This is a genomic window from Kosakonia pseudosacchari, assembly GCF_015167415.1.
In the GTDB taxonomy this organism is placed as follows: domain Bacteria; phylum Pseudomonadota; class Gammaproteobacteria; order Enterobacterales; family Enterobacteriaceae; genus Kosakonia; species Kosakonia pseudosacchari.
In genome coordinates this window covers 633,507-864,192 of the sequence record NZ_CP063425.1, presented here as the reverse complement: position 1 = coordinate 864,192, position 230,686 = coordinate 633,507, and the positions used below count along the sequence as shown (strand labels likewise).

The following is a 230,686-nucleotide window of genomic DNA, read 5'->3' as shown; positions in this document are numbered from 1 at the left end:
CGGAACTTTCTGCCGATAATATCACTCTTAGGTTGCCACTACCTTTTACGGTATAAAGGCAAGCTTTTGACGAGTAAGTGATTTGGTCGCGTGCGCAAATACGCTTTTCTTCACAGGGTTGTCAAGTGTTACGTTTAGATATTTGCCATCCGTAAAAGCATCTGCTATTTATAGCGGCCTGATTTTTCCCCCACACGGGGATCGATAGTGCGTGTTAAGGAGAAGCAACATGCAAGAAGGGCAAAACCGTAAAACATCGTCCCTGAGTATTCTCGCCATCGCTGGGGTGGAGCCGTATCAAGAGAAACCGGGCGAAGAGTATATGAACGAAGCCCAGCTGGCGCACTTCAAGCGTATTCTTGAAGCATGGCGTAATCAACTTAGGGATGAAGTCGATCGCACCGTCACGCACATGCAGGACGAAGCAGCTAACTTCCCCGATCCGGTCGACCGCGCCGCGCAGGAAGAAGAGTTCAGCCTCGAACTGCGTAACCGTGATCGCGAGCGCAAGTTGATTAAAAAGATCGAGAAGACGCTGAAAAAAGTGGAAGACGAAGATTTCGGCTTCTGCGAATCCTGTGGCGTTGAAATTGGTATCCGTCGTCTGGAAGCACGTCCGACTGCCGACCTGTGCATCGACTGCAAAACCCTGGCGGAAATCCGCGAAAAACAGATGGCGGGTTAATCTCCTGACATCTTCGATGGCGCACCGCTAAGGTGTGGTGCGCCCTATATGGCGGGATGGATTCCCGCCTATATTTTTGCCAGCGATATGCCTGAATCACACTATATTGGGCGCTTTGCGCCATCCCCGTCCGGTGAACTGCATTTTGGTTCGTTAATTGCTGCTCTCGGCAGCTATCTGCAAGCCCGCGCCAACCACGGCACCTGGCTTGTTCGCATCGAAGATATCGATCCCCCCAGAGAAGCTCCCGGCGCGGCAAACACCATTCTTCGCCAGCTTGAGCATTATGGTCTGCACTGGGACGGCGAGGTGCTGTGGCAATCCCGGCGTCATGACGCCTACCGCGAGGCGCTCGCCACCCTGCAACGCAAAGGGCTGAGCTATTTTTGTACCTGCACGCGCGCGCGCATCCAAAGCATCGGCGGCACGTACGATGGGCATTGCCGGACATTACAAAATGGCCCGCAAAACGCCGCCGTACGGCTGGTACAGCAGCATCCAGTACTGCACTTCGACGATAAATTACGTGGGCGCATTACCGCCGACGAAAAACTGGCGCGGGAAGATTTCATTATTCATCGCCGTGACGGGCTGTTCGCCTACAACCTTGCGGTGGTGGTCGATGACCATTTTCAGGGTGTCACGGAAATTGTGCGCGGCGCGGATCTGATTGAACCGACGGTGCGGCAAATCTCCCTTTATAACCAGTTTGGCTGGCCGGTTCCGACGTACGTTCATTTGCCGCTGGCGCTCAATGAGCAGGGGATCAAGCTTTCCAAGCAAAACCACGCCCCCGCGTTGCCTGAAGGCGATCCGCGCCCGGTAATAATCAGGGCTTTACAATTTTTGAACCAGGATGTAACAAATGAGTGGCAGGATCTGCGCATCGACGCACTGCTGCAAAAAGCGGTGGAAAACTGGACGCTTTGCCGTGTGCCAGATGCCGTGGATGCGAATACAGCATTCTCAAACGGCTCGCGCTGAGCTATGATTAGCCGCTATTTTTTTGTCCTGACGTTTGACACTACCGAGGTGTACTATTTTTACCCGAGTCGCTAATTTTTGCCGCAAGGTGCTAAGCCGCGAAGAGAGCATGGTCGTTGAGGCTATGGCCCAACCGCAGATGACGGTTATTCCGCGTGAGCAGCACGCTATTTCCCGCAAAGATATCAGTGAAAATGCGCTCAAAGTGCTCTATCGTCTGAATAAAGCGGGCTACGACGCTTACCTGGTAGGCGGCGGTGTGCGCGATTTATTGCTGGGCAAAAAACCAAAAGATTTTGACGTGACCACCAGCGCAACGCCGGACCAGGTGCGTAAACTGTTTCGCAACTGCCGCCTGGTTGGCCGCCGTTTCCGCCTCGCCCATGTGATGTTCGGGCCGGAAATCATCGAAGTTGCCACCTTCCGTGGTCATCACGACGAACAACAAACCGATCGCACCATCTCCCAGCGCGGGCAGAATGGCATGCTGCTGCGCGACAACATTTTCGGCCCCATCGAAGAAGATGCCCAGCGCCGCGACTTCACCATCAACAGCCTTTATTACAGCGTGGCTGATTTCACCGTGCGTGATTACGTCGGCGGCATGCGTGATTTAGAAGAGGGTGTGATTCGCCTGATTGGTAACCCGGAAACCCGCTACCGCGAAGATCCGGTGCGCATGCTGCGCGCGGTGCGCTTTGCCGCCAAACTCAACATGCGTATCAGTGAAGAGACCGCCGAGCCGATCCCGCGCCTGGCAACGCTGATTAACGATGTTCCTCCGGCGCGCCTGTTTGAGGAATCGCTGAAACTGCTGCAGGCCGGTTACGGTTACGAAACCTACCGTTTACTGCGTGAATATGGTCTGTTCCAGCCGCTGTTCCCCAGCATCACCCGCTACTTCACCGAAAAAGGCGACAGCCCGATGGAGCGGATTATTGACCAGGTGCTGAAGAATACCGACAACCGCATTCGCAACGACATGCGCGTTAACCCGGCGTTTTTGTTTGCCGCCATGTTCTGGTATCCGCTGCTGGAAAACGCCCAGCGTATTACCCAGGAAGGCGGACTTGCTTATTACGACGCTTTCGCGCTGGCGATGAACGATGTGCTGGATGAAGCGTGCCGTTCACTGGCGATCCCGAAACGCATCACCACGCTGATTCGTGATATCTGGCAGTTGCAATTGCGGATGTCCCGCCGCCAGGGCAAGCGCTCATGGAAGCTGATGGAACACCCGAAATTCCGCGCGGCTTATGATTTACTGGCGCTGCGGGCCGAAGCCGAAAATAACGGCGAACTGCAGCGTCTGGCGAAATGGTGGGGTGAGTTCCAGGTTTCCGCGCCGCCAGCCCAGAAAGATATGCTCAATAATTTAGACGATGAACCGGCAGAACGCCGTCGCCACCGCCGCCCGCGCAAACGCGCGCCGCGCCGTGAAGGTAGCGCATGACCCTCGCGTATATCGCGCTTGGCAGCAACCTGGCGTCACCGCTCGACCAGGTTAACGCCGCGATTACCGCCCTCGGAGAGATCCCACAAAGCCGCATCGTGGCGGTCTCTTCGTTATATCGCACTCCCCCGCTTGGCCCGCCGGATCAACCGGACTATCTCAACGCCGCCGTGGCGCTGGAAACTGCCCTTGAGCCAGAAACGCTGCTCGATCACACGCAAGGCATTGAACTCCAGCAAGGCCGCGTACGTAAAGCAGAACGCTGGGGACCGCGCACGCTCGATCTCGATATCATGCTGTTTGGCAATCTTACGTTGAATACCGAACGCCTGACGGTGCCGCATTACGACATGAAAAACCGGGGTTTTATGCTGTGGCCGCTGTTTGAAATTGCGTCCGATCTGCACTTCCCGGACGGTACATCGTTGCAGGAAATTCTTGCAAACCTGAACGCGCCGAAACCCGACGCCTGGTAATTTCCCGCGTTCGTCACGCCCCGCGCTCACCGCTTGCCTAAAATCATTGCCCACCTGATGGTTGCTGCTAGAATGCGCCAGAATCGCTTTCGACTATCAGGAAACGCTATGAAACCCACCACCATCTCCTGGCTGCACAAGTGCAAGCAGGAAAAAAGACGCTTCGCCACTATCACCGCATACGACTACAGCTTCGCGAAACTGTTTGCCGAAGAAGGGATTAACGTGATGCTGGTTGGTGATTCGTTAGGGATGACGGTACAAGGTCACGACTCCACCCTGCCGGTAACGGTTGCCGATATCGCTTATCACACCCAGGCTGTGCGCCGCGGCGCACCGGCCTGCCTGTTGCTCGCCGATCTGCCGTTTATGGCCTACGCCACGCCGGAGCAGGCATTTGAAAATGCCGCTGTGGTCATGCGCGCGGGCGCCAATATGGTGAAAATCGAAGGCGGCCGCTGGCTGGCGCCGACGGTGAAAATGCTGACCGAGCGCGCCGTGCCGGTGTGCGGCCACCTGGGGCTGACCCCGCAGTCCGTTAATATTTTCGGTGGCTATAAAGTGCAGGGGCGCGGCGACGCGGCACAAGGTCTGCTTGACGATGCGCTGGCGCTGGAAGCCGCAGGCGCACAGCTACTGGTGCTGGAGTGTGTTCCGGTCGAGCTGGCGCAACGTATCACGACGGCATTAACCATTCCGGTAATTGGTATTGGCGCAGGTAATGTCACCGACGGTCAGATTCTGGTGATGCATGACGCCTTCGGTATTACCGGCGGACATATCCCGAAATTCGCCAAAAATTTCCTCAGTGAAGCAGGCGACATGCGCACAGCGGTCAGGCAGTATGTTGCCGACGTCGAATCCGGAGCCTATCCGGGTGAAGAACATAGTTTCCATTAAGGAGCCTGGTTGTGTTGATTATTGAAACCCTCCCGCTGCTGCGCCAGCACATCCGCAGACTGCGTCAGGAAGGAAAGCGTATTGCGCTGGTGCCAACGATGGGCAACCTGCACGATGGCCATATGAAGCTGGTCGACGAAGCGAAAGCCCGCGCCGATGTGGTGGTAGTGAGTATTTTCGTGAATCCAATGCAGTTTGACCGCCCGGATGATTTAGTGCGTTATCCGCGCACCTTGCAGGAAGATTGCGAAAAGCTGAACAAGCGCAAAGTCGATCTTGTTTTCGCCCCTGCACCGGCGGATATCTACCCGCAGGGCACCGACAGCCAAACCTATGTTGATGTGCCGGGTATCTCTACCATGCTGGAAGGCGCGAGCCGTCCGGGCCATTTCCGCGGTGTGTCGACTATCGTCAGCAAGCTGTTCAACCTGGTGCAACCGGATATCGCCTGCTTTGGCGAGAAGGATTACCAGCAACTGCAGCTGATTCGCAAAATGGTTGCCGACATGGGCTATGACATCGAGATTGTCGGCGTGCCGACCGTGCGCGCAAAAGATGGCCTCGCGCTGAGCTCGCGTAATGGCTATCTCACCGCAGAACAGCGCAAAATCGCCCCGGCGCTCAGCAAAGTAATGAATTCGATTGCCGATAAACTGCTGGCGGGCGAGCGCAATGAAGAAGAGCTGATTGCCATTGCTGAGCAGGAGATCAACGACGCGGGTCTGCGCGCCGATGACATTCAGATCCGCGATGCGGATACGCTGCTGGCGCTGTCCGAGGACAGTAAACGTGCGGTAATTTTGATGGCGGCATGGCTCGGCCAGGCGCGGCTTATCGATAATAAAGTGGTTGAGTTACCCCGCTAGACAGGGCGAAAAAATCGGGCAATACTCCACTCCTGGCTTGCCCTTACGCCCGCCAGGACGTGGCGCGAGCACACGAGGGATTCGCAGGGAGCCGCCCTCCATTTTCAGGTTAATTATCAGTAATGAAGGTTTAACTTATGATTCGCACGATGCTGCAAGGCAAGCTCCACCGCGTCAAAGTGACGCAGGCCGACCTGCACTACGAAGGTTCCTGCGCGATTGACCAGGATTTCCTTGAGGCGGCCGGTATTCTGGAATACGAAGCCATCGACATTTATAACGTGACCAACGGCAAACGCTTTTCTACCTACGCGATTGCCGGCGAGCGCGGTTCACGCATTATCTCGGTTAACGGTGCAGCAGCGCACTGCGCGGACGTTGGCGATATCCTGATTATCGCCAGCTATGTCACCGTGCCGGATGAGGTTGCCCGTAGTTGGCAGCCGAAAGTGGCCTATTTTGATGGCGACAACGAGATGAAACGCACCGCGAAAGCCGTGCCGGTTCAGGTTGCCTGACGCCCTACCCCTGCGGCTGATTACTGATCAGCCGCGACATTGTCTCCAGCGAATCCGTTCTCAGCACGTACAACCGTTTCAGTAAAAACGGGTTATCTCCCGGTTTCACCTTGCCACGCACCGTGGTCACCGCCAGATGAAAACCGGCGTCATTCGCCGCTTTCACCGCTTTATCGTCATAGCCGCCAAACGGGTACGAGAGATAAAGTACATGCGGATTGAACTGCGCTAACGCGCGGCGCGAGCGTTTAAAATCGAACAGAATATTGTGGTAGTTGCGGCTGAGCAAAATCGGGTGCATAGCATCATCAACCCGGTGCAGGAAATGGGTATGTGACTGCACATCGAACACATCCCGAATCTGATTCAGCTCCGACACACTCATAAACTGCAGGGATTTCGGGTCCCACGGCTGCGGTTTGCGCTTAATGCGCGAGGAAATGATAAACGCCGTGGCTTTAAAACCGTACTCGCGCAGGATCGGCCAGGCGTAACGGCTGACCGACTTCAGCCCGTCATCAAAGGTGATCACCACCGAACGCGCAGGCAAATTCATACGATTACGCACATAGCCTTCCAGCTGATACATCGACAGCGTGGTGTAACCCTGATCGCGCAGCCAGGTCATCTGGTTAGTGAAGGCGCGTACCGACGTGGTGGTTGAGGTGTGGCGAAAACGGGTATTTTCTTCATCACGCAAGATATGGTGATAAGTCAGCACCGGAATCCCGTTGTCTTCTTGTGCATCCAGGCTGCTTATCCACGCCAGCCGGTTGCCGATGCGGATCTGAAACCAGGTCTGGTTCAGGCGATCTTTCAGCTTATCGATTATCGGGTAACGCAAGTTTTCCGCCAGCGTACCCACCTGTTTACTGGTGATATCCGGCGACGTATAGAGCGGCGTATCCTGCCAGGTGATCAGGTTTTGATTACTGAGCGGTTTATTCAGATCGCCAAGCGTATCTTCGACCCGCTCATTACCTGACACCGCGCCAAGATGACCTCTGTCGATAAACCCGCTGCCAAAACCAAAGCGAAACGCGTAATAATCTTCCGCCCCTGGCACGACCGCCAGGATCTGCCCGGCGCGAATATTGCCGACGGTAACGACTCTGTCCCCCACCTGCGCCCAGATGTTGGCATCTTCAGTGGTTTGCATATAGCGCGCGGGAATGCGTTGTTCACTGACAATGCTGGCAGATGCGCTCAAGGCAACCAGCAACAGCAAAAGGGTAATCAAACGAGACATGAGACGAACCGAATAGAAAAACTGCACCTATTGTAGCAACAGAACGGGAGAAACCAACGGCAATGAGCAGGCTAAAAAATAGCCTAATCCTGAGGATTGGCTCTCTTCCACAGAAGAGAGCCGTTGCGGTGTGGATTAGCTGCGCAGCCCGCGTCCGCGGTTGATCAGATACCAGCACAGCAGGTAAAAGACGATGATAAACACCACCAACACCCCTACGGTGGTAAACAGCGGCACATCGGAAATGCCGAGGAAACCAAAGCGGAAGCCGCTAATCATGTACACGATCGGGTTGAGGTGCGACAGCGCCTGCCAGAACGGCGGCAGCAGCGTCAGGGAGTAGAACACCCCGCCCAGATAAGTCAGCGGTGTCAGCACAAAAGTCGGGATCAGGCTGATGTCATCAAAGGTTTTGGCAAATACCGCATTCAACAGCCCGGCCAGTGAAAACAGCACCGCTGTCAGCAGCAGCGTCAGGCCGACAAACAGCCAGGAGTGAACCTGGAACGGCACGAAAAACAGCGACACCGCCGTGACCAGAATGCCCACACACAGCCCGCGCGCCACGCCGCCGCCCACATAGCCGGCGATAATGACATGCGTTGGCACCGGGGCCACCAGCAGCTCCTCGATATTGCGCTGGAACTTAGCGCTGAAGAACGATGAAGCCACGTTGGCGTAAGCGTTGGTGATCACCGCCATCATGATTAAGCCCGGCACGATAAACTGCATGTAGGTAAAGCCGTGCATTTCACCGATACGCGAACCGATCAGGTTGCCGAAAATAATAAAGTAGAGCGTCATGGTGATCACCGGCGGCACCAGGGTTTGCACCCAAATGCGCATAAAACGCTGGATCTCTTTGTACCAGATACTCTTCAGCGCCACCCAGAATAGCTGCATCATGCGCTTTCTCCTTTTCTGTCATGAACCAGCGTGACAAACAGCTCTTCGAGACGGTTGGCTTTGTTACGCATACTTAATACCTGCACACCCTGGGCGCTAAGCTGGCTGAACACGCTGTTCACGCCCTGCTCGCGCAGCACTTCCACCTCAAGCGTGGACGTGTCCACCAGCCGGTACTGATACCCTTCCAGCTTCGGCAGCGGGCTTTTCGGCGCTAAATCGAGAATAAAAGTCTCGGATTTCAGTTTCGACAACAGCGCTTTCATCGAGGTGTTTTCAATCAGATCGCCACGCTGAATGATGCCGATGTTGCGACACAGCATCTCGGCTTCTTCGAGGTAGTGCGTCGTCAGAATGATAGTGGTGCCTTTGTCGTTGAGATCTTTCAAAAAGCCCCACATTGAGCGGCGCAGTTCGATATCAACCCCCGCGGTTGGCTCGTCGAGGATCAGCAGTTTTGGCTCGTGCATCAGCGCGCGGGCAATCATCAAACGGCGCTTCATCCCGCCAGAGAGCATCCGTGCGCGTTCGTTGCGTTTTTCCCACAGATCGAGCTGTGTGAGGTACTTTTCGCTGCGAATCAACGCCTCTTTACGATCGACACCGTAGTAACCCGCCTGATTAACCACAATCTGCTGCACGGTTTCAAACGGGTTAAAGTTGAACTCCTGCGGCACCAGCCCCAGCTGGCGTTTAGCGTTCACCACGTCTTTTTCCAGGTCGTAACCAAAAACGCTGACACGCCCGGATGATTTATTTACCAGCGAACTGACAATGCCAATGGTGGTGGATTTACCGGCGCCATTTGGTCCGAGAAGCGCGTAGAAATCGCCCGCTTCTACTTGTAAATCAATGCCGCGCAGCGCCTGAACGCCGCCCGGATAGGTTTTTTTAAGCTGCTCAAGCTCCAGTGCAATGGTCATGAATTCTCACTTACCTGTTTTCTTACACTCGATGTGTGGTTTAAAAAGAGAAAGAGTTGACCTATATTAGCGCAACGCACTTATTTGGTTACAGGTCGTTAACTTCCATGAAAGACATAGATACACTCATCAGCAACAACGCACTATGGTCAAAAATGCTGGTAGAGGAAGATCCTGGATTCTTCGAAACACTGGCGCAAGCACAGAAGCCGCGCTTTCTCTGGATTGGATGCTCCGACTCACGCGTACCCGCCGAACGCCTCACCGGCCTCGAACCGGGTGAACTGTTTGTCCACCGTAACGTTGCCAACCTGGTCATTCACACCGACCTGAACTGCCTCTCGGTCGTCCAGTACGCGGTGGATGTGCTGGAAGTTGAGCACATCATCATTTGCGGTCACTACGGCTGCGGCGGTGTGCAGGCGGCGGTTGAAAACCCGGAACTGGGCTTGATCAACAACTGGCTGCTGCATATTCGCGATATCTGGTTTAAACATAGCTCGCTGTTAGGCGAAATGCCGCCGGAACGCCGTCTCGATACCCTGTGTGAACTGAACGTGATGGAGCAGGTGTATAACCTAGGCCACTCGACAATCATGCAGTCCGCGTGGAAACGTGGTCAGAACGTGACGATCCATGGCTGGGCCTACGGTATTCATGATGGCTTGCTGCGCGATCTGGACGTGACCGCCACTAACCGCGAAACGCTGGAACAGCGCTATCGCCAGGGCGTTTCCAATCTGAGCCAGAAGCATATCAACCACAAATAACAAGCGGGGCCATCGGCCCCGTTTTTTTATTCGTCCAGCATCACCACTTTGCCAACATACGGCAGATGACGGTAGCGCTGAGCGTAGTCAATTCCGTAACCCACCACGAACTCGTCCGGGATAGCAAAACCGACGAATTCGACCGGCACATCCACTTCACGACGCGACGGTTTATCCAGCAGGGTACAAATCGCCAGCGATTTTGGCTCGCGCAGACGCAGGATCTCGCGCACTTTCGACAGCGTATTACCCGAATCGATAATGTCTTCGACAATCAGCACGTCTTTACCACGAATATCCTCATCGAGATCTTTGAGGATTTTCACATCACGCGTGGTGGACATGCCGCTGCCGTAGCTGGAGGCGGTCATAAAGTCGACTTCATGCGACACCTGCACTTCACGGCACAGGTCAGCCATAAACATAAACGAACCGCGCAGCAGCCCAACCAGCACCATTTCGCTGCCGCTATCTTTATAACGCTCAGTGATTTGACGACCCAGCTCAGCGATACGCGCTTTGATCTCCGCTTCCGGGATCATCACTTCAACAGTGTGTTTCATTTTACTAACCATATGATTTAAAGAGTAAATCACTCAATACCGGCGCTTAAACCAGTGATTGAAACGCAAGATGCGCAGTATACCAGCAAAAAGATTATTGCGGGTTATTCCGCGACAAAGCTCATTTTGTGATGACGGTCACACTTGTTAACTCCTATAATTACTTGCTATCAAAATATTAACAAATCAACGGATGTGTTTTATGGCGGAAACAAAAACTCAACAGTCGCGGCTACTTATTACGCTGACGACGCTCTTTGCAGCCTTCTGCGGGCTGTATCTTTTACTTGGTGGAGTCTGGCTCGTTAGCATTGGCGGTTCCTGGTACTACCCCATCGCCGGTCTGGTCATGCTCGGCGTGACATGGCTATTGTGGAAAGGGAAGCGCACCGCGCTGTGGCTGTATGCCGCCCTGCTGCTGGCAACCATGATTTGGGGCGTGTGGGAAGTCGGTTTCGACTTCTGGGCGCTGACGCCGCGTTGCGATATCCTCGTCTTCTTCGGTATCTGGCTGATCCTGCCTTTCGTCTGGCGTCGTCTGATTGTGCCGTCCAGCGGCGCAGTGGCGGCACTGGTCGTGGCGTTGCTGATTAGCGGCGGTATTCTCACCTGGGCGGGTTTCAACGATCCGCAAGAAGTTCACGGTACCCTGAGCGCCGATGCCACACCGGCCGCGCCGATTTCACAGGTAGCCGATGGTGACTGGCCAGCTTATGGGCGTAACCAGGAAGGCCAGCGCTACTCGCCGCTGAAACAGATCAATGCCGATAACGTGAAAAACCTGAAGGAAGCCTGGGTATTCCGCACCGGCGACCTGAAAATGCCAAACGATCCCGGTGAAATCACCAACGAAGTGACGCCAATTAAAGTGGGCGACACGCTGTTCCTGTGTACCGCGCACCAGCGTTTGTTTGCGATTGATGCGGCAACCGGTAAAGAGAAGTGGCATTTCGATCCACAACTCAACACCAATCCGTCGTTCCAGCATGTGACCTGCCGCGGTGTTTCGTATCATGAAGCCCGTGCCGATAACGCCAGCCCGGATGTGGTCGCGGATTGTCCGCGCCGCATTATTCTGCCGGTGAACGATGGCCGTCTGTTTGCGCTGAATGCGGATAACGGTAAGCTGTGCGAAACCTTTGCCAACAAAGGTATTCTGAATCTGCAAACCAATATGCCGGACACCACACCGGGTCTGTATGAGCCGACGTCTCCGCCAATCATCACTGATAAAACCATCGTGATTGCCGGTTCGGTAACGGATAACTTCTCGACCCGTGAAACCTCTGGTGTTATCCGTGGTTTCGATGTGAACACCGGTAAGCTGTTGTGGGCCTTCGATCCGGGCGCGAAAGATCCGAACGCTATCCCATCGGATGAACACTCTTTCACCTTTAACTCACCGAACTCGTGGGCACCTGCGGCTTATGACGCGAAACTGGATTTAGTCTATCTGCCGATGGGCGTGACCACTCCGGATATCTGGGGCGGCAACCGCACACCGGAGCAGGAGCGCTATGCCAGCTCGATCGTCGCGCTGAATGCCACTACCGGTAAGCTCGCCTGGAGTTACCAGACCGTACACCACGATCTGTGGGATATGGATATGCCGTCCCAGCCGACGCTGGCGGACATCACCGTGAATGGCAAAACCGTACCGGTTATCTACGCGCCAGCGAAAACCGGCAACATTTTCGTCCTCGATCGCACTAACGGTAAGCTGGTGGTTCCGGCACCGGAAAAACCGGTTCCTCAGGGCGCGGCAAAAGGCGATTACGTAGCCAAAACGCAGCCCTTCTCCGACCTGAGTTTCCGTCCGAAGAAAGATCTGAGCGGCGCGGATATGTGGGGCGCCACCATGTTTGACCAACTGGTGTGCCGCGTGATGTTCCACCAGTTGCGCTATGAAGGTATCTTTACGCCGCCATCTGAGCAGGGCACGCTGGTGTTCCCGGGGAACCTGGGGATGTTCGAATGGGGCGGTATCTCCGTTGATCCAAACCGTCAGGTGGCGATTGCCAACCCAATGGCGCTGCCGTTTGTATCAAAACTGATCCCGCGCGGCCCAGGCAACCCGATGGAGCCGCCGAAAGATGCGAAAGGCACCGGTTCGGAATCCGGTATTCAGCCGCAGTATGGCGTACCGTTTGGTGTGACGCTGAACCCGTTCCTCTCGCCGTTCGGCCTGCCGTGTAAACAACCGGCCTGGGGCTACATTTCCGCCCTGGATCTGAAAACCAACCAGGTGGTGTGGAAAAAACGTATTGGTACACCGCAAGACAGCATGCCGTTCCCGATGCCGGTCCCGGTGCCGTTCAATATGGGGATGCCGATGCTTGGTGGCCCAATCTCCACCGCCGGTAATGTGCTGTTTATCGCCGCGACCGCAGATAACTACCTGCGCGCTTATAACATGAGCAACGGTGAGAAACTGTGGCAGGGCCGTTTGCCGGCCGGTGGCCAGGCAACGCCGATGACTTATGAAGTGAATGGCAAGCAGTACGTGGTCATTTCCGCAGGCGGTCACGGTTCGTTCGGTACCAAAATGGGCGACTACATTGTCGCTTACGCGCTGCCGGATGACGCCAAATAATGCGCTTTCTCCCTGAGCGGGAGCGGTAAATATTACTGGCTATAAAAAATCCCCTCTGCCATCTGGCACGAGGGGATTTCTTTTTTCGGCCACAAACCACCGCATAAAGCGGAGCGTTAAGCGCTACACCGTAAACCCTAGCATCATCCCGGTATCTTCATGTTCCAGCAGATGACAGTGCGCCATATACGCAAATTCTTTCGGCGCGTCATGCTGGAAACGCACCAGCACTTCGCTGCGTGCGCCATATACTTCAACCGTATCTTTCCAGCCTGCGCGATGCGCCGCTGGCGGTTTGCCATTTTCCGACAAAATGCGGAACTGTGTGCCGTGAATATGGAACGGGTGCAACATCATGTCGCCCTCGCCAGAAATCACCCAGCGCTCATACTGTCCTTTCTGCGCGGCAAATTGCGGCGTCGTCATATCAAAGGCTTTGCCGTTGATGCGGTTGGCGTTATGGAAATCAAAACCGTTGCCACCGTGATTCATTTGGCCGTGATTCATCTGCATGTTGCCGTGCTGCATCTGGCCGTTACCCATTTGCATATTGCCCATGTCGCCATGGTGCATCTGGTTTTGATCCATATGCATCCCGCCCATCTGCCCATGATCCATCATTCCGGCCATCGCGCTATCGCCATACTTCTGCTGTAGCGCCTGCATGCCCATCATGTCGAGCATCGGATCCATCGACAGCTGCAAAGTGCGCTGGGTTAATCCTGCAAGCGCGGGTAAAGCCGGCAGCGTCGCCAGCGTATCCGGTAACGTGCCGGAAGCCGTCACCTGTAGTGGCTGGATGCGCAGTACCGGTTGCGGCTGGTCAAACGGCGCAACGGTCATTCCCATCTGCTGAACCGGTAAGGTCAGCAGATCAAACGGCTTACCATTGCTGGTATCAACCAATACTTCAAAGCGCTCGCCCATCAGCACCGGTAACTCGCTCACTTTCACCGGCTCCGCAAGCAAACCACCATCGCTGGCTACCACATATAGTGGGCGTTGATCGCTGGTGGCAAACTTCAGCGAGCGCGCATTGCAGCCGTTCAACAAACGCAAACGCAGCCAGCCGCGCGGGGCGGAATGTTGCGGATAAATGGCACCGTTGGTGAGCAGCGTATCGCCAAACCAGCCAACGGCTGCGCTCATCACATCCAGTTGGTAGTCAATCTGCCCGTTGGCAGTGAATTTTTTGTCCTGCACAATGACCGGCACATCATCAATGCCCCACTGTTGCGGCAGACGCAATTTACGGCTGTTGTCATCCTCAATCAGCACCAGACCCGCGAGCCCCATCGCAACTTGTCGACCGGTTTTGCCGTGTTGATGCGGATGGAACCAGCATGTCGCCGCCTGCTGTGTCGGGGTAAACGTTACGGTTCGGCTACCGCCCGCTTTAATGATGCCTTGCGGCCCGCCATCGACCTCGCCCGGCACCTCAACGCCGTGCCAGTGTACGGTGGTCTCTTCGGCCAGCGTATTGCGGATCTCAACGGTCACCTCACGCCCCTGGCGGAGCTGAAGCGCCGGGCCTAACAGCGCACCGTTGTATCCCCAGGTGGCAGCACGTTTATTGCCGAATAGGGTTTCCCCCGCCTGCACCGTTAACGTGATACGGTTTTGCGCGTCGGCGGTGAGCAGTGGCGGGATGGGCAATGCGGGGCGCTCAGCGGCGAACAGTGAACGGCTCCACAGCGGCAGCGCGCTCATCACCCCCAGCGCGGCGGAATATTTTAAGAAATCTCGACGTTGCATGGGCATTTCCTTATCGATTGCAGGTCATCTTTTGAGCTTAAACCCTCCCCCTGCCGGAAGGTCAAGAAAAGAGGCAATAATAAATATCGTCGCCATATCCGGACTGTGCTAACGTTTAAATTCCGTTACGCCGTGGTAGAAATAATGAAGACGTTTTTCAGAACAATTGTCCTGGGCAGCCTGCTGGCTGTCTCCGCTAACAGTTATGCCCTGAGTGAATCCGAAGCTGAAGACATGGCCGATCTCACGGCGGTGTTTGTATTTCTGAAAAACGACTGCGGTTATAACAACTTACCGAATGGGCAGATCCGCCGCGCACTGGTTTTTTTCGCCCAGCAAAATCAGTGGGATCTCAGCAACTATGACACGTGGGACATGAAATCGCTTGGCGAAGAGAGTTATCGCGATCTCAGCGGTATCGGCATTCCGACCGCGAAAAAATGTAAAGCCCTCGCCCGCGACTCCCTGAGCCTGCTCGCCTACGTCAAATAACGGTGAACTTTTGACCGTGCATCGCTAAGCAGAGTTAGCTATGATGTTGCGCCCGTTTTTCGCGGGTGTTAACAAAGGAGCTACCGATGGCCGATAACAACGTATGGCAAGAGACGCTGCACGACCATTTTGGTCAATACTTTGCCGTTGATAAGGTGCTGTATCACGAAAAGACCGATCATCAGGATCTGATTATTTTCGAGAACGCCGCTTTTGGCCGCGTTATGGCGCTGGATGGCGTGGTGCAAACCACCGAACGTGACGAGTTTATCTATCACGAAATGATGACCCATGTTCCGCTGCTGGCGCACGGCCACGCGAAACATGTACTGATCATCGGCGGCGGCGACGGCGCGATGCTGCGCGAAGTCACCCGCCATAAAAATATTGAAACCATCACCATGGTAGAAATCGACGCTGGCGTCGTCTCTTTCTGCCGCCAGTATCTGCCAAAGCACAATGCAGGTGCCTATGACGATCCGCGTTTTACGCTGGTGATAGACGACGGCGTTAATTTTGTGACTCACACTGACCAGACGTTTGACGTGATTATCTCGGACTGTACCGATCCGATCGGGCCAGGTGAGAGCCTGTTCACCTCTGCGTTTTATGAAGGTTGCAAACGCTGCCTGAACCCTGGCGGGATCTTCGTCGCGCAAAACGGCGTCAGCTTCTTACAGCAAGATGAAGCGGTCGACAGCTACCGCAAGCTCGGCCACTATTTCAGCGATGTCGGCTTCTATCAGGCGGCGGTACCAACCTATTACGGCGGCATTATGACGTTCGCCTGGGCCACGGATAACGAGGCACTGCGCCATCTCTCAACCGAGATTATTGCTGCCCGTTTCCACAGTGCCCGTCTCACCTGCCGCTACTACAACCCGGCGATTCATACGGCAGCCTTTGCCCTGCCGCAATATTTACATGATGCACTGGCTGCACAGTAACACTAAGGGGGTGATAAAAATTGAAAAAGCTTAAACTACATGGCTTTAACAACCTGACCAAAAGCCTGAGTTTTTGTATCTACGACATCTGCTACGCCAAAACCGCAGAAGAGCGTGACGGCTATATTGCCTACATTGATGAACTCTATAACGCCAATCGTTTGACGGAGATCCTCACGGAAACCTGCAACATCATTGGCGCGAATATTTTGAACATTGCCCGCCAGGATTACGAGCCGCAAGGTGCAAGCGTAACCATCCTGGTGAGCGAAGAGCCCGTCGACCCGCAGCTTATCGACAAAACCGAGCATCCCGGCCCGCTGCCGGAAGCGGTCGTCGCGCATCTGGATAAAAGCCATATCTGCGTGCACACCTACCCGGAAAGCCACCCGGAAGGCGGCTTGTGTACTTTCCGCGCGGACATTGAAGTCTCAACCTGCGGCGTGATTTCACCGCTGAAAGCGCTGAATTACCTGATCCACCAGCTCGAATCCGATATTGTCACCGTCGATTACCGCGTGCGCGGCTTTACCCGCGATATCAACGGCATGAAACACTTTATCGATCATGAGATTAATTCGATTCAGAACTTCATGTCAGATGACATGAAATCGCTGTATGACATGGTGGACGTTAACGTGTATCAGGAAAATATCTTCCATACCAAGATGTTGCTTAAAGAGTTCGACCTGAAACACTACATGTTCCATACCAAACCGGAAGATTTGACGCCGCAAGAACGTAAAGAGATCACGGAAGCGTTGTGGAAAGAGATGCGCGAGATCTACTACGGCCGTAACATTCCGGCCGTGTAACGCACCTGGGGCGCAAGGACGCGCCCTGATTAACGCTGCTGGAGAAATTGCCGGTAGGCCGCCACCACCTGAAGAAAATCCTCGACGCCGCACAGCGACAGGCTCTCTTCGTCGTAGTAACTCATCCCCTCTTCCATTTCATCGCCGGAAAATTCCAGCTGGTTCGCGCGAATCATCACCTCTTCGCCATCCAGCCACAGCGTATATTCATGACCCGCGCGCTGCCAGGAACGCTCACTGCCTTTCACCGTTTTCGCCGCCTGCTCCACTTCATCGAGCAGCGCCAGGTTCTCTTTTACTTCTTCATTGAACCAGTGGCCCACCACTTCGTGGCCCATCGACATGCGCACCTTTACCACTCCGGTGATATCACGCAAAAATTCGTAATCCATAATCGCTTCCTCATGCAGGCAAATCGCCGCCTATGCAGTAATTATCGCAGCACAATACAAGAAAAAAAGCGCAGCGGCCGGAAGCGAGGAAAAATAACCGCCTGGGCGAAGAGAAAGTAGGCGCGGGATGCGTTTCAGTGACGGGAATAAAAACAAGCGGGCAAAAAAAAGCCACCCCGCAGGGTGGCCTTCGTTATCAGACGGCTGTCTGGAAAATCACGCCATCCGCTTTTTCGGTGTACTGGTTCAACTGGTCAAAGTTGAGGTAACGGTACGTATCAACAGCGGTTTTATCCACCTGCGCCATAAAGTTGAGATACTCTTCCGGCGTTGGCAGTTTACCGATCAGCGCCGACACCGCCGCCAGCTCCGCAGAAGCCAGGTAGACGTTCGCACCCGTACCTAAACGGTTCGGGAAGTTACGGGTTGAGGTGGATACCACCGTCGCGCCGTCCGCGACACGCGCCTGGTTACCCATGCACAGCGAGCAACCCGGGATCTCGATACGCGCCCCGCTCTTACCAAACACGCTGTAGTAGCCCTCTTCAGTCAACTGTGCCGCATCCATACGAGTCGGCGGCGCCACCCACAGGCGGGTCGGCAACTGACCTTTATGGCTGTCCAGCAGTTTACCGGCAGCGCGGAAGTGACCGATGTTGGTCATGCAGGAACCGATGAACACTTCGTCGATGTTAGCACCCTGCACGTCAGAGAGCAGACGCGCGTCGTCCGGATCGTTCGGCGCACAGAGGATCGGCTCTTTGATTTCCGCCAGATCGATATCGATCACCGCCGCGTATTCCGCGTCGGCATCCGCTTCCAGCAGTTGCGGATCGGCCAGCCATTTCTCCATGCCCTGGATACGGCGCTCCAGCGTACGGCGATCACCGTAGCCTTCAGCGATCATCCACTTCAGCAGCACGATGTTGGAGTTCAGATACTCGATAATCGGCTCTTTGTTCAGCTTGATGGTACAACCGGCAGCGGAACGCTCTGCAGAGGCATCGGTCAGCTCAAACGCCTGCTCAACTTTCAGATCCGGCAGACCTTCGATCTCCAGAATGCGGCCGGAGAAGATGTTTTTCTTACCTTTCTTCTCAACGGTCAGCAGACCCTGTTTGATGGCATACAGCGGGATCGCATGCACCAGATCGCGCAGCGTAATACCCGGCTGCATTTTGCCTTTGAAGCGCACCAGCACAGATTCCGGCATATCCAGCGGCATCACGCCGGTCGCAGCGGCAAACGCCACCAGACCAGAACCTGCCGGGAAGGAGATACCAATCGGGAAACGGGTATGTGAATCACCACCGGTACCAACGGTATCCGGCAGCAGCATACGGTTCAGCCACGAGTGGATAACGCCGTCGCCCGGACGCAGGGAAACGCCGCCACGGTTCATAATGAAGTCCGGCAGCGTGTGATGCGTGGTGACGTCAACCGGTTTCGGATACGCCGCCGTGTGACAGAAAGACTGCATCACCAGATCGGAAGAGAATCCCAGGCACGCCAGGTCTTTCAGTTCATCACGCGTCATCGGCCCAGTGGTGTCCTGAGAACCCACAGAGGTCATTTTCGGTTCGCAGTAAGCGCCAGGGCGGACACCGGCCACACCGCAGGCACGGCCAACCATTTTTTGCGCCAGCGAATAACCGCGGTTGCTTTCCGCCACATCTTTCGCCTGACGGAAAACATCGCTGTGCGGCAGGCCCAGCGCTTCACGCGCTTTGGTGGTCAAGCCACGACCGATAATCAGCGGAATACGGCCACCAGCGCGCACTTCGTCAATCAGCACTTCGGTTTTCAGCTCGAAGCTCGCCAGCAGCTCACCGGTTTCGTGGTTACGCACTTCGCCTTTGAACGGGTAAACGTCAATCACGTCGCCCATGTTCAGGCTGCTAACATCCACTTCGATCGGCAGCGCGCCGGCGTCTTCCATGGTGTTAAAGAAAATCGGCGCGATTTTGCCACCAAGCACCAGGCCACCACCGCGTTTGTTCGGCACAAACGGAATGTCGTCGCCCATAAACCACAGCACCGAGTTGGTGGCGGATTTACGCGAAGAACCGGTACCGACAACGTCGCCCACATAGGCCAGCGGGAAACCTTTTTTCGCAAGCTGCTCGATCTGTTTGATCGGCCCCACGCTACCTGGCTGATCCGGCTCAATGCCTTCACGGGCGTTTTTCAGCATCGCCAGCGCGTGCAGCGGGATATCCGGACGCGACCAGGCATCCGGCGCCGGGGAAAGATCATCGGTGTTGGTTTCACCGGTTACTTTGAAAACGGTAACGGTGATTTTTTCTGCCAGCGCCGGGCGGCTCAGGAACCATTCGGCATCGGCCCAGGACTGCATCACCTGTTTGGCGTAGGCGTTGCCCGCTTTCGCTTTCTCTTCCACGTCGTAGAAGTTATCGAACATCAGCAGCGTGTGGGACAGGGCTTTGGCGGCGATCGGCGCGAGCTTTTCGCTGTCCAGCGCGTCAATCAGCGGGTGAATGTTGTAGCCGCCCTGCATGGTGCCCAGCAGTTCGATCGCTTTTTCAGGGGTAACCAGTGGGGAGGTGGCATCGCCTTTGGCGATAGCGGCAAGGAAACCCGCTTTTACATAGGCTGCTTCATCGACGCCCGGTGGGACACGGTTAGCCAGCAGGTCAATCAGAAATTCTTCTTCGCCAGCAGGCGGGTTCTTCAGCAGCTCGACAAGCCCTGCCATTTGGGTTGCATCTAATGGTTTTGGCGCAATCCCCTCAGCGGCACGTTCAGCTACGTGCTTACGGTATTCTTCTAGCACGACGGTTCTCCTCGCTCTCATTGTCATAATGCGGCAGGCGTTTCTCTTCACGCTCCTGTGAGACAGCAGTTTGTAGGGTAAATCCGCGAACCGCGTCGGGCAGCATAGCAGGATTTTCAGGGGGTGTTAATCTGTTTACAAAAAAGCAACATTAAATACTTGCTGAATCGTTAAGGACGGAATAAAGCAGGCGGGAGAAGGTTTTAACGACAGAGAATCCTCGCCAGCAGAAATGAAAAACGGCCCCGCAGGACCGTTTGGTTACGCGGCTGTTACACCGAACCTAACAACGAACGCACATTACTGTTGGCATATTTTTCCGGCGTGACGGTTTGGTCCACCAGTTTACCCAGCACGTATTTTTGTACCGTTGAGCGGTTGTTCACCTGCTCGTTATGACCGACGCTTGCCAGTTGCCCGCGACCGTTATAGTTGAGCGTGGTGGTGTTCTCTTCGTCGTTTTCCACCAGATGGTAGAAGTAGTTTTGCGACGACTTCATTTTGTTCAGCGCCAGCGGAATCGACGGGTCGATAGCCTCATGCCAGGCGGCGCTCAAATGGCTGCGTGTCGTCTGCTTCACGGTTTTTGAGCCGTCATCGCGTGTCTGCTCTTCGGAAGATTGCGAGGCGGTATAGGAGAAGCGATCTTTCTCTTCTTCATGCAATGGGTTAGGTGATTTCTCGGTTTGCACGAGCGACAGCGAAAAATCATTCAGCCCGCTTAATTGCGAAACGCCGCTCGTATTAAGAGTGAAATTTTGGCCTGGAGTGACGTTGGCGCTTTCCGCATCGCGAGTGGTGTTGAGCGCGCGGAAGACGGATTTCATCGCTTCCATCTGACCCCGATCGCCATTACCGGCGATACGCGCTTTATCGAATTTATCGTCATACGCTTTCAGCGCGAGCTGCTGTTGGCCGTAGCTGCCGGAGAGCGCAGGTTTGGACATATCGCTGCTCATCTTCAGCGAGTAGTCGCCATCCTGGTAGGCAACGGAGCGCGCTTTATCATCGGCATGAAAGTTCAGCGACTGCAGCGAATCATCGCCATTGCGTATATCCGTTTTCAGATCGACAGATTTCAACCGATTGCTATCAAAGTTGGTTAAACCAGCGATATCCAGTTTCGGCGGTTGCTGCCCCAGCCCGCTAAGCGCTTTGCTCAACGCATTGCCGAGGTTCGCCACTGCCGCAGCATCATCATCATTTAACGCCTCGCCCTCTGTTTTCACCTCAACCGCGATGCCATTGTCCTGCTGGGTCATCGTCAGGTGAACGGTCGAGCCGGATTTGGTGGCGATGCTGAGCGTTACCGCCGATTTATTCGCACCGGCGCTGGCGCCCAATTCAGCACGCACTCCGGTCAGCGCCTGGGTGAAATCGCCCCGGTTCTCCTTCAGATTGTCAAGCAGCGCACTGCCAAGGCCAGCCATTGAGGAAACCGAAGCACTGCCCACTGCCGATTGCATCAGCCCTTCAATAACGGGGTTGGCGTGCTGTGCGACACTGGTGCTCATTTTTTTCGGTGACAGACTATAAACCGCCGAAATCTCGGAAGTCTGGCTCCCGAACATCACTTTCGCCGAGATGTTATTGTTGGCGACAGCGTTATTGCTGCTGGCGGCACGAGCAGCAGCGCCAACCTGCGTTGTCGCGCTCACGCGCGTAACAGAAGGCAGCTGTAAGGCAAAACTAAGTCCGCGGATCATGACGATGAAACTCCCTCTCTCACCGATAGTGGTAGTCATCTAACATCGGCAGTTTTTGCACAATCTTTATACTCTGCGGATGAAAACCCTAAATTCATCACGAAATACAATAAAAAAAGCGAGCCAGTTACCTGACTCGCCTATTTTAGACTACTCCCGCATTCGCGACTGGAATGCGTCAGCCGTTACATGATGTTCGCGACAGATTTCGCCAGCTGTGCTTCGAGAGCCGGTTTGGCTTCTTCGAATTTCAGGTTCACTTTGTTCGCGTTAGACACAACACGCGTCTGGTATTTCGCGCGGTTGCCTTCTTCGGTGCTGGTTTGCAGCTTGATACCGGAAGTGCCCTGACGCAGCGCTGCCACGTTGTCGGTGGTCACTTTCGCTTTGCTACGCTCAGAGATTTGCAGGTCGGTTACCATGGTGAAGTTGACATCTTCGACCATTGCGTCAGCCGCCATACCGATCAGGCCAGCGGCCAGGCCCACGCCCAGCGCCGCGCCGGAAGAGTTGCTGTTGTACGCAGTAATACCTGCGCCAAGCGCCGCACCCACCGCCGCACCTTCATAACCACTTTTGAGATACCCCTGGGTTTCACGCAGGTCCATTTTGTCGGCTTTCAGCACGTTGGCCTGGATCCAGTAGTAAGCGGTATCCGGGGAAGAGGTCACTTTGTAACCTTTATCAGTCAGTTCTTTTGACAGCAGCGTCTGCAGGTTGCTCATGTCTTTATCAGAGGTGTTTTTCACCTGGATATAAACGGTCTTCTCAGAGGAGGGTTCCAGCCAGATGGTCTGGCTCATCTGGGTTTTCACTTCCAGATTACGTTTTTTCACCGCCGTGGTCATCGCGCCACAACCCGACAGCACGAACGCAGCCAGTACCACACCGACGACAGCGACTTTTTTATAAGACATAACGATTCCTTTTTTCATTCCAAACCAGGGATAAGAACAACAAATGCGGCAAACGCCGGACGGGAGCAATGAAACGAGGAAAAGTCACACAGTCCATGTCATGACGGAGCCAGAGGCGCGGGCTTACTGCCTGCGTTATTAAAAATATTTCTGGATGAGTTATCGGCATTTTAAGGAATAATCTGAATAAAAATGCCTACTAAAACTTGTAGTTATGTGAAAAGAGGAGATTGACGGGAAAGAGATAAAAAAAAGCAGCCCGCAGACTGCTTTATCTTAAATTGGCGAAACTTACTTTTTCTTCGCTTTCGGGTTCGGCAGGTCGGTAATGCTACCTTCGAACACTTCAGCAGCCAGACCGACGGATTCATGCAGCGTCGGGTGCGCGTGAATGGTCAGCGCGATATCTTCAGCGTCGCAGCCCATTTCGATAGCCAGACCGATTTCACCCAGCAGCTCGCCGCCGTTGGTGCCGACAATCGCGCCACCAATCACGCGGTGCGTCTCTTTGTCGAAAATCAGTTTGGTCATACCGTCAGCGCAGTCAGAAGCGATGGCACGGCCAGACGCTGCCCACGGGAAGGTGGCGGTCTCGTAGCTGATGCCTTTCTCTTTCGCTTCTTTCTCGGTCAGACCCACCCATGCAACTTCCGGCTCGGTGTAGGCGATAGACGGGATAACTTTCGGATCGAAATAGTGTTTTTTACCGGCGATAACTTCAGCGGCCACGTGGCCTTCATGCACGCCTTTGTGCGCCAGCATCGGCTGACCGACGATATCGCCGATAGCGAAGATGTGCGGCACGTTGGTGCGCAGCTGTTTATCAACGCGGATAAAGCCACGGTCGTCCACTTCCACGCCGGCTTTACCCGCGTCGAGGTTTTTACCGTTCGGCACACGGCCGATAGCCACCAGCACGGCGTCGTAACGCTGCGCTTCAGCAGGGGCTTTTTTGCCTTCCATGGAAACGTAAATGCCGTCTTCTTTTGCTTCAACGGCGGTCACTTTAGTTTCCAGCATCAGATTGAATTTCTTACCGATGCGTTTGGTGAAGACTTTCACGATGTCTTTGTCTGCGGCCGGGATAACCTGGTCGAACATTTCAACCACGTCAATTTCTGAACCCAGCGCATGGTACACAGTACCCATTTCCAGACCGATGATACCGCCGCCCATCACCAGCAGGCGTTTTGGTACGGATTTCAGCTCCAGGGCGTCGGTAGAATCCCATACGCGCGGATCTTCATGCGGAATGAACGGCAGTTGGATCGGACGGGAACCCGCCGCGATGATAGCGTTGTCGAAGTTGATTACGGTTTTGCCGTTTTCGCCTTCCACTTCCAGGGTGTTCGCCCCGGTGAATTTACCCAGACCGTTAACCACTTTCACTTTACGGCCTTTGGCCATACCCGCCAGACCGCCGGTCAGCTGAGTGATCACTTTCTCTTTCCAGGTACGAATCTTGTCGATATCGGTTTTCGGTTCGCCGAAGACGATACCGTGTTCAGCCAGCGCTTTGGCTTCTTCGATAACTTTTGCAACGTGCAGCAGCGCTTTAGAAGGGATACAACCCACGTTCAGACAAACACCGCCGAGGGTGTTGTAACGTTCAACGATGACGGTTTCCAGACCTAAATCAGCGCAACGGAAGGCAGCAGAGTAACCTGCCGGGCCTGCCCCAAGTACCACGACCTGAGTTTTGATTTCAGTACTCATCATGACCTCTTATTGATTTCCGGCGGTCAGGGGTACTTCATGTCGCCCTTCATCCACCGGGACGTTCTATCCGCCCGCAGTTTACAAAATTGTTAACAATTTTGAAACAACAAACGGCAAACGATTTGTCCTTTTGCCCCTGATAACCCCAACAGCTCTATGAGATTACCAGAAAAAAGCCGGCCGTCAGGCCGGCTTCTTCGATTACATCACCAGACGGCGAATGTCAGACAGCATGTTGTTGATGATGGTGATAAAGCGCGCCCCATCAGCACCGTCAATCACACGGTGGTCGAAGGAGAGCGAAATCGGCATCATCAGACGCGGTACGAACTCTTTACCGTTCCAGACCGGCTCCATTGCCGATTTGGAGACGCCCAGGATAGCCACTTCCGGCGCGTTAACAATCGGTGCGAAATGGGTTGTGCCCAGGCCGCCGATGCTGGAGATGGTGAAGCAACCGCCCTGCATTTCGCCAGCGGTCAGCTTACCGTCACGCGCTTTTTTGGAAATCACCGTCAGTTCGCGGGACAGCTCAGTAACGCTCTTCTTATTCACGTCTTTAAAGACCGGAACAACCAGACCGTTCGGGGTATCCACCGCAACACCGATGTTGATGTATTTCTTCAGCGTCAGGCGCTGACCATCTTCAGACAGCGAGCTGTTGAAGCGCGGCATCTGCTCAAGCGCGGCAGCAACGGCTTTCATGATGAAGACAACCGGGGTGAATTTCACATCCAGTTTGCGCTTCTCAGCTTCGGCGTTCTGCTGTTTACGGAACGCTTCCAGATCGGTGATATCGGTTTTGTCGAAGTGTGTAACGTGTGGGATCATCACCCAGTTACGGCTCAGGTTAGCACCAGAGATTTTCTGGATACGGCCCAGTTCCACTTCTTCGATTTCGCCGAACTTGCTGAAGTCCACTTTCGGCCACGGCAGCAGACCCGGCAGAGAACCACCGGTTGCGCCAGCGGCAGGTGCGGACTCAGCGCGTTTCACCGCGTCTTTCACGTAAGCCTGAACGTCTTCGCGCAGGATACGGCCTTTACGACCGGTGCCTTTCACTTTCGCCAGGTTAACGCCGAACTCGCGCGCCAGACGGCGGATCAGCGGGGTAGCGTGAACGTAAGCATCGTTTTCCGCGAAATCAGATTTACCTTCTGCTTTCGCAGCCGGTGCCGCAGCAGGTTTAGCAGCCTGAGCCGGGGCAGCAGCAGATGCCGGAGCAGCAGCGGCAGCCGGAGCAGCGGCAGGCGCAGCGCCTTCCACTTCAAACACCATAATCAGAGAACCGGTGGAGACTTTGTCGCCCACGTTCACTTTCAGCTCTTTAACAACACCTGCGAACGGTGCCGGAACTTCCATAGAGGCTTTATCGCCTTCGACGGTGATCAGCGACTGTTCAGCGGAGACTTTGTCACCCACTTTCACCAGCACTTCGGTCACTTCAACTTCGTCGCCGCCGATATCCGGTACGTTGACTTCTTTCGGGCCAGCCGCTGCTGCCGGTGCGCTCGCCGCAGCCGGAGCGGCGGCCTGAGCCGGAGCCGCAGCAGGTGCAGCACCCGCCACTTCGAAGACCATGATCAGCGAGCCAGTAGACACTTTATCGCCGGTGTTGATTTTGATCTCTTTCACGGTGCCGGCGAACGGCGCCGGAACTTCCATAGAGGCTTTGTCACCCTCTACGGTGATCAGAGATTGTTCTGCCGCAACGGTGTCGCCCACTTTCACCAGGATTTCGGTGACTTCAACTTCGTCACCGCCGATGTCAGGCACGTTCACTTCTTTTGCTGCCGCGGCTGCTGGCGCAGCAGCGGCCGGTGCGGCCTCTTTCTTCTCTTCTGCCGGAGCAGGTGCAGCGGCTGCTGCACCATCGGCGGAATCGAAAATCATGATCAGTTTGCCCGTCTCGGTTTTGTCGCCTACAGAGACTTTGATCTCTTTAACAACGCCAGCCTGCGGAGACGGAACTTCCATAGAGGCTTTGTCGCCTTCCACGGTGATCAGCGACTGTTCAGCTTCTACTTTGTCGCCCACTTTGACCAGAATCTCGGTGATTTCTACTTCATCAGACCCGATGTCCGGTACTTTGATTTCGATAGCCATTATCTCTTTACCTCTTACGCCAGACGCGGGTTAACTTTTTCTGCATCGATGTTGAATTTGGTAATGGCTTCCGCCACCACTTTCTTGTCGATTTCGCCACGTTTAGCCAGTTCGCCCAGTGCTGCTACCACCACGTAAGAAGCATCAACTTCGAAGTGGTGACGCAGGTTTTCACGGCTGTCGGAGCGACCGAAACCATCTGTACCCAGTACGCGGTAATCATCAGCCGGTACGTAAGTACGAACCTGCTCGGCGAACAGTTTCATATAGTCAGTTGATGCCACAGCTGGTGCGTCGTTCATCACCTGAGCGATGTACGGAACGCGCGGCGTTTCCAGCGGGTGCAGCATGTTCCAGCGCTCACAATCCTGGCCATCACGCGCCAGTTCAGTGAAGGAGGTGACGCTGTACACGTCAGAGCCCACGCCGTAGTCGTTCGCCAGGATCTGCGCTGCTTCACGAACATGACGCAGGATAGAACCGGAGCCCAGCAGCTGAACTTTACCTTTGCTACCGGCAACGGTTTCGAGTTTGTAGATACCTTTACGGATACCTTCCTCGGCGCCTTCCGGCATCGCCGGCATGTGGTAGTTTTCGTTCAGCGTGGTGATGTAGTAGTAAATGTTCTCTTGCGCTTCACCGTACATGCGTTGCAGACCGTCATGCATGATGACTGCCACTTCGTACGCGTAAGACGGGTCGTAAGAGATACAGTTCGGGATAGTCAGCGACTGAATGTGGCTGTGACCATCTTCATGCTGCAGACCTTCGCCATTCAGGGTTGTACGACCAGAAGTACCACCGATCAGGAAGCCGCGAGCCTGCTGGTCGCCCGCCTGCCAGCACAGGTCGCCGATACGCTGGAACCCGAACATGGAGTAGTAGATGTAGAACGGGATCATCGGCAGGTTGTTGGTGCTGTAAGAGGTCGCAGCCGCCAGCCAGGATGCGCCAGCACCCAGTTCGTTGATACCTTCCTGCAGGATCTGACCTTTCTCGTCTTCTTTGTAGTAAGCAACCTGCTCACGGTCCTGCGGGGTGTACTGCTGGCCGTTCGGGCTGTAAATACCAATCTGACGGAACAGACCTTCCATACCGAAAGTACGCGCTTCGTCGGCGATGATCGGAACCAGTCTGTCTTTGATCGACTTGTTCTTCAGCATCACGTTCAGGGCACGCACGAAAGCGATAGTGGTGGAGATCTCTTTGTTCTGCTCTTCCAGCAACTGGGAGAAGTCTTCCAGCGCAGGCAGATCCAGTTTCTCGGTGAAGTTCGGCTGACGAGACGGCAGGTAGCCTTTCAGCGCCTGGCGACGTTCGTGCAGGTATTTATGCTCTTCAGAACCTTCCGGGAAGGTGATGTAAGAGAGGTTTTCAACCTGCTCATCGGTAACCGGAACATTGAAACGATCGCGGATATAGCGCACGCCGTCCATGTTCATTTTCTTCACCTGGTGAGCGATGTTTTTACCTTCTGCGGTATCGCCCATGCCGTAACCTTTAATGGTATGGGCCAGGATAACAGTCGCTTTACCTTTGGTTTCACGCGCTTTTTTCAGTGCCGCGTAAACTTTCTTCGGATCGTGGCCGCCACGGTTCAGAGCCCAGATCTGCTCATCAGTCCAGTCTGCAACCAGCGCTGCGGTTTCCGGGTATTTGCCGAAGAAGTGCTCACGTACGTACGCGCCATCTTTGGATTTGAAGGTCTGGTAGTCGCCGTCAACGGTTTCGTTCATCAGTTGGATCAGTTTACCGCTGGTATCTTTACGCAGCAGCTCATCCCAACGACCGCCCCACATCACCTTGATAACGTTCCAGCCAGCACCTGCGAAGATGCCTTCCAGTTCGTTGATGATTTTGCCGTTACCGGTTACCGGGCCATCCAGACGCTGCAGGTTACAGTTGATGATGAAGCACAGGTTATCCAGTTTCTCACGGGTGGCGATGGTGATAGCGCCTTTGGATTCCGGCTCATCCATCTCACCGTCGCCGAGGAAGGCGTAAACGGTTTGTTCAGAAGTATCTTTCAGACCACGGTGTTCCAGATATTTCAGGAACTTCGCCTGATAGATAGCACCGATCGGGCCCAGACCCATCGATACGGTCGGGAACTGCCAGAATTCCGGCATCAGTTTCGGGTGCGGGTAAGAGGAGAGGCCTTTACCGTGAACTTCCTGACGGAAGTTGTTCATCTGCTCTTCAGTCAGACGACCTTCCAGGAACGCACGCGCGTAGATGCCCGGAGAGATGTGGCCCTGGAAGTACACCAGGTCGCCGCCGTCTTTCTCGTTACGGGCACGGAAGAAGTGGTTGAAGCAAACTTCATAAACGGTCGCGGAAGACTGGAAGGACGCCATGTGGCCGCCCAGCTCAAGGTCTTTTTTGGACGCGCGCAGAACCGTCATGATGGCGTTCCAGCGAATAGCTGAACGAATGCGGCGTTCCAGTTCCAGATTGCCCGGGTATTCCGGTTCATCTTCAACGGCAATAGTGTTTACATAGTTGCTCGCCCCTGTGCCAGCTGCCACTTTCACACCGCCTTTGCGGGCTTCAGAAAGGAGCTGGTCAATCAGATACTGAGCACGCTCAACACCTTCTTCACGGATGACCGATTCGATCGCCTGTTGCCAGTCGCGAGTTTCGATCGGATCCACGTCATTTTGGAAACGTTCTGACATGGGGGGTATTCCTTATCTATCTAATACGTTGATTTGTCTGGAACCTGTCCCATTGCATTCTCATGCCTTTTCGTTCAAACCACAAAAGTGCAATAAGACAGGTTCTGCGTTTAGTTGCCGCGCTCTAAAGTTTGGCGCTGGTGTTACAACTCTTCCGGTACAACCTGCACCAGAAAATCTTAATTCTTTCTCTGCTCTAACCGGCGAAGCGAGCGTTCACGACGGCTCTGCTCACGGCTACGGTCCAGCAAAATCTCTTCAATAAACGCCAGGTGACGGTGCGACGCTTCACGCGCCTCTTCCGGCTTGCCGGCCATGATCGCCGCAAAAATACTCGAGCGATGGTTGCTGACCAGCGGCAGCATCTCGCGGCGCGCGTACAGCAATTCAAAGTTCTGACGAACGTTTTGCGCCAACATGGGCTCCATGCAGCGTAGCAGATGAAGCAGCACAACATTATGTGCCGCCTCGGTTACGGCTATTTGATACTGCACGACGGCACTGGATTCCGCGTCCAAATCCCCGGACTGTTGCGCAAGCTCAATGGCCTGGTGCAGTTCGCTGATCCGCGCTTTGTCTTCATCGGTGCTGCGCAGCGCCGCGTAATATGCAGCGATGCCTTCCAGCGCGTGGCGGGTTTCAAGCAGGTCAAACTGGGATTCGGGATGATCGGCCAGAAGCTCAACCAGCGGATCGCTGAAGCTTTGCCACAGGCTGCTTTGGACAAAAGTACCGCCACCCTGGCGACGAAGGAGCAGACCTTTCGCTTCGAGGCGCTGAATGGCCTCGCGCAGTGAAGGACGAGAAACATCGAACTGTTTGGCCAGCTCGCGTTCTGGAGGCAGTTTCTCGCCGGGACGCAACGTACCTTCGAGAATCAAAAACTCCAGTTGCTGCTCAATCACATCGGAAAGTTTTGGTTGGCGGATTTTGCTGTAGGCCATTGTTCCCTGTCTCTACCACTCGCCCGGAGTAAATTGGTCTTACCAATTTCATGTTCTTGACGCTAAAGTAACAAAGTATTCACCTTCTGTCCATACAGGTTTTGATTGAAATCAGGAAACCACGCACATTTTAACAATGTTACAGAAATAGCGTTTCAAAGATGTAACCTTGCACAAATGCCTCGTTTACCACGAAAGAGGCAGTTTTAACTTTCCTGAAACGCCAGTTAAGGCATATGAACCGATTCAGTTGTTGAATATATGAATGGTTATTCTGTTTAGGCGCATAAAACGAAGAAATGAGTTCAATGCAGAGGTAGAGGAGGTACGCAGAAATGGTTTCTTTTTTACCCGCTCGTCATCAGAGTTTCATAAAGCAGATGCATTCCCGCGCACTTATCACTATTCTGAGCCCTATGAAAGGGATTGACGAAAAAACCCGTCGACATTTCGTAAACTAAAAAATACAAAAAACGGAATTTATTTATTACACGCAAACCGCAGCGTACAAATAACAACCACACACGAGGTTTAATAATGGAAGGTCAACAGCACGGCGATCAGCTAAAGCGCGGCCTTAAGAACCGCCACATTCAGCTTATCGCGCTGGGTGGCGCTATTGGGACTGGCCTGTTTCTGGGCAGCGCATCCGTCATTCAATCTGCCGGCCCGGGGATAATTCTGGGTTATGCCATTGCCGGTTTTATCGCGTTTCTCATCATGCGCCAGCTGGGCGAAATGGTGGTTGAAGAGCCGGTAGCCGGTTCATTCAGCCACTTCGCCTACAAATATTGGGGCAGCTTTGCAGGCTTTGCTTCCGGCTGGAACTACTGGGTGTTGTACGTGCTGGTGGCGATGGCGGAACTCACTGCCGTCGGGAAATATATTCAGTTCTGGTGGCCAGAAATCCCAACCTGGGTCTCCGCCGCCGTGTTCTTTGTCATTATCAACGCCATCAACCTGACCAACGTTAAGGTGTTTGGCGAAATGGAGTTCTGGTTCGCCATTATTAAGGTTTTCGCGGTTGTGGCGATGATCGTGTTTGGCGGCTGGTTGCTGTTTAGCGGTAGCGCGGGTCCGCAGGCCACCGTGCGTAACCTGTGGGAACAGGGCGGTTTCCTGCCGCACGGCATCGGTGGGCTGGTGATGATGATGGCGATCATCATGTTCTCTTTCGGTGGTCTGGAGCTGGTGGGGATCACCGCCGCAGAAGCCGACAACCCGGAACAAAGCATTCCCAAAGCCACCAACCAGGTTATCTACCGTATTCTGATCTTCTATGTGGGTTCGCTGGCCGTGCTGCTCTCCCTGCTGCCGTGGACGCGCGTTACTTCTGATACCAGCCCGTTTGTGCTGATCTTCCATGAACTGGGCGACGCGTTTGTGGCCAATGCGTTGAACATTGTGGTGCTGACTGCCGCGCTCTCTGTTTATAACAGCTGCGTGTACTGCAACAGCCGTATGCTGTTCGGTCTGGCAAAACAGGGCAACGCGCCGAAAATACTGCAACAAGTGGATAAACGCGGCGTGCCGGTGAACACCATCATCACTTCTGCGCTGTTTACCGCGCTGTGCGTGCTGATCAACTACTTCGCCCCGGAATCCGCATTTGGTCTGCTGATGGCGCTGGTGGTTTCCGCGCTGGTGATCAACTGGGCGATGATTAGCCTGGCGCACATGCGTTTTCGCCGCGCCAAACAACAGCAAGGTGTAACACCGCGCTTCCCGGCGCTGTTCTACCCGCTGGGGAACTGGATCTGCCTGGTGTTTATGGCGGCGGTGCTGGTGATCATGCTGATGACAGACGGCATGGCGATCTCCGTCTACCTGATCCCGGTGTGGATTGCCATCCTCGGCATCGGCTACCTGCTGAAGCAGAAAAACGCCAATGCCGTGAAAGCGCATTAATCCTTATCCGTTCTGCCCTCTCCCGCCCGGGAGAGGGTTGTTATCACTGTGTTAACTTCCTCACACTTTCCTTTCCATAGCCATTTTGTCCATCTCTGCGGCCTGATCCTGCTACGCAAACAAAAACTTACAGACAAATACTTCATGCCATATCTCATAGGGAGAACCGGCAATGGACAACAAACTGTCTGTTAAAGAAAAGATTGGCTATGGCATGGGCGACGCCGGATGCAACATCATCTTTGGCGCTATCATGCTGTTTGTTAACTATTTCTATACTGATATCTTCGGCCTCGCACCTGCGCTGGTTGGGGTATTACTGCTGTCGATTCGCGTGATTGATGCGGTGACCGACCCGCTGATGGGAGCGCTTGCTGACAGGACACAAAGTAAATATGGCCGTTTTCGCCCGTGGCTGTTGTGGATAGCCGTACCTTACGCCGTTTTCAGCGTGCTAATGTTCACCACGCCGGAGTGGACTTATAACAGCAAAGTTATCTATGCCTTTGTCACCTATTTCCTGTTGTCGCTGACGTATACCGCGATCAATATCCCCTACTGCTCGCTGGGCGGTGTGATCACCAACGACCCGAAAGAGCGCGTTGCCTGCCAGTCTTACCGTTTTGTGATGGTGGGGATTGCAACCCTGCTGTTGTCGCTCACGCTGCTGCCGATGGCTGAGTGGTTCGGCGGGGCCAATAAAGCCAAAGGCTACCAGATGGCAATGACGGTACTGGCATTTATCGGCATGTGCATGTTCCTGTTCTGCTTTGCCACCGTGCGCGAGCGTATCCGCCCGGCGGTGCCAACCAACGATGATCTGAAGAAAGACTTCAAAGATGTGTGGAAAAACGATCAATGGGTGCGCATCTTGTTGCTGACGCTCTGCAACGTTTGTCCCGGTTTTATCCGCATGGCGGCTACCATGTATTACGTCACCTGGGTGATGGGGGAAAGCACCCATTTCGCGACGATGTTTATTAGCCTTGGCGTGGTCGGCATGATGTTCGGCAGTATGCTGGCGAAAGTATTGACCGACCGCTGGTGCAAACTGAAAGTCTTCTTCTGGACCAATATCGTGCTGGCGTTTTTCTCCTGCGCCTTTTACTTCTTTGACCCGCACGCCACGGTGCTGATTGTGGTGCTCTACTTCCTGCTGAACATTCTGCATCAGATCCCTTCCCCGCTGCACTGGTCGCTGATGGCGGATGTCGATGATTACGGCGAGTGGAAAACCGGCAAACGCATTACCGGTATGAGCTTCTCCGGCAACCTGTTCTTCCTGAAAGTGGGCCTGGCAGTTGCCGGGGCGATGGTCGGTTTCCTGCTCTCCTGGTACGGCTATGACGCCGGAGCCAAACAGCAAAGCGCCAGCGCCATTAACGGCATCATGCTGCTGTTTACCATTATTCCAGGCGTGGGCTACCTGATCACCGCAGGCGTGGTGCGCCTGCTGAAAGTCGACCGTGAATTGATGAAACAGATCCAGGCGGATCTGGAAAAACGCCGCGTCAACTACCATGAACTGACGGAAAATCAGCCTCTACCGGCGGGCGATAACGTAAGGAATGCATAATGAATACCTGGCCGAACCCGTTTATTGAACAGCGTGCCGATCCGTTTATCCTGCACCATCAAGGCGAGTACTACTTCGTAGCCTCGGTGCCGGAATATGACCGACTGGAGATCCGCCGCGCCAGTACGCTGGAAGGTCTGCGAGGAGCCGAGGGCGTGGTGGTCTGGCGTAAACCGCAAAGTGGGCCGATGAGCGAGCTTATCTGGGCGCCGGAACTGCATCACATTGAGGATAAATGGTATTTATATTTTGCCGCGACATGGACTAAGGCGCTGGATGCGCTGAATATGTTCCAGCACCGCATGTTCGTACTGGAGTGCGCGGATGCCGATCCGCTCAGCGGGCGCTGGGTCGAAAAAGGCCAGGTAAAAACGCCTTTCGATACGTTTGCCCTCGATGCCACGACCTTTGAACATCAGGGGAAACGCTGGTATTTATGGGCGCAAAAAGCGCCGGATATTGCCGGTAACTCTAATCTTTACCTGGCGGAAATGGAAAATCCTTGGACGCTGAAAGGCGAACCGATCATGTTAAGCAAACCAGAGTTTGACTGGGAGTGTCGTGGTTTTCTGGTCAATGAAGGCCCGGCGGTATTGTTCCACAGCGATAAACTTTTTGTGAGTTATTCCGCCAGCGCCACCGACGAAAACTACTGCATGGGCTTGTTGTGGATCGATATCACCGCCAACCCGCAGGATCCCAAAAACTGGCATAAATCGCCGCAGCCGGTGTTTAAAACCAGTTATGAAAACCGCCAGTACGGCCCGGGGCACAACAGTTTTACGCAAACACCGGAAGGGGAAGATGTGCTGGTCTATCACGCACGGAATTACACCGAAATTGAAGGCGATCCGCTTTACGATCCCAATCGCCATACCCGCCTGAAAACCATCCGCTGGCAAGAAAACGGGATGCCCGATTTCGGCATCCCGGCAGCGGATAATCAGTGATACTGCGGCACGCGGTTAAATCAGCGTGCCGTAAATCGTTAACAACGCCACCACGACCACCAGCACCAGCGACGTTTTCTTCGCCATTGAGACAGCGGCTTTCGGCGTTTCGACTTTATCCGTGTGCGGCTCGCGCGCCAGCGAGAACTGTGCAAGACGCGTCAGCACCTGGTATTGCGAAGTATGACGATCGCCCAACGAGGCAAACCAGGCCGGGAGCGCTTTTTCTCCGTGCCCGACCAGTGCATAAACCACGCCCGCGAGGCGTACCGGTACCCAATCCAGCAGATGCAAAATCGCATCAATGCCCGACTGCTGACGTTCGTTTGGCGTTTTGTAACGCGCCAGCCAGTATTGCCACGCACGCAGTGAGGCGTAACCCACCAGCAATACGGGCCCCCACGACGCACCGACGATAAACCAAAACATTGGCGCGAGATAAAAACGGAAGTTGATCCACACCAGCGCGTTTTGCAACTCGCGCAGAAACTCGCGCTCGTCGCAGCCTGGCGGTACACCGTGGATCAGCGTCAACTCATTCGCCATTGCCGTGTGAGCATGGGCGTCATTGCGCGCTGCCGCTTTCAGATAGGCGTGATAATGGAGCCGCACTTTACCCGCGCCGATACACAACACGCCGAGCAAAATCCACACCACCAGCAGCGGAACATTGAAAAACAGCCCATACAAAGCACGCAAAATCAGGAAGGTAACCAGCATCGCCAGCGCCGTCATCAGCAACGTTCTGAACATGGAGTAGTGTTTTACCCGCCGGAACAGCACTTCCATCCGATGATCCAGTTGCCAGTGCTCGCCCAGTTTAAACAGCCGTTCTGCTGCTAACACCAGCAGCAGAGTGAATAATGTCATGGCATCTCCTTTTCTGACATACCGGCAACCAGCGCACGGAATCTCGCCCAATCAAAAGCCGGCCCGGGATCGGTCTTGCGTTCGGGGGCGATATCGCTATGCCCGGTCATATTGTCGGCAATCGACGGGTAAAGCTCAATCACCGTTCGTGCCACTGCCGCCAGCTGACGGTATTGCGCATCGGTATAAGGCAGATGATCGGTGCCCTCAAGCTCAATACCAATGGAAAAATCGTTACAGCGTTCCCGCCCATGGTACGAAGAGACGCCCGCATGCCAGGCGCGTTTATCGAAAGGCACATACTGCACAATCTCCCCGTCGCGGCGAATCAGGCAGTGTGCGGAAACACGCAGATGAACAATCTCTTCAAAGAAGGGATCGGCGCTGGCATCCAGCGTGCCGGTGAACAGCGCGTCTATCCACGGGCCGCCAAATTTGCCGGGAGGCAGGCTAATATTATGTACCACCAGCAATGAAGGCTGTTCATCATCCGGGCGGCAATCAAAATGGGGAGACGGCACATGCCGCGCCTCGACCAGCCAGCCCTTACGTAACTGCATAAGGAACTCCTTATAGAGGATGGTGCTGAAACACGCTTCAGAGTAGCATGTTTGCACTGTGTCCCGTAATGGCGTTGCCAGCAGGACATCACCTAACTTTGTGATTCGTTACCCTTTTTGGAGTTTATCATGCCGCCTCGCCGCTATAACCCCGATCACCGACGTGACGCGCTGCTCGAACGCATCGAACTGGATATCCCCGCCGCAGTGGCTCAGGCCCTGCGTGAAGACTTAGGTGGAGAAGTCGATGCAAATAACGACATTACCGCGCAATTGTTACCGCCAGAGAACCGCTCTCATGCGGTGATCATCACCCGTGAAGATGGCGTATTCTGCGGCAAACGCTGGGTTGAAGAGGTCTTTATTCAACTGGCGGGCGATGATGTCGCTATCACCTGGCATGTCGCGGATGGCGACGCGATTCGCGCTAACCAGCCGCTATTCGAGCTTGAAGGCCCTTCGCGCGTGTTGTTGACCGGCGAGCGTACCGCGCTCAATTTTGTTCAGACACTCTCCGGTGTCGCCAGCGAAGTGCGCCGCTATGTGGATCTACTCAACGGCACCAAAACACAGCTACTGGATACCCGCAAAACGCTGCCAGGGCTGCGTACCGCCCTGAAATACGCGGTGCTGTGCGGCGGCGGCGCTAACCACCGGCTGGGTCTTTCCGATGCATTTCTGATCAAAGAGAACCATATTATCGCTGCGGGTTCTGTACGTAAGGCGGTAGAACAAGCCTTCTGGATGCATCCGGATGTGCCGGTTGAAGTCGAGGTGGAATCGCTGGAAGAGCTCGATGACGCCCTGAAAGCCGGAGCAGATATCATCATGCTGGATAACTTTGCCACCGAACAAATGCGCGAAGCCGTGAAGCGTACCCACGGCCAGGCGCGGCTGGAAGTTTCCGGCAACGTGACGCAGGAAACCCTGCGCGAATACGCCGAAACCGGTGTTGATTACATCTCTGTCGGAGCGCTCACCAAGCATGTTCGCGCTCTCGACCTGTCAATGCGCTTTCGCTAGTCCTCACTTTTGAACGGGCCGCTGGCCCGTTTTTTTGCGTGTTAACTCGCACCTTTTTTGTTGTGAACTGCAATTTCATCAATAACGCTGGAAGCCTCTTTCCCACCTTCCTTTTTACACCTCGCCAGCCAGTCCAGGGGCTGACAGAGTAGCGGCTCAAAACAAGGAGCCGTTTATGAACAGACAACAAGGATTCACCTTAATTGAGCTGATGGTGGTTATCGGCATCATTGCGATTTTGAGCGCTATCGGAATTCCCGCCTATCAAAACTACCTGCGTAAAGCCGCGCTAACCGACATGCTGCAAGCCTATGTTCCCTATCGCACCGCAATCGAGTTATGCGCACTTGAGCGCGGTGGCTTAGATACCTGTGATGCCAGCAGTAATGGCATCCCTGCGCCGACAACCACGCGATATGTTTCTGCCATGAGTGTTGCAAAAGGCATCGTCACACTGACCGGCCAGGAAAGCCTGAACGGGCTGAGTGTGGTCATGACACCACAGTGGAACAGTGCAGAGGGCATGCAGGGTTGGACGCGCACCTGCAATACGCAAGCGGATAGCGCATTGCAGCAGGCTTGCGAAGATGTTTTCCGTACCGGACGCTAAGGAGCAGCAATGAAAGAGGACAAACTTATCGCGCTCTGCCAGCGCCACAATGCGGTAGTGCTCAATAATGAAATCGATGTGCTCACTATTGCCGTCGTGGATAGCCCCAGCACAGAGTTGATGGAATCCCTGCAATTCGCGGTGCAAAAACGCATCGATATCCGTTGCTGGACAGCAGAACAGATGGATAAACACCAACAGATAACCGCGCAGGCTCCAGCGCCGGCAATACAAGAACCCAAAGAAGAGAGCGGCTCTGCGGTTGAAATTTTAAACCACACGCTGCAACAGGCCCTGATGCTGCGCGCTTCCGACATCCATTTTGAGCCCGGTGAAACCCAGTATGTCATTCGCCTGCGTGTTGACGGGGTACTGCATGCTTTATCGCCACTACCCGGCTCACTTGCCAGCACCCTGACGGCAAGGCTAAAAGTGCTTGGTAATCTCGATATTGCCGAACGACGCCTCCCGCAGGATGGGCAGTTCAATGTCGAGTTGTCCGGGCAGTCCATTTCGTTTCGTATCGCAACCCTGCCCTGCCGCCACGGTGAAAAAGTCGTCTTGCGGCTTTTGCACCAGGTTAACCAAGCCCTGGAGATCGCCGCCCTTGGTATGACGGAAGCGCAAATGGCGCTCTTTAATAACGCGCTGGCGCAACCACAAGGGTTGTTACTGGTCACCGGGCCAACCGGCAGTGGTAAAACAGTAACGCTATACAGCGCACTTCAGGCGCGTAACAAGCAGGAAGTCAACATTTGTAGCGTTGAAGATCCGGTCGAGATCCCGCTGAACGGTTTAAATCAGACACAGATAAACCCGCGTGCCGGGTTGACCTTTCAAAGCGTGCTTCGCGCCTTACTGCGCCAGGATCCCGATATCATCATGGTCGGCGAAATTCGCGATGGCGAAACGGCGGAAATTGCCATCAAAGCCGCACAAACCGGCCATCTGGTGCTGTCGACATTGCACACCAACTCTACCAGCGAAACGCTGGTGCGCATTCAGCAAATGGGCGTTGCGCGCTGGATGATCTCCTCCGCGCTATCATTGGTTGTCGCGCAGCGGCTGGTGAGAAAGCTTTGCCCGCATTGCCGCAAACTGGCGGTAGAAAACCATCATTTGCCCGGCAATCTGTGGCCGCGTCCGCTGCCTCGCTGGCGCGCCGAAGGTTGCGAACAGTGCTACCACGGTTTCTATGGACGCGTCGCGTTATTCGAAGTACTCGCCATCACCCCAGACGTTCGCCAGGCCATCGCCAGCGATCTCAGCGCGGATGAGATCGAACAGCGGGCACGCGCAGGTGGGATGACCACGCTTTTTCAGCATGGCTGCCTCGCCGTTGAGCAAGGGCTGACCACGTTCGAGGAACTGGTTCGTATATTGGGTTTCCCTGATGGCCAGTAAACAACTCTGGCAATGGTCCGGGCTTGAGAAAAGCGGCGAACTGCAAAGCGGCCTGTTATGGAGCGAAAACCGCACCAGCATACTGTTGCTGTTGCACCAACAGCAAATCCATCCGCTTGCGATAAAGCGCTGCGTTATACGGCGTGCACTGTGGAAGCCGGAACACAGCAGCCAGTTACTTCATCAACTGGCAACCTTACTGCGGGCAGGATTAACGTTGCCGGAAGGGTTACAACTTCTGGCAGAACAGCACCCTGCAAAGCAATGGCGTGCGTTGTTACACCACCTGGCACAAGCGCTGGAACAGGGGGAAACCTTCTCCGCTGCGCTGCGCCAGTGGCCAGAGGTATTTCCACCGCTCTGGCTGGCGATGATTCGCACCGGTGAATTAACCGGCAAGCTGGATGAGTGCTGCTTTAAACTCGCCAGCCAGCAAAAAGCGCAACGAGAGTTAACACTGAAGGTGAAAAAAGCGCTGCGCTATCCGTTAATCATCCTCGCGCTGACTACCGTCGTGGTGCTGGCAATGATCTATCTGGTACTGCCGGAATTTACCGCCATTTACCGGACATTCAATACCCCGCTGCCAATGCTGACGCGAGGGGTCATTGCGGGTGCCGCAATCATGCAGCAAGCGGCACTGCCCTTAATGATTTGCGCATTCTTAACAGTCGGTGTCTTACGGATGCTGCGCAACCATACAGGCTGGCAACGCCATCGACAGCGGCTACTCCTGGCAAGCCCGATCATTGGCCCGCTGGTTCGTGGACAGCGCCTGAGCCAGATATTTACCGTTCTTGCGCTGACGCAGCGGGCAGGGATCGCGTTTTTGCAAGGGCTGGAGAGTGTACGGGAAACCCTCTCCTGCCCTTACTGGCAGGCGGTGCTGCGACGCGCGCATCAGGAAATTACCCAGGGCGCGGCCATTTCAGCAGCGTTACAGGAGAGTGGTGAATTTCCGCCATTGTGCATTCAGTTAGTTCGTACAGGGGAAGTTTCTGGGGCGCTGGATAGCATGCTGGAGAATCTGGCGCAACATCATAGCGAGCAAACCCAGCGTCAGGCTGATGGTCTGGCTGCAGTGCTGGAGCCGCTATTACTGGTGGGGACAGGGCTTATTATCGGCGTATTAGTTGTGGCAATGTATTTGCCCATCTTTCATCTGGGAGATGCGATGAGTGGTGGCGGATAATGCAGGCGCAACGCTGTGCGCCTGCAAAAATATCAGAGGCTATTGAAAACGCGGTTTTCCTGCTCCTGAACGCGGATAAAGGTGGTGCGTTTGGTCAGCTCTTTCAGGCGGGAAGCGCCAACATAAGTACAGGCAGAACGCAAACCACCGAGGATATCGCGCGCGGTATTTTCCACCGGACCACGCAGTGCCAGCTTCACGGTTTTGCCTTCCGCCGCGCGGTAACCCGCAACACCACCAACGTGACGATTCATGGCGGATTCGGAGCTCATGCCATAGAAAAGCATGAATTTCTCACCGTTTTCTTCAACGATGGTGCCACCGCTCTCTTCATGACCCGCCAGCATACCGCCGAGCATGACGAAATCCGCGCCGCCACCGAACGCTTTCGCCACATCACCAGGCACGGTACAGCCGCCATCACTGACAATCTGACCGCCGAGGCCGTGAGCCGCATCGGCACACTCGATCACCGCAGACAATTGAGGGTAACCGACCCCGGTTTTCACCCGTGTGGTGCACACAGAACCCGGGCCAATACCCACTTTCACGATATCGGCGCCGGAAAGAATGAGCTCCTCACACATTTCACCCGTTACGACGTTACCGGCACAGATGGTTTTATTCGGCCAGGCTGCACGCGCTTTAACAACGAATTGCACAAAATGTTCTGAGTAGCCGTTCGCCACATCGATGCAGACAAAATTCAGATCTGCATGTAACGCGAGGATCTGTTTGGTTTTTTCGAAATCCGCATCGGATGTACCAGTAGAAACCATCACATGACGCAGCACATCTGCAGACTCACGCTGAACAAAGGCTTTCCAGTCTTCAACAGAGTAGTGTTTGTGTACAGCGGTAAGAATATCGAAGGAGGCCAACGCTTTCGCCATCGCGAACGTGCCTACGGTATCCATATTGGCAGCGATAACCGGTACACCGGACCAGTTCATCCCGGAATGTTTAAAGGTGAATTTGCGTTCCAGTTCGACATCGGAACGGCTTTTGAGGGTAGAACGTTTAGGGCGGATAAGAACGTCTTTAAAACCTAATTTCAGATCTTCTTCAATACGCATGGGTGCAGATTCCTGGGGTTAATGGCGACATGACAAACTCACAACTCCAGTGACGCTATCATACGCGCTAATAAGGACCGCGCAAGACTGCGAAATTCTCTTTTTTTACGCTACAATCCTATAAATTTACCTGGTGAACAGGCAAGTTTGGGTTAATTGATTTCATTGTCGCTTGCTTTAAACACAACTCGCTGAATAATTTAATAATTATATTAGCACTTTTGCGTTTTTCTCTTACCCGGGACGGCAAAATACCGTTACTAAAGCAGGAAAAGAAGGCGCATAGTGATGAATGGCAGGCTATTTTAGGACAAAGCGTTATGGGGTATACGGTCGCGTTAACAGGCGGCATCGGCAGCGGTAAGAGCACCGTGGCAAATGCCTTTGCTGCATTGGGTGTTACTGTTATCGACGCGGATATTATCGCACGTCAGGTTGTAGAACCCGGTACTGAAGCATTACGCGCGATTGTCGGACATTTCGGCGCAGAAATGCTCCTCAAGGACGGCTCACTGAACCGTCGTTTGTTGCGTGAACATATTTTTGCTTCCCCAGCCGAGAAAGCATGGCTAAATGGTTTGCTCCACCCACTTATTCAAAAACTGACTCAACGCCAGATTGCGCAAGCGACGTCACCTTATGTACTGTGGGTTGTTCCGTTGCTGGTGGAAAACCAGCTTAATGATAAAGCCGATCGCATTTTAGTCATCGACGTCCCGGTTGAGACACAAATTTTACGCACCATGCAGCGCGATGGCGTGAGCCGAGAACATGCAGAAAAAATTCTCACGGCTCAGGCCACACGTGAAGCGCGACTTGCCATCGCAGATGATGTTATTGACAATAATGGCGCACCAGATGCGATAGCATCGGATGTTGCCCGCCTGCATGCAACCTATCTACGCAATGCTTCGCAGGCCGTATCACAGGAAAAACCGTAATGCACACCCACATTCTTTTTGAACATCCGCTTAACGAAAAGATGCGTACCTGGTTGCGCGTTGAGTTTTTACTGCAACAACTTTCGGTTCATTTACCAGTGAGCGATCACGCAGGCGCACTGCACTTTTTCCGCAACGTAGGTGAATTGCTGGATGTGTTTGAGCGGGGCGATACCCGCACTGAATTACTGAAAGAGCTGGAACGCCAGCAGCGTAAACTGCGAGCCTGGAGCGAACTGCCCGGCGTTGATCTCAACCGTATTGACGCTATCCGCCAGCAGTTAAAAGAGAGTGGCGCGGTATTGATGACTGCACCACGTATCGGTCAGTTGTTACGTGAAGATCGCCTGATTGGGCTGGTGCGTCAGCGCCTGAGCATCCCTGGCGGATGTTGTAGTTTCGATTTACCCACGCTGCATATGTGGCTGCACTTACCGCAAGAACAGCGCGATGCGCAAATCGAATTATGGCTTGCAAGCCTTGAGCCGCTGCGCGCGACGCTATCGCTTATACTTGATCTCATTCGCAGCGCTGCACCATTTCGTCGCCAGACCAGCCTGAATGGTTTTTACCAGGATAATGGCGAAGATGCCGACTTGTTGCGCCTGCAATTACCATTGAAAGAGCGTTTATATCCACAAATTTCCGGCCATAAGAGCCGCTTTGCTATACGTTTTATGCCCCTCGACAGCGAAAACGGCCTGGTACCGGAGCGGCTGGATTTTGAACTGGCCTGCTGTTAAGGAGTTCCGTAATGACTGAAGCTACGATAGTTAACTGCCCAACCTGCGGCAAATCTGTGGTCTGGGGTGAAGAAAGCCCGTTTCGCCCCTTCTGCTCCAAACGCTGCCAGCTTATTGACTTAGGTGAATGGGCAGCAGAAGAGAAACGTATTCCGAGTTCAGGCGATCTCACCGACAGCGATGACTGGAGTGAAGAGCAGCCGTAATCGCTGACGAACTTGCTGGCGCGTTGCTTAGCGCTGCGCCAGCCGGGTAATAATGGGTTCATTTGCTGGCGGGAAATCGTCCGCATTCAGCTTATCCTGCGCTATCCACTCGCCTGGCTGTCCCTCTTTGCCCCAGGGTTGCCCTTCCCAGCGCTCTACCAGCCAAAACCACAACGTGATATGGCGATCCGGGAACTGATATTCCAGCTTATCAAACAGTACCGCTTCAACTGGTGTTATACCCACTTCTTCCTGTAATTCGCGGATCATGGCTTGCTCCGGTGTTTCACCGGTCTCAATCTTGCCACCCGGGAACTCCAGTTTATTTGCCATATGCGCATCGGCGGCTCGCCGGGTAATAAAGATTTCTCCTTGCGGATTACGGATGATCCCTACGGCGATGTTGAGTATTTTCATTTTGCAGACCCCATAAAAAAGGCGCAGATATCTGCGCCTTAGTAATTATTATCAACGAGTTATGCCAGACGCCCGTGGCACTGTTTGTATTTTTTACCGGAACCACAAGGGCACGGATCGTTGCGCCCTACTTTGCGTTCGCCAGTTTGCGCGGCAAGCTCTGCCGCAGCGGCGGATTCGTCATCCTGGTGGCTCAGTTGCTGCATCTGCGCCAGACGTTCTGCTTCCTGACGGCGCTGCTGCTCCATCTCTTCCACTTCTTCCGGCATCCGAACCTGTACCTTACTCAAGGTACTAATAACTTCGTATTTCAGCGACTCCAGCATCGCAGCAAACATGGCGAAAGATTCGCGCTTATATTCCTGCTTCGGATCTTTTTGCGCATAACCACGCAGGTGGATACCCTGACGCAGATAATCCATCGCTGCCAGGTGCTCTTTCCACAGGGAATCAAGCGTTTGCAGCATTACGCCTTTTTCGAAGTGGCGCATCATCTCTGCGCCAACAACTTCCTCTTTGCGCTGATAGGTTTCAACCGCACTTTGCAGAATACGTTCACGCAGCGTTTCTTCATGCAGATCCGGCTCTTTATCGAGCCATTCTGCGATCGGCAGGTCAAGGTCGAAGTCGTTTTTCAGGTGTTCCTGCAGACCCGGGATATCCCACATCTCTTCCAGCGACTGCGGCGGAATATGGCCGTCAATCGTTGCTTTAAAGACATCTTCACGAATGCTGGTAATCGTTTCGCTAACATCAGACACATCCAGCAATTCGTTACGCTGGGTGTAAATCGCGCGACGCTGATCGTTGGCCACATCATCGTATTCCAGCAGTTGCTTACGAATATCAAAGTTGCGGCTTTCCACTTTACGCTGAGCGTTGGCAATGGCTTTGGTGACCCAAGGGTGTTCAATCGCTTCGCCCGGTTTCATCCCCAGCTTACGCATCATGCCGGAAACACGGTCGGAGGCGAAAATACGCATCAGCGCATCTTCCATGGAAAGATAGAAACGGGAGGAACCCGCATCGCCCTGACGACCGGAACGACCACGTAACTGGTTATCGATACGGCGTGATTCATGACGCTCAGTACCGATAATGTGCAGGCCGCCAGCCGCCAGCACCGCGTCGTGACGCACTTGCCAGTCGGCTTTCACTTTGGCGATTTGCTCAGGCGTTGGGTTTTCGATCTCTGCCAGCTCAGCCTGCCAGCTGCCGCCCAGCACGATATCCGTACCACGACCCGCCATGTTTGTCGCAATGGTCACCGCACCGGTGTAGCCCGCTTGCGCCACGATCTCTGCTTCTTTGGCGTGGAATTTGGCGTTCAGAACGTTGTGCTTGATGCCCGCTTTTGTCAGCTCATTGGACACAACTTCTGATTTTTCAATGGAGATAGTCCCCACCAGCACCGGCTGGCCTTTTGCCGTACGCTCTTTAATATCCTCGATAATCGCCTGAATTTTTTCCGCTTCGGTCATATAGACCAGATCCGCCATATCTTTACGGATCATCGGACGGTTAGTCGGAACGACAACGGTATCCAGTTTATAGATTGAACTGAATTCGAACGCTTCGGTATCCGCAGTACCGGTCATCCCGGCGAGTTTTTCATACAAACGGAAATAGTTCTGGAAGGTGATCGAGGCCAGCGTCTGGTTTTCATTCTGGATCTCCACGCCTTCTTTGGCTTCAACAGCCTGGTGCAGACCATCTGACCAGCGACGCCCCTGCATGGTACGCCCGGTGTGTTCGTCAACGATAATGACTTCACCATCTTTCACGATGTAGTCAACATCGCGGGTAAACAGTGCGTGGGCACGCAAAGCAGCAGTGACATGGTGCATCAGCATGATATTCGCTGGCGAGTAGAGCGACTCGCCCTCTTCCATGATGCCTTCTTTCACCAGAAGCTCTTCAATCAGCACCAGACCACGTTCGGTCAGGGTAACCTGACGCGCTTTCTCGTCTACGGAGAAGTGGCCTTCGCCCTGGAAAGTGTCGGAATCCTCTTTCTCCTGACGAATCAGGTGCGGAATGATTTTATTTACTTTTTTATACAGATCGGAGCTGTCTTCCGCCGGACCAGAGATGATCAGCGGGGTGCGCGCTTCATCGATAAGGATGGAGTCGACCTCATCCACCAGCGCGTAATGCAGTTTACGTTGCACACGTTCTTCAGGGCTGAATGCCATGTTATCGCGCAGGTAATCGAAGCCGTATTCGTTGTTTGTGCCGTAAGTAATGTCAGCGGCATAGGCTTCGCGCTTAGCGACAGACGGCATGCCCGGCAGGTTGATGCCAACGCTCAGGCCGAGAAATTCAAACAGTGGGCGGTTGTTTTCGGCGTCACGTTGCGCCAGATAGTCGTTCACGGTTACGACGTGCACGCCTTTACCGCTCAGGGCGTTCAGGTAGGCCGGCAATGTTGCGGTTAACGTTTTACCTTCACCGGTACGCATCTCTGCGATACAGCGATCGTTCAGGACCATACCGCCCAGCAATTGCACGTCGAAATGGCGCATGCCGAACACGCGTTTACTCGCTTCGCGTACGACCGCAAACGCCTCTGGCAGCAGGCTATCTACGATTTCGCCTTTTTCCAGACGCGCGCGGAACTCAGCAGTTTTACCTTTCAGCTCGTCATCACTGAGCTGCTCCATGGCCGGTTCCATGGCGTTAATCTGGGCAACAGTTTTACGCATGCGACGCAGCGTACGATCGTTACGACTACCGAATACTTTAGTTAACAAATTGGTAAGCATAATAAAAATCTCAAGCGCCCCGTTTTACGGAGCTAAAAATGGATAAAAAGACTCGTTTTTTTAGCTGAGACGCTGAGGCCCGGCGCGGATACCTTGTACCTGGCTTATCCAGGTGGAAACACGAAACGCAGCAGGCGGTGCGAAGGAGGTTTGGTCAGCAAGACGAACAATTGCTGGCGGCTTGCTTTCCAGCGTCAGCAGCGCGCTGAGCGTGTCCAGCAAAGCAAGATGATGTGCCTGAATCGGCAACGGCTCTTCCGTTGCAACCGGCAGCGCTTGCGGTGCCATGGCGAACGAAAGATGGCGAATAACGGTGCGAATGGCATGTTGGTGCCAATAGTCGACGGTAAAGTTCGGACGGCGTTTGGCTTCCAGCAAGACAAAACTGCTGAAATTGACCGCGCTGGCGTTATCGTGATTGCGGGTCGTTTCGCGTGCAGGCTGAGCGGCTTCCGTATTGCAGGCAAGCGCAGGCAAACCAAAACTTGCCGCGACCATCCCCAATAAGAGATGCGGCCAGAAATAGCGTCTGCCAAATTGTCGCCAGCGCGTCAGTATTCCGCTCACTTGCTCCACCCTAAAATAACGCCTGTCTCAAAATGCGTCAGTATATGTCGTTTTGCGCCCCAAATCTTACCACTAAAGCCACCACGCCACAGCAGTATTCGGACGTTGCAAGGTAGAAAACTGGACAGGAAAGCAGCAGTCGCGCTGAAAAAGCGGAAAGATAAGATTTTGAATTGGTTCTGCGCACAGGCGTTTTTATGAAGTGCACAAATAAAAACGACTGGTTTCCCTGACCGGAGAGAGTGCCAGGTTAACCAGTCGATTTTTGAGGTTATGGCGTTACGCCAGAACCATTGACGGAGCTTTGAATGCCAGCGGCAGTTCTGTTTCGTCTTCGAAAGTCACATATTCCCAGGCTTCCTGTTTCGCCAGAACAGCCTGCAACAGTTTATTATTCAGCGCATGACCAGATTTATAAGCGGTAAATGCACCAATAATGTTGTGACCACACATGAACAGATCGCCAATTGCATCCAGCATTTTGTGGCGAACAAATTCATCTTCGAAACGCAGACCGTCTTCGTTCAGTACGCGATAATCATCCACTACGATGGCACAATCGAAGCTACCGCCCAGGCACAGTCCGCGAGACTGGAGGTATTCGATATCACGCATGAAACCGAAGGTACGCGCACGGCTAATCTGGCGCATAAACGCGTCGGCAGAGAAGTTCATCGCGTAACGTTGCGTACTGGCATCAATTGCCGGGTGGTTAAAGTCGATGGTGAAGTCGAGTGAAAAACCGTTATGCGGTTTGAACTCAGCCCACTTGTCACCGTCTTCAACGCGCACCGTTTCTTTGATGCGAACAAATTTTTTGGCACTGTTCAGTTCTTCGAGCCCTGCATCCAGCAACAGGTAAACGAATGGTGCAGCACTGCCATCCATAATCGGAATTTCCGGCGCATCGACTTCGACAATAATGTTGTCGATGCCTAAACCAGCCAGAGCAGCATTTAAGTGCTCAACGGTTGAAATCCGCACGTCATGCTCATTCACCAGACAAGTACAGAGCATTGTATCACGCACAGATTTAGCATCAGCCGGGAAGTCTACCGGTGGATTTAAGTCAGTGCGACGATAGATGACCCCGGTATTTGCCGGCGCAGGGCGCAACGTCAGTGTGACTTTCTTGCCGGTATGTAAACCGACACCAGTCGCCTGAACGATACGTTTAAGTGTCCTTTGTTTGATCATCGTATAATCTCGCCTAATTACCAATCCATCCAAAGTGTATAACACAATCGGACGGGCAGTTTAGCACAAAGAGCGACGAAGCCCAACTTCCAGCAAATTCTTAATCTGCTTGCTTACGCAAAAACGCTGGAATATCCAGATAATCAGGCTCTTTAGTGGTCTGCGGCGTATTGTCGTTAACCACTTTCGCTGGCTTCTGCTCCTGCTGCATCGGCTGCATGCCGTGCTGCTGATAGCGGTCCATTACCGGCTGCTGCGCTTGTTTATTGGTGACCAGGGTAATTTCCGGACGCTTGTCCATACCGATACCGGTCGCCACAACAGTGACACGCAGTTCGTCGTTCATATCCGGATCAAGCGAAGTACCGATCACCACGGTTGCGTTATCCGATGCAAACGCACGGATAGTGTTACCTACCGTCTCGAACTCATCCAGACGCAGATCAAAGCCCGCCGTAATGTTAACCAGTACACCACGCGCACCAGACAGATCGATATCTTCAAGCAGCGGGCTGGAAATGGCCATTTCGGCCGCTTCTTCCGCGCGATCTTCGCCGCTGGCAACGCCAGAACCCATCATTGCGTAGCCCATTTCGGACATCACAGTGCGCACGTCAGCAAAGTCGACGTTCATCAGACCCGGGCGCGTAATCAGTTCGGCAATACCCTGCACGGCGCCTTTCAGTACATCGTTCGCCGCGCCAAATGCGTCCAGCAAAGAAATACCGCGGCCCAGCACTTTCAGCAGTTTGTCGTTAGGAATGGTGATCAGCGAGTCCACATGCTTGGAAAGCTCAGTGATCCCCTGTTCCGCAAATGCCATACGCTTCTTGCCTTCAAAATTGAAAGGCTTGGTCACGACAGCAACGGTCAGGATGCCTAAATCTTTTGCAACTTCAGCCACTACAGGCGCCGCACCGGTACCGGTACCGCCACCCATTCCCGCTGCGATAAAGACCATGTCAGCACCTTCCAGCGCAGCGCGCAGCGCTTCACGATCCTCTTCCGCCGCGTTACGGCCTACTTCAGGGTTTGCCCCAGCGCCCAGACCTTTAGTGATACCACCGCCGATCTGAATGGTCTGTCCCACCGCTGTTTTACGCAACGCCTGCGCGTCGGTATTCACCGCGAAGAACTCAACCCCTTCGATGCGCTCGCGCACCATATGCTCTACGGCGTTACCGCCGCCGCCACCGACGCCGATGACTTTAATCACCGCGTCGTTGGTTAATTCCATCGGTTCAAACATAATCTCTCTCCGTTGTGCCTGTCGCCTGAGACCGCTAATTCTCTACGGTCTCTGAAAAAAATTAAAACTCTTTTCGTAGCCAGCTGTTGATTCGTTTGAACCACGAACCCACTGACACGCGTTTTTCAACTTCTGCTTCACCACTTAAATGGGTCTCTTTCCCGTAGTGCAGCAACCCCACCGCCGTTGAATAGTACGGCTCCTGGGCGTAATCCGTTAAGCCAGTAATATTGAGCGGCGCACCGATACGCACCTGCGTATGGAACACACGCTGCGCGCAGGCCGCCAGGCCTTCCATTTGCGCAGCACCGCCGGTCAACACAATCCCCGCCGCCAGATGATGTTTCACACCTTGTTGGCGAAGCTGTTCTTGCAACTGCAAAATCTCGTCGTTCACCAGGTTGAGCAGCTCGGTGTAGCGCGGCTCTATTACGTCTGCCAGCGTTTGGCGCTGCAGGCTACGTGGCGGACGGCCACCGACACTCGGCACCTCAACGCTCTCGTCTTTGCCAACCAGCGAACCCAGGGCACAACCATGGCGAACTTTAATCGCCTCAGCATCGCTCGGCGGTGTTCCAAACGCATACGCAATATCGCTGGTAACCACGTTCCCCGCATAAGGGATAACTTTGGTATGACGCAGCGCACCGCCGGTATAAACCGCCATATCCATTGTACCACCGCCGATGTCGACAACGCAGACACCCAGCTCACGTTCATCTTCAGTCAGCACGGAGTAGCTGGAAGCCAGTCCGGCAAAAATAAGTTGGTCAACTTTCAATCCACATCGTTCAACAGCTTTAACGATGTTTTTCGCCATATCGTTATGGCAAGTAATCAAATGCACTTTCGCCTGCATGCGTACGCCGGACAAACCTACCGGGTTTTTAATCCCTTCCTGGTAGTCGATAGCGTACTCCTGTGGAATCACATGTAAAACACGGTGTTCATCGCGCACACGTACCGATTTAGCCGTATGCACCACGTTTTCCACATCTTCCTGCGTAACTTCTTCTTCCGAAATCGGCACCATACCAATTTCGTTCTGACAGCTAATATGTTTCCCCGAGAGCGCAAGGTAGACCGATGAAATCTGGCAATCGGCCATCAATTCAGCCTGATCGATAGCGCGCTGAACGCATTTCACCACCGATTCCAGATCGTTCACTCCGCCTTTATCCATCCCACGAGACGGACAACTGCCTACGCCAATGATATTCACAATACCGTCGGGCAGAACTTCCCCTACTAAAGCGGCGACCTTCGCGGTGCCAATCTCCAGTCCAACTACCAGTTTTCTGTCCGTCGCCTTGATCATTGTTGCTCTGCCTGTGCCTGATTCTGTTGTGCCTGATTTTGCTGCTGATTCGGTTCCTGAACAGGGGCCGCTTTCCAGCCTACGGCCGCACCTGAGTCATAGCGTAAATCCACGTAGCTAATCTCTTTGCCATCCGTTTGCGCCTGCTGCTGGAGCACCGGGTAGAGTTCCACAAAACGCGCCAGACGTTTCATCGTATCGCCACGGCCCAGATTAAGCTTGATGTCATTACTCAGCGTTACTTGCCATGAACGCCGCGCGGTCATCGCCGCCTCTTTTAACGTGAATTTATCCTTTGCCAGCACTTGCCCCATGTCGCGGTAGCCCTGTAATACTTCGCTTTCACTCCCTTCAGGGCCGTACAACATCGGTAAAACCTGCTTACTGGTACGTTCGGCCGGCACGCTAAATGCGTTGCCGTCCACATCGACCATATGTTGATCATTCCACCGTGCAATGGGCACATATTCAACCAGATGAATCTTCAATTCGTCTGGCCACTGTTTTCTGACGCTCGCCTGCTTGATCCAGGGCAGACGTTCTATCTGGCTTTGAATGATGTTAACGTCCTGCGTCATAAACGTGCCGGGCGCGCCCAACGCCAAAATAGACTGGCGAATATCATCGTTGCGGGTGTAATGACGATCGCCAGTCAACACCAGCTTTGATAACGGCAAACGCTGCGCGTCGTCCATCCAGCCCAGTACCACCCAGCCACTCACCAACACAGTGCATAGCACCGTCAGCAGGAATACGATACCTGCAAGACGCGTTCCATTGTTGCGGCGGGAGATTTTTACAGCCTCCGCTTCGCGGTTTCGCGTGTTCAGCGCAGCCTGTGACATATCACTCCGCCAATTCCAGAATGCGAACAACTAACTGGGAGAAACTCAACCCTGCCTGACGTGCTGCCATCGGCACCAGACTATGGCTGGTCATCCCTGGCGACGTGTTCGCTTCCAGCAAATAAAATTGTCCATCGCTGTCCAGCATGACATCAACACGACCCCAACCGCGACAGCCTAAAATTTGCCAGGCTTCACGCGCCAGGTCTTGTAATGCTGCTTCATCGTCCGCTTCCAGACCTGATGGGCAAAAATACATCGTCTCATCAGAGAGATACTTCGCCTCATAATCATAGAAGATTCCCGCAGGTTGAATACGGATCGACGGTAAAATTTCGTTTCCAAGCAATGCGACAGTAAATTCCGGCCCACTGAGCCATTTTTCGATCAGAACTTCATCATCATGTTGAAATGCAAGCGCTAATGCTGCATGCAATTCTTCTTTTTTATCGACTTTTGACATTCCGACGCTTGAGCCTTCGCGGCTGGGCTTGACAATAACAGGTAAACCCAACTCCTCAATGCGTTGAATATCAATAGTTTTCAGGCCTGATTCAAATTCGCTGCGCGTCAGAGCTACCCACGGCGCAACGGGCAACCCCGCCCCCTGCCACAGTAGCTTGCTACGCCATTTATCCATTGAAATCGCCGAGGCCATCACACCGCTCCCGGTATATGGGATATCGGTTAATTCAAGTAGCCCCTGCAGGGTGCCATCTTCGCCGCCGCGACCATGCAAAGCGATAAACGCTTTACTGAAACCCATCTCTTTCAGGCGGGTGACATCCGCATCGCGCGGATCCACACCATGCGCATCAACGCCGCCCTCACGCAAACCTGCCAGCACCGCTGCACCGGAATTAAGCGAAACGTCGCGCTCGGCGGAGGTTCCGCCCAGCAGAACCGCTACTTTCTCAGCCACGGCGCTCCTCCTCCATAGTCTGCGGTTTCAGTTTGCTCTCGGCCAGGCTGCGCGCAATCTTACCGACGTTACCGGCCCCCTGGATCAGGATCAGATCGTTGCCGGTCAGCACCGGTGCCAGCATCGCGGCAACCTGCGCCGGATCGGACACCAGAATCGGATCGATCTTGCCGCGCCCGCGAATAGTGCGGCACAGAGAACGGCTATCTGCGCCAGGGATCGCTGCTTCGCCCGCCGGATAAACTTCCAGCATCAACAGCGAATCCACCTGGGTCAGCACATTGGCAAAATCGTCATACAGATCACGTGTACGCGTGTAACGGTGCGGCTGAAACAGCATCACCAGGTTTTTATCCGGCCAGCCTGCACGCGCTGCTTTGATAGTGGCGTCCACTTCTGTCGGATGGTGACCATAATCGTCAACCAGCATTGCGGTACCGGCTTTACCGTTTACCTCTTGCAGCGGGTATTCACCAAGGAAGTCGAAACGGCGGCCTGTCCCCTGGAAGCTTTCCAGCGCACGCAGGATCGCGTCATCTTCAATCCCCTCTTCCGTTGCCACTGCAACGGCTGCTGCCGCGTTTAACGCATTATGGCGACCTGGCGCATTCAGCGTCACGCGCAGTTCCGGTTTATCCTGGCGCACCAGCGTAAAGTGCCCTTGCGGCCCAACCTGGCGGTAGTTTTCCACACGGACATCAGCATCATCACTAAAACCGTAGGTGGTAATCTGGCGACCTACACGCGGCAACAACTCCCGAATCACCGGATCGTCGACACACATCACCGCACGTCCATAGAACGGCAGGTTGTGCAGGAAGTTGATAAAGGTCGTTTTTAAATTCTCGAAGTCGCCCTGGTAGGTATCCATGTGGTCAGCTTCGATATTGGTGACAATCGCCACCATCGGCTGCAGATGCAGGAACGAGGCATCGCTCTCATCCGCCTCCGCGATCAGGTAACGGCTATGCCCCAGGCGCGCATGCACGCCAGCGGCTTTCACTAGCCCACCATTGACAAAAGTCGGGTCCAGCCCGGCTTCAGCATAAATACTTGCCACCATCGCCGTGGTGGTTGTTTTGCCGTGCGTACCGGCAATGGCAATGCCGTGGCGAAAACGCATTAATTCCGCCAGCATCTCTGCGCGGCGGATCACCGGAATGCGCGCTTCATGCGCCGCTACGATTTCCGGGTTATCGGCAGAGATCGCGCTGGAGACCACCACAACGCTCGCATCGCTCACGTTTTCCGGGCGGTGGTTGAAATAAATCGTGGCGCCAAGCGACGTCAATTGCTGCGTAACCGGATTGGGCGCCAAATCGGAGCCGCTAATCTGGTAACCTTCGTTGGCCAGCACTTCGGCAATACCGCCCATGCCAGCACCGCCAATGCCGACAAAGTGAATGTGCCGGACGCGACGCATCTCGGGCACGATTGAACGCAGTTTCGCCAGTTCTTGTGTATTCATTCTCTAAACGCCATCGACTACTTAAATTTGCGCGACGCAAAAGGCGTCGCCAGTATTTATGCCTGCGCTGCCAGGCTCACTTCGTTTGCCACCCGTTCGGTAGCATCGGGGATCGCTGCCGCGCGCGCGCGTTCGGCCATCTCCAGTAATGCCTCGCGGTTCCAGCCCGCGAGCGTCGCAGCCACCGCATCAACGGTAAATTGCGGTTGCTCCAGAATCTTTGCTGCACCCGCTTTTTCCAGCGGCAAGGCATTCCAGTACTGCTGCCGATCTTTGTGCTGGAACGGCACAAATAGCGCTGGTAATCCTGCGGCGGCGATCTCGCTGACCGTTAGCGCGCCGGAGCGGCAAACCACCACATCCGCCCACGCATAGGCTTGTGCCATATCGTCAATAAACTCAGTAACTTTATGCTGAGGTTCGCCAGCGCTTGCATAGGCTTGCTCAACCTCCTGCTGCGCACCCTTCCCGCTCTGATGCCAGATAGTGACGGCGGCGCCTAACTTTGCTGCAACCTGCGGCATCGTCTGGTTAAGCACGCGCGCGCCTTGCGATCCACCAACAACCAGCACCCGCACCGGGCCTTCACGACCGGGCAGACGTTGCTGCGGCAGCGGCAGCGCCAACACATCGACACGCACCGGATTACCGACGACTTCCGCTGTCGGGAAAGCGCCCGGAAATGCCTGCATCACTTTGGTGGCGATTTTCGCCAGCCATTTGTTGGTCAAACCGGCAATACCGTTTTGCTCATGCAGCACCACCGGAATACCGAGTGACCAGGCTGCCAGCCCGCCAGGACCGGAAACATAACCGCCCATCCCCAGCACCACATCAGGTTTAAAGCGCTGCATAATGGCGCGTGCCTGGCGCCACGCATTGAAGATACGCACCGGCGCCAGCAACTGCGCCTTAATACCTTTGCCGCGCAGACCGGAGATGCGAATGAAATCGATCTCGATGCCGTGTTTTGGCACCAGGTCAGCTTCCATGCGATCGGCGGTTCCGAGCCAGCGCACTTGCCAGCCCTGATCCATCAAATGGTGCGCGACCGCAAGACCGGGGAAGACATGCCCGCCGGTACCGCCAGCCATCACCATTAACCGCTTTGGTTGACCACTCATCACACACCTCGTGTAAATGCCTGGGCTTTCTCCAGACGCGTTTCATAATCTATGCGTAGCAGCAGCGTAATCGCCACTGACATAATTAATAAGCTGGAACCACCGTAACTGATAAGCGGCAACGTCAACCCTTTGGTCGGCAGCATACCTGCCGCAGCACCAACGTTAACCAGCGCCTGGAAGCTAAACCAGATACCTATCGAGCAGGCCAGAAACCCTGAAAAACGGTGATCAATTTCCAGCGCTTTCCGCCCGATGGACATGGCGCGGAAAGCGACGAAGAATACCATTAAAAGTGCCGCTACCACACCGATATAACCGAGTTCTTCGCCGATAATGGAGAAGATAAAGTCGGTATGCGCTTCCGGCAGATACTCCAGTTTCTGAATCGAATTACCTAAGCCCTGGCCCCACAATTCACCGCGGCCAAACGCCATTAACGACTGGGTAAGCTGATAACCGCTACCAAAGGGATCTTCCCATGGGTTCCAGAACGACGTTACGCGGCGAATACGATAAGGTTCGGCAAGGATCAGCAGCACTACCGCTGAAATCCCCATACCGATAATGGCGATGAACTGCCACAGCTTCGCCCCCGCCAGGAACAGCATCGCCAGCGTGGTGATAAACAGTACCACCACCGTACCGAGGTCCGGCTGCGCCAGCAGCAACACCGCCAGCACCAGGATAACCCCCATTGGTTTTAAGAAGCCGCGCAGGTTGTTTCGCACTTCGTCTACTTTGCGCACCAGGTAGTTCGCCAGATAGCAGAACAATGACAGCTTGGTGAACTCCGCTGGCTGGAAACGCATCAGCCCGAGGTCAATCCAGCGCGATGCCCCATTGATCGAACTCCCCACAACCAGCACCACCAGCAGCATGATGATCGCGGCGATCAGCATTGCTGAACTGTATTTTTGCCAGAAATCCATTGGCAGCCGTAATGTCACCATCGACATACAAAACGCGAGGAACAGATACAGCGCGTGACGCTTGGCAAAGAAGAAGGGATCGTCTGTCAGGCGCTGCCCAACTGGCATCGACGCCGACGTCACCATGATGAAGCCGATTGCCGCAAGGCCCAGCGTCAGCCACAGCAGCGTGCGGTCATACATGACCAGGCTGTCGGTATCTTTCTGCCGCGAGCCCATGACCCAGCCTTTTAACGCCGTGAACAGCCAGGCCAGGATGCTAAATCCTGGCAGGCGCGGCATTCTCGGGCGGGGGAGCGTTAAACGCATCAGCCTAACTCCTGCGCCAGACGGGTAAAGACATCGCCCCGTTGTTCGAAATTTTTAAACTGATCAAGGCTGGCGCAAGCGGGTGACAACAGCACCATATCGCCCGGCTGTACACGTGTCGCGATTAACCGCATGGCCTGATCCATTGTCTCGGTTTGATCCGCGATTTCCGGGCGCAGCGCCGCCAGCTCCGCGCCGTCACGACCGAAGCAGTAAAGACGAATACGATCGCCGCTCAGATAACGCTTCAGCGGGGAGAAATCTGCCGACTTCCCGTCACCGCCGAGCAGCAAATGCAGCGTGCCGTCGATGTGCAAACCATTCAATGCTGCTTCTGTGCTGCCGACATTGGTTGCTTTCGAGTCGTTGATCCAGCGCACGCCGTTATGCTCCAGCGCCAGCTGGAAGCGGTGAGCCAGCCCGGTAAAGGTCGTCAGCGCTTTCAGGCTGCTGGCGCGCGGTAAACCGACGGCATCCGCCAGCGCCAGCGCTGCCAGCGCATTGGTGTAGTTGTGCTGGCCGCTCAGTTTCATCTCGGCTACGTTCAGCACTTTCTCACCTTTCACGCGCAGCCAGGTTTCACCCTGTTGGCGGTTTAAGTGGTAATCGCCGACATCAACGCCAAAACTGACACAACGTTCATCCGCGCCGCGTACCGGCATCGTCAAAGCGTCATCGGCATTCACCACGCACACTTTCGCGTTTTCATACACGCGCAGCTTGGCAGCACGATATTGCTGCAACCCAAACGGATAGCGATCCATATGATCTTCCGTGACGTTCAGGATGGTGGCCGCCGCCGCGTGCAGGCTTGAAGTGGTTTCCAACTGAAAGCTGGAAAGCTCCAGTACATACAGTTCGCGCGCATCGTCGAGGAGCATCAGCGCTGGCAGACCGATATTGCCGCCAACCCCGACGTTCACTCCGGCAGCTTCAGCCATCTCACCAACCAGCTTCGTGACGGTGCTTTTGCCGTTAGAGCCAGTGATGGCGATTACCGGAGCCTGCGCTTCACGGCAGAAAAGTTCAATATCGCCAACGATCTCAACACCTGCATCTGCCGCCGCGCTCAGGGAAGGATGCGCCAGTGCGATGCCCGGGCTTGCAACGACCAGATCGGCGGCCAGCAACCAGTCATCGTTAAGACTACCAAGATGGCGTTCCACCGCCTCCGGCAGCTTGTCCAGCCCCGGCGGAGAAACGCGCGTATCCATCACACGCGGCGTGACACCGCGTGCGAGGAAAAAGTCCACACAGGAAAGGCCTGTGAGACCCAAACCGATGATGACGACTTTTTTACCCTGGTAATCAGCCATGATTAACGTACCTTCAGCGTTGCCAGGCCAATCAGCACCAGCATCAGCGAAATAATCCAGAAGCGCACGATCACGCGCGGTTCCGGCCAGCCTTTCAGTTCATAGTGGTGATGAATCGGTGCCATACGGAAAATACGTTGGCCACGCAGTTTGAATGAACCGACCTGCAAAATGACCGACAATGTTTCCACTACAAACACCCCGCCCATGATCACCAGCAGGAACTCCTGGCGCAGCAGCACAGCGATAATGCCCAGCGCGCCGCCCAGCGCCAGTGAACCGACATCGCCCATAAAGACCTGTGCCGGATAGGTGTTAAACCACAAGAACCCCAACCCTGCCCCGACAATCGCCGTACAGACAATCACCAGTTCCCCTGCGTGACGCAGGTAAGGAATGTGCAGGTAGTTAGCAAAATTCATGTTGCCGGTCGCCCACGCCACCAGCGCAAAACCGCCAGCAACGAAGACCGTCGGCATAATCGCCAGACCATCCAGGCCATCCGTCAGGTTGACCGCGTTACCGGTGCCAACGATCACGAAATAAGCCAGCAGAATGTAAAACATGCCCAGTTGCGGCATGACATCTTTAAAGAACGGCACCACCAGTTCGGTTGCGGGAGTATCTTTCCCTGCCAGATAGAGCGCAAACGCTACGCCCAGCGCAATGACCGACATCCAGAAATACTTCCAGCGAGCAATCAGGCCCTTGGTGTCTTTACGCACCACTTTGCGGTAATCATCGACAAAGCCAATTGCGCCGTAACCCACCAGTACCACCAGCACGCACCAGACGTAGGGGTTGGATGGGTACGCCCACAGCACAACGGAAACCACAATCGCGGTCAGGATCATGATCCCGCCCATCGTTGGCGTACCGCGTTTGCTGAAGTGCGATTCCGGACCGTCGTTACGCACAACCTGACCAAAAGAGAGTTTTTGCAAGCGGGCAATCATGCGCGGCCCCATCCACAAAGAGATGAAGAGCGCGGTCAGCAGGCTGACAATGGCGCGAAACGTCAAATAGGAAAAGACGTTAAAGCCGGAATAATATTTGACCAAATGTTCGGCCAGCCACACTAACATGTCCCGTTCTCCTGTAATTCGCGTACCACCTCTTCCATGGCGGAGCTACGTGAACCTTTCACCAAAATAGTAATAATTTTCTGCTCGGCGATAAGCGCTTTTAAACGCGCTGTCACTGCCGCTTTATCGTTAAAATGCTCGCCTACGCCGCTGGCTTCGCTCAACGCTTTGCTCAACGTGCCGACGCTCAGAACTTTATCAATGCCTGCGGCTTTCGCCGCTTCACCGACCTGGATATGACACGCTTCGCTCTCATCACCCAGCTCAGCCATATCGCCGACCACCATCACCCGGTAACCCGGCATTTCAGATAACACATGGGCAGCGGCGGTCATAGAACCGACGTTGGCGTTATAGGTATCATCCAGTAGCAGTTGATTCTCGCCCAACCGCACCGGGAATAAGCGCCCCGGCACCGCTTTCAGGTTTGCCAGCCCACGTTTTACCGCGTCCAGGCTTGCGCCAACCGCCATCGCCAGCGCCGTTGCTGCCAACGAATTAGCGATATTATGGCGACCCGGCAGCGGCAGAGTGACATCCACATTGCCGGTTGGGGTTTGCAGCGTGAATTCGGTGCCATGTGAAGTCACATGCACGTTCGTCGCGGTAAAATCGCTATTCGCTGCGTTGGGTGAGAAGCGCCAGACTTTGCGATCGCCAATAATGCTCTGCCAGTTCAGCCAGTCATTATTGTCGGCATTCATAATGGCGATACCGTTGGCGGGCAGACCGGTGTAGATTTCGCCTTTCGCTTTCGCCACACCGGCAAGCGAGCCGAAGCCTTCCAGATGCGCTGCCGCCAGGTTATTGACCAGCGCCGCTTCCGGGCGCGTCAGCCCCACAGTCCACGCGATTTCGCCCTGGTGGTTCGCCCCCAGTTCAATCACCGCAAACTGGTGCTCTTTGGTCAGGCGCAACAAGGTCATTGGCACACCAATGTCATTGTTAAGATTGCCTGCGGTGTAGAGCGTATTGCCGCATTCGCTGAGAATGGCGGCGGTCATCTCTTTCACTGACGTCTTGCCGGAAGAACCGGTCAGCGCCACCACGCGCGTTGGTACTTGCTGGCGAACCCAGGCAGCCAGCTCGCCAAAGGCCTGGCGGGTGTCTTTCACCACTAACTGCGGCAGGTCGATATCCAGTTTTCGGTTCACCAGCAGCGCGCCCGCCCCACCCTCTTTCGCTTTATCTGCGAAGTCGTGAGCATCAAAACGCTCGCCTTTCAGCGCGACAAACAGGCAGCCCGGCGTCAGTTTACGTGTATCGCTGGTTACCGCCTCAATCTGCACATCCTGTCCGTGCAGTTCCGCGTGCAGCGTACGGGTAAGTTGACTCAGCGTTACGCTAATCATGCCACTACCCCCAGCAAACGCGCTGCGGTGACGCGGTCGGAGTAATCCAGACGGCGCGTACCGACAATTTGATAATCTTCATGGCCTTTACCGGCGAGCAGCACAACGTCGTTCTCTTTGGCTTGCATAATGGCATTGGTCACCGCTTCAGCGCGGCCTTCCACTACGCGGGCCTGACCCGCATCCAGCATGCCCGCGAGGATATCGTTAATAATGGCGCGCGGCTCTTCGGTACGCGGGTTATCATCCGTCACGACCGGGACATCAGAGAACTGCTCGGCAATCGCGCCCATTAATGGACGTTTACCTTTATCGCGATCGCCACCGCAGCCAAACACGCACCACAGTTTGCCAGTGCAGTGCAGGCGCGCTGCCTGCAGCGCTTTTTCCAGCGCATCCGGCGTATGGGCATAATCCACCACCACGGTCGGTTTACCCGGCGCGCTGAAGACTTCCATACGACCGCAAACCGGTTGCAGACGCGATGCGGTTTTCAGCAACTCACTCAGCGGGTAACCCAGCGCCAGCAACGTCGCCAGCGCCAGCAGCAGGTTGCTGACGTTAAACGCGCCCATCAGGCGGCTTTCAATTTCACCGTTGCCCCATGAGGAGTCGAAATGGATCGTCGCACCGCTGTCGTGATAATCAACGCTTACCGCTTTTAACCAGCGTCCATGGCAGTCCGGATTGATATTTTCTTCCATTGATACTGCAACGGCGTCCGGTAATTTGCCCAGCCAGCGACGGCCAACTTCATCATCAGCATTAATGATCGCCTGGCCATAATGATGCGAAGAGAACAGCAGCCATTTCGCCGCTTCGTAGTTCGTCATATCACCGTGATAATCCAGGTGATCGCGGCTTAAATTGGTGAACACGCTGGCGGCAAATTTCAGTGCCGCCACGCGATGCTGAACCAGACCGTGGGAAGAGACTTCCATCGCGGCAAAGGTCGCGTTTTGCGCCGCCAGCCCGGCAATAACATGCTGAACATCGACAGCCGATCCGGTGGTATTTTCCGTCGGCACGACGTTCCCCAACAGACCGTTACCCACTGTGCCCATCACCGCGCTGGTTTCGCCAAGCAGTTGGCTCCACTGCGCCAGTAACTGCGTGGTGGTTGTTTTGCCGTTCGTACCGGTCACGCCAACCAGGCGCAATTGTTCAGAAGGCTCGCCGTAGAAACGGCCCGCCAGCGCGGAGAGGCGCTCATTTAACTGACTGAGGTAAACGACTGGAACACCGTGCATTTCACGAATTTCACCGTCATTTGCTTCATCTTTCGCTTCAGCAATAATGGCAGCAACACCTTGCGCAATCGCCTGCGGGATATATCGACGCCCGTCCGCCTGATGACCGACCACTGCCACAAAAAGATCGCCCGATGCAGCCACACGGCTGTCGAGTGTCATCTCTCGTAGCGCTCGCGCAGGTAGCATTGGCACCCACGGAGCGAGAAGGTCGCGCAAATTACGATCTGCCACCTGATCCCTCGCCTTGATTAATTACAAATTCACTTTTTTCGCCCGTAGTCAGCGCATCCGGCTCAATGTTCATGGTGCGCAGAACGCCGCCCATGATGGCACCAAAGACCGGCGCGGACACGGCGCCACCGTAGTATTTACCCGCTTGCGGATCGTTAATGACTACCACCAGCGCAAAGCGCGGGCGGCTGGCAGGCGCGACGCCCGCGGTGTAAGCAATGTATTTGTTGATATAGCGGCCATCGGGACCGACTTTTTTCGCCGTACCGGTTTTAATCGCGATGCGATACCCCTTGATGGCGGCCTTCACACCGCCGCCGCCTGGTAGCGCCACGCTCTCCATCATGTGTACAACGGTACGGACAATGGATTCGTTGAAGATGCGTTCGCCCGGTACTGGCGGATCAACTTTGGTGATCGACAGCGGGCGATAGATGCCATAGCTGCCAATGGTTGCGTAGACTCGCGCTAACTGTAACGGCGTTACCATTAGCCCGTAGCCGAAAGAGAAGGTGGCCCTCTCTATGTCAGACCACCGTTGTTTTTGAGGAAATAAGCCACTGCGTTCCCCGACCATCCCCAAATTGGTCGTTTTTCCCAGGCCAAAACGTGAGTAAGTATCTACTAACGCTGAGGAGGGCATCGCTAACGCCAGCTTCGAAACGCCAACGTTACTCGACTTCTGTAAGACCCCGGTAAGGGTTAATTCGCTGTATCGCGCCACATCTTTGATTTCATGGCCATTAATACGATAAGGCACCGTATTCAGCACCGTATTTGGCGTTACCACACCGCGCTGAAGCGCGGTCATGACAACCATCGGTTTCACGGTGGAACCCGGTTCAAATACGTCGGTAATGGCGCGGTTACGCATCGCATCTTTCGACGTGCCGGTGAAGTTGTTTGGGTTATAGGAAGGGCTGTTGGCCATTGCCAGCACTTCGCCGGTGTTCACATCCACCAGCACGGCGCTGCCCGACTCTGCTTTGTTAAACGCGACGGCGTTATTCAGCTCGCGATAGACCAGCGCCTGTAAACGCTCATCAATGCTTAAGGCAAGATTGTGTGCAGCCTGGCTGTCGGTAGACGAAATATCTTCGATCACGCGCCCGTAGCGGTCTTTACGCACAATGCGTTCACCTGGCTGACCGGTGAGCCATTTATCAAAGCTCTTCTCAACGCCTTCAATGCCCTGACTGTCGACGTTGGTAAAACCGATGAGGTGAGCGGTTACTTCTCCGGACGGATAGTAACGGCGAGACTCTTCACGCAGATGAATACCGGGTAATTTCAGTTTTTTGATGTAATCGCCGAGATCAGGATTCACCTGGCGTGCAAGATAAATAAAGCGCATCTTCGGGTTGGCATTGATGCGCGAAGCAAGCTGGTCGAGCGGCATATTCAACGCGTCAGAGAGCGCCTTCCAGCGATTATCCAGCGTCACACCGCCCGCATCGTGCAGCTCTTTAGGATCCGCCCAGATAGCTTTCACCGGCACACTCACCGCCAGTGGGCGACCAGAACGGTCGGTTATCATCCCGCGTGATGTCGCCACTTCTTGTACACGCAGAGAACGCATATCCCCTTCGCGCACCAGCATGTCCGGATTGACAACTTGCAGATAGGCAACGCGTCCGAGCAGGAACGCCAGCGCCAGCAGGATACAACCGCAAAGCAACGCAAAACGCCAACTGACAAAGTTGGCCTGTTCTTCCTGGCGTTTCGGTTTAAGCGTTTTCGCCGCTGCTTTCATGCGTTGCGTGATTCCTTATTCATCTCTATTTCTGCACCACGATATTTTCCTGTGAGGGATCGACATGCTGCATTTGCAGCTTTTCTGTGGCGATCCGTTCAACCCGGCTATGATCGCCGAGCGCGTTCTCTTCAAGGATCAGGTTGCGCCATTCGATATCCAGCGCGTCACGCTCAATAACCAGTTGTTCACGCTGCGCGGTTAATAAACGCGTGTGATGTGCGGTGGTGACTACCGTCACTGCCGTCATGATGATGCAAATGAACAAGCAGAGTGGCAGTTTCCCAAATCGCAAAAGATCGTCGCCGATCACGCCAGGCAAAGCATGGCGCTCGTTGCTTCCTAACGATCCCTTCACTTTGCTCAGGGTCTCTGTCACTCTGCCGATCATGCGTTCGTCCTCTCTGCAATGCGCAGAACTGAACTACGGGCACGTGGGTTTTCAGCCACTTCTTCTTCACCCGGCATCAACTTTCCTAAGGCTCGCAACTGACGGCCTCCCAGTTTCCTGAGTTGCTCTTCGGTCATCGGCAACCCGGCAGGAACCTGCGGGCCACGGCTTTGCTCACGCATAAAGCGTTTCACAATGCGGTCTTCCAGTGAATGGAAGCTGATAATCGAAAGCCGCCCTCCCGGGGCAAGCACGCCGAGCGAGTTTTTTAGCGCCAGCTCTATCTCTTCCAGTTCACTGTTCACCCAAATGCGCACCGCCTGGAAGGTACGGGTCGCGGGATGTTTGAATTTGTCCTTCACCGGCGTTGCCGCCGCCACCACTTCCGCCAGCTCTTTGGTGCGGGTCATGGGATCAAGACGATTGCGCTCGACAATGGCGCGGGCAATACGTTTAGCAAAGCGCTCCTCACCAAAGGTTTTTAAAACCCAGGCAATATCGGCTTCCTCAGCGGTTTGCAACCATTCGGCGGCAGACTGGCCACGTGTGGGATCCATACGCATATCTAACGGGCCATCACGCATAAAGGAAAAGCCGCGTTCCGGATCGTCAAGCTGCGGTGAAGAGACGCCAAGATCGAGGAGAATGCCGTCGATCTTGCCAATAAGGTCGCGCTCGCTGACATAATCAGCAAGCGCGGAAAAGGGACCATGAATGATGGAGAAGCGGGGATCATCAATGGTTTTAGCTACAGCAATCGCCTGCGGATCGCGATCGATCGCCAGCAAGCGTCCTTCCGCTCCTAGTTGGGAGAGGATCAAGCGCGAGTGGCCACCGCGACCAAAAGTGCCATCGATGTAAATGCCATCCGGACGAATATTCAGGCCGTTAACGGCCTCATCCAGCAGCACCGTCGTGTGTTTAAAATTTTCCATCATCATTACAGAGACAAATCCTGCAACCGATCCGAAAGCGCTTCGGAACCCGATTGCTCAGCGTCGATATCTTCCTTGACCTGTTGATACCAGGTCGTTTCGTCCCACAGCTCAAATTTATTGAACTGCCCGACCAGCATCACTTCTTTCGTTAATCCGGCGTGTTGCCGTAAAACAGGCGCAATCAAAATACGCCCGGCGCTATCCATCTGGCACTCGCTGGCATGCCCCAGCAACAAACGTTGTACGCGCCGTTCGAGCGGGTTCATGCTCGACAGACGCGACAGTTTTTGCTCGATAATTTCCCATTCGGGCAAAGGGTAAAGCAGCAGGCATGAGTGACGGATGTCAATGGTGCAAACCATTTGACCGGAGGCATTCTCCTGCAGCAAATCCCGATATCGGGTGGGTACGGATAACCGCCCTTTGCTGTCGAGATTGACTAACGTCGCTCCACGGAACATTTCCGATTCACCCCCAGGTGACCCTTTTACACCACTTTATCCCACAAATCCCCACTGAGGGAGTTTACGGAGCGGAGGAAAAGCTTGTCAAGCCAGCGCAATGGCTAACCAGAACAAAAGATCCCTTATTCGCAGCGAATATCTGCGCCGGTGAAATAGTGCTCAGCTTACGAGGCAAATTAACGTCATGAATATTTGCAAGAAAAAAAACAGAATATGCGCACGCGCGTTTAAAACCATTCAATTTCTGCGCGCGAAATATAAAGTGTCAGTTTGCGACGCGGGCGGCATTTTAAGACATATTGAAGAGAGTTAACAGCACCAGTTACACCAACGCGCACATAGCGCGGCGGCACTTCCGCAGTGATAAAACCTCAACGCGATAAATGAGCGTTAATTCAATGCGCATGGTCTTTTTTTGATGTAACAATTCAATACAAAAATCGGGATAAGTTACTTCTCAATTACGCTTTAAAAATGTTTTTTAAGAAATGGGCAAAATAAATTAGCAGCAGCCATTGGGAAATTAAGGATTTATCTTAGGAGAATCTCAACAATAATTTGATTAAAGGTAAGCGGTGAATAGTAAAAAGGCAGCTCTCGCTGCCTTTCACCCGAAACTACACCCGACTAAGTATGCCGCGACGGTAGAGATTACGGCGAATGCGGCTAAGGCCCGCTTTCGGTTTGCGTGGCTCATCAAGACTTGCCAGCACGATCTCCAGCACACGTTCGGCCACATCGCGATGACGCTGCGCCACCGCAAGCACCGGGCACTGCAGGAAATCCAGCAATTCATGATCGCCGAACGTAGCAATCGCCAAATCAGACGGCAGCTTGCCGTCGCGACGCAGCGTCACATCCAGCACACCCTGTAATAAGGCAAACGAGGTGATAAACAGCGCCTGCGGCATCGGGTTGGTTTCCAGCCATTTTTCAAACAGTTGAGCAGCGGCTTCCCGCTCATAACTGTTGGCGTAGAGATACTGAACCTCGCGCGGATCGTCTTTCCACGCGGTGCGAAAGCCTTGTTCGCGCAGGAAGCTCACCGACAGCTCCGGTAAAGCGCCAAGGTAAAGCACACGCTCCGCCGGGAATTTACGCAGCTCTTCTGCCAACATTTCCGAATCATCCTGATCGGCACCGACAACGCTGGTGAAGTGTTCCCGATCCAATGCGCGATCGAGTGCGACGATCGGGAAGGAGTCATTCGCCCACCGTTGATAGAACGGATGCTCCGGCGGCAGCGAAGTAGACACGATGATCGCGTCCACTTGCCGTTGTAGCAAATGTTCAATACAACGCATTTCGTTATCAGGCTGATCTTCAGAGCAGGCAATCAGAAGCTGATAGCCGCGCTGACGCGCCTGGCGCTCCAGATAGTTGGCAATACGCGTATAGCTCGTGTTTTCGAGATCGGGAATAACCAACCCAATCGAGCGAGTTCGTCCTGCTCGCAGCCCAGCCGCCACCGCGTTCGGGTGGTAGTTATGCTCACGAACAACCGCCATCACTTTTTCGACGGTTTTGTCGCTGACACGATACTGCTTCGCCTTACCATTAATGACGTAGCTGGCCGTGGTTCGTGAGACGCCGGCAAGCCGGGCGATTTCATCCAGTTTCACAATTGCCCCTTAAAATAATGCACTCCATAACCTTTTTAGGGATATAGGCTAATTTCCATAACATCTAAGCGCAGAATACTCACTGCGGCAACCGCTTTCGTATCGGGTTCCGTATGATTTCGCAAAAAAAAGCCCGGCGTAAGAGGCCGGGCGGATAAATGGAGAGAGCGATCACGATCAACGCATGATTTTGTCGCCGCGCGACAAACCCACCACGCCAGACCGCGCCACTTCAACGATTTTCGCGACATCGCGGATCGTCGACAGAAATGCATCCAGTTTGTCGCTGGTTCCGGCAAGCTGAACCGTATAAATAGACGGAGTGACATCGATGATTTGTCCACGGAAAATTTCCGCGTTGCGTTTCACCTCTTCACGTCCGTAGCCGCTGGCCTGGATCTTCACCAGCATAATCTCGCGCTCAACATACGCGCCTTGCCCCAACTCATTGACGCGCAGAACATCGACCAGTTTGTGCAGTTGCTTTTCGATCTGCTCAAGCACTTTCTGATCGCCAACGGTCTGGATAGTCATTCTTGATAAGGTAGGATCATCGGTTGGCGCAACCGTCAGGCTTTCAATGTTATAACCACGCTGAGAGAACAGACCAATCACGCGCGATAACGCGCCCGATTCATTTTCCAGTAACACAGACAATATCCGGCGCATAATCAGGTTCTCTCCGTTTTGCTTAACCACATCTCATCCATACCGCCACCGCGGATCTGCATCGGATAAACGTGTTCACTACCGTCAACGGTAACATCAACAAACACCAGGCGATTATTCTTCACCTGTTCCAGTGCTTCAGCCAGCTTCGCTTCCAGCTCATCCGGGCGCGTAATGCGGATCCCAACGTGCCCATAAGCCTCCGCCAGGCGGGCGAAATCAGGCAACGATTCCATATACGATTGTGAATGGCGACCAGAATAGATCATGTCCTGCCACTGCTTCACCATGCCCAGGTAACGGTTATTCAGATTGAGCACCAGCACCGGCAATTCATACTGTAATGCGGTAGAAAGCTCCTGAATGTTCATCTGGATACTGCCGTCGCCGGTCACGCAAATCACCGTCTCTTCCGGCAACGCCATCTTCACACCAAGCGCCGCAGGCAAACCGAATCCCATCGTGCCCAGCCCGCCGGAGTTGATCCAGCGGCGCGGCTTATCAAAGCGGTAGTAGAGCGCGGCGAACATCTGGTGTTGGCCGACATCTGATGTCACGTAAGCCTCGCCTTTCGTCAGGCGCCAGGCCGCTTCAATCACCGCCTGCGGTTTAATGCTCTCACTTTGGGTATCGTATTTCAGGCACTGGCGGGCGCGCCATTGGTCGATGCGCAGCCACCAGTCGCGGATCTCATCTAACGGCTGCGGATACGCTTCCTGATCCAGCAATTCCAGCATCTGTTCCAGCACCAGCCGCGCATCGCCAACAATGGGAATATCTGCCTGCACGGTTTTGGAAATGGACGTGGGATCGATATCGATATGCAGCACCGTCGCATCCGGGCAATATTTCGCCAGATTGTTGGTAGTACGATCGTCAAAACGCACGCCAACGGCAAAGATGACGTCCGAATGGTGCATCGTCATATTGGCTTCGTAAGTGCCGTGCATGCCCAGCATGCCGAGCGCCTGTCGGTGAGAAGCAGGAAATGCCCCCAGCCCCATTAATGAAGAGACCACCGGCAAATTCAATTTTTCCGCAAGCTGGCGTAGCGGTGCTTCGCAGGCAGAATTGATCGCGCCACCGCCTACATATACCACTGGCTTTTTCGCCGCCGCCAGCGTTTGCAATGCGCGCTTAATTTGCCCTTTATGTCCCTGAGTAGTCGGGTTATAGGAGCGCATGCTGACGGACTCCGGCCAGACATAAGGCAGCTTATTGGCCGGGTTCATGATGTCTTTCGGCAAATCCACCACTACCGGTCCAGGACGACCACTGGCGGCAAGCCAGAAAGCTTTCTTTAATACACCGGGAATATCTTCCGTTTGTTTGACTAAGAAACTGTGCTTTACCACCGGACGGGAGATACCCACCATGTCGCACTCCTGAAAGGCATCATAGCCAATCAGCGACGTTGCAACCTGACCGGAGAGCACCACCAGCGGAATAGAATCCATATATGCCGTGGCGATGCCGGTGATGGCGTTGGTCGCGCCAGGGCCGGACGTTACCAGGACCACGCCCACTTCACCCGTCGCACGTGCCAGACCATCGGCCATATGTACTGCCGCCTGTTCGTGGCGAACCAGCACGTGTTCAATACCGCCGACGGTATGCAGGGCATCGTAGATATCAAGAACCGCGCCTCCGGGATAGCCGAATACTTTCTTTACGCCTTGATCGATAAGCGATCGGACGACCATCTCGGCTCCAGACAACATCTCCATGCTTTGCCTCCAGGCTTATGTTTGTCGACTGACGGCGAAAATCATTTCCGCGCTGTCGCTCTGTTCAGAACAGGAAACCCCTGCACTCTGATTATGAATGGCAGTTACCATAACCGCTCAAAATCTGGCAGGCAATTAGCAAGCCCTGGCGGCGAACCCTGAGCAAAAGTGAAAAAACGACGTCAAAAACGCAGAATTGGTGGAAACATCTGTGATAAGTAAAGACGATGACCATTCATCATCTGAATACGAAGTTGTCCAGTAATTGATCCATTTTTGCAACATCGTCTGTCATTGCGACAGACATAAAACAGGACAAAATACTGCCAGAAAAAAACAGAGCAGAATAACCAAACGTTTTCACCGCTGGATGATTCTGCCCAATGGTTAATGGCTACACACCGACACCAGGAGTTCTTCCATCCATTGATGCCCCTTATCTCTTCCTGCGGCTTCGTGCCAGGAGAGATAACACGTGCGGCTCTTGAGATCTAACGGGAGCGGCAGCATCGCTAAATCCAGCCCTTCCGCAAATGTCGTCACTAACCAACGCGGTGCAATCGCCACCAGATGGGTTTGCGAAACCACGCTTAATACGCTTGTCAGCGCCATACCCTGGTAAGCAATACAACTGCGTTTATCCACGCTGTCATACCATGGCTGGCTAAATGATGCGTACCGATCCAGCGAAACCACCGCATGCTGTTCTCTGAATACGGCGTTTTCTGTAGTGAGCGTATTGAGGCGGGGATGCTGATGGCTGGCGACCAGCACCATTTCATCATTAAATAGCGGGATACAGGAAAACTCTGGTCGGCGAAACTCTTCGTAGCCAATCACAAACTCAATTTCCTGATAACGCAGTTGGTGCTCGGTGCTGTGATTAAGATCGGATTTAAAAACCAAATTAATACCCGGGGCGATTTTCTCCACGTTGTTATAAATCGCAGACGTTAAAAGATTATCCAGCGGGCTACAAACACACAAATTAAATACTCGTTCACTACTAAGCGGATCGAATCCGGAACCGGGCAGTTCATTTTGCACCAGTTGCAGCGCCTGGCGGATAGATCCAAACAGTTGATACGAACGTGCCGTTGGCTGGATCCCACGGCCATAGCGAACAAAAAGCTCGTCATTAAACATGACCTTAAGCCGCGCAACAGCATTACTCACTGCGGGTTGCGACATACCCAGAGCATGTGCTGCGCGGGTGATATTTTGCTCCTGCATTACTGCATCAAAAACAGTCAGTAAATTGAGATCGACAGAACGTAACTGCGGTTTCCCCTCTTCATTAACGTGCTGATTATAAACGTCTTCACCAGGTATTTTGCAATCCGTCGTCATCTTGAACTCCCTCGACCTGCGTCATAATAATATTCAGGAAGATGATTTATCACGCATATAGCATTATTAGAAGTGTGGTGTGACAAATTAGGAATATATAAAGCTGCTATTTTATTTTCATGGCGAATGAATATTTAATATTTCATCTTAAATCAAGGGAGCGCTTCATATATTTTTACGTTGGCAAACATTCTGTAATCTCAATAAAAATATATCCCTGACGCTGTTTTTCAGCACACCTAAATCGATCATGCGTGTCGCGTTTACGAAAGCCTTATATAGTGCATTACGCCAGATACAACCGACCATTTGTAAGCATGAAAAATGGTTTTCCATCTCACAGGCAGAATTATTAACTAATGCGCAACAAAATAACCGGCGCTCTTCAGCCACGCTTTTCAGACGAGGGGTTGACATTAACTTACGTATCCAGTACCACTAAAAGCATATCGCATTCACCTGGAGCATGATTCATGATTCGCAACGTCGGTTTCGCTGGTCTACTACTACTAAACGCATCTCTCGTGCGCGGTAGACCGGTGGGCGACATTCTGAGTTGAATCGTCCTTCCAGTTAAGACTAAGAACCCGCGCCTTGGCGCGGGTTTTTTTATGCTCGTAGCGAGGCGACCTAAGAGACAAAGGACCTAAACCATGAGCCAGCAAGTCGTTATTTTCGATACCACATTACGTGATGGTGAACAGGCGTTACAGGCGAGCCTGAGCGTGAAAGAGAAGCTGCAAATCGCCCTGGCGCTGGAACGTATGGGCGTCGATGTGATGGAAGTGGGTTTTCCGGTCTCTTCCCCGGGCGATTTTGAATCCGTACAAACCATTGCGCGCCAGGTGAAAAACAGCCGTGTTTGCGCCCTCGCCCGCTGCGTCGAAAAAGATATTGATGTTGCCGCCGAGTCGTTAAAAGTTGCCGAAGCGTTCCGTATCCATACGTTCATCGCCACCTCGCCGATGCATATCGCTACCAAGCTGCGCAGCACGCTGGATGAAGTGATTGAACGCGCCATTTACATGGTTAAACGCGCCCGCAACTATACCGACGACGTGGAGTTTTCCTGTGAAGACGCAGGCCGCACCCCGATCGCCGATCTGGCGCGCGTTGTAGAAGCCGCCATCAATGCCGGTGCAAAAACCATCAATATTCCGGACACCGTCGGCTACACCATGCCGTTCGAGTTCGCCAATATCATCACCGGCCTGTATGAACGCGTACCCAATATCGATAAAGCCATTATCTCTGTTCACACTCATGACGACTTAGGCTTAGCCGTGGGCAACGCTATCGCCGCAGTACATGCCGGCGCGCGCCAGGTAGAAGGCGCAATGAACGGTATCGGCGAACGCGCCGGTAACTGCTCGCTGGAAGAGGTGATCATGGCCATCAAAGTGCGCAAAGACATCATGAACGTGCACACCCAAATCAATCACCATGAAATCTGGCGCACCAGCCAGACCGTCAGCCAGATTTGCAATATGCCGATTCCGGCGAACAAAGCAATTGTTGGCACCGGCGCCTTCGCCCACTCCTCCGGTATTCACCAGGATGGCGTGCTGAAAAACCGCGAAAACTACGAAATCATGACCCCGGAATCCATCGGGCTGAACCAGGTTCAGTTGAACCTGACCTCCCGTTCCGGGCGCGCTGCGGTGAAACACCGCATGGAAGAGATGGGCTACAAAGAAGCTGATTACAACCTGGATAACCTGTACGACGCTTTCCTGAAGCTGGCGGATAAAAAAGGCCAGGTCTTTGATTACGATCTGGAAGCGCTGGCATTCATTAATAAACAGCAGGAAGAGCCAGAACATTTCCGCCTGGACTACTTCAGTGTGCAGTCCGGCTCTAACGATATCGCCACCGCGTCTGTGAAGCTGGCGTGTGGCGACGAGATCAAAGCCGAAGCCGCGAACGGCAACGGCCCGGTCGATGCGGTCTACCAGGCCATTAACCGCGTGACGGCCTATGACATCGAACTGGTGAAATACGATTTGAGCGCCAAAGGCCAGGGCAAAGACGCGCTGGGTCAGGTTGATATCGTGGTGAACTACAACGGTCGCCGCTTCCACGGCGTCGGTCTGGCGACCGACATTGTGGAGTCCTCTGCCAAAGCCATGGTGCACGTGCTGAACAACATCTGGCGCGCCGCCGAAGTCGAAAAAGAGTTGCAACGCCAGGCTCAGAACAAAGAAAACAACAAGGAAACCGTGTGATGTCGAAGAATTACCATATTGCTGTGTTACCGGGCGACGGTATCGGTCCGGAAGTAATGGCACAAGCGCTGAAAGTCCTGGAAGCCGTGCGTAACCGTTTTGGTATGCGTATTTCCACCAGCCATTATGACGTTGGTGGCATCGCCATCGATCGTCACGGTAACCCTCTGCCGCAGGCCACGGTTGAAGGCTGTGAGCAAGCCGACGCCATTCTGTTCGGCTCTGTCGGCGGCCCGAAATGGGAAAACCTGCCTCCGGCGCAGCAGCCGGAACGTGGCGCGCTGCTGCCGCTGCGTAAGCACTTCAAACTGTTCAGTAACTTGCGCCCGGCAAAACTGTATCAGGGGCTGGAAGCATTCTGTCCGCTGCGCGAAGACATCGCCGCCAACGGCTTCGACATTCTGTGCGTACGCGAACTGACCGGCGGTATTTACTTCGGTCAACCGAAAGGCCGCGAAGGCAGCGGTCAGCATGAAAAAGCGTTTGATACCGAGATCTATCACCGTTTTGAAATTGAGCGCATTGCGCGTATCGCGTTTGAATCCGCGCGTAAACGTCGCAAAAAAGTCCACTCGATTGATAAAGCCAACGTGCTGCAAACCTCGCTGTTGTGGCGTGAAATCGTCAACGAAATCGCCGGGGAATACCCGGACGTTGAACTGGCGCACATGTATATCGACAACGCCACCATGCAGCTGATTAAAGATCCGTCCCAGTTTGACGTACTGCTGTGCTCCAACCTGTTCGGTGACATTCTGTCCGACGAATGCGCCATGATCACTGGTTCGATGGGCATGCTGCCTTCTGCCAGCCTGAACGAACAAGGTTTTGGTCTGTATGAACCAGCAGGCGGTTCCGCGCCGGATATCGCCGGGAAAAATATCGCCAACCCGATTGCGCAAATCCTGTCGCTGGCGCTGCTGCTGCGTTACAGCCTGAATGCAGGCGACGCGGCTGACGCCATCGAAGGCGCTATCAATCGTGCATTAGAAGAAGGCGTGCGCACCGGCGACTTAGCCCGTGGCGCTGCCGCTGTCAGTACCGATGAGATGGGCGACATCATCGCTCGTTATGTCGCCGAAGGGGTGTAATCATGGCTAAGAGTTTGTACGAAAAATTGTTTGACGCCCATGTGGTCTATGAAGCGCCGAATGAAACCCCACTGTTGTATATCGACCGCCATCTGGTGCACGAAGTGACATCACCGCAGGCGTTCGATGGGCTGCGCGCGCACCATCGTCCGGTGCGCCAGCCCGGTAAAACCTTCGCGACGATGGATCACAACGTCTCGACGCAAACCAAAGATATCAACGCTTCCGGCGAGATGGCGCGCATTCAGATGCAGGAGTTAATCAAAAACTGCAACGAATTCGGCGTTGAACTGTATGACCTGAACCACCCGTATCAGGGCATTGTCCACGTGATGGGACCGGAACAGGGCATCACCCTGCCGGGCATGACCATCGTTTGTGGCGACTCCCACACCGCCACCCACGGCGCATTTGGCGCGCTGGCGTTCGGGATCGGTACATCGGAAGTGGAACACGTTCTGGCGACGCAAACCCTGAAACAGGGGCGCGCCAAAACCATGAAGATCGAAGTCAAAGGCACGGCAGCACCTGGGATCACCGCGAAAGATATCGTGCTGGCGATCATTGGTAAAACCGGCAGCGCGGGCGGAACCGGGCACGTCGTTGAATTCTGCGGTGACGCCATCCGTGCGCTGAGCATGGAAGGCCGTATGACGCTGTGCAATATGGCAATCGAAATGGGGGCGAAAGCCGGACTGGTCGCGCCGGATGAAACCACTTTTAACTACGTGCAGGGCCGTCTGCACGCGCCGAAGGGCAAAGATTTCGATGAGGCGGTAGCCTACTGGAAAACGCTGCACACCGATGAAGGTGCGGTTTTCGATACCGTCGTCACTTTACAAGCAGAAGAGATCGCCCCGCAGGTTACCTGGGGCACTAACCCAGGCCAGGTCATTTCCGTGACCGATATCATTCCCGATCCGGCCTCGTTTGCCGATCCGGTTGAGCGCGCGTCGGCGGAAAAAGCGCTGGCTTATATGGGGCTGAAACCCGGTGTACCGTTAACGGAAGTGGCTATCGATAAAGTCTTTATCGGCTCCTGCACCAACTCACGCATTGAAGATTTGCGCGCAGCGGCGGAAATCGCCAAAGGGCGAAAAGTCGCGCCGGGCGTGCAGGCGCTGGTCGTGCCGGGTTCCGGTCCGGTGAAAGCGCAGGCGGAAGCCGAAGGTCTGGACAAGATCTTTATTGAAGCCGGTTTTGAGTGGCGCTTGCCGGGTTGCTCCATGTGCCTGGCCATGAATAACGATCGCCTGAATCCGGGTGAACGTTGCGCGTCGACCAGTAATCGTAACTTTGAAGGCCGCCAGGGCCGCGGCGGACGCACGCATCTGGTCAGCCCGGCGATGGCCGCCGCCGCCGCTGTAACCGGCCATTTCGCTGATATTCGCAGCTTGTAAGGAGAGCAACCATGGCAGAGAAATTTACCCAACATACCGGCCTGGTCGTTCCGCTGGATGCCGCGAATGTGGATACCGACGCCATTATCCCGAAGCAGTTTTTGCAGAAGGTGACGCGCACCGGTTTTGGCGCTCATCTGTTTAACGACTGGCGTTTTCTGGATGACAAAGGCCAACAGCCGAACCCGGAGTTCGTACTGAATTTCCCGCAATACAAAGGCGCATCGATTTTGCTGGCGCGGGAAAACTTTGGCTGCGGTTCATCACGTGAACACGCGCCGTGGGCGTTGACCGATTACGGTTTCAAAGTGGTGATTGCGCCAAGTTTCGCCGACATCTTCTACGGTAACAGCTTTAACAACCAGCTGCTGCCGGTGACGCTCAGCGATAAAGAGGTCGATGAACTCTTTACGCTGGTGCAGAACAATCCGGGCATTACCTTTGAAGTGGACCTGGAAGCCCAGGTAGTGAAAGCGGGCGGGAAGTCGTACAACTTCTCAATCGACGCTTTCCGCCGCCACTGCATGCTGAACGGTCTGGACAGCATCGGTCTGACGTTACAGCACGACGATGCCATCGCCGCTTATGAAAACAAACAGCCCGCTTTTATGCGCTAACCCACCAAAGGCCCGGTTTCCGGGCCTTTTTACGCTTACACATCTTTAACGCGACTGGTCAGCCACAGCGTTACCACTGAAATTATCGCAATGCCGATATACACCGCGCCGTGGCCATAGCTTTGCGCCAGCGCCCCCTGAATCACCCCGGCCAGGATCACGCCGGTCGAAATACTGTTGGTAAACAGCGTGGTCGCCGAACCTGCCCGCCCCGGCATCAGATCCTGAAACCACAACATGCCAATCCCGGCGATAATGCCGATAAATACCGCATTAAACAGTTGCAGGGAGAGTAACGCCGTCTGGCTGTGGAAAAAAATCAGGCCGATATAGAACAGCACGCCCGCCGTAACGGCGGTAACCATCATGCGCCGTTTGCCTATGCGTTTGACAAAATAACCCGCCAGGATCATCGCCGGGATCTCAAGCCCCGCCGCCGTGCCCATCAAAATCCCGGCCAGTTTGTCGGGCAGCCCCAGCTCCAGGCTAATCCACAGCGGCATATCGATGATGTACATGGTGTTGCAGGTCCACATCAGCGTAGAGGCAATAAACAGCATGCGCACATTTTTATCGCTCCAGCCGCTGACCTGCGTCACCGCCACGTCGGCGGGCTGTTCAACACGCGCCACCGAAGGCAGCCAGAACGCCACCAGCATCAGGCTGATAACGAAAATCCCGGCGGCGATGGAAAACATGGCGGTAAAGCCATAATTAAGCGCCAGCATAAACGCCAGCGGCGGACCAATGACCCACGCCAGCGAGAGCTGCGCGCGCATAACAGAACTGAACATCACCACTTCACGTGCGGAACTGTCGGCATACTCGCGCGCCAGCGCGAAAAGCTGCGGCATGGCGGTATTTGCCAGCGACGCCAGCAGTACACCGCAGGTGATAAGCGTCAGATAGTGGCGATTAAAGGCGAATAACAGCGCATTGCCCACCGCCATCAGGCAACAAAAGAGGATCAACTTGCGCCTGTCGCCCTGGTTGTCGGATCGTTTTGCCAGCCCAAGGCTGACAACGATCCCGGCAATGGCGTTGACGGTATAAAACAGCCCAACCCAGAACGGCTCAGCGCCCACTTCCCGGCTCAGAAACAAGCTGAGCGTCGGTGCCTGTAGCGCTCCGGCAACTCCCATCATAAAGGCGACGATCATAAAAGCGACGTAAACACCGTTAAGGCGGCGTCCCATCGTCATTAACCAGAGCATGAAGATTTCCTTGTTAAAACGGGAAAAAGTGAAAGCCCAAAAGGCGGCTGCCAGCATAAACGAAAAAAGCCAGCAAAAAACGTTTTGCTGGCGGGTGCATTCGCACTTAATACTCAGTCACACATGATTTCGGCGGTTCAGTCTTTCGAGATCGGCGTTGTCACTTCCCACTGCATCAGCTCTTCCAGCATTTTCAGGCGCTGCCGTGCGCTCAGGCGGGCGAGCCAGCCCGCATCCTGCGTGGCGCGAAAATAGTCCAGATAAAACCGTCGTAGGGATGATCTCTGCATATGACCTCCTCGCTTTCATCGCAGAGAAGTATTGGCTTAATATAGGGATTAATAAATTGCTGAGTTTTTATCAGGAGTTCCCCTTTTATGTCGTCCGGCCGCCTGCAACAACAGTTCATCCGTCTGTGGCAATGCTGCGATGGGAAGTCACAAGAGACCACGCTCAACGAGCTGGCGGAGCTGCTTAGCTGTTCGCGCCGCCACATGCGTACCTTGCTTAACACCATGCAGGAACGCGGCTGGCTGACATGGGATGCGGAAGCGGGCCGCGGCAAACGTTCGCGGCTCACCTTCCTGTATACCGGCCTTGCGCTCCAGCAACAGCGCGCCGAAGACCTGCTGGAGCAGGATCGTATCGATCAATTGGTGCAACTGGTCGGTGATAAAAAGGCCGTGCGTCAGATGCTGGTTTCGCATCTCGGCCGCAGCTTTCGCCAGGGGCGACATATCCTGCGGGTGCTTTACTACCGGCCGCTACGCAACCTGCTGCCAGGTAGCGCATTGCGCCGTTCCGAAACCCATATAGCACGGCAAATCTTCAGCGCGCTGACGCGAATAAATGAGGAAAACGGGGAACTGGAAGCGGATATCGCCCACCACTGGAAGTTGATTTCCCCTTTGCACTGGCGGTTTTATTTGCGCCCCGGCATTCATTTTCACCATGGCCGTGAGCTGGAAATGAGCGATGTGATTGCTTCTCTGGAGCGCGCCACCGCCCTGCCGCTCTATTCGCACATCCGCGAAGTGCTCTCACCAACGCCCTGGACGCTGGATATTCACCTCAGCCAGCCGGATAACTGGCTACCGTGGTTGCTGGGACATGTGCCCGCCATGATTTTGCCGCGCGAGTGGAACACGATGAGCAACTTCGCCAGCCAGCCGATTGGCACCGGCCCTTACGCGGTGACGCGCAATACCAATAACCAGCTAAAAATCCATGCTTTTGATGACTACTTCGGTTTTCGCGCCCTGATCGATGAAGTCAACGTCTGGGTGTTGCCGGATCTCAGCGACGAGCCGACCAGCGGCCTGACGCTTGAAGGGCCAACCGACGGCGAAAAAGCGGTGGAAAGCCGCCTCGAAGAGGGCTGTTATTACCTGCTGTTTGATGCGCGTTCCAGCCGTGGCGCGAACCCGGCGATCAGGGAGTGGGTCAGCCACGTGCTCTCCCCTACCAATTTGTTGTGGCACGCCAATGAGCAGTATCAGCGTTACTGGTTCCCGGCTTACGGCCTGCTGCCGCGCTGGCACCACGCGCGCCCCGGCAGCGGTGAAAAACCGGCCGGTCTGGAAACGCTCACCCTCACCTTCTACCGCGAACACAATGAGCACGAAGCGCTTTCCCGCACCATGAGCACACTGCTGGCCGAACACGGCGTGAAGCTTATCGTGCAGGAAGTGGATTACGACGAATGGCACCGGGGCGAAACCGAGAGCGATATCTGGCTTAACAGCGCCAATTTCACACTACCGCTGGATTTCTCGGTGTTCGCCAACCTCTACGAAGTGCCGCTGCTGCAGCACTGTATTCCGCTCGACTGGCAGGCGGATGCGGCAAAATGGCGCAACGGGGAGATGAATCTTGCCGTCTGGTCGCAGCAGTTACTCGCCAGTAAAGCCATCGTACCGTTGATCCACCACTGGCTGAGGCTCCAGGGACAGCGCACCATGCGCGGGCTGCGCATGAACACGCTGGGCTGGTTCGACTTTAAATCCGCCTGGTTTGCGCCACCGGATCCATAAGGCTTTCCCATTTTTTACCAAATCATTACAATAGCGGCGTTCTCAACGGGGTGCTGCGCCATGCGCGTGTGCTGAGAAAATACCCGTCGAACCTGATCCGGATAACGCCGGCGAAGGGATTTGAGGCTACCTCTCAAAATCCTTTGCCACCCATTTTGAGGTGCAAAGTGTTAAAAAAATCACTGCCGTTTCTGCTGCTGATCGCAGCGCCTGTTTTTGCTAAACCCGTACTGACTGTTTACACCTACGACTCCTTCTCTGCCGACTGGGGCCCAGGGCCTGCGGTAAAAAAAGCCTTTGAAAGCGACTGCAACTGCGAGCTGAAATTTGTGGCGCTGGAAGATGGTGTTTCGCTGCTTAACCGCCTGCGCATGGAAGGTAAAAACAGCAAAGCCGACGTGGTGCTTGGGCTGGATAACAACCTGCTGGAAGCCGCGACACAAACCAAACTGTTCGCCAAAAGTGGCGTCGCCACCGATGCGGTTAACGTGCCGGGCGGCTGGAAGAACGACACGTTTGTACCGTTCGATTATGGCTGGTTCGCCTTTGTCTACGATAAAAACAAACTGAAAAACCCGCCGAAAAGCCTGAAAGAGCTGGTCGAAAGCGATCAGAAATGGCGCGTTATCTACGAAGATCCGCGAACCAGCACGCCGGGTCTCGGCCTGCTGCTGTGGATGCAGAAAGTCTATGCCGACAAAGCCCCGCAAGCGTGGCAGAAACTGGCGGCCAAAACGGTCACCGTCACCAAAGGCTGGAGCGAAGCCTATGGTCTGTTCCTGAAAGGGGAAAGCGACCTGGTGCTGAGTTACACCACCTCTCCGGCTTACCACATTATTGAAGAGAAGAAAGACAACTACGCGGCGGCGAATTTCAGCGAAGGCCACTATTTGCAGGTCGAAGTCGCGGCACGTACCGCTGCCAGTAAACAGCCGGAACTGGCGGAAAAATTCCTGAAATTTATGGTCTCCCCCGCGTTCCAGAACACTATCCCGAGCGGTAACTGGATGTACCCGGTCACCAATGTGACGCTGCCTGCGGGCTTCGACCAACTGGTGAAACCGCAAACCTCGCTGGAATACTCTTCGCATGAGGTCGCGACTCAGCGCGCAACATGGATTAATGCATGGCAACGCGCCGTCAGCCGCTGATTGCGGGCTGGCTGCTACCCGGCCTCACCGCCGCCACGTTGATGGTGGCGGTGGCGCTGGCCGCGTTTCTTGCGCTGTGGCAAAACGCCCCGTTTAGCGGGCTGGCTGATTTTTTACAAGACAGCTACCTGTGGCATGTGGTGCGTTTCTCCTTCTGGCAGGCGTTTCTCTCCGCGCTGCTCTCTGTCGTACCGGCGATATTTCTTGCCCGCGCGCTCTACCGGCGGCGTTTCCCTGGTCGTCTCGCCTTGCTGCGCCTGTGCGCCATGACCCTGATCCTGCCGGTGCTGGTCGCCGTGTTCGGCATTCTTAGTGTGTATGGCCGTCAGGGCTGGCTGGCAACGCTCTGGCACAAGCTTGGCGTGGAGTGGACGTTCTCGCCCTATGGTTTGCAGGGCATTTTGCTGGCGCACGTCTTTTTTAATTTGCCGATGGCCTCGCGCCTGCTGCTACAAACGCTGGAGCAGATCCCCGGCGAGCAACGGCAACTGGCCGCACAGCTTGGTATGCGCGGCTGGGCATTCTTCCGTTTTGTCGAATGGCCGTGGTTACGTCGCCAGATCCCGCCGGTCGCCGCGCTGATTTTTATGCTCTGCTTCGCCAGTTTCGCCACCGTGCTGTCGTTGGGCGGCGGGCCGCAGGCCACCACCATTGAACTGGCAATTTACCAGGCGCTGAGCTTCGATTTTGATCCCGCCCGTGCGGCGATGCTGGCGCTGATCCAGATGATCTGCTGCCTCGGGCTGGTGCTGCTGAGCCAGCGCATGAGCAAAGCGATCGCCGTGGGCAGCCACCAGATTACTGGCTGGCGCAACCCGGAGGATCGGCTGTTCAGCAAGATCGCGGATAGCACGCAGATTGTGCTGGCTTTGTTATTACTGCTGCCACCGCTGCTGGCTGTGATTGTCGATGGCCTCAATCTGAGCCTGGTGAAAGTGCTGGCCGAGCCTGTGTTGTGGCAAGCGGTATGGACATCACTGCGCATCGCTCTGGGCGCAGGGCTATTGTGCGTCGTGCTGACCATGATGCTGTTGTGGAGCAGCCGGGAGTTACGCGCGCGCCAGCAAATCATGGCCGGGCAAGCGCTGGAAATCAGCGGCATGCTGATCCTCGCGATGCCAGGGATCGTGCTGGCGACGGGCTTCTTTCTGCTGCTCAATAACAGCGTTGGCCTGCCCGCTTCCGCCGATGGCATCGTCATTTTTACTAACGCGCTGATGGCCATTCCTTATGCGCTGAAAGTACTGGAAAACCCGATGCGCGATCTGACATCCCGCTACAGCATGTTGTGCCAGTCGCTGGGAATGCAGGGATTTCAGCGCCTGCGCGTGGTCGAACTACGCGCGCTGAAGCGCCCGCTGGCCCAGGCGCTGGCGTTTGCCTGCGTACTGTCGATTGGCGATTTTGGCGTGGTGGCGCTGTTTGGTAATGACGACTTTCGCACTCTGCCGTTTTATCTCTATCAGCAGATTGGGTCGTACCGCAGCCAGGACGGCGCGGTAACCGCGCTCATCTTGCTGCTGCTGTGCTTTTTCTTATTCACCGTGATTGAAAAACTTCCGGGCCGCCATGTTAAGACTGATTGATGTCACCTGGCTTTATCACCATCTGCCAATGCGCTTTTCCCTCTCTGTTACCCGGGGCGAGCAGATTGCCGTTCTAGGACCAAGTGGCGCGGGAAAAAGCACGCTGCTTAACCTGGTCGCCGGGTTTCTTACGCCCGCCAGCGGCACAATAACTATCGCGGGCGAGGATCACACGCATACCACGCCCTCGCAGCGACCGGTATCGATGCTGTTTCAGGAAAATAACCTCTTTACCCACCTGACTGTGCGGCAAAACATCGGGCTGGGGTTACACCCAGGCCTGAAGCTGAATAGCGACCAACAGCATAAACTTGAGCAGATCGCCGAAACCATGGGGCTGGAATCACTGCTGGCGCGTCTGCCGGAGCAGCTTTCCGGTGGTCAGCGTCAGCGTGTGGCGCTGGCGCGCTGCCTGGTACGCGAACAACCTGTGTTATTGCTTGATGAACCGTTTTCCGCGCTCGACCCGGCGCTGCGCCAGGAGATGCTCGCGCTGGTGCAGACGGTATGCCGTCGCCAACAGTTAACACTGCTAATGGTGTCGCACAGCGTGGAGGATGCGGCGCGGATTGCCGCACGTTCGTTGGTTATTGCCGACGGGCGCATTGCATGGGATGGCAACACGGACGCGTTGCTCAGCGGCAAATCGTCCGCATCGGGCTTGCTGGGTATTCGCGGTCAGTGACCGCGGATAACGTCGCCTAAGATGTTGAGATAAATCGGCATCAGCGGGTGCTGTGCCAGCGCGATCGCCGCCGCAACAGCAACGACCAGCATGCCCGGTGCCAGCCACAACAGGCGGCGACGTGGCAGGTAGTTTGTCAAACGGTCAACGCCGGATTTCCCCGCGCGCCATAACCGCCAGCACAACCAGCAGGCCAGCCATAGCAGCAGCGCGGTCAGCAATAACAGCCATTTGAAGTTGCCGCTTTGCATATCGGCGGGGATATCAATTGCCGCACCGGCCAGAATACCGGGCAGGAAGTAGAACGGCGGCCACAGCAGGCAGCCAACAATATTCGGCGGCAAAAACTTGCGAATGGGTAGATCCAACATCCCGGCAACCATGGGGATCAGCGGGCGCGTCGGCCCGACAAAACGCCCAACCAGAATGGTAAAAACGCTGTGCTGATGCAACGCGTGTTCGGTTTTATCGAGCAGCGCTTTGTTCTTTTTCATAAACGACCAGCGGTGCAGCGGCCCTTTAAAGCGCCAGCCCAGCCAGAAGGAGATCCAGTCGCCGAGCAGGCAGCCAACAATCCCCGCCAGCCACGCATGCCAGAAGTTCACCTCACCGCTGCCGATAAGCGCCCCGAGTGCCGCCATCATTACCGTGCCGGGTAAAATCAACCCGACTAACGCCAGCGACTCAAAAAACGCCACCAGCATAATCGCCACCAGCGAATAGATAGCAGATTGGGTAATAAAGTGTTCCAGCAACGCTTCCATAAGGTGTCCTGTTCAGAATGAACGCTGGATTCTCCGGAGGTCATCCGTAAGCGTCAAGCTTTCAATTATCTGAAAATTTTACCGGTTATGTCACATTGCAGAACCTTTCATTGCCATTCTTTACTTTTTATTCACATCCCGCGCGGAATTCACTGGGGCTGGCACCGGTGCATTTTTTAAAAACCCGCGAGAAATAGAGCTGATCGTCAAAGCCAACATTGCGCCCAACGCTGGCAATCGGCATCCGCGTGGTGCTAAGCAGTAATTTTGCCTGGCTGATCCGCTGATCCTCGCGCCAGCTCAACACACTCACGCCCAGTTGCTGACGAAACAGGTGGGATAAACGCGAAGGCGATAAGCAGACGTGCTGAGCAACGCTTGCGATATCAAAATGGTTATCCGCCAGGTGATCGCTAATGTACTGGCAGGCGTCGCGTACGCGGTTATCCAGCGGCGGGTGCAGCGATTCGTTAATCGCTTCCATACGCCGCAGGAGCAGCTGTTCCAGCAGATTTATCGCCAGATGCTCCGCATAGCGCCCAACGCTTTGCCCGGCATCGATAATTTGCGCGAAAAGCTCACGAAAACGCTCCATATGCGCGTCATCCGGGCGGTAAAAACCGGTTTGCGCGAACAGTGTCGGCCAGTTCAACCACTCGTGCCAGTAAGCGCGCGGACGGAAGTAAACCCACTGGTGATACCACTCGGTGGCGTCAGGGTGGCGGCCATAATGGTGAATTTCTCCCGGCGGGAAAAGCAGGATATCGCCAGGCCGGCAAACAAACTGCTTGCCGTGGTTCATCACCACACCCTCGCCGCGCACGGTGAGATTCAGGATATAGCCCTTCATGCCTAGCGGCCTGTCGATAAAAAAATCGAGATAACCGTCAGCTTCAATGGGGGTTAGCCCCGCCACCAGGTGCGCATTAAACGAGTACCCTGGCAGCAGTGGATCGTTCTGTGATTCAGCCATAAACGCAATACTCCCGTGCCTGGTAAAGAAACCAATTGTCCATATTGAGAATCCCGTCATTCCTCAGCCACCCGCAGGCGAAGGGCGTAAACATGCCAATTGTCCAATCCCGCCAGATAAAAGCGATTACGCCTTTTTAACGCCGTTGAACAGGGCAAAAAGGGATAACGGAAGTGTCTATAAAGGCGGCAGAAATGTCCACATCGAATTTTTGCACAGCGTCACACTTTACGATCCCATAGCATTTTAATCCATAAGATTAGCGGATCCTGCCTGACGGTTTTTGCCGCCGCTCACTATCGTTTTTCTAACGGTTATTCTTCATGGAGCAAGATACATGGCAATCACAATTGGCCTCGATTTCGGCAGCGATTCAGTACGTGCGCTGGCGGTAGACTGCACATCCGGGGCGGAGATCGCCACCAGCGTCGAGTGGTATCCACGCTGGCAGGAGGGGCGTTATTGCGATGCGCCGCATAACCAATTTCGCCACCACCCGCGCGATTACATCGAGTCGATGGAAGCGGCGCTGAAAAATGTGCTGGCTGAACTGAGCGACGCGCAACGCGCTGAGATCAAAGGCATTGGCGTCGACAGCACCGGTTCAACACCCGCGCCGATTGATGCCGAAGGCCGCGTACTGGCGCTGCGCCCCGAATTCGCCGACAACCCGAACGCGATGTTTGTGTTGTGGAAAGACCACACCGCCGTCGAAGAGGCAGAAGCCATCACCCGCCTGTGCCACACCCCCGGCAAAACTGACTACTCGCGCTACATCGGCGGCATTTACTCCAGCGAATGGTTCTGGGCAAAAATCCTGCACGTCACCCGCGCGGATAGCGCTGTCGCGCAGGCGGCCGCTTCATGGATTGAACTGTGTGACTGGGTTCCTGCCCTGCTCTCCGGCACCACGCGCCCGGAAGCGATTCGTCGCGGCCGTTGCAGCGCCGGGCATAAATCCCTGTGGCACGAAAGCTGGGGTGGCCTGCCGCCCGCCGCGTTCTTTGATGAGCTCGATCCCATCATTAATAAACACCTGAACTGGCCACTGTTTACCGACACCTATACCGCAGATTTACCCGTTGGCACGTTGACTGCCGAATGGGCGCAGCGCCTTGGTTTGCCTGAATCCGTAGTGATTTCCGGCGGCGCGTTCGACTGCCATATGGGCGCAGTTGGCGCAGGCGCACAACCGAATACGCTGGTGAAAGTCATTGGTACGTCTACCTGCGACATTCTGATTGCCGACAAACAGAGCGTTGGCGAGCGTGCAGTGAAAGGCATTTGCGGCCAGGTCGATGGCAGCGTGGTGCCGGACTGTATCGGCCTTGAAGCCGGGCAATCCGCTTTTGGTGATATCTACGCCTGGTTTGGCCGCGTACTTGGCTGGCCGCTGGAACAACTGGCGCAGCAGCACCCGGAGCTGAAAGCGCAGATCAAAGCCAGCCAGAAACAGCTTTTACCCGCCCTGACCGATGCGTGGGTAAAAAATCCGTCGCTCGAACATCTGCCTGTGATCCTGGACTGGTTTAACGGCCGCCGTACGCCAAACGCCAACCAGCGTCTGAAAGGGGTGATCACCGATTTGAATCTCGCCACCGACGCCCCGGCGCTGTTTGGCGGGTTGATTGCCGCAACCGCGTTCGGCGCGCGCGCCATTATGGAGTGCTTCACCGAACAGGGTATTGCCGTCGACAACGTAATGGCGCTTGGCGGTATCGCACGTAAAAACCTCGGCGTAATGCAGGCCTGCTGCGATGTGCTGAACCGCCCATTACAGGTGGTTGAATCTGAACAGTGCTGCGCGCTGGGTGCGGCGATTTTCGCCGCTGTCGCCGCGCGTGTGCATGCCGATATCCCGGCGGCGCAGCTGAAAATGGCCAGCGCTATCGAAAAAACCCTGCAACCGACCGCGCAGGCGCAACAGTTTGAGCGCCTCTATCGCCGCTATCAGCAGTGGGCGAAGAGCGCCGAGCAACACTATCTCCCTTCAGCCGCGACAGTCTCGCAGGCCGCGTTAACTCATTAAGGACAAGATCATGACTATTTTCGACAATTATGAAGTGTGGTTCGTCATTGGCAGCCAGCACCTGTACGGGCCGGAAGCCCTGAAACAGGTGACGAAGCACGCCGAACAGGTGGTCAACGCCCTCAATGCGGAAGCGAAACTCCCCTGCAAACTGGTGCTGAAACCGCTGGGTACCACGCCGGATGAGATTACCCACATCTGCCGCGACGCCAACTACGATGATAAATGTGCCGGGATGGTGGTGTGGCTGCACACCTTCTCGCCAGCGAAAATGTGGATTAACGGCCTCGCTATCCTCAATAAGCCGCTGTTGCAGTTCCACACCCAGTTCAATGCGTCCCTGCCGTGGGACAGCATCGACATGGACTTTATGAACCTCAACCAGACCGCGCACGGCGGCCGTGAGTTCGGCTTTATCGGCGCGCGTATGCGTCAGCAACATAGCGTGGTGACCGGCCACTGGCAGGATCAACACGCCCATCAACGCATCGGCGCGTGGATGCGCCAGGCGGTCTCTAAACAGGATACCCGCCAGCTGAAAGTGGTGCGTTTCGGCGACAACATGCGCGAAGTGGCGGTGACGGACGGTGATAAAGTCGCCGCACAGATCAAGTTCGGTTTCTCGGTCAATACCTGGGGCGTAGGCGATCTGGTGCAAGTGGTGAACGCCGTGAGCGAGGGTGATGTCAACGCGCTGGTTGATGAGTATGAAAGCAGCTATCGCCTGACGGCTGCCGCGCAGGTTCATGGCGATAAACGCCAGAACGTGCTTGACGCCGCGCGCATCGAACTGGGTCTGAAACGCTTCCTCGAAGAGGGCGGTTTCCATGCCTTCACTACTACTTTTGAAGATCTGCACGGCCTGAAACAATTGCCGGGTCTGGCGGTACAGCGTTTGATGCAACAAGGCTACGGCTTCGCCGGTGAAGGCGACTGGAAGACCGCCGCGCTGCTGCGCATCATGAAAGTGATGTCCGGCGGGCTGAACGGTGGCACCTCCTTTATGGAGGATTACACCTATCACTTTGAGCACGGCAACGATCTGGTGCTTGGCTCGCACATGCTGGAAGTATGCCCTTCTATCGCCATTGACGAAAAACCGACGCTGGATGTGCAGTACCTCGGTATCGGTGGCAAAGCCGATCCGGCACGCCTGATCTTCTCCACCAAAACCGGCCCAGCGATTAACGCCAGTCTGATCGACTTAGGCGATCGTTTCCGCCTGCTGGTGAACTGTGTTGAGGCGGTGAAAACCCCGCACGACCTGCCGAAACTGCCGGTCGCCAACGCGTTGTGGAAAGCGCAACCGGATCTGCCGACAGCGTCTGAAGCGTGGATCCTCGCCGGTGGCGCGCACCACACCGTCTTCAGCCAGGCGCTGACGCTCGACGATATGCGCCAGTTCAGCGAACTGCACGATCTTGAGCTGACGGTTATCGACAACGACACCCGCCTGCCCGCGTTTAAAGACGCGCTGCGCTGGAACGAAGTGTATTACGGTTCAAAACGTTAACAGGGAACACCCGGCCTGCTGCGGCAGGCCATCTTTCCTGGAGGAACGCATGTTAGAAGCATTGAAACAGCAGGTGCTGGAAGCCAACCTGGCGCTGCCGAAGCACAACCTGGTCACGCTGACATGGGGCAACGTCAGTGCCGTTGACCGTGCAAGCGGCCTGATGGTGATTAAACCTTCGGGTGTGGACTACAGCATCATGACCGCTAACGATATGGTGGTCGTCAACATCACTACCGGCGACGTGGTTGAAGGCACGAAAAAACCCTCCTCCGATACGCCGACTCACCGCCTGCTGTACCAGGCGTTTCCGACCATCGGCGGTATTGTGCACACCCATTCGCGCCACGCCACCATCTGGTCGCAGGCCGGTCAGCCGATCCCGGCAACCGGCACCACGCATGCCGACTATTTTTATGGCGAGATCCCGTGTACCCGTAAGATGACCGATGAGGAGATCAACGGCGAATACGAATGGGAAACCGGCAATGTGATCGTCGAGACCTTTGAGAAGAAAGGCATCGATCCGGCGCAAATGCCCGGCGTGCTGGTGCATTCTCACGGCCCGTTCGCCTGGGGCAAAAGCGCGGATGACGCGGTACATAATGCCATCGTGCTGGAAGAGGTGGCCTATATGGGCATTTTCTGCCGCCAGCTCGCGCCTGAATTACCCGCCATGCAACAAACCTTGCTGGATAGACACTATTTACGTAAACACGGCGCGAAAGCGTACTACGGCCAATAGCTGTATAAAACCACAGCACTCGACAACAAACCAGGCTATAATCTCGCCTGGTTTTGTTTTATGAGAGACGGCTGTGGCGCAGGCGCAAGAAGGTTTTATTTTAACCCGACACTGGCGGGATACCCCCGGCGGAACCGAGGTAGAATTCTGGCTGGCGACGGATAATGGCCCGCTGCGTGTCGTGCTGCCACCGCAAGAGTCGGTCGCCTTTATTCCCGCCGCGCAGGTAGAAAAAGTGCAGTTGCTGCTGCGCGCCGAAAAGCAGTGGCGTTTAACGCCGCTGAACCTGAACGACTTTCACCGCCAGCCGGTATATGGCCTTTACTGCCGCGCCCATCGCCAACTGATGCGCATTGAAAAAATGCTGCGCGATGACGGCATCACCGTTTACGAAGCCGATATCCGCCCGCCGGAACGCTTTCTGATGGAGCGTTTTATCACCGCGCCGGTGTGGGTCGACGGCACACCGCAAGGGGCGGCACTGGTTGACGCGCGGCTGAAACCCAGCCCGCACTATCGCCCGCCGCTGAAATGGGTGTCGCTGGATATCGAAACCAGCCGCCACGGCGAACTTTACTGCATCGGCCTTGAGGGCTGCGGACAGCGCACGGTCTATATGCTCGGGCCAGAAAACGGCAACGCACAGGGGCTGGATTTTGAACTGGAGTATGTCGCCAGCCGCCCGCAACTGCTGGAAAAACTCAACGCCTGGTTTGCCGCGCACGATCCGGATGTGATTATTGGCTGGAACGTCGTGCAATTCGATTTGCGCGTACTGCAAAAAAGCGCCGAGCGCTACCGTGTTCCGCTGACGCTCGGGCGTAACGGCAGCGAGCTGGAGTGGCGCGAGCACGGTTTTAAAAATGGCGTCTTCTTCGCGCAGGCGACAGGCCGGCTAATTATTGACGGGATTGAAGCGCTGAAATCCGCGTTCTGGAACTTCTCCTCCTTCTCGCTGGAAGCCGTCTCCAGAGAGCTGCTTGGCGAAGGCAAAGCGATTGATAATCCGTGGGATCGCATGGATGAGATCGACCGGCGTTTCGCAGAGGATAAACCGGCGCTCGCGACCTATAACCTGAAAGATTGTGAACTGGTGACACGCATCTTCCACAAGACGGAGATCATGCCGTTTCTGCTGGAGCGCGCCACGGTGAATGGTTTGCCCGTTGATCGCCATGGTGGCTCGGTGGCGGCCTTCAGCCACCTCTATTTCCCGCGTATGCACCGTGCAGGCTATGTCGCGCCGAATCTCGGTGGCGTGCCGCCGCAAGCGAGCCCCGGCGGTTATGTAATGGATTCGCGCCCAGGCCTGTATGACTCGGTGCTGGTACTGGATTACAAAAGCCTCTATCCGTCTATTATCCGCACCTTTCTAATTGATCCCGTCGGCCTGGTTGAGGGCATGGCGCAGCCGGATAACGCGCACAGTACCGAGGGGTTTCTTGGCGCGTGGTTTTCGCGTGAAAAACACTGTCTGCCGGGGATTGTCGGGCAGATCTGGCACGGGCGCGATGAAGCCAAACGTCACGGCAACAAGCCACTTTCGCAAGCGCTGAAGATCATTATGAATGCGTTTTACGGCGTGCTTGGCACCAGCGCCTGCCGCTTTTTCGATCCCAGGCTGGCATCGTCGATCACCATGCGCGGCCATGAGATCATGCGCCAGACCAAAGCGCTGATTGAAGCGCAGGGTTACGACGTTATCTATGGCGACACGGACTCCACCTTCGTCTGGCTAAAAAAAGCCCACAGCGAAGAGGACGCCGCGCGTATTGGCCGCGCGCTGGTCGAACACGTCAATGACTGGTGGTCGGCGCATCTGAAAAGCCAGCAACTGGAAAGCGCGCTGGAATTGGAGTTTGAAACCCATTTCTGCCGGTTTCTGATGCCAACTATTCGCGGCACCGAACAGGGTAGTAAAAAGCGTTACGCCGGGATGATTCAGGAAGGCGAGAACCAGCGCATGGTGTTTAAGGGGCTGGAAACCGTACGTACCGACTGGACACCGCTGGCGCAGCAGTTTCAGCAAACACTCTATCTGCGCGTGTTTCGCAATGAGCCTTATCAGGATTATGTCCGTGACACCATTGCCAGCCTGATGGCGGGCGAACTCGACGATCAGCTTATTTATCGCAAGCGCCTGCGCAGAGCGCTTTCGGAATATGAACGTAATGTGCCGCCGCACGTGCGTGCAGCGAGGCTGGCGGATGAAGAGAACCGCAAACGGGGCCGCCCGGCGCAGTATCAGAACCGCGGCACCATCAAATATGTCTGGACCACCAGCGGGCCAGAGCCGGTGGATTACCAGCACTCGCCGCTCGATTACGATCACTATCTGAGTAAACAGCTACAGCCGGTCGCTGAGGGAATTCTGCCTTTCATTGACGACGATTTTGCTACACTACTTACAGGGCAGCTGGGACTCTTTTGAGATTTACCTGTCGAGTTTCCCGGCTTGCAACGCTACCGCTCTATCCTGGCTATTTCAGATTTTCACCGCGATACGGCGTGAAAGACGGCAGGTATAGGTAGTGACGAAAGGGATTGCTTCCTTTACCATAGCGCCCTTCCTTTTTCTGGCCCCAAATTTTATACGCCCGCCTGCCTTCAGGCGGTGACGAACTATTGCCTGCAATTTGAGATATAGAGTTCATTTATGCCCTTTACACTTGGTCAACGCTGGATTAGCGACACGGAAAGCGAACTCGGACTTGGCACAGTCGTCGCAATGGATGCGCGCACGGTCACCCTCCTTTTTCCGGCAACGGGTGAAAACCGTCTATACGCTCGCAGCGACTCTCCGGTTACCCGTGTGATGTTCAACCCCGGTGATACGGTGACCAGCCATGATGGCTGGCAGCTCACAATTGAAGACGTAAAAGAGGAAAACGGGCTGCTCGCTTACACCGGCACACGCCTGGATACGCAGGAAAGCAATGTCACCCTGCGCGAAGTGTTACTCGACAGCAAACTGGTGTTCAGCAAACCGCAAGACCGCTTATTCGCCGGGCAGATCGACCGTATGGATCGCTTCGCGCTGCGTTTTCGCGCGCGTAAATACCAAAGTGAACAGTACCGCATGCCGTGGAGCGGCTTGCGCGGTCAGCGCACCAACCTGATCCCGCACCAGTTGCATATCGCTCACGATGTGGGTCGTCGCCATGCGCCGCGCGTGCTGCTGGCGGATGAAGTGGGTCTTGGGAAAACCATCGAAGCCGGGATGATCCTGCATCAACAGTTGCTTGCAGGCGCGGCTGAACGCGTGCTGATCGTGGTACCGGAAACCCTGCAACATCAGTGGCTGGTTGAGATGCTGCGCCGCTTCAACCTGCGTTTCTCCCTGTTTGATGATGAACGTTACGCCGAAGCACAGCACGATGCCGACAACCCGTTCGATACCGAGCAACTGGTGATTTGCTCGCTCGATTTCGTGCGCCGTAACAAGCAGCGCCTGGAGCACCTGTGTGATGCCGAATGGGATCTGCTGGTGGTCGACGAAGCACACCATCTGGTGTGGAGCGAAAACGAAGCCAGCCGTGAATATCAGGCAATTGAGCAACTGGCCGAGCGCGTACCGGGCATTCTGCTGCTGACGGCCACCCCGGAACAATTGGGGATGGAGAGCCACTTTGCCCGCCTGCGCTTGCTGGACCCGAACCGTTTCCATGATTTCGCCCAGTTTGTGGAAGAGCAGCAAAACTACCGTCCGGTCGCCGATGCTGTTGCCCTGCTGCTGGCAGGTGAACGCCTGAGTAACGATGATCTCAATATGTTGAGCGATCTGGTGGGCGAGCAGGATATCGAACCGCTGCTGCAAACCGCCAACAGTGATCGCGAAGGCGCGACTGCCGCGCGCCAGGAACTGATTTCTATGCTGATGGACCGACACGGCACCAGCCGTGTGCTGTTCCGCAACACCCGTAACGGTGTAAAAGGTTTCCCGAAACGCGAACTGCACACCGTTAAGCTTCCGCTGCCGACGCAGTATCAGACGGCGATTAAAGTCTCCGGCATTATGGGCGCACGTAAAAGCCAGGAAGAGCGCGCCCGCGATATGCTCTATCCGGAGCAGATTTATCAGGAATTTGAAGGCGATACCGGAACATGGTGGAACTTCGATCCGCGCGTTGAGTGGCTGATGGGCTACCTTACCAGCCACCGTTCGCAAAAAGTGTTGGTGATCTGCGCCAAAGCCGCCACCGCGCTGCAACTGGAGCAGGTGTTGCGCGAACGTGAAGGCATCCGTGCGGCGGTGTTCCATGAAGGTATGTCGATTATTGAACGCGACCGTGCAGCGGCATGGTTTGGTGAAGAAGATAGCGGCGCGCAGGTGCTATTGTGTTCGGAGATCGGCTCTGAAGGGCGTAACTTCCAGTTCGCCAGCCATTTGGTGATGTTCGATCTGCCGTTTAACCCGGATCTGCTGGAGCAGCGTATCGGCCGTCTGGATCGTATTGGTCAGGCGCACGATATCCAGATCCACGTGCCTTATCTGGAAAAAACCGCGCAGTCCGTACTGGTGCGCTGGTATCACGAAGGGCTGGACGCCTTCGAGCACACCTGCCCGACAGGGCGCACAATCTACGATAGCGTCCACAATGAGCTGATTAACTACCTGGCGGCACCGGAAGATACCGACGGTTTTGATCAGTTGATCAAAACCTGCCGTGAGCAGCACGACGCGCTAAAAGCACAGCTGGAACAAGGCCGCGACCGCTTGCTGGAGATCCACTCTAACGGCGGTGAGAAAGCACAGGCGCTGGCGGAAAGCATTGCCGAGCAGGACGACGACACGGCGCTTATTGCCTTCGCCATGAATCTGTTCGATATCATTGGCATTAACCAGGACGATCGCGGTGAAAACATGATCGTGCTGACGCCATCGGATCATATGCTGGTGCCGGACTTCCCGGGCCTGCCGGAAGATGGCTGCACCATCACTTTCGATCGTGACGTCGCGCTTTCGCGCGAAGACGCGCAGTTTGTCACCTGGGAACATCCGATCATTCGTAACGGTCTGGATCTGATCCTTTCTGGCGATACCGGTAGCAGTACGATTTCGCTACTGAAAAACAAAGCGCTACCGGTTGGTACGCTGCTGCTGGAGCTGATCTACGTGGTGGAAGCGCAGGCGCCGAAGCAGCTGCAACTTAATCGCTTCTTGCCGTCGACGCCGATCCGCCTGCTGGTAGATAAAAACGGCACCAACCTCGCGGCCCAAGTGGAGTTCGAAAGTTTCAACCGCCAGCTTAGCGCAGTGAATCGCCATACCGGCAGCAAACTGGTGAACGCGGTGCAGCAGGAGGTTCACACCATTTTGCAAAAAGGCGAAACGCAGGTGGAAGCCGCCGCACGCGCGCTGATTGACGCCGCGCGCAGCGAAGCGGATGAAAAACTGTCGGCGGAACTGGCGCGCCTGGAAGCGTTAAAAGCGGTTAACCCAAACATCCGCGACGATGAACTGGCCGCGATTGAGACCAACCGTCTGCAAGTACTGGAAAGCCTGGCGCAGGCAAGCTGGCGGCTTGATGCGCTGCGTTTGATTGTCGTGACGCACCAATAACGGAGCCCCAATGGTGATGGAACCCTACAATCCGCCGCAGGATCCCTGGCTGGTAATTCTGTATCAGGATCAACACATTATGGTCGTCAACAAGCCCAGTGGCTTGTTGTCGGTGCCAGGGCGTCTGGATGAGCACAAAGACAGCGTGATGACGCGGATTCAGCGCGACTTCCCGCAGGCTGAATCCGTACATCGCCTGGATATGGCGACCAGCGGTGTGATTGTGGTGGCGCTCACCAAAGATGCCGAGCGTGAGTTAAAGCGCCAGTTCCGCGAACGTGAGCCGAAAAAGCAGTATCTGGCGCGCGTTTGGGGTCACCCGGAAAAAGCCGAAGGGCTGGTGGATTTACCGCTGATTTGCGACTGGCCGAACCGACCAAAGCAGAAAGTGTGTTTTGAAACCGGCAAAGCGGCGCAGACCGAGTATGAAGTGCTGGCGTTTGAGGAAGATGGCACCGCTCGCGTCCGTCTGAAGCCGATTACCGGGCGCTCGCATCAGCTACGCGTGCATATGTTAGCGTTAGGTCACCCGATTCTCGGTGACCGTTTTTACGCTACGCCAGACGCGCTGGCAATGGCACCGCGTTTGCTGCTGCATGCAGAGACGCTGACCATCACCCATCCGGCGTTTGGCAACAGCATGACGTTTAAGGCACCAGTGGATTTTTAAAAGGTTCCCCGGCTTTGCCGCCGGGGAACCTTATACGGTTAACGAAAACCCTTCTGCTCGCGAATTAACTCGTAAGCCTTCTGAATTTCCTGCGCTTTTTGTTTCGCCATCTCCATCATCTCCGGCGGCAGCCCTTTCGCCACCAGTTTGTCCGGGTGATGCTCGCCCATCAGCTTACGGTAGGCACGCTTGATGGTGGTCGCATCATCTGACGGCTTCACACCCAGCACATTACAGGCATCTTCCAGCGTCGGGCCTCGTTGCGCCTGCTGCCAGCCACCAGCGCCCGCTTGCTGCTGATGCTGATAACCACCGCCAAACTGCGCCCCGCCCTGCATCATGCGCAGAAACTGATCGAATTGCAGACGCGAAATCCCAAGCTCCTCAGCGATAACGTACAGCACTTCGCGTTCGCTGGGGTGCAAAGAGCCATCGGCGAAGGCCGCCTGGATTTGTATTTCCAGAAACATCCTAATCAAGTCGAAACGTCCGAAGCAGACGCTGCGAAACTGACGCATCTTGTCGCGTAACGGGTAATTATCCGTTTTGCCGACGCGAAACGCCTGCTGCGCTGCGCTGCGCGACTCGCCGTGCAGGTTCATGCGATCCATAAACAGGCTGGCGACCTGGATATCCGCTTCGGTCACCCGGCCTTTCGATTTGGTTAGATGCCCCATCACCTCGAAGGTGGTGGCGAAAAAAAGCGTCTGACGTTCCCGCTGGTTGGCAAACCACGCCATTTTCCGGCTGCGCGCCTTGTCAAAAAAGTGCCCGATTAACAACCCAAGAACCGCGCCCCAAAAGCCGCCGCCCATGAAAAGAGCGATGACAACCCCAACCACTTTCCCCCAATACTGCATATACTCCCCAAATCGTCATGCCGTCGGCTAAAATTTGCTTTATCATACCCGTCATTCTATGCCATGCACAGGCGCAGTCTTCTCTTCCTGGCTCGAACGCGGGCAGGATTAAAACTAGCGTTGCAAAGGCGAGTAAGTTAGTCTCAGACCGTTTGCCAGCGTAAAGCCACAGATGACGGAACAACAAATACAACGTATGAAAAAACGTATCCCCACCCTCCTGGCCACCATGATTGGCTCCGCCCTTTACAGCCAGCAGGGGATGGCAGCCGATCTTGCCTCGCAGTGTATGCTTGGCGTTCCCAGCTACAACCGCCCCCTGGTACAGGGCGACACCAATAATTTGCCGGTGACGATCAATGCCGATCACGCAAAAGGCAACTACCCTGACGATGCCGTTTTTACCGGTAATGTCGATATTAATCAGGGAAATAGCCGTTTGCAGGCCGATGAGGTGCAGCTTCATCAGCAGCAGCCGGAAGGTCAGACGGACCCGGTTCGCACAGTGGATGCACTCGGTAATGTGCACTATGACGATAATCAGGTCATCCTGAAAGGTCCGAAAGGTTGGTCAAACCTGAACACCAAAGACACCAACGTCTGGCAAGGTGATTACCAGATGGTGGGGCGTCAGGGCCGCGGTACCGCTGATCTGATGAAGCAGCGTGGACAAAACCGCTACACCATTCTCGACAATGGGATGTTTACCTCCTGCCTGCCTGGGTCAAACACCTGGAGCGTTGTCGGCAGCGAAGTTATTCAGGATCGCCAGGAGCAGGTTGCGGAAATCTGGAATGCGCGCTTTAAGCTCGGCCCGGTGCCAGTCTTCTACAGCCCATATTTGCAGTTGCCTATTGGTGACAAGCGCCGTTCAGGTTTCCTGATCCCCAATGCCAAGTACAGCACGACGAACTATTTCGAGTTCTATCTGCCGTACTACTGGAACATTGCGCCGAATATGGATGCGACAATTACGCCGCACTACATCCATAAGCGCGGCAACGTGCAATGGGAAAACGAATTCCGCTATCTGACTCAGGCTGGTGCTGGCCTGGTCGAATTTGACTATCTGCCGTCAGATAAAGTCTATGAAGATGAATACCAGTCTGAAGGGAATCGTCATCGCTGGTTATTTTACTGGCAACATGGTGGGGTGATGGATCAAGTGTGGCGCTTCAGCGCGAACTACACGAAAGTAAGCGATCCGCACTATTTTAATGACTTCGATTCAAAATATGGCTCAAGTACGGATGGTTACGCGACACAGATATTCCGCGTAGGCTATGGCGTAGAAAATTTTAACGCTACCGTTTCAACTAAGCAGTTCCAGGTCTTTAACCGCGAGAATAGCAACTCTTACTCGGCGCTGCCGCAGGTGGATGTTAACTGGTATCACAACGATCTTGGTCCGTTTGATTTCCGCATGTACGGCCAGGCAGTGAAATTTACCAATACTAACTCCAGCCGACCGGAAGCGACCCGTGTTCATCTGGAACCAACGCTCAGTCTGCCAGTGTCTAATGAATGGAGCAGTCTGAACACTGAAGTGAAAATGTTGGCGACCCACTACCAGCAAAGCAACATTGAGAACACCAATTACAAAGAGTCCGTTAGCCGCGTTATGCCGCAATTTAAAACGGACGGTAAACTGGTGTTTGAGCGCGATATGAACTGGGCGGAGGGCTACACCCAAACGCTGGAGCCACGTGCTCAGTATCTTTATGTGCCGTATCGCGATCAGAGCCACATCAACAATTACGACTCCTCACTGCTGCAATCCGACTACAGCGGGCTGTTCCGCGATCGCACTTATGGCGGTCTGGATCGTATCGCATCAGCAAACCAGGTTACTACCGGCGTCACAACCCGCATTTATGATGAAGCGGCAGTTGAACGTTTTAACGTTTCTGTTGGTCAAATCTACTATTTCACCGAGTCCCGTACCGGTGATGACAACATTAACTGGGAGAAAGACAACAAAACAGGTTCGCTGGTGTGGGCGGGCGATACGTACTGGCGTATCTCCGATCGTTGGGGTCTGCGCGGCGGGGTGCAGTACGACACCCGTCTGAATAATATCGCTAACAGCAGCTCGTCGCTGGAGTATCGCCGCGATGAAGACCGTATGCTGCAATTGAGCTACCGTTACGCCAGCCCGGAATACATTCAGGCTACGCTGCCAAACTATGCAACCGCAGCGCAGTATAAAGATGGTATTTCGCAGGTGGGCGCAGCTGGAAGCTGGCCGATTGCGGACCGCTGGTCCATCGTTGGTGCGTACTATTTCGATACCAATACCAGTAAACCTGCCGATCAGATGGTGGGTCTGCAATATAACTCCTGCTGTTATGCGATTCGCGTTGGCTATGAGCGCAAAATCAACGGCTGGGAAAATGAACAAAGCAAATATGACAAAGTCATCGGCTTCAACATTGAGCTGCGTGGCTTGAGCTCCAACTACGGCCTGGGAACGCAACAAATGCTGCGTTCGAACATTCTGCCGTACCGTAGCTCACTGTGATTTGTTTGATTTGCAACGTAATCCGCATTGCGGTTAATTGAAATGGAAAAGGTATGAAGAACTGGAAAACGCTGCTTCTCGGTATCGCTATGGTTGCGAATACCAGTTTTGCCGCGCCTCAGGTTGTTGATAAAGTCGCCGCCGTGGTCAATAACGGCGTGGTGCTGGAAAGTGACGTTGATGGTTTGATGCAATCCGTGAAGGCCAACGCAGGCCAGGCGGGGCAGCAGTTACCGGACGACGCAACGCTGCGCCACCAGATCCTTGAACGTCTGATCATGGATCAAATCATTTTGCAGATGGGCACGAAAATGGGCGTCAAAGTGACTGACGAACAGCTCGACGCCGCCATCGCCGACATAGCCAAACAGAACAACATGACGATGGATCAGATGCGTAGCCGTCTGGCCTATGACGGGGTGAATTTCAGCACCTACCGTAATCAGATCCGCAAAGAGATGATCATCTCCGAAGTGCGTAACAGCGAAGTGCGCCGTCGTGTCACGGTGCTGCCACAGGAAGTCGAAGCCCTGGCACAACAGGTAGGCAACCAGAATGATGCCAGCACCGAGCTGAATCTGAGCCACATTCTGATCCCACTGCCGGAAAACCCAACTTCTGATCAAGTGAATGAAGCGGAAAGTCAGGCGCGATCTATTGTGGAACAGGCTCGTAACGGCGGTGATTTTGGCAAACTGGCCATCACTTACTCTGCCGATCAGCAAGCACTGAAAGGCGGTCAGATGGGCTGGGGTCGAATTCAGGAACTGCCAAGCATTTTTGCTCAGGCGCTGAGTACGGCGAAAAAAGGCGATGTCATTGGCCCAATCCGCTCGGGCGTTGGCTTCCATATCCTGAAAGTGAACGATCTGCGCGGTCAGACGCAGAGCATCTCTGTGACAGAAGTTCATGCCCGTCATATTCTGCTGAAACCGTCGCCGATCATGAGCGACGATCAAGCACGTGTGAAACTGGAACAGATCGCAGCCGATATTAAGAGTGGCAAAACTACTTTTGCTAACGCGGCGAAAGAGTTCTCTCAGGATCCGGGTTCTGCAAACCAGGGCGGCGATCTCGGCTGGGCGTCTGCGGATATTTACGATCCGGCCTTCCGCGATGCGCTGATGAAGCTGAAACGCGGCCAGATGAGCGGCCCGGTTCACTCCTCCTTTGGCTGGCACCTGATCGAAATGCTGGATAGCCGTAACGTTGACAAAACCGACGCGGCGCAAAAAGACAGAGCCTATCGCATGCTGATGAACCGTAAGTTCTCTGAAGAGGCGGCAACCTGGATGCAGGAACAGCGTGCCAGCGCCTACGTCAAGATTCTGAGCAACTAATGAAAACACAGCGTGTCGTTATCACTCCCGGCGAACCCGCCGGGATTGGCCCGGATCTGGTAGTGCAACTCGCCCAGCGCGACTGGCCGGTTGAACTGGTTATCTGTGCAGACGCAACGCTGCTGACCGACCGGGCCTCGCGGCTCGGTCTACCGCTTCAGCTGCGCGGTTACGATCCAACAGCCGCAGCAGTACCGCAACGAGCGGGCACATTAACGCTGTTGCCCATCCCTTTGCATGCGCCCGTCACCGCTGGCGTACTTAATACACTTAATGGCGCTTACGTTGTTGATACCCTCGCCCGCGCGTGCGACGGTTGTCTGAATGGCGAATTTGCCGCGCTGATTACCGGTCCGGTGCATAAAGGGGTGATCAACGATTCAGGCACGCCGTTTACCGGTCACACGGAGTTTTTCGAAGAGCGCTCTCACGCCGCCAAAGTGGTGATGATGCTGGCGACCGAAGAGCTACGCGTGGCGCTGGCGACCACACACTTGCCCATCAAAGCGGTGGCTGACGCCATTACGCCTGATTTATTGCGGGAAGTGATCGGCATTCTGCACACGGACCTGCAACAGAAGTTTGGTATCGCCCAACCGCATATTCTGGTCTGCGGCCTGAACCCGCATGCCGGTGAAGGTGGCCACATGGGAACGGAAGAGATTGATACCATCATTCCGGTGCTCAATGAAATGCGCGCGCAGGGTATGAATTTAAGCGGTCCGCTGCCTGCCGACACGCTTTTTCAGCCCAAATACCTTGATAATGCCGACGCCGTACTGGCGATGTACCACGATCAGGGTCTGCCCGTGCTAAAATACCAGGGCTTTGGCCGCGGCGTGAATATTACCCTCGGTTTACCCTTTATTCGTACATCCGTCGACCACGGCACCGCACTTGAACTCGCGGGCAAAGGAACAGCGGATGTCGGCAGTTTTATTACGGCGCTTAATCTCGCCATCAAAATGATTGTTAATACTCAATGAATACTCGCGTCCATCAGGGCCATTTAGCCCGCAAACGCTTCGGGCAAAACTTTCTCCACGACCAGTTCGTGATCGACAGCATCGTCTCGGCCATCAACCCGCAAAAGGGTCAGGCTATGGTCGAAATCGGCCCAGGCCTTGGCGCGCTCACCGAACCGGTGGGCGAACGTCTGGATAAATTAACGGTCATTGAGCTTGACCGCGACCTGGCTGCACGCCTGCAAACACACCCATTCCTTGCACCTAAACTGACTATTTATCAGCAAGATGCAATGACCATGGATTTCGGTGAACTCTCAAAAACGATAGGTCAGCCGCTGCGTGTTTTCGGTAACTTGCCGTATAACATCTCCACGCCGTTGATGTTCCATCTGTTTAGCTATACTGATGCCATTGCCGACATGCACTTTATGCTGCAAAAAGAGGTGGTGAATCGCCTGGTTGCAGGGCCAAACAGTAAGGCGTATGGTCGATTGAGCGTGATGGCGCAGTACTATTGCCAGGTTATTCCGGTGCTGGAAGTACCGCCCACCGCGTTTGCGCCGCCGCCAAAAGTGGATTCTGCTGTGGTTCGTCTGGTGCCGCACACTCAATTACCGCATCCGGTGAAAGAGATCCGCACGCTGAGCCGCATTACCACCGAAGCGTTTAACCAGCGTCGTAAAACCATTCGCAACAGCCTCGGCAACGTCTTTACCGTTGAAGTGCTGGCGTCGTTAGGTATCGATCCGGCGATGCGCGCGGAAAATATTTCTGTTGCGCAATATTGCCAGTTGGCGAACTACCTGACTGAGAATGCGCCGCCGAAGGAGAGTTAACGTATGAGCAATTCGCCCCGAGTTTGTGTTCAGGTACAAAGCATCTACATCGAGTCTCAGTCCGCTCCCGACGATGAACGCTATGTTTTCGCTTACACCATTACCATCCGGAACCTGGGGCGAACCCCTGTCCAGTTGCTCAAGCGCTACTGGCTTATCACCAATGGAAATGGCCGCGCAACGGAAGTTCAGGGCGAAGGTGTGGTTGGTGTACAGCCGCACATTGAGCCAGGCGGCGAATATCAATATACCAGCGGCGCGGTGATTGAAACGCCGCTGGGCACCATGCAAGGCCACTACGAAATGATCGATGCGCAGGGAGAAACCTTCCGCATCGCTATTCCGGTCTTCCGACTCGCCGTTCCAACACTTATCCATTAATACAATGTCTACATACCTTATTGGTGACGTTCATGGTTGCTACGATGAACTCGTCGCGCTGTTAAAACAGGTTGAATTTTCACCTGAGCAGGACACCTTATGGCTGACGGGCGATCTGGTCGCACGCGGCCCTGGCTCGCTTGAGGTATTGCGCTTCGTCAAATCACTTGGTGACAGCGTACGTATCGTGCTGGGTAATCACGATTTGCACCTGCTAGCTGTTTACGCCGGCATCAGCCGCAACAAGCCCAAAGACCGGCTTACCCCACTGCTGGAAGCGCACGACGCCGACGAGCTAATTAACTGGCTGCGCCGCCAGCCACTGCTGCAAATTGACGAAGAGAAAAAACTGGTGATGGCGCACGCCGGGATCACCCCGCAATGGGATATGGAAACGGCTAAACATTGCGCGCGTGATATTGAAGCCGTGTTGTCGAGCGACTCTTATCCGCTTTTTCTCGACGCCATGTACGGCGATCTGCCGAACCACTGGACGCCTGAGCTCAGCGGTCTTGCCCGCCTGCGCTTTATCACCAATGCCTTTACCCGCATGCGCTACTGCTTCCCGAACGGGCAGCTCGATATGTACTGCAAAGACATCCCTGAGAACGCACCCGCGCCGCTAAAACCGTGGTTTTCAATTCCGGGACCGGTAGCGCAAGAGTACAGCATCGCTTTTGGTCACTGGGCATCACTGGAAGGCGCAGGGACGCCTGAAGGCATCTACGCGCTGGATACGGGCTGCTGCTGGGGTGGCGTGCTGACCTGCCTGCGCTGGGAAGATAAACAGTACTTCACGCAAGCGTCGAACCGCCAGATGGATTTGGGCGACGGCGAGGCAATTGCCTCCTGAAATCATTTCCCCGGCCTGGGCCGGGGAAAGAGAAGAACCGTGCAACCACGGCCGTAGCGCAGTGAATTAACGGCGCTCGAGGATCTCGAAACAATAGCTGTGAGAATTCTGCGCGTCCGCATCGTGGAACTCACTGAACACGGAATCCCAGTCATCTGGATCGTAATCCGGGAAATGGGTATCACCTTCCACTTCCGCATCAATGTGCGTCAGATACAAACGCTGCGCTTTCGGCAGAAACTGCTCGTAAACACGACCACCGCCAATCACCATGATCTCTTCAGCGTCACCGCATTGTGCAATCGCTTCATCAACGGATTTCACCCACTGCACGCGGTCGTCAGTACCCTGCTGGCTACTGATCACAATGTTCTTACGCCCCGGCAGCGGACGACCGATGGATTCCCACGTCAGGCGCCCCATGACTACCGGTTTGTTTAAGGTATTGCGTTTAAACCAGGCGAGATCGGCAGGTAAATTCCACGGCATTGCATTCTCCATGCCGATGACGCGATCCACTGCCAACGCCGCAATCAGACTGATCATTTATTCATTCCTGGAAGCCAAAAAATTGTCGCCACTATACGGAAAGCGCAATCTTTCGTCGACGGGGCGCGAGGTAAAGAATAAGAAAATTTTCTATTCTGCTGGCGGCACCGCACCCCGAATCTGCACCGCCAGCTTTCCAGCCGTGTTGAATCAGCACGTTATCCGTAAGCGACGATTTACGCTTGCGGTTTAACTGCCGGCTCGTCTGCGGGATCGCCCGTATGACGCCCCTCTTCCGTACCTTGCCAGCCGTGGCGCTGGGTTAATGACAGATGCGCTCTGTCTTCCGAAATGATCTCCGTCAGCATCGCGCTGGTGCGTTTAAACACCGCCGCGCGCGCCTGCGTATCGTTTTCCACCTGCGCCATCTCTTCCACCATCGCGGTGTTGAAACGACGGAAATGATCGGCGCGTTCACGCGCTTCATACGAACCAAGCCCCAACCCTTCCAGCGCCAGCCTTCCGGTTTTCAACGCCGCTTCGAAGGTTTCACGCTCCGGTTTCTCGACACCCGCCTGGCGCAAGCGAATGTAGTGATCGACATCGCGGGCGCGGGCAATAATGCGCAGATCCGGAAAGTGCTCTTTCGCCAGCTCCGTTAATTGTAGGCTGGCCTGCGGATCGTCGATGGCATTAATTAATACTTCTGCCCGCCCGGCACCGGCGGATTCCAGCAAATCAACGCGTGTCGCATCGCCATAAAACACCTTCATGCCGAATTTACGCAGCGTTTCAATATGATCGGGATCGTGATCCAGAACCACCATCTTCACGCCGCTGGAGAGCAACAAACGCCCGGCGATCTGCCCGAAACGTCCGAACCCGGCAATAATAACCCGCGCTTCTTCCTCGTCGATTTCGTCCGCTTCGCGCTCCTGCTGACTGCCGGATGCTTCAAGACGGGCCAACAGCACCAGTAGCAGCGGCGTTGCAGCCATCGACAACGCGACCGTCAGAGTTAACGCTTTCGCCCATTCGCTATCCAGCACCTGCGCGGTTTGCGCGGTACCAAACACCACAAAGGCGAACTCACTTCCCTGCCCAAGCAGGGCGGCAAACCATAACCGCTGCTTGCCGGGAACGCGTAACGGACGGGCAATCAACCACAGCACCGCGCTTTTGATCACCAAAAAACCGACCAGCAACAGTAAGATGCGCAGTGGATGCGTCACCAGCGTGCCGAAGTCAATCGACATTCCCACGCCGATAAAAAACAGCCCAAGCAGCAAGCCTTTAAAGGGTTCAATATCGCTTTCCAGCGCATGGCGATATTCGGAGCTGGCAAGCAACACACCGGCAAGAAACGCGCCCATTGCCATCGACAGCCCCGCCTCTTCCAGCAATAAGCCGAAACCAAAGACCAGGAACAGTGCCACGGCGCAGAACACTTCCCGTAAACCGGATCGCGCAACGAAGCGCAACGCCGGGCGGGCAACATAGCGCCCGATCAGCACCACCAGCGTCAGAGCGGCAACCACTTTGAGCGCTGAAAGCGCGAAGGCACTGAGCGTCATCGCCCCACCGCTGGCAGCCAGCAAAGGGATCATCGCCACCAACGGGATCGCGGCAATATCCTGGAACAACAGCACGGAAAAGGCGCTGCGCCCCATTTGCGATACGGTAAGGTTGCGCTCATTCATCGCCTGCATGGCAATTGCTGTTGATGACAACGCCAGCGTCAGACCAATTAATACCGCAACCGGCCACGGGAGTCCGAGAAGCGCACAAAACCCGCCGAGCAATAACCCACAACTGGCCATTTGCAACGCGCCGCCGCCAAACACCGAGGCACGCAGTTTCCATAAACGCTGCGGATCGAGTTCAAGGCCAATCACGAACAGCATCAGTACGACGCCGATTTCCGCAAAATGGAGAATTGATTCCGCGTCAGTTACCAGCCGCAATCCCCACGGGCCAATAATGCCCCCGGCAATCAGATAACCAAGCACTGACCCCAGCCCCAGGCGCATGGCGATCGGCACGATCAGCGCCGCCGACCCGAGATAGATCAGCGCCTGAATTAACGAATGGCTATCCATGCTGCACCTCCTGCCACTCCAGTAAACGTTGTTTGTAATGGCGCGCCTGCGCCTGCAACGTCTCATCGTCGCAGATAAACGTACAGTGCACGGCAAAAGGCGGCAGCCAGTTCATCCCGCAATAAAGCGCTGTCGCCTGCAGCGGCTGGGAAAGCACATCAAAACCAGGGTGCGAGCCGATATCAAAATGGTGGTCATCCCCACCCGTTGTCACCGCCCACAGCACATTTTTGCCGTGAAGCGCGGTTCCACCGTGACCATACGCCCAGCCGTGCGCCAGCACTTTATCCAGCCAGAGTTTGAATAATGGCGGCACGCTGTACCACTGCATCGGGTGTTGCCAGATAACCAAATCGGCACGGGAAATCGCCTCCTGCTCGGCGGCGACGTCAATATTGAAGTCAGGATAGAGTTCGTAAAGAGAACGTATTTCAACGTTTTCCAGCGTCCCTGCCTGCTCAATCATGCGCTTATTCGCATGAGAATGCTGCGGATAAGGATGGGCATAAATTATGAGGATCATTGATTAACCTGTTTTCACTACACGCTTTTTCTTGAAAGTGTAGTCAGTTAATCGTCTGGCTAAAAGCGGCAATCTGTGCGGGAATAGCGGAAAGGCATGCGGCAGCCGGAGCCACCGCAAGTGAGGAAGGGATTAGTTATCCAGTTCGCTCATGTTTTTCACCTGATCGCGGTTAATCTGCTCGGTTTTTCCGGTTTCGGCATTTTTATAAGAAACCAGCCCGGTGTCATCATCAACCTGCGGTTTGCCGTCGGTCACAATGGTGCGGCCATCAGTCGTGCGTACTGCCTGGTTGGAGGAGCACCCGGCAACGGTAAACAGTGCTGCTGCAGTAAAAATCGAGGTCATCAGAAGTTTAGTTCGCATGGTTATCTCCCTGCTTTCCAGTGAATTTCATTCGTCTGTTAAGCCATTTTAGGTTAACTCACTGAACGATGGGGAAAATGCAGAACACTCTGAAGGGGGAAGTAAAGAACCCTCTCTCCACAAGGGAGAGAGGGGAGCGGATTATTTGCTAATCTGCGCGTGCATTTCCTGTACGGAAATCACTTTTTCTGTGGCATCGGCATTCAGCGCCATCGCGGTAGCAAAGCCGCCGTTCAGCGTGGTGTCGTAGTGCACTTTATACTGCAGCGCGCTGCGGCGAATCAGCTTGGAATCCTCAATCGCCTGGCGCCCCGCCGTGGTGTTGATGATGTAGGTATATTCGCCATTCTTAATACGATCCTGAATGTGCGGTCGACCTTCATGCACCTTATTCACCAGACGCGGGTTAATGCCCGCTTCACCCAGTACAATCGCCGTTCCGTGGGTCGCATCCAGCTCAAAGCCCTGTTTCAGCAGCTTCGCGGCGAGATCCACCACGCGCTCTTTATCCCCCTCGCGTACCGACAGCAGCGCGCGCCCCTGTTTCTTCATGGTCGAGTTACTGCCCAGTTGCGCTTTGGCGAAGGCTTCGGCGAACGTACGTCCCACACCCATCACCTCACCGGTAGAGCGCATTTCTGGCCCTAACAGCGGGTCAACGCCAGGGAATTTGTTAAACGGCAGCACCACTTCTTTCACCGAGTAGTACGGCGGGATAATCTCTTTGGTGTGACCTTGCTGAGCCAGCGTTTTGCCGGTCATCACGCGCGCCGCCACTTTCGCCAGCGGTACGCCGGTGGCTTTGGAGACGAACGGAACAGTACGTGCGGCACGCGGGTTCACTTCAATCAGGTAAACCTCGTTATCTTTCACCGCAAACTGCACGTTCATCAGGCCGCGAACCTGCAATTCAAACGCCAGTTTCTGCACTTGCTGGCGCATCACATCCTGAATTTCCTGGCTCAGGGTGTAAGCGGGCAGCGAACAAGCGGAGTCGCCGGAGTGTACGCCCGCTTGTTCGATATGCTCCATAATGCCGCCAATCAGCACAGTTTCGCCGTCGCAAATCGCATCAACATCCACTTCCACCGCGTCGTCGAGGAATTTATCCAGCAGTACCGGCGCGTCGTTGGAAACGCTAACCGCGGTCATAAAGTAGCGACGCAGATCCACTTCGTCGTAGACGATTTCCATCGCGCGACCACCGAGGACATAAGAAGGACGCACCACCAGCGGGTAAGTAATCTCTTTCGCTTTCTCAACTGCCTGCTCCAGCGCCGTAACTGTGGCGTTAGCAGGCTGTTTCAGTTTCAGGCGTTCAACCGCATGCTGGAAGCGCTCGCGGTCTTCCGCACGGTCGATAGCGTCCGGGCTGGTGCCAATCACCGGTACCCCGGCGGCTTCCAGCGCACGCGCCAGTTTCAGCGGTGTCTGCCCACCGTACTGCACGATAACGCCTTTCGGTTTTTCGATACGCACAATTTCCAGCACATCTTCGAAAGTAACCGGTTCGAAGTAGAGACGGTCAGACGTGTCGTAATCGGTCGAGACAGTTTCCGGGTTACAGTTGACCATGATGGTCTCGTAACCATCTTCGCGCAGCGCCAATGATGCGTGTACGCAGCAGTAGTCAAACTCAATGCCCTGGCCGATACGGTTTGGCCCGCCGCCGAGCACCATAATTTTTTCGCGATCCGGGTTCGGGTTAGCTTCGCACTCTTCTTCATAGGTGGAGTACATGTAAGCGGTATCGGTCGCGAACTCCGCCGCACAGGTATCCACACGCTTGTAAACCGGGTGCAGGTTGTACTGGTCGCGCAGTTTGCGGATTTCCGCTTCGCGCACACCGACCAGGGTTGCCAGACGGGCATCGGCAAAGCCTTTACGCTTCAGGGTACGCAGGAAGTCAGCGTCGAGGCCGTTAATGCCCACGCTTGCCACCTGCTCTTCCAGGCGCACCAGCTCTTCGATTTGCACCAGGAACCAGCGGTCGATGTTGGTCAGGTTGAACACGCCATCAACAGATAAGCCCGCACGGAACGCATCGGCGATGTACCAGATACGCTCAGCGCCCGCGTCTTTCAGTTCGCGGCGGATTTTCGTCAGGGCTTCCGGGTCGTCAAGGCTCACTTTCGGGTCGAAACCGGTCGCGCCCACTTCCAGGCCGCGCAGCGCTTTCTGCATTGATTCCTGCTGGGTACGGCCAATTGCCATCACTTCACCAACAGATTTCATCTGCGTGGTCAGACGGTCATTCGCGCCCACAAATTTCTCGAAGTTGAAGCGAGGAATTTTGGTCACAACATAGTCGATAGATGGTTCGAACGAGGCCGGAGTACGCCCGCCGGTGATGTCGTTCATCAGCTCATCCAGCGTGTAGCCCACCGCCAGTTTCGCCGCGACTTTAGCAATCGGGAAACCCGTCGCCTTCGACGCCAGCGCCGAAGAACGCGATACGCGCGGGTTCATTTCGATAACAATCAGGCGACCATTTTTCGGGTTCACCGCGAACTGCACGTTAGACCCGCCGGTTTCAACGCCGATTTCACGCAGTACCGCCATCGAGGCGTTACGCATGATTTGATACTCTTTGTCGGTCAGCGTTTGCGCAGGGGCGACGGTGATGGAATCACCGGTGTGGATGCCCATGGCGTCGAAGTTTTCAATCGAGCAGACAATGATGCAGTTGTCGTTCTTATCGCGCACCACTTCCATCTCATACTCTTTCCAGCCAATCAGTGACTCATCAATCAACAGCTCATTGGTCGGCGAGAGATCCAGCCCGCGGGCGCAGATCTCTTCAAACTCTTCGCGGTTATAGGCGATACCGCCGCCGGTGCCGCCCATGGTAAAGGAGGGGCGAATAATGCACGGATAACCGACATCAGCCGCGACAGCCAGCGCTTCATCCATGGTATGCGCGATACCGGAACGCGCCGTATCAAGGCCGATTTTTTTCATCGCAATGTCGAAGCGACGGCGGTCTTCCGCTTTATCAATCGCATCGGCAGTCGCGCCAATCATGGTGACGCCAAACTCTTCCAGTACGCCCTGGCGTTCCAGTTCCAGCGCGCAGTTCAGCGCGGTCTGGCCGCCCATGGTCGGCAGCACCGCGTCCGGGCGCTCTTTTTCAATAATTTTGCGTACTACTTCCCAGTGGATCGGCTCGATATAGGTCGCATCAGCCATCTCCGGGTCGGTCATAATGGTCGCCGGGTTGGAGTTGACCAGAATGACGCGGTAACCCTCTTCACGCAGCGCTTTACACGCTTGTGCGCCAGAGTAGTCAAATTCACATGCCTGGCCGATAACAATCGGGCCAGCGCCAAGGATCAGGATGCTTTTTAGGTCTGTACGTTTTGGCATTGCTCTTTTCTCCTGATTATTTGGCGGTATGACGATACTGCTCGATTAACTCAATAAAGTGGTCAAACAGCGGCGCGGCGTCGTGCGGGCCTGGACTTGCTTCCGGGTGCCCCTGGAAACTAAACGCCGGTTTATCGGTGCGGTGAATGCCTTGCAACGTGCCATCGAACAGCGATTTGTGCGTTACGCGCAGGTTTGCAGGCATTGACGCTTCATCAACCGCGAAACCGTGGTTCTGCGCAGTGATCATCACGGTATTGTTATCGATATCTTTTACCGGATGGTTACCGCCGTGGTGGCCAAACTTCATTTTCACCGTCTTCGCACCGCTCGCCAGTGCCAGCAACTGATGACCCAGACAGATACCGAACACCGGAATATCCGTTTCAAGGAAGGTTTTAATCGCCTCGATGGCGTAATCGCACGGTGCCGGGTCGCCAGGACCGTTAGACAGGAAGATGCCGTCCGGATTGAGTTTCAGCACATCCGCCGCCGGGGTTTTCGCCGGAACGACCGTCAGGCGGCAGCCTCTGTCTACCAGCATGCGCAGGATGTTGCGTTTTGCACCGTAGTCGTATGCGACAACGTGGTACGGCAACTCACTCTCGCTCTTCGCCGGCGGCAGGTCATCCGCCAGTGTCCAGCTGCCTTGCGTCCAGCTGTAGGTTTCCGCCGTTGTGACTTCTTTCGCCAGATCCATACCGTTCAGGCCCGGGAAGGCTTTCGCTTTTTCCAGCGCCAGCGCGGCATCAACGTTATCACCCGCGATGATGCAGCCGTTCTGCGCGCCCTTTTCACGCAGCAGACGCGTCAACTTACGGGTATCAATATCCGCAATCGCCACAATGTTATGGCGCTTAAGATAAGAAGAGAGATCTTCGGTACTGCGGAAGTTGCTGGCAATCAGCGGCAGGTCACGAATGACCAGACCTTGCGCATGTACCTGGGAGGATTCTTCATCAGCGGAGTTAGTGCCGACATTGCCGATATGAGGATAAGTAAGAGTAACAATTTGGCGGGAATAGGAAGGATCAGTGAGGATTTCTTGATAACCGGTCATTGAAGTATTGAAAACGACTTCCCCAACCGCCGTGCCCGTTGCCCCTATGGCCCGACCGTGAAACTGGGTTCCGTCTTCCAGAACCAATAGCGCTGACTTAATCAAAACACCCTCCAGAGAATATTCACTCACTTTATTTGCATATTAATTCATATTGAGAGCCTGAATCAATGCAAATTTGCTTGCCGTGGATTTTTGGCAAACGGCGGCATTCTGGAGAGATGTCGGTTAAAAGTCAACTTTTCTCCGGTATTTTTCTTATTCTTTTACGCCACTGCCCCTTTTTACTGGATTTAATCGATAAAAAGATCAGATAAACTCAGCGGGAAAACGCTTGCGCGCTGAGAAAATTGCATTTTCTAACAGCGGACATCAAAAAAGTAGACCAGATGGTCAAAATTTACAATTGAGAAACTTAAAACAGGTAGATAAACAGAGATTATGGCAGGTTTGTATAAAATGAAGGATGAAAAAGGAAAAATAAAAGGGCAATAACATATTGCCCTTTGCAATCAACTGATTATGACTGCAACAACCACATCACGATGGGTAATAAACCTTATAAATTGTTGAGATCAAGCACATCCCGCATATCAAAAAGGCCATTATTCTTTCCTTTCAGCCACAAAGCGGAGCGAACCGCACCATTGGCAAACGTCATGCGACTGGAGGCTTTATGTGTGATTTCAACACGTTCGCCAATATCGGCGAACATCGCGGTATGTTCGCCGACGATGTCGCCTGCACGTACCGTGGCAAAGCCAATCGTGCCGGGAACACGCTCGCCGGTATGCCCTTCGCGCGCATAAACCGCGCACGTTTTTAAATCTTTATTCAGTGCCCCGGCAATCGCCTCACCCATCGCCAGCGCCGTACCCGACGGGGCATCGACTTTGTAGCGATGGTGCGCTTCGATAATTTCGATATCGGTGTAATTCCCCATGACTTTCGCCGCTTTCTCCAGCAGTTTGAGCATGACATTGACGCCAACGCTAAAGTTGGCAGCAAAAACAATGGCGATATCGTGTGCCGCTTCGGTAATGGCCTGCTTGCCCGCGTCATCAAAACCGGTGGTGCCAATTACCATTCCTTTATGGTGCTGGCGGCAGAAAGCCAGATGTGCCAGCGTGCCTTCCGGGCGGGTGAAATCGATAAAGACATCGAAATCCTCTTTCACCGCCTCAAGACTGCTCTGCACGGTCACACCGGTTTTCGCCGCGCCAGCCAGTTCACCGGCGTCGCTTCCCAGCAGAGAAGAACCTTCGCGTTCCAGCGCCGCGCCAAGTTCAACGCCGTCCATTGCCAGTGTTGCCTGAATCAGCTGGCGGCCCATACGCCCGCCAGCACCCGCGATGGCTACGCGGATTGGTGCATCATGCATAGTTGTGCTCTTTTGTTAAAAAAATGCGTAAGAATCGTTTCCAGATTAACCAGCCCGTGTCGGGGCCACCAGCCGAAAACACCGATAATAAGAAATTAATGATATACAGCCGGAAATATCAGTAAAAGGCATGATACGACGAAGCGCGCGTTCAGAAAGGCTCATTGCACCGTGTAATACACAATAAGCTGACCTTTTTTGATTTTAATATTACTGATAACCACTTGACCAAGCGCCGCCAGCGAGGGGACATGGGTTCCGCCGCAGCCATAGGCGGGAAGATCGCCAAAACGCACGGTGCGACGTCCCGCGTCGAAGGTAACAATGCGAGGCAATGCAGCCGCCTGCCAGTGCGCGATGTGCTCGCTGAGCGCATCAATATCAGGCACGCTGGCACTGTCGGTTGCGTTAAATGTAATCCGCCCTTCTCCCGGCCAGTGGTGCGCTTTAATCGGTTGCCAGCCATGCAACTCTCCCGCATAACCAACCAAATGCCCGGCGGAGTGTAACTGGGTGTGTAGCGCCCTGGAAACCGCATCTACCTGTAAAGTGACCTCCTCGCGGGGCAAGGGTTGGGCCAGGAGATGAATAATCTCGTCATCTTGCTGAAGGACACTTTCAACCACGACGCCATTGATCCAGCCTGTATCCGCGGGCTGCCCACCGCCCTGTGGGTGAAAAAGGGTCTGATCCAGCACCACCGCATAACGGCCATCATCCTGCAGGCTAGTGCGTATTAACCGGGCGGTGCATTCCAGCGCATCGTGGGTGTAATAAAGACGTTCTGTCATCGGCTGTTCTCCTCTAAAGAAGAAGAGTATATTTCATACTCCCAAAGCGATAATCCTGTATGTATTCATTGCACCTTTGCCTGGTATGCACAAATGAATCTTTCTCTGCTTCCCGACCTTGCTACCTTCGTGTTGATCGTAGAACAAGGCAGTTTTTCCGCCGCTGCGCGGGTTTCCGGTGCCACACCTTCCGCTATCAGCCGCAGCGTATCGCGTCTTGAGCGCGAGTTAGGCAGCAAACTGTTGCACCGAACGACACGTAAACTGGCGCTTAGCGAGACGGGGAAAAGTGTCTATGAACATGCGCTGGACATGCTTGACGCCGCTCGCCAGGCAATAGATTCCAGTAGCAGCGCACAACAAATCGCACAAGGTAAGCTGACTATCAGCGTGCCCAAAGCGGTGGGCAGTTTTGTTATCCATCCGCTGATCCCCGAATTTCTACAGCGCTACCCGCAAGTGGATATCTGTTTACGCCTCGAAGATCGCTACATTGATTTGATTGACGGCGGTGTTGATTTGGCGTTACGCATAACCCACTCTCCCTCTCCAGGCCTGTATGGCAGAGCATTAATGCCGGTAACGCATGTCATTTGCGCGACCCCTGAATACCTGCGCCGCAACGGTACGCCATTACAACCACTGGCGCTGCGCGAACATAGCTGTATTAGCCTTGGCGAAACGCCAGCGGATGCGCGCTGGAAATTCCGTCGCGCCGGGAAAACAGAAACTATCACCACACAAGGGCGCTATGCGGCTAACCATACCGGTGTCCGCCTGGATGCCGTAAAACGACATTTGGGGATTGGCAGCCTTCCGCTCTTTACCGCGCAACACGCGCTGAGCCGTGGCGAGATTGTGCAAGTTTTACCCGAGTGGGAATTCATCAGCAGCTATAGCGGTGAACTGTGGTTGCTGTGGATGCGTAACCAGCATATGCCCGCCAGAATGCGGGCAATGATCGATTACCTGACAGAGAAAATGGCCGCTCAGGGAGCCAGCGCCAGCACTTCAGCCACCCAGTGACGGAAGCCGTCGACATCGATATCCAGCGCAACTTGCGCATTGGGCGGCAATCCCAGTTTGCCTTCAATATCCACTACCGTGGTTCCGGCGGTGTATTGCCCCTGCGTTTCCACCGCAACAAAGCAGGATTTCAGCGTAAACAGTTCCGGACGTGCCAGCCAGGCGATAGCGCAAAGGTCATGCATCCGCAGCCCGGTCGCCATGCTGCCGCTACGGTAATGGCTAAACAGGGCATGCAACATTTTGCCGGTGTTGTTGAGCGCTGGCAGCGCCGCCAGATATTCCGGTGTCAACGTCGCACGATTAGTCACGTCCAGCCCGCACATCACGATCTCCAGCCCGCTAGTAAACACGCGCGCAGCGGCTTCGGGATCGATAGCAATATTAAATTCGGCATTGGGCGTAAAATTGCCGCGCCCGGCAGAACCGCCCATCATCACCAGGCGGCGAATATTGAACTGGCACTCCGGGTAGTGTGTTAACAATAGCGCAATGTCGGTTAACGGGCCGATAGTGACCAGCGTCACCGGTTCCGGAGAAGCCAGTAGTACGTCACGCATGGCCTGAAAAGCAGGAATAGCCAATGGCTGACGCTGATGTTCAATAAAATCGTAGCCATCCATACCGGACTCGCCATGTACGTCAGCGGCGCTATATAGCGGGCGCAACAGTGGTGTAGCCGCCCCCTGCGCCAGCGGGATATCCGCATGCCAGAAATTAAGCAGTTGCAGCGCATTGCGGGTAGTTTTTTCCAGCGAAACATTACCTGCAACGGTGGTGATAAGTTTGAGATCGCACTGTGGCGCGAACAGCGCGGCGGCAAGGGCAACGGCATCATCGATACCGGGATCGGTGTCGAGAATCATGGGTAAACGCATAACGCCTCCACAAAAATTATCCATAAAAAATGCCAGACTCAGTCTGGCATCTTCGCATAAAGCTTCGCGTAAAACGTTATTCGACTTCGCGAACATCCACCCGCAGCTCTTTTGGCACTTCGAAGACAATATTCTCTTCGCGCCCTTCCAGCGGGATCGCTTCGCCGCCGCCCAATTCCTGCAAGCGGACGATAACATTTTGCACCAGGATATCCGGCGCGGAAGCCCCGGCGGTGACGCCCACGCAATTAATGCCTTCTACCCATGCCTCCTGAATATCAGAAGCGTCGTCGATGAGATACGCCGCTTTCCCCATCCGCTGTGCCAGCTCGGCCAGGCGGTTAGAGTTAGAGGAGTTTTTCGAACCGACCACCAGCACCACTTCCGCCTGTTCCGCCAGCGCGCGCACCGCTTCCTGACGGTTGGTGGTGGCGTAGCAAATATCGTCTTTGCGCGGGCCGACAATCTGCGGGAAACGCGCACGCAACGCGTCAATCACATCTGACGTATCGTCGACGGAGAGCGTGGTTTGCGTCATAAACGACAGTTTGCCCGCGTCTTTGATATTCAGTGTGTCGACATCTTCCGGCGATTCAACCAGGTACATGCCCCCTTTCGGGTTACTGTACTGGCCCATGGTGCCTTCCACTTCCGGATGCCCGGCGTGACCTATCAGGATCGCTTCTTCACCGCGACGACTGGCACGCGCCACTTCCATATGCACTTTGGTAACCAGCGGACAGGTGGCGTCAAAAACGGTCAAATCGCGGCTTTTCGCTTCGTTACGCACCGCCTGAGAGACACCGTGCGCGGAGAAAATCAGGATCGCGCCATCCGGCACTTCGCTGATTTGCTCAATAAAGATTGCGCCCCGTTCGCGCAGGCTATCGACAACATAGCGGTTATGCACCACTTCATGGCGCACATAAATCGGCGCGCCGTAGAGAGCCAGCGCGTTTTCAACAATGCTGATAGCGCGGTCAACGCCGGCGCAAAAACCGCGCGGGTTAGCCAACAGGATCTGCATTTGTTTCCTCCAGTGCCGGATCAACTTCCAGCACGTCGATATCAAAATGAACGGTTCTGCCCGCCAGCGGATGGTTAAAATCAACGGTAATCGAATCGCCGTTGACTTCACGGATCACGCCCGGCATTTCGCTGCCGTCCATTGCGGTAAAGAGCATAATCGCACCGACTTCCGGCTCACCAGCATCCATAAATTCACGGCGCGAGAAGTACTGAATCAGATCCGGGCTCGGCGTGCCGAATGCGGCGTCTGGCTCCAGAGAAAAGACTTTTTTCTCCCCGGCTTTCAGGCCAAGCAGATGTTGTTCCAGTCCTTCGGAGAGTGAACCGTCGCCAAGACGAAACAGCGCCGGTTTGCCATTGTTGCGGGTTGACTCGGCAAGAGAGCCATCTTCGAGCTTAAGCGTGAAGTGCACCAGCACCGCGCTATCGCTCTGTACGGATTTAGACATGCAGGTTGCTCTTTATGTTTTAGTGTTGTATTGCCCGGCTGCCAGTGGCTAACCGGGCCTACAAAGCGGTTTGCTTATGCTTGTTTCTTCGCGGCCGTTGAGGGCAGGAAACCTTCCAGCACAATCAGCGCCGCGCCAATACAGATTGCGGTATCGGCAAGGTTAAAGGTAGCAAAATGCCAGTCGCCCATATAAAAATCGATCATATCGACGACAAAGCCATGCCACAGGCGATCAAACAAATTACCCAGCGCGCCGCCAATGATCAGCGCATAGGCGATATTGTTCAGTTTTTGCGAGGCCTTAGCGCGATACATCAGCACCGCCAGCACCACGCAGATACCGATAGCGATACCCGCGAAGAACCAGCGCTGCCAGCCGCCGCTGTCCGCCAGAAAACTGAATGCCGCGCCATAGTTACGCGCGTAGTGCAAATTAAGCGACGGGAACAGCGATACCGTATCCCCCAGAGCAAAGTTCTGGAGGATCAGGTATTTGCTGCCCAGATCGATAATCAGCACGACCACCACCAGCCACAGCCAGCGCAGCCCTGTTGAAGAGATCGATTTACTCATCAGGCAAACTTACGTTTTTCGCCGTCACCGGCGACGTTGCTTACACAGCGTCCGCAAATATCTGCGTGTTCCGCCACCTGACCGACATCGGTGGTGTAATGCCAGCAGCGCGGGCATTTCTCACCTTCGGCTTTGCTCAATGCGACTTTCAGCCCTTTGAGCAGCTCGCTCTGCTGTGCATCCGCAGAAGCGCTGGCATAATCCGCAACTTTCGCGCCAGAGGTCAACAGGACAAATCGCAATTCCTCACCCAGCGCAGTCAGCTTCGCTGCCAGTTCCGGCTCGGCAAAGAGCGTCACCGCCGCTTCCAACGAACCACCGACTTTTTTGTCGGCGCGTGCCTGCTCAATAACTTTGTTCACTTCGCCACGTACTTTCAGCAGCTCGTCCCAGAAGGCATCGTTCATCGCTTCGCTGTCAGCCAGGCCGAACAGACCTTCATACCATTCACCGGTAAACACATATTTCTCGCGGGAACCGGGCAGATAACCCCAGATCTCATCGGCGGTGAAGGACATGATCGGTGCCATCCAGCGCACCAGCGCTTCACAGATGTGATACAGCGCGGTCTGGCAGCTACGACGTGCCACACTGTCCGCTTTCGCGGTGTACTGACGGTCTTTGATGATATCGAGATAGAACGAACCCATTTCGATAGAGCAGAAGCGCATCAGGCGCTGCACTACTTCATGGAAGTCATAGGATTCGTAGGCTTTAACGATGTCTTCCTGTGCCGCTTTCGCGCAACCCACCGCCCAGCGATCCAGCACCACCATCTCTTCCGGTTTCACCATATCTTTTGCCGGATCGAAACCGTTCAGGTTCGCCAGCAGGAAGCGAGCGGTGTTACGGATACGGCGATAGCTGTCGGCAGCACGTTTGAGGATCTCGTCGGAAACCGCCATCTCACCGGTGTAGTCGGTAGATGCGACCCACAGACGCAGAATATCCGCGCCGAGTTTGTTCATCACGTCCTGCGGTGAAACGGTGTTGCCGATGGATTTGGACATTTTGCGTCCCTGACCATCAACGGTGAAGCCGTGCGTTAACACCTGGCGGTACGGCGCTTTGCCTTTCATCGCCGTGGAGATCATCAGCGAGGACATAAACCAGCCGCGATGCTGATCTGAACCTTCCAGATACATATCGGCTGCATGACCGGCGAATTCCGGGCGCACATCAACAACAGAGGCGTGGGTTGAACCGGAGTCAAACCAGACGTCCAGCGTATCCGGCACTTTGACATAGTTATCGGCATCGTCGCCCATGATGTCGCGCGGGTCGAGATCCCACCATGCCTGAATACCGTCAACTTCAACACGTTTGGCAACGGCTTCAATCAATTCCAGCGTGCGCGGATGCAGCTCTTCGGTGTCTTTATGTACGAACAGCGACATCGGCACACCCCAGGTGCGCTGACGAGAAATACACCAGTCCGGGCGGTTAGCAACCATCGATTCGATACGCGCCTGGCCCCAGTCCGGGATCCACTGCACGCCTTTAATTTCACTCAGCGACTGCGCGCGCAGCCCTTTCTGATCCATGCTAACGAACCACTGCGGCGTCGCGCGGAAGATGATCGGCGACTTGTGACGCCAGCAGCACGGGTAGCTATGCTGCATTTTTTCCACGTGCAGCAGCGCACCTTTTTCTGTCAACAGCGCCACGATCAGATCGTTCGCTTTAAAGACGTTGACGCCATCCAGCGTCGGATAAGTTCCTGGCAGATAGGTACCATCCGGGCCAACCGGGTTGGCGATTTCCAGGCCGTATTTCAGGCTAATGGTGTAGTCATCCGGGCCGTGGCCGCCTGCGGTATGCACCGCGCCGGTACCGGCTTCCAGCGTAACGTGATCGCCGAGGATCGCCGGAACGTCGAAGTCGAGGAACGGGTGTTTAAAGCGCGTCAGCTCCAGCTCGGAACCTTTTACCGTACCCAGCACCGAATAATCAGCAACGCCGATACGTTTCATCACGCTATCGACCAGATCTTTCGCCACGATCAGCGCCTGCCCGTCAATCTGCACCAGAGCATACTCAAATTCCGGAGAAAGAGAAATTGCGCGGTTCGCAGGCAGCGTCCATGGCGTGGTGGTCCAGATAACCAGCGAAATTGGGCCATTAACGTTAGACGCACCAAATTTAGCTTTCACTGCGTTCTGGTCGACCGCGTGGAACGCAACATCAATAGACGGAGACGTTTTGTCGTAGTACTCCACTTCCGCTTCTGCCAGTGCAGAGCGGCAGTCGACGCACCAGTGCACCGGTTTGGCACCTTTCAGCAGATGGCCATTGCCGATGATTTTACCGAGCGCGCGAATGATATTGGCTTCGGTTTTGAAATCCATGGTCAGGTAAGGGTGCGACCAGTCGCCTAATACGCCGAGGCGGATAAAGTCTTTACGCTGGCCATCAACCTGTGTGGCGGCGTACTCACGGCATTTAGCGCGGAATTCGGCGGCGGTAAACTTCTCCCCCGGTTTGCCATATTCCTGCTCCACTTTCAGCTCGATCGGTAGACCGTGGCAATCCCATCCCGGAACATAAGGCGAGTCAAATCCTGCGAGTCCTTTGGACTTCACAATAATGTCTTTGAGAATTTTGTTAACCGAGTGACCAATATGAATGCTGCCATTCGCATATGGAGGGCCATCATGCAGAATGAAGGTTTTTTTGCCTTTTTTCGCCGCACGGATGATGCCGTACAGGTCATCATCAGTCCAACGCGCCAGCATTCCCGGTTCGCGCTTGGCGAGATCGCCACGCATCGGGAACCCTGTTTCCGGCAAATTCAGGGTAGATTTATAGTCACTCATCAGATTCTCGGTTCCGTATTTCGGTTTGATTAATACCACCAGGCCTTAAGAAGCCGGTTTAGATAGCCCAAAAAAGTCGCGGGCCGCTACCTCATCTCGGGCGATTTGCGCTTTCAGTTCGTCAAGCGAGGCAAATCGCTGTTCATTACGTAATTTTTTACGCAGTACTACATCTATATGGCGCCCGTAGAGATCCATTACAACGTCAAGCAAATGCACTTCCAGTTGCTGGCGCACACCCGCGACTGTTGGGCGAGTACCAATATTGGCAACGCCGGGAAGGACAGTATCGCCCAGTCCAGCCACTTCGACCGCATACACCCCTTTGACCGGGGAAACCTGACGGCGCAGCGGTAAATTCGCCGTCGGGAAACCAATGGTGCGCCCCAGTTCATCGCCGTGCACAACGCGCCCGGAAATGGTAAAGGGGTGGCCCAGTAAATTTGCAGCCAGTTCCAGGTTATCTTCCGCCAGCGCTTGCCGCACTGCCGTGCTGCTCACACGTACGCCGCCCTGGCAGAAGGTTTGCGTACTGGTGACGCTGAAACCGTACTTTTCACCGGCCTTCTGTAATAACAAGAAATCCCCCTGGCGACCAGCGCCAAAACGGAAATCGTCGCCGACGGCGAGGAATTTCACACCAAGTCGTTCAACCAGCAAATCGCTGACAAACGTTTGTGCGGTGAGCGCCGCAAAACGGCGATCGAAGCGCACGCAGAGCACGTAGTCCACGCCGCAATCGGCCAGCAAGCGCAGCTTTTCACGCAAGCGGGTCAATCGCGCAGGGGCTTTTTCCCCGGCGAACAACTCCAGCGGCTGCGGCTCAAAAATCATCACGACCACCGGCAGGCCACGGGCGCGCCCTTCGGCGCCAAGCCCTTGCAATAGCGCCTGATGGCCACGATGCACACCATCGAAATTACCAATAGTCAGCACACACCCATGCGGTGCCTGGCTGAGATTATGTATGCCGCGTATCAGCTTCATGTCTGGCTCAAAACAGTGAAAATCGTCGGATTATACCTTGTACAGCGGGCGACGTTAACCGACGATTGCCTTAACAACGCAGAAAGGGGAAGGATTTCATCGGGCTGTCTACCTGTGCCATGAAAATCTGCCTTAGATAACGATTTTTCTGGCGGAAAAGCTGTATTCGCGACACGCAAGCTGTTAGAATCCTGCGCCATCAATACGTAACGAGCGTTGTACTTTAACGGCGCTTATTTGCACAAATCCATTGACAAAAGAAGGCGAAAAGGGCATATTCCCCGGCCTTTGAATTGTCCATATAGATCATATTTGGGAGTTGGACCTTGGCTAATATCAAATCAGCTAAGAAGCGCGCCGTTCAGTCTGAAAAGGCTCGCAAGCACAACGCTAGCCGCCGTTCAATGATGCGTACTTTCATCAAGAAAGTATACGCAGCAATTGAAGCTGGCGACAAAGCCGCTGCGCAGAACGCATTTAACGAAATGCAACCGATCGTGGATCGTCAGGCCGCTAAAGGTCTGATCCACAAAAACAAAGCAGCGCGCCATAAGGCTAACCTGACCGCGCAGATCAACAAACTGGCTTAATCGCTACGTTGTTGGCTTTGTGAAAAAACCCGCTTCGGCGGGTTTTTTTATTTCTGCGCGGGTGTAAAAAGCGCGGCGTAATCCCGATTACAGATACGCTGTACCGCCGGATGCTGGATCATCCGTTCTGCGAAAATGGCGTGGTATTCCTCCATCACGTTTTCCACCCGACCGATTTCTATCATGCGATCGTCAGCATAGAAGTCATCCGCATATAACGTCGGTGCAACAAAAATGGCGTTATGCGCCGCGCCAAAGGCTTTCATCAGCGCCGCATCATCAAACTCACCCAATATTTCCACCTGCAATCCCTGCGCGTTAAACCAGTTCAGTAGCTTACGACCAAGCATTGAACGACGGCCGGGTATCAACAGGCGTCTTTCCTCCAGGCAAGCCGGAAACGGTTTTTTGAGCGATGAATCGCTGCACCAGAAACTGACGCTGCACTCGCCAATTTTTACCGAGAACAGCCCTTCCTGCTGCGTGGAATCGATAGGGCAGTCGGAGATAATCATATCAAGCTGATGCTGGCTCAACTGTTCCAGTAGCAGCTCATGGGTGGATTCAAAGCAGCGCAAGTGAATCTGCTCTCCCTCCTGCACAACCGCATCGAGAATACCGCTTACCAGTTTTTTCGAGAGCGCATCGGCGATGCCAACATCAAACAGCAGGTTCGACTCTTTGCGGTAGTTAATGATGTCGAGCATCTCCTGGCTCAGAGTAAACATTTTGTCGGCGTAGCGGAAAACCAGCGCGCCCAGCTCGGTAGGTTCCAGCCCTCTTCCTTTACGCTTGAAAAGCTTGCCCTGTAAGCGATCTTCAAGCGCTTTGATCTGCCCGGTGATGGTTTGCGGCGTCAGAAAGAGCGCCTCCGCCGCGCCAACGACGGAGCCTTCCCGATAGACATGCCAGAAATAATAAAGATGGTTGTAATTGATGTACGACATCGTCCTTTGCCCTGCTCGCCGTCAGGCACGGATAATACGTGTGCGCAGCAGACAATAACCTGTTACCGCCGAAATAATAGAGCCCGTCAGGATCCCAAGCTTACTCCAGGCAACCATATCCGCATGCGCATCGCCAAAGGCCAGCGAGGAGATAAATATCGACATGGTAAAGCCGATACCGCACAGCACGCCGACCGCCATAATTTGTTTGAACACCGCGCCCTGCGGCAATCTCGCCAGTTTCAAACGCAGAGCAAGCCAGCAAAACAGCGAGATCCCCAGCGGTTTGCCAATCACCAGACCGGCGATAATACCCAATGGCAAAATATCGCCAAGCCCGGCCAGGGACATGCCATGTAATGAGACACCCGCGTTCGCAAACGCGAACAACGGCAGGATCAGCCAGCCAACCCACGGGTTAATCGCATCCACCAGCTGATGTAACGGCGAGACGCCCTTTTCTTCACGGAGTGGGACAAAGAAACCGACAACCACACCCGCGAGCGTCGCATGCACACCGGATTTAAGCACCGCTGTCCACAATACAACGCCGACCAGCATGTAAAGACCAATGCGCCGAATATTCAACGCATTCATGATAGCAAGCACAACAATCGCGCCGGCGGCAACACTCAGTGCCAGCGTTGAGAGGTCGCTGGTATAGAACAACGCGATAATAATAATCGCGCCCAGATCATCAATGATCGCCAGCGCCATCAAAAACACTTTCAACACAGGCGGAACCCGGTTGCCCAACAACGCCAGCACCCCGAGCGCAAAGGCGATATCGGTCGCCGTGGGAATGGCCCAACCATGGCTCGCCAGGGGATTATCGTGATTGAACAGCAAAAAGATCAGCGCCGGAGCGACCATGCCGCCAAGCGCCGCGATAACCGGAAAGACGGCCTGCTGGCGGCTGGCGAGCGTGCCCTGAACCAGTTCATATTTCACTTCCAGACCGACCATTAAGAAAAAGACTGCCATCAACGCATCGTTGATCCATAACAGCATGTCTTTTTTGATCTCCAGCGAACCGACTTTCAGCTCAACGGGCGTTTGCAGAAAAGAGCTGTATAAATCCTGCGTAGCACCGAGGTTGGCGCACAGCATCGCCAGTGCCGCCGCGATGATCAGTACAATGCCGCCCGAGGCATCGCTGCTAAAGAAGCGTTGCAATAATTTCATCTTGTTCTCCGATCCCTGTAACGTCGTGGCGGCTATCTTACTCCGCTCTAATCCTCGACAAAAACAGATTATTATTGCTGATAAACTCTCTTTTTCCGAGCAATTGAAACACTGATAAAAAAGCCCGGCAGAAGCCGGGCCTGATCACACGTCATGAAGAAGAATTAACGAGTTAAATCGTCAAAGAATTTCTTCACGCCATCGAAGAAGCTTTTGGAACGCGGGCTGTTATTTTCGCCTGTCGGACCACCAAAGCTATCCTGCAAATCTTTGAGTAACTGTTTCTGCTTGTCGTTCAGGCCGACCGGCGTTTCTACAACCACGCGACACAGCAAATCGCCTTGTGCGCCGCCGCGAACGGATTTCACCCCTTTGCCGCGCATACGGAACAGTTTGCCCGTCTGGGTTTCGGTCGGTACTTTCAGCTTCACGCGACCGTCCAGGGTCGGCACTTCGATTTCACCACCCAGCGCCGCCATGGCAAAGTTGATCGGCACTTCGCAGTACAAATTGTTGCCTTCACGTTCAAAGATCGGGTGCTGTTTCACCTGTACCTGAACGTACAGATCGCCTGCCGGTGCACCGTGCTCACCCGCTTCGCCTTCACCGCTTAAACGGATGCGATCGCCGGTATCCACGCCTGCCGGGATTTTAACGGACAAGGTTTTGGATTTTTCGACGCGACCGTGACCGTGACATTTGTTGCACGGATCTTTAATCAGCGTACCGCGGCCCTGACAGTGCGGACAGGTCTGCTGTACGGCAAAAAAGCCCTGGCGCATCTGCACCTGGCCAGAACCGTGACAGGTCGGACAGGTCTGCGGCTGCGTACCCGCTTTTGCGCCGCTGCCGTGGCACACGTCGCACTCTTCAAGCGTAGGAATGCGGATCTCTTTCGTGACGCCACGAACCGCTTCTTCCAGCGTCAAATCCATGTTGTAGCGCAAATCCGCGCCGCGCGCCGCACGCTGACGACCACGGCCACCACCAAAGATATCGCCAAACACGTCGCCGAAAATATCGCTGAAGTCCGCGCCGCCGCCAAAACCGCCGCCACCGAATCCACCACCGCCCATGCCGCCTTGTTCAAACGCCGCATGGCCGTACTGATCGTAAGCCGCACGTTTTTGGGCATCGGTCAGGACTTCGTAGGCTTCTTTAATTTCTTTGAATTTGGCTTCGGCCTCTTTATCGCCCTGATTGCGGTCCGGGTGATATTTCATGGCCAGGCGTTTGTACGCCTTTTTGATTTCACGCTCTTCCGCTGTTTTCGGAACGCCTAAAATCTCGTAATAATCTTGCTTCGCCATCGGTTTATCTGCCCCTTAACATACGAGCACGGGCGTGGAGAAAACCCCGACGCCCGTGCTGGTTATCTACCCTGCATCAGGGCGATTATTTTTTGTCTTTTACTTCTTCAAACTCGGCGTCAACAACATCGTCGTCTTTCGCGTTGTTCGCGGAAGCATCAGCGCCCGCCTGCTGCTGCGCGTGCTGTTGCTGTGCGATTTCCAGCAGTTTCTGGGAAGCCTGCGCCAGCGCCTGCATTTTCGCTTCGATATCCGCTTTGTCTTCGCCTTTCAGCGCAGTTTCCAGCTCGCTCAGCGCAGCGTCGATAGCCGTTTTATCTTCAGCTGGCAGTTTGTCGCCGGCTTCTTCAACCTGCTTACGGGTGCTGTGCAGCAGATGATCGGCCTGGTTACGGGTCTGTACCAGTTCTTCAAATTTACGGTCAGCTTCAGCGTTTGCTTCAGCATCGCGTACCATTTTCTGGATTTCGTCCTCGTTCAGACCAGAAGAAGCCTTAATGGTGATCTTCTGCTCTTTACCGCTGTTTTTGTCTTTCGCAGAAACATGCAGGATACCGTCGGCATCGATATCGAAGGTCACTTCGATCTGCGGCATGCCGCGCGGTGCCGGGTTGATACCATCAAGGTTGAACTGGCCCAGCGATTTGTTATCGGATGCACGTTTACGCTCACCCTGCAGCACATGGATGGTTACCGCAGACTGGTTGTCTTCCGCAGTAGAGAACACCTGGCTGTGCTTGGTCGGGATAGTGGTGTTTTTGTTGATCAGCGCAGTCATTACGCCGCCCATGGTTTCGATACCCAGCGACAGCGGGGTAACGTCCAGCAGCAGAACGTCTTTCACTTCACCAGTCAGAACACCGCCCTGCACCGCAGCACCGATAGCAACGGCTTCGTCCGGGTTAACGTCTTTACGCGGCTCTTTACCGAAGAACTCGGCCACTTTTTTCTGCACCATCGGCATACGTGTCTGGCCACCGACCAGGATCACGTCGTTGATGTCAGATACGGACAGACCCGCATCCTGCAGTGCAACTTTCAGCGGCTCGATGGAACGGTTAACCAGATCTTCAACCAGGCTTTCCAGTTTCGCGCGAGTCACTTTGATGTTCATGTGTTTCGGACCAGTCGCATCTGCAGTGATATACGGCAGGTTCACGTCAGTCTGCTGCGCGGAAGAGAGCTCAATTTTCGCTTTTTCTGCCGCTTCTTTCAGACGCTGCATTGCCAGCGGATCGTTACGCAGATCGATACCCTGATCTTTCTTGAACTCTTCTACCAGGTAGTTGATCAGTCGGCTGTCGAAGTCTTCACCACCCAGGTGGGTATCACCGTTGGTTGCCAGAACTTCGAAGGTTTTTTCGCCATCAACTTCGTCGATTTCGATGATAGAGATATCGAAAGTACCGCCACCCAGGTCATATACCGCGATAGTACGGTTGCCAGTTTCTTTATCCAGACCGTAGGCCAGCGCTGCCGCCGTCGGTTCGTTGATAATACGTTTAACTTCCAGGCCTGCGATACGGCCGGCGTCTTTGGTGGCCTGACGCTGCGCATCGTTAAAGTAAGCCGGAACGGTGATAACAGCTTCAGTTACCGGTTCACCCAAGTAATCTTCAGCGGTTTTCTTCATTTTTTTCAGCACCTCCGCAGAGATCTGCGGCGGCGCCATTTTGGTGCCTTTTACATCAATCCACGCATCGCCATTGTCGGCTGCGATGATTTTGTACGGCATAATAGCTTCGTCACGCTGGACTTCCTCGTCCTGGAAGCGACGGCCAATCAGGCGTTTGATCGCAAACAAGGTGTTTTGCGGGTTCGTCACTGCCTGACGTTTAGCCGGCTGACCTACCAGAGTTTCGCCATCCTGTGTATAAGCGATAATAGAAGGCGTGGTGCGATCGCCTTCGGCGTTCTCCAGCACACGAGCCTGAGCGCCATCCATAATGGCTACACAAGAGTTGGTTGTCCCAAGGTCGATACCAATAATTTTACCCATCTAAACGTCTCCACTAAAAATTCGTCATCATGTGGTTGTGAACCTGTAATAAGGGCGAAACGTGCGGTTTCAACTACCCTGTATTGTTTTTTTCAGGTTCACACACTGCGGTTGACTACAAGATGGGGTCGCAAGCTCGCGCATCAAGGGGGAACGGTAAAAAATTTTTTAATTTACACCTGTTCAGATCATAGACAGGTGCATTGCCGCTATTTATGATGCCGCGCCCCGCCTCCTCAAGACTGACGCGGGGCTTTCATTTTCCCTTTTCATATTGATTTATTTTGAGGAATTATGGGCAACACTAAGTTGGCTAATCCGGCTCCGCTGGGCTTAATGGGCTTCGGCATGACCACTATTCTGCTTAACCTGCACAATATTGGTCTGTTCCCGATGGATGTCATTATCCTGGCGATGGGCATTTTCTATGGCGGTATCGCACAAATTTTTGCCGGCCTGCTTGAGTATAAAAAAGGCAACACTTTCGGCTTAACCGCATTCACCTCTTATGGCTCTTTCTGGTTGACGCTGGTGGCGATTCTGCTGTTCCCGAAAATGGGGCTGGCAGACGCAACCAACGGTCACTTCCTGGGCGTTTATTTAGGCATCTGGGGCGTCTTCACACTGTTTATGTTCTTCGGCACGCTGAAAGGCGCACGCGCGCTGCAATTCGTTTTCCTGAGCCTGACGGTACTGTTCGCGCTGCTGGCAATGGGTCACCTTGCTGATAACGAAGGCATTGTTCACGTCGCAGGCTGGATCGGTCTGGTATGTGGTGCCAGCGCTATCTATCTGGCGATGGGCGAAGTGCTGAACGAGCAGTTCGAACGCACCGTGTTGCCAATTGGTGAGAAGCACTAATTTCTCTGCAAACGGATAAAACAAAACGGAGCCATTTGGCTCCGTTTTTTTATGATTGCTGTACCGCGCCTTCAGCCACGTTATCCTGGTGATGAAGATCCTGGCGCAGCAAAATCCCCAATCCCAGTCCAAGCAGCGACAGCGCCAGCACGTACCATGCGGGAGCCATCGGCGAGACGCCCATCAGCATAGTAACGGCAATAGGCGTCAGCCCGCCGAAAATGGCATACGACACATTATAAGAGAATGAAATACCGGTAAAACGCACCGCTGCCGGGAAGGCGCGCACCATAACGTAGGGCACCGCGCCCACCACGCCAACGCACAGCCCGACCACGCCATATAAAATAAACAGCTGCTCAGGATGGCTGCCGACCAGGTGGTAGAAAAACCAGCTGGAACAGGCAAGCAGAATACTGCCAACGATGAAGGTACGGCTGGAACCAAATTTGTCCACCAGCAACCCGGCAGCAAGGCAACCCAAACAGAGCATCACGGTGGCGATACTGTTTGCTTGCAGTGTTACCGCAGGGGGGAAACCATACTGTTTTTGCAGCCAAACCGGCGACATCAGGATCACCACCACAATCCCGGCGGACAACAGCCAGGTCAGCAGCATCGAAACCACGACCGCTTTTTTATGTTTCAGTACCACGGATTTGACCGGCAACTCCTGCGCTAACGCCTTTCGCTGCTGCATCTCAAGGAAAATCGGCGTTTCCTGTAACCAGCGACGCAAGTACATGGCCACCAGGCCAAACGCCCCGCCCAACAGGAACGGAATACGCCAGCCGCCATCATGAATAGCCTGCTGCGTCATGCTGGTGTTCACCAGCGTGGCGACTACAGAGCCGAGCAAAATGCCTACCGTCAGCCCCGCTGTCAACGTCCCGCAGGCGATGCCAATGCGGCGAGCCGGAACATGTTCCGCAACAAAAACCCAGGCGCCAGGCACTTCGCCGCCAATCGCCGCGCCTTGCAGCACGCGCATAAACAGCAGCAGCAACGGCGCAACAATGCCCATCGAGGCATAAGTCGGCAACAAACCTATTGCCAGCGTGGGCAGCGCCATTAGCAGGATACTGAGCGTAAACATCTTCTTGCGCCCGACCAAATCGCCGAAGTGTGCCATCACAATGCCGCCGAGCGGACGCGCCAGGTAACCCGCAGCAAAAATGCCAAAGGTTTGAACCTGTCGCAGCCATTCCGGGATATCCGCAGGGAAAAAGAGTTCACCAACAACTGTGGCGAAAAAGACAAAAATGATGAAATCGTAAAACTCCAGCGCGCCACCCAGCGCGGCCAGCGTCAGCGTTTTATAGTCTTGTCTGTTCAGAGGGCGTGTATAAGTTGACATAGCGAACCGTTTGTAAAGAGGGAGCGTTAATTTAATTATTACGGATTATGTAAATTAAAAATTACTATACCGTAAATAAATTAACACTCCATAGACGGCAGTGCTTATCTCATAAAAGACGACTTTTTAGGATAATGTTTCGCGCCTTGCGCTTTTAGGTCTAAAAGATGCTACTACTTGCGGATCAGTTTCAACATATGGCCCATCCAGTAACTGTACACAATACGGTACACTTGCAAAAATGCCCGGCACTTTTACTGCGCCGTCTTCATCTTTTAGTCCTTCCAGCGTCTCTTTTATTGATTTCGGCTGACCGGGCAAATTGAGGATCAGTGCCTGCTTGCGGATCACCCCAACCTGACGGGAAAGGATCGCCGTTGGCACAAAATTGAGGCTGATTTGTCGCATCTGCTCGCCAAACCCTGGCATTTCGCGATCGGCCACCGCCAGCGTTGCATCCGGCGTCACATCGCGGCGCGCAGGCCCGGTTCCGCCGGTAGTCAGCACCAGGTGGCAACTCATTTCATCGACCAGTTCGCACAGGGTTTGCTCAATGATACTTTGCTCATCCGGGATCAGACGGGTTTCAATCTGAAACGGGGTAGTCAGGGCGCTTGCCAGCCATGCTTCCAGTGCAGGCAAACCTTTGTCCTGATAAACGCCGCTGGAGGCGCGATCGGAAACCGAAACTAAACCAATGCGTAGTGTGTCCATATTCATTCCGTACAAAAAAACAATTTAACGAAATGATACACGCTGAGGGGAAAGGCAAACAGAGCAGAGAGAAGAAGCGTGACCGGGAACCCGGCCACGCCTGATGATTACAGCAGATCGCCGATCATTTTTTCCAGTTTTTCCTGGTCAACGGCAAACTTACGGATACCGTCCGCCAGTTTATCAACCGCCATCGGATCCTGGTTGTGCTGCCACAGGAATTCCGCTTCGGTGATGCGCTCAGGACGCGCTTTCACTTCACCGGTGTAAGCAAGTTTACGTTCAATGGTGCCCGCGCTTTCAGACAGCTCTTTCAGCAGTGCCGGAGCGATAGTCAGACGGTCGCAACCTGCCAGCTCAATGATTTCGCCAGTGTTACGGAAGCTTGCGCCCATCACCACGGTTTCATAGCCGTGCTGTTTGTAGTACTGGTAGATTTCCGTGACGGAAACCACGCCCGGATCTTCTGCCGGTGCGTACTCTTTCTTGTCGGTATTGGCTTTGTACCAGTCGAGAATACGGCCAACGAACGGAGAGATCAGGAACACGCCAGCTTCAGCACATGCACGTGCCTGCGCAAAGGAGAACAGCAGCGTCAGGTTACAGTTGATACCCTCTTTTTCCAGCTGTTCCGCAGCGCGGATACCCTGCCAGGTGGATGCCAGTTTGATCAGGATACGATCGTTGCTGATACCTGCATCGTTGTACATTTTGATCAGGCGTTTTGCTTTCGCGATAGACGCGTCAGTGTCGTAAGAGAGGCGAGCATCCACTTCAGTGGAGATACGGCCAGGGATCAGTTTGAGGATTTCCAGACCGATGTTCACCGCCAGGCGGTCTGTTGCGTCAACAACCTGCTGCGCACGATCGCTGCTCTGGCTGCGCGCCCAGGTTACGGCGTCGTCAATCAGTTTGCGGTATTCCGGGATTTGGGCAGCCCCAAGAATCAGAGAAGGGTTAGTTGTTGCATCCTGCGGCTGGTACAGCTTCATTGCCGCGATATCTCCGGTATCAGCCACGACTGTGGTGTACTGACGCAGGGAGGTCAATTTATCCGTCATGATAATATTTCTCTTTAAACGATACCCTAATACTCCACGCTAAGACCGACGACGCGTTGCTGCGCCTGGCGCATTAACGCGGCCAGCGCACCTGAACGAGAAGTATGACGAGTATACTTGTTAGGGGGATGTAACCGGTCTGCCCATGATGATAACACGACGCCTTGCCAGCGCAACCGCAGACAATGCTCTGAAAATTGTATGGTAAACTCACTCAATTAATTGCCTGCAAAGTGATGCGTACACGCCTGTAGCCACGTCCCAGGCCAACTCCCGGCATCAACAAGAGGAATGTTAATGCCTGAATTTTTCTCATTCATCAGTGAAATACTTTGGGGCTCATTGATGGTCTATCTGCTGGCGGCGGCAGGTATCTGGTTTGCTTTTCGTAGCCGGTTTGTCCCCTTCCGTTTCATTCGCGATTTTGGCCAAAGTCTGAAAAGCAGCCGTGTTGCACAGCCTGGCGCGCTCTCGTCATATCAGGCGTTATGTCTGAGCCTTGCGACAAGGCTCGGCAGCGGTAACCTGGCGGGCGTGGCGTTTGCCCTGACCACCGGCGGCCCGGGGGCAATTTTCTGGATGTGGGTTTCCGCCATCATCGGAATGATCATTAGCTTTGCCGAATGTTCGCTGGCGCAATTATACAAAGAACGTGATGACAATCAGCAGCTGCGCGGCGGCCCTGCCTGGTATATGGAGCGCGGGCTGGGCATGCGCTGGATGGGCGTGCTGTTCTCCATTTTTTTGCTGCTGACCTATGGCCTGGTGTTTAACACCATTCAATCCACAGCAATGGCACAAGCCGCGCGTTATGCGTGGAACGTGCCCGGGTTTATCAGTGGGATTGTGCTTGCCGCGTGTGCTTTCCTGTTCATGCTCAAAGGGCTTAACAACGTTGCGCGCTTGATGCAGTGGATGGTGCCGGTCATGGCGCTGGCCTGGATTGTCGTAAGTTTTGGCGTCAGCCTGTGGCATGCCAATCTGCTGCCTGCTGTTCTTGTTAACATTGTCAAAAGCGCTTTTGGCTGGCAGGAAGCGGCAACCGGAACCATGGCTTACACGCTGAGCCAGGCCATCACCAGCGGTTTTCAACGCAGCATGCTCGCGAATGAAGCGGGCATGGGATCGTCCCCCAACGCCGCCGCCACTGCCGCATCATGGCCGCCACATCCTGTCGCACAGGGGTTTGTGCAGATGATTGGCGTCGTGACCGATACCTTTCTGGTCTGTACCGCCAGCGCGCTTATTCTGCTACTCGCGGGAACCGCGCCAGCCACGGGCGCGATCGGCGGAACGCAATTGATGCAGCAGGCGATGGTGTCGCTGACGGGAAGCTGGGGCGCGGGTTTCGTTGCCGTCATCGTAGCGCTGTTTGCGTTTACCTCGATTGTGGCGAACTACACCTACGCGGAAAATAACCTGATCTTTTTGCGCCGTAATAGCGCAAGGAATATCTGGGTACTGCGCACGGCTGTTTTGCTGATGGTGCTGATAGGTTCGTTTTTCAGCCTGCCGCTAATCTGGCACATCGCCGATGTGATGATGGCGCTGATGGCGATTACCAACCTGACCGCAATCCTGCTGCTTTCGCCTGTGGTGAGAGTGCTGGCGCGTGATTACCAGCGCCAGCGTAAACTTGGCGTCATGCCGGTCTTTGATCCGAAGCGCTATCCGGAGATCAAACGCCAGCTGGCGCCGGGGAGCTGGGATGACATTCCCCGTTCGTAGCGCTAATCGCAACTATCGATCAAGTCTGTTAGTTTTTTTGCTAAAGTCAGCGGAAATTTCTCGCACAGCAAGGACTGAGTATGCTGATTTTGATTTCACCTGCTAAAACGCTCGATTACCAAAGCCCGCTGGCGACCACGCGCTTTACCCAGCCGGAACTGCTGGATCACGCCCAGCAATTAATTAAGACCGCCCGCAAACTCTCTGCGCCACAAATCAAGGCGCTGATGGGTATCAGCGATAAGCTCGCCGATCTGAACGCGACCCGGTTTCACGACTGGCAGCCTGATTTCACTCCAGAAAATGCGCGCCAGGCGATTCTGGCATTCAAAGGTGATGTCTACACCGGTCTGCAGGCTGAAACCTTCAGCGAGGCGGATTTCGACTTTGCGCAGCAGCATCTGCGCATGCTTTCTGGATTATACGGCGTGCTGCGCCCGCTGGATCTGATGCAGCCCTATCGTCTGGAGATGGGTATCCGGCTGGAGAACGCCAAAGGTAAGGATCTGTATCAATTCTGGGGCGATACCATTACCAACAAACTCAACGACGCCATTGCCGCTCAGGGCGACGACATTGTTATCAATCTGGCCTCTGACGAATATTTCCGCTCGGTCAAAACCCAGAAACTGAAAGCCAGAGTAATCAAGCCGGTGTTCCTTGATGAGAAAAACGGCAAATTTAAGGTCATCAGTTTCTACGCCAAAAAAGCGCGCGGGCTAATGAGCCGCTACATCATTGAACAGCGGTTGACGAAACCGGAGCAGTTAGCCGGGTTTGATAGCGAAGGGTATTTCTTTGATGAAGAAGCGTCCGCGCCGGACGAAATGGTGTTTAAGCGTCACGAGCAGTAAGCGTTATGTTTCCCCCGCCAGCAGGCAGGGGAAACAGAGACATCACGCTTTGCTCATCATCAACTGACGCAGTGCGGAGAAATCCGCAGGCAACTGATGCGAAAGCAGAGGTAAGTCGGCGCGATCGGCCAGCTCTTTCGGCAGCGGCAAGGTTTCACCGAGGATCGCTTCGACGCTCTCTTTAAACTTCGCCGGATGCGCGGTGCCGAGGAACAAACCATATTCGCCCGGTTGCAGTTGATCGCGAAGCGCACGGTAAGCGATGGCGGCATGCGGTTCAGAAATGTAGCCCTTGCCTTTCAGCTCGCGGATCGTGGCTTTCGTGGTTTCATCATCCACCGCGGCATAACCCAGCTCGTTTAAGCGCCAGATCTTACGACGGAACAACTCTTCAACACGCGGCCAGTTATTTGGCTGACTGACATCCATCGCGTTCGATAACGTTGCTTGCGTCGCTTTCGGTTGCCACTGTCCCTCTTTCAGGAAACGCGGAACCGTGTCATTGGCGTTGGTGGCGGCGATAAAACGCTTGATCGGCAGCCCCAGCGACTTCGCCAGCAAACCGGCGGTCAAATCGCCGAAGTTACCGCTTGGCACGGAAACCACCAGCTGGTTGCGTGCTTCCTGTGGCAACTGCGCAACCGCTTCAAAGTAGTAACAAATCTGCGCTAACAGGCGGCTGATATTGATGGAGTTTGCCGAGTTCAGCCCAAGCGCCGCTTTGAGTTCTTCGTCATCGAACGCCTGCTTCACCAGCGCCTGGCAAGCATCGAAGTCTGCGTCGATAGCAACGGTTTCGATATTGCCGCCGAGCGTACAGAACAGCTTTTCCTGCAACGGGCTAATTTTGCCCTGCGGATAGAGGATCACCACACGTACGTTCTTCATTCCGTAGAAGGCGTGCGCCACCGCGGCCCCCGTGTCACCGGAGGTTGCCGTCAGAATCGTCACCGGCTTGTCGCCGCTGATAGCGCTCAGCATCTGCGCCATAAAACGCCCGCCGAAATCTTTAAACGCCAGCGTTGGCCCATGGAAAAGCTCCAGGCAGCCGACATCGCTCTCCACTGGTTTCACCGGCGCAGGAAAAGCAAACGCGGCACGTACGCGGGCTTTAAGCTGCTCCTCAGGAATTTCATCGCCAATAAACGCCGCCAGGATTTTTGCGCTGCGGGTGACGAAATCCTGCGCCAGCATCTCATCGACTTCGGTCAGGTTAAATTCCGGCAGATCGTGCGGGAAGAACAGCCCCTGATTTTTGCCAAGCCCCTGAGTAACGGCCTGCGCAAAGCTGACCTGTTCGTTATGATCTTTTAAGTTGTAAAGTTTCATTGGTTATCCCACTACGCGAGCGCCCGCCGTGTCCAGCCGGCAAATATGAACGAAGCCTTCCTGATTTTGCAGATAGTGTTTGCCGAGCCAGTCGGCAACGCGCGACGCGGTATCCGGCTTGTCGCACAAGGCAAACAGCGTTGGCCCGGAACCCGAGATCCCGCAGGCCAGCGCGCCAATATCCGCCACTGCTTTACGTGCTTCCCCAAAACCTGGCAGCAATTTCATGCGGTACGGTTCGGCAATCACATCTTTCATCAATTTTGCTGCCAGCGCAGGCTGACGGCTGTAGCAAGCATGGATAAAGCCCGCCAGGTGGCGGCCGTGAGCAATGCAATCCTGACGGCGATATTGCGCGGGCAGAATCGCGCGCGCTTCCGCTGTCGAGACTTTAATGCCTGGATACGCCAAAACCCATAGCCACTCATCAAAGCCTGGCACCTGCTGGCTGATAATGCCGCTTTCCTCGATCATCAATTGCATGCCGCCGAGGTAGCAAGGCGCGACGTTATCGTAATGCACACTACCGGAAATACGCCCTTCCAGCTCTCCCATCAGCGCCAGCATGCGCGTTTCGTTCAGCGGCTTATCGCAAAACTCATTCATGGCTACCAGCGCCGCGACCACTGAGCACGCGCTGGAACCAAGCCCGGAGCCGATCGGCATGTTTTTTTCCAGCGTCATCGCGACGGGAACCTGCTTGCCGATCTCCTGGCAGAACAGTTCCCAGCACTGATAAACGATATTTTCTTTCGGCTCAGTCGGTAATTTACTGGCGAAGCGGCCCACATTCTTCAGGCTGAAATGATCGGCGGTTTCCACACTGACATTATCGCCCAACAACGTACCATCCACGGGCGTAACCGCCGCGCCAAGCACATCAAAACCCACGCTCATATTGGCACTGGAGGCCGGAGCATACACCTTCACCATCTCAGACTCCTAACTTCCAGGACAGGGTGCGCAGCAAGTCGGCGAACACGCCCGCTGCCGTCACATCGTTACCCGCGCCATACCCGCGCAGCACCAGCGGTAGCGGCTGGTAATAGTGGCTGTAGAACGCCAGCGCGTTCTCGCCGTTTTTCACTTTGAACAGCGGATCGTTGCCATCGACCGCCGCGATTTTCACCCGGCAAGTGCCATCTTCTTCAATGTTGCCAACGTAACGCAGCACCTTACCTTCATCGCGCGCTTTTGCGACTCGCGCGGCAAAATCATCATCCAGCTCCGGCAAACGCGCCATAAAACTCTCGACATCGCCTGAATCGTCAAAACTCGCCGGCAACACCGGTTCGATGATGATATCCGACAACTCCAGTTCACGACCGGTTTCGCGCGCCAGAATCAGCAGCTTACGCGCCACATCCATACCGGAGAGATCATCTCGCGGATCCGGTTCGGTGTAGCCCATTTCGCGGGCGAGATTCGTTGCTGCCGACAGGCTCACCCCTTCATCCAGCTTGCCGAAAATAAACGACAAGGAACCGGAAAGAATGCCGGAGAAATGCTGCAACTCGTCACCCGCATTTAGCAGGTTTTGCAGGTTTTCAATCACCGGCAAGCCCGCGCCAACGTTCGTGTCGTACAGGAATTTACGCCGCGACTTTTCCGCTGCGCGACGCAACTGGTGGTAATAATCCAGCGATGAGGTGTTGGCTTTTTTGTTCGGCGTGACAACGTGGAAACCTTCCCGCAGGAAATCCGCATACTGGTCGGCCACCGCCTGGCTGGAAGTACAGTCAACAATCACCGGGTTCAGCAGGTGATACTCTTTCACCAGGCGAATCAGGCGGCCCAGGTTAAACGGCTCTTTGGCTTCGCTAAGTTCCGCTTGCCAGTTATCCAGGTTCAGGCCATGAACGTTAGTCAACAGCGCTTTCGAGTTCGCCACACCACAAACGCGCAGGTCAATATGTTTGTTTTTCAGCCACGTTTGCTGGCGCTTAAGCTGTTCCAGCAGCGCGCCGCCGACGCCGCCAACGCCAATCACAAAGACTTCGATCACCTGGTCGGTGTTAAACAGCATCTGGTGCGTGACGCGCACGCCGGTGGTGGCATCGTCGTTGCTAACCACCACAGAGATCGAGCGTTCAGAGGAGCCCTGAGCAATCGCCACAATATTAATATTCGCGCGCGCCAGCGCCGCAAAGAACTTCGCCGAAATTCCGCGCAATGTGCGCATACCGTCACCGACGACAGAGATGATCGCCAGACGCTCCATCACCGCCAGCGGCTCCAGCAGCCCTTCTTTCAATTCGAGATAGAACTCTTCGCTCATGGCGCGCTGGGCACGGGAGCAATCGGATTGCGGCACACAGAAGCTGATGCTGTACTCCGAGGAGGATTGAGTGATCAACACGACGGAAATGCCGTTGCGCGACATCGCGGCGAAAACGCGTGCCGCCATGCCAACCATACCTTTCATCCCCGGTCCGGAGACGCTGAACATCGCCATGTTATTCAGATTCGAAATGCCTTTTACCGGCAGACCATCTTCATCAGAGGTCGCGCCAATCAGCGTACCCGGTGCTTGCGGGTTTCCGGTGTTTTTAATCAGGCAAGGAATTTGAAACTGAGCGATGGGGGTAATGGTGCGAGGGTGAAGAACTTTGGCGCCGAAGTAGGAGAGCTCCATGGCTTCCTGGTACGACATCGATTTGAGCAGCCTGGCGTCAGGCACCTGGCGCGGGTCGCAGGTATAAACGCCGTCGACATCGGTCCAGATTTCACAACAATCTGCGCGCAGGCAGGCCGCGAGCACGGCAGCAGAGTAGTCGGAACCATTACGCCCAAGTACCACCAGCTCGCCCTTCTCGTTTCCGGCGGTGAAACCGGCCATCAGCACCATATGATCCGCAGGAATGCGGCTGGCGGCGATACGGCGAGTAGATTCAGCGATATCGACCGTTGATTCAAGGTAATGGCCGACAGCGAGCAATTTCTCAACCGGATCGATAACGCTAACTTTGTGACCACGCGCTTCCAGTAACCCTGCCATGATGGCGATAGAGAGTTTCTCACCACGGCAAATTAACGCAGCGTTGATACTGTCCGGGCACTGGCCGAGCAGGCTGATACCATGCAGGACGTGTTTGATCTGCGCGAACTCTTGTTCAACAAACGCTTTTAATTGTGCGAGAGGAAACCCAGCTTGCGCATCCGCCAGCCCTTGCAGCAGGTCGGCGAAGATACGCTCGGCGTCACTAATGTTCGGAATGGCATCCTGGCCGCCGATCGTTTTTTCGATCATTGCCACCAGATGGTTAGTAATTTTCGCAGGGGCAGAAAGCACGGTGGCTACCTGCCCCTGCCTGGCATTACTTTCCAGGATATCGGCAACACGCAGAAAACGCTCTGCATTTGCCACTGATGTACCGCCGAACTTCAACACTCGCATGGTTTACCCCTTAATCTCTGGTCGAAAAAAAAGCCCGCACTGTTCAGGTGCGGGCTTTTTTCTGTGTTTCCTGTACGCGTCAGCCCGCACCGTTACCTGTGGTAATGGTGATGGTTGTAATTGTGGTAATGGTGCTGATGCGTTTCATGGATGTTGTGTGCTCTGTAATCATTATCTGTCTGTGCTGTATGCCTATATTGGTTAAAGTATCTGCCTGCTCAAGTCAATTTATTTTTATTTTTCGCCCTGTTGCCGATATTCCCGGCTACGCCACAACAGACGTCATTTTCAACCTATTAGGATCATTCTCGTCATATATCTCAGTGACTTTAACTATAAAAAAACATTATGACAGCGATTTACTCGGCGAGTTTTTTTTCGATATCGTGCAGCAAACGATGCAACATTGCGGTGTCGCGCTGTTCCAAAAGACCAAGACGCTGATCGAGCCAGTCAGCCATTTTAATGTCATCCACTACGCCTAATTTTTCCAGTAATCCGCGAGTTCGCAAACGCAACGCCTGTAACTGATTGCCGTCAACCGGGGCTGCCTCTTTCGGAGTATGTTGCATTAAAGATGCTAATTGATAGCAGAAAACCATCACCGCCTGGCCGAGATTAAGTGAAGGATAATCCGCCACCATTGGAACACCCGTTAAAATATCAGCCAGCGCCAGTTCTTCATTAGTGAGCCCGGAATCCTCACGACCAAACACCAGCGCAGCACTGCTCAACCACGTACTTTTCTCTTGTAACAATGGAACCAGTTCCGCAGGCGTCGCGTAATAATGGAATTTCGCCCGGCTGCGCGCAGTGGTAGCGATGGTAAAGGGAATATCCACCAGCGCGTCGGCAAGAGTTGCATAAGTTTTAATATTATCAAGGATATCGCCGGAGCCATGCGCCACGCGGCGTGCACCGTCTTGCAAGTGCGCTTCGCTGTCAACGATACGCAAATCGCTAAACCCCATGGTTTTCATCGCGCGGGCAGCGGCGCCGACATTTTCCGCTCTCGCGGGGGAGACAAGAACAACAGCCAATTGCATTTTACTTTCTCTTCTTACTGAGACCACGGGGAAATGTGACCTTTGTCATCATACTACGCGGTGCGAATTTACAATTATGTAACACAAATCACTGATTTAGCCCTTGCCTACGGTTAAAAAAAGCTAAACTATTTATCAGTGATATTACCTGCTAAGATGTTAACAGAAGGGACTTATCCCTATGTTTATTCATGGCATTTTAATACAGAATTTCCCACTTGTATTGGATTCGCCCTGTTTATCAATTAATATGCGCAACTAGTTGGTTTATTGAAAAATTGTAAGAAACGCTAGCATTTGGCTATCAAGATTTTTCCAAACTGTTAACGTGCTACAATTGAACTTGATATATGTCAACGAAGCGTAGTTTTATTGGGTGTCATTTACGTCTTAGCCTGTTATGTTGCTGTTAAAATGGTTAGGATGACAGCCGTTTTTGACACTGTCGGGTTCAGAGGGAAAGTGCCCACGACCAAGCTAATGATGTTGTTGACGTTGATGGAAAGTGCATCAAGAACGCAATTACGTACTTTAGTCATGTTACGCCGTCATGTTAATTTTCGACATGCACCAGGCTGGTCAGGGACTTTTGTACTTCCTGTTTCGATTTAGTTGGCAATTTAGGTAGCAAACATGCAGACCCCGCACATTCTTATTGTTGAAGACGAGTTGGTAACACGCAACACGTTAAAAAGCATTTTCGAAGCAGAAGGCTACGATGTCTTTGAAGCGACAGATGGCGCTGAAATGCATCAGATCCTTTCTGAAAATGATATCAACCTGGTGATCATGGATATCAATCTGCCGGGTAAAAACGGTCTTTTGCTGGCGCGTGAATTACGCGAACAGGCGAATGTCGCGCTGATGTTTCTGACGGGCCGTGATAACGAAGTCGATAAGATTCTGGGCCTTGAAATTGGTGCCGACGACTACATCACCAAACCGTTTAACCCACGCGAGCTGACTATCCGCGCGCGCAACCTGCTGTCCCGTACCATGAATCTGGGCACGGTTAGCGAAGAACGCCGCAGCGTTGACAGCTACAAATTCAACGGTTGGGAACTGGATATCAATAGCCGTTCACTGATTAGCCCGAACGGCGAGCAGTATAAGCTGCCGCGCAGCGAATTTCGCGCGATGCTGCACTTCTGCGAAAACCCAGGCAAAATCCAGTCTCGTGCTGAGTTGCTGAAAAAAATGACCGGTCGTGAACTGAAGCCACACGATCGTACGGTCGACGTAACTATCCGCCGTATTCGTAAACATTTCGAATCGACGCCGGATACCCCGGAAATCATCGCCACCATTCACGGTGAAGGTTACCGTTTCTGCGGTGATTTGCAGGAATAAGCCAGAATAATGATGAAAAAGCGGCACTAAGTGCCGCTTTTTTTATTTCCAGATGCGTAATTCTTCGTCACTCACTGGTTGCGGTATTTTCTTTGCCGAACCAGAAAGCGCATACCAGTCGATCTTGCGCGTCAACACCATCACTGCGCTCAGAGCGATAAACAAAACACCGGTGCCGAGCAACAGCGCATTATCTTCTGAGTTCAACAGGCTCCACATCACCGCATCAAGAACTAACAGTGCGAGACAAAACGACAAACCCGCACGCCAGCTTTTCAGTACGCCCTGTAAATAAACACCGTTTAGTAATGCACCAAGCAAGCTGGCAACTCCCCAGGCAATGGTGAATCCGGTATGTTCAGAAAGCGCCAGTAATACCAGGTAGAACATCACCAGCGATAGCCCCACCAGCAAATACTGCATCGGATGCATCTGCCGCGCGGTTAAACTTTCGAAAACGAAAAATGCCAGATAAGTCAGTACGATCAGCAAAATCGCGTATTTAACGGCTCTGTCGGTCAACTGGTACTGATCAGCGGGTGTAGAGATATTGACGCTAAAAGCAGGTAATTCCCAACTTTTGCTGACAGACAGCGCTCCGGCAGCTCGCATTTTGCTGTCCAGATTGTTGGCAAACCAACTACTTTGCCAGTGCGCCTGAAAACCACTGGCGCTCACCGTGCGTTGTTCCGGCAGAAAATCGCCCATAAAACCCGGATGCGGCCAGTCGCCATTCAGTGTCATCTCGCTATTTCGCCCCAGCGGCACCACGGAAAAATCACCGGTTCCGCTCAGACTAAACGCCATGGATAGCTTCAGCGATTGCTGCAAGTTCGCCATCGACAATGGCATATGCACGCCCTGCAGATCGCTTGCCAGCCCGGTTCCTGGCTCAACGCTGAGTGTCTCGCCATTTAACCTGGTGGTACGCAACTGACCAATACCGCGCGAATCACTCAACGCTAGAACAAGAAATGGCTCGCCGAGGGAGATATTTTCATCGGCTTTGATATCCAGCCGCTTTGGGTCGAACTCCGCGTTGATCTCAATGTCGCTGTGCCAGATTTGCCCATCATAAATGCCGATCTTACGGGTTTCGACCTGCTGTTTGCCGTTGACCATCAGCGATTCCGGTAACCAAAAACGCAGATAACTCTGTTTACGCCGCACCTCTTTGGGCGCCTCGTTGTCACTGGCTTTTTCCAGGGAAACCACCGTTTCGGTCACCGGGATGGCGATCAACGGCCCGATCAATTTTTGACTGCCAGCGCTACTCTGGCGCAGCGTATCCGTCACATCGTTACGATAATTCGCGCGTTCGCCAATTAAGCCGCTCAGCAGCGTCAGCGGGATAAGCAGAACACAAAGACAACCTGGCAGCGTTACCATTTTCCAGAACAGGGGGGATTTCAACATAGCCTTCTCCTTAGTGATGTGCGCAGAGTAGCGAGGCTATGTGTGAAGGATTTGAAGTTATGTGAAGTGTGGGTGAAGTGTCAGCCGGGCCTCGCAACCCCCTTGCGGGCGGTTCAGGACGCTAATATCACCATGATGTAGCCGTGCGACTTCCTGAACAAAAGCCAGCCCCAGCCCACTGCTTTTTTGCCCGTCGGCACGCGGCAGGGAGTAGAAGCGTTCGAAAACGCGCTGCAGTGCATAATCCGGGATACCTGAACCGCTATCGCTGACCGTTAACACCAGCGCTTCATCTTCCCGGCTGGCGCGTAACGCGACCACACCGCCAGGCGGTGTAAAATCAATGGCGTTATCCAGTAAATTGCCCAACGCCTGAGCCAGTAGTTCGCTATCCCCTGCCGCCACCGCATCTGCGGCGTCAATATGCAGAGTTAAGCCTTTCGCCGACAACACCACGCCGCGCTGCTCCTGCAACTGGCGAAAAAGCATACCGATGTCCACTGCCGCCAACGTAATTTCCAGCCGGTTTTCCAGTTTCGCCTGGTGTAACAACTTCTCAACCAGGGTCTGCATGCGGCTGTTTTGCGAAAGAATATTGTCGGTAAAACGTGTCACGACTTCTGGCGGCGGCCCTTCCCGCAAGATCTCCGCCGCGCCGCGAATGGCTGCCAGCGGGCTTTTCAGTTCATGCGTCAGGGCGTAAACATACTGCTCGATATAGTTTTTACCTTCCAGTTTCACACGCATACTTTCCAGCGCCTGCGCCAGTTTACGCAACTCACTGCTGCCAAGTTCAGGTAAAGGAACCGGGCGGTTTTCGGTGACCGAATCGGCGTAGCGCGCCAGCTTGCCAATCGAGCGATTTATCCACCAGACCATGACTGCACCAATGAGCAGCGCAATACCCAGCAGCGCGCCGCCAGCCCATAAGATCCGCCGCTCGCTGCGTTTAATCACCGGATCCATCGCGCTGTTTGGCTTACCCACGCTGATGACACCGATAATGCGACCTTGATCGGTCACCGGGGCGGCAACATACATCACCGTACTCTGCGGGTTACGGGCATCCGCCAGCGAGCTACGGGCGCCGTAATTCCCGCGCAGCGTCAGCCAGACATCATTCCAGCGTGAGTAGTCTTCACCCAGCGCTTTTCCAGACGAATCAAACACCACGCGCCCGGTGCTGTCGGTCATGTAGACGTGATACTCATTGCGCACTTTATGGATCCCGCTGATATGCGCATTGATTGGCTGGTGATTTAACGTCGAGAACGCCTGCGCCAGGCGGCCATCCTGTGCATGACCAGAACGTAAATCTTCGCGAGCCAGCTCCGCCAGCAGTGTCGCGGTATCAATAAGCGTACCTTCGGTGGCACGTCGTACGCCGGGTTTGATCTCCTGAACAAAGATCGACAGCACGAACCACGCGGCAACCGCCACGATCAGGAAATACCCCAGCAACAGGCGCATGCCAATGCGCATCAGCGGATCCCCAGGCTATAGCCCATACCGCGATGTGTATTGATAGGAGTGAGTTCAGCATTGATGGCGCGTAGCTTGGCGCGCAAAGTCTTGATATGAGTATCGACAGTGCGATCGAAACTCTCCTGAGCATCGCTCCAGACTTGATCCATCAATTGCTGGCGAGAAAAAACACGTCCTGGTGCCAACAGTAATGTTTTTAACAACAAAAATTCGTAGCGGGTCAGCAGCAGCGTTTCGCCGCACCAGCGAATAATCGCGGCGTCCTCGACCAACTCAAACTGGCCGATTCGCCGCATTTCATGGTGAAGAGATGCTTTTTGCAACCTGCGCAGCACAGTGCGTACCCTGGCACATACTTCGCGGGGAGAAAAGGGTTTGGCAATGTAATCATCCGCGCCCATCTCCAGCCCCAGCAATTTGTCGACTTCATCGCTGCGCGCGGTAAGAAACAGCACCGGCAACGCGGGTGCGCGCGCCAAGAGCCGCCGACAGAGTTCAAAACCGCTAATATCCGGCAGACCGACGTCCAGAATCGCCAGCTCCGGCAGCCGCTGCTGCGCCGCATCCAGCACCGGTAAACCTCGCTCAAACGCGGTGACGGCAAAACCGTCCTGTTGCAACATGTAAATCAACGTTTCAGCGATGCTGGCTTCATCCTCTACCAGCCAGATCAGCGGTTGCGGCGTAGACATTGGGCTTATTTACTCCAGGGAATGATGGGTACCGCGCTTAAGGCGTTTTTCGGCGATCCTTCGACCACTTTATCGGAATAAGCCAAATACGCCAGTGTGTTACGTTTCGCGTCATAAAAACGCACCACCTGCAATTTCTTGAAGACCAACGACGTCCGTTTCTGGAAAACCACATCGCCCTGCGCCTTACCGTTTTTGATCTTATCGCTCAACTCAACCGGACCAACCTGCTGGCAAGAGATAGCGGCGTCGGACGTGTCTTCCGCCAGCCCCAGCCCACCTTTGATGCCACCGGTTTTCGCCCGACTGATGTAACAGGTGACATTTTTCACGTCAGGATCATCAAACGCTTCGACCACGATTTTGTGATCCGGCCCAAACATTTTAAACACGGTATCCACGGAACCAATTTGTTCTGCATGAGCAGAACCCAGCGTGGCCAACATTACTGCAGGAAGGATTAACTTTGTATATTTCATATTGTTACCATTTTTGAATATTACGGTGAGCAACTATTCAGCTTTCAAATGAGAAACTGTTTGCAGATCACTAATTTACAAAATTTATGATGAAAATCAGTCACAATGCGTATTTGTGCACAAAAAAAACACCGAATGCTAAACACCTAAAAACCCGTTATTATCCGTTGCCTGATATCAGGCGTTAATGCTGTTTTAAGGAAGAGGATATTGTATGGATCAGGCTGGGATCATTCGCGACTTACTTTCCTGGCTGGAAAGCCATCTGGATCAGCCGCTCGCTTTGGATAATGTGGCGGCAAAAGCGGGCTATTCCAAGTGGCACCTGCAAAGGATGTTCAAAGACGTGACCGGTCATGCCATCGGCGCTTATATTCGTGCGCGTCGTCTGTCAAAATCCGCGGTTGCTCTGCGCCTTACTGCCCGCCCTATTCTGGATATTGCTCTACAATACCGCTTTGATTCGCAACAAACCTTCACCCGCGCTTTCAAAAAACAGTTTGCTGTCACTCCTGCGCTCTATCGCCGTTCACCAGACTGGAGCGCGTTTGGCATTCGCCCGCCGATGCGTCTTGGCGAATTTACCATGCCAAAACATGACTTTGTCACCCTGCCGCCAATGCACCTTATTGGCACCACTCAGAGCTATACCTGCGCGCTGGAGGAGATCTCCGATTTCCGTAATCAAATGCGCATTCAGTTCTGGCGCGAGTTTTTGAGCAATTCACCGAAGATTCCACCGGAAATGTATGGCCTGCATGAGCCGCGCCCAAGCCTGGAAAAAGATGACGAACAGGAAGTGTTTTACACCACAGCGCTAACGCCGGAGATGGCGAACGGTTATCTGAGCAACGCGCAGCCAGTATTGCTGGAAGGCGGCGACTACGTCTCCTTCGCCTATGAAGGTTCACCACACGGTTTTCAGGATTTCATCCTGACCGTTTACGGAACGTGCATGCCGATGCTTAACCTCACGCGCCGTAAAGGCCAGGATATTGAGCATTTTTACCCGCAGCATGAAGAGCCGCGCGCAGACGGTGAACCGCCATCACACATCCGCTGCGAGTATCTTGTGCCCATTCGCCGTTAACGCTGTAACTCATCCAACGCCGGGGCGTCCAGATGCGAGACGTCTCCTGCGGTTTCCACCACCCAGCCGGAAGCCAGCCACGGGCTCTGTTGATAATCAATACGGGAAATGGAGCAGTTGCGCAGACGCAGACGGCGTTCAGCATAAGCCGGAAGCCCAAGGATCGTGCTGACCAGACAGCCCAGTGCCATACCGTGACTGACCAGCAACGGGCGGCTCCCTTCGGGAAGATCCAGGCAGGTTGCCAGCGCCGCATGCATACGGTCGCTTAACTCCTGCATCGATTCGCCATCGGGAATGCGGCCATCGGCCGTGCCATTCACCAGTTGGCGACGCCAGCTCTCTTCTTCTTCAGTCAGGGAATCGATATGACGGCGTTCCAGCACGCCCATGTCCAGCTCGCGCAAACGCGGCTCAAAGGTGATGTCGCAACCGCAGACTTCAGCGATAATCTCAGCCGTCCGGCGGGTTCGGCCCAGATCGCTGGCAATAACGTGAGTAATGCCCAGCGCTTTTGCGCGCTCAGCGACCTGCCACGCCTGCTTCTCCCCTTTTTCGGTTAACGGACTGTCTGACTGGCCTTGAATACGACGCTCGGCGTTCCACTGCGTTTCACCGTGGCGAACAAGGTATACCTGTAACATGCTTTTTTATCCATTATACTGCGATGAATTTATTATCTGAGGAAGGTCTCTGTCCGGGGTAAAAGAACGCATCTCATTCCGAACATACCGTTATTGATTATGCACCATGTTGTCTCAGCTACCACAAATCCCGCGAAAATTCGGGCGATTCTGCACGCTTTTAACGAGATCTTCGGCGAAGGATCCTGCCATATAGACGCCGTTTCCGTCGATAGCGGCGTACCGGAACAGCCGTTTGGCAATGAAGAAACGCGTACTGGCGCACGAAATCGCGTGGCCAATGCCCGTCATGTGCGCCCCGAAGCGGATTTTTGGGTGGCGATCGAAGCCGGGATCGATGAAGGAAGTACCTTCAGTTGGGTGGTGATAGAAAGCGCTGATCAGAAAGGTGAAGCCCGCTCGGCAACGCTGCCGCTACCGGAGATCATTTTACAGAAAGTGCGCGCTGGTGAAGCGCTCGGGCCTGTCATGTCGCGTTATACCGGAATTGATGAGATCGACCGCAAAGAGGGTGCCATCGGCGTTTTCACCGCAGGTAAACTCACTCGCGAAAGCGTTTACCACCAGGCGGTGATTCTGGCGCTTAGCCCCTTTCACAACGCAATTTATCGCTGAGTATTCAGCAGCGTCTGCTCCAGCCATAAACGTAAATCAGCAGGCGCAGCTTTCAGGCTGTTGGAACCACGCGTAATGGTCGCGATACCTGCCCCCAGCTCGCTTTTCAGTTCACGCTGGCTCATCTCGCCGCGCAGCAGCTCTTCAATGATCCGCACTCTTGTGCCCAACGACTCGCGCTCATCGGGCGTAAGCATCAGGTTAAGCAATGGAATGTGCAGATCCTTTTCGTAAGATTGCCGGACCAGATCAACGAAGCGTTGCCACTCCTGATCGCGCTGTTCGGCCATCGCTGCGGAATAGGGTGATTGCTGAGTCATAATTAGCCGCCATGTTAAAGGTTTACCGATGTGTACTCTTTAGCGAGTACACATCATAGCATAAACCACAGAAATCAATAACGGCGCTGCCATTCAGCATCATTAAACACTACCGGCTTATCTCCGTTCAGGAAATAGCGGTAATAAGCATCATAAGCCAGCACGTTTTTCACATAGCTGCGCGTTTCCGAGAACGGGATGCTCTCAATAAACGCCACCGCATCCAGTTTGCCGCCGCTGTTATTCAACCAGCTGCGCACCCTTCCCGGCCCGGCGTTATAGGCTGCCGACGAGAAAATACGGTTATTGCCAAACTGCTGATAGACATATTGCAGGTAGCTGGTGCCGATGTTGATATTCATTTCCGGATCAAATAATTGGCCGGAATTGCTGTAGCCCGGAATATTAAACATCTTCACCGTGTGCGTGGCGGTACCCGGCATAATCTGCATTAAACCTGCCGCGCCAACCGGGGAGCGCGCCGTCGGGTTCCAGGCACTCTCCTGGCGAGATATCGCCATCGCATAGCTTTGCGAAATCCCTTTTCCACTGGTGTAGCGGGCATAAAGATCGCTATACGCCAGCGGGAAACGCTCTTCAAGTTGATCCCACAACTTGCCGGCAATCGTGGCCTGCACGCTCAGATCCCACCAGTGTTGATTAAAAGCATAACGCGCCAGTTGCGCCTGCTCTTGCTGAGTTCGGCTGGTCACCAGATTCGCCCACTCGCTGCGCGCGGTGTTATCCAGCCCCCAGTACATCAGTTCACGAACGCGCGCCATTTCTGCGCCCTGCGTTAGCGTCGTGGAGACATTTCCCTGCGCTTTGTCTATCTGCATAGAGTAATCTTCACCCAGCCGCTGCGCAGCGGCCATCGGGTAAAAACCGCGCTGCTTCATCAGGGCGTGAAGGATCTCTTTGGCTTCATCCTCGCGTCCGCGCTCAAGCAATAAATCCGCCTGCCAGTAGCGCCACTCGTCTTTCTCTTTTGCGTCCATCGGCAAGCGCGAAAGCCAGGTATTCAGCCCACGACGATCGCCGTTGCCAATCGCCATACGCACCCGACGCTCCAGCAAAGAGACCGATTGCGAGCGCATAATCGCATCATCGCGCCAGCGCGCCTGATCGCTGGTGACGTCATTGCCCATCAACCGCCATGCGACAATATCGCGCAGCGTCTGGGTTTGTTCCTCATTCAACTGCTGCGCCTGCACCAGCGACGGGATCATCAAGCGCGCATTTTCCACATCCTGACGCGCTACGCTTTCAAAGGCTTCCGCAGCCATCTGACGGGTAAAATCCGTTGCGCCGGTGGTGGTGGCAAAGGACATCACGCTCAATGGATTGTTGGCAAGATTAATGATAGCCGCCGAAATGGTTTGATAATCAGGCGGCATCTGCCCGGCCAGCAGCGTGACCAGTTTGGTATTACCCGCTTTCATCGCCAGGCGAATACGCTCCAGAAAGGCGAGTGGATCCTGTTTCCCGGAAGCGCGCCATGCGCCAAATAGCTGATCGCACGCATTAGGCTGGCTTTTGCCGCTTAACCACAGCTCTTTCGCGCCAGCCCATGCTTCATCGGCCTGGCCGGTATTCCACTTCGCAAAATAGTAGTTACATTGCGCTTCGGTTGTAGCGGGTTTCTCCGGGCTGAACGCCAGCAGACCACGCCAGTCTTGCCGACGGGCCAGCTCATTAACAAAGCGAGATTTCAGCGTGCGCGCCGCCGGTAGCGTCGGGTTGGCCTGCACAAAGTTAGTCACCGTAATGGCGGGTTGATTCATCAGATCGTCGGTAATCTGACGATATTGCAGGTAGGGGTAAAGCGGATAGGTTTGGAGCGTGGGCAGCAGTTGCTGCACCACGTCCATCTGTTTGTTGTCCCATGCGTTTTTTATCTGCGCGTAACGGTTACGTTGTTCATCCAGTGAATCTGCTCGCGCCACATTGCTGAGGGACAGCAAACAAACGCAGGCCGCCGCGAATCGCCAGGCGGCATGTTTAGCTCTCTGCACAGCTCTTTCCTCTTATCTGTCACGTTTTTGCAGCGTCATGCCGCGTAATGCGTTAATGCTAACCGGGCAACTCGTAACGCGCCACGTTGCGCACACTTTTTTACCTTTCTGGCGTGATTTAACACACCCGTCGCGGCTGGCTGGGATTAAGCCGCGAAAACGGCTACACTCCGCTGTTGAATACCACTCTCATTACAAAGAGGCGAAGTCCAACGTGGCTCAATTCGTATATACCATGCATCGTGTCGGCAAAGTTGTCCCGCCGAAACGTCATATTCTGAAAAATATCTCGCTAAGCTTCTTCCCGGGCGCAAAAATCGGCGTGCTGGGTCTTAACGGTGCCGGTAAGTCTACCCTGCTGCGCATCATGGCCGGCATCGATACAGACATCGAAGGTGAAGCCCGCCCGCAGCCTGGCATTAAGATCGGTTACCTGCCGCAGGAACCGCAGTTGAACCCGGAGCAGACCGTACGTGAATCGGTTGAAGAAGCCGTATCCGAAGTGGTCGAGGCCCTGAAACGTCTGGATGAAGTGTATGCGCTGTATGCCGATCCAGAAGCGGATTTCGACAAACTGGCGGCAGAACAAGGCAAGCTGGAAGAGATTATCCAGGCGCATGACGGTCATAATCTGAATGTGCAACTGGAACGCGCCGCCGACGCGCTGCGCCTGCCGGACTGGGATGCAAAAATTGCCAATCTTTCCGGTGGTGAACGCCGTCGTGTCGCGCTGTGCCGTCTGCTGCTGGAAAAGCCGGACATGCTGCTGCTCGACGAACCCACCAACCACCTGGACGCCGAGTCCGTTGCCTGGCTGGAGCGCTTCCTGCACGACTTCGAAGGCACCGTGGTGGCGATTACCCACGACCGTTACTTCCTCGATAACGTCGCCGGTTGGATCCTCGAACTAGACCGCGGTGAAGGTATTCCGTGGGAAGGCAACTACTCTTCCTGGCTGGAGCAGAAAGATCAGCGTCTGGCGCAGGAAGCCTCTCAGGAAGCGGCCCGTCGTAAATCTATTGAGAAAGAGCTGGAGTGGGTGCGTCAGGGTACGAAAGGCCGTCAATCTAAGGGCAAAGCCCGTCTGGCGCGCTTTGAAGAACTCAACAGCACTGAATATCAGAAACGTAACGAAACCAACGAACTCTTTATTCCACCGGGACCTCGCCTGGGCGATAAAGTGGTTGAAGTCAGCAACCTCAGTAAATCTTACGGCGATCGCCAGCTGATTGATGGCCTGTCATTCTCCGTGCCGAAAGGCGCGATTGTCGGCATTATCGGCCCGAACGGCGCAGGTAAATCCACGCTCTTCCGTATGATGTCCGGCCAGGAGCAGCCTGATGGCGGCACCATTACGCTGGGTGAAACCGTCAAACTGGCCTCGGTTGATCAGTTCCGCGACGCGATGGATAACAGCAAAACCGTGTGGGAAGAAGTTTCCGGCGGGCTGGACATTATGCGCATCGGTAACACTGAAATGCCAAGCCGCGCGTACGTAGGCCGCTTCAACTTTAAAGGCACCGACCAGGGTAAACGCGTGGGCGAGCTGTCCGGCGGTGAGCGCGGTCGTCTGCATCTGGCAAAACTGTTACAGGTTGGCGGCAACATGTTGCTGCTTGACGAACCGACCAACGACCTGGATATCGAGACTCTGCGTGCGCTGGAAAACGCCCTGCTTGAATTCCCGGGCTGTGCGATGGTTATCTCGCACGACCGCTGGTTCCTTGACCGTATCGCCACCCACATTCTGGATTACCAGGACGAGGGCAAAGTGGAGTTCTTCGAAGGTAACTTCACCGAATACGAAGAGTATAAGAAACGCACGCTGGGCGCGGATGCGCTGGAGCCGAAGCGTATTAAGTACAAACGTATCGCCAAATAAGCCGAGACAAAAGCGAATGGGGAGACCCATTCGCTTTCCTCCCAAACGCTCAGCGAAATCCTCTGTAATAAGCGCATAAAAAAGTTTATTTGTTTTTATACTATCTTCGCCGCGATCCAGAGGCAGATGCATTCATTGCAGAAATAATCTAAAACTAAAATCCTGAATAAAACCCACCCCATAGAATAAGCATCCAGCAATTTCATTTTAACAGACTAATGCTTTTAGTATTTGCCATTTTGTCTCTATATTGCTTAACGCTAAGACCAGACGCTAACATGATACTCATTACCTTAGTTAATAAATGAACGCATGGTTATAATTAATGCATATCATTACGGAAGATGTTTTTCTTAAAAACGGATTACAGACATTTATTAAGCAAAAAGAAATAACACTGGATAGTAACGATGTTATTTTAGATTTTGATAATAACTTTATTATTATCACTACATTATCGACACTGAACAGAATAATAAAAAACGACAATGCATTTGAATGTTACTTATTGCATTCATTTTTGAAAATTAAAAAAGATACAAAACTAACCGAAATATTCCACACGTTAAAACATAAATCGTGGCGAAATAAACAAGGTCAGGAATTGAAAATTACGTTAACACAAAAAGAGAGAATGCTGCTTAGCCATATTATTAGTGCAGGTAACAAGAAAAGCAGGCTAATTCACAGTGGGCTGGATATCAAAACGGTCAGTACGCACAAATATAATATGTTAAAAAAGGTGAATCAGCCGTCAATCGCCGCGCTGACGCAGGTGCATAACCGTTGGGAGAACTTTCGTAATCAACCTGCAAACTAACCGATATACAGGCCGCGGAATATACCAGACCGGCCTGCCCTCAGCTTACGGCCCCATTAACTGTTTTACCAGGTCGACGCACTGTAAAAAACGTGAGTCATAATCTGCGGCTTCAACACGCACATACTCGATATTATTTTCCCGCAGCATCGTCACTAATAAATCCTGAAACTCCTTGCGATCGACTGAACTGCCGAGGCTTCTTAGGCCATCATTCACCCACGGCGTATTATTTTCCAGCAGGATCACCAGGTCAAAACGATATTCATCAATCAAAGCCTGAACGAAAGGATGTTCGCGGCCTTCATATTTTTTGCAGAACGCCTGCGTGGTGACAAAATCCGTATCGATAAACGCCACTTTATTGGCGTACTTCACGGCAAAATCGATGTATTGCGCATGTCCGAGAGCAATTTTGTCATAATCAGAATATTGCAGCGCAATTTCGTCACCACCAAGATGAGAAAAGACGTAATCGCGACCATATTCCCATGCGCTGGTGGTATTGAAGATATTGGCGAGTTTATTAACCAGCGTCGATTTACCACTGGATTCTCCGCCCAGAATCGCCACCGTGCGCACAAAAAAGGGCTTCACCTCCGTCGGAATATAATCCCAGTAACGGAACGGGTTCTCGCGGATTTGCGAACCGCTGATATTCATAAAGGTGCGCTTTGGATCGACCAGTACCGCGTCAATCCCCAGATGCTGCCGGTACTGCGGCGCATCAGCCTCTTCGGAAGTGTAAATCCAGTCTGGCGTGATGCCTTTTTCGGTCATAAACGCTTTGATGCCTTTACTCCAGACATCCCAGCCGTGCGGATACGGCTCCATGCCCTCCTCGTTAAAAGCATGAATACGAATATTTTTCTGGTACTTAAAGGTCTGTAGCAGCCAACGCAAACGGTCACTCACCGTCGGTTGTTGCGACATCGCGCTGTCTTCAAACAACTCGCGATCGCGCGTTTCGTCATAACCAAGGATGATATGCAACTCATCCACCTGGCTGCAGGCGCGCTGAATTAAGTAGATATGGCCGGTATGCAGCGGGTAAAACTTGCCGAAAACCACACCAATACTTTTCTGCCGACGGGGAAACTCAAGATCGAGAAAGCGGTGCAGCGCCTCAAGTTTTTGCGCGCTGGGGCTCTTAATTTTGGCATTCAGCAGCTGGCTCAAATAGCCTTTGGTCATACCGCTGGCATCGGCCACCTGCTGTAACGTGCAGCCTTTCTGGCGAATCGCGGTTTTTAAGTAGTCGAATGACGACATTGTTGCCTCCTGCAAAAAATCATTAGCCAATTATAAGTCGTCAAAGACGTTTAACGCATCCGCGAGCTTCTTCACACCAAAAATTTGCATTCCTTCTGGCACTTTTTTCGGCACATTTGCCCACGGGACAATCGCGCGGCGGAAGCCATGCTTCGCGGCTTCTGAAATGCGCTCCTGGCCGCTGGGCACCGGGCGAATTTCTCCCGCCAGCCCCACTTCACCAAACACCACTAAATCCTGCGGCAACGGTCTGTCACGCAGGCTGGAAACCATCGCCAGCAATAGCGCCAAATCAGCGCTGGTTTCGGTTACTTTGACCCCGCCAACCACGTTGACGAACACGTCCTGATCCGCCATCTGTAAACCACCGTGGCGATGCAGCACCGCCAGTAAAATCGCCAGGCGGTTTTGCTCCAGTCCCACCGCCACGCGGCGCGGATTGGACATCATTGAGTGATCGACCAACGCCTGAATTTCGACTAACAGCGGGCGAGTGCCTTCCCACACCACCATCACCGAACTGCCGGAAGTCACTTCATCGCCGCGGCTTAAAAAAATCGCCGACGGATTGCTGACTTCACGCAGCCCTTGCTCGGTCATGGCGAACACGCCGAGTTCGTTGACTGCGCCGAAACGGTTTTTATGGCTGCGCAAGGTGCGAAAACGTGAATCCGCGTCGCCGTCGAGCAGCACCGAGCAGTCAATACAGTGTTCGAGCACCTTCGGCCCGGCCAGCGAACCATCTTTGGTGACGTGGCCGACCATCACAATCGCCACGCCGCGCGTTTTCGCAAAGCGCGTCAGATAAGCCGCCGTTTCACGCACCTGCGCCACGCTGCCGGGCGACGACTGGATATCAGCCATGTGCATGACCTGAATCGAGTCGATCACCATCAGCTTCGGCTGTTCCTCTTCAGCGATCATGCAGATTTGTTCGATGCTGGTTTCCGACAGCATATTGAGGTTACCGGTCGGCAACCCCAGACGGTGCGCGCGCATCGCCACCTGCTGCAATGACTCTTCGCCGGTGACATACAACGTTTTCATCTGCTCGGCGAGCTTACACAGCGTCTGCAACAACAACGTGGATTTACCCGCGCCGGGGTTGCCGCCAATCAGAATCGCGCTACCGGGAACCACACCGCCGCCGAGTACGCGGTCGAACTCTTTAAAACCGGTGGAAAAACGCGGCAGTTCTTCGAGGCTGATATCCGCCAGCTTCTGCACTTTTGATACGCCAGCGCTGCCCGCATAACCGGAAAGGCGCTCATTACGCGCCACGGTGGGCGAAGCGGCAACACGCACTTCCGTAATGGTGTTCCATGCGTGACAGGCGCTGCACTGCCCCTGCCAGCGCGGATAATCCGCACCGCATTCATTACAGACAAACGCGCGTTTGGGAGCTTTCGCCACAATAACCTCTACTTCTTATTAATGCTGCCGGAAAGAATACAAAATACGCCCATCAGATCGGCGTGACGAATGGTGACTTCCGCCTTCTCATTCACTTTGGGTTTGGCATGAAACGCAATGCCGAGCCCGGCGGCTTTGATCATCGGCAAATCGTTCGCGCCATCGCCAATCGCCACCGTTTGCTCCGGCGCGATTTCATATTTTTCAGCCAGTTGCTTCAGCGTATTGGCTTTGAACTGCGCATCAACGATATCGCCCAACACCTGGCCGGTGAATTTACCGTCCATGATCTCAAGTTCGTTGGCGACCGCCGCCGTCAAATGCAGCTTATCGCGCAGGTAATCGGCAAAGAAAGTAAAACCGCCCGAGGCGATAGCCACTTTCCAGCCTAATGTTTCCAGCTTCAACACCAGCTGCACCAGCCCCGGCATTAACGGCAGTTTTTCCCGCACTTGCAGCAAAATATTGGCGTCAGCCCCTTTCAGTGTCGCCACACGGCTGCGCAGGCTGGCGGCAAAATCAAGCTCGCCGCGCATCGCCCGTTCGGTCACTTCCGCCACCATTTCGCCGGTACCGGCAAGCTTAGCGATCTCATCGATACATTCGATTTGAATGGCGGTGGAGTCCATGTCCATCACCAGCAACCCTGGCGAACGCAGATGCGGGATTTTCCCCAGCGGGGCGACGTCCATACCTTCGTCGTGCGCGAGGCGCGTCGCGCGCGGCGTCAGCGAACCCGCCAGGCGAAGAACCTGATAGTCGTCAACGCTCCACGCGGCAACTATCACCATTGCCGCGCCCAGTTTGCGCTGATAAGTCGTCAGACGTTGTTTATCCAGATGACGTGCGTACAGCAGCCAGCCGCTGCGACCAGCGTGATAGTCCAGAGGCATAACCTCATCACCACTTAAAGAGAGCGGCAATCCCGGCCACTGAGAAACATCATCGGGCAGATCGCACCAGGTCAAACTGTTAGGCATTAAAGCTCCTGTAAAAACGTTCGCGCCAGAAAGCATCGGAGGGGAAAATAACGCATGAGGCTACCTTGTAACCAGCGCTTCTGGCAACATTAAGCCTCAAATTTTCAACAGGTGGAATATGGCTCGCGCAAAACTTAAATTTCGGCTGCATCGCGCCGTAATCGTCCTCATCTGTCTGGCTCTGCTGGTCGCTCTGATGCAGGGCGCGTCCTGGTTCAGCCAAAACCATCAGCGCCATCGCAATCCGCAGTTTGAAGAGCTGGCAAGAACGCTGGCGCGCCAGGTGACGCTGAATCTCACGCCGCTGATGCGCACAGAAACTCCGGACGAAAAACGGATCAACGTCGTGCTGCGCCAGCTCATCGAAGAGAGCCGCATTCTGGATGCGGGGGTGTACGATGCGCAAGGCGATCTGATCGCGCGCTCCGGCGAAAGTATTGATGTACGCGACAGGCTGGCGCTGGACGGCAAAAAAGCCGGCGGCTATTTCAACCAGCAAATTGTTGAGCCGATTCAGGGCAAGAGCGGCCCACTGGGCTACTTGCGTCTGACGCTGGATACGCACACGCTGGCGACAGAAGCCAAACAGGTGGATAACACCACCAATATTCTGCGCCTGATGTTACTGCTGTCGCTGGCCATTGGCGTAGTGTTGACGCGCACCCTGTTGCAGGGTAAACGCACGCGCTGGCAGCAGTCGCCGTTTTTGCTGACGGCCAACAAATCCGTACCGGAAGAAGAAGAGCAGCAAAAGAAAGAGTAGCGCTGCCTGCTATCGGTAAAAATTACAGGTTACAGAAAGGAAATCTGCTATGTCGACGCTTCGTCTGCTTATCTCTGACTCGTACGATCCCTGGTTCAACCTGGCGGTGGAAGAGTGCATTTTCCGCCAGATGCCCGCCACGCAGCGCGTACTGTTCTTATGGCGCAACGCGGATACGGTGGTAATTGGGCGGGCGCAAAACCCGTGGAAAGAGTGCAATACCCGCCGCATGGAAGAAGATAACGTGCGGCTGGCAAGGCGCAGCAGCGGCGGCGGCGCGGTATTTCATGACCTCGGTAACACCTGCTTCACCTTTATGGCCGGGAAACCGGAGTACGACAAAACTATCTCCACATCGATTGTGCTTAATGCCTTGAATTCATTAGGCGTTACCGCAGAAGCTTCCGGGCGCAACGACCTGGTGGTGAAAACAGCGGAAGGCGATCGCAAAGTATCCGGTTCAGCCTACCGGGAAACCAAAGATCGCGGTTTCCATCATGGCACGTTATTGCTGAACGCCGATCTCAGTCGTCTGGCCAATTACCTCAATCCAGACAAGAAAAAGCTGCAAGCCAAAGGCATTACGTCGGTGCGTGGGCGCGTGGCAAATCTGGTGGAGTTGCTGCCGGGCATTACCCATCAGCAAATCTGTGAAGCGATCACCGAAGCCTTTTTCGCCCACTATGGCGAGCGGGTCACGGCGGAAGTTATCTCGCCAGACAAAACCCCGGATTTACCCAATTTCGCCGAAACCTTTGCCCGTCAGAGCAGTTGGGAGTGGAACTTCGGCCAGGCCCCGGCGTTCAGCCATCTGTTGGATGAGCGCTTTACCTGGGGCGGTGTGGAACTGCATTTTGACGTGGAAAAAGGCCACATCACCCGCACACAGGTGTTTACCGATAGCCTCAACCCCGCGCCGTTAGAAGCGCTGGCCGCACGTTTGCAGGGCTGCCTCTACCGCGCAGATATGCTGGCGCAGGAGTGTGATGCGCTATTAGTCGATTTTCCTGAGCAGGAACAAGAGCTTCGCGAGCTTTCCGCATGGATTGCCAGCGCGGTGAGGTAGCCCTGTAATGACTGACTACGCCAGCCGTTGTGCGATCCGTTCCAGTTGGGCGACGTTATCGCCCATTTGCCGGGCGATTTGGTGAAACGCCTCACTAATGCGCTCATCTGCAGCCACTGCTTGCCAGAATCTTTGCGCCAGTGGGATAGCGAAGCTCCAGGCGGCCTTGCTGACCGACGTATCCAGCGCCAGTTCGATAGCATCGCTACGCATTGCGCCCGAACTGGCAGGGGCAAAGGCCATCGGCAACATATCGTAGACAGGCGTTAACCCCATCGGCGGCGCAGAAAAGTAAAACGACAGATTTCCCGCGTGCATATCGCTGTTGGCGATCAGGCGACCAAACGCCCAGAGTTGCTCCGTCTGCGCTACAACCTCTTCACCCACAAGCCTCTGGCTGGCAAGTTCAGCGACACTTTTCGGCCATGTACCTGGCACAGGGGCATACTCACTTTTTAGAGCCTCCAGAGAGACAATGGCACGCCGTCCTTCCGTGCCGACACAATCAAAGCGCACACTTTCCAGAAAAACCTGGCGGCTTTCATTGCTAAATACTCTGGCTGCACTGGCCGGGATATTCGCAGCCCTCAGCACGTTCAGCGCAATCGACTCCGCTACCAGTAAATCCCCCCAGCGTTGAGAAGAAGCAGATACCTGTGGTGCGGTAAATTTGACCAATACATGAGCCGGCCCAGTTTCCGTCTGCGCAAAACAGGTAAATTTCGGCTGCTCTCCACCCGCAGATGAACCGATGATCTCTCCTTCCAGCGCATCGCTGGCAAACGCTGCGTAGGCACTGACTTTTTCACGCTCTGCTATAGCCGTGGGCCGCATCGTCTGCACCCAACGTTGATAACTGGCGTCGCCAATCAGCCAGCCTCCCGGGTTCTCGCCGCTAAAGACCGAGAGCGCGAACAATACATCCTCTTCCTGCCACAGGTGAATATCTTCCGGCAGGCCAAACTGACGGGCGATGTTCCGCCCCCATGATCGCCCCAAAAAACCCTGCGGCCGCAGATCGGTGAGATACCATGGCAGACCGTCAAACCATTGCCAGCCACCCTCTTCTAATGTGACCAGACAACTGCCCTGTGGCCAGCATGTGTGTAGTTCGCCCCACTTGTAAACATGGCCTTGTTCATCAATTCTGCGTAATGCAAAACGCTCAATACCACGTACAGGGCGTAACAAGGCATAGCGCGTAGCACGTGCTTTGCCAAATTGCAGTACCTGTGGCTCGGTGGCAACCAGCCGTGAAAAGGTTGCCTGACTAATCTTTAATGCCGTACGTAAAGCCAGCGCTGACTGTGGCCCTTGTAGCAGAAGATCGGTAAGCGCACTCATCAATGAATAGATTCCTGAATAGATACTTGAATAAATTTATAGCACTATTTTTATGAATTGAAAGGAAAAAACGGAAAGAAGAGATATTAAAATGAATAAATAAAAGGGCAGAGAACCTGCCCTTAGAAAAGAAACTTACGCTTTATCACCCAGCAGGACAGATTCCAGCGCAATTTTGATCATGTCGTTGAAGGTGGTCTGACGCTCAGCGGAAGTGGTCTGCTCATGCGTACGGATATGGTCGGAAACGGTGCAGATGGTCAGCGCTTTCGCACCGAACTCCGCCGCAACGCCGTAAATGCCCGCCGCTTCCATTTCCACGCCCAGGATGCCGTATTTTTCCATTACGTCGAACATTTCACCGTCCGGGGAGTAGAACAGATCGGCGGAGAACAGGTTGCCCACGCGCGCGTCTACGCCCAGCGCTTTTGCCGCATCAACCGCGTTACGCACCATGTCGAAATCCGCAATCGCCGCGAAATCGTGATCTTTGAAACGCATACGGTTCACTTTGGAATCGGTGCAGGCACCCATACCAATAACGATGTCACGCAGTTGCACGTCCATACGTACCGCGCCGCAGGAGCCGACACGAATGATTTTTTTCACGCCGAAATCGGTGATCAACTCTTTGGTGTAAATGGAGCAGGACGGGATCCCCATACCGTGGCCCATAACAGAAATTTTGCGGCCTTTATAAGTGCCGGTGTAACCCAGCATGCCGCGCACGTTGTTCACTTCGCGGTAGTCTTCGAGGAAAGTTTCCGCAATATGTTTTGCACGCAGCGGGTCGCCCGGCATCAACACTACGTCAGCGAAATCGCCCATTTCTGCATTAATATGTGGGGTAGCCATCGTCAATTCCTTTATGTCATTGTCGTTGAAACAGAAAGGGCGGGAAGCTCCCGCCCAAAATCATCAGAACATGGCCTTGCCATATTCCATATCAGAGACGCCAAAGTACTTCGCAACCGTCTGACCAATATCGGCGAAAGTGTCACGGTGACCCAGCGAGCCCGGTTTCACTTTCGGGCCGTAAACCAGTACCGGGATGTGCTCGCGGGTATGGTCGGTGCCTTTCCAGGTCGGATCGCAGCCGTGATCGGCGGTCAGGATCAGAATGTCGTCTTCACCGACCAATTCCATCAGTTCCGGCAGGCGACGGTCAAACAACTCCAGCCCAGCGGCATAACCCGCTACATCGCGACGATGGCCCCATGATGAGTCAAAATCAACGAAGTTGGTAAAGACGATTGTCTTATCACCGGCTTCTTTCATCTCTTTAATGGTCGCGTCAAACAGCGCATCCAGGCCGGTGGCTTTCACTTTTTTGGTGATGCCGCAGTTGGCATAGATATCGGCGATTTTACCGACCGAAACCACGTGGCCATCTTTCTCTTCGACCAGTTTTTGCAGCACGGTGGCTGACGGTGGTTCAACGGCCAGATCATGGCGGTTACCGGTACGCTGGAAATTACCTGCTTTGTCGCCAACAAACGGGCGCGCAATCACGCGGCCAATGTTATAACCGCCTTCGGTCAGCTCTTCACGCGCGATTTCGCACAGCTCATACAGCTTGTCCAGACCAAAGGTCTCTTCGTGGCAGGCAATCTGGAACACCGAGTCCGCAGAGGTGTAGAAAATCGGCTTGCCGGTTTTCATGTGCTCTTCGCCGAGCTGGTCAAGGATCACCGTACCGGACGAGTGGCAGTTGCCGAGGTAACCCGGCAGATTAGCGCGTTTCACCAGCTTATCCAGCAGTTCCTGCGGGAAGCTGTTCTCGGTGTCGCTAAAGTAACCCCAGTCGAACAGCACCGGCACACCGGCGATTTCCCAGTGGCCTGACGGCGTATCTTTCCCGGAAGAGAGCTCATGCGCCCATGCGTAAGCACCGGTGATTTCTGCGTTGGCGTCCATCCCGGCAGGAATAAAACCTGTAGCGCCTTCATGCGCCTTCGCCAGACCCAGACGGGTCAGATTGGGTAAATTCAGCGGGCCTTTGCGCCCGGTGTCGGCTTCACCTTTCGCGCAAACTTCAGCGATGTGACCGAGGGTATCGGAACCCACGTCGCCAAAGCGCTCCGCGTCTTCGGTCGCGCCGATGCCGAAAGAGTCCAGCACCATAATAAATGCACGTTTCATATGTTCTCCGTACCTTGTGCTTTGTAAAAAAGCGATCAGATCAGTATACCGCTATTCAGTAATGCGGCGATAGACCGTCGGTGTCTCTTTTGGTGCGCTGTCGCCCATCGTAATGGCCGCTTTCACCGCCTGCGCAGCCTCTTGCCAGCTGGTTTCGTCTTTGGCGTGGATAACGGCCAGCGGTCGCTGACCATCAACGCGTTCGCCCAGACACACCATATCGGTAAAGCCGACGCTGTAATCAATATTGTCCGACGCCTGGCGACGACCGCCGCCCATCGACACCACCGCCATGCCCAGCGCGCGCGTATCCATCGCCGTGATAAACCCTTCATCATCGGCATATACCGCTTTGCTGAGCGTCGCCGTTGGCAGGTATTTCGCGTAATTTTCCACGAAATCGCACGGTCCTTTTTGCGCCGCAACCATACGACCAAAGACCTCGGCTGCTTTACCGTTATCCAGTACCGCTTGCAGCTTCGCTCGCGCATCGGCGTCATCTTGCGCCAGCTTGCCGGAGATCAGCATCTCCACGCACAGCGCCATGGTGACGTCAAACAGGCGTGGATTGCGGTATTCACCGGTCAGGAACTGCACCGCTTCGCGCACTTCCACTGCGTTGCCCGCGCTGGAAGCCAGCACCTGATTCATATCGGTCAACAGTGCGGTAGTCCGCACGCCAGCGCCGTTGGCAACGCCAACAATCGCTTCCGCCAGTTGTTCAGACAGGGCGTAAGTCGGCATAAATGCGCCGCTGCCCACTTTGACGTCCATCACCAGCGCATCAAGCCCTTCTGCCAGTTTTTTGGCGAGGATAGAAGCCGTGATTAACGGGATAGAGTCCACCGTCGCGGTAATATCGCGGGTGGCGTAGAAACGTTTATCCGCTGGTGCCAGTGAATTGGTCTGGCCGATAATCGCCACACCGACATCCTTAATAATTTCGCGAAAACGGTTATCTTCCGGGAAGATATCAAACCCCGGGATCGCTTCCAGTTTGTCGAGCGTGCCGCCAGTATGACCAAGTCCGCGCCCGGAAATCATCGGAATATAGCCGCCGCAGGCCGCCACCATCGGGCCGAGCATCAACGAGGTAACATCGCCCACGCCGCCGGTCGAGTGTTTATCCACCACCGGGCCGTTAAGATCGAGCGGTTTCCAGTCCAGAACGGTGCCTGAATCTCGCATCGCCATGGTCAGCGAAACGCGCTCCGGCATCGTCATGTCGTGGAAGAAAATGGTCATTGCCAGAGCAGCAATCTGCCCTTCAGAAACGGTGTTATCGCGTATTCCGTTGATAAAGAAACGGATTTCTTCATCACTCAGCGCGAGACCATCGCGTTTTTTTCGAATAATTTCTTGAGCGAGAAACAAGGTAACCCCCTGAGGAATAAAGCCGGAAAATCCATTGAGGCCGGGTAACAGTCCGCTACCCGGCAATGACAAATTAATAGCTGCTTGCGCTCTTACCGTCGCCGTGGCCCAACGCTTTCAGCAGACTTGCCAGCAGGCTGGAAGCCCCAAAACGGTAATGACGGGCATCGGCCCAATCGGCGCCAAACAGATCGTCGGCAATGGCCAGATACTGCTGCGCATCTTCCGCGCTACGCACGCCACCAGCCGGTTTGAAACCGACGGTTTTCTCAACGCCCATATCGCGAATCACTTCCAGCATGATGCGTGCACTTTCCGGAGTCGCATTTACCGGCACTTTACCGGTCGACGTTTTAATGAAATCTGCACCAGCTTTAATGGCGATTTCAGACGCTTTACGGATCAGCGCTTCCGTTTTCAGCTCACCGGTTTCGATAATCACTTTCAGTAGTACGTTCGACGCCGCACAAGCCTCTTTACAGGCTTTCACCAGATCAAAACCCACCTGCTCGTTACCGGCGATCAGCGCGCGGTACGGGAATACCACGTCAACTTCATCCGCGCCGTAAGCAATGGCGGCGCGCGTTTCGGCCAGCGCGATGTCGATATCGTCGTTACCATGCGGGAAGTTGGTCACGGTTGCGATACGCACATCCGGCGTACCTTGCGCATTCAGGGTTTTGCGCGCAATCGGGATAAAACGCGGGTAGATACAGATGGCGGCGGTATTGCCCACCGGGGTTTTTGCCTGATGACACAGGGCGATGACTTTCTCGTTGGTGTCATCATCATTCAGGGTGGTCAGGTCCATCAGTTTCAACGCACGCAGGCTACTTGCCGTTAAATCACTCATCATTCTCTCCGACGGCGTAATGCCGGTTTTCTGTTCGGGTTTGTTAGTATTTTAACATCAACCCACTTTCACACTTCGACACCCATCACAGTTAATGAAAACTAAATTCACGTTTGCAAAACCATAATGGGACATTGATCAAATTTTTAAATTCACATCGGTAATGATTGCGCGGACAGGGGACGGGATCAAAAGCGACAAACAGCCGGCTCCGTACACTCATCGCCATCACTCAAGGAAATAAGAGGAACGATGATGTCCCCGTCTGTTGATCCTTTATTGCTGTCACGCTGCCAGCAGATTGTTACCAGCCCAACGCTCACACCGGAACAAAAGCGCCACTTCCTGGCGCTGGAAGCGGAAAACGCCCTGCCCTATCCGGCGTTGCCGCAAGCGGCACGCGCAGCACTAGATGAGGGTGCCATCTGCGATATGTTTGAGGGCCACGCCCCCTACAAACCGCGCTATGTGCTGCCGGATTACGCTAAATTTCTTGCGAACGGTTCCGCCTGGCTGGAGCTGGAAGGGGCAAAAGATCTCGATGATGCCCTCTCGTTGCTGACGATCCTCTACCACCATGTTCCATCAGTGACATCAATGCCTGTTTATCTCGGTCAGCTTGATGCCCTGCTACAACCATATGTTAAAATTCTAACACAACACGAGATCGATATCCGCATAAAACGTTTCTGGCGCTACCTCGACAGAACGCTTCCAGACGCCTTTATGCATGCCAATATTGGCCCATACGATCCCCCCGTCACGCGCGCCATTTTACGCGCGGATGCAGAACTGAAGCAGGTTGCGCCAAATTTAACCTTCATCTATGACCCGGATATTACGCCAGATGATCTTCTGCTGGAGGTGGCGCGTATTATTTGCGAATGCAGCAAACCGCACATCGCCAACGGCCCGGTGCATGATAATATTTTCACAAAAGGCGGCTACGGTATTGTGAGTTGCTACAACTCTCTGCCGCTGGGCGGTGGCGGCAGCACGTTGGTACGCCTCAATCTGAAAGTTATCGCTGAGCGTAGCGCGTCACTGGAGGATTTTTTTACCCGTCAGCTGCCACACTATTGCCAGCAGCAAATAGCTATTATCGATGCCCGCTGCGATTTTCTGTATCAACAATCCGGCTTCTTTGAGCATAGCTTCCTGGTGCAGGAAGGGTTGATTTCTGCCAACCGTTTTGTGCCTATGTTTGGTATGTATGGGCTGGCCGAAGCGGTCAATACGCTGTGCGAAAAAGCCGGTCTCGCCGCGCTTTATGGCCACGATGAACAGGCCAACGCGCTCGGTTACCGCATCAGTGAACAACTGGCGAGCTTTGTGGCAGACACGCCGGTAAAACATGGCTGGCGACAGCGCGCCATGCTCCATGCGCAATCGGGAATCAGCTCCGACACTGACACCACGCCAGGCGCGCGGCTGCCTTATGGCGACGAGCCGGATCCGATTACCCATCTGCTCACCGTCGCGCCGCATCATGCGTGGTATCACGCCGGGATCAGCGACATCTTGACCCTCGATGAAACGGTGAAACACAACCCGCAAGCGATCGTGCAACTCTGTCTTGGCGCGTTTAAAGCGGGCATGCGCGAATTCACCGCTAACGTCGCAGGCAACGATCTGGTTCGCGTCACCGGGTATATGGTGCGCCTGTCAGATATCAAGAAATTCCGTGCCGAAGGCTCACGCACCAATACCACCTGGCTGGGTGAAGAGGCAGCGCGTAACACGCCTATTCTGGATCGACAACCCCGCGTGGTCAGCCATGAACAGCAGATGCGCTTTCGTCAGTAAAATCCTCCCTTTCTCCTGCGTGGACGGGCCCGGCAGCCGGCTGGCACTGTTTTTACAGGGCTGCAATATGCGCTGTAAAAGCTGCCATAACCCGTGGACTATCGGTCGCTGCAACCACTGCGGTGGTTGTGTGGCAGGTTGTCCACAACAGGCGCTCTCCTTCAATGGCGCAGAAGTGCAATGGAACGCAATGCGTTGCGAGCAGTGCGACACGTGCCTGCGCATGTGCCCGCAGCACGCCACGCCAATGGCGCAGAAAATGACGATTGAACACGTTATGGCGCAGATTCGCAAAGTGGCGCTGTTTATTGAAGGCATTACCGTCAGCGGCGGCGAAGCAACATTGCAACTACCGTTTCTGCATGCGCTGTTCTCCGCCTTGCGCCATGACGCACAACTGCGCCATCTGAGTTGCCTGGTCGACAGTAACGGCCTGCTCAGCGAAACCGGATGGCGCAAGCTGTTGCCGGTCTGCGACGGCGCGATGATCGATCTGAAAGCCTGGGGCAACGAGCGCCACCGTGTTCTTACCGGACGGGATAATGCGCCAGTGAAAACCAGCCTGCGGCTACTGGCGACAGAGAAGAAATTAGCGGAGTTGCGCCTGCTGGTGATCCCGGAACAGAGCGATTATCTCGCGCATATTGATGCGCTGGCAGCCTTTATTCATCAACTCGGCGAGGTGCCGGTGCGGCTAAACGCCTTCCATGCGCATGGCGTGTACGGTGAGGCGCAGACATGGCGCAGCGCCACGCCGGAGGATGTGGAACCACTGGCGCAGGCGCTACGGGAACGGGGCGTGAAAACCGTGCTGCGCCCGGCGTTATATCTGTAGCGCAAAGAGCCGCTGCGTATTTTCCAGCAGCGCCTGGGCAATGACATCTGGTGCTTCGCGGCGTAACTCGCACAAAACGTCGAACACTTGCGCGGCCCGCTCAGGCCGGTTGGGCTGGCCCTGAAAACCATTGAGCGGCATGTCCGGCGCATCCGTTTCCAGCAGCAATGCAGAAAGCGGCAACTGCGCTATTACGTCACGGGTTTTACTGGCGCGCGGGTAGGTAATGGTGCCGCCCACGCCGATGCAATAGCCCAGTTCAACAAAGCGCTGCGCCTGTTGCAGGCTACCGGCAAAACCATGCACCACGCCACGACGGGGTAAATCATGTTTTTTTAAATGCATCGCCAGTTTGTCATGCGTGCGGCGTGAATGGAGGATCACCGGCAGATCAAAGCGTTTTGCCAGTTTTAGTTGTGCGTCTAACATCTGCTGCTGGCGCGAAAATTGCGGATCGTCGCGGTAAAGATCGAGGCCAATTTCCCCTATCGCCACCACTTTCTCAGGCTTTGTCGCAAGCATCTGTTCAAGTTGTTGCAGGCTTTCCTCGCTGTGCTCTTCAATCACAATCGGGTGTAGCCCCAGCGCGGCGTACAGCGCGGTATGCTGGTGCGCTAAATGGCAAACGCGATCAAAATAACGCGCGGCGATCGCCGGAACAATAATGCGCTCCACGCCAGCGTCGCCCGCTCGGGCGATACTCGCCGCCTCATCGCCGTAAAACGGCGGGAAATCGAAATGACAGTGGGTATCGATAAAGCGGAAACTCACGCCGTATCCTCTTTGTTGATGGGTAAATCGTTGGCCTGCTCGACGCTGACCAGCGGCGTATCCAGCGCGTCGTTGGCCACCGCAGCCGGTGGAACAACCCGTGTCGCAGGCGCGATAACCGGTGAGTGGCGCACCAGCGGCGGGGTTTCCGCCAGCAATTTGCCCACAGTCGCCAGGAAATAGCGCCCGCACAAACGCCCGATTTTATAATCCTCGCGCAGCGCCGGTAAACGGCTACCCAGTGCCATGCTGTTCAACAACTTCGGCGGATAGATTTCAAAAATACGCAGTTTACCCGGCGGCGCTTCGATAAAGCGTTGGATTGCCATGTAACTTTTCTCATGGTGCTGCACCAGATTGATTAAGGATTGCAGGCTGCTCTCTCCCAGCCAGCGTTCCATCCGTTTGAACCACTGGGGCGTGTAGTACATTTGTGACGGGACAGTACGGATCACCACAATCGTGTTCGCGCCGCGTTTTGCCGCCTCCTGCACCGGAATGGCATCGCTAACACCGCCATCGAGATAATTTATGCCATCAAGCATCACGCCCGGACGATAAAAGCCGGGGATCGCACTGGAAGCACGGATCAAATCGAGCCATGTCTGATGCGTAGGGGAGAAATAGGCTGCGGAGTAATCATCCTGCCGACAAGCGCACATATAAAACGCTTTGCCCGCATCGAAAGTCCGCGCCGCGTAGTCCATTGCCAGCGGCATCTGGCTTGAGGTCGCTTCTACCAGCCAGTCGAGATCGATAAGGTTGCCGCCGCGCACAAAGCGCACCGGATTGAAAAATTCCCGCGAGGTGGTGTAGCGCATGATCACTTTGCGTGCGTAACCAGGTTGGTTGCAGACATAAGCGGAAAGGTTTTGCGCACCGGCAGAGCTGCCAAAATAGAGGTCGAAAGGATTAAATTCCGCACGCATGAACTCGTCCAGAACGCCAGCGGTAAAAATACCTCGCTGTCCACCGCCCTCGCATACAAGCGCAAGCCTGCCCGGGCGAAAGGGTTTTAACGCCAGCGGCGCGATGTTGCCGAGCGTAACGGGAATATGCTGGCCCACTCTGCTTTCCTTATTGATGCGCTGAATGTCTCAAAGTAGCGCACTTTTCCCGCAGCCGAAACAGCAAAGCCAGTCACAAGGACTGGCTTTAATGTAACCGAAATTTAAGCGTGTAATACGCTATGGACGCCGACGCCCCATAAACAGGCTGACGAGGAACAGGATGATACCGACGATAAAGACAATTTTCGCGGCTCCTGCTGCCGTACCCGCAAGACCACCAAAGCCCAGTGCGGCGGCAATTAACGCGATAACCAGAAATATAATGCCCCAACGAAACATAAAACTCTCCTTTACCATAGTTAATTTCAACCGCTTAAGGTGGACGCTCAGGATGCCCACCGGCGATGTTTTTCCTGGTACGTGCTTGTCATACCCGGCTTGCACCGGGTAGTGACGTTTTCAGGATTAGTTACTTCACTTTGAGATCGTTCTTCACGCTTTTCACGCCGTCGATTGCTTTGGCGATACTTTCAGCGCGTTCACTTTGTGCTTGTGAATCTACGGTACCGGACAACTGCACCACGCCATCGGTGGTTTCAACCTTCACCTTACGGGAAGGGACAACATCGTCGGCCAGCAGTTTTGCTTTGATTTCACTGGTTGTTGCGGTATCGCCCGCATAACCTTTCATGGTCTTGTTTTTGCCGTCACGCACGTGCAGCTTATCGCTCACAGAAGCCACACCCTCTACGCCTTTCGCTACGGAGACGGCTTTTTCTGCCTGCGCCTGGCTCTCAACAAAGCCGCTCAGCGTGACCACTTTTTTGTCCGTTTTCACGGAGATATCAGTGCTTTTAATGTCTTCATGATCCACCAGCGCCGCTTTAACTTTCGCGGTGATGGTGCTGTCATCCATGAAACCACCGACTTTATTCATTGAGCTATCGATTGATTCCCCTGCACTGGAAGCAGCATTTTGCGCTTTGTCGGTGGTAGTCTCCGCAGCGAATGCGGAACCACTTGCCAGAACAGAGCCCAGCATTACGGCCAGCAGAGTTTTGGAAATAGTCAGTTTTTTCATAGTCATCGATGTTATTCCTGTTGGTTTGCCCACAATTTGGGCCATAAGCAGCAACGTGTGCCGCTCTACTGCTGTGGTGAAAACCACCCAATTCAGCAACTGATGACGCGTTTACAATCCCGCCGAACATCGCGCTAAAGCAGTTGTTAATATTCCTTTGTGAAGAAATGATTGGATAAAAGACTATATTTCACGCATTGAACAGGACTTTTATCCACCCAATTTGTCATCACTTTGTTAAATATAGATCACAATCGACAAAAATCATGGCCGGGTGGGTAAAAAACGAACAAATGGAGGCGAAATGACGGGTTTTAAGAACAATCCGCAAGGGGCTAATTAGACAGGAGAAGTGACAGAGCACGGCGCAAACCGTGCTCTGCAGAAGGATTAATGCTCGCGAGTTTTGTGGAAAGTCACTTCCGGATAGCGTTCCTGTGTCAGATTCAGGTTTACCATCGTTGGGGCGATGTAGGTCAGGTTATCACCGCCATCAAGCGCCAGCTGGATTTCGTTCTTACGTTTGAATTCCTCGAATTTCTTCACGTCAGTACTTTCAACCCAGCGTGCCGTCGCCACGTTCACAGACTCATACACCGCTTCCACGTTGTATTCGCTCTTCAGACGGGAAACCACCACGTCAAACTGCAGCACACCCACCGCGCCGACAATCAGATCGTTGTTAGCGATGGGACGGAACACCTGCACCGCGCCCTCTTCTGAAAGCTGAACCAGGCCTTTAAGTAACTGTTTCTGCTTCAGCGGGTCACGCAGACGGATGCGACGGAACAGTTCCGGTGCGAAGTTCGGAATACCGGTGAACTTCATCATCTCGCCCTGGGTGAAGGTGTCACCAATCTGGATCGTACCGTGGTTATGCAGACCAATAATGTCACCCGGGTAGGCTTCTTCCACATGAGAGCGATCGCCAGCCATGAAAGTCAGGGCGTCAGAGATAACCACATCTTTGCCGGTGCGCACCTGGCGCAGCTTCATGCCCTTCTCATAACGGCCAGATACCACACGCATAAACGCCACGCGGTCACGGTGTTTCGGGTCCATGTTGGCCTGAATTTTAAAGACAAAACCGGTGAATTTGTCATCGTCTGCTTTCACTTCGCGGGTGTCGGTTTTACGCGGCATTGGCGCGGGCGCCCACTCCACCAGACCGTCCAGCATATGATCGACACCAAAGTTACCCAGCGCGGTACCAAAGAAGACCGGCGTTAATTCACCATTCAGGAACAGCTCTTTATCGAACTCGTTCGATGCGCCCTGCACCAGCTCCAGCTCATCGCGCAGCTGCTGTGCCAGGTCTTCGCCCACGGCTTTATCCAGATCCGGGTTGTTCAGCCCTTTAACGATGCGCACCTCCTGGATGGTGTGCCCCTGCCCTGTCTGATACAGGTAAGTTTCATCTTTATAGAGGTGATAAACGCCCTTGAACAACTTACCGCAGCCAATCGGCCAGGTAATCGGCGCACAGGCGATCTTCAGCTCATTTTCCACTTCATCCAGCAGCTCCATCGGATCGCGAATGTCACGGTCAAGTTTGTTCATAAAGGTGAGGATCGGCGTATCGCGCAGACGGGTAACTTCCATCAGCTTACGGGTCCGATCTTCAACCCCTTTTGCCGCATCGATAACCATCAGGCAGCAGTCCACGGCCGTCAGTGTGCGGTAGGTATCTTCGGAGAAGTCTTCGTGCCCCGGGGTATCCAGCAGATTGACCAGGCTGGTTTTATACGGGAACTGCATCACGGAGGTGGTAATAGAGATCCCACGCTGCTTTTCCATCTCCATCCAGTCGGATTTCGCGTGCTGGCTGGAGCCGCGGCCTTTTACCGTACCGGCGGTTTGAATCGCCTGTCCGAACAGCAGCACCTTTTCAGTGATGGTGGTTTTACCGGCATCGGGGTGCGAGATGATAGCGAACGTGCGGCGCTTTGCTACCTCTTGTAAATAAGGAGACAACGTCATAATGAAATCTTCTGTGTAATTGCGCGGCCTGAGGCCCCGCGATGAAATACGAAAAATGCGGCTATTGTACTCAACGGTGGAGAGCAGACAATCAATGTTTACACAGGAGTTGCTCCAGTTCGTTCAGGGACGTGACGGTCCAGGTCGGGTTGATACCTTCAGGCAGTGTGCGATCGTGCGCATTCAACCAGCAGGTCGAAAGCCCGGCGTTAATGCCGCCCAGAATGTCGGATTCAGCCGTATCGCCAACCATCAGCACGCGCGCGCGATCCGGATTACCCGCTTTTTGCAGCGCGTAATCAAAAATCTTCGCATCGGGCTTCGCCACGCCAACTTCTTCGGAAATCACTAATAAATCAAAATAGTCGCGAAGGCCGGTACGTTCCAGGCGGATTTGCTGCAAGGCGGTGAAACCGTTGGTGATGATGCCGAGTTTCGCTTTGCCTTTGAGGCTGTCCAGTAATGATACAGCGCCTGGCAGTGGCGCGCAGATTTCGGCCATCGCATTCAGAAACGCATCGTTCAGCGAACCGGCGGGGACGTTCAGGCGTTCAGACCAGCTCTGAAAGCGCTGCGTCTGCAACTGCAATGCGCTGATGGCGCCATTTTGGTAATCCACCCACAGCGGTTTGTTAACAGCTTGATATTCTGCAAAATCCTGATCGGTGAATGTCACGCTATAGTCAAGAAACATCCGTTGTAAGCCGCCAAACGCATCAAAGGTAAACAGCGTTTCGTCAGCATCAAAGAGTATCCAGTCCCATTTCATTACATCACCTTTTTAAATTGCTAAAGCCATCACTATCGCGTCTTCGCGCCCGTTGGCGGTGGGGTAATAGTTACGGCGAATGGTCGCTTCGTTAAAACCTAAACTTTCATACAGCGCGATAGCACCCACATTAGAGGCGCGGACTTCCAGCCACAGCGTCAGCACGTCGCGTACTTCCAGTTCATGAATCAGATGTTCAAGCAACTGACGTCCCAGCCCTTTACGCTGCCAGGCCGGATCGACGGCGATGTTAAACAGCGTGGCTTCGTCGAGCACCACCTGGGTAATGGCAAATGCGGCCATTTCATTTCCGACCATCAACCGGTAGTTGAGATAGCGTTCGCCCTGATTGCTGACCAGCGTTTTTTCGCTCCAGGGGAAGGCATGTGCCCGTGTTTCTATTTGATATGCGCGAGTTAAATCAGCCGTGCTGAGGGAAGAAATCGTGTTCATGTTCGCAGATTTGTTGCCATAACGCGGCGCGAGCCGCAGGGTTTGTGCGTAGCTCATCAACTGTCGGCGTCGCAACCTGAGCGCCTACCAGCGCCTGCTGCGCTTCAACACCCAACCACCAGCTATTGCACTGGCTTTCGGGCGGTAGCATGGCGACGCGATCGGGCGTCAACTGAAGGACTTGATCTTCTGTCACGGTTAGCGCGCGCAGCACGTCGCTGACTAATGGATCGCTCAGCGTCGGCAATGTCGGTGAAATCATCACCAAACGGATATGCGCGGGCAGCGAAATAGCAATTTCCCCCTGCAGCGCCGCCGGGCGACGCAAGGTCCACTGGGTAATGCCCAGTTGCTGTAATTGCCAGTCGCGTCGGGAAGTCATCGTGAAACACTCCTCTATCAGGCGCGCAAATATAACAAACTCGACAAAATTGCGCCATCAACACGCAACCCGTAAAGAGGCCGCGCGATAAAATAACGCGTATACACAAAATCATTCACACTGCGTTGTGAATGCAAGAATTAAGGCGCCCCAGGCGCTTAACTGAGGGGCGAAGACGCAGCCAAGAAAGAGGCAGTGTGAAGGATAACGTGTATAATCGCCGCCTGAATTGAAAGAGGAACCATTCATGTCTGCTTATACCCCGGCAAGTGAAGTCTTGCTGCGCCACAGTGACGATTTCGAACCAAGCCGTATTTTATTTGCCGGCGATTTGCAGGATGACCTGCCCGCTCGCCTGGACACCGCTGAAAGCCGTGCCTGGACGCAACAATTTCATCAGTGGCAGACCTTAAGCCAGCAGATGGGTGAACATGCCCGTTATAGCCTGGTGGCCGATAGCGAGACTGTCGGTAACAGCGACACGCTTATTTATTACTGGCCGAAGAATAAACCCGAAGCGCAATTTCAGTTGATGAACCTGTTATCGCTGCTGCCGGTGGGCACCGACATTTTTGTGGTGGGTGAAAACCGTAGCGGTGTGCGCAGTGCCGAACAGATGCTGGCTGAGTTTTGTCCGTTGAATAAAGTCGATAGCGCTCGTCGCTGTGGGCTGTATCACGGTCGTCTTGAGAAGCAGTCGCAGTTCGATCCGCACAGTTTCTGGGGCGAATACATGCTGGATAACCTGACCATTAAAACTCTGCCAGGCGTGTTCAGCCGTGACGGTTTGGATGTCGGTAGCCAACTTCTGCTGTCGACGCTTACGCCGCATACCAAGGGGAAAGTGCTGGATGTAGGTTGTGGCGCGGGTGTGCTTGCAACGGTACTGGCCAGCCACTCGCCGAAAGTGCGCCTGACGCTGTGCGATGTTTCCGCCCCGGCGGTAGAAGCCAGCCGCGCAACGCTTGCGGCGAACGGTATTGAAGGTGAGGTTTTCGCCAGCAATGTCTTCTCAGAAGTCACGGGCCGCTTTGACATGATCATCTCCAATCCGCCATTCCATGATGGTTTGCAAACCAGCCAGGAAGCCGCGCAAACGCTGATTCGCGGTGCGGTACGCCATCTGAATAGCGGCGGCGAACTGCGTATTGTTGCGAACGCCTTCCTGCCTTACCCGGATGTGCTGGATCAAACGTTTGGTTTCCACGAAGTCATCGCCCAGACAGGCCGGTTCAAAGTCTACCGTACGATCATGACGCGCCAGGCGTTGAAGTAACCCGCAGGCCCGATGGAATCATTCATCGGGCAAATTTCCCCCCTCATCACGCCGCGGCCATTTTTACAGCGATCAGCCTCAGTCTGTGCAATTAACTATTGACGAAAAGTTGAAAACATCTAGAATGCGCCTCCGTGGTAACGATACTTCAAGAGTATCGATGGTATGCGAAGGTGGCGGAATTGGTAGACGCGCTAGCTTCAGGTGTTAGTGTCCTTACGGACGTGGGGGTTCAAGTCCCCCCCCTCGCACCATAAACCACGTTGATATCGCTCGCACTGTGCGAAGGTGGCGGAATTGGTAGACGCGCTAGCTTCAGGTGTTAGTGTTCTTACGGACGTGGGGGTTCAAGTCCCCCCCCTCGCACCAACGAGGCGATATCAAAAAGTAAGATGACTGTGCGAAGGTGGCGGAATTGGTAGACGCGCTAGCTTCAGGTGTTAGTGTCCTTACGGACGTGGGGGTTCAAGTCCCCCCCCTCGCACCAGATATCTTATTCCTTCCCTGTATCTCTCTCCTGTTACATCATCATCTTTAGATTCAACAAGATCAGCATCATTGCGCCAACCAGTGCCACGCCTGAAGGCAATAAAATAAAATGGCGTAAACGCTTATGGTAAAGCATGACGGGTGTGAGTAATAAGCCCAGAACAATCACCATTCGCCACGCATTGGCTGATAAATCCGCCAGCATCAGCACAGCAACAATGACTCCCGGCACAACAATTCCCCAGCCACTTCCCAGCGCGCGTTGCAACATGGTTTTATCTCTCAAACCGATAATGATAACCAATATCATATGATATCTTTTCTCATTTGTCAGCCTGCGGTCATACGGTCGTATGAAGATTACTCATCATCTAATGACAGTCATTCAGGAAGGTGATAAATTAAGCGCTGCTTAAATCTAAATCCAAATCACTAATTTTTCGCAATGATAGTTTTGTTGCGTTACTTCTTTTCTTTTTGACTCATAACGCAGCGACAACTCGCGGATAAATAACGATTTTTAGGTATGACATTACAAACCTGGCAATCTCTGTGTAATAAGAGATATCGATTGTCCCTACGACTCTTTTTACTGCTCAACGCGATCTCAGCTTTGTTCTCTATTGCTATGCCGCTTTACAATCAGCACGCCTTCACCTTTCCGGTGTGCGCTATTTTTGCGGCAAGCGTCCTGTTGCCCGCCTGGCAAAAGTGTTATCCAAAAGCAAAAATCAATATTACATTCATCTCATGTATATTTGGCTGCCTGTGGGCATGGCATGTGATCACCAAAGTCAGGTTACTCAATGACAATGCCTCCACTTACCTGCTGATTGCCTTGTTAAGTGTGCTTTTTATCGGCTCCATCGCTTTTTCAAATAACATTGTCGCCTTTTTGCTGCACTCTTTGCCTGTGTTCGTAACATGCCTATGGCTTAACGAAGGGGAAAGCGCAATCAGGCTTATTTGTACCTTTGCGTTGCCAGTGCTGGGGATCTCTATCCAGCATGCGATCCAAAAACGTAACGATAGTTTTGCCCTTGCGCTGATGAACCGCCTGATGCAGGAGCGCAAAACCCTCAACGATCTGAGCATGCTTGACCCGCTAACCGGCTTGTATAACCGTCGTGGTTTGCAACATAAACTCGATAACTTGCTGGCCGTCGATGAGAGTTCGCGTTTCGTCCTGCTGCTCGATATTGATCATTTCAAAGCCTACAACGACCATTACGGCCATATGATGGGCGATCAGGCGCTTATCCGCGTTTCCGCCGCTTTACGGGACGCCGTGCGCTCCCGTGATATCGTCGCGCGCTTTGGCGGCGAAGAATTTATGATCCTGCTGAATAATGTCGATGTCGAACAGGCGCGCTTTACCGGAGAGCGCATCCGCCAGAAAGTGTACGATTTAAAAATCCCGCATATGTTTAACGAAAGCGTCGCCACGAACGTCACAATCAGCATCGGCATTGCGCCTCTTGTCGATCACGATATTGATGCGGCACTTTCGCTCGCCGATAAAGCCTTATATGAAGCCAAACATTTAGGTCGTAATAACATTCTGGTCAGTGGTGAGCTGCAAGTCGCCTGAGGCGTTGTCGGCGCTAACTTTACGATAAAAATGTTGCTATCGATTTTCCCTCTGGATAGGATTGGCAATCATTATCGTTTAGATTTCCTATCGGCTGGCGCTATGGCTTATCGCACCGCATCGATCACCGAAAACATTATCTGGCGAAGCCGACTCACTGATGAGCGCGATTCGCTGGCAAACGCCATGCGGGAAACTATCGCCAGCACCCGTGAATATTTACTCGATTTTATTCGTCTGAATGAACCCGCACCGTATGCGGCAATGACGCTGACCGAGTGGACGCGCCCTGCGGCATTGCAGTCACTTATCGCCACCTATTCCGATCATATTTACCGTAACCAGTTGACGCAGCCGCGTGAGAACAAACCGTTGCTGTCGCTATGGGCGCAGTGGTATCTCGGCCTGCTGGTGCCGCCACTATTATTGACGCTGCTAACGCAAAAAAGCGCCATTGACCTCTCCCAGGAACATTTTCATGTTGAGTTCCATGAAACTGGCCGCGCCGCGTGTTTCTGGATTGATGTGCAACGGGATAATCAGTTGTCGTCATGCGATGACGCGCAGCGAATTTGTGCGTTAACGACACAGGCGATGCTCCCGGTTGTTCAGGCGCTGGAAGCCACCGGTGATATCAACGGTAAACTTATCTGGAGCAATACCGGTTATCTGATTAACTGGTGCCTGGGGGAACTCATCCCACAGCTGGGTGAAACGCGTGTCGCCGCGCTTCGCCAGCTTTGCTTTTTTGAAAAGCAGCTTGCGGACGGCAGTGATAACCCTTTGTGGCGCACAGTGGTTCTGCGCGACGGCGTTCTGGTGCGTCGTACTTGCTGCCAGCGCTATCGCCTGCCGGATGTTCAGCAGTGCGGTGACTGTACATTGAAATAAGCAGAGGGCGATTAATCGCCCTCTGCGTTTTTATTCGACACCATCACGCAACTTGTTTCTCTTCCTCTGCGCGTTGCGCCTCCTCAGCTTCCTGTTCCAGCAACTGTTTCTCATACACTTTGAAGAACGGGTAGTAAATCACCGCCGAGACACAGGCCAGCAGAACGACAAGAATCGCCGCGCGAAAATCCCAACCTAATGCCCATGCGCCGCCAATCGGCGCTGGCGCGGTCCAGGGTACGACCGAGATAACCCGGCCAATCAGATCCAGTTTCATTGCCGCCCAGGCAATAATCGCGTTAAGAGTCGGAGCCAGCAGGAATGGGATGAAGAACACGGGGTTCATTACAATGGGAGTTCCGAAAATAACCGGTTCGTTGATGTTGAACAAACTGGGCACCACGCTCAGACGTCCGATCGAACGCAAATGCACCGAGCGGCTACGCAAGTAGCAGAACACCAGCCCCATGGTCGCCCCGGATCCGCCGATAACAATAAAGAATGTCCAGAACGCTTCCATAAAGATATGCGGTAACGGCGCACCTTGTGCCAGCGCGCTCTGGTTAAGCCCGAGGTTTGTTAACCAGAACATCTGCAGCATTCCGGAAACAATCGCCGCGCCATGAATCCCCGCAAACCACAATAAATGACCGATGATCACCGCCAGCAAAATCGCCGGCAGCGAGTCCGCCGCCGCCACCAGCGGTTTGAACAGCGCCATAATGGCTTGCGGGATTAACATGTTGAACTGCGTCTGGATGAGCAGGCTCAGCGGATAAAGGGTCAGCACCACGACCAAAACCGGGATCAGCAAATCAAAAGAGTTTTTGATCATTGGCGGCACCTGGTCTGGCAAACGGATGCCTATATTGTGTGCTTTCAGGAAACGCATCATTTCCACGCAGTAAATTGCCACCAGGATCGCGGTAAAAATACCGGTACCGCCCAGGCTATCCACTGGCAATGTGCCGTTAGTTTTCGGCGCTGCGACCAGTAGAAATGCCATCAACGACAGCATCGCACACATAAACGGATCCAGCTGGTGCGACTTCACATAATGTTTACCGAGGTTGTAAGCAATCGCCGCACAGATATAGATAGACATGATGCCCATCGTCATATCGAAAGGCGTAAGGATCCGCCCTTCATACTGCTTCGCCAGGTCCAGCCATGTTCGGGCAAAACCCCAGGTCGTATCTGGCGAAAATGGAGGGTAGGCAAACACCAGCAAAAATGAACCCACTATCATAAACGGCATCGCGGAGATAAAACCGTCGCGAATCGCCATTACATGACGCTGGGAAGAGATGCGTCCGGCTACCGGACTGACATAATTTTCTATAAACCGGAAAATAAGATTAAACGCAGCATGGTTGGCAGACATAGTAGATCTCCTATCAGGCTAACAAAGTAAGCGCATCAGCAACCGTTCTGCCGTGCAGCGATCCATGTTGTTGACGTGAAACCATGCAGGTTTTCGAACCAGCATTACAGCAAAGTTGAGTAGGTTTCATAGACGGCTCTTTTTTAATTTTATGGACAGAGGGAAATGACAAAATGAGTATTAACCCGGCTTGTTAACACTGCAACCGGTTACTGTAACCGGTTTCCGCGATTGTGAAGAGGATCGAGAATCTGGCAGTAAGATGTTTGTTATGCCCGGTTATTTACACACATAACAGGCTTGTGACAGATTAATGGCGGTCATTAGCTGGAGAACATCATGAGTTTGCAGTCCGTGCGGCAGTTCTTTGCCGATAACGCCCCTGACATCAATATTATTGAGCTTAACCAAAGCACAGCGACCGTGGCACTGGCCGCCGCCGCGCATAATGTCGAACCCGGGCAAATCGCAAAGACACTGTCGTTAAAAGTGAAAAACGAAGTGATATTAGTCGTCGCGAAAGGTGATGCACGCCTTGATAACAAAAAACTAAAAAATACCTTTGGCGCGAAAGCCCGCATGCTAAGCAGTGATGAAGTCGTCACCATTACCGGGCACCCCGTCGGTGGCGTCTGCCCGTTTGGTCTGGAAAACCCGCTCCAGGTATATTGTGACGTGTCGCTAAAACGCTATCAGGAAGTGTTACCGGCGGCGGGAGCAATTCACAGCGCGATTCGTATTTCTCCCGACAGAATGGCGGAGTTAACGCACGCGAAATGGATTGATGTGTGTCTGTAGTAGCATAACAAAGCGCCAGGGGTAGCCTGGCGCCAGTTCCCAAAAAACCCTTTTACATTAACTCAGCCGTTGCGCGTGCGCAGGGCGGCTTCCATGTCAGAATATCCGCCGCATCAAGCAAACCGACATCTGATGTGACCCCCAGCTTTGCCATCGCGTTGAATTTATGCGCGCGAATAGTTTTCACGTTACGATCCAGCTGCGATGCAATCTCGGCCACAGAATAACCTCGCGTCATGTAGTTCAGAATTTCCCTTTCGGTCGGGCTGAGCATACGACACTGGCTAACATACCAATGGTTAATCATGTTTTCGTTAATACGCCGCGTTTCACCAAACAACGTGACCAACTCCTCCAGTAGTACAGAAAGTGGCGATGATTTGCTTAATATCCCGTGCAACCGTGAGGGGGAGAGATGCCCAACCAGCCGCGCTTCACGGTTGTCTCCCGCTAATACAATGCGTTGCATTTCTGGATGAGAAAGGGAGAGTAAATGCAGACACATCAGACATTCGAGTCGTTCTTTCCGCTGACCAAAAAGGGAATAGATAACGGAAAAAAACGAAGTCTGTTTCAGCGCCTGCCGAAACGCCGAATGGTCTTTAAAAAAATAAAATTGATAGTGATTAATAGCAGATTCATCAAATAAATGTCGTAGACCCTCCCCGCTCATTATGCATTTTTCTATGATGGCAACATTTCCCTTCTTCCTGGTATTTTCCATTCATTATGTTCTCCGTCCGCCGTACCAAAATCCAGCTGTTTCATTCCCTGACTGCTATTAATCCATGTATACAAATCTGCATTACTACGAAGTGATAATCGCCGCATTGCGCTGTTCTTTTGCGCACTGACTGTTTTATTACTTTTTTTAAGCAGTGTGGCGATTTGATTAATACCCCACCCTTTCCCGAGGAGACGTAACACTTTACGCTCAGACAACGTTAACATTGCGTTAGAAAAAGAATTGTCGTTGTGTTTATGCCATCCTGAAGTCAATAAGGTTTGGCTAATATTCTCAACGTCCTTATGCCCATTACGAATCGCCTCAATTACACCCTCGATCGGTTCCACGTCCGCCAGCAATGTCGTTTTGGGCTGCATAAGAAGCTCAGCAGCCACAGGATAGAGGCTGCGCGAGACGAAGAATAACCAGCGTGCGTTATCGCATTGAGGAAACAGTGAATAATATTGCTGACAGCTTTTTCTTGCATAGCGCTGTTCCCCTGATAAGTCAGTGATTATCAGTCTGGCAGATTTTAATTTGAGCGGTGCAACCTCTTCCACTGACGAATAATAATTAAGTGCATATTCCGGGAAATGTCGCTCAAGAATGCCGCCAATCCCGACCCTAAGCACTGGCGTTTTGCTGATGATAATCCCCTGATTGCCGTCTTTCGATAGCATAAAACCTCCGCTTCCATTTGCGCGTTCTATCAATCTTATTTATAAGTATTTACTCAGTTAATACTCATATTGCGTAAAGTAGCAACACCTTTTTGATGCAGTCACTATAAAATTGGCACAGTTTATGAATGACAACAAATATAATGTACTGAATTATAATATCCACAAGTAGTGTGTCAACATTGCACAATGCGCATTAAAATATCCGATACATTATTAATAATAAAATAAGAAATTTAAAAGAGCCGACATATATTAATATAAGGAAAAAACAATTATCTTAAATAATAGATAAGATCTTATTAACGCTAACTTCATCATTATTCTCAGCTAAGTAGAAAAAATCTGCTGTTTCTTTTCCGTTATCACGTCATTCTTAACATGCGTTAAGCTCTCCTTTTGAACATGAACAAGCGTGATTTAATGCACAATTCTTGATCTTTCTTAGCGTCATCCAGCCCTTGTCCTGTGCTAAAAATAGGCTTTCCGCTCCATCCTTCGTGAGCGTCAGTGCAACAATACCAGGGTAATCATGCAAACAGACCAGTCATCACAGCGGGCCATTACGCGGCTGTGCATTCAGTGCGGCCTTTTTTTGTTACAGCACGGCGCTGAGAGCGCGCTGGTTGAGGAGCTTTCAACGCGTCTGGGACTGGCGCTGGGCATGGACAGTGTTGAAAGCTCGATTTCTTCCAATGCCATTGTCCTTACCACCATTAAAGACGGAAAGTGCCTCACTTCAACCCGCAAAAATAGCGATCGCGGCATCAATATGCACGTGGTGACGGAAGTCCAGCATATTGTCATTCTCGCTGAACATAAGTTATTGGATTGTAAAGACGTCGAGAAGCGCTTCGCTCAGGTCAAACCCTTACGCTACCCACGCTGGCTGGTCACGTTGATGGTAGGTCTCTCTTGTGCCTGCTTTTGCAAGCTCAATAATGGCGGCTGGGATGGTGCTTTTATAACTTTTTGTGCCAGTAGTGTCGCGATGTATGTTCGCCTGGTTCTGGCAGGTCGTCACTTACATCCGCAAATCAACTTTTGTATCACCGCTTTTGTCGCTACGACAGTTTCCGGCCTGATGCTGACGCTGCCCGTTTTTCTGCAATCATCCACCGTCGCCATGGCGGCCAGCGTTTTGCTTTTGGTACCGGGGTTTCCGCTGATTAACTCGGTTGCCGATATGTTTAAAGGGCATATCAATACGGGGCTTGCACGTTGGGCAATCGCCAGCTTATTAACGCTTGCCACCTGTATTGGTGTGGTAATGGCAATGACACTGTGGGGGTTACGCGGATGGATGTAATTTTGTTCCTTCTTGCACTGGCGCAGGATATGTTACTGGCGACCATCCCTGCCGTTGGCTTTGCCATGGTATTTAACGTGCCGCACCGCGCCCTACCCTGGTGCGCGCTGCTTGGCGCGATTGGTCATGGTTCGCGCTTCGCTATGGTGCACTGGGGATTCAATATCGAATGGTCGACCTTTGCCGCCTCAATGCTGGTCGGCTCGATTGGCATCCACTGGTCACGCTGGTATCTGGCGCACCCGAAAGTCTTTACCGTGGCGGCGGTGATCCCTATGTTTCCGGGCATTTCCGCTTATACCGCGATGATTTCGGCGGTGAAGATTGGCCATTTTGGCTACAACGAAGAACTGATGATTTTACTGTTGACGAATTTCCTGAAAGCATCCTCGATTGTCGGGGCACTCTCTATTGGCCTGTCGATTCCTGGTCTGTGGATTTACCGCAAACGCCCCCGCGTATAAGGTCCATTTTTTGCCGTCGCAGTCAACATCTGCCGGTAATAATCTTGAGGCATAGAGACTGACAGCCATTGCGGAACGTGCAACGTAATCACATGATAGAGAAAGATTTTCTAAAGCAGCGATTTACCAAACACTCAGTAAGCAATGTTCGTTTTCACCGGATCGACGATACTGACTCTTTCGCAACCCTTTTTACAAAACCCCCGGTCCGGGTTGCGAAGCGCCAATACCATGTTGAAACCACAGGCAAGTTCTCATGCGTCTACCTGTTCAAAAAAATAACTTGCAATAAAATCGCACGCTATATATATTCAATTCCATGAAGAAAACATCGACTCCAACCGCGAATGCGCAGCTCGCGTTAGATAACCAGTTTTGTTTTGCGCTGTACTCAACAAATCTGGCGCTGCATAAGCTCTACCGGCAGCTACTGGCACCGATGAATCTCACCTACCCGCAATATCTGGTGATGCTGGTGCTGTGGGAGAAAGATGACATCACGGTGTCGGAAATTGGCGAGCGCCTGTTTCTTGACTCCGCCACGCTGACGCCGCTGCTGAAGCGTCTGGAAAGCGCCGGGTTGATTCGTCGTCAACGTTCGCGCCAGGATGAACGTCAGGTGGTGATCACCTTAAGCGAAAGCGGGCATGAACTGCAGCAGCAAGCGACGTCGATTCCGGAAGCAATCGGCTGTGCAATGGCTTGTGATAGCGCAACGCTTGCCGATCTCAAGCAGCAACTGGAACGGCTTCGCCAACAGTTTCAACGGGCATAAGCTCCCTTTGCAGGGAGTTTATTTCCAGCAACAAAATAGCACGCTACTTTATAGCAAACACTCTAGATAATAAGGAACCTGCCATGTCTTTAGAAAAAGTGGTTTACACTGCCAAAGCCAAAGCAACCGGAGGCCGTGATGGTCGCGCAACCTCTTCCGACGGCGTACTGGATGTCAAACTGGGCGTGCCGAAAGAGATGGGCGGCGCGGGTGGCGAAGTCACTAACCCGGAACAGCTGTTCGCTGCGGGTTACTCCGCCTGCTTCCTCGGCGCCATGAAATTTGTCGCCGGTCGCGACAAAATCAGCATGCCAAAAGAGGCTTTTATTGAAGGTGAAGTCGGTATCGGGCCTTTGCCCACCGGTTTTGGTATCGAAGCCAAACTGAACATCCACCTGCCGGGGATGGACGCCGCCGAAGCCAAAAAACTGGTCGATGCCGCGCATATTGTTTGCCCTTACTCCAATGCCACGCGTGGCAACATCGACGTTACGCTGAATATCATCGCGTAACGCTAACAAGCTAACGTATCAGGAAAATCACAAGCCGGGGAAACCCGGCTTTTTCGTGCGGTACTGCCCTTTGCGTTCACTGTGTTACTATGTGTGATTATGCCTGTGTGAAAAAAGCACAGTGCGCCGTATCCGTAGTAATCCTGTTTGAGAACGCGTTATGTCTTCCAGAATCCTGACGCCGAATGTCATTGGCATTGATGAATTTGTGCGCGATCCCGCCAGCGTGCTGGCACGCACGGAAGGCGGCGCCATCGCCGTTTTTGCCAATAATCGCCCCGCGTTTTACGCTATTACGCCGCAGCGCCTTGAACAGCTTCTGGCGCTCGAAGCACAGCTGGCGCGCCCAGTGAGCGATATTTCGCTCGATGCACAATTTTACGAAGAACCCGCCGCCGCGCCGGTAAATGTGCCCATGGGCAAATTCGCCATGTACGCAGGCTGGCAGCCAGATGCTGACTTTCAGCGCCTGGCGGCGATGTGGGGCATTGCGCTGGCCCAGCCCGCAACGCCGGAAGAGCTGGCCTCGTTCGTGGCTTACTGGCAGGCAGAAGGCAAAGTTTTCCATCACGTCCAGTGGCAGCAAAAACTGGCACGTAGCCTGCAAATGGGCCGTAGCAGCCAGAACGGCGCAACAAAGCGGGATATTAACGCCCTGTCCGAACCGGATAATCAAATCCCACCAGGTTTTAGAGGATAACGATGAAAAACGTCGGCGAATTGATGAAGCGACTGCAAAAAATGATGCCAGCCAACACCGAGCCTGCTTTTAAAACCGGCGAAGAGTTGATGGCCTGGCAGAAGCAACAAGGCGAAATCCGTTCGGCGGCGCTGGAGCGCGAAAATCGCGCTATGAAAATGCAGCGCACCTTCAACCGTTCCGGCATTCGTCCCCTGCATCAGAACTGCTCTTTCGATAACTATCGTGTTGAGACGGAAGGCCAGATGCGGGCATTGAGCCAGGCACGGCAATATGTAGAAGAGTTCGACGGTAACATCGCCAGTTTTATCTTTTCGGGCAAACCGGGAACCGGTAAAAATCATCTGGCGGCGGCTATCTGTAATGAACTGCTGTTACGCGGTAAATCGGTGCTGATCATTACCGTTGCCGACATTATGTCGGCGATGAAAGAGACCTTCGGCAATAAAGAAAACAGCGAAGAGCAGTTGCTCAATGATTTAAGCAGCGTTGACCTGCTGGTGATTGATGAAATCGGTATGCAGACGGAATCCCGCTACGAAAAAGTCATTATCAACCAGATTGTTGACCGCCGTTCTTCGTCCAAGCGCCCGACAGGCATGCTGACCAACAGCAACCTGGAAGAGATGAATAAGCTGTTGGGCGAACGCGTGATGGACAGGATGCGCCTCGGCAACAGCCTGTGGGTGATTTTCAACTGGGAGAGTTACCGCAGCCGCGTCACCGGTAAAGAGTATTGAGAGTTTTCCCATCCGTGGCGCGCCCGCGCCCGGGTGTATACTGGCCGCCTTCGTTGACATCAGGATCCGCACGATATGAAATTTACCCAACGCCTGCTTTGCGGCGCCGCACTCGGTAGCGCGCTGCTCACCGGTTTTGCGCAAGCCGCCTCCTGGCAGGACACGCTTTCCAGCGCCGCCAGCGAGCTCAGCCAAAAATCCACCGCCTCATCCTCTCAACAAGGGAGCTTGTCGCTCTCTTCCCTGACAAGCCTGCTTAATGGCGGTAACCAGGCGCTGAGCGCTGGCACCATGAACAACGCGGCGGGCGTGATGAGCTGGTGTGCGAAAAACAAGCTCTCCAGCCTGACGAATACCGAAAATGTGAAAAACCAGGTGCTGGATAAACTGGGTCTGGGTGCCGCTCAGCAAAAGCAAGACACCAATTATCTCGAAGGGATCCAGGGCATGCTGAACACCAAAAACGGTGAACAGCTGAATTTGAGCAACATCGGTAGTACGCCGCTGGCGGAAAAAGTGAAATCCAAAGCCTGCGATATCGTCCTTAAGCAGGGCGTTAATTTCCTCTCCTGATATCCCGCCGCGTTCAGCCAGAACGCGGCCTTCCCCTTCCCCACGTTACCGGAACGCCGCCAGTGCGACGGCCATCACTATTACGCTTTTCTAAACCAATTCTGAATAAGCTCGTTATAAAGTGACACTACAATTGCAGATATGTGACACCAACATTAAATTATACGCCCTGTTACAAAATTTAATGGCCAGCAATATGTCTGGCGTTGATGAGGAATAACGGTTGTCCGAGTTGCTCTCTATCGCGCTGTTTCTTGCCTCTGTGGCTATCTATGCCTGGAAAGCGGGCCGTAATACCTGGTGGTTTAGCGCCACCTTGCTGGTGCTGGGTCTGTTTGTCATCCTGAATATCACGCTTTACGCCAGCAATTATTTTACTGGCGACGGCATCAACGACGCGGTGTTATACACCCTGACCAACAGCCTGACAGGCGCAGGGGTCGGCAAATATCTGCTTCCCGGCGCAGGATTAGTGTTAGCGCTGGTGGCGGTGTTTTGCGCGCTCGGCTGGGTGCTGCGCCGTCGTCGCCATCTGCCACACCATTTCGGCTATAGCTTACTTGCACTTGCGCTGGCGCTCGGTTCGGTAGACGCCAGCCCGGCGTTCCGCCAGATTACCGAGCTGGTAAAATCCCAGACGCGCGAAGGCGATCCTGACTTTGCCACTTTTTATAAAGTGCCGGCAAAGCAGATCCCCAACCCCAAACTGAACCTCGTTTACATCTACGGTGAAAGCCTTGAGCGCACCTATTTTAACGAGGAAGCGTTTCCCGGCCTGACGCCAGAATTGGGGGCGCTTAAAGAAGAAGGTATTGATTTTAGCCATACCGAACAGCTACCCGGCACCGATTACACTATCGCCGGCATGGTCTCATCGCAGTGCGGTATCCCGCTGTTCGCGCCGTTCGAAGGCAACGCGTCGGCCTCCGTTTCCAGCTTCTTTCCGCAGAATCTTTGCCTTGGTGACATCCTGAAAAATTCAGGTTATGAAAACCACTTCATTCAGGGGGCTAACCTGCGTTTTGCCGGGAAAGATGTGTTTTTGAAATCCCACGGTTTTGATTACCTGACCGGCGCAGAAGAGCTAAAAAAAGAGGTAGCGGACCCGCATTACCGTAACGACTGGGGTTTTTATGACGATACAGTGCTGGATACCGTGTGGAAACAGTACGAGGAACTCTCCCGTTCCGGTAAACGCTTTTCGCTGTTTGCACTGACGGTAGATACCCACCACCCGGACGGTTTTATCTCGCGCGGCTGCGAACGTAAACGTTATGCCTACGATGGCAAGCCGAACCAGTCATTTAGCGCGGTAACCTGCAGCCAGCAAAATATCGCCGCGCTTATCAATAAAATCAAAGCCTCACCGTGGTTTAAAGACACAGTGATCGTGGTGTCGTCGGATCACCTGGCGATGAATAACACCGCATGGAAATACCTCAACAAGCACGATCGCAGCAACCTGTTCTTTGTGCTGCGCGGCGATGAACCGCAGCAGGATATCTCCGGGATTAAGCGCAGTACCCTTGATAACGGCGCAACCGTGCTGGATATTCTCGGCGGCGATAATTTCCTCGGCCTTGGTCGTAGCAGCCTGTCCGGGCAGTCGCTTTCGGGGATTTTCCTCAATATGAAAGCGAAAATGCTGGCGTGGAAACCGGACATTATCCGTCTGTGGAACTTCCCGAAAGAGATGAAAGATTTCACCATCGATACGGATAAACAGATGGTGGCCTTCTCTGGCAGCCAGTTCCGGTTGCCACTGCTGGTGCGGGTATCGGATAAAGTCGAACCGCTGCCAGAGAGTGAGTATTCTGCACCGCTGCGCTTCCAGCTGGCGGATTTCGCCCCGCGCGATAATTTCGTCTGGATCGACCAATGCTACAAAATGGCGCGCTTATGGTCACCGGAACTGGCGCTGTCTACCGACTGGTGCGTCTCGCAGGGGCAACTGGGCGGCGAACAGCAAGTCCAGCGTGTCGACAAAGTGCAGTGGAAAGGGAAAACCGCGTTTAAACAAACGGTGATCAGTAGCGATCGTTACCAGAAAAACGTCGATACCCTGAAGATCCTCGACGATAGCATTCGCTACAAAGCCGACAGTTTTGTCTTTAACGTGGCGGGCGCGCCGGAAGAGATAAAACAGTTCAGCGGCCTCTCCCGGCCGGAAAGCTGGGGGCGCTGGTCGAATGCCAATCTGGGCGAGGAAGTGGCTATCGAATATAACCAACCGCTGCCGGAACAGTTTGAGCTGGTGATCACCGCCAAAGCCTATGGCCCGAATGCCAATCGGCCAATTCCGGTGCGCGTTGGCGATCAACAACAAACGCTGACGCTGGGTAATGAGCTCAGCACCACCACGCTGCACTTTAGCAATCCGTCTCACAGCAACCGGCTGGTCATCGTGCCGCCGGAACCGCAATCCACCAACGAAGGTAATATTCTTGGTCATTCGCCGCGCAAACTGGGCGTCGGCCTGGTGGAAATCAAAGTGGTGAACCGTGAAGGCTGACCGCTACAGTTCCGCTTTCATTTCGTACTGGCTGATGGTCATGGTGGCGTAGCCCGCGCGCTGAAACAGAGATGAAAAACGCTCTGGCACCGCCACGGTGGTGCCAAGCGCCGGAAAATGCTGGTTCAGCGCCTGCAGCAACTCGCAGGCAAACCCTTTGCGCCGGTATTCGGACTCCACATAAATAAACCGCAGCAGGGGTTTGTCGCCGAGAGTGGAAACCAGCGCATAAGCATGTTTGCGGTACTCGAACGCCCGCGCGGGTAACGATACCGCAGTGAGCGGATCCACCTGCCACGGTAGCCGGTCATGGCATTCACTGATGGCGCTGCGCACCACTTCCAGCGGATCGCGCTCCTGTAATGTGCCGTTCTCTTCAGCCACATCCGCGCGTCCCTGATAACCAAACAGCGGCTGAACGGTGGCAAACCCCAGCGCATGATAAAGGGCGATACCGGCATGATTATCGCTCATCACTTCCAGCCATATCTGGCGAACGCCTTTGCTGCGCAGTGTCGCCATTAACGGCGGTAATATTTGTCTGCCCACGCCCTGGCCGCGAAATTGCGGGCAAACCGCAAAGGCCGCCAGGCGGGCGAAATCGCCACGCCGGGCGATCAACGCCACTGCAGCAGGCGTATCACCTGCCAGCCAGACGCAGGAATCGACGAGGCTTAACCCTTCGGCAAGAAAGCGTTGTGCAAAAACATCGGGCGGCAGAGAAAACGGTACGCGGTAGCCTTCAAAACAGGCACCGGTGATAGTGGTCAGCGCTTCGCAACTATAGTGGATGGCAGGAACAGCGACGAGGTTCATAAGGCTTCTCCGCGACATGATGCAATGAGCATAGCACGGTGAAGCGGGAGAAAATGCGCCCTGTGTGACAGGGCGCAAATAACAATTAGAAGGTTTCCCAGTTCTCACCCGCATCGGTCGCGGCTTTACGCGGCAGGGCGGATGCAGGTTCCGCTTTGACGAAACTGGTTGGCGTTACGCCAGCGTTTTTACGTTGATCCTGCATGATGCGGAACACGGAAACGGCCTGCGTCAGGCGGCTGGCTTGTTCTTCCAGCGCGGCTGCAGCGGCGGCAGACTCTTCCACCAGCGAGGCGTTCTGCTGGGTAACGCGATCCATTTCAGAGACCGCCAGACCAACCTGGTCAATGCCGCGGCTCTGCTCATCAGAAGCAGAGGCAATTTCGCCCATGATGTCGGTAACACGCGTAACGGCGTTAACGATCTCATCCATGGTTTCACCGGCGCTTTCCACCAGCGTCGAACCCACTTCAACGCGACCAACAGAGTCTTCAATCAGGCTTTTGATCTCGCGAGCAGCCTGGGCGCTGCGCTGTGCCAGGTTACGCACTTCGCCCGCAACCACCGCAAAGCCACGTCCCTGCTCACCCGCACGCGCTGCTTCGACAGCCGCGTTAAGCGCCAGGATGTTAGTCTGGAAGGCAATGCCGTCGATCACGCTGATAATGTCAGCGATTTTCTGCGAACTGGCGGTAATGTCGCGCATCGTCTGCACCACGTTATCCACCACTTTACCGCCTTTCTGCGCGGTTTCAGACGCGCTCAGCGCCAGGTGGCTTGCCTGACGGGCGTTTTCGGCGTTCTGTTTCACCGTGGCGGTCAGCTCTTCCATGCTGGCAGCGGTCTCTTCCAGAGAAGCCGCCTGCTGTTCGGTACGGGAAGAGAGATCGTTGTTACCCACGGAAATTTCGCTGGCACCGCTGTAAATGGCGTTGGCACCGTTACGTACATCGCTAACGGTACGCACCAGTTCGCTTTGCATATGGCGCAGGCTCTCTGCCAGCACGCCCATTTCATTGGAACCCTGCACTTCGATGCGCTGTACCAAATCGCCACCGGCAATATGGCGAATGTTGTCGATCAAATGGTTGAGCGGCTTAATCAGCGCGCCTTTGATCCCAACCCAGACACAGACGATCACCGCCAGTACCACGATCAGCACGGTAATGATGACCCACACCGCAGAACCATAGGAGCTTTCGCTGTCGCGAACCGCTTGTTCATACAGGCTATCGTTCTGCTGCAAATAGTTAACGTATTGTTTCTCAAAACCATCCTGATAGCTCTGGGTCGGCTGGTCGAAGAAGTCATTGATCTTACCGGCGCCCAGCAACTGGATCAGTTCCGCCAGCGCGTTGTGGTAGATGTCGTAGTTGCGTTTGATCTCTGCCGCAGCCTCTTCACTCTGGCGCGGATCGCGCGGCAGCGCCTGGTAAGCATTCCAGTTCGCTTCCGCCTGTTTCAGCGAGGTGCTGGCAATCTGCATCAAATCGTTAACGGTCGCGCCGCTGCCGATATTGTTCTGATCCATCATGTAGCGAATACCCGCGCGGTTCAGGGTATTACGGGTTTGCAGTAGCGCAACCCAGCTAGCATTCAGCGTGGATTGCTGCTGGCGAATGGTTTGTAAAACGTTGAAGTTTTCTTTGTCCTGTTTCAGCGCGTTAAAGAACAAGCCGCCGGAAGTGAGTTGTAACAAGCCAAATAATGCCAATACCAGCAACAAACTGGTCACAAGTTTAATACGAGTCAACATGTTTTCTCTTTCCCTATAAACAGATACCAGGTTTTCGGCCTGGCATAGGAAAACTTTATGGTTTAACGTGCTATTTTTTCACCAGTTATACATTGATTGCCCCCCGGTAAAATCCTCTCCCTTCCTTGCCAGACAAGGACTTAGCGTGACATGCGTCACAGATCCACGACCGTTTTCCAGCCCTCAAAACCGCTTATGACGTATTCGTTACCGCTCACCGCCTTTTTCCAACCACTCAGTCAAATCGCAGCCGATTCGCGCGCGTAATTTGCCATCATAAATGCCAGCATTTCAGCCAATTGAACCATTCCAAATTCCATTCACTATTTCTGCTAAAACCAGGTCTGAATATGGATACTAAAAAACTACTCAAGCACATACCCTGGGCCATCCTCGGGATAATCGGTGCTTTCTGTTTATCCGTTGTCGCACTACGCCGGGGCGAGCATGTCAGCGCGCTGTGGATCGTGGTTGCGTCCGTTTCCGTTTACCTTGTGGCGTACCGCTACTACAGCCTTTACATCGCCCAGAAGGTGATGAAACTCGATCCAACCCGTTCCACACCAGCGGTCATCAATAACGACGGCCTCAACTATGTGCCGACCAACCGCTACGTGCTGTTTGGTCACCACTTCGCCGCTATCGCCGGGGCTGGCCCGTTGGTAGGCCCGGTATTGGCCGCGCAAATGGGCTACCTGCCGGGTACGTTGTGGCTGCTGGCGGGCGTGGTGCTGGCCGGTGCGGTGCAGGACTTTATGGTGCTGTTTATCTCTTCCCGCCGTAACGGCGCCTCTCTCGGTGAGATGGTGAAAGAAGAGATGGGGCGCGTACCGGGCACCATCGCGCTGTTTGGCTGCTTCCTGATTATGATCATCATCCTCGCGGTACTGGCGCTGATTGTGGTGAAAGCGCTAGCGGAAAGCCCGTGGGGTGTGTTCACTGTCTGCTCCACCGTGCCGATTGCCCTGTTTATGGGCATTTACATGCGCTTCCTGCGCCCTGGTCGCGTGGGCGAAGTGTCGGTTATCGGTATTGTGCTGCTGGTGGCGTCCATCTGGTTTGGCGGCGTGATCGCGCACGACCCGTACTGGGGCCCGGCGCTGACCTTTAAAGACACCACCATCACTTTCGCGCTGGTTGGTTACGCCTTTATCTCCGCGCTACTGCCGGTATGGCTGATCCTCGCGCCGCGCGACTACCTGGCGACCTTCCTGAAAATCGGCGTGATCGTCGGTCTGGCGCTGGGTATTGTGATCCTCAACCCGGAACTGAAAATGCCTGCGGTCACCCAGTACATCGACGGTACTGGGCCACTGTGGAAAGGTGCGCTGTTCCCGTTCCTGTTTATCACCATCGCTTGTGGTGCCGTTTCGGGCTTCCACGCGCTGATCGCGTCCGGCACCACGCCGAAACTGCTGGCTAATGAAACTGACGCGCGCTTTATCGGTTACGGCGCGATGCTGATGGAATCCTTTGTGGCGGTGATGGCGCTGGTTGCGGCTTCCATTATCGAACCTGGTCTCTACTTCGCCATGAACACCCCGCCGGCCGGCCTTGGGATTACCATGCCGAACCTGCATGAGCTGGGCGGTGATAACGCGCCGATGATCCTGGCGCAACTGAAAGACGTGACCGCGCACGCGGCAGCAACAGTCAGCTCCTGGGGCTTTGTGATTTCGCCGGAGCAGATCCTGCAAACCGCGAAAGATATCGGTGAGCCGTCGGTACTGAACCGCGCCGGTGGCGCACCAACACTGGCTGTCGGTATCGCGCATGTGTTCCATAAAATCATTCCGATGGCGGACATGGGCTTCTGGTACCACTTCGGTATTCTGTTTGAAGCGCTGTTTATCCTCACCGCACTGGATGCCGGTACACGTGCAGGCCGCTTTATGCTGCAAGACTTGCTGGGTAACTTCGTGCCGTTCCTGAAGAAAACCGACTCGTTGGTTGCTGGCGTCATTGGCACAGCGGGCTGCGTGGGTCTGTGGGGTTATCTGTTGTATCAAGGCGTGGTTGATCCGCTGGGCGGCGTGAAAAGCTTGTGGCCGCTGTTCGGTATCTCTAACCAGATGCTGGCGGCCGTCGCACTGATGCTGGGTACCGTAGTGCTGGTGAAAATGCAGCGTACCAAATACATCTGGGTCACCGTGGTTCCTGCCATGTGGCTGCTGCTGTGCACCACCTGGGCGCTGGGTCTGAAACTGTTCAGCACCAACCCGCAACTGGAAGGCTTCCTCTATATGGCTAACCAGTACAAAGCGAAGATCGCCGCTGGTGGCGGTGATCTGACCGCGCAGCAGATTGCCAACATGAACCATATCGTGGTGAACAACTACACCAACGCCGGATTGAGTATTCTGTTCCTGGTGGTGGTGTACAGCATCATCTTCTATGGCATCAAAACCTGGCTGAAAGTACGTAACAACACCGTGCGTACCGACAAAGAAACACCGTATGTGCCGGTGCCGGAAGGCGGTGTGAAAACCTCTTCACATCACTAATTGCGTCACAATTAGCCCCACGACAGTGGGGCTAACTTTTACAGAGACAAGCCATGTTTGGTAACTTAGGCGAAGCAAAAAAGTACCTCGGTCAGGCGGCGAAGATGCTGATTGGCATCCCGGACTATGACAACTACGTTGATCATATGAAAACCAACCATCCGGATAAGCCATACATGACTTACGAAGAGTTCTTCCGCGAACGCCAGCAAGCGCGTTACGGCGGAGACGGCAAGGGCGGAGTCCGCTGTTGCTAAAGGAGAATCTATGACCCCGATTGCTGTAACCCTGTTGACCGGCTTTCTCGGCGCCGGCAAAACCACCCTCTTACGCCATATCCTCAATGAGCAACACGGTTACAAAATTGCCGTTATCGAAAATGAGTTCGGCGAAGTTTCTGTTGATGATCAACTGATTGGCGATCGTGCCACGCAAATCAAAACCCTCACCAATGGCTGTATCTGCTGTAGCCGATCCAATGAGCTGGAAGATGCATTACTGGATCTGCTCGACAGCCTCGATCGCGGTGACATCGCCTTTGATCGGCTGGTGATCGAGTGCACCGGCATGGCCGATCCTGGGCCAGTCATTCAGACCTTTTTCTCTCATGAAATCCTCTGCCAGCGCTATCTGCTGGACGGCGTCATCGCGCTGGTTGATGCGGTACATGCCGATGAGCAAATGAATCAGTTCACGCTGGCACAGTCGCAAGTAGGCTATGCCGACCGTATTCTGCTGACCAAAACGGATGTTGCAGGCGAGAGCGAAAAACTGCGTGAACGCTTAAGTCGCATCAACGCCCGCGCGCCGATTTACACCGTGACGCACGGCGATATCGAGCTGGCGCAGCTGTTTAATACCAATGGTTTTATGCTGGAAGAGAACGTGGTGGCGGCAAAACCGCGTTTCCACTTTATTGCCGACAAACAGAACGACATTAATTCGCTGGTGGTCGAGCTGGATTACCCGGTAGATATCAGCGAGGTCTCCCGCGTAATGGAAAACCTGTTGCTGAGCTTTGCCGACAAACTGTTGCGTTATAAAGGCATGTTGTGGATCGACGGTGAGCCAAACCGCCTGCTGTTTCAGGGCGTGCAGCGCCTCTACAGCGCCGACTGGGATCGTCCGTGGGGCGACGAAACACCGCACAGCACACTGGTATTTATTGGCGTACAGCTACCAGAAGATGAGATCAGAGCCGCGTTTGCGGGTTTGAAGAAGTAACGAAATCCCCTTCCCCCTAACGGCTGGAGGAAGGGAAAAGAAATTACTGTCGCACCACCACCAGTTTCTGATTCACAAACTCTTTGATGCCTAAATCAGACAGCTCGCGGCCAAACCCGGAGCGTTTCACCCCACCAAACGGCAGTTCTGCGGCGGTATCCGTCAGCCAGTTGATATAAACCATGCCGGTTTCGATGCGAGACGCCATCTGTTTGGCACGCTGAATATTGCGACTGAAGATCGCCCCACCGAGGCCGTAGTGCGAATCGTTGGCCAGGCGCACCGCTTCTTCATCATTGTTAACAACATAAATCTGCGCCACCGGGCCAAAGAACTCTTCAAAATAGGCCGGGTTGTCGCGCGTGATATGGGTCAAAATAGTCGGTTCGAAGAAGTTGCCTTCGCTGTTAGCCGGTTTACCACCAAAGTGCAGTTTAGCCCCGTTTTGTACCGCTTCACTCACCTGTTGACTCAGGGTATTGAGTGCGTCTTTCGAGGAGAGCGGGCCAAGGGTGGTGCTTTCATCCAGCGGGTCGCCCAGCTTCACCTGCCTGAAGGCTTCGGTAAATTTACGCAGGAACTGATCGGCAATATCCTGATGAATAATAAAACGTTTCGCGGCAGTACAGACCTGCCCAGCGTTCGCCAGGCGCGCCTGCACGCCCGTCTCCACCGCTTTTTCCAGATCCGCATCGCCCAGCACGATAAATACGTCATTACCGCCCAGTTCCAGCGTCGATTTCTTGATGTGTTTCGCCGCTTGCGCCGCCACCGCGCTACCGGCTTTTTCCGATCCAGTCAATGCAGCACCTTGCACGCGTGGATCGGCAATGATCGCAGAGACCTGATCGGAAGAGATGAACAGATTCGTCCACGCACCTTCCGGCGCGCCCGCTTCGCGCACCAGCTGCGCAAAAGTTTCGGCGCACTGCGGCACAATGCTGGCATGTTTACAGATAACCGGGTTACCGGCCGCGAGATTCGGTGCCAGTACGCGCATCAACTGGTAGTAAGGGAAGTTCCACGGTTCCACCGCCATGATCACGCCGATCGGATGATGTTCCACCCACGCCTCTCCCAGACCCGTTTCATATTTCACGGGCGCAAGGAACTGTTTCGCGTTATCCGCGTAATAGCGGGCGATCTGCGCACAAATTTTGACTTCACTGCGGCTCTGCGCAATCAACTTGCCCATCTCACGGCTGGCGATTTTCGCCAGCTCCTCCTGCTGGCTTTCCAGCAAATCGGCAAGTTTGTGCAATATAGGCAACCGCTGTTCGATATCCCCCTTTGACCAGGAAGAGTGGTACAGCGCATCGGCTTTACGAAGTGCTACCTCGATATCGGCGTCGCTGTGGCTGGGGTACTTTTTAATGAGCTGGTTGTTAAAAGGATTCACTGTCTGGTAAGCCATATTGGTCTCCTTATTTACCGCTTAGGGTATTAAGGGTAGTAAAAACGACCGGGCCTGAAAGTAAAGTTGGGTATATACAGATGTTTCTGATACAGAAAACAAAAGTAAATCCTGATTTTATAAATGGCACTAATACCAAAGCAAACAGAAGCGTTAATTACAATTAAATGCGATCATTATCTTTTTATTTTTTTCTAAGATTTACCGCGATATTCTCCGCGTTACTTGCCTGTAAATTTTGTTGTTATTCCCTGAGGTTACACACAGGCTCTTAGCGCGGTACGATTGTGTTATCCACGCTTTCGCAGCAGGTGGATAGGCATGTTAAGCCGGGCTATATTATTATCGCCGCGAAATAATCTGCCAGAGGTATTTAATTGGTGCCCTGGCTATAATTATTCAAACAATTCCGCATGAGTGCCGATATCGGTAAACACGACTAAATGTTTATCTTTATCGACGCGATAAACCAATAAATAATCCCCGCCAATATGTAATTCACGAAAACCCACCATGTCACCAGTTAAAGCATGATCGTTATATTGTGCGGGGAGAGGATTACCGGAGAGAATCAGCGACATTATCGCAGCGGTTTCATGCATATCTCTCCGGCCAGCTCTGTTGTAGCGCTCGCAGGCTTTAATAAAGGTTTTCGTATAATCGGAACGGTAAGGCAGTGGTGCGCGTTTACTCTTTCCCATCGTTTAAGCTGTCCATAAGCTGGTCAATACCATCAAAGCGTCCATTTTGATGTGCGAGGATGTCTTCTGTTTCAGTCATTGCTTTACGCAGTCTTGCCGTGGGTTTGCGCGTGACTTCAAAGGGAATACCTTCCGTTTTTACGATTTGCTCGGCAAACAAGCGAATGGCGGTGCTCCAGTTCAGGCCACAGCTTTCAAGCACTGAACCGGCGCGGGCTTTTAAATCGCTGTTAATGCGCGATCGAATAATGGAATCCATAAAACCTCCTGTGCTTTTTGTAGCCACATTGTAGCCACAAAAAGCACCATCTGCATCTGTTCTATGCTTAAAAAAGAGCAATTAACAGGAGGATACATGAGCATTCGCGGCATCGATCATATTGGTATTACCGTTCCGGATATTGAAGACGCTACCCGCTTTTTAATTGAAGCGCTGGGCGCGGAGCTGATTTATCAGTCCGTTGCGCCAGAAGATAAAAACCTTGATAACGAGGCGCAGCAAAAAACGTTGCGTCTCGTGCCGGGTACGACCATCACATCAATACGCATGCTCAAACTTCAGCACGGCCCCGGTATCGAACTCTTCGAAATGCACGGGCCAGAACAGCGTGAGCCGCTGCGGGCCAGCGATGTTGGCCTGCAACATTTTGCGGTTTATTGCGATGATATCGATGTTGCGCTGCAGCGCTTTGCGGATGCGGGCGGCGAGGTGTTTACCGCGCCGCAACCGCTCGGTTTTCCGACAGAGAAAGGCGCAGGCAACTGCTTTTGCTATGGGCGCACGCCCTGGGGTAGCATCGTCGAGTTTATTACCTGGCCCGCGCCGATGCCTTATGAACGCGATACCACGCTGCGTCGCTGGAAGCCGTAAATCAGCCCAGCACATCCTGCACGCAGGCTTTAAACACTTTCACGCCGAGCGCTAACGCGTCGCGATCAAAATGCATGTCCGGGTGATGCAGACCCGGCGTCAGGTTGGCGCCCAGCCCCCAGAAACCACCTTTTACCTGCGGGCGCAGGCGCAAGTAGTGGAAAAAGTCTTCGCTGCCGGGTGTGGATTTTGGCGCGGTCAGCCCGCTATCGCCAAACACGCTGCGAATGGCGCGGGAAACCACGTCGGTTGCCTCGTCATCAATGATCGCCGCCGGCATCTCTTTCAGAATGCGGATCTCAGCCCGTGCGCCGTATGCCGCCGCACTGCTTTCAATCGCGCGCAGTACCTGCGGTTTTAGCGCATCCATGGCCTCGTTTTCCGCCGCACGCAGATCCCAGCACACCAGCGCGTTGTCCGGAATCGAGTTGGTCACCCCGGCGTCGCAGAGAAAACGCGTCGCTTTCGCGCTCCAGGTGAGCGAGGGCGCAAGATGAATACCGTTGACCGCCTGCACAGCGTGAGCGGCGGCGTCCAGCGCGTTTACACCTAAGTGGGGGCGCGCCGCGTGCGCCGCTTTACCGTGGAACACCACTTCAACCGTGGCTGACGCCGAGTAATACATCGCCGGAACCGCCTGGCCCATCGGGCACTCTTCCAGCGGGCGCAGATGGAAACCAAGCAGCATGTCGACATCGTCCAGCACGCCAGCCTCCGTCAGCGCAATCGCCCCGGTGCCCAGCTCCTCTGCGGGCTGGAAGATAAACTTCAGCGTGCCCTTTTTCACCAGCCCTTCGGCGATGACTTCCTGCGCCGTGGTCAGCACCACGGTTGAGTGCCCATCGTGCCCGCAGGTATGGCGTGCGACATGCTCGCCGTCAATGATATGCCCGAGCGCATCCATATCGGCGCGCAGCGCCAGCACTGGCCCCGGCTTACCGCTGTCCAGCACTGCGACAATGCCGGTGGTGTTGTTGACCTGGCGCGTAACCTGATAGCCCGCCGCTTCCAGTACCCCGGCGATATAAGCGGAGGTTTTATACTCTTCGAACCCGAGTTCCGGGATCTGATGCAGGTAATTAAAATGTTCAAGTGTGCGTGACACGTCTTACTCCTTGGTACTCAGGCAATAACGCGCATAATCAGCATGGCGATTACGGCATTGAGAATGCTGACCGCCATCAGTAGCGGCCAGTACTTCTTCGGCACATCGGCAACGCCCAACAGGCGGCCCATATACTGTAGCTGCGAACCCATTAAAAAGATGGCGGGCGCGAGGATCGTGATTTGGCCAACATCAAGCTGACCTTTGCTGAGCAGGCTTATCGCCACACCGGTTCCTGCCGACGATGAAAGCCAGGCGGTGAGCAACACGGTGATGGCTTCGCCTGGCAAGCCGAACAGGCCCATTAACGGCGCGCAAAGATGACCGATAATCTGCATTACACCGAGTAAATTGAGCATTTCGGCGATGACGTAGGCCATTAATACGTTTGGCATCAGATTATTAATAGCGATATTAAAACCTTTACGCGCACCAATAACGAAAATATCGAACGGATTACCAGAGACTTTTGCTGAATTATTCATTATCGAAATCTCGCTTATAAACAGTATCTAATGCCAGACGAACCACGGCTGCGCCCACGAATTTAAGGACAAACATTAAAACCAACGGAACAATAATCGGGATCGTTAATGAGGCGAACATCGCCGAGCCAATTGAAAAATAGTTATTGATTAACCCGGCACCGGAATATTGCCACGACCCCATAATCACCACATCTTTACGGGTAATTTTATCGCTGTCGTATAACTCTTTAGTTAATGCTGCCCCGGCATCGGTGCTTTGCAGGTCGGTAATCAACGCCAGCCCCGTATAGCCCGGAATACCCAGCAGCGGTTTAAGCAAGGGCGTGAGTAATTTATGCGCCGCACGGATCGCGCCATAGTGAGTAAAAATTTCCAGTAACCCCAGCGCCAGCATGACCGTTGGCACCAGCGACAGCGCAAACAGGAAACCGGCCTTTGCGCTGATGCCGCCGCTGCCGATAAAGGTGTTGGTTTCCGGCGTTTTCATGGTGCCAAACGCGCCGCCCAGCGTGGTGAAGTCAAACGCGCCCAACCACGCCATGCCCTCGACTTTGAAAAAGAAGCCGGAAAAAACCAACAGAACAATCACCAACGAAATCCAGGCGCCTGGCCCGACTTTCCACTCTTCCGCGTGCGCTTTCACGGGTTGCTCCAGCGTTTTCGATTCACTCATAATATCTCTCTTTGAAATAATTAGATGACAATGACTCATTACTAAGCAGGATCCGTGCCTGAATAGCCCGACGCTAAAATAAAAATCTTTTACCGCGAATTATTACGCAATAAAAAACCTTCCCGAGAAATACCGAGAATAAAAAGCAAAGTAACTAAAAAATTATTTAATTAAGCACCAAGAACATTCTAATAAAATAATTTCTCACCGTTATCGGGCACCCTTTTGGTGCAAAAAGACAGACTCAGCTTTTCATTTTCTTTCACTCATAAAAAATGGCGGTTATTTTGATTATCACTATTCAATGCGGATGATAAATATCCGATTAATGATGTTATTGTTGCTTTCAGGTCAACAGTTGAGAAGGAATGTGGCGAATGTTCCAGGACAAACAGGTGGGTTATTTGTATGAGGTGGGTAACCAGGGCGGGATTCGTCGCGCAGCGGATATCCTTGGCGTCAACCCCTCCGTAGTCAGCCGCCAGATCGCGCAACTGGAACGTGCGCTCCAGCTTCCGTTGCTGGAGCGGCGCGGGCGTAACGTGGTGTTAACCGAAGCGGGACGCCTGCTGGCAGAGGACTATTTTGCCAGCCGCCAGCGGCGTGAAAAGCTGGAAAACCAGTTAAAAGATCTGCGCCATATGCGCGGCGGCACAATCTCAGTGCGCATTGGCGGTGGGCTGATCACCGCCTTTATCGAAGGGGTAATGCGCGAGTTTGCGAAATCGTACCCGCAGGTTTTTGTCGACATTGTGGTGGGCAGCATGCAGGAGATGCTCAACGACATCGTCAGCGGCGAAGCGGATATGGCGCTGGCCTTTGGGCCGATTGGAACGCCGGAACTCAAGCGCCACAGCTTTCAGTGGGGACCAATCTGTGCTGTGGTCTCGCCAGAGCACCCTATCGCGCAGCGGCAAAGCATCACCATTGAAGCGCTGGTCGACTATCCGTTGATTGCCCTGACAGAAAACTTCGGCCTGCAACGCCATATGAATGCCATGTTCAAAAGCCAGGGTTTGCAATTTCATCCGGCGTATCGCTGTAACCAGTTTTCCACCGCGATGGGGCTAAGCCAGGCGGGGCTGGGTATCTCGTTTATGACCGCTTACGCCGCCGCCGATCCCATTCGCCTTGGCGCACTGGTCGCCGTTCCACTCGATCATCCGGTCGCCAGTAGTGCTCAGTGCCATCTGTTGCGTAACTCCGATCGGCGCTTTACGCCAGCAGCCCACCATATGTGGCGGCTTCTGCATAATGCCTTTCGCGATAAATAAAGGGGTGTGGTATACCAGAAAGCCGACCAGACGAGGAAAAGCATGTCGATAACCCGCGATATACAGCAATCCTTTTGCCGCCCGCTGACGTTACCAGGCGTCGAACTGCGCAGCACCTGGCGCAGCCAGCAGGCCTATAAGCGCCATCGCCATGCGGAGCTATCGATCGGCGCGATTGTGGAGGGGCAAACCCGCTGCCTCTGCAACGGGCAGGAGCATCTGCTGCAACCGGGCGATCTCATTGTTATCCCGCCACATATGCCGCACAGTTGTAACCCGATCGCCGGGCAACCTCGCAGCTACCATATGCTTTACCTGCCGCATGAAAACAGCCAACAGCAGGTGATTCGCAACCCGATGTTATTCCAGTTGTACTTAAGAATCGTGGCACTGATTGAGCGTGACGACTCGCCACGATTACCTGCTGCACTCAATGCCCTGCTCAGCGCCTTACCTCGCGGTGCGGATCACTGCGCGCCGCTGCGCCCCGTAAGCCAGCAGGTGCTGGCGGCGTTGACCCACGATTTGCAGCAACCGCCCACTCTGGATGCGCTGGCAAGTGCCTTTTCCCTGCGCAAAGAGACGCTTATCCGCACCTTCAAGCAGGACACCGGCCTGACGCCGGGCAGCTTTTTGAATATCGCGCGCGTTGAGTTTGCCAAAAGCCGCCTGCGCGCGGGCGACACGCTGGCGGATGTCGGCTACCAGAGCGGGTTTGCCGATCAAAGCCATTTTCACCGAACCTTTGTGAGCTACACTGCCGCCACGCCGCGCCAGTACGCGTTTGGCCGATCAATATCCGACAATAAATAGCGCCGACGCGCCGCTAAGGTGAGCTTCACTTTTTTCTGTGGAGGTCACTATGGCGTTATTTCCCACCGCGTTTCCGGCGCTGGCGCTGGCACATTTTGTTGCCCTGCTCAGCCCCGGCCCGGATTTCTTTTTGTTAATGGGGTTTGCGATCCGCTATCGGCTGCGCGGCAGCGCCGGGCTGTGCGCGGGTATCGCCGCAGGTAATGCGTTTTATATCCTGATAGTGATTATCGGGGCGAGCGCACTGCGCCAGTTCACGGTGCTCTTTAGAGCCATTGAACTGCTGGGCGCAATCTATTTGCTGTGGATTGGCTGGCACCTGCTGCACAGCCGCACGCAGACGTTTTGCGTCGATGAAAGCCGCCCGCCGTGCCCGAGCCTGAGAAAACAGTTTTTACTCGGGCTGGGCTCCGCGCTGCTTAATCCCAAAAATGCGCTGTTTTACCTCGCGCTAATGACCGCCCTGCTCGGCCCGGACGTCACACTGATCCAGCAGTCGGTAAGCGGCGTGTGGATGGTAATGGTCGTATTCGTCTGGGATATAGCCGTGGTTTGGCTCATTGGGCTGCCCGCCGTGCAACAGCGACTGAGCCGCAGCGTGTGGTGGATCGAGCGCATCGCAGGCGCGGTGCTAATGGTGTTTGGGGCGTCGATTTTATGGAGCATGCTGCGTAATCTGCTTAGGATTTAACCTTTTGCAAGAACCCGGCGTTGGGTTATATGCTTAAACCATGAATAAATTCGCAGAACTCAAGCGCGCCAAGCGCCTGGCGCTGTCGCTGTTGCTGGTTGCGGCCGCGACGTTTATCACCACACTGTTCCTGCCGCCCAACTTCTGGGTAAGCGGGGTGAAAGCCATTGCCGAAGCGGCGATGGTCGGCGCACTGGCGGACTGGTTCGCGGTGGTCGCGCTGTTTCACCGTGTGCCGTTCCCGTTTATCTCCCGCCATACGGCGATTATCCCGCGTAATAAAGAGCGGATTGGCGACAATCTCGGCCAGTTCGTGCAGGAAAAATTTCTGGATACCCAATCGCTGGTGGCGTTAATTCATCGCCACCAGCCTGCGCAGATGATTGGCGTCTGGTTCAGCCAGCCCGAAAACGCGCAGCGCGTGGGGGTGCATCTGTTGCAGGTGATGAGCGGCTTTCTGGAGATGGCCGACGACAGCCGCATTCAGCGCCTGTTACGCCGCGCGGTGCACAAAGCCATCGACAAAGTGGATCTCACCGAAACCAGCGCACTGCTGCTGGAAAGCCTGACCCGCAACAATCGCCACCAAAAGCTGCTGGATACCGTCATTGCACAATTGATCGCCCTGCTGCAACGGCAAAGCAGCCGCGATTTTATTGCCCGCCAAATCGTGCGCTGGCTGAAAACCGATCACCCGATGAAGGCGAAGATCCTGCCCACCGAATGGCTGGGCGAGCAGAGTGCCGACTGGGTTTCCGAGGCGGTAAATTCGCTGCTCGACGATGTTAATGCCGACAGCACACATCAGATCCGCCAGGCTTTTGATCGCGCGACAATGAAGCTGATCGCCAATCTGAAAAGCGATCCGGAAATGGCCGAGCGTGCAGAAAACATCAAAGAGTATTTGAAAAACGACGAGACGTTTAACCGCTACGTGGGCGAAATGTGGGCGGATCTGCGTAACTGGATGAAAGCGGATATGCAGTCTGACGATTCGCGTATGCAAAAACGCATCACCGACGCGGGCCTGTGGTTTGGCGAAACGCTGCTGGCGGATGGCGCGCTGCGCGCTTCATTAAATGAGCATCTGGAACAAGCCGCGCACCGCGTGGCACCGGAGTTCGCCGCGTTTCTCACCCGCCATATCAGCGACACAGTAAAAAGCTGGGACGCGCGGGATATGTCGCAGCAAATTGAGCTGAATATCGGTAAAGATCTGCAATTTATCCGCATCAACGGCACACTCGTCGGCGGGACGATCGGCCTGATCCTCTATTTGCTGTCGCAGTTGCCCGCGCTGCTGCACGTTAGCGCTTTCTAAGTTGCCAGGAGAAACGATGGCCGACATTACCCTCACCACCAGCGAACGCGAGCAGTTACGCAAAAAATTGCAGACCTATTGTGAGCAGAATTTTGAGCTGGAACTGGAGCAGTTTGACGCTGAGTTCTTTCTCGATTTCATTGCCGAACAGATTGGCCCGGCTTTTTATAACGCTGGCATCGATGAAGCGATTCGCACACATGCGCTCTACAGCGAGCGTATTCAGGAAGAGATGGATCTCAAAAAAATACTCTGAGCTTACTGAAAACGTTTTTTTCACCTTTTCATCCGCCGGAGATCAATATCTCCACATTTTTTGCATGCCTATAATGCGGCCTCTTTTCAATCTCTCCCGTGTTACGGGGAAGGAAAATCATGTCGCTTATCACCGTACTTCCAGAAGTTTTCGAACAGTTTTCTGAAGCCCGCCAGAAAGGTTTTCTCACCGTAATGGATCTCAAAGAGCAAGGGATCCCGCTGGTTGGCACCTACTGCACCTTTATGCCGCAAGAGATCGCCATGGCCGCCGGCGCGGTGGTGGTTTCCCTCTGTTCCACCAATGATGAAACCATTGAGGAAGCGGAAAAAGATCTGCCGCGCAACCTCTGTCCGCTGATTAAAAGCAGCTACGGCTTTGGCAAAACCGACAAATGCCCCTACTTCTACTTTTCCGATCTGGTGGTGGGTGAAACTACCTGCGACGGCAAAAAGAAAATGTATGAATACATGGCGGAATTCAAAGCGGTCCATGTCATGCAGTTGCCAAACAGCGCAGCAGACGCCGCTTCCCGCGCATTGTGGAAAGCGGAAATCCTGCGTTTACAGCACACGATCGAGCAACGTTTTGGTCAGCCGATTAGCGAAGCCGCGTTACGTGAGGCTATCGCGCTGAAAAACCGCGAGCGCCAGGCGCTGGCGAATTTCTACCGCGTCGGGCAGCTCAATCCACCGGCAATCAGCGGCGCGGATATCCTGAAAGTAGTGTACGGCGCGACCTTCCGCTTTGATAAATCGGCGCTGATCGACGAACTGAACGCCACAGCGGCGCGGATCCGCGAGGAGTGGCAGGCAGGTAAACGGCTGGATCCGCGCCCACGTATTTTAATCACCGGTTGTCCGATTGGCGGCGCGGCGGAAAAAGTGGTGCGCGCCATTGAAGAGAACGGCGGCTGGGTCGTAGGGTATGAAAACTGTACCGGCGCAAAAGCCACCGAGCGCTGCGTCGAGGAGAGCGGCGATGTGTACGACGCGCTGACCGACAAATATCTGGCGATCGGCTGCTCCTGCATTTCCCCTAATGATGAGCGTCTGAAACTGCTCAGCCAGATGGTCGACGAATACCAGGCCGATGGTGTGATCGATGTGATTTTGCAGGCCTGCCACACCTATGCGGTGGAGTCGCTGGCAATCAAACGCCATGTCCGTCAGCAGCACAACATTCCCTATATGGCGATTGAAACGGATTATTCGACAGCGGATATCGGGCAGCTCAGCACCCGCGTCGCCGCGTTTATCGAGATGTTATAAGGAGCGGGCGTGACGTTTACCGTTGGTATTGATTCCGGCTCGACCACCACCAAAGGCGTTTTGCTTCAGGGCGAGACGATTGTGCGGCGCTTCCTGTGCCCGACCTCGTTTCGCCCGGCGGCATCGATTGTTGAAGCCTGGGAAACGCTGCGCGCAGGGCTTGAGGAAAAGCCCTTTCTGACGCTGACCGGCTACGGGCGGCAACTGGTCGATTTCGCCGATAAGCAGGTGACTGAAATCTCCTGCCACGGACTGGGGGCACGTTTGCTGCTCGCGCAAACACGCACGGTGATCGACATTGGCGGACAGGACAGCAAAGTGATCGCGCTTGATGAACAGGGCAATCTCACCGATTTTCTGATGAATGACAAATGCGCCGCCGGAACCGGGCGTTTTCTGGACGTTATCTCGCGCACACTGGGTACGCAGGTGGAACATCTGGACACCATTACCGACGGCGTGGAGCCGCATCCGCTCACCAGCATGTGTACGGTGTTTGCCGAATCCGAAGTGATCAGCCTGCGCTCGGCGGGTATCGCGCCGGAGGCGATTCTCGCCGGGGTCATCAACGCTATGGCGCGACGCAGCGCGCACTTTATCTCGCGCCTGTCCACGCAAGGGCCATTGCTGTTTACCGGCGGCGTCAGCCACTGCGCTACCTTTCGCCGCATGCTGGCCGGACATCTGAAAAGCGATGTGTTTACGCATGACGACGCCCAGTACGCGGGCGCGCTGGGCGCGGCGTTAATCGGCCAGCGGCAGAGGAAGCGCTAATGGCGGAATATCTTTTGTTGTTTCATAACACGCCCGGCGTGCTGCAAACGCGCAAAGCGATGCAGTCGGCGGGCATCGCTTTTCGCGTGCAGGATATTCCGCGCCAGCTCAAAGGCGGCTGCGGGCTATGCATCCGTTTTCACAGCGAAGCGGAAGCCGTCAATCGGTGGGTGACGCCCGGTGTGACAGAGGCGATTTATCGTTGTGACGGTGAGGAATTTACGCGCATGGGAGAATGAGCGGGTGCTTTATCTGGCGTGTAAAATCGCTGCGACACAGTGCGTTCGGCCCGAAAAACACCGCGTTTTCGGGCGCATTCCCCTTTACTGCTCCTCAATCACAAACCGTGTAGCTTCGAAGCGGTTCAAAATCAGATGCACCAGATAGATCATCGTTAAGGTCGCCAGCAGCGCCACGGTAACGGAGACGATGCGGTAGAGATCGCTGAATACTAAATCCGTGTCCGGATGCAGGTTCTGACCAAACATAATGCCGATAGTGGTCACACTGGCAAACCCCACACCGGCCCCGACTTTCTCCATCACATGCAGCCGCGCGCTGAACGCCAGCCCGAGGCCAATCAGCGGCATCATCAATAACATGTGACTACTGTGGTTGTAGAGGATCAACTGCACCAGCAGGATATACAGGCAGGCGAGCACCACGCCGACGACACGCCACACAGAACTCATCACCGCACCGCGATAATGCATCGGAAACAGGATCAAAATCCCGGCCATCAGCGCGGATAACGAATCGCTAAGATCGCTCAGTTGAAAAACCACAAAGATCATCGTCGCCACGGTGCCGGAGAGCAGTGATTCGTGACGCACGCGCGCGGCGTTTTTCTCGATCATCGGTGGACGCGTGCGCGGTTCGACATCCGGGATTAGATAGTTCATCAACGCACTCAGCGCCACCGCCATGATGCTGGCTTCAATATTGGAAAACAGCAGTGTGTGCCAGTCGCTGGAGGGGTAGCTCATAAAGTTGAGCATCGTACTCTGGCACACCACGCCCGCCGAGCCAAACAGAAACAGTGCGCCTTTACTCATAAAGCGAAAGCGCATCACGTACAGCGCAAACACCACCAGCGTCATGATCACCGGCCAGCGCGACAAATAGCCGATGATGAACACCATTTCGATGCAGTTAATCACCGCACTGAAGATGAACTGTTTCGCCACATGGCGGTTAAACACTGGCACCAGCGACAGCAACATCACCGGATAGACGACATAAAACACGCCGTACTGGGTGTTATAAAAACTCGACACACTGAGCGCTATCATCCCGGCAAAGACGATGCGCAGCGTCTGGCGAAAGTCATTCGCCGTGTAAACGATATTGCCGTGAGGCGTGAAAACCCGCGCCAGCGTATTAATAGACATAGTGCAACAGGCTCACGAGGTGGATTTGCACGCCCGAGAAAAAGCGCGCGAACACCCCTTCGCTGTTATACAACTGCACCGTAGCACGCGCGCCGGTCGGGAGTTCTTTCGGCAACGGTTCATCCAGTGCAACGTGAATGCGCATACGCTGCGCGTCACGCACCCAACGGTTAGAGGTTTGCGGCGCGGAAAGCTCGCCATTCACCGCCTGCTGCCCGGCCAGCACCCCGGCATCACTGCTGGTGACATGGGCTTTGAACACATGCCCCGGCAGCGCGTCAAACACCACCGCCGCATCGGTGCCGACGCGCGTATGGCGCAGGCTCTTCTCACGGAAATCCGCCACAATATCGGTTTTATCGTGCACCAGCGCCAGTGCGGCAGTTCCGGCAGCGGCATAAAAACCGGGACTTAACTGCAGGTTACTGACCGCACCATCGGCTTCGGCGCGAACCTGGGTCCAGCTCAGATTCAACTGCGCCTGTTGCAGGGCATTGCGGTATTTCTGCAGCGTTACGTTGCGGGCATCATCGCGATCGCCGCGCTCAATGTTCAGCGCATCAATCGAGGCATTCAGGTTGTTCACCGATTGCACACTGCTCTGCCAGGTGGTGCGTACTTTATCGACATCGGCTTGCGAGACGTTATGCATCACGCTCAGGTTCTGGTAGCGCTCAAAGGTCACCCGATCGTTTTGCGCGGTAAGCTGCGCCGTCTTCAGGCTGGCCTGCGCGGCAACGATTTGCGCATCCAGCTGTTGATTGGTGAGCTTTGCTTGTGCCAGCGCGATTTGCGCGGCTTCTACCTGGTTGTTAAACGGCGTGGCGTCCAGTTCGAACAGCAGATCGCCCTTCTTCACCTGGCTGTTGTTCTGCACATACACTTGCGCAACGTAACCAGAAACGCGGGCGGAAACCGGCGTCACCACGCGCATGACGGTGGAATCCGGGGTCAGCGGGATCCAGATATCGGCAACGATAAAATAGACAAACATCAGCAGGAAAGAGGCAATACTCACCCTTACCCAGCGGGCAAACTTTTGTTCTGGCGTCATGATTTTCTTATTCGGTTTGGTTGTCTTCTTCGCGCATCACACGCAAATTACAGGCGATTTGATTCAAGGTGTCGCTAAAGGCGAGCAGACTCGCGGGCGGAATATTTCCCGCTGCCCGTAGCTGGCAGGCTTCGATCACCTGCGTGATTTTACCCAACATACGCGTCCCTTCGGCGGTGAGCGCTAACAGGCGAATACGTTTGTCGTACGGCGATGTCGTACGCACAATTAGCCCCTGCTTTTCCAGTTGTGTCAGGGTGCGCATCAACGGCGGCAGCTCAATGCCCTGCACTTCCGCCAGCTCACTGACGGAGACGTTATTCCCTAACTGGTGAAGCTGCATCAGCACCGTCCAGCCCGACTGCGTGATGCCCGTGTCGCTCAATGCGTGATCGATAGTGGCGCGCCACTGGCGTACAACCATCGCCATGCGCATACCCAGCGGTCGGCGGGCGAACAGTTCCTCTTCCGTCATCGGAAACCTCTCGTTTCACAGGCGGGGTACGATAATAGTTATCAGGGTAAGTATCAAGAAACGGGAATAGCAAAGAGCATGGATTGCGAAAGTTTAATCAAAAAATACCATTCCCTTATAAGGCTTCTCGCGGCATGCGGCCAGCCGCTGGGCAAGATTGCCGACATGCGCTTCGAGCTTGTGTCCGTCGGGATCGAGGAAATACCAGGAGTCGCCTTCGCTTTTGTTCGCTTTCCAGCTCACCACCCCAGCCTGCTCAAGGCGAGTGACAAAGCGGGCGAAATCGCATGCATCAACACTGAACGCATAATGGGTGTAGTCACTTTGTGTTGGCGGTACATACTGGCGCTGCGCGTCGACAGATAAGCAAAGCCACAACTCACCGCAGGTGAGATAAGCGCCATTGTCCCAGCGCGCATGCAGTTTCAGGCCAAGAAGTTGATGATAAAACTCGATACTGCGGGCAAGGTCGCTAACCGCCAGGGTCAGGTGGTTGAGGCTGATTAACATGCTTGGTACTCCGGCCATAGGAAGGAAAAACGCGGCACCCAACAAAAGCGTTGAATGCAGCGTTAACTGGGCTGCGAATTACTTCGCCTCTTTCACTTCCGAGACGAATTCCGGCAGATCCCAGGTGCCGCCCGCACGCACATAGCGGCACATGCCGGAGGTGGATTCACTGCTCTTACGGAAGGTTTCACCGTCCCAGACCCACTCCGCCGACGCCCAGCAATCGCCAATGCCGCGACCACGCTGGCCCAATGAGATCACGCCATCGCTGTAATCAGAGGCGGAGTTAGTAATAAATTGCGGCGTCCCTTTCAGCGCCTTATCCACTACCCAGTAGCCATAACCTTCGTTGTACGCCCCGCGCCAGCAAAGGGTGGAGATCAGTGCATGTTTGCCATCCAGCGGCGTCAGGGTAATGTCGTTATCACCGTCGATAACCGGTTCCTGTGGGGAGACAAGGCGATCGCACTCGTTACCGCTGGTAAGCGCCGCCAGCAAACGCGGCTTCAGCGCTGCGGTTTCGGCTTTGGTGAGGGTGCGATCTTCACCGCCTTTCACTTCCACCGCCTGAATCACCGGCGCGGCAACCGCTGGCGTCACCGAGCTTTCTGCTTTATCGCCCTTTTTACTCAGCGCACCCGGTGTGCCCACGCGCCCTTGTACATCATCAAATTTCAGCAACACGGCGTATGCGCCATCGCCGGAGAGCACAAACGGTTTCGCGCCGCCTTTGAATTCGACTTTACCGCTACCTTTCACAGCATCGATCATGCTGTGCGCCTGCGCATCGGATAAACGCCAGCTATCGTTATCTTCGGTCGCGATCTCACCCTGTGATTTACCCTCGATCCACAGGCTGAGTTTTGCCTGCTGCGTCGTTTCGTCGGCGTCCATTTCCGCCAGCACCACATCAACGGTCACCGGCGTGTCCGGCCCGGCTTTGCGCGTGATCAATACCGAACCGGTGGCTTCTTCTTCCGCGCTGTAACCGGCGGCGCGGCAGGTCAGGGTGTTATCGCAAACCACTTCCCAGTCTTTATGGTCAAACGAGACACCACTTTGCTCCGCCAGCACGGGCGCACTTAGCGTTGCCGTCATCACCAGCGCCGCTTTGATACTGCTTTTCATGCCATCACTCCGTAATGAGAAATGCGCACAGTGTGCAGAAATTATGTGTCAGGGAGAAGTGTATTTTGGCGGGGGTGAAGAGAAAAAAGGCGAGAAAAAATTCTCGCCTCAAGGTAGTGAACACACTTAATCCAGATTCAGCTCACCGTAGGATTTCACCACGCGGGAAACGATGCCGTAATCAATGGCTTCTTTGGTGTTCATCCAGTAGTTGCGGTCAGTATCCTGCTTCACTTTCTCCACTGGCTGGCCGGTTGCTTCAGCGATCATGCGGTTAACGCGCTCCAGCGTGCGGATGATCTCTTTCGCTTCGATTTCAATGTCGCTGGCCTGGCCGCGTACGCCGCCCAGCGGTTGATGGATCATAAAGCGGGTGTTCGGCAGCGAATAACGGTGCTCTTTTTTCGCCGCCAGCAGGATGGTGATCCCGGCGCTTGCCACCCAACCGGTGCCGATGATGTGCACTTCCGGGGTGATGAACTTAATCATGTCATGAATGGTATCCGCCGCTTCAACATGGCCACCCTGGCTGTTGAGATAGATCTTAATCGGCGCATCGCTGATGCCCTGCAACAGCAGCAACTGGGTGACGACTTTTTCGGTCAGTGCCTGGTTGATCTCGCCAGAGATAATGATCGAGCGGGCATCCAGCAGTTTTTGCTGCATCAGTTGTGAGACGTTACCGGTCTCTTTCTCTTTTTTCTCGTCGTCTTCGTTCATAAAGTGCATGCGCTTTCTCCCCTTCAGGTTGTGGAGCTAAGCATAGCCCAACGCAGGTTGGGCGGAAATAACAAGATGTTATCTCCGCGCGTTATCGCCCTCATCACAGTTCACTGCGGCGTAACCCGAGGTCTTTTAGCTGCTCGTCGCTTAATGCGCGCAGTAACCGCCGCGTTTTCACGCGTTCATGCAGTCGTTGCAGTTTGCGCCAGAGTAAAACAAAGCCTAAAAACGGGCGGTTGGGTCGATTTTCAAAGAATTCCATGGTGCTCTCCTCGCCTGAAAAGAGCTCTATCTTCGCCGTTCTCGCCCATGACAATACAGATTCAGAAATCACTTTTCTTTAACATACAGATCGCTTAAAACAACGTCTGAATCGCGAATTTCACGCCAATCTGTACTGGTTCTTAAATCTGTATGGTGAATTTTAAGGATACAGCATGACACGCTACCAACATCTGGCCACGCTGCTGGCAGAACGCATTGAACAGGGCTTGTATCGCCACGGCGAAAAGCTGCCGTCAGTGCGCAGCCTGAGCCAGGAGCACGGCGTGAGTATCAGCACCGTGCAGCAGGCGTACCAGGTGCTGGAAAACCTGCAACTGATAACGCCCCAACCGCGTTCCGGCTACTTTGTCGCGCCGCGCAAGGCAAAACCGCCCGTGCCCGCGATGTCACGCCCGGTACAGCGGCCAGTGGAAGTTACGCAGTGGGATGAAGTGCTGACGCTGCTGGATGCGCGCACGGATAAAGCGATTGCTGCGTTTGGCGGCGGCGCACCGGATATCACTCAGCCCACGCTTAAACCGCTGTGGCGCGAGATGAGCCGTATCGCCCAACACCAGGTGATGGATGCGTTAAGCTACGACACGCTGCCGGGCCGCCGTGAACTGCGCGAGCAAATCGCCCGGCTGATGCTGGATGGCGGCGCATCAGTCAGCGCCGATGATATTGTCATCGCCAGTGGTTGCCATCCGGCGCTGGCGCTCGCCTTGCTGGCGGTGTGCCAGCCGGGGGATATCGTCGCCGTTGAATCCCCCTCGTATTACGGCACAATGCAGCTGCTGCGTGGTTTGGACATTAAAGCGATTGAAATTCCGACCGATCCCGAAACCGGCATCAGCGTGGAAGCCCTGGAGCTGGCACTGGAACAGTGGCCCATTAAGGGCGTGATTCTGGTGCCGAACTGCAATAACCCGCTCGGCTTTATCATGCCGGACGCGCGAAAAAAAGCCGTGCTGGCGCTGGCGCAGCGCCACGACATCGTGATTTTTGAAGACGATATTTACGGCGAGCTGGCAGCGGAATATCCGCGCCCCAGCACCATAAAATCCTATGATATTGATGGTCGCGTGCTGCTGTGCAGCTCTATCACCAAAACCGTGGCGCCGGGTCTGCGCGTCGGCTGGATTGCGCCGGGACGTTACCTGGATCGGGTGCTGCATAAAAAGTATGCCGCCATCGGCACCAATGTGCCGGGAACACAACTGGCGGTTGCGGCGTTTATTCGCGACGGTCATTACCATCGGCATGTGCGACGCATGCGCCAGCTTTATCAGCAGCAACTGGAAACTTATACCTGCTGGGTGCGCCAATATTTTCCCTGTGGTATCTGCGTGACGCGCCCGCAAGGCGGTTATTTATTGTGGGTCGAGTTGCCGGAAACCGTCGATATGGTCTGTGTTTCCCGCGCACTGTGCCGCCTGAAAATCCAGATTGCGCCCGGCTCGTTATTTTCAGCGTCTGGCAAGTACCGTAACTGCCTGCGCCTGAATTGCGCCCTGCCGCTGACCGACGCCAATCGCGAGGTGATCAAGCACTTAGGTGAAGCCATTCACAACGCCTTAGAGGACTGAATTCAAAGTACGCGTTTGCCTGTCAGAATCCGGCGTGCGCCGAGGTAGTGATCCTGCCAGTAGTCATCAAGAAAATGGCTGATACGGATATTCAACCCGGTACGCGGCGCTTCGATAAAGCGGTTATGCCCCAGATAGACACCGACATGATCGACCGGGCCGCGTAATTTGCTGCGAAAGAACAGCAAATCCCCCTGGCGCAAGTTCGCGGTTTTTACTCGCATCAAGCGTTTGTCATGAAACATGGCTTTGGTGGTGCGGGGTAATTTATTACTCAACACTTTGTTGTAGGCATAAAACACCAGCCCACTGCAGTCGAAACCGCGCGCCGGCGAGACGCCGCCAAAAACATATGGTTTACCCAACTGTTTTTTAAGATGATGCACAACCTTGTCAACTTTTGACTGACGCGTCGCCGCAAGCATCGCTTCACGGGTGATCTTGCGCTGTTCGGCAAGCATCGTTGGCGAGTGTGTACGGCTAACCGGTTTAGATTGCACACAACCGGTCAGGAACACAGCAAGCAAAATAAGAAAAAAAAGCCCCAAAAACCCGCGGAGCATGCTCTGCCTGGGGGCAACGATGGATGATACAGTTAAATATTTCACAACATTAATACTAATAAAAATAATGGGTTAAAATTTTAAATACATTTTTCATTCCTTAACGGAAGGAGAAACGTACTCACTCATCAAAAAACGCCCGCAACTTTTGTACGATGACTTTATTAAGCTGACAAATTCGGGCTTCTGTCAGGCCAAGCATTGAGGCAATCTCTTTCAGGCTTAATTCATGGTGGTAATACAACCCCAGAATCGTCTGTTCGCGCTGTGTCAGGCTTGCTACCGCGCTTTTTAGTGCCCGGCTATCCAGTACTTCAGCTTCAAGCGAGCGGCTTTCCAGCGCGTGGGCGTGAAGATCGTTATCCAGGCTCTCCAGCTCACTGGCGGAGTCGAGCAATAAATAGTGCTGATACTCCTCTGGTGTAATAGAAAGCCGTTCGCTTAGTTCATTAAAATTCGGCACATAGCCAAGTTCACGCGCCAGATCGCGAATGGCGTCGTTGAGCTTGTACATTTTTTGGCGCAGCCGCCGGGGACGCCAATCCTGCTGGCGTAGCTCGTCAAGAATTGCCCCACGAATGCGCTGGATGGCGTAACCGGCAAATTGCGCATCCGGTTGTCCATAGCGACGCAATGAAAAGAGCAACCCCGTCAGGGCGACCTGGCGCATATCGTCTTTATCCATTACGTTGCTGGTTTGCCAGGCGAATTGTTTCACTACTTTATGCACCAGCGGCAAATAATCGCGTACGTAGCGCGCTTCATCGGGAAACGTTATCGTTTCAGAGGAAATTACACTCATCATTATTAACAGCGCAGACTAGATTTATTAAATAAAAACAGACGTATGCTGTTTTTACATTTTTAAGGCTGAGGTTTCTCATTAGTTCAGTGCGTAAAAAAATTAATTATTTAATTAATTAAACAAACAACAATAAATTAACATCAAACTATTACAACCAGCGGCACTGCACGGCCTCCCTCCTTAGCTGGTGTAAAAAGATACACCACACCCCCTATTTTTAATCCCCCGAAAAGCGCCAATTAATGAATTTGCGTATAATTCATCTATCGCACAGTAGTATTATTAATATCTCATATGGAATGATTACTGGGGTCAGAGGATTTACTCATCTGCCTTCACGTTAATTAATCCTCAATTACGGTTAACAGCCTAAATAATAGCTTGTTCCAGGATGGAGCGACCCGACATTCGTCATGAAAAAATATTGTTACGCTATTAACAATTGGTTAATTGATTTACCTTCCGGTTCAATTATTCATTTAGTCACCGGAGAACATAAGCGGCTGGGCGCCTATCAGCTCAAACTGCTGGATCTGCTGCAACAGCACCCGGGTAAGGTTTTTACGCGGGAAGAGTTGACCAACCAGGTCTGGGAGGGGCGGGTTATTGGCAATAATAGCCTGCCAAACGCCATTCACGCCCTGCGCGCGGCGCTGGAAGATGACGGCAAACAGCAACGCATTATTCGCACTGTACCTAAACGGGGCTACATACTGGATGCTGAATATTGCCAGCAGGTTGAAAGTCCTCAGGAAGATATTTCATTAGATAATGAGAAATCTCTCGCAGAGGCGGAAACAGCCAATACGCTGCCGCACGCTTCTGACGTGGCGCATGAAACAGGTGTACAACCAATGCGCTATCGCCGTGGCGCCATCGTATCGTTATTACTGATTGTCGCGCTTTTGGTCGCCTTTATCGGCTATTTGAAAATCGCTCGCGGCCAGAGCATACGACCTGAAGAGCTGGCAAAAAACGAGTACAGCAATATTCGTCTTTATACGCTTATAAAACCCGGCGAGCATCTGCAGGATCAGGCCACGGTATACAACCGGCTCAAAGACACTTATCACCTTTTAAATGAGCAGATAAAAAAGCAATCCATCAACCTGAACATCTATTCGCGAAGTGATAAACAAACGCTGAACTTCACCCTGCGCTTATACAGCACCTGTGGGCAGAATATTCTGGCGATGCAGATCTATCACTGGCGGGCCAATCTGGCTTCACTTAATGAATTGATCCTTGAAGAAACGCGGAGAAAACTCGATGAAATGGTGCCTTGCAAGACCGCATAAGTACGGAGTCATGCTGATGCTCACGGCACTGATTGGCGCTGCCTGCGGTTATGTGTGGCATCGTTCGCAGTCGGCATTAAAACCGGGCAGTAACATGACGCAGCAATTCGGTTTTTACGATTTGCCGCAGCAGCAAAAAGAGCTTTATGACGTCCGTTTGTCCACCGTTGGAGAGACGATCGTAAGCCATGTCAGCAGTCCGACTAACCCTCAGTTCAGGCTAAAAGGGAGTTTCGTGCAGAGAAACCAGGTGGGTGAGAAACGCATTTTTACCTACACACCTGTTCATTTCGTCCCCTCACCGGAGACCCAGTTGCTTGCCAGCAACATTGATTTACTGGTGCATTCGCAAGTGCGTATGCAGCAACTTTGGCCAGATGGCGTGCCGCTGGTCACTATGCAAAACGGGATGATCTTTTTCTACCCGCTGGACGACAAGTAGGGAACGGCGTGGGGTTGTTATCACGCCAGCTCACCAGACCCGGATTCATCGCCAGCCAGCAATGTTTCCCCATTAGTAATGGCCAAATATCATTAAGGCTGGCGGCATGCTCTATCGCACGATGGTAAGCATTTAATAACACGGGATAATAGCTGGCGTTAACGGCATAGGCCGCAGCGCTCCCGGCATGATGCACACGAGCGATGCCGGGTAGCGTCAATAGCGGCGAGAAATGTTGATAGTGCCCACCCAGCAGCAACACATGCCAGTCCAGCCGATGAAGACTCATAAAGATGCGATTCGCCTGGGCGCATGCCCTTTCATCCTGCACCAGCTGAAAGCCGGCATCGAACAGCAGGACATTGCGCCACCCTTGCCGTTGCGCTTCGCTCAATACCATGCACTGTGTTTGTAATTCAGCCAGTCTGCTATCACTCCCTGACGCTCTGGCAACAGGCCAGAGTTGTTCCGCGCTTATGCCCGCCTGGCTTAACACTGCACATTGCGCACCGAGCAATGCCTGATCCTGCACATTAAAGAGCACTGCTACCTTTGCAAAACTGCGCCACTGTAAATTGCAATGCAGCGACAGCTGCGGGCTCTGCCAGAAAGGGAAAGTAGCGGCGTAATTCAGTTTATGCATTGCATCATCCTTGCAGATAACAGGCGTCATAATGGTATTTGTGACTGACCATAGATAGTTAAAGCCGGTGGGTCTTTTAACGCAGACAGGGTGAAAAGTCCCATCAATCAACGACATTAAATAATTAACGCTTAGAAAACATGCCAGTAAGTAAAATCTGCATGGAATAGTGCCGCATGAACGGCGTCACATTTCTGCTGTAATAAGCAAATAAGAATAAATTATTCTTATTAAACATTTTGTGAGTAATATATTATTCCTTAACGGATGCCTGGGCCGCAGGGCAACAGGCAAAAAACTGTGAAACCGAGTTGAGCGAAACGTTGATGAACATTGATCTCTCCAGACTGACTACCGAAGGCCGCAATACTGCCAGCGCTGACATTGACATGCTTGATACCGAAGCAATGTTGCGGGTTATCAACCGTGAAGATCAAAAAGTGGCGCTGGCGGTGGAAAAAACGATCCCGGCGATCACGCAAGCGGTAGACGCTATTGTGGCGGCTTTTCAAAAAGGCGGGCGCTTGATTTATTGCGGCGCCGGTACATCCGGGCGGCTTGGGATCCTGGATGCCAGCGAATGCCCGCCAACCTATGGCACCCCGCGCGAGCAGGTGGTGGGTCTGATTGCTGGCGGCCATCGCGCCATTTTGCAGGCGGTAGAAAACGCCGAAGACAGCCTGACGCTCGGTGTTGACGATCTTAAGGCGCTCAATTTTAACGCCAACGATATCCTGGTCGGCATTGCCGCCAGCGGCCGCACGCCGTATGTCATTGCCGCGATGCAATACGCCCAAAAACTCGGTGCGACCACCGTCGCGCTGACCTGCAACGCGGGCAGTGAAATGACGCAAATCGCCGATATCGCCATCGTTCCCGTGGTGGGTGCGGAAGTCGTTACCGGCTCGTCGCGAATGAAAGCTGGCACCGCGCAGAAACTGGTGCTGAACATGCTGACGACTGGCGCGATGATCCGCAGCGGCAAAGTGTACGGCAACTTAATGGTCGATGTGGAAGCCACCAACCAGAAGCTGGTCCAGCGGCAAATCAATATTGTGATGGAAGCGACCGATTGCGACAGCGCCACCGCAACCCAGGCGCTGAAAGCCTGCGACGGGCATTGTAAAACCGCCATCGTCATGGTGTCAGGCGGGCTGAGCGCTGACCAGGCAGCACGTCTGTTAGCCGATAACGGTGGATTCATTCGCCAGGCACTGGCTAACGCGGGAGTCAAGTAATGGCCAAAATCAGCGAGCAGTTTATTGCCGCAATCCTGCAACTGGTGGGCGGCAAAGCGAATATTAAAACCTGCGGCAACTGCATGACGCGGCTGCGTCTGACGCTGAACAACGATGCTCTGGTTGACAACGCCGGGCTCAAAGCACTGCCCGGTGTTCTCGGCGTGGTCAATAGTGAGGATCAGTTGCAAATTATCGTTGGCCCCGGCAAAGCACAAACGGCGGCGGAAATGATGAGCGCAATGACAGGTGGCGTCAGCGCGCCTGTAGAAGCGGCGTCGCTGAAAAGTATCGCCAGCGATACCAAACAGCAGATGAAAGCGAAACAGACCAGCGGCGTGCATCAGTTTCTCGCGAAATTTTCTACCATTTTCACCCCATTAATCCCTGGCTTTATCGCCGCCGGGATGCTGCTCGGCTTCGCCACCCTGATTGAGCAAAGCCTGCTTATCAATGCCGCCGAAAAAAATGCCACGCTTGTCCATATCGTGGGTTATATGAAAGTTTTCGGCAAAGGGCTGTTCACTTTCCTGCCGATTTTGATTGGCTACAACGCGCAAAAAGCCTTTGGCGGCAGCGGCGTCAATGGCGCGATCATCGCCGCGCTATTTGTGCTCGGTTACGATCCAAAAGCGACAGTGGGCTATTTTTCCGGTATCGATAACTTTTTCGGCATGGGCATCGATCCGCGCGGCAACATTATCGGCGTGCTGATCGCCGCGATCCTCGGCGCCTGGATCGAGCGGCAAATCCGTAAATTCATGCCGGATAACCTCGATATGATCCTCACTTCGTTGCTGACGCTACTGATCACCGGCGCGCTCACCTTCACGGTGATCATGCCGATCGGCGTTGAGCTGTTTAAAGGCATGTCGTGGCTGTTCCTGCACCTTAACGGCAACCCGTTCGGCTGCGCGGTGTTGGCCGGGCTGTTCCTGATTGCCGTGGTGTTTGGCGTGCATCAGGGTTTTATTCCGGTCTATTTCGCGCTGATGGATGCGCAGGGCTTTAACTCGCTGTTCCCGATTCTGGCGATGGCGGGCGGCGGCCAGGTGGGCGCGGCACTGGCGCTTTATTTCCGCTCGGCGCGCGAGTCGGTGCTACGTAATCAGATCCGTGGCGCGATCATTCCCGGCCTGCTCGGTGTCGGCGAACCGTTGATTTACGCTGTCACGCTGCCGCGCGTAAAACCGTTTGTCACGGCCTGTATCGGCGGTGCCTGCGGCGGTTTCTTTATTGGCACTATTGCCTGGTTCGGGTTGCCGGTTGGGCTAAATACCGTGTTTGGCCCTTCTGGCCTGGTGGCGCTGCCGTTGATGACTTCCGGGCAGGGGATCTACACGGGAATGGCGGTCTACGCCGCAGGCGTGGTTGTCGCCTACGTGTGCGGTTTTCTCGCTACCTGGTTTTTTGGTCACAAAAACGTGGATTTGAGCTAATACCCACTGTCACCCGGCGCAAAGCCAGGTGACATCAGGGCATCAAAAGCGATAAGAGAGGCTGCCGACGATGCTGCGTTCCGCACCGAAATAGCAGTAAGAGAGCGAGTTACACGCCGCGACATAGCGTTTGTCGGTCAGGTTGTTGACATTCACTTGCGCGCTCAACCCTTTCAGACCCACATTACTCAGGTCATAACCCACCGCCAGATCGACCAGCGTGTAAGACGGCAGCGTGTGCGTGTTCTGGCGATCGGAGGTGATGCCATTGACATAGCGCACGCCAGAACCGACAGTCAGCCCGTTCAGCGCCCCCTCTTTCACGTCGTAACTGAGCCATGCACTGGCCTGATTACGTGGCGCGTACACCGCGCGTTTACCCTGCTCCTGCGCACTGCTTTTTTTGTAGCGAATGTCGTTGTAGGTGTAAGCCGCCTGCAAACGCAGGTTGTCCATCAGTTGCCCCACCGCTTCCAGTTCCACGCCTTCAGATTCGATCTCACCGATAGAACGGTAGGGATCGGTCGGCTCCACTTTGGTGGCGATGTTCTCCTGATTGATGCGATACACCGACGCGCTGTACAGGGTTTGCGAGCCTTCCGGCTGGTATTTCAGCCCTGTTTCCCACTGTTTGCCTTTCATCGGTTGCAGGATCTTGCCGTACTCGTCGGTAAAGCTGGTCGGCGTGAAGGCGGTCGAGTAGCTGACATACGGCGCAAAACCGCTATCAAACAGGTACATCAGCGCCGCGCGGCTGCTGAAGTGGTTCTTATCCAGCGTATCGCGGGTGTCGTTGATCTTATTGACGTTGGTGATCTTCACCTGATCGTGACGACCGCCGAGCGTCAGACGCCATCTGTCGAGGGACATCTGATCCTGGGCGTAGATCCCGGTCTGCTCAAGTTTGTGTTTTTCACGGCTATAAACGCTGATCGACAGCGGATCGGCGCCATAAACCGGGTGGAAAGCGTCGATCGCCGGGAAGCTGCCGTACGACGCGGTGACATTATTGCTGCGACGCTGATAATCCACGCCAAACAGCAAGCGATGGTTGATCACGCCGGTATCAATGCTGCCATCGATCTGGTTATCCAGCGTCACCGCCGAGAGCGATTCATCCGAGCCGGAGTAACCCCGGTTCAACTCGGTGTCGTTCAGCCAGCCCGAAGCATACACCTGGTTAAGATCAACGGTAGTATGCAGGTAGCGCAATTTCTGGCGCACCGACCAGCCGCTGTCAAAGGCGTGTTCAACGTTGTAGCCGACCATATTTTCGCGGCGATCGTATTTGTCGTAATCATCTTCGCCTTCAAAGAAGGTGCTGGAGATTTTCTTGCCCGCGTGCGGCACCACGGTGCCTTCATACGGCAAACCGGAGTGGCTGCCGCCTTCCGGATCGCGATGCAGGTACGCCATCAGCTCCAGGCGCGTGTGATCGGTAATGCGCCAGGTCAGGCTCGGCGCGATGGCGTAACGCTGCTCTTTCAGGTGGTCAAACTGCGAATCCGCATAGCGCGTCATACCGGTTAAACGCACCGCCACGCGGTCGTTGTCATCCACCGGGCCGGTGACATCAAACGCCGCGCCGCGCTGGTTATTATTTCCGGCGAACAGCTTCACTTCACCGCCAGGATCAAACGAGGGTTTGCGCGAATTCAGCGCCACAATGCCGCCCGGCGATGAACGTCCATACAATACGGATGCCGGGCCGCGCACCACTTCTACGCTATCCAGGAACCACGGATCGATAACCAGCGAGCTGTGCGAGTTGGTGTCGCCCATCATTTTCAGCCCGTCGAGATAGACGTTATCCAGGCTGCCGTCAGAAAAACCGCGCAGCACGATATAGTCAAAACGGTTCGATGCGCCAATCTGGTTGCTGTAAACACCCGGTGTGTAACTCACCGCCTGGCGCACGCTGATGGCGCCCTGCTCTTCATACTGCTGGCGGGTAACAATCGATACCGCCTGCGGCGTTTCGATATCCGGCGTCTCCAGTTTGGTCGCGCCGCTTTGCATTTGTGAAGTCACTACCACGGTATCGTTGCCAGAGGTAGTCTCTTGTGCCAGCACCGTTACGCTCATCCCGCCGGTTATGCAGCCAATCATCAGCGCCAGTCGCGTTTTTGCGAACATGAAAATCTCCAGAAGCCGTTATTATTGTAAATAAGAATTATTACCCTTTTGAATTCGCCAATAGCTATGCGCAGTGATGATTCACGTATGCGCAATGATAAAACCGCGCCCGCAACAGCAAAACTGGTCTACACAGGGGAAAATCAGGACGCGCGGATTTCGCTGGGAGCCATACCGTAGCGGCGGCGAAACGCGGTGGAAAAATTGGTGGCGTGCTGGTAACCGGACATCCACGCGGCTTGCTGTACGCTGTAGCCCTCTGCCAGATAGCGACGCGCCAGTTCAAGACGGCAATCGCGCAGGTAATCAAACACCGAGTGGCCGTACGCCTGGCGGAACTTCACGCGCAGGCTGCTGGCGCTCATCGCCGCCAGTTGCGCCAGTGCCGCCAGGGTGTACTCTTTTTCGGGGTGCTGCTCCAGCAAACGGCGTACGTTTTCCAGCCGCTGCTGTGCGCCACACGGGGCTGTGCGGCGGCTCTCCTGTCCTTGCAAGCGCTGCGACAGCGCGTTGCCCAGCAGTTGCAACATCACCCCTTCCAGCATCAACTGGCGAGAGAGCGCAGGCAGCGAGGCTTGCTGGGTTTGCTGTAAACCAGACAGTAAAAAGCCCGGCACCTGCCATAAAAAGGTCGGTGCGCCGTGCGCTTCCCACTGCTGTAAAAGTGCGCTGAGGAGCGGCGATTGCCAGCAGCTTGCCGGATCGACGCCAAGCGATAACGTGCGCAGATGGCAATCCGCCAGATGGCTGGCGTTCATCACCTGGTGTTCGCTCAGGCGCGAGGTAAACGCCATGCCGGAGCGCACAACAAACGCTTCGCCGTTGAGGCGCAGCATCACACTGCCTTCCAGCACCACCAGCATATAGAGCGGGCAACTGTGCAGCGAGGTGGTTTCATAAGGTTGCAGAACGCGAATATCAGAACGGGTAAGGTTGATACCCGAAGAGAGCGTCATCTCTTCAACATCGCCCTGGATCACAATGCGCTGCGCTTTGCTGAAAAGACCGGTTGCCAGCGACGGGAAGCGGTAATCAATCCCATAACGCTCGCCAAAACCGATAAAGTCTTCAATTGAAAAGTGTCTTTTTTGCATAGACGGCAGCCATCGCTATCTGTCGAACCCTCACCCGCGCGGGCGAAACGGCCTACACCTTATCATTCGCCCTGATACGCTTCAATAATATTGAGAACTATTCTCAACACACTGATTACGGCGTGTTAGCCCCGTCGGCGTTTCCCAGCACACCGAGGATTTGCTGGCGCAACCATTTATGTCCGGGATCGCGGTGCAGCCGTTCATGCCAGAGCATCAGCATGTCAAATCCTGCCAGCTCAACAGGCGGATCAACCACCTGCAGTGTTCCAGTGGTGGCGACAAGCCGCTCCGGCAGCACAGCGACCAAATCGGTGCGCGCCAGCGCATCCAGCATAAACAGGAAATGCGGCACCGAAAGCACCACATTGCGCGTCAATCCGCGAGCCGCCAGCGCGTCGTCTGTTGCCGCCTGAAAACCGCCGCCCTCCGGTGAGACAATCACATGCTCCAGCTGGCAAAACTGTTTGAGCGACGGGCGGCGTTTAAGCGCCGGATGGCCTAAACGGCCGGCCAGCACATAGCGCTCAGTGAACAATAACCGCTGGTGCAGCGACGCCGGTGCGCCTTCGCGCAAATGGAAGAACAGATCGATATCGCCCTGCTCGGCCTGGCGCTTAATCTGGCCGGGGTTAAGCTCAAACACCGCGAGGCGGCTGGCGGGCGCGTCGCGACGCAACGTGCTAAGCAGCGGCAGCAGTACCGCCGATTCGGTGTAATCTGTCGCCGCAACCCGCCAGGTAACACTGGCGCGGGCGGGATCAAACGCGTTGACTGGCGACACTGCGCGCTCCAGCGCTTCCAGCGCCTGGCGTAACGGTTCACGTAGTTCGTCTGCCCGTACGGTCGGCTGCATACCGCGCGGGCCGGGCAACAGCAACGGATCATCAAAGATCTCGCGCAGCCGCGCCAGTTGCACACTCACCGAAGGCTGAGAAAGATTCAGCCGCTGCGCCGCGCGCGTGACATTGTGCTCACGGAGCAGTACATCCAGCGTCAGCAGCAGGTTCAGATCCAGGCGGTTGAGATTAATCATGACTATACCTGTGATATCAGTAATTAATTTCTACTATATCCGCGCGTCGCCTACCCTGCAGCTTCAATCTTATTGCCGGGAGTTGTTATGAATGTATTGATTGTTTATGCCCATCCGCAGCCGCATTCGTTGAATGGCGCGCTGAAAGCGTTCGCCGTGCAGCACCTTGAAAAAGCAGGCCACCATGTCGAGGTTTCCGACCTGTACGCCATGCAATGGAAAGCGCAGCTCGACGCGAACGACAGCCTTGATGCGCCTGTTGGCGATGTTTTCAACCCGTCGGCAGATTCGAAACACGCCTTCGGGCAGGGCCGACAAGCTGCGGATATCGCTGCCGAACAGGCCAAACTGCTGTGGGCCGACGCGGTAATATTCCAGTTTCCTCTGTGGTGGTTTTCCATGCCCGCCATCATGAAAGGCTGGTTCGATCGCGTTTACGCCTGCGGTTTCGCCTACGGTGTGGGCGAACACAGCGACACACACTGGGGCGATCGCTACGGCGAAGGCAGCCTGGCCGGTAAGCGCGCCATGCTGCTGGTCACCGCCGGTGGTTGGGAATCGCACTACAGCCCGCGCGGTATCAACGGCTCTATCGACGACATTCTGTTTCCGATCCAGCACGGCATGTTGTTTTACCCGGGTTTTGAGGTGCTGCCGCCGCTGGTGATTTATCGCACCAGTCGCGTTGATGACGCGCGATTCGCCGCGCACCGTGAAGAGCTGGCACAGCGGCTGGATACGTTATGGCAGACGCCGCCGCTGCCGTTTCGCCAGCAAAACGGCGGGGATTACACCATACCGGCGTTAACACTGCGTCCGGAGATTGCGCCGGGCGAAAGTGGGCTGGCCATTCATCAGCAAAGAAAAGAATAAACGCATAAAAATAACCGGCGTCGATAAATGATGCCGGTTTATTCTATTTGCACTCCCTCACCATGCCTTCAAATTAATATCAACTCTCTTCGCTATTATTTTCTGGCGCATTTCTCCATTGTTTTTCATTATTTCTTCACAATAGCGAGTTTTGTAAACTCAAATAATTTGCGCAGAAAATGATTAATCGGAAAATATAAACTCGTTTAATCTATTTGAGAGTTGAGAACGATCACTCTCAAAAATCAGTCAATCGAGGGCTACCGATGCCGCCGAAAACCACGCAGGAACAATGTCATCAGCAGCGTAAAGATGAGATTATCGCCGCCGCCCGTCGGCGTTTTCGCGTGAGTGGCTTTCACGCCGCCAGCATGTCGCAAATCGCCCTCGAAGCCCAGTTGAGCGTCGGGCAGATCTACCGCTATTTCAGCAGCAAAGGCGCCATTATTGAGGAGATTGTTCGCCGAATCATCGACTACCGCATCGCCGAAATGGAAAACAAAGCCGAAACCACGCACCTGCCGGAGGTGCTGGCCTGGCGGCAAACGCTCAGCCCGGATGACGACGCGTTAATGCTGGAGATGTCTGCCGAAGCGACGCGCAATCCACACATTCAGGCAATGATGGTCGAAGCCGATGCCCGCATGTTTAACAATGCCTGCAACCATATGCAGAGCCGACATCCGTAGTTAAGCGCCGAACAGGTGCGCTGCTGCGTTGAGCTGCTGGCAGGCCTGATGGAAGGCGCGACATTACGCCGTTTAACCCCGCAAAAATGCGACCCGACGCAGTTAAAAAAGTTTTATCAGGAAATCATCACGATGATATTTCTGCCAAATAAATAACCCGACAAATATAAACCCTCGCTTATTTCCAGCCCTTCTGAAATAAATGCCAACTCGCCTGCTTATTCTCCTGTTTTAAAAACGGGCAGGCTTCGCGCATGCCAGGAAAATAGTCATGAAGTTAATAACCACAACATTGATGGCCGCCCTCGCGTGGTTTGATGCGATAACGCCACACCACCTGCACAACGTCCAACTCAGGAAGTCGGCGTCGTCATACTGAAAAACCAGCCGCTCGCCGCTGACATCTATGCAGTAGCATTCTGTTCACTAAATAGTCATTTGCGCGCCATCCTATTGCAGCATTTTTTTCACAGACTCTCTGGCTTTCGAAACCCGTAAATTTGTTTTCAGGCATTTATGAAAAAATACTGGCTTCCCTGGCTGATTCTGTCGCCGTCACTGCTGTTCCTGGCGCTGTTTACCTACTTTCCGCTATTTCGCTCAGTGTACGACAGCCTGTTCGACACCCGCATGGCAACCCAGGATGCGCCGTATGTCGGACTGGGAAATTTCACCCGCCTGCTGGATGACAGCGTGTTCTGGCAATCGTTGTTCAATAACCTGGTTTATCTGCTGCTGACGGTGATCCCGGGCGTCACGCTGGCGCTGCTGCTGGCGGTGGCATTATGGGAAAACCACCGCGTCAACCGCTGGCTGCGCACCGCCTTTTTCTTTCCGATGATTATCCCGATGGTCAGTGCCGCCGCACTGTGGCTGTTTATCTTTATGCCCGGCATGGGGATGCTCGACCACTATCTGGCGCAACTCTTTGGCCCGATGAACAACAACTGGCTGGGCCGCAGCAACAGCGCGCTGTTTGCGCTGGCGCTGATTGGCGTATGGAAATTTGCTGGCTATTACATGCTGTTTTTTCTTGCTGGCTTGCAGGGCATTCCTGCGTCCACGCGTGAAGCGGCAGTAATGGAAGGCGCGAGCACCACGCAGGTGTTCTTCAAGGTAACGCTGCCGCTGCTGCGCCCGACCATCAGCTTTGTCGTTACTACGGCACTGATTTACTCCATTACCCAGATCGACCACGTGGCGGTGATGACGCGCGGCGGGCCGGACAACGCCACCACCGTGCTGCTCTATTACATCCAAAACCTCGCCTGGGATACCCACGATCTGGGTAAAGCTTCCGCCGCCACCTTTCTGACGCTGGTCGGGCTGTTCGTCTTCTCGCTGGTCAACCTGAAACTACTGGAAAGAGGAGCGCATTATGAGCGTTGAAATCACGCCTGCCATCAGCCGCAGCACGTCTGTAGCACGCCCGTTGTGGCTGCGCCTGCGCCACTCCCGCCCGGTGACGATTGCGGTACTGATGGTTTGCCTGGCGCTGCTGTGGGTGAGCCCGTTTATCTGGATGCTGTCGTCTGCGTTCAGCGCTACCACCTTTGGTGAAGACATGGCGTCGATTCTGCCGCGCTTCCCGCTGACGCTGGATAATTTTCGCGACGCATGGGACAGCGCCAACTGGCTGAGCCTCTACGCCAACACGCTGATTTTCGCCTTCGGCACCTTCTTCGTTCAACTGTTCACTATCACTACTGCCGGTTACGTCTTTGCCTGCCACGAATTTCGCGGCAAGAAAACGCTGTTCATCCTGTTTCTGGTGCAACTGATGATCATGCCGGTAGTGATGATGATCCCCAACATGCTGACGCTGAAAACCTTCGGCCTGCTCAACACCCTGACCGGCGTAATGATGCCCTACTTCACCTCGGCGTTCGGCGTGTTCCTGATGCGTCAGGCGTTTCTCGCGATCCCGAAAGAGATCGAAGAAGCGGCGCTGATGGAGGGCTGCCGTTGGTGGCAGGTGCTGTTTCGCGTGATGTTACCGATGTCGTGGCCGTCGGTGCTGGCCTTCGCCACCGTCAGCATTACCTACCACTGGAACGAGTATTTATGGCCATTAATGATGCTCAACGATCCTGACAAGCAGGTGCTGACGGTCGGCCTGGTGTCATTCGCCATGGGCGCGGAGTCCGGCGGCCAGTGGGGAATGATCAGCGCCGGGACGCTGATGGTCTGCCTGCCGCTGATGGTCGCGTTTATCGCTTTTCAAAAGCAGTTTCTCCGGAGCTTTGGCTTTTCCGGGATTAAATAAGGAGTTGAGTGATGTTTTTAGCGCAAATTTCAGATACCCATTTCCGCAGCCAGAACGAGAAGCTGTACGGTTTTATTGATATCAACGCCGGGAATGCCGATGTGGTGTGCCAGCTTAACGCCCTGCGTGAGCGCCCGGATGCGGTGGTGGTCAGCGGCGATATTGTTAACTGTGGTCGTCCGGAAGAGTACCGCGTGGCGCGCCAGATCTTAGGCAGCCTCGACTACCCGCTGTTTGTTATTCCTGGCAACCACGACGACAAAGCCCATTTTCTCGAATACCTGCATCCGCTGTGCCCGCATCTGGGTAACGATCCGCAGAACATGCGCTACGCGATTGATGATTTCGCTACCCGCCTGCTGTTCATTGATTCCAGCCTTGCCGGGGAGTCAAAAGGCTGGCTGACCAACGACACGCTGAGCTGGCTGGAAGCACAGCTCAGCAATAGCAAAGACAAACCGACCGCAATCTTTATGCACCACCCGCCGCTGCCGCTCGGTAACGCGCAGATGGATCGCATCGCCTGCGAAAATGGTCATCTGTTGCTGAAACTGGTGGAGCGCTTCCCGGCGCTGACGCGCATTTTCTGCGGCCACAACCACAGCCTGACCATGACCCAGTATCGCCAGGCGACGATTGCCACCATCCCGGCGACAGTGCACCAGGTGCCGTACTGCCACGAAGATACTCGCCCGTATTACGACATGTCGCCGCCGTCGTGCCTGATGCACCGCCAGATTGGCGAACAGTGGGTGAGCTACCTGCATCCGCTGTCGCATTACGCTGGCCCGTGGTTATACAACGAGAGCATCAGTTGCCCGGTGGATGAGCGTTAACACCATGTTAAGACTGCAAAACATAAGCAAACAGTTCGATGGCAAACCGGCGCTCAACGCGCTGTCGCTGGATATCCACGACGGGGAATTCGTGGTGCTGGTTGGCCCTTCCGGCTGCGGTAAAAGCACGTTGCTAAGGTTGATTGCCGGGCTGGAAAGCGTCAGCGACGGCGCGATCCTGCTCGATAACGACGACATCACTACGCGTTCACCGCGCGAGCGCAATTTCGCGATGATCTTCCAGAACTACGCGCTGTTTCCGCACCTTTCCGTGCGCGACAACATCACCTTCGGCATGAAAGTGCGCCACGAAGAGAAAGCGACCTGGCAGCCGCGTCTGGAGCGCGTGGCGCAGATGTTGCAGCTCGACACGCTGCTGGAGAGAAAACCGGCAAAACTCTCCGGCGGCCAGCGCCAGCGTGTGGCGATGGCGCGCGCGATTGTGCGTAACCCGAAGCTGTTTTTAATGGACGAACCGCTCTCTAACCTTGATGCGCGCCTTCGCACCGAAGTGCGCGACAGCATTATGGCGATGCACCAGCAGCTCAAAACCAGCACCATTTATGTCACGCACGATCAGACCGAAGCCATGTCGATGGCCGATCGCATTGTGGTGATGAATGGCGGTCACGTGCAGCAGGTTGGTCGCCCGGAGCACCTTTATGCGCACCCGGCGAACCTGTTTGTCGCCGGGTTTATTGGCTCTCCGGCAATGAATCTGCTCGCGTTGCCGTGCGCTAATGGCAACGTGCTGCTGGATGAGCAACGTCTGCCGTTACCGCCTCACGCGCGCGATGCCGCCGATGTGTGGCTGGGCATTCGCCCGGAACACATTACCGATACGCCGGAAGCGGGCCAGTTGGTGCTGCCCGCCACGGTGATTCAGCGGGAACTGATGGGCGCGGATTACCAGCTTCACGTCAGCACACCCATCGGCAACCTGCGTTATATCCGCCATCACAGAGGCGATGTGCCCAATAAAGGGGACACACTCCGCGTCGGTTTTTCACCCCTTGATAGCCATCTTTTTGATGCGCAAACCTTGCTTAACTTACACCAGGAGAAAGACCATGTATAAGCCTCTGCCAAAGACGCTGCGAGTGCTTACTTACGCCATAACCTTTGCCATCAGCGGCACGGCGATGGCGCAGGAGAAGATTGATTTCATGTTTCCGGCCCCGGTGGACGGCAAACTGACGATGGAGATGACGCGCGTCATCAAAGCGTTTAATGATTCGCAAAAAGAGGTGGAAGTGCGCGGGATTTTCACCGGCAATTACGACACCACCAAAATGAAAGCCGAATCCGCGCAGAAAGCGGGTCAGCCCCCTGCGCTGGTGATCATGTCTGCCAACTTCACCACCGATCTGGCGCTGAAAGATGAAATTCTGCCGATGGACGAGTTGTTCAAATATGGCGACAAAAAAGCGGGCGATTTCCTGCAAGCTGCCTTCTGGCCTGCGATGCGCAAAAACGCGCAGGTGATGGGCGTAACCTACGCCATCCCGTTCCACAACTCGACGCCGATTCTTTACTACAACAAAACGATGTTCGACCAGGCGGGCATCAAACAGCCGCCGCAAAACTGGAAAGAACTGCTCGACGACGCGAAAAAACTCACCGATCAGAGCAAAGGCCAGTGGGGCATTATGCTGCCATCGACTAACGACGATTACGGCGGCTGGATTTTCTCCTCGCTGGTGCGCGCCAACGGTGGCAACTACTTCAATGAAAACTATCCCGGCGAAGTCTATTACAACGCACCGACCACCATTGGCGCGCTGCGCTTCTGGCAGGATCTGATCTACAAAGACAAAGTGATGCCCTCCGGCGTGCTGAACTCTAAGCAGATCAGCGCCGCGTTTTTCTCCGGCAAGCTGGGCATGGCAATGCTGAGCACCGGCGCGCTGGGCTTTATGCGTGAGAACACCAAAGATTTCGAGCTGGGCGTGGCGATGATGCCCGCGCAGGAGCAGCGCGCCGTGCCGATTGGCGGCGCCAGCCTGGTGAGCTTTAAGGGCATCAACGATGCGCAGAAAAAAGCGGCTTATCAGTTCCTGACGTACCTCGTCAGCCCGGAAGTGAACGGCGCCTGGAGCCGCTTTACCGGCTACTTCTCACCGCTGAAGGCTTCTTATGACACCGCCGAGATGAAAGAGTACCTGAAACAGGATCCGCGCGCGGCGATTGCGCTGGAACAGCTGAAATACGCCCATCCGTGGTATTCGACGTATGAGACGGTCGCGGTGCGTAAAGCGATGGAAAACCAGCTCGCGGCGGTGGTGAACGACGAGAAAGTTACGCCACAAGCCGCCGCTGAAGCCGCGCAGAAAGAAGCCGATGCATTGATGAAACCGTACGTTGAAAAAACGGCGCTGCAAGCCGTGAAATAAGCCATTCAGCCCCGCAAGGATGCGGGGCAGTTCTCCTTTTTCGCCATGATTTTCTCTGCTTTTTCAGTATTATTTGAGCGCCAGTCAACAGGCTTAACGCATTTGTGCGACAGGTTGATCGCAATGGAAGAGGTATTCAATGGGCTTTAGCGATAAGGGAGTTATTCAGCAATGATTGATGAAAAAGCAGCGATTGAATCCGCGAAAGCTTACGCGTTAAAAAATTTCATCAACTGCTGGGACTATGATATTCACCTTGCGGCGCTTGTAGAGCTCAACGGTGTTCAGTATTGGGAAATTAATACCAACCTGGCGTCACCGCCTGGCACGCCATTCTATGAGCAGATCTTGCCCTCGCCGATTCGGTATTACGTCAATGCACACACCGGGGAGTGCGCCGGGTATAAAACCCATCGGGATAACCAGATTGACCAGTGCAATCGGTGATAAGTACTGAGCAAGCCCCAGTAAGTATTTACTTACACGCCAGCGCTTGAAAATGCTATAACGGCTGGCGTTTTCACCTCACTCTTCCCGCGAAAGGATCTTCGCCAGATACCCCTCTAACTGGTGGCGCTGCAAATAGTTGGTCACGTCGCGTTCCCAGCCTTTGCCATCGCC

Annotated in this window: 214 protein-coding genes, 3 tRNA genes, 1 pseudogene, 1 riboswitch and 1 other annotated feature (2 of these 220 only partly in view); of the genes and pseudogenes, 98 read left to right on the top strand and 120 right to left on the bottom strand. The window is 54.2% G+C overall.

What is annotated here, in order from left to right:
- From sfsA to panD, 8 genes are all read left to right on the top strand, one after another.
- On the top strand, window positions 1-56 hold the end of the coding sequence (sfsA, locus tag IP581_RS03980) for a DNA/RNA nuclease SfsA (protein ID WP_086870591.1). 649 nt of this gene lie to the left of the window's left edge; only the last 56 of its 705 coding nucleotides appear in the window; its start codon lies beyond the left edge, outside the window; the stop codon is at window positions 54-56.
- Window positions 57-229: 173 nt separating this feature from the next.
- Complete coding sequence (gene dksA, locus IP581_RS03975) at window positions 230-685, top strand: RNA polymerase-binding protein DksA (RefSeq protein ID WP_007373199.1); 456 nt, start codon at window positions 230-232, stop codon at window positions 683-685.
- Between the two features lie 87 nt (window positions 686-772).
- The gene (gluQRS, locus tag IP581_RS03970; RefSeq protein WP_193822639.1) at window positions 773-1,669 is read left to right on the top strand and encodes a tRNA glutamyl-Q(34) synthetase GluQRS; all 897 of its coding nucleotides are present in this window, start codon (window positions 773-775) and stop codon (window positions 1,667-1,669) included.
- A 55-nt stretch (window positions 1,670-1,724) separates the two neighbouring features.
- Window positions 1,725-3,122 carry a polynucleotide adenylyltransferase PcnB gene (pcnB, locus tag IP581_RS03965; RefSeq protein WP_228007844.1) on the top strand — a complete coding sequence of 466 codons (1,398 nt, stop codon included), beginning with the start codon at window positions 1,725-1,727 and terminating at the stop codon, window positions 3,120-3,122.
- Entirely contained in the window at window positions 3,119-3,598 is a 480-nt protein-coding gene (gene folK, locus IP581_RS03960; protein ID WP_193821806.1) for a 2-amino-4-hydroxy-6-hydroxymethyldihydropteridine diphosphokinase, read from the top strand. Before pcnB ends, folK begins: the two co-directional genes overlap by 4 nt.
- 108 nt (window positions 3,599-3,706) lie before the next feature.
- Window positions 3,707-4,498, top strand: coding sequence for a 3-methyl-2-oxobutanoate hydroxymethyltransferase (gene panB, locus IP581_RS03955; protein WP_193821805.1), 792 nt, complete (start codon window positions 3,707-3,709; stop codon window positions 4,496-4,498).
- 11 nt (window positions 4,499-4,509) lie between these two features.
- Window positions 4,510-5,364 carry a pantoate--beta-alanine ligase gene (gene panC, locus IP581_RS03950; protein WP_193821804.1) on the top strand — a complete coding sequence of 285 codons (855 nt, stop codon included), beginning with the start codon at window positions 4,510-4,512 and terminating at the stop codon, window positions 5,362-5,364.
- 137 nt (window positions 5,365-5,501) lie between these two features.
- On the top strand, window positions 5,502-5,882 hold the full coding sequence (panD, locus tag IP581_RS03945) for an aspartate 1-decarboxylase (RefSeq protein ID WP_020456583.1): 381 nt from the start codon (window positions 5,502-5,504) through the stop codon (window positions 5,880-5,882).
- Between the two features lie 4 nt (window positions 5,883-5,886).
- Here panD and IP581_RS03940 read toward each other — a convergent pair whose 3' ends face one another.
- From IP581_RS03940 to IP581_RS03930, 3 genes are all read right to left on the bottom strand, one after another.
- Window positions 5,887-7,131, bottom strand: a complete 1,245-nt coding sequence (locus tag IP581_RS03940) for a polysaccharide deacetylase family protein (RefSeq protein WP_086870578.1) — start codon at window positions 7,129-7,131, stop codon at window positions 5,887-5,889.
- A 135-nt stretch (window positions 7,132-7,266) separates the two neighbouring features.
- Window positions 7,267-8,037, bottom strand: a complete 771-nt coding sequence (locus IP581_RS03935; protein ID WP_017457966.1) for an ABC transporter permease — start codon at window positions 8,035-8,037, stop codon at window positions 7,267-7,269.
- Window positions 8,034-8,960, bottom strand: coding sequence for an ABC transporter ATP-binding protein (locus tag IP581_RS03930; RefSeq protein WP_017457965.1), 927 nt, complete (start codon window positions 8,958-8,960; stop codon window positions 8,034-8,036). Before IP581_RS03930 ends, IP581_RS03935 begins: the two co-directional genes overlap by 4 nt.
- 107 nt (window positions 8,961-9,067) lie before the next feature.
- On the opposite strand from IP581_RS03930, the gene can reads away from it, so the two are divergent.
- The gene (can, locus tag IP581_RS03925) at window positions 9,068-9,730 is read left to right on the top strand and encodes a carbonate dehydratase (RefSeq protein WP_086870576.1); all 663 of its coding nucleotides are present in this window, start codon (window positions 9,068-9,070) and stop codon (window positions 9,728-9,730) included.
- A gap of 26 nt (window positions 9,731-9,756) precedes the next feature.
- Here the strand turns inward: can and hpt are convergent, their stop codons facing one another.
- Window positions 9,757-10,293 (bottom strand): hypoxanthine phosphoribosyltransferase, encoded by a 537-nt coding sequence (gene hpt, locus IP581_RS03920; RefSeq protein WP_017457963.1) that lies wholly within the window; start codon window positions 10,291-10,293, stop codon window positions 9,757-9,759.
- A gap of 202 nt (window positions 10,294-10,495) precedes the next feature.
- Here hpt and IP581_RS03915 point away from each other — a divergent pair, with 202 nt between their 5' ends.
- A complete protein-coding gene (locus IP581_RS03915) occupies window positions 10,496-12,886 on the top strand; it encodes a glucose/quinate/shikimate family membrane-bound PQQ-dependent dehydrogenase (protein ID WP_193821803.1) in 2,391 nt (796 codons plus the stop codon).
- A gap of 123 nt (window positions 12,887-13,009) precedes the next feature.
- Here IP581_RS03915 and cueO read toward each other — a convergent pair whose 3' ends face one another.
- Window positions 13,010-14,641 carry a multicopper oxidase CueO gene (gene cueO, locus IP581_RS03910; RefSeq protein WP_193821802.1) on the bottom strand — a complete coding sequence of 544 codons (1,632 nt, stop codon included), beginning with the start codon at window positions 14,639-14,641 and terminating at the stop codon, window positions 13,010-13,012.
- A 144-nt stretch (window positions 14,642-14,785) separates the two neighbouring features.
- Here cueO and IP581_RS03905 point away from each other — a divergent pair, with 144 nt between their 5' ends.
- The 3 genes from IP581_RS03905 (at window position 14,786) to speD (ending at window position 16,895) form a co-directional block, all read left to right on the top strand.
- Window positions 14,786-15,133, top strand: coding sequence for a YacC family pilotin-like protein (locus IP581_RS03905; protein WP_020456577.1), 348 nt, complete (start codon window positions 14,786-14,788; stop codon window positions 15,131-15,133).
- An 86-nt stretch (window positions 15,134-15,219) separates the two neighbouring features.
- Window positions 15,220-16,080 carry a polyamine aminopropyltransferase gene (gene speE, locus IP581_RS03900; RefSeq protein WP_086870569.1) on the top strand — a complete coding sequence of 287 codons (861 nt, stop codon included), beginning with the start codon at window positions 15,220-15,222 and terminating at the stop codon, window positions 16,078-16,080.
- Between the two features lie 20 nt (window positions 16,081-16,100).
- Complete coding sequence (gene speD / locus IP581_RS03895; protein WP_065369286.1) at window positions 16,101-16,895, top strand: adenosylmethionine decarboxylase; 795 nt, start codon at window positions 16,101-16,103, stop codon at window positions 16,893-16,895.
- A 29-nt stretch (window positions 16,896-16,924) separates the two neighbouring features.
- On the opposite strand, the gene yacL is transcribed toward speD, so the two are convergent.
- The 8 genes from yacL to pdhR form a co-directional block, all read right to left on the bottom strand.
- On the bottom strand, window positions 16,925-17,287 hold the full coding sequence (yacL, locus tag IP581_RS03890) for a protein YacL (RefSeq protein ID WP_017457957.1): 363 nt from the start codon (window positions 17,285-17,287) through the stop codon (window positions 16,925-16,927).
- Between the two features lie 196 nt (window positions 17,288-17,483).
- Window positions 17,484-20,081 carry a bifunctional aconitate hydratase 2/2-methylisocitrate dehydratase gene (acnB, locus tag IP581_RS03885; protein ID WP_193821801.1) on the bottom strand — a complete coding sequence of 866 codons (2,598 nt, stop codon included), beginning with the start codon at window positions 20,079-20,081 and terminating at the stop codon, window positions 17,484-17,486.
- A gap of 272 nt (window positions 20,082-20,353) precedes the next feature.
- A complete protein-coding gene (locus IP581_RS03880) occupies window positions 20,354-21,787 on the bottom strand; it encodes a hypothetical protein (RefSeq protein WP_097401291.1) in 1,434 nt (477 codons plus the stop codon).
- A gap of 185 nt (window positions 21,788-21,972) precedes the next feature.
- Complete coding sequence (gene traT / locus IP581_RS03875; RefSeq protein ID WP_097401290.1) at window positions 21,973-22,704, bottom strand: conjugal transfer complement resistance protein TraT; 732 nt, start codon at window positions 22,702-22,704, stop codon at window positions 21,973-21,975.
- A gap of 291 nt (window positions 22,705-22,995) precedes the next feature.
- Complete coding sequence (gene lpdA / locus IP581_RS03870) at window positions 22,996-24,420, bottom strand: dihydrolipoyl dehydrogenase (RefSeq protein ID WP_025263731.1); 1,425 nt, start codon at window positions 24,418-24,420, stop codon at window positions 22,996-22,998.
- Window positions 24,421-24,624: 204 nt separating this feature from the next.
- On the bottom strand, window positions 24,625-26,529 hold the full coding sequence (aceF, locus tag IP581_RS03865; RefSeq protein WP_193821800.1) for a pyruvate dehydrogenase complex dihydrolipoyllysine-residue acetyltransferase: 1,905 nt from the start codon (window positions 26,527-26,529) through the stop codon (window positions 24,625-24,627).
- 14 nt (window positions 26,530-26,543) lie between these two features.
- Window positions 26,544-29,207: a pyruvate dehydrogenase (acetyl-transferring), homodimeric type gene (aceE, locus tag IP581_RS03860; RefSeq protein ID WP_020456568.1), complete on the bottom strand. Its 2,664-nt coding sequence runs from the start codon at window positions 29,205-29,207 to the stop codon at window positions 26,544-26,546.
- A 179-nt stretch (window positions 29,208-29,386) separates the two neighbouring features.
- Entirely contained in the window at window positions 29,387-30,151 is a 765-nt protein-coding gene (pdhR, locus tag IP581_RS03855; RefSeq protein WP_086870560.1) for a pyruvate dehydrogenase complex transcriptional repressor PdhR, read from the bottom strand.
- Window positions 30,152-30,685: 534 nt separating this feature from the next.
- Between pdhR and aroP the strand changes: the two genes are divergently transcribed.
- The 3 genes from aroP (at window position 30,686) to IP581_RS03840 (ending at window position 34,585) form a co-directional block, all read left to right on the top strand.
- Window positions 30,686-32,059 (top strand): aromatic amino acid transporter AroP, encoded by a 1,374-nt coding sequence (gene aroP, locus IP581_RS03850; protein WP_193822638.1) that lies wholly within the window; start codon window positions 30,686-30,688, stop codon window positions 32,057-32,059.
- Between the two features lie 172 nt (window positions 32,060-32,231).
- A complete protein-coding gene (locus IP581_RS03845) occupies window positions 32,232-33,635 on the top strand; it encodes a glycoside-pentoside-hexuronide (GPH):cation symporter (RefSeq protein ID WP_193821799.1) in 1,404 nt (467 codons plus the stop codon).
- On the top strand, window positions 33,635-34,585 hold the full coding sequence (locus IP581_RS03840; protein ID WP_193821798.1) for a glycoside hydrolase family 43 protein: 951 nt from the start codon (window positions 33,635-33,637) through the stop codon (window positions 34,583-34,585). The genes IP581_RS03845 and IP581_RS03840 overlap by 1 nt, the downstream gene beginning before the upstream one ends.
- A 15-nt stretch (window positions 34,586-34,600) precedes the next feature.
- On the opposite strand, the gene ampE is transcribed toward IP581_RS03840, so the two are convergent.
- The gene (ampE, locus tag IP581_RS03835) at window positions 34,601-35,455 is read right to left on the bottom strand and encodes a beta-lactamase regulator AmpE (protein WP_193821797.1); all 855 of its coding nucleotides are present in this window, start codon (window positions 35,453-35,455) and stop codon (window positions 34,601-34,603) included.
- A complete protein-coding gene (gene ampD, locus IP581_RS03830; RefSeq protein ID WP_086870551.1) occupies window positions 35,452-36,015 on the bottom strand; it encodes a 1,6-anhydro-N-acetylmuramyl-L-alanine amidase AmpD in 564 nt (187 codons plus the stop codon). Before ampD ends, ampE begins: the two co-directional genes overlap by 4 nt.
- A gap of 129 nt (window positions 36,016-36,144) precedes the next feature.
- On the opposite strand from ampD, the gene nadC reads away from it, so the two are divergent.
- The 4 genes from nadC (at window position 36,145) to hofC (ending at window position 40,244) form a co-directional block, all read left to right on the top strand.
- Entirely contained in the window at window positions 36,145-37,038 is an 894-nt protein-coding gene (gene nadC / locus IP581_RS03825) for a carboxylating nicotinate-nucleotide diphosphorylase (protein WP_086870549.1), read from the top strand.
- Between the two features lie 175 nt (window positions 37,039-37,213).
- Window positions 37,214-37,648 (top strand): prepilin peptidase-dependent pilin, encoded by a 435-nt coding sequence (gene ppdD, locus IP581_RS03820; RefSeq protein ID WP_020456560.1) that lies wholly within the window; start codon window positions 37,214-37,216, stop codon window positions 37,646-37,648.
- Window positions 37,649-37,657: 9 nt separating this feature from the next.
- Complete coding sequence (gspE, locus tag IP581_RS03815; RefSeq protein WP_193821796.1) at window positions 37,658-39,052, top strand: type II secretion system protein GspE; 1,395 nt, start codon at window positions 37,658-37,660, stop codon at window positions 39,050-39,052.
- Window positions 39,042-40,244: a protein transport protein HofC gene (gene hofC / locus IP581_RS03810; protein ID WP_193821795.1), complete on the top strand. Its 1,203-nt coding sequence runs from the start codon at window positions 39,042-39,044 to the stop codon at window positions 40,242-40,244. The genes gspE and hofC overlap by 11 nt, the downstream gene beginning before the upstream one ends.
- Window positions 40,245-40,276: 32 nt before the next feature.
- Here hofC and IP581_RS03805 read toward each other — a convergent pair whose 3' ends face one another.
- Window positions 40,277-41,320, bottom strand: coding sequence for a GMP reductase (locus IP581_RS03805; protein WP_086870544.1), 1,044 nt, complete (start codon window positions 41,318-41,320; stop codon window positions 40,277-40,279).
- A 320-nt stretch (window positions 41,321-41,640) separates the two neighbouring features.
- Between IP581_RS03805 and coaE the strand changes: the two genes are divergently transcribed.
- From coaE to yacG, 3 genes are read left to right on the top strand one after another with little or no spacing between them, the layout of a single operon-like run.
- On the top strand, window positions 41,641-42,261 hold the full coding sequence (gene coaE, locus IP581_RS03800; protein ID WP_193822637.1) for a dephospho-CoA kinase: 621 nt from the start codon (window positions 41,641-41,643) through the stop codon (window positions 42,259-42,261).
- Complete coding sequence (zapD, locus tag IP581_RS03795; protein ID WP_193821794.1) at window positions 42,261-43,004, top strand: cell division protein ZapD; 744 nt, start codon at window positions 42,261-42,263, stop codon at window positions 43,002-43,004. Before coaE ends, zapD begins: the two co-directional genes overlap by 1 nt.
- A gap of 11 nt (window positions 43,005-43,015) precedes the next feature.
- Window positions 43,016-43,210 carry a DNA gyrase inhibitor YacG gene (gene yacG / locus IP581_RS03790; protein ID WP_193821793.1) on the top strand — a complete coding sequence of 65 codons (195 nt, stop codon included), beginning with the start codon at window positions 43,016-43,018 and terminating at the stop codon, window positions 43,208-43,210.
- 27 nt (window positions 43,211-43,237) lie between these two features.
- On the opposite strand, the gene mutT is transcribed toward yacG, so the two are convergent.
- The 23 genes from mutT to leuO all read right to left on the bottom strand — a co-directional run bounded on the left by mutT (window position 43,238) and on the right by leuO (window position 70,474).
- On the bottom strand, window positions 43,238-43,627 hold the full coding sequence (mutT, locus tag IP581_RS03785; RefSeq protein ID WP_097401280.1) for an 8-oxo-dGTP diphosphatase MutT: 390 nt from the start codon (window positions 43,625-43,627) through the stop codon (window positions 43,238-43,240).
- 59 nt (window positions 43,628-43,686) lie between these two features.
- A complete protein-coding gene (gene secA, locus IP581_RS03780) occupies window positions 43,687-46,392 on the bottom strand; it encodes a preprotein translocase subunit SecA (RefSeq protein WP_193821792.1) in 2,706 nt (901 codons plus the stop codon).
- 60 nt (window positions 46,393-46,452) lie between these two features.
- Window positions 46,453-46,959: a secA translation cis-regulator SecM gene (gene secM, locus IP581_RS03775; protein ID WP_176519697.1), complete on the bottom strand. Its 507-nt coding sequence runs from the start codon at window positions 46,957-46,959 to the stop codon at window positions 46,453-46,455.
- A 279-nt stretch (window positions 46,960-47,238) separates the two neighbouring features.
- Window positions 47,239-48,156: a UDP-3-O-acyl-N-acetylglucosamine deacetylase gene (gene lpxC, locus IP581_RS03770; protein ID WP_097401278.1), complete on the bottom strand. Its 918-nt coding sequence runs from the start codon at window positions 48,154-48,156 to the stop codon at window positions 47,239-47,241.
- Between the two features lie 100 nt (window positions 48,157-48,256).
- Complete coding sequence (ftsZ, locus tag IP581_RS03765) at window positions 48,257-49,405, bottom strand: cell division protein FtsZ (RefSeq protein WP_007373153.1); 1,149 nt, start codon at window positions 49,403-49,405, stop codon at window positions 48,257-48,259.
- Between the two features lie 61 nt (window positions 49,406-49,466).
- Window positions 49,467-50,723, bottom strand: a complete 1,257-nt coding sequence (gene ftsA, locus IP581_RS03760; protein WP_017457932.1) for a cell division protein FtsA — start codon at window positions 50,721-50,723, stop codon at window positions 49,467-49,469.
- The gene (gene ftsQ / locus IP581_RS03755; RefSeq protein WP_045511930.1) at window positions 50,720-51,568 is read right to left on the bottom strand and encodes a cell division protein FtsQ; all 849 of its coding nucleotides are present in this window, start codon (window positions 51,566-51,568) and stop codon (window positions 50,720-50,722) included. The genes ftsA and ftsQ overlap by 4 nt, the downstream gene beginning before the upstream one ends.
- Window position 51,569: 1 nt before the next feature.
- Window positions 51,570-52,490, bottom strand: coding sequence for a D-alanine--D-alanine ligase (locus tag IP581_RS03750; RefSeq protein WP_193821791.1), 921 nt, complete (start codon window positions 52,488-52,490; stop codon window positions 51,570-51,572).
- Window positions 52,483-53,958, bottom strand: a complete 1,476-nt coding sequence (gene murC, locus IP581_RS03745) for a UDP-N-acetylmuramate--L-alanine ligase (RefSeq protein WP_193821790.1) — start codon at window positions 53,956-53,958, stop codon at window positions 52,483-52,485. The genes IP581_RS03750 and murC overlap by 8 nt, the downstream gene beginning before the upstream one ends.
- Before the next feature lie 56 nt (window positions 53,959-54,014).
- Window positions 54,015-55,082 (bottom strand): undecaprenyldiphospho-muramoylpentapeptide beta-N-acetylglucosaminyltransferase, encoded by a 1,068-nt coding sequence (gene murG, locus IP581_RS03740; RefSeq protein WP_086870525.1) that lies wholly within the window; start codon window positions 55,080-55,082, stop codon window positions 54,015-54,017.
- Window positions 55,082-56,323, bottom strand: coding sequence for a cell division protein FtsW (ftsW, locus tag IP581_RS03735; RefSeq protein WP_097401276.1), 1,242 nt, complete (start codon window positions 56,321-56,323; stop codon window positions 55,082-55,084). Before ftsW ends, murG begins: the two co-directional genes overlap by 1 nt.
- A complete protein-coding gene (murD, locus tag IP581_RS03730) occupies window positions 56,323-57,639 on the bottom strand; it encodes a UDP-N-acetylmuramoyl-L-alanine--D-glutamate ligase (protein WP_193821789.1) in 1,317 nt (438 codons plus the stop codon). The genes ftsW and murD overlap by 1 nt, the downstream gene beginning before the upstream one ends.
- A gap of 2 nt (window positions 57,640-57,641) precedes the next feature.
- Window positions 57,642-58,724, bottom strand: coding sequence for a phospho-N-acetylmuramoyl-pentapeptide-transferase (mraY, locus tag IP581_RS03725; RefSeq protein WP_020456544.1), 1,083 nt, complete (start codon window positions 58,722-58,724; stop codon window positions 57,642-57,644).
- A complete protein-coding gene (murF, locus tag IP581_RS03720; protein WP_086870519.1) occupies window positions 58,718-60,076 on the bottom strand; it encodes a UDP-N-acetylmuramoyl-tripeptide--D-alanyl-D-alanine ligase in 1,359 nt (452 codons plus the stop codon). Before murF ends, mraY begins: the two co-directional genes overlap by 7 nt.
- Window positions 60,073-61,560 (bottom strand): UDP-N-acetylmuramoyl-L-alanyl-D-glutamate--2,6-diaminopimelate ligase, encoded by a 1,488-nt coding sequence (gene murE, locus IP581_RS03715; RefSeq protein WP_193821788.1) that lies wholly within the window; start codon window positions 61,558-61,560, stop codon window positions 60,073-60,075. The genes murF and murE overlap by 4 nt, the downstream gene beginning before the upstream one ends.
- Window positions 61,547-63,313: a peptidoglycan glycosyltransferase FtsI gene (locus IP581_RS03710; RefSeq protein ID WP_017457922.1), complete on the bottom strand. Its 1,767-nt coding sequence runs from the start codon at window positions 63,311-63,313 to the stop codon at window positions 61,547-61,549. The genes murE and IP581_RS03710 overlap by 14 nt, the downstream gene beginning before the upstream one ends.
- Window positions 63,314-63,338: 25 nt before the next feature.
- Window positions 63,339-63,704 carry a cell division protein FtsL gene (gene ftsL, locus IP581_RS03705; protein ID WP_017457921.1) on the bottom strand — a complete coding sequence of 122 codons (366 nt, stop codon included), beginning with the start codon at window positions 63,702-63,704 and terminating at the stop codon, window positions 63,339-63,341.
- Window positions 63,701-64,642 (bottom strand): 16S rRNA (cytosine(1402)-N(4))-methyltransferase RsmH, encoded by a 942-nt coding sequence (gene rsmH / locus IP581_RS03700; protein ID WP_086870681.1) that lies wholly within the window; start codon window positions 64,640-64,642, stop codon window positions 63,701-63,703. The genes ftsL and rsmH overlap by 4 nt, the downstream gene beginning before the upstream one ends.
- A gap of 2 nt (window positions 64,643-64,644) precedes the next feature.
- Complete coding sequence (gene mraZ / locus IP581_RS03695) at window positions 64,645-65,103, bottom strand: division/cell wall cluster transcriptional repressor MraZ (RefSeq protein WP_017457919.1); 459 nt, start codon at window positions 65,101-65,103, stop codon at window positions 64,645-64,647.
- Between the two features lie 620 nt (window positions 65,104-65,723).
- Window positions 65,724-66,728 (bottom strand): catabolite repressor/activator, encoded by a 1,005-nt coding sequence (gene cra, locus IP581_RS03690; RefSeq protein ID WP_086870513.1) that lies wholly within the window; start codon window positions 66,726-66,728, stop codon window positions 65,724-65,726.
- Between the two features lie 177 nt (window positions 66,729-66,905).
- Window positions 66,906-67,397: an acetolactate synthase small subunit gene (gene ilvN / locus IP581_RS03685; RefSeq protein WP_086870511.1), complete on the bottom strand. Its 492-nt coding sequence runs from the start codon at window positions 67,395-67,397 to the stop codon at window positions 66,906-66,908.
- Window positions 67,398-67,399: 2 nt separating this feature from the next.
- Window positions 67,400-69,124 (bottom strand): acetolactate synthase 3 large subunit, encoded by a 1,725-nt coding sequence (ilvI, locus tag IP581_RS03680; RefSeq protein WP_086870509.1) that lies wholly within the window; start codon window positions 69,122-69,124, stop codon window positions 67,400-67,402.
- Window positions 69,125-69,511: 387 nt separating this feature from the next.
- Window positions 69,512-70,474, bottom strand: coding sequence for a transcriptional regulator LeuO (gene leuO, locus IP581_RS03675; protein ID WP_086870507.1), 963 nt, complete (start codon window positions 70,472-70,474; stop codon window positions 69,512-69,514).
- Between the two features lie 473 nt (window positions 70,475-70,947).
- Here leuO and leuL point away from each other — a divergent pair, with 473 nt between their 5' ends.
- The 5 genes from leuL to leuD all read left to right on the top strand — a co-directional run bounded on the left by leuL (window position 70,948) and on the right by leuD (window position 75,807).
- Window positions 70,948-71,034 carry a leu operon leader peptide gene (gene leuL, locus IP581_RS24095; RefSeq protein ID WP_110093646.1) on the top strand — a complete coding sequence of 29 codons (87 nt, stop codon included), beginning with the start codon at window positions 70,948-70,950 and terminating at the stop codon, window positions 71,032-71,034.
- A gap of 93 nt (window positions 71,035-71,127) precedes the next feature.
- Window positions 71,128-72,699 carry a 2-isopropylmalate synthase gene (leuA, locus tag IP581_RS03665; RefSeq protein ID WP_086870504.1) on the top strand — a complete coding sequence of 524 codons (1,572 nt, stop codon included), beginning with the start codon at window positions 71,128-71,130 and terminating at the stop codon, window positions 72,697-72,699.
- Window positions 72,699-73,790, top strand: a complete 1,092-nt coding sequence (gene leuB / locus IP581_RS03660) for a 3-isopropylmalate dehydrogenase (protein WP_020456534.1) — start codon at window positions 72,699-72,701, stop codon at window positions 73,788-73,790. Before leuA ends, leuB begins: the two co-directional genes overlap by 1 nt.
- A 2-nt stretch (window positions 73,791-73,792) precedes the next feature.
- On the top strand, window positions 73,793-75,190 hold the full coding sequence (gene leuC / locus IP581_RS03655) for a 3-isopropylmalate dehydratase large subunit (RefSeq protein WP_097401272.1): 1,398 nt from the start codon (window positions 73,793-73,795) through the stop codon (window positions 75,188-75,190).
- 11 nt (window positions 75,191-75,201) lie between these two features.
- Window positions 75,202-75,807 (top strand): 3-isopropylmalate dehydratase small subunit, encoded by a 606-nt coding sequence (leuD, locus tag IP581_RS03650; RefSeq protein ID WP_193821787.1) that lies wholly within the window; start codon window positions 75,202-75,204, stop codon window positions 75,805-75,807.
- A gap of 35 nt (window positions 75,808-75,842) precedes the next feature.
- On the opposite strand, the gene IP581_RS03645 is transcribed toward leuD, so the two are convergent.
- On the bottom strand, window positions 75,843-77,021 hold the full coding sequence (locus tag IP581_RS03645; RefSeq protein ID WP_193821786.1) for a sugar efflux transporter: 1,179 nt from the start codon (window positions 77,019-77,021) through the stop codon (window positions 75,843-75,845).
- Between the two features lie 137 nt (window positions 77,022-77,158).
- On the bottom strand, window positions 77,159-77,311 hold the full coding sequence (sgrT, locus tag IP581_RS03640; protein ID WP_071908185.1) for a glucose uptake inhibitor SgrT: 153 nt from the start codon (window positions 77,309-77,311) through the stop codon (window positions 77,159-77,161).
- A gap of 87 nt (window positions 77,312-77,398) precedes the next feature.
- Between sgrT and sgrR the strand changes: the two genes are divergently transcribed.
- The 4 genes from sgrR to thiQ all read left to right on the top strand — a co-directional run bounded on the left by sgrR (window position 77,399) and on the right by thiQ (window position 82,476).
- On the top strand, window positions 77,399-79,054 hold the full coding sequence (gene sgrR, locus IP581_RS03635; RefSeq protein WP_097401270.1) for an HTH-type transcriptional regulator SgrR: 1,656 nt from the start codon (window positions 77,399-77,401) through the stop codon (window positions 79,052-79,054).
- 36 nt (window positions 79,055-79,090) lie between these two features.
- A riboswitch (TPP riboswitch) is annotated at window positions 79,091-79,191 on the top strand.
- A 30-nt stretch (window positions 79,192-79,221) separates the two neighbouring features.
- A complete protein-coding gene (gene thiB, locus IP581_RS03630; protein WP_193821785.1) occupies window positions 79,222-80,205 on the top strand; it encodes a thiamine ABC transporter substrate binding subunit in 984 nt (327 codons plus the stop codon).
- Window positions 80,181-81,791, top strand: a complete 1,611-nt coding sequence (gene thiP, locus IP581_RS03625) for a thiamine/thiamine pyrophosphate ABC transporter permease ThiP (protein ID WP_193821784.1) — start codon at window positions 80,181-80,183, stop codon at window positions 81,789-81,791. Before thiB ends, thiP begins: the two co-directional genes overlap by 25 nt.
- Window positions 81,775-82,476, top strand: coding sequence for a thiamine ABC transporter ATP-binding protein ThiQ (gene thiQ, locus IP581_RS03620; protein WP_193821783.1), 702 nt, complete (start codon window positions 81,775-81,777; stop codon window positions 82,474-82,476). Before thiP ends, thiQ begins: the two co-directional genes overlap by 17 nt.
- Here the strand turns inward: thiQ and IP581_RS03615 are convergent.
- Window positions 82,470-83,240 carry a DedA family protein gene (locus IP581_RS03615; RefSeq protein WP_086870487.1) on the bottom strand — a complete coding sequence of 257 codons (771 nt, stop codon included), beginning with the start codon at window positions 83,238-83,240 and terminating at the stop codon, window positions 82,470-82,472. The two genes, thiQ and IP581_RS03615, sit on opposite strands and share 7 nt — an antisense overlap.
- A gap of 127 nt (window positions 83,241-83,367) precedes the next feature.
- Window positions 83,368-84,213 carry an arabinose operon transcriptional regulator AraC gene (gene araC, locus IP581_RS03610; protein ID WP_017457904.1) on the bottom strand — a complete coding sequence of 282 codons (846 nt, stop codon included), beginning with the start codon at window positions 84,211-84,213 and terminating at the stop codon, window positions 83,368-83,370.
- Between the two features lie 337 nt (window positions 84,214-84,550).
- On the opposite strand from araC, the gene araB reads away from it, so the two are divergent.
- From araB to rluA, 6 genes are all read left to right on the top strand, one after another.
- Window positions 84,551-86,242 (top strand): ribulokinase, encoded by a 1,692-nt coding sequence (araB, locus tag IP581_RS03605; protein ID WP_193821782.1) that lies wholly within the window; start codon window positions 84,551-84,553, stop codon window positions 86,240-86,242.
- 10 nt (window positions 86,243-86,252) lie between these two features.
- Entirely contained in the window at window positions 86,253-87,755 is a 1,503-nt protein-coding gene (gene araA / locus IP581_RS03600) for an L-arabinose isomerase (protein WP_017457902.1), read from the top strand.
- Window positions 87,756-87,804: 49 nt separating this feature from the next.
- Complete coding sequence (gene araD / locus IP581_RS03595; protein ID WP_097401264.1) at window positions 87,805-88,500, top strand: L-ribulose-5-phosphate 4-epimerase; 696 nt, start codon at window positions 87,805-87,807, stop codon at window positions 88,498-88,500.
- A 73-nt stretch (window positions 88,501-88,573) separates the two neighbouring features.
- Entirely contained in the window at window positions 88,574-90,931 is a 2,358-nt protein-coding gene (gene polB, locus IP581_RS03590) for a DNA polymerase II (RefSeq protein WP_193821781.1), read from the top strand.
- Between the two features lie 225 nt (window positions 90,932-91,156).
- Window positions 91,157-94,063 (top strand): RNA polymerase-associated protein RapA, encoded by a 2,907-nt coding sequence (gene rapA, locus IP581_RS03585; protein WP_193821780.1) that lies wholly within the window; start codon window positions 91,157-91,159, stop codon window positions 94,061-94,063.
- Between the two features lie 10 nt (window positions 94,064-94,073).
- Complete coding sequence (rluA, locus tag IP581_RS03580; protein WP_193821779.1) at window positions 94,074-94,733, top strand: bifunctional tRNA pseudouridine(32) synthase/23S rRNA pseudouridine(746) synthase RluA; 660 nt, start codon at window positions 94,074-94,076, stop codon at window positions 94,731-94,733.
- Window positions 94,734-94,771: 38 nt separating this feature from the next.
- Here rluA and djlA read toward each other — a convergent pair whose 3' ends face one another.
- Window positions 94,772-95,593, bottom strand: coding sequence for a co-chaperone DjlA (gene djlA / locus IP581_RS03575; RefSeq protein ID WP_097401258.1), 822 nt, complete (start codon window positions 95,591-95,593; stop codon window positions 94,772-94,774).
- 196 nt (window positions 95,594-95,789) lie between these two features.
- Here djlA and lptD point away from each other — a divergent pair, with 196 nt between their 5' ends.
- The 6 genes from lptD to apaH are packed head-to-tail and all read left to right on the top strand — an operon-like array spanning window position 95,790 to window position 102,492.
- Window positions 95,790-98,114, top strand: a complete 2,325-nt coding sequence (gene lptD / locus IP581_RS03570; RefSeq protein ID WP_193821778.1) for an LPS assembly protein LptD — start codon at window positions 95,790-95,792, stop codon at window positions 98,112-98,114.
- A 53-nt stretch (window positions 98,115-98,167) separates the two neighbouring features.
- Window positions 98,168-99,454, top strand: coding sequence for a peptidylprolyl isomerase SurA (gene surA / locus IP581_RS03565; RefSeq protein ID WP_020456514.1), 1,287 nt, complete (start codon window positions 98,168-98,170; stop codon window positions 99,452-99,454).
- Window positions 99,454-100,440 (top strand): 4-hydroxythreonine-4-phosphate dehydrogenase PdxA, encoded by a 987-nt coding sequence (pdxA, locus tag IP581_RS03560; protein ID WP_193821777.1) that lies wholly within the window; start codon window positions 99,454-99,456, stop codon window positions 100,438-100,440. The genes surA and pdxA overlap by 1 nt, the downstream gene beginning before the upstream one ends.
- Window positions 100,437-101,258 carry a 16S rRNA (adenine(1518)-N(6)/adenine(1519)-N(6))-dimethyltransferase RsmA gene (gene rsmA / locus IP581_RS03555; protein ID WP_193821776.1) on the top strand — a complete coding sequence of 274 codons (822 nt, stop codon included), beginning with the start codon at window positions 100,437-100,439 and terminating at the stop codon, window positions 101,256-101,258. Before pdxA ends, rsmA begins: the two co-directional genes overlap by 4 nt.
- 3 nt (window positions 101,259-101,261) lie before the next feature.
- Complete coding sequence (gene apaG / locus IP581_RS03550) at window positions 101,262-101,639, top strand: Co2+/Mg2+ efflux protein ApaG (RefSeq protein ID WP_086870470.1); 378 nt, start codon at window positions 101,262-101,264, stop codon at window positions 101,637-101,639.
- Window positions 101,640-101,643: 4 nt separating this feature from the next.
- On the top strand, window positions 101,644-102,492 hold the full coding sequence (gene apaH, locus IP581_RS03545; RefSeq protein ID WP_193821775.1) for a bis(5'-nucleosyl)-tetraphosphatase (symmetrical) ApaH: 849 nt from the start codon (window positions 101,644-101,646) through the stop codon (window positions 102,490-102,492).
- Between the two features lie 66 nt (window positions 102,493-102,558).
- Here the strand turns inward: apaH and folA are convergent, their stop codons facing one another.
- From folA to IP581_RS03505, 8 genes are all read right to left on the bottom strand, one after another.
- On the bottom strand, window positions 102,559-103,038 hold the full coding sequence (folA, locus tag IP581_RS03540; RefSeq protein ID WP_193821774.1) for a type 3 dihydrofolate reductase: 480 nt from the start codon (window positions 103,036-103,038) through the stop codon (window positions 102,559-102,561).
- A gap of 179 nt (window positions 103,039-103,217) precedes the next feature.
- On the bottom strand, window positions 103,218-105,080 hold the full coding sequence (gene kefC, locus IP581_RS03535) for a glutathione-regulated potassium-efflux system protein KefC (protein ID WP_193821773.1): 1,863 nt from the start codon (window positions 105,078-105,080) through the stop codon (window positions 103,218-103,220).
- Window positions 105,073-105,603: a glutathione-regulated potassium-efflux system oxidoreductase KefF gene (kefF, locus tag IP581_RS03530; RefSeq protein WP_086870462.1), complete on the bottom strand. Its 531-nt coding sequence runs from the start codon at window positions 105,601-105,603 to the stop codon at window positions 105,073-105,075. The genes kefC and kefF overlap by 8 nt, the downstream gene beginning before the upstream one ends.
- Before the next feature lie 132 nt (window positions 105,604-105,735).
- Window positions 105,736-105,969, bottom strand: coding sequence for a YgdI/YgdR family lipoprotein (locus IP581_RS03525; RefSeq protein ID WP_086870460.1), 234 nt, complete (start codon window positions 105,967-105,969; stop codon window positions 105,736-105,738).
- A gap of 141 nt (window positions 105,970-106,110) precedes the next feature.
- Window positions 106,111-109,335, bottom strand: a complete 3,225-nt coding sequence (gene carB / locus IP581_RS03520) for a carbamoyl-phosphate synthase large subunit (protein WP_086870458.1) — start codon at window positions 109,333-109,335, stop codon at window positions 106,111-106,113.
- A 16-nt stretch (window positions 109,336-109,351) separates the two neighbouring features.
- Window positions 109,352-110,500 carry a glutamine-hydrolyzing carbamoyl-phosphate synthase small subunit gene (gene carA / locus IP581_RS03515; RefSeq protein WP_097401249.1) on the bottom strand — a complete coding sequence of 383 codons (1,149 nt, stop codon included), beginning with the start codon at window positions 110,498-110,500 and terminating at the stop codon, window positions 109,352-109,354.
- A gap of 454 nt (window positions 110,501-110,954) precedes the next feature.
- Window positions 110,955-111,776 carry a 4-hydroxy-tetrahydrodipicolinate reductase gene (gene dapB / locus IP581_RS03510; RefSeq protein ID WP_193821772.1) on the bottom strand — a complete coding sequence of 274 codons (822 nt, stop codon included), beginning with the start codon at window positions 111,774-111,776 and terminating at the stop codon, window positions 110,955-110,957.
- A 161-nt stretch (window positions 111,777-111,937) separates the two neighbouring features.
- Entirely contained in the window at window positions 111,938-112,567 is a 630-nt protein-coding gene (locus tag IP581_RS03505) for an alanyl-tRNA editing protein (protein WP_193821771.1), read from the bottom strand.
- 93 nt (window positions 112,568-112,660) lie between these two features.
- Here IP581_RS03505 and IP581_RS03500 point away from each other — a divergent pair, with 93 nt between their 5' ends.
- Entirely contained in the window at window positions 112,661-113,593 is a 933-nt protein-coding gene (locus IP581_RS03500; protein ID WP_097401243.1) for a LysR family transcriptional regulator, read from the top strand.
- On the opposite strand, the gene rihC is transcribed toward IP581_RS03500, so the two are convergent.
- The 6 genes from rihC to ribF all read right to left on the bottom strand — a co-directional run bounded on the left by rihC (window position 113,557) and on the right by ribF (window position 120,327).
- Window positions 113,557-114,471 carry a ribonucleoside hydrolase RihC gene (gene rihC / locus IP581_RS03495; protein ID WP_193821770.1) on the bottom strand — a complete coding sequence of 305 codons (915 nt, stop codon included), beginning with the start codon at window positions 114,469-114,471 and terminating at the stop codon, window positions 113,557-113,559. The genes IP581_RS03500 and rihC overlap by 37 nt on opposite strands.
- A 76-nt stretch (window positions 114,472-114,547) precedes the next feature.
- Complete coding sequence (ispH, locus tag IP581_RS03490) at window positions 114,548-115,498, bottom strand: 4-hydroxy-3-methylbut-2-enyl diphosphate reductase (RefSeq protein ID WP_097401241.1); 951 nt, start codon at window positions 115,496-115,498, stop codon at window positions 114,548-114,550.
- Window positions 115,479-115,949, bottom strand: coding sequence for an FKBP-type peptidyl-prolyl cis-trans isomerase (gene fkpB / locus IP581_RS03485; protein ID WP_020456500.1), 471 nt, complete (start codon window positions 115,947-115,949; stop codon window positions 115,479-115,481). The genes ispH and fkpB overlap by 20 nt, the downstream gene beginning before the upstream one ends.
- A 74-nt stretch (window positions 115,950-116,023) precedes the next feature.
- The gene (lspA, locus tag IP581_RS03480) at window positions 116,024-116,524 is read right to left on the bottom strand and encodes a signal peptidase II (RefSeq protein WP_086870449.1); all 501 of its coding nucleotides are present in this window, start codon (window positions 116,522-116,524) and stop codon (window positions 116,024-116,026) included.
- A complete protein-coding gene (gene ileS, locus IP581_RS03475; RefSeq protein ID WP_193821769.1) occupies window positions 116,524-119,340 on the bottom strand; it encodes an isoleucine--tRNA ligase in 2,817 nt (938 codons plus the stop codon). Before ileS ends, lspA begins: the two co-directional genes overlap by 1 nt.
- A 45-nt stretch (window positions 119,341-119,385) precedes the next feature.
- A complete protein-coding gene (ribF, locus tag IP581_RS03470) occupies window positions 119,386-120,327 on the bottom strand; it encodes a bifunctional riboflavin kinase/FAD synthetase (RefSeq protein WP_193821768.1) in 942 nt (313 codons plus the stop codon).
- Window positions 120,328-120,653: 326 nt separating this feature from the next.
- Here ribF and rpsT point away from each other — a divergent pair, with 326 nt between their 5' ends.
- The gene (gene rpsT / locus IP581_RS03465; RefSeq protein ID WP_003856458.1) at window positions 120,654-120,917 is read left to right on the top strand and encodes a 30S ribosomal protein S20; all 264 of its coding nucleotides are present in this window, start codon (window positions 120,654-120,656) and stop codon (window positions 120,915-120,917) included.
- A gap of 47 nt (window positions 120,918-120,964) precedes the next feature.
- Here the strand turns inward: rpsT and nhaR are convergent, their stop codons facing one another.
- The 4 genes from nhaR to dnaK form a co-directional block, all read right to left on the bottom strand.
- Complete coding sequence (nhaR, locus tag IP581_RS03460) at window positions 120,965-121,864, bottom strand: transcriptional activator NhaR (RefSeq protein ID WP_193821767.1); 900 nt, start codon at window positions 121,862-121,864, stop codon at window positions 120,965-120,967.
- A 21-nt stretch (window positions 121,865-121,885) separates the two neighbouring features.
- Window positions 121,886-123,049 (bottom strand): Na+/H+ antiporter NhaA, encoded by a 1,164-nt coding sequence (nhaA, locus tag IP581_RS03455; RefSeq protein WP_086870439.1) that lies wholly within the window; start codon window positions 123,047-123,049, stop codon window positions 121,886-121,888.
- 164 nt (window positions 123,050-123,213) lie between these two features.
- Window positions 123,214-124,359: a molecular chaperone DnaJ gene (dnaJ, locus tag IP581_RS03450; protein ID WP_017457872.1), complete on the bottom strand. Its 1,146-nt coding sequence runs from the start codon at window positions 124,357-124,359 to the stop codon at window positions 123,214-123,216.
- Between the two features lie 85 nt (window positions 124,360-124,444).
- A complete protein-coding gene (gene dnaK, locus IP581_RS03445; protein WP_086870438.1) occupies window positions 124,445-126,358 on the bottom strand; it encodes a molecular chaperone DnaK in 1,914 nt (637 codons plus the stop codon).
- A 294-nt stretch (window positions 126,359-126,652) separates the two neighbouring features.
- On the opposite strand from dnaK, the gene satP reads away from it, so the two are divergent.
- The gene (gene satP, locus IP581_RS03440) at window positions 126,653-127,219 is read left to right on the top strand and encodes an acetate uptake transporter (protein ID WP_193821766.1); all 567 of its coding nucleotides are present in this window, start codon (window positions 126,653-126,655) and stop codon (window positions 127,217-127,219) included.
- 49 nt (window positions 127,220-127,268) lie between these two features.
- Here satP and IP581_RS03435 read toward each other — a convergent pair whose 3' ends face one another.
- From IP581_RS03435 to tal, 3 genes are all read right to left on the bottom strand, one after another.
- Window positions 127,269-128,576 (bottom strand): MFS transporter, encoded by a 1,308-nt coding sequence (locus tag IP581_RS03435; RefSeq protein ID WP_086870434.1) that lies wholly within the window; start codon window positions 128,574-128,576, stop codon window positions 127,269-127,271.
- Window positions 128,577-128,702: 126 nt separating this feature from the next.
- Complete coding sequence (gene mog / locus IP581_RS03430; RefSeq protein ID WP_086870432.1) at window positions 128,703-129,290, bottom strand: molybdopterin adenylyltransferase; 588 nt, start codon at window positions 129,288-129,290, stop codon at window positions 128,703-128,705.
- Between the two features lie 107 nt (window positions 129,291-129,397).
- Window positions 129,398-130,351, bottom strand: a complete 954-nt coding sequence (tal, locus tag IP581_RS03425; protein ID WP_017457867.1) for a transaldolase — start codon at window positions 130,349-130,351, stop codon at window positions 129,398-129,400.
- A 297-nt stretch (window positions 130,352-130,648) separates the two neighbouring features.
- Here tal and IP581_RS03420 point away from each other — a divergent pair, with 297 nt between their 5' ends.
- Window positions 130,649-132,079 (top strand): alanine/glycine:cation symporter family protein, encoded by a 1,431-nt coding sequence (locus IP581_RS03420; protein ID WP_097401231.1) that lies wholly within the window; start codon window positions 130,649-130,651, stop codon window positions 132,077-132,079.
- 80 nt (window positions 132,080-132,159) lie between these two features.
- Window positions 132,160-132,933, top strand: a complete 774-nt coding sequence (gene yaaA / locus IP581_RS03415) for a peroxide stress protein YaaA (protein WP_193821765.1) — start codon at window positions 132,160-132,162, stop codon at window positions 132,931-132,933.
- Between the two features lie 42 nt (window positions 132,934-132,975).
- Here yaaA and thrC read toward each other — a convergent pair whose 3' ends face one another.
- From thrC to yjjY, 6 genes are all read right to left on the bottom strand, one after another.
- Window positions 132,976-134,262 carry a threonine synthase gene (gene thrC / locus IP581_RS03410; protein ID WP_193821764.1) on the bottom strand — a complete coding sequence of 429 codons (1,287 nt, stop codon included), beginning with the start codon at window positions 134,260-134,262 and terminating at the stop codon, window positions 132,976-132,978.
- A 3-nt stretch (window positions 134,263-134,265) separates the two neighbouring features.
- The gene (thrB, locus tag IP581_RS03405; protein ID WP_097401228.1) at window positions 134,266-135,195 is read right to left on the bottom strand and encodes a homoserine kinase; all 930 of its coding nucleotides are present in this window, start codon (window positions 135,193-135,195) and stop codon (window positions 134,266-134,268) included.
- Window position 135,196: 1 nt separating this feature from the next.
- Window positions 135,197-137,659, bottom strand: coding sequence for a bifunctional aspartate kinase/homoserine dehydrogenase I (gene thrA, locus IP581_RS03400; RefSeq protein WP_193821763.1), 2,463 nt, complete (start codon window positions 137,657-137,659; stop codon window positions 135,197-135,199).
- Window positions 137,660-137,682: 23 nt separating this feature from the next.
- Window positions 137,683-137,800: a sequence feature (Thr leader region), on the bottom strand.
- The gene (thrL, locus tag IP581_RS03395) at window positions 137,739-137,807 is read right to left on the bottom strand and encodes a thr operon leader peptide (RefSeq protein WP_110093700.1); all 69 of its coding nucleotides are present in this window, start codon (window positions 137,805-137,807) and stop codon (window positions 137,739-137,741) included. (Overlaps the previous feature by 62 nt.)
- Before the next feature lie 211 nt (window positions 137,808-138,018).
- Window positions 138,019-138,705: a tRNA/rRNA methyltransferase gene (locus IP581_RS03390; RefSeq protein WP_193821762.1), complete on the bottom strand. Its 687-nt coding sequence runs from the start codon at window positions 138,703-138,705 to the stop codon at window positions 138,019-138,021.
- 398 nt (window positions 138,706-139,103) lie between these two features.
- Window positions 139,104-139,244, bottom strand: coding sequence for a YjjY family protein (yjjY, locus tag IP581_RS03385; protein WP_086870418.1), 141 nt, complete (start codon window positions 139,242-139,244; stop codon window positions 139,104-139,106).
- Between the two features lie 94 nt (window positions 139,245-139,338).
- On the opposite strand from yjjY, the gene arcA reads away from it, so the two are divergent.
- Window positions 139,339-140,055 carry a two-component system response regulator ArcA gene (gene arcA, locus IP581_RS03380; RefSeq protein WP_003856501.1) on the top strand — a complete coding sequence of 239 codons (717 nt, stop codon included), beginning with the start codon at window positions 139,339-139,341 and terminating at the stop codon, window positions 140,053-140,055.
- Between the two features lie 42 nt (window positions 140,056-140,097).
- Here the strand turns inward: arcA and creD are convergent, their stop codons facing one another.
- Genes creD through creA form a run of 4 tightly spaced genes read right to left on the bottom strand, consistent with a single transcriptional unit; the run spans window position 140,098 to window position 144,127 of the window.
- Window positions 140,098-141,471 carry a cell envelope integrity protein CreD gene (creD, locus tag IP581_RS03375; RefSeq protein ID WP_193821761.1) on the bottom strand — a complete coding sequence of 458 codons (1,374 nt, stop codon included), beginning with the start codon at window positions 141,469-141,471 and terminating at the stop codon, window positions 140,098-140,100.
- A 57-nt stretch (window positions 141,472-141,528) separates the two neighbouring features.
- The gene (gene creC / locus IP581_RS03370) at window positions 141,529-142,953 is read right to left on the bottom strand and encodes a two-component system sensor histidine kinase CreC (RefSeq protein ID WP_193821760.1); all 1,425 of its coding nucleotides are present in this window, start codon (window positions 142,951-142,953) and stop codon (window positions 141,529-141,531) included.
- Window positions 142,953-143,648 (bottom strand): two-component system response regulator CreB, encoded by a 696-nt coding sequence (creB, locus tag IP581_RS03365; protein WP_193821759.1) that lies wholly within the window; start codon window positions 143,646-143,648, stop codon window positions 142,953-142,955. Before creB ends, creC begins: the two co-directional genes overlap by 1 nt.
- A gap of 5 nt (window positions 143,649-143,653) precedes the next feature.
- Window positions 143,654-144,127 carry a protein CreA gene (gene creA / locus IP581_RS03360; RefSeq protein ID WP_086870410.1) on the bottom strand — a complete coding sequence of 158 codons (474 nt, stop codon included), beginning with the start codon at window positions 144,125-144,127 and terminating at the stop codon, window positions 143,654-143,656.
- A gap of 214 nt (window positions 144,128-144,341) precedes the next feature.
- Between creA and robA the strand changes: the two genes are divergently transcribed.
- Complete coding sequence (gene robA, locus IP581_RS03355) at window positions 144,342-145,217, top strand: MDR efflux pump AcrAB transcriptional activator RobA (protein WP_086870408.1); 876 nt, start codon at window positions 144,342-144,344, stop codon at window positions 145,215-145,217.
- Here the strand turns inward: robA and gpmB are convergent.
- Window positions 145,214-145,861, bottom strand: coding sequence for a 2,3-diphosphoglycerate-dependent phosphoglycerate mutase GpmB (gpmB, locus tag IP581_RS03350; protein ID WP_017457855.1), 648 nt, complete (start codon window positions 145,859-145,861; stop codon window positions 145,214-145,216). The two genes, robA and gpmB, sit on opposite strands and share 4 nt — an antisense overlap.
- Window positions 145,862-145,960: 99 nt before the next feature.
- On the opposite strand from gpmB, the gene yjjX reads away from it, so the two are divergent.
- Window positions 145,961-146,476 (top strand): inosine/xanthosine triphosphatase, encoded by a 516-nt coding sequence (yjjX, locus tag IP581_RS03345; RefSeq protein WP_193821758.1) that lies wholly within the window; start codon window positions 145,961-145,963, stop codon window positions 146,474-146,476.
- Here yjjX and trpR read toward each other — a convergent pair.
- Window positions 146,467-146,796 (bottom strand): trp operon repressor, encoded by a 330-nt coding sequence (trpR, locus tag IP581_RS03340; RefSeq protein WP_017457853.1) that lies wholly within the window; start codon window positions 146,794-146,796, stop codon window positions 146,467-146,469. The genes yjjX and trpR overlap by 10 nt on opposite strands.
- A 74-nt stretch (window positions 146,797-146,870) precedes the next feature.
- Window positions 146,871-148,811 carry a murein transglycosylase gene (sltY, locus tag IP581_RS03335; protein ID WP_193821757.1) on the bottom strand — a complete coding sequence of 647 codons (1,941 nt, stop codon included), beginning with the start codon at window positions 148,809-148,811 and terminating at the stop codon, window positions 146,871-146,873.
- A 214-nt stretch (window positions 148,812-149,025) separates the two neighbouring features.
- Between sltY and ettA the strand changes: the two genes are divergently transcribed.
- Both ettA and IP581_RS03325 read left to right on the top strand, forming a co-directional pair.
- Window positions 149,026-150,693 (top strand): energy-dependent translational throttle protein EttA, encoded by a 1,668-nt coding sequence (gene ettA / locus IP581_RS03330; protein WP_097401222.1) that lies wholly within the window; start codon window positions 149,026-149,028, stop codon window positions 150,691-150,693.
- 325 nt (window positions 150,694-151,018) lie between these two features.
- Window positions 151,019-151,513 (top strand): response regulator transcription factor, encoded by a 495-nt coding sequence (locus IP581_RS03325; protein ID WP_193821756.1) that lies wholly within the window; start codon window positions 151,019-151,021, stop codon window positions 151,511-151,513.
- A gap of 45 nt (window positions 151,514-151,558) precedes the next feature.
- On the opposite strand, the gene nadR is transcribed toward IP581_RS03325, so the two are convergent.
- From nadR to serB, 3 genes are read right to left on the bottom strand one after another with little or no spacing between them, the layout of a single operon-like run.
- Window positions 151,559-152,785, bottom strand: coding sequence for a multifunctional transcriptional regulator/nicotinamide-nucleotide adenylyltransferase/ribosylnicotinamide kinase NadR (nadR, locus tag IP581_RS03320; protein WP_086870398.1), 1,227 nt, complete (start codon window positions 152,783-152,785; stop codon window positions 151,559-151,561).
- A 30-nt stretch (window positions 152,786-152,815) separates the two neighbouring features.
- Entirely contained in the window at window positions 152,816-154,198 is a 1,383-nt protein-coding gene (gene radA / locus IP581_RS03315) for a DNA repair protein RadA (RefSeq protein ID WP_097401217.1), read from the bottom strand.
- An 8-nt stretch (window positions 154,199-154,206) separates the two neighbouring features.
- Window positions 154,207-155,178 (bottom strand): phosphoserine phosphatase, encoded by a 972-nt coding sequence (gene serB, locus IP581_RS03310; RefSeq protein ID WP_097401215.1) that lies wholly within the window; start codon window positions 155,176-155,178, stop codon window positions 154,207-154,209.
- A gap of 118 nt (window positions 155,179-155,296) precedes the next feature.
- On the opposite strand from serB, the gene IP581_RS03305 reads away from it, so the two are divergent.
- Complete coding sequence (locus IP581_RS03305; protein ID WP_193821755.1) at window positions 155,297-155,941, top strand: YtjB family periplasmic protein; 645 nt, start codon at window positions 155,297-155,299, stop codon at window positions 155,939-155,941.
- Window positions 155,942-155,990: 49 nt separating this feature from the next.
- Window positions 155,991-157,007 carry a lipoate--protein ligase LplA gene (lplA, locus tag IP581_RS03300; protein WP_020456471.1) on the top strand — a complete coding sequence of 339 codons (1,017 nt, stop codon included), beginning with the start codon at window positions 155,991-155,993 and terminating at the stop codon, window positions 157,005-157,007.
- Between the two features lie 15 nt (window positions 157,008-157,022).
- On the opposite strand, the gene yjjJ is transcribed toward lplA, so the two are convergent.
- The 5 genes from yjjJ to deoC form a co-directional block, all read right to left on the bottom strand.
- Window positions 157,023-158,351 carry a type II toxin-antitoxin system HipA family toxin YjjJ gene (gene yjjJ / locus IP581_RS03295; protein WP_193821754.1) on the bottom strand — a complete coding sequence of 443 codons (1,329 nt, stop codon included), beginning with the start codon at window positions 158,349-158,351 and terminating at the stop codon, window positions 157,023-157,025.
- Window positions 158,352-158,486: 135 nt separating this feature from the next.
- A complete protein-coding gene (gene deoD / locus IP581_RS03290) occupies window positions 158,487-159,206 on the bottom strand; it encodes a purine-nucleoside phosphorylase (RefSeq protein ID WP_017457844.1) in 720 nt (239 codons plus the stop codon).
- A 63-nt stretch (window positions 159,207-159,269) separates the two neighbouring features.
- Complete coding sequence (deoB, locus tag IP581_RS03285; protein ID WP_086870392.1) at window positions 159,270-160,493, bottom strand: phosphopentomutase; 1,224 nt, start codon at window positions 160,491-160,493, stop codon at window positions 159,270-159,272.
- A gap of 51 nt (window positions 160,494-160,544) precedes the next feature.
- A complete protein-coding gene (gene deoA, locus IP581_RS03280) occupies window positions 160,545-161,867 on the bottom strand; it encodes a thymidine phosphorylase (RefSeq protein WP_193821753.1) in 1,323 nt (440 codons plus the stop codon).
- Between the two features lie 73 nt (window positions 161,868-161,940).
- Window positions 161,941-162,720, bottom strand: coding sequence for a deoxyribose-phosphate aldolase (gene deoC / locus IP581_RS03275; protein WP_097401209.1), 780 nt, complete (start codon window positions 162,718-162,720; stop codon window positions 161,941-161,943).
- Between the two features lie 255 nt (window positions 162,721-162,975).
- Between deoC and IP581_RS03270 the strand changes: the two genes are divergently transcribed.
- Window positions 162,976-164,526 carry a YjjI family glycine radical enzyme gene (locus IP581_RS03270; RefSeq protein WP_193822636.1) on the top strand — a complete coding sequence of 517 codons (1,551 nt, stop codon included), beginning with the start codon at window positions 162,976-162,978 and terminating at the stop codon, window positions 164,524-164,526.
- Window positions 164,498-165,361: a YjjW family glycine radical enzyme activase gene (locus tag IP581_RS03265; RefSeq protein WP_193821752.1), complete on the top strand. Its 864-nt coding sequence runs from the start codon at window positions 164,498-164,500 to the stop codon at window positions 165,359-165,361. Before IP581_RS03270 ends, IP581_RS03265 begins: the two co-directional genes overlap by 29 nt.
- Here the strand turns inward: IP581_RS03265 and IP581_RS03260 are convergent.
- From IP581_RS03260 to IP581_RS03225, 8 genes are all read right to left on the bottom strand, one after another.
- On the bottom strand, window positions 165,350-166,132 hold the full coding sequence (locus IP581_RS03260) for a TatD family hydrolase (protein ID WP_193821751.1): 783 nt from the start codon (window positions 166,130-166,132) through the stop codon (window positions 165,350-165,352). The genes IP581_RS03265 and IP581_RS03260 overlap by 12 nt on opposite strands.
- Window positions 166,129-167,199 (bottom strand): patatin-like phospholipase family protein, encoded by a 1,071-nt coding sequence (locus IP581_RS03255; protein WP_065369348.1) that lies wholly within the window; start codon window positions 167,197-167,199, stop codon window positions 166,129-166,131. Before IP581_RS03255 ends, IP581_RS03260 begins: the two co-directional genes overlap by 4 nt.
- A gap of 120 nt (window positions 167,200-167,319) precedes the next feature.
- Window positions 167,320-167,481 (bottom strand): DUF1328 domain-containing protein, encoded by a 162-nt coding sequence (locus tag IP581_RS03250; protein ID WP_007373037.1) that lies wholly within the window; start codon window positions 167,479-167,481, stop codon window positions 167,320-167,322.
- 130 nt (window positions 167,482-167,611) lie between these two features.
- Window positions 167,612-168,229, bottom strand: coding sequence for a molecular chaperone OsmY (gene osmY, locus IP581_RS03245; RefSeq protein ID WP_020456462.1), 618 nt, complete (start codon window positions 168,227-168,229; stop codon window positions 167,612-167,614).
- 384 nt (window positions 168,230-168,613) lie between these two features.
- Complete coding sequence (prfC, locus tag IP581_RS03240; RefSeq protein ID WP_086870377.1) at window positions 168,614-170,203, bottom strand: peptide chain release factor 3; 1,590 nt, start codon at window positions 170,201-170,203, stop codon at window positions 168,614-168,616.
- A 91-nt stretch (window positions 170,204-170,294) separates the two neighbouring features.
- Window positions 170,295-170,972 (bottom strand): pyrimidine 5'-nucleotidase, encoded by a 678-nt coding sequence (gene yjjG / locus IP581_RS03235; protein WP_086870375.1) that lies wholly within the window; start codon window positions 170,970-170,972, stop codon window positions 170,295-170,297.
- A 12-nt stretch (window positions 170,973-170,984) separates the two neighbouring features.
- Window positions 170,985-171,425, bottom strand: a complete 441-nt coding sequence (gene rimI / locus IP581_RS03230; protein WP_193821750.1) for a ribosomal protein S18-alanine N-acetyltransferase — start codon at window positions 171,423-171,425, stop codon at window positions 170,985-170,987.
- Window positions 171,394-171,807, bottom strand: coding sequence for a DNA polymerase III subunit psi (locus IP581_RS03225; protein WP_097401202.1), 414 nt, complete (start codon window positions 171,805-171,807; stop codon window positions 171,394-171,396). Before IP581_RS03225 ends, rimI begins: the two co-directional genes overlap by 32 nt.
- A 247-nt stretch (window positions 171,808-172,054) precedes the next feature.
- Here IP581_RS03225 and rsmC point away from each other — a divergent pair, with 247 nt between their 5' ends.
- From rsmC to IP581_RS03205, 4 genes are all read left to right on the top strand, one after another.
- Complete coding sequence (gene rsmC, locus IP581_RS03220) at window positions 172,055-173,083, top strand: 16S rRNA (guanine(1207)-N(2))-methyltransferase RsmC (protein WP_193821749.1); 1,029 nt, start codon at window positions 172,055-172,057, stop codon at window positions 173,081-173,083.
- 167 nt (window positions 173,084-173,250) lie between these two features.
- Window positions 173,251-173,337: transfer RNA gene (locus IP581_RS03215), tRNA-Leu, on the top strand.
- A 28-nt stretch (window positions 173,338-173,365) separates the two neighbouring features.
- Window positions 173,366-173,452 (top strand) — tRNA-Leu (locus tag IP581_RS03210).
- A gap of 31 nt (window positions 173,453-173,483) precedes the next feature.
- Window positions 173,484-173,570: transfer RNA gene (locus IP581_RS03205), tRNA-Leu, on the top strand.
- Between the two features lie 33 nt (window positions 173,571-173,603).
- On the opposite strand, the gene IP581_RS03200 is transcribed toward IP581_RS03205, so the two are convergent.
- Window positions 173,604-173,882 carry a DUF1435 domain-containing protein gene (locus IP581_RS03200; RefSeq protein WP_193821748.1) on the bottom strand — a complete coding sequence of 93 codons (279 nt, stop codon included), beginning with the start codon at window positions 173,880-173,882 and terminating at the stop codon, window positions 173,604-173,606.
- A gap of 216 nt (window positions 173,883-174,098) precedes the next feature.
- Here IP581_RS03200 and IP581_RS03195 point away from each other — a divergent pair, with 216 nt between their 5' ends.
- Together IP581_RS03195 and fhuF are read left to right on the top strand one after the other, a co-directional pair.
- On the top strand, window positions 174,099-175,163 hold the full coding sequence (locus IP581_RS03195; RefSeq protein WP_097401197.1) for a GGDEF domain-containing protein: 1,065 nt from the start codon (window positions 174,099-174,101) through the stop codon (window positions 175,161-175,163).
- A gap of 102 nt (window positions 175,164-175,265) precedes the next feature.
- Window positions 175,266-176,054 carry a siderophore-iron reductase FhuF gene (gene fhuF, locus IP581_RS03190; protein WP_193821747.1) on the top strand — a complete coding sequence of 263 codons (789 nt, stop codon included), beginning with the start codon at window positions 175,266-175,268 and terminating at the stop codon, window positions 176,052-176,054.
- 43 nt (window positions 176,055-176,097) lie between these two features.
- Here fhuF and IP581_RS03185 read toward each other — a convergent pair whose 3' ends face one another.
- Complete coding sequence (locus tag IP581_RS03185) at window positions 176,098-177,438, bottom strand: PTS sugar transporter subunit IIC (protein WP_086870365.1); 1,341 nt, start codon at window positions 177,436-177,438, stop codon at window positions 176,098-176,100.
- Between the two features lie 339 nt (window positions 177,439-177,777).
- On the opposite strand from IP581_RS03185, the gene IP581_RS03180 reads away from it, so the two are divergent.
- Window positions 177,778-178,236 (top strand): YbaK/EbsC family protein, encoded by a 459-nt coding sequence (locus IP581_RS03180; RefSeq protein ID WP_097401194.1) that lies wholly within the window; start codon window positions 177,778-177,780, stop codon window positions 178,234-178,236.
- Between the two features lie 52 nt (window positions 178,237-178,288).
- Here IP581_RS03180 and bglJ read toward each other — a convergent pair whose 3' ends face one another.
- Together bglJ and IP581_RS03170 are read right to left on the bottom strand one after the other, a co-directional pair.
- Complete coding sequence (bglJ, locus tag IP581_RS03175; protein WP_193822635.1) at window positions 178,289-178,909, bottom strand: DNA-binding transcriptional activator BglJ; 621 nt, start codon at window positions 178,907-178,909, stop codon at window positions 178,289-178,291.
- 11 nt (window positions 178,910-178,920) lie between these two features.
- Window positions 178,921-179,643, bottom strand: coding sequence for a response regulator transcription factor (locus IP581_RS03170; RefSeq protein ID WP_193821746.1), 723 nt, complete (start codon window positions 179,641-179,643; stop codon window positions 178,921-178,923).
- 532 nt (window positions 179,644-180,175) lie between these two features.
- Between IP581_RS03170 and IP581_RS03165 the strand changes: the two genes are divergently transcribed.
- From IP581_RS03165 to opgB, 8 genes are all read left to right on the top strand, one after another.
- Window positions 180,176-180,952 (top strand): threonine/serine exporter family protein, encoded by a 777-nt coding sequence (locus IP581_RS03165; RefSeq protein ID WP_193821745.1) that lies wholly within the window; start codon window positions 180,176-180,178, stop codon window positions 180,950-180,952.
- Window positions 180,943-181,416 (top strand): threonine/serine exporter, encoded by a 474-nt coding sequence (locus tag IP581_RS03160; protein WP_193821744.1) that lies wholly within the window; start codon window positions 180,943-180,945, stop codon window positions 181,414-181,416. The genes IP581_RS03165 and IP581_RS03160 overlap by 10 nt, the downstream gene beginning before the upstream one ends.
- Window positions 181,417-181,735: 319 nt before the next feature.
- Window positions 181,736-182,191, top strand: a complete 456-nt coding sequence (locus IP581_RS03155) for a MarR family winged helix-turn-helix transcriptional regulator (RefSeq protein WP_193821743.1) — start codon at window positions 181,736-181,738, stop codon at window positions 182,189-182,191.
- Between the two features lie 83 nt (window positions 182,192-182,274).
- Window positions 182,275-182,703: an organic hydroperoxide resistance protein gene (locus IP581_RS03150; RefSeq protein ID WP_086870353.1), complete on the top strand. Its 429-nt coding sequence runs from the start codon at window positions 182,275-182,277 to the stop codon at window positions 182,701-182,703.
- A 160-nt stretch (window positions 182,704-182,863) separates the two neighbouring features.
- Entirely contained in the window at window positions 182,864-183,403 is a 540-nt protein-coding gene (gene dnaT, locus IP581_RS03145) for a primosomal protein DnaT (RefSeq protein ID WP_193821742.1), read from the top strand.
- Between the two features lie 2 nt (window positions 183,404-183,405).
- Complete coding sequence (gene dnaC / locus IP581_RS03140) at window positions 183,406-184,143, top strand: DNA replication protein DnaC (protein WP_017457818.1); 738 nt, start codon at window positions 183,406-183,408, stop codon at window positions 184,141-184,143.
- A 75-nt stretch (window positions 184,144-184,218) separates the two neighbouring features.
- Window positions 184,219-184,716: a DUF2501 domain-containing protein gene (locus IP581_RS03135; protein WP_193821741.1), complete on the top strand. Its 498-nt coding sequence runs from the start codon at window positions 184,219-184,221 to the stop codon at window positions 184,714-184,716.
- A gap of 223 nt (window positions 184,717-184,939) precedes the next feature.
- Window positions 184,940-187,228 carry a phosphatidylglycerol--membrane-oligosaccharide glycerophosphotransferase gene (opgB, locus tag IP581_RS03130; RefSeq protein WP_193821740.1) on the top strand — a complete coding sequence of 763 codons (2,289 nt, stop codon included), beginning with the start codon at window positions 184,940-184,942 and terminating at the stop codon, window positions 187,226-187,228.
- A gap of 3 nt (window positions 187,229-187,231) precedes the next feature.
- Here opgB and IP581_RS03125 read toward each other — a convergent pair whose 3' ends face one another.
- Both IP581_RS03125 and tsr read right to left on the bottom strand, forming a co-directional pair.
- Window positions 187,232-188,044, bottom strand: coding sequence for a GNAT family N-acetyltransferase (locus IP581_RS03125; RefSeq protein ID WP_193821739.1), 813 nt, complete (start codon window positions 188,042-188,044; stop codon window positions 187,232-187,234).
- 85 nt (window positions 188,045-188,129) lie between these two features.
- On the bottom strand, window positions 188,130-189,800 hold the full coding sequence (tsr, locus tag IP581_RS03120) for a methyl-accepting chemotaxis protein (RefSeq protein ID WP_193821738.1): 1,671 nt from the start codon (window positions 189,798-189,800) through the stop codon (window positions 188,130-188,132).
- Window positions 189,801-190,150: 350 nt separating this feature from the next.
- On the opposite strand from tsr, the gene IP581_RS03115 reads away from it, so the two are divergent.
- From IP581_RS03115 to yjiA, 3 genes are read left to right on the top strand one after another with little or no spacing between them, the layout of a single operon-like run.
- The gene (locus tag IP581_RS03115) at window positions 190,151-192,304 is read left to right on the top strand and encodes a carbon starvation CstA family protein (RefSeq protein WP_193821737.1); all 2,154 of its coding nucleotides are present in this window, start codon (window positions 190,151-190,153) and stop codon (window positions 192,302-192,304) included.
- Window positions 192,305-192,357: 53 nt separating this feature from the next.
- Complete coding sequence (locus IP581_RS03110) at window positions 192,358-192,561, top strand: YbdD/YjiX family protein (RefSeq protein ID WP_007373011.1); 204 nt, start codon at window positions 192,358-192,360, stop codon at window positions 192,559-192,561.
- A 10-nt stretch (window positions 192,562-192,571) separates the two neighbouring features.
- Window positions 192,572-193,528: a GTPase gene (gene yjiA, locus IP581_RS03105; RefSeq protein WP_086870338.1), complete on the top strand. Its 957-nt coding sequence runs from the start codon at window positions 192,572-192,574 to the stop codon at window positions 193,526-193,528.
- Between the two features lie 43 nt (window positions 193,529-193,571).
- On the opposite strand, the gene IP581_RS03100 is transcribed toward yjiA, so the two are convergent.
- The 3 genes from IP581_RS03100 to IP581_RS03090 form a co-directional block, all read right to left on the bottom strand.
- The gene (locus IP581_RS03100; RefSeq protein WP_193821736.1) at window positions 193,572-194,942 is read right to left on the bottom strand and encodes an NAD-dependent succinate-semialdehyde dehydrogenase; all 1,371 of its coding nucleotides are present in this window, start codon (window positions 194,940-194,942) and stop codon (window positions 193,572-193,574) included.
- Between the two features lie 395 nt (window positions 194,943-195,337).
- On the bottom strand, window positions 195,338-195,643 hold the full coding sequence (locus IP581_RS03095) for a type II toxin-antitoxin system RelE/ParE family toxin (protein WP_193821735.1): 306 nt from the start codon (window positions 195,641-195,643) through the stop codon (window positions 195,338-195,340).
- Window positions 195,630-195,902 (bottom strand): type II toxin-antitoxin system RelB/DinJ family antitoxin, encoded by a 273-nt coding sequence (locus tag IP581_RS03090; protein ID WP_086870332.1) that lies wholly within the window; start codon window positions 195,900-195,902, stop codon window positions 195,630-195,632. Before IP581_RS03090 ends, IP581_RS03095 begins: the two co-directional genes overlap by 14 nt.
- A gap of 96 nt (window positions 195,903-195,998) precedes the next feature.
- Here IP581_RS03090 and IP581_RS03085 point away from each other — a divergent pair, with 96 nt between their 5' ends.
- Window positions 195,999-196,514, top strand: a complete 516-nt coding sequence (locus IP581_RS03085) for a VOC family protein (RefSeq protein WP_086870330.1) — start codon at window positions 195,999-196,001, stop codon at window positions 196,512-196,514.
- Window position 196,515: 1 nt separating this feature from the next.
- Here IP581_RS03085 and IP581_RS03080 read toward each other — a convergent pair whose 3' ends face one another.
- The 3 genes from IP581_RS03080 to IP581_RS03070 are packed head-to-tail and all read right to left on the bottom strand — an operon-like array spanning window position 196,516 to window position 198,780.
- Complete coding sequence (locus IP581_RS03080) at window positions 196,516-197,619, bottom strand: M20 peptidase aminoacylase family protein (protein ID WP_097401178.1); 1,104 nt, start codon at window positions 197,617-197,619, stop codon at window positions 196,516-196,518.
- A 17-nt stretch (window positions 197,620-197,636) separates the two neighbouring features.
- Window positions 197,637-198,104 carry a YjiG family protein gene (locus IP581_RS03075; RefSeq protein ID WP_193821734.1) on the bottom strand — a complete coding sequence of 156 codons (468 nt, stop codon included), beginning with the start codon at window positions 198,102-198,104 and terminating at the stop codon, window positions 197,637-197,639.
- Window positions 198,097-198,780, bottom strand: coding sequence for a nucleoside recognition domain-containing protein (locus IP581_RS03070; protein WP_193821733.1), 684 nt, complete (start codon window positions 198,778-198,780; stop codon window positions 198,097-198,099). Before IP581_RS03070 ends, IP581_RS03075 begins: the two co-directional genes overlap by 8 nt.
- Before the next feature lie 377 nt (window positions 198,781-199,157).
- Between IP581_RS03070 and IP581_RS03065 the strand changes: the two genes are divergently transcribed.
- The 8 genes from IP581_RS03065 (at window position 199,158) to IP581_RS03030 (ending at window position 205,419) form a co-directional block, all read left to right on the top strand.
- The gene (locus tag IP581_RS03065) at window positions 199,158-200,054 is read left to right on the top strand and encodes a LysR family transcriptional regulator (protein ID WP_097401176.1); all 897 of its coding nucleotides are present in this window, start codon (window positions 199,158-199,160) and stop codon (window positions 200,052-200,054) included.
- 42 nt (window positions 200,055-200,096) lie between these two features.
- A complete protein-coding gene (locus tag IP581_RS03060) occupies window positions 200,097-200,867 on the top strand; it encodes a helix-turn-helix transcriptional regulator (protein WP_097401174.1) in 771 nt (256 codons plus the stop codon).
- A 49-nt stretch (window positions 200,868-200,916) separates the two neighbouring features.
- Window positions 200,917-201,558 (top strand): LysE family translocator, encoded by a 642-nt coding sequence (locus tag IP581_RS03055; protein ID WP_193821732.1) that lies wholly within the window; start codon window positions 200,917-200,919, stop codon window positions 201,556-201,558.
- 40 nt (window positions 201,559-201,598) lie between these two features.
- Window positions 201,599-202,879, top strand: a complete 1,281-nt coding sequence (locus IP581_RS03050; RefSeq protein WP_175273512.1) for a DUF445 domain-containing protein — start codon at window positions 201,599-201,601, stop codon at window positions 202,877-202,879.
- A gap of 16 nt (window positions 202,880-202,895) precedes the next feature.
- Window positions 202,896-203,135, top strand: a complete 240-nt coding sequence (locus tag IP581_RS03045) for a DUF2164 domain-containing protein (RefSeq protein ID WP_086870316.1) — start codon at window positions 202,896-202,898, stop codon at window positions 203,133-203,135.
- A 119-nt stretch (window positions 203,136-203,254) separates the two neighbouring features.
- Entirely contained in the window at window positions 203,255-204,406 is a 1,152-nt protein-coding gene (locus IP581_RS03040) for a double-cubane-cluster-containing anaerobic reductase (protein WP_193821731.1), read from the top strand.
- Between the two features lie 9 nt (window positions 204,407-204,415).
- The gene (gene yjiL, locus IP581_RS03035; protein WP_193821730.1) at window positions 204,416-205,180 is read left to right on the top strand and encodes a putative 2-hydroxyacyl-CoA dehydratase activator YjiL; all 765 of its coding nucleotides are present in this window, start codon (window positions 204,416-204,418) and stop codon (window positions 205,178-205,180) included.
- Window positions 205,180-205,419 (top strand): DUF3343 domain-containing protein, encoded by a 240-nt coding sequence (locus tag IP581_RS03030; protein ID WP_193821729.1) that lies wholly within the window; start codon window positions 205,180-205,182, stop codon window positions 205,417-205,419. The genes yjiL and IP581_RS03030 overlap by 1 nt, the downstream gene beginning before the upstream one ends.
- An 84-nt stretch (window positions 205,420-205,503) precedes the next feature.
- Here the strand turns inward: IP581_RS03030 and IP581_RS03025 are convergent, their stop codons facing one another.
- The 7 genes from IP581_RS03025 to IP581_RS02995 all read right to left on the bottom strand — a co-directional run bounded on the left by IP581_RS03025 (window position 205,504) and on the right by IP581_RS02995 (window position 210,723).
- Window positions 205,504-206,571 carry a DUF2955 domain-containing protein gene (locus tag IP581_RS03025; RefSeq protein ID WP_017457796.1) on the bottom strand — a complete coding sequence of 356 codons (1,068 nt, stop codon included), beginning with the start codon at window positions 206,569-206,571 and terminating at the stop codon, window positions 205,504-205,506.
- A complete protein-coding gene (locus IP581_RS03020) occupies window positions 206,561-207,628 on the bottom strand; it encodes an HlyD family secretion protein (RefSeq protein WP_097401168.1) in 1,068 nt (355 codons plus the stop codon). Before IP581_RS03020 ends, IP581_RS03025 begins: the two co-directional genes overlap by 11 nt.
- Before the next feature lie 4 nt (window positions 207,629-207,632).
- Entirely contained in the window at window positions 207,633-208,100 is a 468-nt protein-coding gene (locus IP581_RS03015; RefSeq protein ID WP_086870306.1) for a MarR family transcriptional regulator, read from the bottom strand.
- 93 nt (window positions 208,101-208,193) lie between these two features.
- Window positions 208,194-208,610: a FosA family fosfomycin resistance glutathione transferase gene (locus IP581_RS03010; protein ID WP_193821728.1), complete on the bottom strand. Its 417-nt coding sequence runs from the start codon at window positions 208,608-208,610 to the stop codon at window positions 208,194-208,196.
- 78 nt (window positions 208,611-208,688) lie between these two features.
- Window positions 208,689-209,738: a DUF1176 domain-containing protein gene (locus IP581_RS03005; protein ID WP_193821727.1), complete on the bottom strand. Its 1,050-nt coding sequence runs from the start codon at window positions 209,736-209,738 to the stop codon at window positions 208,689-208,691.
- 126 nt (window positions 209,739-209,864) lie between these two features.
- The gene (locus IP581_RS03000) at window positions 209,865-210,458 is read right to left on the bottom strand and encodes an ATP-dependent Clp protease proteolytic subunit (RefSeq protein WP_380209221.1); all 594 of its coding nucleotides are present in this window, start codon (window positions 210,456-210,458) and stop codon (window positions 209,865-209,867) included.
- A 103-nt stretch (window positions 210,459-210,561) separates the two neighbouring features.
- Window positions 210,562-210,723 carry a DUF1127 domain-containing protein gene (locus tag IP581_RS02995; RefSeq protein WP_086870298.1) on the bottom strand — a complete coding sequence of 54 codons (162 nt, stop codon included), beginning with the start codon at window positions 210,721-210,723 and terminating at the stop codon, window positions 210,562-210,564.
- Window positions 210,724-210,898: 175 nt separating this feature from the next.
- On the opposite strand from IP581_RS02995, the gene IP581_RS02990 reads away from it, so the two are divergent.
- Entirely contained in the window at window positions 210,899-212,314 is a 1,416-nt protein-coding gene (locus IP581_RS02990) for an aminotransferase-like domain-containing protein (protein WP_086870296.1), read from the top strand.
- A gap of 2 nt (window positions 212,315-212,316) precedes the next feature.
- Here the strand turns inward: IP581_RS02990 and IP581_RS02985 are convergent, their stop codons facing one another.
- Together IP581_RS02985 and IP581_RS02980 are read right to left on the bottom strand one after the other, a co-directional pair.
- The gene (locus tag IP581_RS02985; RefSeq protein WP_193821726.1) at window positions 212,317-212,877 is read right to left on the bottom strand and encodes a C40 family peptidase; all 561 of its coding nucleotides are present in this window, start codon (window positions 212,875-212,877) and stop codon (window positions 212,317-212,319) included.
- A 121-nt stretch (window positions 212,878-212,998) separates the two neighbouring features.
- Window positions 212,999-213,682, bottom strand: a complete 684-nt coding sequence (locus IP581_RS02980; protein WP_086870292.1) for a FliA/WhiG family RNA polymerase sigma factor — start codon at window positions 213,680-213,682, stop codon at window positions 212,999-213,001.
- Between the two features lie 413 nt (window positions 213,683-214,095).
- Here IP581_RS02980 and IP581_RS02975 point away from each other — a divergent pair, with 413 nt between their 5' ends.
- A complete protein-coding gene (locus IP581_RS02975; protein WP_193821725.1) occupies window positions 214,096-214,980 on the top strand; it encodes a winged helix-turn-helix domain-containing protein in 885 nt (294 codons plus the stop codon).
- A 16-nt stretch (window positions 214,981-214,996) separates the two neighbouring features.
- The gene (locus IP581_RS02970; RefSeq protein ID WP_228007812.1) at window positions 214,997-215,422 is read left to right on the top strand and encodes a hypothetical protein; all 426 of its coding nucleotides are present in this window, start codon (window positions 214,997-214,999) and stop codon (window positions 215,420-215,422) included.
- On the opposite strand, the gene IP581_RS02965 is transcribed toward IP581_RS02970, so the two are convergent.
- The gene (locus IP581_RS02965; protein WP_193821723.1) at window positions 215,376-216,065 is read right to left on the bottom strand and encodes a hypothetical protein; all 690 of its coding nucleotides are present in this window, start codon (window positions 216,063-216,065) and stop codon (window positions 215,376-215,378) included. The genes IP581_RS02970 and IP581_RS02965 overlap by 47 nt on opposite strands.
- A 326-nt stretch (window positions 216,066-216,391) precedes the next feature.
- Between IP581_RS02965 and murQ the strand changes: the two genes are divergently transcribed.
- Both murQ and murP read left to right on the top strand, forming a co-directional pair.
- The gene (gene murQ / locus IP581_RS02960) at window positions 216,392-217,303 is read left to right on the top strand and encodes an N-acetylmuramic acid 6-phosphate etherase (RefSeq protein ID WP_193821722.1); all 912 of its coding nucleotides are present in this window, start codon (window positions 216,392-216,394) and stop codon (window positions 217,301-217,303) included.
- Window positions 217,303-218,742: a PTS N-acetylmuramic acid transporter subunit IIBC gene (murP, locus tag IP581_RS02955; protein ID WP_086870282.1), complete on the top strand. Its 1,440-nt coding sequence runs from the start codon at window positions 217,303-217,305 to the stop codon at window positions 218,740-218,742. The genes murQ and murP overlap by 1 nt, the downstream gene beginning before the upstream one ends.
- Before the next feature lie 42 nt (window positions 218,743-218,784).
- Here the strand turns inward: murP and foxA are convergent, their stop codons facing one another.
- From foxA to IP581_RS02940, 3 genes are all read right to left on the bottom strand, one after another.
- Window positions 218,785-220,878, bottom strand: a complete 2,094-nt coding sequence (gene foxA, locus IP581_RS02950) for a ferrioxamine B receptor FoxA (protein ID WP_193821721.1) — start codon at window positions 220,876-220,878, stop codon at window positions 218,785-218,787.
- A gap of 143 nt (window positions 220,879-221,021) precedes the next feature.
- Window positions 221,022-221,972, bottom strand: a complete 951-nt coding sequence (locus tag IP581_RS02945) for an AraC family transcriptional regulator (protein WP_097401149.1) — start codon at window positions 221,970-221,972, stop codon at window positions 221,022-221,024.
- Window positions 221,973-222,087: 115 nt separating this feature from the next.
- Window positions 222,088-223,008 (bottom strand): LysR family transcriptional regulator, encoded by a 921-nt coding sequence (locus IP581_RS02940; RefSeq protein ID WP_193821720.1) that lies wholly within the window; start codon window positions 223,006-223,008, stop codon window positions 222,088-222,090.
- Between the two features lie 87 nt (window positions 223,009-223,095).
- Between IP581_RS02940 and IP581_RS02935 the strand changes: the two genes are divergently transcribed.
- From IP581_RS02935 to IP581_RS02900, 8 genes and pseudogenes are all read left to right on the top strand, one after another.
- Entirely contained in the window at window positions 223,096-223,881 is a 786-nt protein-coding gene (locus IP581_RS02935) for an NAD(P)H-dependent oxidoreductase (RefSeq protein ID WP_193821719.1), read from the top strand.
- Window positions 223,882-224,147: 266 nt separating this feature from the next.
- Window positions 224,148-224,726: pseudogene (locus IP581_RS02930) on the top strand (TetR/AcrR family transcriptional regulator).
- Window positions 224,727-225,086: 360 nt separating this feature from the next.
- Window positions 225,087-225,959 carry a carbohydrate ABC transporter permease gene (locus tag IP581_RS02925; RefSeq protein WP_086870270.1) on the top strand — a complete coding sequence of 291 codons (873 nt, stop codon included), beginning with the start codon at window positions 225,087-225,089 and terminating at the stop codon, window positions 225,957-225,959.
- The gene (locus tag IP581_RS02920; protein ID WP_086870268.1) at window positions 225,949-226,836 is read left to right on the top strand and encodes a carbohydrate ABC transporter permease; all 888 of its coding nucleotides are present in this window, start codon (window positions 225,949-225,951) and stop codon (window positions 226,834-226,836) included. The genes IP581_RS02925 and IP581_RS02920 overlap by 11 nt, the downstream gene beginning before the upstream one ends.
- Window positions 226,837-226,847: 11 nt before the next feature.
- Window positions 226,848-227,672, top strand: a complete 825-nt coding sequence (locus tag IP581_RS02915; protein ID WP_086870267.1) for a phosphodiesterase — start codon at window positions 226,848-226,850, stop codon at window positions 227,670-227,672.
- Window positions 227,673-227,676: 4 nt separating this feature from the next.
- Entirely contained in the window at window positions 227,677-228,750 is a 1,074-nt protein-coding gene (locus IP581_RS02910) for an ABC transporter ATP-binding protein (RefSeq protein ID WP_193821718.1), read from the top strand.
- A complete protein-coding gene (locus IP581_RS02905) occupies window positions 228,743-230,065 on the top strand; it encodes an ABC transporter substrate-binding protein (protein ID WP_193821717.1) in 1,323 nt (440 codons plus the stop codon). The genes IP581_RS02910 and IP581_RS02905 overlap by 8 nt, the downstream gene beginning before the upstream one ends.
- Before the next feature lie 171 nt (window positions 230,066-230,236).
- Window positions 230,237-230,512, top strand: coding sequence for a hypothetical protein (locus IP581_RS02900; protein WP_193821716.1), 276 nt, complete (start codon window positions 230,237-230,239; stop codon window positions 230,510-230,512).
- A gap of 78 nt (window positions 230,513-230,590) precedes the next feature.
- Here IP581_RS02900 and IP581_RS02895 read toward each other — a convergent pair whose 3' ends face one another.
- Window positions 230,591-230,686, bottom strand: partial view of a hypothetical protein gene (locus IP581_RS02895; RefSeq protein WP_193821715.1) — the 3' end only. It continues 942 nt past the right edge of the window; the window shows 96 of its 1,038 coding nt (coding positions 943-1,038); its start codon lies off the right edge, out of view; its stop codon occupies window positions 230,591-230,593.

Excerpts from the sequence above, each read along its gene's own strand:
- dksA (WP_007373199.1), top strand. The coding sequence starts at position 230 with ATGCAAGAAGGGCAAAACCGTAAAACATCGTCCCTGAGTATTCTCGCC.
- gluQRS (WP_193822639.1), top strand. The coding sequence starts at position 773 with ATGCCTGAATCACACTATATTGGGCGCTTTGCGCCATCCCCGTCCGGT.
- folK (WP_193821806.1), top strand. The coding sequence starts at position 3,119 with ATGACCCTCGCGTATATCGCGCTTGGCAGCAACCTGGCGTCACCGCTC.
- panB (WP_193821805.1), top strand. The coding sequence starts at position 3,707 with ATGAAACCCACCACCATCTCCTGGCTGCACAAGTGCAAGCAGGAAAAA.
- panD (WP_020456583.1), top strand. The coding sequence starts at position 5,502 with ATGATTCGCACGATGCTGCAAGGCAAGCTCCACCGCGTCAAAGTGACG.
- IP581_RS03940 (WP_086870578.1), bottom strand. The coding sequence starts at position 7,131 with ATGTCTCGTTTGATTACCCTTTTGCTGTTGCTGGTTGCCTTGAGCGCA.
- IP581_RS03935 (WP_017457966.1), bottom strand. The coding sequence starts at position 8,037 with ATGATGCAGCTATTCTGGGTGGCGCTGAAGAGTATCTGGTACAAAGAG.
- IP581_RS03930 (WP_017457965.1), bottom strand. The coding sequence starts at position 8,960 with ATGACCATTGCACTGGAGCTTGAGCAGCTTAAAAAAACCTATCCGGGC.
- can (WP_086870576.1), top strand. The coding sequence starts at position 9,068 with ATGAAAGACATAGATACACTCATCAGCAACAACGCACTATGGTCAAAA.
- hpt (WP_017457963.1), bottom strand. The coding sequence starts at position 10,293 with ATGAAACACACTGTTGAAGTGATGATCCCGGAAGCGGAGATCAAAGCG.
- IP581_RS03915 (WP_193821803.1), top strand. The coding sequence starts at position 10,496 with ATGGCGGAAACAAAAACTCAACAGTCGCGGCTACTTATTACGCTGACG.
- cueO (WP_193821802.1), bottom strand. The coding sequence starts at position 14,641 with ATGCAACGTCGAGATTTCTTAAAATATTCCGCCGCGCTGGGGGTGATG.
- IP581_RS03905 (WP_020456577.1), top strand. The coding sequence starts at position 14,786 with ATGAAGACGTTTTTCAGAACAATTGTCCTGGGCAGCCTGCTGGCTGTC.
- speE (WP_086870569.1), top strand. The coding sequence starts at position 15,220 with ATGGCCGATAACAACGTATGGCAAGAGACGCTGCACGACCATTTTGGT.
- yacL (WP_017457957.1), bottom strand. The coding sequence starts at position 17,287 with ATGGATTACGAATTTTTGCGTGATATCACCGGAGTGGTAAAGGTGCGC.
- IP581_RS03880 (WP_097401291.1), bottom strand. The coding sequence starts at position 21,787 with ATGATCCGCGGACTTAGTTTTGCCTTACAGCTGCCTTCTGTTACGCGC.
- traT (WP_097401290.1), bottom strand. The coding sequence starts at position 22,704 with ATGTCTTATAAAAAAGTCGCTGTCGTCGGTGTGGTACTGGCTGCGTTC.
- lpdA (WP_025263731.1), bottom strand. The coding sequence starts at position 24,420 with ATGAGTACTGAAATCAAAACTCAGGTCGTGGTACTTGGGGCAGGCCCG.
- aceF (WP_193821800.1), bottom strand. The coding sequence starts at position 26,529 with ATGGCTATCGAAATCAAAGTACCGGACATCGGGTCTGATGAAGTAGAA.
- aceE (WP_020456568.1), bottom strand. The coding sequence starts at position 29,207 with ATGTCAGAACGTTTCCAAAATGACGTGGATCCGATCGAAACTCGCGAC.
- pdhR (WP_086870560.1), bottom strand. The coding sequence starts at position 30,151 with ATGGCCTACAGCAAAATCCGCCAACCAAAACTTTCCGATGTGATTGAG.
- IP581_RS03845 (WP_193821799.1), top strand. The coding sequence starts at position 32,232 with ATGGACAACAAACTGTCTGTTAAAGAAAAGATTGGCTATGGCATGGGC.
- IP581_RS03840 (WP_193821798.1), top strand. The coding sequence starts at position 33,635 with ATGAATACCTGGCCGAACCCGTTTATTGAACAGCGTGCCGATCCGTTT.
- ampE (WP_193821797.1), bottom strand. The coding sequence starts at position 35,455 with ATGACATTATTCACTCTGCTGCTGGTGTTAGCAGCAGAACGGCTGTTT.
- ampD (WP_086870551.1), bottom strand. The coding sequence starts at position 36,015 with ATGCAGTTACGTAAGGGCTGGCTGGTCGAGGCGCGGCATGTGCCGTCT.
- nadC (WP_086870549.1), top strand. The coding sequence starts at position 36,145 with ATGCCGCCTCGCCGCTATAACCCCGATCACCGACGTGACGCGCTGCTC.
- ppdD (WP_020456560.1), top strand. The coding sequence starts at position 37,214 with ATGAACAGACAACAAGGATTCACCTTAATTGAGCTGATGGTGGTTATC.
- gspE (WP_193821796.1), top strand. The coding sequence starts at position 37,658 with ATGAAAGAGGACAAACTTATCGCGCTCTGCCAGCGCCACAATGCGGTA.
- hofC (WP_193821795.1), top strand. The coding sequence starts at position 39,042 with ATGGCCAGTAAACAACTCTGGCAATGGTCCGGGCTTGAGAAAAGCGGC.
- IP581_RS03805 (WP_086870544.1), bottom strand. The coding sequence starts at position 41,320 with ATGCGTATTGAAGAAGATCTGAAATTAGGTTTTAAAGACGTTCTTATC.
- coaE (WP_193822637.1), top strand. The coding sequence starts at position 41,641 with ATGGGGTATACGGTCGCGTTAACAGGCGGCATCGGCAGCGGTAAGAGC.
- zapD (WP_193821794.1), top strand. The coding sequence starts at position 42,261 with ATGCACACCCACATTCTTTTTGAACATCCGCTTAACGAAAAGATGCGT.
- yacG (WP_193821793.1), top strand. The coding sequence starts at position 43,016 with ATGACTGAAGCTACGATAGTTAACTGCCCAACCTGCGGCAAATCTGTG.
- mutT (WP_097401280.1), bottom strand. The coding sequence starts at position 43,627 with ATGAAAATACTCAACATCGCCGTAGGGATCATCCGTAATCCGCAAGGA.
- secA (WP_193821792.1), bottom strand. The coding sequence starts at position 46,392 with ATGCTTACCAATTTGTTAACTAAAGTATTCGGTAGTCGTAACGATCGT.
- lpxC (WP_097401278.1), bottom strand. The coding sequence starts at position 48,156 with ATGATCAAACAAAGGACACTTAAACGTATCGTTCAGGCGACTGGTGTC.
- ftsZ (WP_007373153.1), bottom strand. The coding sequence starts at position 49,405 with ATGTTTGAACCGATGGAATTAACCAACGACGCGGTGATTAAAGTCATC.
- ftsA (WP_017457932.1), bottom strand. The coding sequence starts at position 50,723 with ATGATCAAGGCGACGGACAGAAAACTGGTAGTTGGACTGGAGATTGGC.
- ftsQ (WP_045511930.1), bottom strand. The coding sequence starts at position 51,568 with ATGTCACAGGCTGCGCTGAACACGCGAAACCGCGAAGCGGAGGCTGTA.
- murC (WP_193821790.1), bottom strand. The coding sequence starts at position 53,958 with ATGAATACACAAGAACTGGCGAAACTGCGTTCAATCGTGCCCGAGATG.
- murG (WP_086870525.1), bottom strand. The coding sequence starts at position 55,082 with ATGAGTGGTCAACCAAAGCGGTTAATGGTGATGGCTGGCGGTACCGGC.
- ftsW (WP_097401276.1), bottom strand. The coding sequence starts at position 56,323 with ATGCGTTTAACGCTCCCCCGCCCGAGAATGCCGCGCCTGCCAGGATTT.
- murD (WP_193821789.1), bottom strand. The coding sequence starts at position 57,639 with ATGGCTGATTACCAGGGTAAAAAAGTCGTCATCATCGGTTTGGGTCTC.
- mraY (WP_020456544.1), bottom strand. The coding sequence starts at position 58,724 with ATGTTAGTGTGGCTGGCCGAACATTTGGTCAAATATTATTCCGGCTTT.
- murF (WP_086870519.1), bottom strand. The coding sequence starts at position 60,076 with ATGATTAGCGTAACGCTGAGTCAACTTACCCGTACGCTGCACGCGGAA.
- IP581_RS03710 (WP_017457922.1), bottom strand. The coding sequence starts at position 63,313 with ATGAAAGCAGCGGCGAAAACGCTTAAACCGAAACGCCAGGAAGAACAG.
- ftsL (WP_017457921.1), bottom strand. The coding sequence starts at position 63,704 with ATGATCGGCAGAGTGACAGAGACCCTGAGCAAAGTGAAGGGATCGTTA.
- rsmH (WP_086870681.1), bottom strand. The coding sequence starts at position 64,642 with ATGATGGAAAATTTTAAACACACGACGGTGCTGCTGGATGAGGCCGTT.
- mraZ (WP_017457919.1), bottom strand. The coding sequence starts at position 65,103 with ATGTTCCGTGGAGCGACGTTAGTCAATCTCGACAGCAAAGGGCGGTTA.
- ilvN (WP_086870511.1), bottom strand. The coding sequence starts at position 67,397 with ATGCGCCGGATATTGTCTGTGTTACTGGAAAATGAATCGGGCGCGTTA.
- ilvI (WP_086870509.1), bottom strand. The coding sequence starts at position 69,124 with ATGGAGATGTTGTCTGGAGCCGAGATGGTCGTCCGATCGCTTATCGAT.
- leuO (WP_086870507.1), bottom strand. The coding sequence starts at position 70,474 with ATGACGACGGATTGCAAAATACCTGGTGAAGACGTTTATAATCAGCAC.
- leuL (WP_110093646.1), top strand. The coding sequence starts at position 70,948 with ATGATTCGCAACGTCGGTTTCGCTGGTCTACTACTACTAAACGCATCT.
- leuA (WP_086870504.1), top strand. The coding sequence starts at position 71,128 with ATGAGCCAGCAAGTCGTTATTTTCGATACCACATTACGTGATGGTGAA.
- leuB (WP_020456534.1), top strand. The coding sequence starts at position 72,699 with ATGTCGAAGAATTACCATATTGCTGTGTTACCGGGCGACGGTATCGGT.
- leuC (WP_097401272.1), top strand. The coding sequence starts at position 73,793 with ATGGCTAAGAGTTTGTACGAAAAATTGTTTGACGCCCATGTGGTCTAT.
- leuD (WP_193821787.1), top strand. The coding sequence starts at position 75,202 with ATGGCAGAGAAATTTACCCAACATACCGGCCTGGTCGTTCCGCTGGAT.
- IP581_RS03645 (WP_193821786.1), bottom strand. The coding sequence starts at position 77,021 with ATGCTCTGGTTAATGACGATGGGACGCCGCCTTAACGGTGTTTACGTC.
- sgrT (WP_071908185.1), bottom strand. The coding sequence starts at position 77,311 with ATGCAGAGATCATCCCTACGACGGTTTTATCTGGACTATTTTCGCGCC.
- sgrR (WP_097401270.1), top strand. The coding sequence starts at position 77,399 with ATGTCGTCCGGCCGCCTGCAACAACAGTTCATCCGTCTGTGGCAATGC.
- thiP (WP_193821784.1), top strand. The coding sequence starts at position 80,181 with ATGGCAACGCGCCGTCAGCCGCTGATTGCGGGCTGGCTGCTACCCGGC.
- thiQ (WP_193821783.1), top strand. The coding sequence starts at position 81,775 with ATGTTAAGACTGATTGATGTCACCTGGCTTTATCACCATCTGCCAATG.
- IP581_RS03615 (WP_086870487.1), bottom strand. The coding sequence starts at position 83,240 with ATGGAAGCGTTGCTGGAACACTTTATTACCCAATCTGCTATCTATTCG.
- araC (WP_017457904.1), bottom strand. The coding sequence starts at position 84,213 with ATGGCTGAATCACAGAACGATCCACTGCTGCCAGGGTACTCGTTTAAT.
- araB (WP_193821782.1), top strand. The coding sequence starts at position 84,551 with ATGGCAATCACAATTGGCCTCGATTTCGGCAGCGATTCAGTACGTGCG.
- araA (WP_017457902.1), top strand. The coding sequence starts at position 86,253 with ATGACTATTTTCGACAATTATGAAGTGTGGTTCGTCATTGGCAGCCAG.
- araD (WP_097401264.1), top strand. The coding sequence starts at position 87,805 with ATGTTAGAAGCATTGAAACAGCAGGTGCTGGAAGCCAACCTGGCGCTG.
- rapA (WP_193821780.1), top strand. The coding sequence starts at position 91,157 with ATGCCCTTTACACTTGGTCAACGCTGGATTAGCGACACGGAAAGCGAA.
- rluA (WP_193821779.1), top strand. The coding sequence starts at position 94,074 with ATGGTGATGGAACCCTACAATCCGCCGCAGGATCCCTGGCTGGTAATT.
- djlA (WP_097401258.1), bottom strand. The coding sequence starts at position 95,593 with ATGCAGTATTGGGGGAAAGTGGTTGGGGTTGTCATCGCTCTTTTCATG.
- lptD (WP_193821778.1), top strand. The coding sequence starts at position 95,790 with ATGAAAAAACGTATCCCCACCCTCCTGGCCACCATGATTGGCTCCGCC.
- surA (WP_020456514.1), top strand. The coding sequence starts at position 98,168 with ATGAAGAACTGGAAAACGCTGCTTCTCGGTATCGCTATGGTTGCGAAT.
- pdxA (WP_193821777.1), top strand. The coding sequence starts at position 99,454 with ATGAAAACACAGCGTGTCGTTATCACTCCCGGCGAACCCGCCGGGATT.
- rsmA (WP_193821776.1), top strand. The coding sequence starts at position 100,437 with ATGAATACTCGCGTCCATCAGGGCCATTTAGCCCGCAAACGCTTCGGG.
- apaG (WP_086870470.1), top strand. The coding sequence starts at position 101,262 with ATGAGCAATTCGCCCCGAGTTTGTGTTCAGGTACAAAGCATCTACATC.
- apaH (WP_193821775.1), top strand. The coding sequence starts at position 101,644 with ATGTCTACATACCTTATTGGTGACGTTCATGGTTGCTACGATGAACTC.
- folA (WP_193821774.1), bottom strand. The coding sequence starts at position 103,038 with ATGATCAGTCTGATTGCGGCGTTGGCAGTGGATCGCGTCATCGGCATG.
- kefC (WP_193821773.1), bottom strand. The coding sequence starts at position 105,080 with ATGGATAGCCATTCGTTAATTCAGGCGCTGATCTATCTCGGGTCGGCG.
- kefF (WP_086870462.1), bottom strand. The coding sequence starts at position 105,603 with ATGATCCTCATAATTTATGCCCATCCTTATCCGCAGCATTCTCATGCG.
- IP581_RS03525 (WP_086870460.1), bottom strand. The coding sequence starts at position 105,969 with ATGCGAACTAAACTTCTGATGACCTCGATTTTTACTGCAGCAGCACTG.
- carB (WP_086870458.1), bottom strand. The coding sequence starts at position 109,335 with ATGCCAAAACGTACAGACCTAAAAAGCATCCTGATCCTTGGCGCTGGC.
- dapB (WP_193821772.1), bottom strand. The coding sequence starts at position 111,776 with ATGCATGATGCACCAATCCGCGTAGCCATCGCGGGTGCTGGCGGGCGT.
- IP581_RS03505 (WP_193821771.1), bottom strand. The coding sequence starts at position 112,567 with ATGACAGAACGTCTTTATTACACCCACGATGCGCTGGAATGCACCGCC.
- IP581_RS03500 (WP_097401243.1), top strand. The coding sequence starts at position 112,661 with ATGAATCTTTCTCTGCTTCCCGACCTTGCTACCTTCGTGTTGATCGTA.
- rihC (WP_193821770.1), bottom strand. The coding sequence starts at position 114,471 with ATGCGTTTACCCATGATTCTCGACACCGATCCCGGTATCGATGATGCC.
- ispH (WP_097401241.1), bottom strand. The coding sequence starts at position 115,498 with ATGCAGATCCTGTTGGCTAACCCGCGCGGTTTTTGCGCCGGCGTTGAC.
- fkpB (WP_020456500.1), bottom strand. The coding sequence starts at position 115,949 with ATGTCTAAATCCGTACAGAGCGATAGCGCGGTGCTGGTGCACTTCACG.
- lspA (WP_086870449.1), bottom strand. The coding sequence starts at position 116,524 with ATGAGTAAATCGATCTCTTCAACAGGGCTGCGCTGGCTGTGGCTGGTG.
- ileS (WP_193821769.1), bottom strand. The coding sequence starts at position 119,340 with ATGAGTGACTATAAATCTACCCTGAATTTGCCGGAAACAGGGTTCCCG.
- ribF (WP_193821768.1), bottom strand. The coding sequence starts at position 120,327 with ATGAAGCTGATACGCGGCATACATAATCTCAGCCAGGCACCGCATGGG.
- nhaR (WP_193821767.1), bottom strand. The coding sequence starts at position 121,864 with ATGTCGTACATCAATTACAACCATCTTTATTATTTCTGGCATGTCTAT.
- nhaA (WP_086870439.1), bottom strand. The coding sequence starts at position 123,049 with ATGAAATTATTGCAACGCTTCTTTAGCAGCGATGCCTCGGGCGGCATT.
- dnaJ (WP_017457872.1), bottom strand. The coding sequence starts at position 124,359 with ATGGCGAAGCAAGATTATTACGAGATTTTAGGCGTTCCGAAAACAGCG.
- dnaK (WP_086870438.1), bottom strand. The coding sequence starts at position 126,358 with ATGGGTAAAATTATTGGTATCGACCTTGGGACAACCAACTCTTGTGTA.
- satP (WP_193821766.1), top strand. The coding sequence starts at position 126,653 with ATGGGCAACACTAAGTTGGCTAATCCGGCTCCGCTGGGCTTAATGGGC.
- IP581_RS03435 (WP_086870434.1), bottom strand. The coding sequence starts at position 128,576 with ATGTCAACTTATACACGCCCTCTGAACAGACAAGACTATAAAACGCTG.
- mog (WP_086870432.1), bottom strand. The coding sequence starts at position 129,290 with ATGGACACACTACGCATTGGTTTAGTTTCGGTTTCCGATCGCGCCTCC.
- tal (WP_017457867.1), bottom strand. The coding sequence starts at position 130,351 with ATGACGGATAAATTGACCTCCCTGCGTCAGTACACCACAGTCGTGGCT.
- IP581_RS03420 (WP_097401231.1), top strand. The coding sequence starts at position 130,649 with ATGCCTGAATTTTTCTCATTCATCAGTGAAATACTTTGGGGCTCATTG.
- yaaA (WP_193821765.1), top strand. The coding sequence starts at position 132,160 with ATGCTGATTTTGATTTCACCTGCTAAAACGCTCGATTACCAAAGCCCG.
- thrC (WP_193821764.1), bottom strand. The coding sequence starts at position 134,262 with ATGAAACTTTACAACTTAAAAGATCATAACGAACAGGTCAGCTTTGCG.
- thrB (WP_097401228.1), bottom strand. The coding sequence starts at position 135,195 with ATGGTGAAGGTGTATGCTCCGGCCTCCAGTGCCAATATGAGCGTGGGT.
- thrA (WP_193821763.1), bottom strand. The coding sequence starts at position 137,659 with ATGCGAGTGTTGAAGTTCGGCGGTACATCAGTGGCAAATGCAGAGCGT.
- IP581_RS03390 (WP_193821762.1), bottom strand. The coding sequence starts at position 138,705 with ATGCAATTGGCTGTTGTTCTTGTCTCCCCCGCGAGAGCGGAAAATGTC.
- yjjY (WP_086870418.1), bottom strand. The coding sequence starts at position 139,244 with ATGACTAAAGTACGTAATTGCGTTCTTGATGCACTTTCCATCAACGTC.
- arcA (WP_003856501.1), top strand. The coding sequence starts at position 139,339 with ATGCAGACCCCGCACATTCTTATTGTTGAAGACGAGTTGGTAACACGC.
- creD (WP_193821761.1), bottom strand. The coding sequence starts at position 141,471 with ATGTTGAAATCCCCCCTGTTCTGGAAAATGGTAACGCTGCCAGGTTGT.
- creC (WP_193821760.1), bottom strand. The coding sequence starts at position 142,953 with ATGCGCATTGGCATGCGCCTGTTGCTGGGGTATTTCCTGATCGTGGCG.
- creB (WP_193821759.1), bottom strand. The coding sequence starts at position 143,648 with ATGTCTACGCCGCAACCGCTGATCTGGCTGGTAGAGGATGAAGCCAGC.
- creA (WP_086870410.1), bottom strand. The coding sequence starts at position 144,127 with ATGAAATATACAAAGTTAATCCTTCCTGCAGTAATGTTGGCCACGCTG.
- robA (WP_086870408.1), top strand. The coding sequence starts at position 144,342 with ATGGATCAGGCTGGGATCATTCGCGACTTACTTTCCTGGCTGGAAAGC.
- gpmB (WP_017457855.1), bottom strand. The coding sequence starts at position 145,861 with ATGTTACAGGTATACCTTGTTCGCCACGGTGAAACGCAGTGGAACGCC.
- yjjX (WP_193821758.1), top strand. The coding sequence starts at position 145,961 with ATGCACCATGTTGTCTCAGCTACCACAAATCCCGCGAAAATTCGGGCG.
- trpR (WP_017457853.1), bottom strand. The coding sequence starts at position 146,796 with ATGACTCAGCAATCACCCTATTCCGCAGCGATGGCCGAACAGCGCGAT.
- IP581_RS03325 (WP_193821756.1), top strand. The coding sequence starts at position 151,019 with ATGCATATCATTACGGAAGATGTTTTTCTTAAAAACGGATTACAGACA.
- nadR (WP_086870398.1), bottom strand. The coding sequence starts at position 152,785 with ATGTCGTCATTCGACTACTTAAAAACCGCGATTCGCCAGAAAGGCTGC.
- serB (WP_097401215.1), bottom strand. The coding sequence starts at position 155,178 with ATGCCTAACAGTTTGACCTGGTGCGATCTGCCCGATGATGTTTCTCAG.
- IP581_RS03305 (WP_193821755.1), top strand. The coding sequence starts at position 155,297 with ATGGCTCGCGCAAAACTTAAATTTCGGCTGCATCGCGCCGTAATCGTC.
- lplA (WP_020456471.1), top strand. The coding sequence starts at position 155,991 with ATGTCGACGCTTCGTCTGCTTATCTCTGACTCGTACGATCCCTGGTTC.
- yjjJ (WP_193821754.1), bottom strand. The coding sequence starts at position 158,351 with ATGAGTGCGCTTACCGATCTTCTGCTACAAGGGCCACAGTCAGCGCTG.
- deoD (WP_017457844.1), bottom strand. The coding sequence starts at position 159,206 with ATGGCTACCCCACATATTAATGCAGAAATGGGCGATTTCGCTGACGTA.
- deoB (WP_086870392.1), bottom strand. The coding sequence starts at position 160,493 with ATGAAACGTGCATTTATTATGGTGCTGGACTCTTTCGGCATCGGCGCG.
- deoC (WP_097401209.1), bottom strand. The coding sequence starts at position 162,720 with ATGAGTGATTTAACGGCAAGTAGCCTGCGTGCGTTGAAACTGATGGAC.
- IP581_RS03270 (WP_193822636.1), top strand. The coding sequence starts at position 162,976 with ATGTCCCCGTCTGTTGATCCTTTATTGCTGTCACGCTGCCAGCAGATT.
- IP581_RS03265 (WP_193821752.1), top strand. The coding sequence starts at position 164,498 with ATGAACAGCAGATGCGCTTTCGTCAGTAAAATCCTCCCTTTCTCCTGC.
- IP581_RS03250 (WP_007373037.1), bottom strand. The coding sequence starts at position 167,481 with ATGTTTCGTTGGGGCATTATATTTCTGGTTATCGCGTTAATTGCCGCC.
- osmY (WP_020456462.1), bottom strand. The coding sequence starts at position 168,229 with ATGACTATGAAAAAACTGACTATTTCCAAAACTCTGCTGGCCGTAATG.
- prfC (WP_086870377.1), bottom strand. The coding sequence starts at position 170,203 with ATGACGTTGTCTCCTTATTTACAAGAGGTAGCAAAGCGCCGCACGTTC.
- yjjG (WP_086870375.1), bottom strand. The coding sequence starts at position 170,972 with ATGAAATGGGACTGGATACTCTTTGATGCTGACGAAACGCTGTTTACC.
- rimI (WP_193821750.1), bottom strand. The coding sequence starts at position 171,425 with ATGAACACGATTTCTTCCCTCAGCACGGCTGATTTAACTCGCGCATAT.
- IP581_RS03225 (WP_097401202.1), bottom strand. The coding sequence starts at position 171,807 with ATGACTTCCCGACGCGACTGGCAATTACAGCAACTGGGCATTACCCAG.
- rsmC (WP_193821749.1), top strand. The coding sequence starts at position 172,055 with ATGTCTGCTTATACCCCGGCAAGTGAAGTCTTGCTGCGCCACAGTGAC.
- IP581_RS03200 (WP_193821748.1), bottom strand. The coding sequence starts at position 173,882 with ATGATATTGGTTATCATTATCGGTTTGAGAGATAAAACCATGTTGCAA.
- IP581_RS03195 (WP_097401197.1), top strand. The coding sequence starts at position 174,099 with ATGACATTACAAACCTGGCAATCTCTGTGTAATAAGAGATATCGATTG.
- fhuF (WP_193821747.1), top strand. The coding sequence starts at position 175,266 with ATGGCTTATCGCACCGCATCGATCACCGAAAACATTATCTGGCGAAGC.
- IP581_RS03185 (WP_086870365.1), bottom strand. The coding sequence starts at position 177,438 with ATGTCTGCCAACCATGCTGCGTTTAATCTTATTTTCCGGTTTATAGAA.
- IP581_RS03180 (WP_097401194.1), top strand. The coding sequence starts at position 177,778 with ATGAGTTTGCAGTCCGTGCGGCAGTTCTTTGCCGATAACGCCCCTGAC.
- bglJ (WP_193822635.1), bottom strand. The coding sequence starts at position 178,909 with ATGAGCGGGGAGGGTCTACGACATTTATTTGATGAATCTGCTATTAAT.
- IP581_RS03170 (WP_193821746.1), bottom strand. The coding sequence starts at position 179,643 with ATGCTATCGAAAGACGGCAATCAGGGGATTATCATCAGCAAAACGCCA.
- IP581_RS03165 (WP_193821745.1), top strand. The coding sequence starts at position 180,176 with ATGCAAACAGACCAGTCATCACAGCGGGCCATTACGCGGCTGTGCATT.
- IP581_RS03160 (WP_193821744.1), top strand. The coding sequence starts at position 180,943 with ATGGATGTAATTTTGTTCCTTCTTGCACTGGCGCAGGATATGTTACTG.
- IP581_RS03155 (WP_193821743.1), top strand. The coding sequence starts at position 181,736 with ATGAAGAAAACATCGACTCCAACCGCGAATGCGCAGCTCGCGTTAGAT.
- IP581_RS03150 (WP_086870353.1), top strand. The coding sequence starts at position 182,275 with ATGTCTTTAGAAAAAGTGGTTTACACTGCCAAAGCCAAAGCAACCGGA.
- dnaT (WP_193821742.1), top strand. The coding sequence starts at position 182,864 with ATGTCTTCCAGAATCCTGACGCCGAATGTCATTGGCATTGATGAATTT.
- dnaC (WP_017457818.1), top strand. The coding sequence starts at position 183,406 with ATGAAAAACGTCGGCGAATTGATGAAGCGACTGCAAAAAATGATGCCA.
- IP581_RS03135 (WP_193821741.1), top strand. The coding sequence starts at position 184,219 with ATGAAATTTACCCAACGCCTGCTTTGCGGCGCCGCACTCGGTAGCGCG.
- IP581_RS03125 (WP_193821739.1), bottom strand. The coding sequence starts at position 188,044 with ATGAACCTCGTCGCTGTTCCTGCCATCCACTATAGTTGCGAAGCGCTG.
- tsr (WP_193821738.1), bottom strand. The coding sequence starts at position 189,800 with ATGTTGACTCGTATTAAACTTGTGACCAGTTTGTTGCTGGTATTGGCA.
- IP581_RS03115 (WP_193821737.1), top strand. The coding sequence starts at position 190,151 with ATGGATACTAAAAAACTACTCAAGCACATACCCTGGGCCATCCTCGGG.
- IP581_RS03110 (WP_007373011.1), top strand. The coding sequence starts at position 192,358 with ATGTTTGGTAACTTAGGCGAAGCAAAAAAGTACCTCGGTCAGGCGGCG.
- yjiA (WP_086870338.1), top strand. The coding sequence starts at position 192,572 with ATGACCCCGATTGCTGTAACCCTGTTGACCGGCTTTCTCGGCGCCGGC.
- IP581_RS03100 (WP_193821736.1), bottom strand. The coding sequence starts at position 194,942 with ATGGCTTACCAGACAGTGAATCCTTTTAACAACCAGCTCATTAAAAAG.
- IP581_RS03095 (WP_193821735.1), bottom strand. The coding sequence starts at position 195,643 with ATGGGAAAGAGTAAACGCGCACCACTGCCTTACCGTTCCGATTATACG.
- IP581_RS03090 (WP_086870332.1), bottom strand. The coding sequence starts at position 195,902 with ATGGATTCCATTATTCGATCGCGCATTAACAGCGATTTAAAAGCCCGC.
- IP581_RS03085 (WP_086870330.1), top strand. The coding sequence starts at position 195,999 with ATGAGCATTCGCGGCATCGATCATATTGGTATTACCGTTCCGGATATT.
- IP581_RS03075 (WP_193821734.1), bottom strand. The coding sequence starts at position 198,104 with ATGAATAATTCAGCAAAAGTCTCTGGTAATCCGTTCGATATTTTCGTT.
- IP581_RS03070 (WP_193821733.1), bottom strand. The coding sequence starts at position 198,780 with ATGAGTGAATCGAAAACGCTGGAGCAACCCGTGAAAGCGCACGCGGAA.
- IP581_RS03065 (WP_097401176.1), top strand. The coding sequence starts at position 199,158 with ATGTTCCAGGACAAACAGGTGGGTTATTTGTATGAGGTGGGTAACCAG.
- IP581_RS03060 (WP_097401174.1), top strand. The coding sequence starts at position 200,097 with ATGTCGATAACCCGCGATATACAGCAATCCTTTTGCCGCCCGCTGACG.
- IP581_RS03055 (WP_193821732.1), top strand. The coding sequence starts at position 200,917 with ATGGCGTTATTTCCCACCGCGTTTCCGGCGCTGGCGCTGGCACATTTT.
- IP581_RS03050 (WP_175273512.1), top strand. The coding sequence starts at position 201,599 with ATGAATAAATTCGCAGAACTCAAGCGCGCCAAGCGCCTGGCGCTGTCG.
- IP581_RS03045 (WP_086870316.1), top strand. The coding sequence starts at position 202,896 with ATGGCCGACATTACCCTCACCACCAGCGAACGCGAGCAGTTACGCAAA.
- IP581_RS03040 (WP_193821731.1), top strand. The coding sequence starts at position 203,255 with ATGTCGCTTATCACCGTACTTCCAGAAGTTTTCGAACAGTTTTCTGAA.
- IP581_RS03030 (WP_193821729.1), top strand. The coding sequence starts at position 205,180 with ATGGCGGAATATCTTTTGTTGTTTCATAACACGCCCGGCGTGCTGCAA.
- IP581_RS03025 (WP_017457796.1), bottom strand. The coding sequence starts at position 206,571 with ATGTCTATTAATACGCTGGCGCGGGTTTTCACGCCTCACGGCAATATC.
- IP581_RS03015 (WP_086870306.1), bottom strand. The coding sequence starts at position 208,100 with ATGACGGAAGAGGAACTGTTCGCCCGCCGACCGCTGGGTATGCGCATG.
- IP581_RS03010 (WP_193821728.1), bottom strand. The coding sequence starts at position 208,610 with ATGTTAATCAGCCTCAACCACCTGACCCTGGCGGTTAGCGACCTTGCC.
- IP581_RS03005 (WP_193821727.1), bottom strand. The coding sequence starts at position 209,738 with ATGAAAAGCAGTATCAAAGCGGCGCTGGTGATGACGGCAACGCTAAGT.
- IP581_RS03000 (WP_380209221.1), bottom strand. The coding sequence starts at position 210,458 with ATGAACGAAGACGACGAGAAAAAAGAGAAAGAGACCGGTAACGTCTCA.
- IP581_RS02995 (WP_086870298.1), bottom strand. The coding sequence starts at position 210,723 with ATGGAATTCTTTGAAAATCGACCCAACCGCCCGTTTTTAGGCTTTGTT.
- IP581_RS02990 (WP_086870296.1), top strand. The coding sequence starts at position 210,899 with ATGACACGCTACCAACATCTGGCCACGCTGCTGGCAGAACGCATTGAA.
- IP581_RS02985 (WP_193821726.1), bottom strand. The coding sequence starts at position 212,877 with ATGCTCCGCGGGTTTTTGGGGCTTTTTTTTCTTATTTTGCTTGCTGTG.
- IP581_RS02980 (WP_086870292.1), bottom strand. The coding sequence starts at position 213,682 with ATGATGAGTGTAATTTCCTCTGAAACGATAACGTTTCCCGATGAAGCG.
- IP581_RS02975 (WP_193821725.1), top strand. The coding sequence starts at position 214,096 with ATGAAAAAATATTGTTACGCTATTAACAATTGGTTAATTGATTTACCT.
- IP581_RS02970 (WP_228007812.1), top strand. The coding sequence starts at position 214,997 with ATGCTCACGGCACTGATTGGCGCTGCCTGCGGTTATGTGTGGCATCGT.
- IP581_RS02965 (WP_193821723.1), bottom strand. The coding sequence starts at position 216,065 with ATGCATAAACTGAATTACGCCGCTACTTTCCCTTTCTGGCAGAGCCCG.
- murQ (WP_193821722.1), top strand. The coding sequence starts at position 216,392 with ATGAACATTGATCTCTCCAGACTGACTACCGAAGGCCGCAATACTGCC.
- murP (WP_086870282.1), top strand. The coding sequence starts at position 217,303 with ATGGCCAAAATCAGCGAGCAGTTTATTGCCGCAATCCTGCAACTGGTG.
- foxA (WP_193821721.1), bottom strand. The coding sequence starts at position 220,878 with ATGTTCGCAAAAACGCGACTGGCGCTGATGATTGGCTGCATAACCGGC.
- IP581_RS02945 (WP_097401149.1), bottom strand. The coding sequence starts at position 221,972 with ATGCAAAAAAGACACTTTTCAATTGAAGACTTTATCGGTTTTGGCGAG.
- IP581_RS02940 (WP_193821720.1), bottom strand. The coding sequence starts at position 223,008 with ATGATTAATCTCAACCGCCTGGATCTGAACCTGCTGCTGACGCTGGAT.
- IP581_RS02935 (WP_193821719.1), top strand. The coding sequence starts at position 223,096 with ATGAATGTATTGATTGTTTATGCCCATCCGCAGCCGCATTCGTTGAAT.
- IP581_RS02925 (WP_086870270.1), top strand. The coding sequence starts at position 225,087 with ATGAAAAAATACTGGCTTCCCTGGCTGATTCTGTCGCCGTCACTGCTG.
- IP581_RS02920 (WP_086870268.1), top strand. The coding sequence starts at position 225,949 with ATGAGCGTTGAAATCACGCCTGCCATCAGCCGCAGCACGTCTGTAGCA.
- IP581_RS02915 (WP_086870267.1), top strand. The coding sequence starts at position 226,848 with ATGTTTTTAGCGCAAATTTCAGATACCCATTTCCGCAGCCAGAACGAG.
- IP581_RS02910 (WP_193821718.1), top strand. The coding sequence starts at position 227,677 with ATGTTAAGACTGCAAAACATAAGCAAACAGTTCGATGGCAAACCGGCG.
- IP581_RS02905 (WP_193821717.1), top strand. The coding sequence starts at position 228,743 with ATGTATAAGCCTCTGCCAAAGACGCTGCGAGTGCTTACTTACGCCATA.
- IP581_RS02900 (WP_193821716.1), top strand. The coding sequence starts at position 230,237 with ATGATTGATGAAAAAGCAGCGATTGAATCCGCGAAAGCTTACGCGTTA.